The organism is Thiomicrospira sp. S5 (assembly GCF_003991075.1).
Taxonomy (GTDB): Bacteria; Pseudomonadota; Gammaproteobacteria; order Thiomicrospirales; family Thiomicrospiraceae; genus Hydrogenovibrio; species Hydrogenovibrio thermophilus.
On the sequence record NZ_CP014470.1, the window covers coordinates 2,123,189 to 2,353,874 of the forward strand.

The following is a 230,686-nucleotide window of genomic DNA, read 5'->3' on the forward strand; positions in this document are numbered from 1 at the left end:
GTCAATCAAATCCGGAAGCTTGTCTAACATGGCGCGCATAATACTCTTATTACATTCCAAAGTCAAAAATAAATGGCGATAAAATCCGCCATCCTATTTTAGCAAAATTTAAAAAAAACAAAGGCCTAGCATGACTTCGACGTCATCTCTCCCACAAATCGTTCTGGCATCCACTTCCCCTTTCCGAAAAATGCTCTTGGAAAAGCTTGGATTGCCGTTTGTAACCGCCAAACCCGAGGTGGACGAAACCCCAAACCCGAGCGAAACCGTGGCCGAGATGGTCAACCGCCTCTCGCTGGCGAAAGCCGAAGCCATCGCGCCACATCACCCGGACGCACTGATTATCGCGTCCGATCAGGGCGCCAGTTTCCAGGGCCGTCCCATCGGCAAACCGCACCATTACGAAAACGCCGTTGAACAGCTTCGACAATTCAGCGGTCAAACCGTTACCTTCCGGACAGGCCTGGTGGTTTTGGACACTCGCCACAACCTCAGACTGCAAACACTGGATGAAACGCATGTCACTTTTCGGAGCCTATCGGAAACCGACATTCACAACTACCTTATACTGGAAGAGCCTTATCAGTGCGCCGGCAGTTTCAAATCGGAAGGCTTGGGCATTACGTTATTTGAATCCATCGAAGGCAAAGACCCGAACGCTTTAATCGGCCTACCGCTGATTGACTTGACGCATTTTTTAAGACAGTGCGGCCTGCAACTGCCTTACCTGCCGGATTAAGATCGTTCGCGGCTTAAGCGTGTGGTAGCAATCGGTCTTTTAACCAGGCTTGCATCGACATTAAATCGTCGAAACTGGCCACCGGGTCAAAACCTTGCAAACGCTCCAGCTCATGCACACCATGACTGAGCGCAATCCGGTCCATATCGATGGTCTGCGCCATTTGCATGTCAAATTCGGTATCGCCGACCATCACAGCCTGCTCCGGCGCCAAATCGAATTCATCCAAAATCTGTTGCAACATCAACGGGCTCGGCTTGGATTCGGATTCCACCGGGGTACGGGTAAAATGGAAATACGGTTCAAACCCGACCTCATCCAACACCTGATCCAGCCCCTTCCGACTCTTGCCGGTGGCAATCGCGACTTTCACACCTTCACCGTGCAAAAATTGCAACAAAGCTTCCGCGCCCTCGAACGGCAACATCGGCACACAGGATTCATCCAAAAAACAATCCGTATAACCCTTGGCCATCGCCTCGATACCCGACTCATCGGCATCGGGGTACAGCGTTAAAATCGCTTTTTCCAAACTCAAGCCGATGATTTGCTTGGAAACATCGTACGGCAATACCGGAAAACCTACTCGCTCCGCCGCGGTTTGAATCGACGATACGATTCGCGCTTCGGAATTCATCAGCGTTCCGTCCCAGTCAAAAATCACACACTGGTATTGCCTTGTCATGCTTTCTCTCCCCGCAAATTCGTCAAGGTTAATTCAAAATCGTCATGCAACGGCGCTTCCACTTTTAGCCAGGCCTGGGTCACCGGGTGTTCGAATCCCAGATACTGCGCATGCAACGCCAAACGCTTCATCCCGAGTTTTTTATAAGCCTTATTCAGTGTCTTATCGCCGTACTTATCATCGCCCACCAACGGACAACCTTGCGACAAGGCATGCACCCGGATTTGATGCGTTCGACCGGTCTTGAGGCGTACAGCGGCCAACTCGCAATCGTCAAAACGTTCCAATATCCGAAAATAGCTGACTGACAGCTTGCCCTCTTTCGAGACTTTCACGACCCGCTCGCCTGACTGCAAAGTGTTTTTCAACAGCGGCAAATCGACTTTTTCCAAACCTTTCGGCCAATGACCGGTCAGCAATGCCAAATATTCCTTGGTCATCTTGTTTTCACGAATCTGTTCATGAAGCGCTTTCAGCACCGATGCTTTTTTCGCCAATAAAATACAGCCGGAGGTTTCACGATCCAAACGATGCACCAGTTCCAAACGCTTGGCCAGCGGGCGTAACGCACGAACAACTTCAATCAACCCCCACTGAATACCACTGCCGCCATGCACCGCCACACCGGAGGGTTTATTGATGACCATCAAATCCTTATCTTCGTAAAGAATACTGTCTTCAATGCGCTGTAACTGGCCGGCCGGCACGGTGGACTCGGTTTTTTCCGGCACCTTAATCGGCGGCACCCGCACCACATCCCCGTCGGCCAAACGAGTGTTTTGCTTGACGCGCCCTTTATTCACCCGCACTTCGCCTTTACGAATAATCCGGTAAATCAAGGTTTTGGGAACATTTCGATAATGGCGCATCAAAAAATTATCCACCCGCTGCCCCTCGTCCTCCGAGGTCACCTCAAGAAACTTTACACCCATATATATTCCATAAATCCGCCGACGCGACCACAACATACCTCGATGAAACGACCGGCATTTTAAAAACCGCCTATTTTACCTTATCCCGAGCGCTAAATCAGGCTTTGTCGATGTGATGTTGACACTTTCAATGCGCCCACCGAGACCCGGTGAAATATTTCAATTGCATGGTACGTCAAGGGATGGTATATTAAATGCGCAATAAAAGAACATGAGAGTGGCTGTTTCCCATTTAAATCAACAAGCTATTTAAGCTTTCGAAACAGCGGCTTAAAGAATTTTTTAACCTGAAGCGACCCTGTCAGCAGGCTAAGAAGCGAATAAAAAGTTAGCCGTCGCACCCGCAAGTAAACGCGACGTTCATAAGACGACGGCTCAACCACACGAGAGCAATTGCATTAAGAATTGAAACTGAGCGAATAACAAAATAAATTAGAACCGCAGCAAACTGCCCTTCTGATTGGCTAAGAGCTTTTACCATTTTTCAACAACCGATAAACAGCTCGACAAAAACGACAACCTCAAAAACGCAATCGAATGCCGGACGACCTAATCAAACGCCCGATCGTTGCAACAAGAATAAAACGGTTGATTCAAGACGCCTAATCGCACAGCCCCATTTCTCGTATTATCCCTTCCCCTGTTCGACATGCGAGCTTCCTTATAAATCAATAAAAAGAGAATCGCATGAAAAGAATGCTGATTAACGCTACGCAGTCTGAAGAGGTGCGTATTGCCTTAGTCGATGGTCAAAAACTATATGATCTAGATGTCGAGACCCCACACCACCAAAAGAAAAAAGCCAATATCTATAAAGGAACCGTCACTCGAATCGAACCGAGTCTGGAAGCGGCTTTTGTAGACTACGGCGCTGAACGCCACGGTTTTTTACCCTTTAAAGAGGTGGCCGAAGAATACTACCCTGACAATGCCAAAGGCGAACGCCTGTCCATTAAAGACATCCTGTCGGAAGGTCAAGAACTCATTGTTCAGGTTCAAAAAGAAGAACGTGGTAATAAAGGTGCGGCCTTAACCACGCAAATCACCTTGGCCGGCCCTTATGTGGTGATGATGCCGAACAACCCCAAAGCCGGTGGTATTTCCCGCCGCATTGAAGGCGATGACCGTTCCGAAACCCGCGACGCGCTGAAAGACCTGGACATGCCGGAAGGCATGGGGCTGATTATCCGCACCGCCGGTGTCGGCAAATCCACCGAAGAACTGCAATGGGGAGTAAACTATCTGGTGCAACTTTGGGAAGCCATTCAAAAGGCGTCCGCTGAAAAAAGTGCTCCTTTCCTGATTCACCAGGAATCCGACATCGTCATCTTGGCCATCCGGGACTACCTGCGCCAAGACATCGGTGAAATCATCATCGACGACATGGAAACCTTCCACAAGGCACGTGATTTTGTGCAGCACGTCATGCCACACCAAGTGTATAAGGTCAAACCGTATCAGGACACTATTCCATTATTCACTCGCTTCCAAGTCGAGTCGCAAATCGAAACAGCCTACACTCGTGAAGTGACCTTGCCGTCCGGTGGCGCCATCGTCATCGACATCACCGAAGCGCTGACATCTATCGACATCAACTCCAGTCGCTCCACCAAAGGTGGCGACATCGAAGAAACCGCCTACCACACCAACCTGGAAGCCGCCTGCGAAATCGCTCGCCAACTCCGCTTGCGTGACATTGGCGGCCTGGTCGTGATCGATTTCATCGACATGCACTCCAACCGTCATCAGCGTGACGTGGAAAACAAAATGCGTGAAGCGGTGAAGTCCGATCGCGCCCGTGTGCAAATCGGTAAGATTTCACGCTTCGGCCTGTTGGAAATGTCGCGTCAGCGCTTGCGCCCGTCCATCGAAGAATCCACCCAGATGATTTGCCCACGATGCAAAGGCACCGGTGTCATCCGTGGCGTCCAATCACTGGCTCTGTCGGTTCTCCGTTTGTTGGAAGAAGAAGCCATGAAGGAAAACACGCGCCGCGTCACCGTGCAATTGCCGGTGGAGGTCGCCACCTTCCTGCTGAACGAAAAACGTCACCAGATTACCGGCATTGAAGACCGCCACAATCTGCATATTCTCGTCATTCCGAACGAACATCTGGACACGCCGGATTACCGAATGGAAAGAACTCGCGTCGGTGACGACGTGCCGATTGATTCCAGCTACAAGATCAAGGAAGTGATCGCCAAGGACGAAGCGGAACAACAGGCCAAGCCGAATGTGGTTAAGGAAGAACCGGCCATCAAGAATATGCAACCGAGCACCCCGCCACCAGCGCCAAAAGAAGAAGCCAAACCGGGCTTGTTCACGCGTTTGTGGAAAGCCTTGTTCGAGCAAGAAGAAGCCGAAGAACCGAAAAAGGAAAACCGTTCCAGAAACAATGGACGGAACGGCAACCGCAACAACCGCAGCCGCAACAATAACCGCCGTCGCTCATCCGACAAGGAAGACTCTGACAAGAACGACAACCGCCGCGACAACAAGCGCAACGACCGTAATGGACCGAAAGCCGATGAACGCAAAACCGAAGGCAAGGAAAACCGCCGCCGTCGTTCCCGTTCACGCAACAACAATGCGGACAAAAACGAAACCGTAGCGGACAACAAGCCGGCAAACGACAACAAGTCGAATAAAGCGAAAGAAACCAAGGAAAGTAAAGCCGCCGGCAAAGCGGTGAAAAATGCCGAAACCGGTTCCGCTTCATCCGACAAAGACAACCAAGAGTCCTCCTCCGAGCGTCCAAGACGCCGTAGTCGCTACAACACCCGTAGCTACAACGGCCGCCGTCGTAAGCCGGAAGGTGCGGAAACCATGTCAATTCACAATTTGCCGGCACCGGAAGCGGACAAGGATGCGCCTAAAACACCAGGCGACACCCAGGCAAATGAAAAGCCGAATGCGAAAGCTCAAACTCAGGTGAAAACTGAGACCACGGAAGCTAAGCCTCAAGCCGATGCCAAACCGGCCAAAGCTCCGAAAACGGAACCAAAAGCCGAAACACCGGTCACGGAATCGAAAGCGGATTCAACGTCTGACAAGACCTCGGAAGACGCCTTGGAAACTACCAAATCGTAATCCGGTTTTCGAAGTACTCCTCCAAAAAGCATTCTCAGGATTGGCGTGTTGAATCACGCCAATCACTGGGTGGAGGCATCAAGATCAAAAACGACCAGGCCTGGTCGTTTTTGCTTTTCAGGACAGAGAAAACACAGGTAAACACCCTGTCAACTGACTACAGGTGGGAACGTTTGATTTCAGTCAACAAGCCTTGCGACGCTGCCGTCACCAAATCAAACACATGATCGAAGCCTTGAGGCCCGCCATAGTATGGGTCCGGCACCTCTCTTTCCTCGAATTCCGGGGCAAACTCCAAAAACATGCGAATTTTTTCCCGCTGTTCCGGCAAAGCCATCGCCATCAAATCCGCATAGTTGGCATCATCCATCGCCAACACATAATCAAACTCAATCAAATCCCCCATGTCTACCGGACGGGACCGCAAGTCATCCATTTGAATACCGCGCCCGTGCGCCACTTCAATCGACCGACTGTCGGCCGGCTTACCTTTATGCCATGATGCGGTGCCCGCAGAATCGATTCGAATCTGATCCTGTAAGTCTTCCGCCAACACCAAATCACGAAAAACCGCATGCGCCGTCGGTGAGCGGCAAATATTGCCTAAACAGACAAAAATCACTGAAACTTTATGACTCATCAAACCTTTTCTCTTTTACAATAAAGGCCATTATTTTAACGTATCCATTGGACAGTTTCCGCTTCCATTCACCTTCGTACTCACCAATACCATGACCACAGCCTATCGAACCGACATTCCCCATATTCCTTTCGACCCGGCTTGGGTGATTTACGAAGACGACGCCCTTCTGGTCGTCAACAAACCCTCCGGATTACTGTCGGTGCCGGGTCGTAACGTCCATCCCGACCATAACCTGCTGGCACAAGTACATACCCATTGCCCTTCGGCACTCATCGTCCATCGCCTGGACATGGATACCTCCGGTCTAATGGTTCTGGCTAAAAACAAAGCCGCACACCGCCACCTCAGCATTCAATTCCAGGATCGACTAACCGAAAAACGCTACCAAGCCATTTGTTACGGACACCCCAGTCAACCCGAAGGACGGATTCGGCTGCCCATGCGCTGCGACTGGGAAAAGCGACCTTTGCAAATGATCGATTTTCGGCAAGGCAAAGCGGCCACAACCCTTTGGCAAGCGGAACACCTAGGCAACGGCCTCTCGCTCATGCAACTCACCCCCATCACCGGTCGTTCCCATCAACTTCGCTTACACATGAAAATGCTCGGTCACCCGATTCTGGGCGATAATCTTTATGCCGATACGCACAGCTTAAAGATGGGTCAGCGTTTATTGTTGCATGCCTATTTCCTTTCCTTTACCCACCCGACCGGCGGTCAAAAACTAGCATTTGAACACCTGGAAGAACTCACATCCTTTATAACTGGCACATAACATGCTTTTCGTTACACAAAATATCCGCAATAAGCGTCCGGTATCCAAAACCGGCCTTGTTGCGCTAAGATAGCTGAACGCATTTAAAAGGTATTCAATCATGACCGCGGATATGGAAAAAGACGATTTAGCAACCCAGGAAATGCTGAAAATGATGGGCGAAGAATCCATTGCCGAAGCCGGCGATGCACCGGCGAGCGAATCGGATGCTGACGACTTGCTGGATGCTCTGGATCAACTGGCGGAAACCGACGTTGAACCGGAATTGTCGGAAGATACGCCGGAACCACCTCCAGAAACCCCAACCCCTGAAGCGGAAACCACGACAATGGCTACCGATATCGACTCGGGCGAAGACCTGCCGTTCACTGAAGACGAAGCCCAGACCGTGGACGAGCTATTGGCGGAAGTCGAAAACACTTCCGACACGCTAGAAGACGACGTTTCCGAAGCGCTGGAAACCCCACTGGAACCTTCAGATGAAATGATGGATGAAGTGGTGCACGACATGGACTCGGAAATGGAAACTCAGGACGAAGAGACGACCGCCTTTGAAACCGAAGCGTCCTCTGCAGAAGCGCCGGATAGCGACCTTCCGGAAACCGATGATGCGATAGACGACATTGACGCCATGGCGAATGAAATGGCTGAACTGGAAAATGACTTCCAAGACAAGGCCATCGAATCATTGGAGCTACCGGAAGAAAACGCTGAAACAGAAGGTGATACGGGTGACAATGAAATATTGGATGCCTTGGACACAGACGACAGTCTGCCAACCGATGACACCGCGACGGATGAAGCCCTACCAGAACTAACGGACGAACCGGAAGCCACTGTTGCCGAGGAAGCACTCGATGCAACCGACACACCAACCGAACCGGAGGAAACGGAGGCCGAACCGACATCTGAACTGGACAGCGAATTGCCGGATATCGAAGACACTGCGACGGAAGAGACCTCTCTTGAAGAGGATACCACGCCGGAAATGGAATCCCCTATGGAAATGGCAGGCGCAATCGAACCTTATATGGATGAAACCGATGCCATGAATGATGAGACCCCAGAACCTGAAGCCGTCTCGACAACCGGGTCGGCCGAAGCCTCTGACGACACTTCATTAATTGAGCAAGCCGCGGACAGCATCGATAGTATGGAAGAAGCCATCGCCATCGACGACGAAGTGAAACAAATCAGTTCGGAAGTCGCGGAAACCGCACATGAAGCCACCCGATTGGCGCTGGAAGTCTCTAAAAAAGCCCAGGCGTCGGCCGATAAAGCACAAAAAGCCATTGAAGCCACCTTCCAAGCGACGGAACGTGCCTTTGAAGCCGCGAAAAACGCCGGGTATGAAATCGAGCTGTCCGAACTGAGCGCACCGGTTTCAAATGATGAGCTACTGGCTCAACTGGCGGAAATTCGCAGCAAGAATACCGAATTAAGACAAACAAATGAGTCCCTGAAAAGTCGTATCGACGCACTGGGGAAAAAATAAAGGCAATCCACTATGAGTGATACGGACGATCTACTAGACGAATTGGAGCAATTGGAAAACGCTTCGGCCGAAATGCAGGAAGAAGTGGAAAAAGCCTCCGAAAAAAACAAGGCGCTGGAAGCCTCCGGTGAGGCCGACCATCTGGATGCCGCCGCATTGTCATTGGAAGCCGCCAAGACGGCTCAGTTGGCCGCCGAACAAAGCCAGTCCGCGGCCGAAGCCGCCATTAAAATTTCCCACGAACAAAAAGCGCAAATCATCGAACTATCGGATTCGAATGTCGCTTGGCGACAATCCCTGCGTGCAGCATCGAATGACCTGAAAACGGCAAAAAATGCCATTACCATCATGATGTCGGTGTCGATTGCCGTCAGCGTGATTTCCGTTGGTATTATGAGCTGGCTGTATTACAGCCTCAGCAAAAAACATGACGCTCTAAAAGGGGATGTACTTGACATCATCACCACGGAAAACACTCTGTTCAATAAGAACCTCAACCTGAAAGTGGACCAGTTATCCTCATTGATTGAAGCTTTGGCGGCAGACATTCAACGACTGAACATTCCGAGAACCGATGGCGCGAGCATTTCCGCTTCAAAACCGGCACCGGAAGCTCCGACCAACGCTGATATGAAGCCGGAAGCCGAAGCCACTCAAGAAAGTGTGACAAACGAAGTCAGCCAAGAAACCCAAACCGCCACGACGGAGCCAAAAGCTGTCAGCGAATCCGTCACACCAGCTTCCGGTGCAATGATCGAAGCGGTTCAAAAAGACCTGAAACACTATGCCGACGAACGTGCCCAACAATATGCGGGCATCCAAGCGTTGTTACAGAAGATTCAGGACGTGCAAGCCAAAATCGAGGCTTCGACTTTGCACAAAACCACACAATCCGCTGTGGCACCGGTCGAAGTGACGTCTATGGGCCTGACCGAATCGCAAGTGAAAAAGCTGAACGGCATTTCCTGGTCGGTCAGCGAACAGCGCAAACTGTTGAAAAAAATCCAAGCCACTCTGGACGCACAAATGAAAGTCTCCTCCTCCAAAACGAAAGGGACTTCAGACACAGGTGCGCTGAAAAACATCGACAGCAGTTTGAAACAACTCAGCAAACAGGTCACGGAACTGAAATCCCAGCAGGATCATATCCAGAAGAAAGTGCAGGATTTGGAAACCGTCACTCAAGAGTTGGCGTCTCGCCCCAATCCATACAGCTACCGGGCACCGGAGCTGAACATCAAAGAATAAAAAAGGGGCGATCAACCCCTTTTTTATTTTTCATCTAAGTACAATTTTTTTCTGAAATTATTCAGCTCTCTCAGCTTTTCACCAACATCTTAATCAGTTCATTGGCCGGTGCATAGCCCGGAATCATTTCGCCGGAATCAAACACAATGTTCGGCGTACCGCTGACACCGAAGGCCTCAGCTTCCATCATGTGCTTCTGAACCGGATTCTGGCACGTTTTGGGACTCACTTGACCATTCTCCATCGCCTGATCCATCGCTTGACGACTGTCATCACTGCACCATACGGACACCGCTTTCTGGTAAGCCGGCGAGCCGACTCCGGCACGCGGATAAGCCATGTAACGCACTTCGATGCCAGCCTCATTCAGTGCTGGAATCTCTTTGTGCAGCTTGCGGCAATATGGGCAATCGATGTCGGAAAATACCGTAATGGTCCGCTTGGTCGACCCTTTCGCCGGGTACACAATCATACTGTCGACCGAGAGCTTCTCCAATTCGGTTTTACGCGCTTGGTTCTTGGCGGTTTCAGTCAGATTTTCACGAGTATTCAAATCCACAATACTGCCGGAGACCAGGTAGTGTCCGTCGGCACTCATGTAAACGATTTTCGGCCCGATCGACACTTGATATAAACCGGGAATCTGGCTTTCCTGGATGTTCGCCGGCGGCGCACCCGGAATCAATTGCTGCAATTTTTTTTGAATGACGGCTTCATCGGCCAATGCCCAACTGGAACACGCCAACAACGCCATACCAATTGACCAGGGTTTGAATGTGGATAATCCCATTTTCATGTTTTGTCCTATCGTTTCATTTTCAATATGTTTAGCTTTACTGATCACAACACCACCGCCATCTCAATTAACCTCTAGGATGGTGTGTCTGATGAATCTTCTGCATACGAGCCTTCGCAACGTGCGTATAAATCTGAGTGGTCGACAAGTCGGAATGCCCCAACAGCAACTGAACCGTGCGCAAATCGGCGCCATGATTAATCAGATGGGTCGCAAAAGCATGTCGCAATCCATGTGGAGACAAATCCCCTTGAATACCGGCTTCGAACGCCAAATTCTTGATACGGTGCCACAAGGTTTGCCGCGTCATCGGTCGTCCGAGGCGTGACACAAACAGCGTCGGCACCCAGCGATTGTCTTTTAACAACGCAGGCCTGGCGGATTTTAAGTAATCCGCCACCGCTTCAATCGCTAACTGCCCAATCGGAACGATCCGCTCTTTTTTGCCTTTCCCGGTCACCTGCACCAGACCGGCCGACAGGTTGATTTGCTCATACGGTAAATTGACTACTTCCGACACCCGCAATCCCGACGCATACATCAACTCTAAAATTGCTCTATCCCGCTGCCCCAGCGGCGTGGTTTCGTCAGGTGCATTCAACAAGGCTTCCACTTGCTGTTCCGAAATGACCCGGGGAATTTTTTTCATCAACTTTGGCGCTTTCACGGCACCAGCCGGATCGGTCGCCATGCGCTGATTCGACACCATGAACTGATAAAAACGTTTCAAAGTCGACAAACATCGGGCGATACTCCGGGCACTGCCTTGATTTTCGTGCCATTGGTACAGAAAATCCTCAACCCGATCCCGTTCGATTTGCGTCAACGCAGTCGGTTCGACATAGGCCCAAAATTTCTTGAGATCCCGTTGATAAGCTTGTAGCGTATTATCGCTCAAACCCTCGTTTAAACGCAGAAATTGGATGAAGTTAGTAATATCGGTTGGCAGGTTCGATGACATGAAATAACGATAGCACAGTCATGCCGATGGAAATGTGAAAAAATACTGGAGCGGAAAACAAAAAAGCCCTCGCGAAGAGGGCTTTGAATCGAGAAATTACTTAACCTTCTCTTTGATACGTGCCGACTTACCGGAACGATCACGAAGATAGTACAATTTCGCACGTCTTACGTCACCACGACGCTTGACTTCAACCGAATCAACCAATGGGCTGTAAGTTTGGAACGTACGCTCAACACCCACACCGTGAGAAATCTTACGGACGATGAAAGAAGAGTTCAAACCACGGTTGCGCTTGGAAATCACAACCCCTTCATACGCCTGCAGACGCTCGTTATTCCCTTCTTTAACTTTTACTTGGACAATCACTGTGTCCCCCGGACCAAACTCAGGCAATTCCTTTGTCATTTGCTCCGCTTCAATACGCTTGATGATATCGCTCATCTTTAAGCACTCCAAATTAGCTCATCCCTTAGGATGAAATGTATTTTATCCAACATTCACAGACGAAGCTGCCAGAGGTTGAATCCGAATTGTCAAACACGGCTAGGATTCGGTCTTTTGCTGCCGAGCCAAATAAGCCGTGTATAGGTCAGGACGTTTTTGCTTGGTCCTGGCAAGCTTTTGTTCGTGACGCCAGGCGTCGATCTTCGCATGATGCCCTTCTTGCAGAACATCCGGAACGGCTAATCCATCTACTTCAACCGGGCGCGTATAATGCGGGCAATCCAATAAACCGTCCGAAAATGAATCCTGCTCGGCCGATTGCTCGTGCCCTAAAGCGCCCGGAATCAAACGAATCAAACCGTCCATCAACATCATGGCCGGCAATTCGCCGCCGCTGACGACGAAATCCCCAACGGAAATTTCCTCATCGACACAAGTCTCGATAAACCGTTCGTCAATGCCTTCGTATCGTCCGCAAACTAAGGTCAATGCCGGCTTTCGGCTTAGCGCCGCCAGCTTTTGCTGCGTCAGAGGCGCTCCCTGGGGGGACAAATACACCACATGCGGCTTTTCGTCATTGGCTTCAGCAATGGCATCGACCGTTTTTTTCAACGGCGGATACATCATCACCATGCCCGGCCCGCCACCATAAGGGCGATCATCGACCGTCTTGTGCTTATCCTGTGTATAGACTCGAGGGTTCCAAGTTTGAAACCCATACAGACCGTCTTGATAAGCCCGTCGAGAAACGCCGGATTCCAGCAACGCCGAAAACATTTCCGGAAACAAGGTGACGACGTCGAATCGCATCGTCACGTGTCGGAATCTTCATCGTCCGCTTGCCAGTCCACCTGAATCCGCTTGGTGTCGACATCGACCGCCAGGATAAAAGTGTCCATGACAAATGGAATCAACGTTGTCCGCGTCTCACCGCCCGGCAGAGTTTGCGTCACACGCAACACATCATGCGCGCCGGTTTCGACGATTTCCGAAACCTGCCCCAGCACCTCACCTTGCAGATTGCTGACTTCACAGCCAATCAGATGACGCCAATAATAGCCGTCATCGGTGTCCGGTAACTGATCCGGAGTAATGGCGATATCACAGCCCATGTATTCACGGGCCACATCACGATCATCGACACCGTCGAGTTTCGCGATAATGGATTTGCCACCGGCTTGCGAACGGCCGTCTTGCAACGACATGGTTCGCCATTCGCCCTTGACTCGCACCAGCCAGGGTGAGTAATTCAAAATATTCTCGCGGGGTTCGGTATGGGAAAAAATTTTGACCCATCCCTGAACACCGTAAATGCCATTAATCTGGCCGAGAATGATATGTTCGTCTTGCGAAGAAGACATTCGACACCTAATGTATCAACAAGGATTATTTAGCAGCGTCTTCAACCAAGCTCTTAACGCGAGGGCTCATTTGAGCACCTTGGTTCACCCAGTGTTCGATACGCGCCGAATCAAGACGAAGCTTTTCTTCTTGGCCACGAGCCGTTGGGTTATAGAAACCAACTTGTTCAATGAAACGCCCGGTAGTGGATTTACGTTGATCCGCAACCATCACACGGTAATAAGGGTTCTTTTTGGCGCCACCACGGGCTAAACGAATTACGACCATTTGATTACTCCTATCTTGATCGGCGATAACAGGAAATCCTGCTAACAAATTCTTCTACTAAAGCGCTTCCGCACTTTGTTTTTCTCATGCATTTTCCAGCCGAAAACTGGAAAAGCGGGATTATATACCAAAAACCGCAAAGTTTTCAATTTTTTCAGGCATTTATTGCCGACCAGGCCTCAAAATTAATTCCTTTATATTTCAAGGGGTTTGCTAGAATGGTGTGAAAAGGACTGCAACCGAGAAAAGCCATGGCGCATCTACTCGCTGTCGACGATGCCGATGTCATCCGAAACATGCTGAAAATCACCTTTAAAACGCAACCGGACTGGACCGTCGATTTGGCGAGTTCCATGTCGGAAGCATTGGAACACACACGTCGGACGCATTATGATTTATTCGTCATTGATTACTTGATGCCGGAGAACACCGGCCTGGAATTGGTCAGATATCTGCGCGAACAAGCGGAGTACGAGCATACACCGATATTGATGCTGACGGCCGAGACCGACCCCTGCATCAAGGAACAAGCCAAATCATTGCATGTCTCGGCCTGGGTCATCAAACCGTTTCAGCCATTGACCCTGATTGACGCTGTCAAGCGGTTACTGACACAGACAGTCGACAACAATTAAGACTTGTCGGTTTCTTCCGAAAGCAACGGCGCCCCCTCCGCTTCATCCAATAAATGCTGAGGAATTTCTTTTTTGGTTTTACCGGCCAACTCTTTCAACATTTCAGCCTGCCGCACTAAATTTCCGCTGCCGCTCATCATTTGCTTTCTGGCTTGGTCATAAGACCCTTGCACCGTCGTCAATTGTTTGCCGATTTTCTCGAAGGTATCGACGAAGCCGGCAAATTTATCATGCACGTCCGCCGCACGGCGAATCAGTTTCACGGTATGCTCCGATTGACGTTCATAACGCCACAACTGCTCAATGGTTTTCAAGGTCGTAAACAAAGTGGTGGGCGTGACCACCGCTACCCGCTTGTCGAAAGCGTTTTCAAAGATGGTCGGATTCTGTTCAATCGCCATCATGTAAGCGCCTTCAATCGGGATGAACATCAACACAAAATCCGGTGCGTTCAGTAACGACAAATGATCGTAGCGTTTTTCCGACAAGGCTTGGATGTGTTTGGTCAAGCTGGCCGAGTGAGCTTTGAGGTGTTTTTGTTTTTCAATCTCGTCGTCGGCGTTCAAAGCCGCCTCGTAGCTGAGCAACGAGACCTTGGAATCAATGATGACGTGCTTGTTATCCGGCAGATTGATTACCACATCGGGACGGAGCCGTTGACCGCTTTCCTCGGTAAAACTCTTTTCGGTTTCAAATTCGACCCCTTCCCGCAATCCGCTGGATTCCAACAGTTTTTTCAGTATGAATTCGCCCCAATTGCCCTGCATTTTTTGGTCGCCTTTTAGGGCTTTGGTAAGATTTTGCGCTTCCTGAGTCATCGACCGATTCAACTCCGATAAGTGTCGCAACTGCTCGGTTAAGGAAGCGCGTCCTTCCAAGTCTTCCTTGTGCACCGCTTCGATCCGTTGCTTGAATTCGTTCAAAGCGGTTTGTACCGGTTGAATCAAGCCGCCGATGGTCTCTTTGCTTTGCTGGCGCATTTGCTGTTGCTTTTGGTCGAGGATTTCATTCGACAACACCTTGAATTCCTGCATCAGCGTTTGCTTGGCGTTTTCCAATAACGCCAGCTTTTCGGCATGACTTTCCCGCTCCGCCTCCATACGGTTTTTGAGACCCGACAATTCCGACTGCGCATGCGCATAACGTTGCTGAAGCTGTTCATATTGCGCTTGTTGCACACCTAAATCCTGGCGTAATTGCGCCACCTGTTCGCGTTGCTGATTGGCTTCACCTTTCATCACCTGCAAATCCACCATTTCGGCCTGCAACCGCTGATTTTGGGCTTGAAGCGCATCGGCTTCTTCCTCCAATCTGGCCAGGCCTGGCAGTTTTTCCTGTGCCGCATCGCGTTGTCGTTTCAAACGAACAGTCATCACGGCCAGTCCGATCGATACGACCAGCAGCCCCCAAGCCCACGGGTTTGCCTGCAACACTTCCAAAAATTCACTCCACGCCATTTGATTTCGCCACTTTTCCTCGTGCGTCTAATTGTACTCGATTATCCGATAAAGATTGGTAACGTCCGTTCACACGCACTTGCCGCTGCCCGTCCGGCAAGACAATAATCGCCGACACTTTCGGTTTCCGTTGCGTCGGCGTCACCACATTTTGAACTGGCGACGGGCGTTGGGACGGCTTAACCTCCGGGTTCAAATACGCTTGACGCGCCTGTTCGATATGAGCCCGTTGATCGGGGGTATAAAACAATCTTTCTAACTTAGGCTCTACTGCCTGAACAGCCCCAGTCAAACATAGCCCTAATAATACCTTCCAACCGCTTAGCTGTCTCATAAGGCCTTCCCTTCAAACGCTCTCGGCTTGGCTTCAAAAAAAATCAGCGAACACGCCATACGGATACCGCCTTTATTCAAATTAAAAACCGGTGATTTCGTATTGGCATCTCGATCCAAATCACACCCTTCAATCAAGAAAAACGGCGTAATGTCGGTTGAAATACGTTGAAACAGCGTCAGGATATCACGGTCCGATTGCAAGCCCGCCGACAAGTTCAATCGGGTAAAGAAGAAAATCGGCTTTTCCAACGGAATGTATTTCAAGTCATTTTGGCGCAACACTTTTTCCGGCTCGAATTGAATTTTAAATGGTTTCAATGCCAACGACTTTTGAATGTTCAACAATGCATCGGTCCAAGCAACGCGCCCCTGCTGATCAACCAGGTCTTCGGGGTTGATTTGAGAGTAGGCTTCGCCGTAAGCATGAAACAATTGCGCTTGTTTTTTCAGAAATTCGACCTGCCGAACCAAACGATCCAAATGCGCGACCTGTTGCTGAACATGGGTTTGCAGTGCATGGGTTTGTTCCAAAAGAAACCAACGCCCCAATCCGATTAACAGCAGCGTCGCCACCAAAACGCCCAGCGGCCAAGCCAAATAACGGCGCAACCCGTTCGATTCGATGAATCTCATGGCGTTTCCTCCGCCGGGGCCGGTGTCAAAGGTTCGAAAACTTTCAAGCGATACGTCAGGCTAAACGGCAGTTCCTGAGTTTTACGCTCCAGACGACCTTCCACCGCAAGCGCCTGAGCTGCATTTCGATTCAAAGGTTCATTGACATATTTCAGTTGCTCCACGCGAGAATCCTCTCGAATGCCCGCCATAAATGCGTCCGCTTTTTGCAACAGCACCTCATAGCGCTGGTTGCCTTTCACATAACCGGATAACCACACTTGAACCCGCTCTTCATCCAAAATAGGGTGACGGTTCCAACGTATTTCCGTGAGTTCAATCGCCGGATGTCGGTTCACGACACGGCTCAAGGCAGCCAGTTCCCGGCCAACCGAACCGTGCTGTTTCACCCGCTTGAGTTGGTCGAAAAATTCGACCGTCGCTTTCATATCTTCGGCATCATACTGCAAATGAATCACGCTCTGCAGGCGTTGCTTATCCTGTTCAAACTGCTGCTGTTTCGCCATCACCTGCTCGGCCTTATCCGTCAACACGAAATAATCAATCGCCGTTTGCAATAAAGCATAACTTCCCAACAAAGCCACCAGTGCCCATGACAGCCATACCAGCCGGTTCCATTGCCATAAACGCCCAACCCGCTCTGTATAGGCATTGCGATAAAAAGAGGCTGGCGCAGCGGTTTTCAAAAACTGCACCAAACACATCAACGTCCTTTTTTCATCCGGCGCAGACGGCGCAAGTCCCAAGCCGCCGAGTGATTCGCCTTTGAGAATCAGTCGAGATCGGTCCCAATTAGTGGACACCAGGCTGGCGCGCAGCGCGCCCATTACCGGTGCCACCGCCTGACCGTAACCATCCAGATACACTTGCCCGACTTCATGATTGAAAGGCACCAGTTTTTGGTTGTAGAGGTAACGCAACGTGGCACGCGTTTCATCCGCCAGCGCACGGGAGCATTCCGCCTCATCCAAAACATCGTCCAGCTCAATGTTCCGGGTCATTCGTAACTGTGATTCGATCAACACGAACTGACGGAACCGTCGTTCGGTCTCTCGCACCGTTAGAATAAACGGTTGCTTAAGGCGTTTGCCTTTAAGACCGATGCGACGAGCCAAACGCTTCAAGAACCAGGTTTCCATTAAAAACGTGTAAGAATACACTTGCCGCAAGGCCAACCCAAACTCCTCGATTAACCCAAGCAACATATCGAGCTTGGGTGAATGGGAGGCATTCGCCAAAAGAATCAGTTGTTCTTCTCGACCTTCGGCATTTTTCTGAAATACCGGCAGCCAGTGAGCGTGTACGAAGGCACTTTTTTCAAACCGGCTTTTCAGACGCTTTTCCAAAGCCGGCCGTTCCCACGGAAACAGCTTGGGAACCCATTCATAATGCATAGACTCGTCGGAAAAATCCAACACCAGTGCCAAGCCATGCGACGGCTCAAACTCACCCAACAAGTCGCGAATGGCCTGCGGCTCCCACGTCAATGACGCTGTGGCCAGATGATCACGTTCTGTCGCCTCTAAGTCGACGACATCGAACCCTTCATCCCGCAGAAACAAGCTATATCGCATCATTGCACCTTTGAAATGGTTTCATAAACCGGACCAAGCACCGCCAGCATGACCCAACCGACCACCAAAGCCATCACCACCGTCAGCAAAGGTTCAATCGCCGGTTCAATCCGTTCGATGCTCTCTTTGGCTTCGGCATCGTAATAGTCACTGACATGACGCAGCGCTTCGTCCATACCGCCACTTTGTTCACCGACTTTGACCATTCGAATGGCCATGGACGGAAACGCCTCAGCCAGTGAAAAAGCCTGGTAAATCGTTTCTCCTTCTTCAATCAACAGCATGGCACGTTCGATGTTTCGTTCCAGATAAGCATTAGCCACCACGGAAGCCGACAACTTTAACGATTCACCGAAATGGATGCCTGCACTGTGCATCACCGCCAATGTGCTGGCAAAACGGGCAATTTTCAACTTATACAACACAGGGCCGATCACGGGAATTTTGAACAGCAACCGATCCATTTGGATTCGAAACGCCTGCGAACGATTTTTCCACCATTTCACCCCCAGCCAGACCACCATCGGCACCAGTACCAATTCCAGCAGATAATGTTGCATAAACCCCGATACCGCAATCAGGGATTCAGTTGCAAAACTTAATTCGCCACCCATTTCACGAATAAAGGACACCAGTTCCGGCACCACAAACAGCATCATCATCAAAATAACCGCCAGCACCACCAACCCCACAATCGACGGATAAATCATGACTTTTTTGGTTTTGGCCGCCAGGCTTTCTTCCCATTTCAGCATGGTTTCCAAACGACTCAACACCGTCGCCATCTGGCCAGTCTTTTCTCCTACCGCAACCAAAGCGATGTACACGGCCCCCAAACGGTTTTCATAGGGTTTCAACGCTTGCGAAAAGCTTTGCCCGCCTTCCATTGACTCATAGACGGCCGAAAGCATTTCCCGCGTCGCGTCACTGTCATCGGATTTGCGCAGGTCATCGATGATTTCCATCAAGGGCACACCGGCCTTGAGTAATTGTTTGAACTGCGTCGTCAGGGTAATGATGTCACGCCGAGTAATTTTATGGTGCCCGAAACCACTGAACAAACCGGGAGACTTGACACGAAAAGACAGCAAGTCGATTTGAGCGGAGCGCAAACGCTGTTCCAAATCCTGTTCATTCGAGGCTTGCACCTCGCCTCGCACCCGTTTTCCGAAACGGTTGACACCTGTATAGCGATAGACTTCCATCAAACTTCCTTCATGACACCAGTTCCGTCAAATCGACGATTCGACTGATTTCATCCAGAGTCGTTTCTCCGGCCCGAACCCGCTTCAAAGCATTTTGCAGCAAAGGGGAAAAACCGTTTTCCAAGGCCTTGTCGAGAATGGCATGCTGAGACTGACCGGCCATGATCATATCGTCCATTTCGTCGGTGACGCGTAAGGTCTCCAGAATCGCCAAACGCCCTTTATAACCGATACCATTGCAGGCCGAACAACCACAAGCCCGATACAAAACCAAGTCCGAGTCATGTTCCAAGCCGACCAAACATCGCTCAAAAGTATCCGGACGATAAGATTCCTTACAATGCTCACATAAACGGCGAGCCAAACGCTGAGCCAAGATACCGGTGATATTGCCCGATAAAATCGAACGGGAAATGCCAATATCAAGCAAGCGTGGAATCGCTCCAATAGCGGAATTAGTATGCAGCGTCGTCAACACTTGATGCCCCGTCATGGCGGCCCGGAAAGCCATTTCCGCCGTCTCGCTGTCACGAATCTCCCCCACCAGAATAATGTCCGGATCCTGACGCAAGATGGCGCGAATCCCGGTGGCGAACGTCATACCGATGTCCTCGTTGATTGAGGTTTGACGCACCATCCCCATCGGATATTCGACCGGATCTTCCAAGGTCATGATATTAACCCCTTCCCGGTTCATCTCATTCAACATCGAATAGAGTGTCGTGGTTTTACCGGAACCGGTCGGCCCGGTCACCAAAACGATGCCGTTTGGCCGCGACATCATCAACTCCAATTCGCGATGACTGTCGGCATCGAGCCCCAGCGTTTTCAATGGCACGATGCCTTTTTCCCGGTCCAGAATACGCAGCACAAAATTTTCGCCCTGACGGCCCGGCAATGTCGATACACGAAAATCGATTTGACGACCGTGCACGACCAGTTCCATCCGACCATCCTGCGGCATCCGCTGATCGGTCAAATCCAGACTGGCCATCACTTTCAAACGCACCACCAGACCCGACCAGAATGATTTGTGCAATAAGCGAATTTCCTGCAACACCCCGTCGATGCGATAGCGGATGCGAATGTAATATTCTTCCGGTTCAAAATGGATATCCGACGCGCCTTTTTTCACCGCATCGGTCAAGATATTATCCACTAGGCGTACCATGGGCTGGGAATACTCATCTTGTAACGAGCGGCTGTAACTTTCCGGCGCCCCGGTTTCCAACTCTTTCAAGATGCCGTCAATCGACAACTCATACCCGTAAAAATGGTCGATGGCATTTTGAATTTCGTTTTCAACCACCAAGATCGGTTCAATGCGAACCTCGCCTTGAATGTGACGTTTAAGGTGGTCCATCAACAAAATGTCATCCGGACTCGCCATCGCCACTTTCATTCGGTCGCCGTCCAGGCTGATCGGCATCACCAGATTGGTTCGTGCAAATTCTTCAGACACCAACTCCAAGGCTTTGGAATCGGGGACCACACCCTGCAACGACATGGAGGAATAGCCAACCACATCGCCCAATATCTGCCGCGCATCCTGTTCCGCAAGAAACCCCAGGGTAACCAGCACCTTACCGAGCTTCTTGCCGGTCACACTCTGTTCGGTCAGGGCAATACGCAACTGATCCGGCGTAATATAACCGGCTTCAACCAAACGATCGCCAAGGCGTGCCTTATCCATAAACCCCTCTCATGATGGTTTCGCTTCCCGGTTCAAAAACGTCTGTAACGCGCTGACACGCTGACGGACCTGCTCTTTTCGTTCCGCCGACAAACGGGCCGAAGAAGCCTGTAAAACCCGCTCATAATATTGTTTTGCCAAGTCATACTCGCCTAATTTGTCGAGGCTCACCGCCAGGTTCAAAGCATAATCCTCACGGTTGGGTGCCAATTGATAGGCTTTAAAATATTGTTTTTGAGCCGCCACCCAGTTGTTCTCTTTCGCCAGCTGATGCCCTAAGGCAGCCTGTAGTGCAGCGTTCTCGGGAAAATCACGCACGCGTTTCACCAGGTTTTCCGTCGAGGCTTCGCCTTGCACCTGACTGCTCAGCATTAATGCTGCATCCTGCGCTCGCAGGTTTTGAGGATCGATTTCGAGAATACGTTGGTAAAGACGAAGTGCATCCGATTTACGTCCCTGTTTGACTGACACCGCAGCCAAACCGAACAGAGCCGGAAGGTTTTGGACATCCTGCTGATAAGCCGATGTGTAGAATTGTCGCGCCTCATCCAATTTCCCGGCCTGATAGGCTTGGTAGCCCTTTTCTGCCTCCGTTGGTTCGGTCATCGCCACGATTTTCAAATGTTTGGTCGGCACAGACGCGACCGCCGGCGTCACCGATTTTCCTGCCACGGCCGGCGCGTTCACGCGTTCTGTTCGAGCGATGGGCATCGCTTTATTTGGTGGCTCGGAAAGACTCGCTTGGGTTTGCGGCTGAACCTTGTCTTCCTCTGACTCGACGGCATCCGATGACGAACTGACGGGGAGCACCGTCTCCTGGGGCACGGTTCGATACGCCGCCAGTTCATGATTGACCGCCTGAGTTTGCATTTGAAAATACGCCCAGCCGTAGTACCCCAAACCGGCCAGAACAAACACCGCCAAAGCACTGCCGCCCAACCAGCGCAGCGGATGACCACTTGGTTGGCGGGCTTGTTGCATGGCCTGCAAAACTCCCTGCGCTCGCTGCCGCTTTGCATTTTCCAAGGACGCTTCCGATTGATACCCCGGTATTTGCGACAGACTCCAATCCGGCGCCTTTGGCTCATTTGTCCCAGCCGGAGTTACTTGAAGACGCTTTTCCGGCATCGCCTCAGTCGGCATATCAGGTTGCTGCACTTTATCTTCAAACGAGGAAGACACCACATCCTGCCCGTCGACTAAACGCTCAGATGTGACCGTTTTCCGGTTTTGACCAGGCCTGGCCGTTTCTTCAAAAACGCTTCCCGCCGCCTGTTTTTCGGCGGCCGCTTTTCTCAAGGCATCCAGCAACACACTCATTTAGTTACTCGTCGTCTGTAACAGCGGTTTCATGGCTTTCAAGTCACCGTGCTCGATATCCGGGTTATTAATAATGATCGGACGGATAAAAATAATCAGCTCCGATTTTTGAACGGTGTCATCCCGATAAGAGAATAAGTCGCCCACCCAAGGAATGTCGATCAAACCCGGTACACCTTCACGCTGGTTACTGTGCGTATCTTGAATCAAACCACCGATAATCGCCGTCTGCTTGTCACGCAACCGTAATACCGAATCCATTTCGCGTTCTTGAATCACCGGCACCTTACTGACGATATTTTCTTTCGCCAACTCCGGGTTCGGGTCGTCCACATAACTGACGATGCGCGATAAGGTCGGACGGATATTCAGTGAAATCTCACCGTCGTCGGTAATGAACGGCGTCACATGCATCATGAACCCGACCGGCACCGAGTGCACCATGGTTTCATAGGTCGTAACCCCCGCACTCACCGACGTGGCGGATTCCCGGTTCACGTCGACGGTGAAATAGACTTCGTTTTTCACCACTTTCAATAACGCCGCCTGGTTGTTCATCGCCATGATTTTCGGGCTGGACAAGACTTTGGTGTCGCCAAATTTTTGCAACAATTTGATGCCCAGCGAGAAATCCCAAGTGCCCAACGACGTCAGGTTGATGGAAAAGTTCGGATCGTTGGATAAATTGCTGCCCAGCATACTTTGGGTAATGGCACTGGAACCGGACGAGCTCGAGGTCACCGCACTCCAATCCACACCGGCCTGATACTGGTCATTTAACTCGACTTCCACCACCGTCGCTTCAATCAGCACTTGTTTATTGGTACGGTGCAAAGTGTTTTCCAAATAAGCTTCGATTTCTTTATGTTGTCGACCGGTTGTGAACACGGTCAACAACCCGGCTTCTTTATTGACCACCACGTTTTGCACTTTCTCAGAGGTGGTGGACGTCACTGTCTCCATGGCCTGGCTACTGCTCCCCTCGGCATAGTTATCCCCCCAGTACTCTTGCCCCATGTTCTGTCGATCGGTTTGACGGTCACCATCATAGGTACGTCTATGGGAGACGGTTTTAATCGGCTTGACTTCCAGCATCGCCATGGCCGAGACGTTTTCTTCCAGTGTTTTCCAGAAATCGTTGACCGCTTTGGTATCCAGCTTGAACTGACTGTTCTGATTGCCGTTATTCAAGCTGACGCCTTGCGCCACATTGCCGACCGACATTTTCATGACCGTCGAATCGTTAATGTGTTTCGTCACATTGACGTAGTCGACTTCATAGCTTTTCCAAAACGGCTTGTCCGGCGTGATGACAATGGTGTCGCCTTGCAACTCGTACAACGCATCGATTTGCGCCGTCACGCGCTGTAAAATGCGTTCCAAAGGCTGGTTAATGGCATTGATGGTGACCCGCCCCTGCACCGCGGATGACAGATCCAGTTGCTTATCAGCGTTTTTCGCTAAATTGAACAACAAATCCGATACCGGCACGTTAATCGCGGACACACTATAACGCTTAATGTTTTTTTGCTCGCTCGGGTCGAGATTGATTGGTTCGTCGGTTACCAATTCGGGAATCGCCGCCGGCTTGGCCGTCGATTGCGCTATATCGTCTTCCGGCGTCAAATGCCCTTGCAGATTGAACTTATCCGATACCGGCGGCGCCAAAGGCTCACGCTTGACACTGTCCGAGGTACTGCACCCCGCCAGAATCCAAAGCAGGCCTGGGAGAATTAACGCTATTTTCTTCATGATGCTTTTTTCATTCCTTTTTACGCGCCCTAAGATCCGGCTGAAACGCCTCGCTCTTTGGGCGAGCGCGCAATCATTTCTGCCACACTGGAAACCGATACGATGCGGGATTCAGCGCCCGACAAGGTTTGTAAATCGATTTGTTTGTTTCGTAAGACTGACCCCGCTTCCGCTCTCGGGTCGTAAAGCAACCGAAACTGAATATCCGAAGGATCGCTTTGTGCATCGACGACTGCAAACAAATGCGCGCGATTGGCCACATCCAACCCGTTCAAAACGTTGGAGTACACATTATCAAAACGCCGCAACGGCATGGCACTGACAAGAATCAACGGTTTAGAAGCCGATTGAGTACGCAAAAAACGCCGCGTCTCACGATCCATATCCGTCAACTGCACCAAACGCTGAGAACTGACACCGAAATGCGCCGCCGTGTCCGCTAATTGTTGCGAAGCCTGCCACCAAGCCACCGGCTCGGCTGTATCGGTCGGAATGTCCGAATTCGCCTTATCCGCGAACCAAAGCACGGCCACGACGGCCACCACCATAAAGGACGCCACCAAGCCCAAGGCCAAGGCTAATCGAGACCGAATCTTGTTAGACTGGGGTACCAGTCCTTTGAAGTGCGAGGCTTTTAAACGCGCATCGCCTTTCGAAAAAGCCACCATCAATAACTTATCGGCCAAGAGATTAATCGAGCGTGGCAGACCGCCTGTGGCCTGCCGGATACGTTTGGCAATGCTCAGTGAAAATAAATCCGCCTGCATATACCCCGCCACCCGCATTCGGTAATTCAGATAATGCATCACTTCGTCATCGTCCAATGGCTGAATCGTGAAGTGGTTGGCCACCCGGTCTTTGAACGGGCGAACGCGCGAATCCTGCAAGGTCACGTCCAATTCCGGCTGACCGAACAACACCATTTGCAACAACTTATCTTCCTCGGTTTCCAGGTTTCCCAGCAACCGCAACTCTTCCAAGGCATCCAGCGTCATCGCCTGTGCCTCATCAATCAACATCACCACCCGCCGGTTTTGACGGTATTCGTCAATCAGAAAACGATTCAATCGTGTCATCAATTCCGGTTTGCCGTCCTCCGGATTCACCGGAATCGATAACTCAGTGCAAATAAACGTCAATAAGGCTTTGTCCGACAGGGTCGGTGATGAAATGTACACTTGAATATAATTGGCGGGCAACCGATCCGACAGCAGACGCAGCAAAGTGGTTTTGCCAACACCGACTTCACCGGTCACAGTAATGATGCCGTCCCCGCGCTGGATGGAAAACAGCAACGCCTGCGCAATTTCGTCTCGCGCGGCTTGTTTATAGAAGAACGTCAAATCCGGTGAAATTTTAAACGGGAGTTTCTTCAGACCAAAGAAAGAGCAATACATAGATGTTTGATAACCACACTTAACGGTTCGTTCAATTGTTTATTTTATCCTTGCCATACAACACGCATTCGGGCGAAGAACCGATATTTAAAGTTTGTATATATGATAACAACTTAACCGTCATTTCGTTGTTTTTATTCCGCAAAAACACGGAAACCAACTCGATTGATACCAAACTGCCCCGCCTAAAACACTGTCACATCTTACCCGGTATTTTAATCCGTAAAAATACGATTCACAAATGCTTGTTTTAGCCGAGGCCGCAAACCGAATCTTTGCCAGGCCTGGTCAATTTATCTGGCAGACATAAAAAAACCTGCCGGCGGCAGGTTTTTCAACAGTCGATTCAAAAAGGCCCTTTCGAGCCAGAACGAAACGATCTTAGTTCTTTTCTTGGTCAACGATTTTGTTGGCTGAAATCCAAGGCATCATCGCACGTAGCTTACGCCCGACGACTTCGATACCATGCTCTTCGTTCAAACGACGTTGCGCTGTCATCGACGGATAGTTCGATTGACCTTCCAAGATGAACTTCTTAGCGTACTCACCGGTTTGGATGTCTTTCAACGCTTGACGCATGGCTTCACGCGACTCGTCATTGATAACTCGAGGACCGGTCACATATTCACCGTACTCTGCATTGTTGGAGATGGAGTAGTTCATATTGGCGATCCCGCCTTCGAACATCAAGTCAACAATCAACTTCAACTCATGCAAACATTCGAAGTACGCCATTTCCGGCTCATAACCCGCTTCAACCAACGTATCGAAACCGGCTTTAACCAGCTCAACCGCACCACCGCAAAGAACCGCTTGCTCACCGAACAAATCGGTTTCACACTCGTCACGGAAAGTGGTTTCGATGATACCGGTACGACCGCCACCAATCGCTGACGCATAAGACAAAGCGATGTCTTTCGCTTTACCGGATGCATTTTGCTCAACAGCGATCAAATCCGGAATCCCGCCACCGCGGACGAATTCGGAACGAACCGTATGGCCCGGCGCTTTCGGCGCGATCATCACAACGTCCAAGTCCTTACGAGGTTCGATTTGGTTATAGATGATGGCGAAACCGTGGGCAAAGGCCAATACCGCACCTTGCTTGATGTTCGGCTCGATTTCTTCTTTATACAACACCGACTGGAACTCATCCGGCGTTAGAATCATCACCATATCGGCATTCGCGACAGCCGTTGCGACGTCTGCGGTTTTCAAACCATACCCTTCCGCTTTCTTGATGGAAGAGGAACCGGCACGCAAACCAACGGTTACGTCCACACCGGAATCCTGTAGGTTGGCCGCATGCGCATGGCCTTGAGAACCAAAACCGATAATCGCAACTTTCATGCCTTTGATGATAGAAAGGTCACAATCTTTATCGTAATAAACTTGCATTGTTTTTCCTTAAAAGTAAGTTAATCGTAATAATAAATCTTATTTTGTCCATTCGGATAATCGTTACAGGTGGAGCGATTTCTCACCACGCATCAGGCCGACCGCGCCGGAGCGCACAATTTCGACAATCAAGCCTTCGTCGATCGCATCGATGAAAGCGTCAAGCTTCTGTGTTTCGCCCACCAACTGAACGGTGTAGATATTGGAAGTCACGTCAACGATGGTGCCACGGAAAATATCGCACAAGCGCTTGATTTCCTCACGCATACCGCCGACGGCTTTCAACTTCACCAGCATTAGCTCTCGCTCAATGTGCTGCCCTTCTGTGATGTCCACCACCTTGATGACATCAATCAAACGATTCAAATGCTTGACGATCTGCTCGATTTGCTGATCATCACCGCTGGTGACCAACGTCAAACGCGACATCGTCTCGTCATCGGTCGGCGCCACTGTCAGAGCGTGAATATTGTAACCACGTGCCGAAAACAAGCCCGCCACACGGGAAAGCGCGCCAGACTCATTCTCAATCAACATTGAAATAATATGCTTCATTCGTCTCTCCCCCTTATACCAAAATCATCTCATCCAGACCGGCGCCAGCAGGAATCATCGGATAGACGTTCTCCTGCTGATCGGTCACGATGTCAATAAAGACGAAACGATCTTTGTATTTATCGGAAAAGACCTCTTCCAGCTCTTGTTTCATGGTTTTCGGATCTTCGATACGTACGCCGACATGCCCATAGGATTCGGCCAGCTTAACGAAGTCCGGCAAGGAATCCATATACGACATCGAATAACGACGATCGTAGAAGAACTCCTGCCACTGACGCACCATCCCAAGGAAGCCGTTGTTCAAACAGACCACCTTGATCGGCAAGCCGTATTGCAAGCAGGTCGACAATTCCTGAATGTTCATTTGAATCGATCCTTCACCCGTGACACAGATAACGGTCGATTCCGGAAAAGCCGCCTGTACGCCCATCGCCGCCGGCAAACCGAAGCCCATCGTGCCCAGACCGCCGGAGTTAATCCAGCGACGCGGCTTATTGAACTTATAGTACTGCGCGGCGAACATTTGATGCTGACCGACGTCCGACGTCACATAGGCATCGCCCTTAGTGACTTCCCAAACGGTTTCCATGGCCGCTTGCGGCTTGATTTTGTGTCCCACCTGATCATAACGCAAACAATCGGTGGCACGCCAAGCTTCAATTTGCTCCCACCAGCTGGCCAAGGCTTCCTTGTCCACGCTTTTCTTGGTTTTGCTCAACAGCGATAGCATTTCCAACAACACTTGTTTGACCGGCCCGACAATCGGAATGTCCACCGCCACGTTTTTGGAAATCGACGCTGGGTCGATATCGATATGAATGACGCGAGCATCCGGGCAGAACTTTTCCAAATTCCCGGTCACTCGGTCATCGAAGCGTGCACCAATGGCGATAATCACATCGGAGTTATGCATGGTTAAATTGGCTTCATAAGTGCCATGCATCCCGAGCATGCCGACAAATTGCTTGTCTTCCGCCGGATACGCACCCAACCCCATCAAGGTGTTGGTCACCGGAAAGCCCAAGGTACGCGCCAATTCCGTCAAGGCTTCCGACGCGCCGCCGAGCACCACACCACCACCGGTGTAAATGATCGGCTTTTTCGCTTTCATCATCATATCGATGGCTTTTTTGATTTGTCCGCTATGGCCTTTCGTTACAGGTACATAGGAGCGCAAACTGACTTCTTGTGGATATTCATAAGAGCTTTTGGCATTTTGGACATCTTTCGGGATGTCGACCACGACCGGACCGGGTCTACCGGTCGTTGCGATGTAAAACGCTTTTTTGAGCGTGATCGCGAGGTCTTTGACATCCTTGACCAAGAAGTTGTGTTTGACGATCGGTCTTGTAATCCCCACCGTATCGATTTCCTGGAAGGCATCCAGGCCAATCATATTGGTGGCGACCTGGCCGGTGATGACAACCATCGGAATCGAATCCATATAAGCTGTCGCAATACCGGTAACGGTATTGGTGGCACCCGGCCCTGATGTTACAAGAGCGACCCCTGGTAGACCTGTAGAGCGCGCGAACCCGTCCGCTGCGTGAACCGCAGCCTGTTCATGACGGACCAACACGTGTTTCATTTTACGTGCATCCGTATCCAGGGCATCATAGATAGGCAACGCCGCCCCTCCAGGATACCCCCAAATATGCTCTACGCCCTCATCTTCCAAATAATGAACAAGAATCTGGGCACCAGTTAATTCCACAACAACGGTCCTCCGTTTTGGCCGCAAAACCGCCGAACCCGAATCGTTTTATCGACTCGACAGCTTTTCGACTTTTAAAAAATAACTTTAAAAACAAAGCCCTGCAGTTTCGCAGGGTAAGCAGGCGATTATAACGAACTTAGGCGCTTTTATAAACCCATAAGTTGAAATTAATCGGTTTGAAAATCACCGGAATAGAAAGTGCCGAACGGCGTTTAACGAAACTCCGGTAAAAACAGATTTTGACGATAGTGTTTCAACTCCTCAATCGACTCGTAAATATCGTCCAGCGCTAGGTGCGCGCCTTTTTTCTTGTGGGAAGCATACACACTTGGCGCCCAGCGTCGGGCCAATTCCTTCAAACTGGACACGTCCAGGTTTCGGTAATGGAAAAACGCTTCCAATTCCGGCATCTGCTCAATCAGAAAACGGCGATCCTGACAAATGGTGTTGCCGCACATCGGCGATTTGCCTTTCGGCACAAAGTCTTTCAGAAACTCAAGCGTCTGCAATTCCGATTCGCGCATCGAAATATCGCTCTCCTGCACGCGCTTGGTCAAACCGGAGTTGCCGTGATGCGTGGTACACCATTCATCCATTCCGTCCAGGTAATGCTGTTCCGTCTGAATCGCAATCACCGGCCCTTCGCCCAGCACATTCAATTCGGCATCCGTTACCACCGTGGCGATTTCGATAATCTGATCGGTTTTATGGTCTAAACCGGTCATCTCCAGATCAATCCAAATCAAATTATTTTCAGACTTCATCACTACACTCATTGAACCTTTTAAACTAGAATAGGCGCTAGTTTAAACTTTATTCGAGCCAGCCTCAACGCGCACAACGCCGGAAATGTGGAATTCGCCGCTTCTTCGACGTTCAAAAAAACCGCGCGACTAACACAGGCACGCAAACAACAAGACAAGGCATCGTTCCATGAATTGGATTACCGTATTATTTGCAACCTCCCTGATTCTTAACCTGGTCATCGAGCTGTGGCTCAACATCAAAAACCAGTTTCACATCGGCACCCACCGCAACCAGGTGCCGGACGAATTTCAAGACGTGGTCACGACAGAAGCGCATCAAAAAGCCGCCGATTACAGCCGCGCCAAACTGCAACTCTCACGATTCGTCTTATTTTTCGACGCCGCCGTCTTATTGTTCATGACGCTCGGCGGCGGCTTTCAAGAAATTTACAATTACTGGCTGGCGACGGATCTATCACCCATCTGGCGTGATGTCGGTTTCTTGTTGTCTACCTTCTGGTTTTTGTCGCTACTGCACCTTCCGTTCGCCATCATTTCCACCTTTAAAATCGAAGAGGCTTTCGGCTTTAATAAAATGACCGTCGGCAAATTTATTTCCGACCTTGTCAAACAATGGTTGCTCGGCTTAATCATCGGCCTGCCATTGGCCTGGGCGGTGCTGTCGATTATGAATGCCTATTTCGACCAGGCCTGGTGGTTTTATACCTGGGTACTTTGGGTGGCGTTCAACCTGCTGTTACTTTGGGCTTACCCGAAATGGATCGCGCCCATTTTCAACAAGTTCACCCCGCTGGAAGACGGCGAAATGAAACAGCGCATTGAAGCCCTGCTGGAGCGTACCGGATTCGAGTCAAACGGCATTTTCGTCATGGACGGTTCCTCGCGTTCCGGTCACGGCAACGCTTATTTCACCGGCTTTGGCAAAAACAAACGCATTGTGTTTTTCGACACCCTACTGGAGTCCTTAACACCGGAAGAAGTCGAAGCGGTGCTGGCGCACGAACTGGGGCATTTCAAACACGGCCACATCAAAAAACGCATGATCGAATCCTTTGCTTTGAGCTTTGCCGGCTTGTTCGTTCTGGGCTGGCTGACGCAATTACCGGCGTTTTACCAAGGTCTGGGCATGACATCGGAAACGCCGGCCGCCGCGTTATTGCTGTTTATGACCGCCATCCCGGTGATGTTCTTTTTCTTCGGGCCGATTGCCGCTTTCAAAAGCCGCAAGCATGAATTCGAAGCCGATGCCTTCGCATCACAAACCACCGGTTCGGCCCCGTTAATTTCCGCGTTATTAAAAATGTATCGCGACAACGCCAGCAGCCTGACCCCGGATCCGACTTATTCAGCATATCACGACAGTCATCCGCCGGCTAAAATCCGCATTGACCACTTAAAGTCGCTTGAAAAATAAAGCGCTAGTCCCTATTGAAAGCGATCAAGCGCAACGTTATTAACGAGATCAAACACAGGAACCGTAATTTATGACACACGAATTGCCACTAAAAGACCAATCCTGCACCGACATCGAAAAAGGCAGCAAGCCATTGATTATCCCCACTATTGAGAGCTACCTCTCACAAATGCCGGGCTGGGATGTGCCGTTGGATTACCTGACGCTCACCAAGACCTTCTCCTTCAAAAACTACCACCAAACCGTGGCGTTTGTGAACGCCGTCACCTGGGTGGCGCACAAAGAAGATCATCATCCGGAAGTGTGCTTTGGGTATAATCAATGCAAAATCACTCTGACCACCCACAATATCAAAGGACTGAGTCAAAACGATTTTATTCTGGCCGCCAAAATCGACGCTTTGCTGGCTTAACCCCCCTTAACCAAAGAAACCTTCGTGGCGAAACGCAAACTCAACCAACAACAACAGCGCCGGGTGAAGCAAAAGCAACATCAGGAGCGCACCGCCACGGAAACGGTCGGCGATTCCCAACGGGGTGAAAAACGACCAGGCCTGGTCATTACCAACTTCGGCAAACGTCTGCTGGTGGAGTCCGAAGACGGCCAACTCCACAACTGCGCCGTACGCCAACACCTGGGCAAGCTGGTGGCCGGCGACACCGTCACCTGGCAGGCCGACATTGAACCCAACACCGGCGTGGTCGTCGCGGCCGACCCACGCCATCAGGAACTCAGTCGCCCCGGCTTTCGCGGTCAAAAGCGCATGGTGGCCGCCAATATCGACCTTTTAGGCATTGTCGCCCCCATCGAACCGGGCGTTCACCCGGACATGATCGACCGTTACCTGGTCACCGCCCATCAAATGCACCTGCCGGTGCTGATTCTGATTAATAAAATCGATCTGATGGCCTCCGACGAACACTGGGAAGCCATTGCCGAACTCCTACTTCCCTATGACGAATTGGGGCTGGATATTCTGCCGGTGTCGGCTGAAAGCGGGGATGGCATCGAGGCATTAAGAACCTTGCTAACCGGCAAAAACAGTGTCTTTGTCGGCCCGTCCGGTGCGGGAAAATCGTCACTCATTAAAGCCCTGATTCCCGACATCGACATCAAAACCAGCGCCCTGTCGGAATCCACCGGACTGGGCAAACACACCACCACCAACAGCATTTTGTACCACCTGCCAGAGGAAACCGACGTCAACCCGGGACACGCCGGAAACATCATCGACTCGCCCGGCGTGCGTCAATTCAGCCCGATGCCATGCGAATTACACGAGCTAGAAGCCGCTTACCCGGATTTCGCGCCCTTTCTAGGCCAGTGCAAATTCAATAATTGCACCCATACCACCGAACCCAACTGTGCGATTCGCCAAGCGGTTGAAGACGGCGAACTGCACTATTCCCGCTACCAAAGCTTCCAACGATTACGTGAAGAGTTCGCTAACGAACCCCACTGAACGACCGGATCAAACACACCCATTGATTTCATCCCAAAAGCACCTTATCCATCGTTAAAAGATTTTATTCTTTTTGATATTGAAAATTACTCTCATTTTCTTTAATATTGTTACCAATCTTAGTGACTAACGTATTAAGAATGGAATCGCAACATGGTCGAACTGGATAAAGTCTGCATTAATTTGGGTCAGCAAGCCTTGTTCAAGGAGTTCACCCTATCGTTTGCCGCCGGCGAAATCATCGGGCTATTGGGCCCGAGCGGTTGTGGCAAGACGACCCTATTGCGCTCTATTGCCGGTTTCACGCCAATCCAATCCGGCGTCATCACCGTCAACGACCGTTGTCTGGCGTGCGATGGCCAATCTTTGCCGCCGGAAAAGCGTAACATCAGCATGGTGTTCCAAGACCACGCCCTCTTTCCACACCTGACGGTTGCGGAAAACATCGCCTTTGGCCTGCGCGGCCAATCCAAAACCGAACAACGTCGTCGTGTCGACGAACTCTTGACGATGATTCACTTGAACGACTTGGCAAACCGTTACCCGCACGAAATCTCCGGCGGTCAACAACAGCGCGTGGCCTTGGCTCGCGCCTTGGCACCGAAGCCGGCTTTGGTATTATTGGACGAACCTTTCTCCAACCTGGATCCGGCCTTGCGCCACCGTTTGGCGGAAGAAACCCGCCAGTGGTTGAAGCAGGAAAACACTCCGGCATTATTGGTCACCCATGACGAGACCGATGCGCAAACTCTCTGCGACCACTACGGCACACTGACCGCATCCAAAATCCAATTCGCCAATCCCACGGCGGCCTAAGCGCCGCCGAAAAAACCGATACTTATACCAGGAGCGCCTTGTGAAAAAACGTTCATTGAAACACGCTTTCGCCACCACTTTATTCTCCATTGCCAGCCTGGCAATGCTCGGTACCTCTCAATTAGCCTATGCCGATGACGAACTGGTGGTGTATTCTTCTCGAAAAGAGCACTTGATCAAGCCACTGTTCGACCAGTTCACAAAGGAAACCGGCATTCCGGTGACCTTACAAACCGGTAAAGCCAACGCCTTGATTGAGCGCTTGAAAGCCGAAGGCGAGCGCACCCAAGCGGACATTTTCATGACCGTTGACGCCGGCAACCTGTGGTATGCCGCCCAACAAGGGTTATTCCAACCCATGAACGTCGATCGAATTCAAGCAAAAATCCCGGCTCACCTGAGAGACCCGGACAATCTATGGACCGGTCTATCGGTGCGCGCCAGAACCATCGTGTATCACTCCGAGCGCGTTCAGCCCTCCGAACTGTCAAGCTACGAAGCTCTGGCAAACAACGCCTGGCACGGAAAGCTGTGCCTTCGCACGTCGAAAAAGGTGTATAACAAATCGCTGGTAGCGGCGATGATCGACCACGACGGCGCGACCAAAACCGAACAAGTTCTTACCGGCTGGGTAAGCAACCTTGCCGCGAAGCCACAGGCTAAAGACTCGCAAGTATTGAAGGCCATTGAAGCCGGTCAATGCGATGTCGGCATCGTCAACACTTACTACTACGGCCGCATGCAAGACAAGAACCCGCAAACAAAAATCAAACTGTTCTGGGCAAACCAAAACAGTTACGGCACACACATCAACGTCTCCGGAGCCGGCATTCTAAAGCACGCCCAACACCGAGAAGCCGCTCAAAAACTGCTGAACTGGCTGGCCTCCGACACGGCGCAAAAACAATTCGGCGGTGCCAACAAAGAATACCCGGCTAACCCGAAAATCCCGCTGGATCCGCAAGTCGCCAGCTGGGGCAGCTTTAAAGCCGACGACCTCAACCTGGCGATTGTCGGCAAACGCCAGGCCGAAGCCGTCAAACTGATGCAGAAAGCCAATTATAAATAACCGGACAACCGTAACCGTTCTCCTAAGACATTCAGCCCTTTTTAAAAGGGCTTTTTTTTTGTAAAACGCCCAGGCCTGCTTTTGAAGATGCCATCACCACGGTGACCCGATTACCTGAAAATCATAGGATTCCAAGCCGGAACGGATTAAAATAACGACTTTCGGCACGGATGCCGGTAACCGGATGGCCTAACACTCCATGACAAACACCAGACAACGATGAAAAGGTCGGCTTTGAAACCCTTTACCCTGTTTTCCAAACTGGCACTCTGGGCGTTGATACTACTCATTTCCCTGCCCATACTGAGCCTGGGCTTTTCCTGGCACCGTATTGACAGCGAGCTCTGGCAACACCTGTCGGACAACCTGCTACTCGAGCTGCTTGGAAACACTTTCCAATTATTATTGGGCGTGGCCATCGGCACCGGCGTGCTTGGTATCAGTCTCGCCTGGCTGGTGACCCGGTGTGAATTTCCCGGGCGCCGCTGGTTTGAGTGGCTACTCTTCCTGCCGTTCGCCGTGCCCGCTTACGTGCTGGCGTTTGTGTTTTTAGGAGTGTTCGACTACGCCGGTCCGGTACAATCCTTTTTCCGTGACACGCTCGATATGCAAGGTGGTCTCGACATCCGCGAAGGCGTCTGGGGCGTGGCCTTCATCATGAGTTTGGTGTTCTATCCCTATGTCTATCTGTTGACCCGAAGCGCCTTTCTGGCCCAACCGCCCAACTACACCGAAGCGGCCCGCAGCCTCGGTGACACCCCGTTTCGCGCCTTTTGGCGTGTTTCACTGCCACTGGCACGCCCCGCCGTCATTGCCGGGTTGTCGCTCGCACTGATGGAAGTCCTAGCTGACTTTGGCACCGTCGCCATTTTCAACTACGACACCTTTACCACAGCGATCTACTCGAGCTGGGTGGATTATCGCTCATTGGAAACCGCCGCTCAGTTGTCAACGCTGCTCCTCATCATTGCCGCGACGCTGATTGCATTGGAACACTACCAACGCGGCAAACGTGCGTTTCACAGTGGTTTGCCAAGGCAGCAAACCCGCTACCGCCTGCACGGCGTCAAAGCCATTGCAACCTGGGGTTACCTGTCGGGCGTGCTGTTGCTCGCCTTCGGCTTACCGCTGATACAACTCTCGCTATGGACCTACCAATCCTTTAGCGGTTGGGACCCTCGCCTCAGCGAATGGATCGGAAACAGTTTAATCCTGGCGGTCTTCTCCGCGTTGCTGACAGTGTTGATTGCCTTGATTCTCAATGCCGTTATTCACAACCATCCGTTGAGCCGCCTGCAAACTTTCGGCATTCGCTTCACAACGTTAGGCTACGCTTTGCCCGGTTCGGTACTGGCCGTCGGTGTCATGTTGTTCCTGTTTGAAGTGGACGGCCTGCTCGATGGTGGTTTGTGGTTCAGTAGCGGCCTGTTTGCACTGGTCATCGCCTATATGGTGCGCTTTATGGCTGTGGCCTTCGGTCCGGTGGAAAGCAGTTTCAAAACCATCAAACCATCCATCAGCGAAGCGGCACGGAACCTGGGAGCTTCTCCGCTTGAATTGTTCAAACGTATCTACTGGCCTTTACTGACCCCAGGCCTATTAACGGCGTTGTTTTTGGTGACGCTGGACATTCTCAAAGAGTTACCGGCCACCTATCTATTGCGCCCGTTCGGATGGGACACTTTGGCGGTGCGGACCTTTGAACTCAGTACGGAAGGTTTATATGAAGCGGCCGCGTTACCGGCCTTGGTATTGATGGGCATCGGCCTGGCAGGCCTGGTCATTATTGAAGTCTTGCGAGCGCGGGCCGAAAAGCGCCGCCCCATATCACACTAAAGACAATTGACGTCACTGGTTGGACACAAACCACACGGAAATCATATAGAAAAATGCCGTGCCACCCAGAATCGTAACCACCCAGAACAGAAACACCCACCCAAGGTGAAACGGCTTACCGGCCAGCTTCAATAGGTACCAACTGGCAATCGTCAATACAATAATGAACAACCAGACTTTTATAATCATATCGGACGTCCCCGCTTTGCTTTCAATGGTATAAGGTTATACCATAATCGGAGCTTTAATCGTCCGTTTTCCACCGAATCAGCTGATGCTGAAGTTGAAAAAGTCGCCGTTCATAAAAGCTTAAACAAACCTTTATCCATACTTTCTCAACACTTGTCAAAAAAACGCCAACAAGGCTCCATACATTGGCGCTCTTTCAAGCTTCCTTCAGGTTTTAGGCTTGACTAATGTTATGAATTCGTTTGTAATTGCACCCAGGGTAAAACCCGACTTTTTTTATCGTGCTTAGGAGAGTACAAAAATGAAAAAATTACTACTTGCATTATCTGCAACTTCTTTGATTGCTTTCGGTTCTGCTGCCAACGCAGCAGGTGACGCTACAGCTGGTCAAGCCGCTTACTCTACTTGTGTAGGTTGTCACGGTGCAGCTGGTGAAGGTGGTGTTGGACCAAAACTAGCTGGCCAACCTGCCGCTGACATCGTTGCTAAACTACACAAATACAAAGCCGGTGAGCAAGTTGGTCCAATGACTTCCATGATGGCGCCAATGGCCGCAGGTCTTTCTGACGCTGACATTGAAAACATCGCGGCTTACGTCCAAACACTTTAATTAGCCTCGCTACTTAAAGTCGAAAAAGCCGCTTCCATGCGGCTTTTTTTGTTTGTGCATTTTGCACTACCGACCTGACCGGCATCCCGTCTTTCTTGACCTGACTGCCGGAATCGTTTTTAATAAGCGCATCCAAAAACAATCAAAGCGAGTTAAAGCTATGAAAAAACTATTTTTAATCGCCTTCTCCAGCGGCCTATTGTTCAGCCAAGCAGCGTTTGCCGCCGACATGCCGGCTAAAGCGAAAACCTGTGTCGGCTGTCACGGTGTCGATGGAAACAGCGTTGTCCCAAATTTTCCAAAATTGGCCGGACAACACGCCCAGTACCTTGAAAAGGCGCTGAAGGACTTTAGAGATGGTTTCCGCAAGGACGCGACCATGCAAGCTTTCGCGAAAAACCTGAGCGACAAGGAAATCAAAGAACTGGCGGACTACTACGCTTCTCAAAAAGCTAAGTAAGCCATTCTCGACGGTTTCCGCCTCCCGTTCTTCTCTCCTTATAACTCGGGCGGAAACCGGCAACACCGGTCGCTTGCAAAAAGCGACTGGACACAAAACGATAACACACTGAAATTGTTTGAGTTCTCTCTACAATTTAAACCAAATCTTTTATAATTTCTCTTTTGAATGTAAGGCTTTGAAAACCCGATGAGCAACAAATCCAAATCTCTTGCCAAAGATAAGATCAAAATCCTTCTACTGGAAGGCCCACACCAAACCGCCACTGACGTATTCAATGAAAACGGCTACTACAACATCGAATACCACAAGGGGTCTCTCTCCGGTGACGAATTGAAAGCCAAAATCGCCGACGTCCACTTCATCGGTATCCGCTCCCGCACCAACTTGACGGCCGATGTTCTGGACGCTGCCAAGAAACTGGTCGGCATCGGCTGCTTCTGCATCGGTACCAACCAGGTGGATTTGCGCGCCGCCATGATGAAAGGCATTCCGGTTTTCAATGCGCCTTTCTCCAATACCCGCTCGGTTGCCGAATTGGTATTGGGCGAACTTTTGTTGCTGTCACGAGACATTCCGGCGAAAAACGCCAAGGTTCACCGTGGTGAATGGGACAAATCCGCCGCCGGTTCGGTGGAAGTCCGTGGTAAAACCCTGGGCATCATCGGATACGGTCACATCGGTACGCAATTGAGCATCATGGCGGAAAGCATCGGGATGCGTGTCAACTTCTACGACATCGAAACCAAACTGCCTTTGAGCAATGCGCGCCAAGTGAAATCACTGGATGACCTGCTACAGATGTCGGACGTCATCTCACTGCACGTTCCGGAAACCGATGAAACCAAGAACATGATGGGCGAAGCCGAGTTTGCCAAAATGAAAAAAGGCGCGATTTTCATCAACGCGGCTCGCGGTACCGTTGTCGATATCGACGCTTTGGCCGACGCCATCAAATCCGGTCACCTGGCCGGTGCCGCCATTGACGTTTTCCCACAGGAACCGAAATCCAACAACGAAGAATTCGTCTCCCCTTTGCGAGGCCTCGACAATGTGATTCTAACGCCGCACATCGGCGGCAGCACGGAAGAAGCCCAGGAAAATATCGGCCAGGAAGTGGCCACCAAATTGGTTCGTTACTCCGACACCGGCACCACGTTATCGGCTAAGAACTTCCCGGAAGTCTCCTTGCCGGAACACAAAAACCGCAGCCGCTTGTTGCATATTCACCGTAACCAGCCGGGCATCATGACGCAAATCAACGAATCGTTCGGCCAGCACAACATCAACATCGCGGCGCAATACTTGCAGACCAATTCCGAAATTGGTTACGTGGTCATCGATTTGGATTCCAAAGACCGTGAAACCGGCCTGAAGGAACTGAAAGCCATTGATGGCACCATCCGTACCCGCGTGATCCACGGTTAAATGCCTTGCCTTTCCGGCTTTTCAAAGCGGGAAAGGCACTCCAACCTTCCGGGGTTCGCCCCACCTCTCAAACGCTAAAAATCCTGCAATATCAAACCGAATCCATTAAAATAACCGCCTCCTAACGATTCTTTTCCCGTTTTTTGCAAGGTTATTTCATGATTTCGACTGATGCTTCCGTTTTTGAAATTTTTCCCGAAGAGTTCATCTATCCAACGGATACCGATGCCCTTCGTCAACGCATCCAAACCGCCTTGCAAAAAAAGCAGTCCATCACCATGCGTGCCGGCGGAACGTCCTTGGGCGGCCAAGCCATCGGTTCCGGTTTATTGGTGGATATTTCCAAACACCTGACCCGCATTTTGGATTACCGCCCGGAGCTGAAAGAAGTCGACGTCGAACCCGGCGTCATTCAGGATGACCTGAACGCCTTCGTCAAGCAGGATAACCTGCGTTTTGCACCGGACACCTCCACCTCAAATCGCGCCATGATCGGCGGCATGATCGGCAACAACTCTTGCGGTTCCTATTCGGTGTATTACGGCACCACCCGCGATCACGTCAAAGCGGTGGAAATGATTCTCGCCGACGGATCACAGGTACGTTTCGACGATCTAAGTGCCGAACAACTGTACGACAAACTGAACCTGCAATCGCTGGAAGGCGAAATTTACCGCACGGTCATCGACCTGCTGGAAAAACATGGTCCGGAAATCGTTGAACACTTCCCCGACCCATCGATTGTGCGCCGCACCACTGGCTATGCCTTGGACGTGCTTTACACCGATTATCAGCCCTTCAATCCGGACGGCAAACCGTTCAACCTAACACCGTTGATTTGCGGCAGTGAAGGCACCTTAGGCGTGATCACTCAGGCCACCTTGAACCTGGTGGTTTTGCCGACGCACCGCCAACTGTTTTGCGCCCATTTCGATTCGGTGTCCACCGCCATGAAAGCCGTACCGGAATACCTGCAATACGACCCGGCCGCAATTGAAATCATCGACAAAGCCACCCTGGACGGCACCAAAAACAATGTCGAACAAACCCACAACCGCTTCTGGGTCAAAGAAGACCCCGAAGCGGTTCTGGTGGTGGAATTATTTGATGAAGACGCCGACCGTTTACAAGAACGCCTAAAAAGTGGCCAGGCCTGGATGCTGGCGCAAGGCGCCTATGCCTGCCCGATTATCGAACCGCAAGACAGCGGCAAAGTCTGGAACCTGCGCAAAGCCGGCCTAGGCCTTTTGATGGGAAAACCGACGCGACAGAAAGCCGTCGCGGTGATTGAAGATGCCGCCATCCCCGTCAAAGCCTTACCGGATTTTTATCAAGATACCCAACAGTTGATGAGCGAACTGGGCATCGGCTGCGTCTACTACGGTCACGCCTCGGTCGGCTTGATTCACGTCCGCCCGGAGATGGACCTGGCCACCGAAGAAGGTCGACGTACCTTCCAGACGGTTGCGGAACGCAGTTCACAACTGGTTAAAAAATACCGCGGTGCGATTTCCGGCGAACACGGCGACGGTCGTATTCGCGCGCCCTTCATCAAAGAACAGGTCGGCGAAGCGGTCTACAGCTATCTGGTGCAACTCAAGCGTGCATTTGATCCGGAAAACCTGTTCAATCCGGGCGTGATTATTGGCGATGCGCCGATTACCGCCAACTTGCGCGCCGACCGCCAACCCAAACAATTGCTCAACCCGGGTTACGATTGGTCGAAAGACCTGTCATTGATGGATGCCGTGGAAAAATGTAACGGAGCCGGCGCTTGCCGTAAATCCGCTGGCAGCGGCACCATGTGTCCGTCTTACCAGGCGACTCGTGAAGAAAATTATTCAACTCGCGGTCGCAGCAACTTATTGCGCCACGCCCTGACCGAGCCAAACCCGGTCAAAGCCTTGAACCAGGACGAGTTACAAGACGCCCTATCCTTGTGCCTGGGCTGTAAAGCCTGTAAAACCGAATGCCCGGCGAGTGTCGACATGGCGCGTTTGAAATCGGAAGTGCTGTATCAAATCAATCGCTTTTCCTTGAGCAAACTGTCGATTAAATTCTACGGTGAACTCATGCGTCTGGGCGCGATTTTCCCAGCCATCTACAATTGGACGCAAAACTTGTCCCTGGTGAAAAAAGTCATGGGTGTTGATGTACGCCGCACCCTGCCGAAGCTGGAAAAACAGTCATTGTCCGCTTGGTGGAAACAACACTCGAAAATGGCCCCTGAAGCGCCGCAAAACACCCATCATACCATTTGGGTATTGGCGGACCTATACATCCAGTACCAGGAACCCAAAATCGGCCAGTCCGCCATCCAAACGCTTCAAAAGCTGGGCTTTGATGTCAAACCGGTGTTTTTAAAATCATCGCCGCGTGCGTTGCTGAGCCAAGGCCTGCTCAAGGAAGCCAAACAGGCATTGACCGGCATCCAGCAACAATTAAAGGACGTGGCCGAATCCGATTACATTGTCGGCATCGAACCGTCGGACACCCTGGTCTGGCGCGACGAAGCCAAAGACTTGATTGCCCCAAACGACCAGGCCTGGGCGTTTTCGTCGGTGTTATTGTTTGAGGAATTGATGCTGAAACTCCACGCGCAAATGGACTTGAACCTCGGACCGGTCCCCCGCACCGCCTGGCTACACGTGCATTGCCATCAAAAATCCCTGGCACAAGCTCAGGAAGCCGTGAAAGCCTTGAATCTGATTCCGGAGCTACAGATTCAATACATCAACTCCGGTTGCTGCGGCATGTCTGGGGAATTCGGTTATAAGAATTACGACGTCTCGTTGAAAATCGCCAATCAAACGCTATTGCCGACCTTGGAAAAATCGAAAGACGACGATCTGGTAATTGCCACCGGTACCAGCTGCCGCCACCAGTTGGAAGACTTCGCCGACAAACACGCGTTGCACCCGGCGGAAATCTTCCATCAAGCGGTGTGCAACCGACCCTAAACGCAAAAACCCGCAAAGGCGGGTTTTTTATTCGACCATCTCAGCGAACAACTGAGCCGGTTTGACGTTCCATCCCCAGCTAATGGGTCCGGCGTTTCTGCTGTGGCTTTTTCTTCTTTTTACGTTTCAGGTAAGCATTCTCCGCCTGAGATTCCGACTTGCCGCGACGATGCGTGAAATTGGATTTACGATTTTCATAAGGATTCGCCGTCACTTTGTATTCAATCATAACCGGTGTGCCCACCCATTTAAACGCTTTACGGAACACGTTCATCAAATACTTGGTGTAGGCCTGAGGCAGCTTATCCACCTGCGTACCGTGGATAATGACACGAGGCGGATTCAGCCCGCCCAAATGCGCATAACGCAACTTCACGCGACGCCCACCAATCAATGGCGGCTGATGGTCTAACACCGCTTGCGTCAACACGCGGTTCAAGTCCGAAGTGGAGACCTGCTTCATGGCGGCTCGATAAACGGCGCCAATGGTTTTGAACAGGTCGCCGACACCCGTGCCATGTAACGCGGAAATCAAATGCTTTTTGGCATAGTCGACGAAATGCAGTTTGTATTCCAATTCATGCTTAATCTTATCGCGCTGTTCTTGCGACAGGTTATCCCATTTATTGATGGCGAGAATCAAACCGCGCCCCGACTCCAGAGCCAGCCCCAATAGCGTCAAGTCCTGGTCGGTAATACCTTCGGAACCGTCAATGACCAACACCACCACATTGGAAGACTCCATGGCTTCAATGGCTTTGACGATACTGAACTTTTCGATTTTTTCTTTGATGTTCTTACGGCGACGCACCCCGGCGGTGTCGATTAAGGTATAGAGCTGTCCGGCCCGTTCAAAGGGAACATAAATGCTGTCACGCGTGGTGCCCGGCATATCGAACGCCACTACACGCTCTTCGCCGATCATGCGATTGATGAGCGTGGACTTGCCCACATTCGGGCGTCCGATCACCGCGACACGAATGCCGGGATGTTTGTCCAAATCCAGCTCGTCTTCGTCTTCTTCATCACGACCGACTTCGGCCAAAACGGCTTCCATCACTTCATTCACGTTATCGCCATGCGCGGACGAAATCACAAAAGGGTCGCCCAAGCCCATCTGATAAAAGTCGCTGGCCATCATGGTTTTATCGTGGCCTTCGGCTTTGTTCACCAGCAGATAAACCGGCTTATCGAAATGGCGGATGTATCCGGCAATGGTTTCGTCGGCGGGAATAAGTCCCGAACGACCGTCCACCAGAAACAGAACCGCATCCGCCTCGGAAATCGCCGTCTGAACCTGACCGGCCATCAACGGATCGACGCCTTCTTGCTCGCCGCTCAGACCACCGGTGTCCACGACAATATAGGGCTTGCCGCCCACTCGACCTGTGCCGTATTGACGATCTCGAGTCAAGCCCGGATAATCGGCCACAATGGCATCACGCGATCGCGTCAAACGGTTGAATAGGGTCGATTTTCCGACATTCGGGCGCCCAACCAGCGCAATGACCGTTTTACTCACGGTGTATCCTTTTGTTCGATGATGCCCAGTGGGTCTTCCGGATGATTGAACTCATACCAGTCGGAAGGTTGAATGGTGTAGGCGGTATTGAAGCCGTCGTTATCCTGAACGTAAATCCGCTTTCCAGCCACGTTCACTCGGACAATACGATCACTGGTGCCGTATTCGCTGCCCACTTCGACACGCGCGACTGCCGTGCCATCGATTTTGTCAATCCAATGAATGTAACCGAGGTCGTCGGCCAATAAAATCTGGTTGGTGCCATAGAAAACCGGGTCGGCCAACTGACGATATTTAAAACGATCCTGCTTCCACAACTGCGTGCCGTTCACATAGTCAATCGCATAGACGATGTCGTCCTCATCCACAATGTAAAGCGCCTGTTGGTCAATCAAAAAATCACGGAAACCGGAAATGTCTTTGGCCCAATACAAATTGCCGTTTTCCGGATTCAACGCCACCAACTTGCCTTGATAGCCCAAAACGAACAGGCGACCGCCTTTCATAATCAAAGCCGCTTGAATGTCGACCATACGCTCCAAGTCGGTCCGGCCTTTCGGAATGATCACCTGCACCTGCCAGCGCCGCTCGCCGGTCGCCGCATCCAAAGCCTCGACTTTGCCGCTTTCCCATCCGACGTACAAAGTGCCCTCGTCGTAGGTAACGGGCGCGATGCCGCGCAGTGACAAGTTCGGTAATTGGTGTTCGACCACCCAGTTAATTTTGCCGGACGTGGCATTGACGGAATACAATTTCCCGTCCACCGTGCGGACATAGGCTTGCCCCTCCACAACGATGGCACGGCTCAAAACTTCGCTCGAAACCGGCGTTTGCCAAACGATGTGTCCGTCTTTCTGCGACAACGCCATCACATGCGCCTTGGAAGTGCCGATAATCAATAAATCGTCATAAAGCGTCGGCCCCGACACCACCGGTTCGTTCAGTTTCTTCTGCCAAACGACCTGATCGGTCCACCGCCCTTGCGGTTGAGTTAAAGCCTTGGTGATGTTTCCGGACGGCACACCGAAATAAATCGTGTCTTCCCCCTTGGCGAAATACAGACCTTCACTGTCGGAATATTTGAATCCGTCCACCTGAAGCTGCCAATCCTTATGCGCTTGATAAGGCGAAGACATTTCAATCAAAGGGGCCGGAACCCGGACCACCTTCGGTGAGGAGCATGCCACCAATTGGGTCGCCAGCACAGCGGCCACCCCCAGCTTTAACCAATCCATTCTCACGTAACTTCTCTAACCTCTCGTTAACCGGCCAAATCATCCAGTTTCAGTCTGGCCAGATTATGCAGCCCCTGTGGCGCGTCATTGTTGTCCAATACTTTCTGCAACGCGGTTTTGGCCTGCTCAATCTCGCCTTCCGCTAACGCCAATTCAGCCGCTTGGAAATCGTAGTTTCCTTTCTCAGCCGGGCTCAAAGAATCCGTCGCAACCGTGCTCAAGGTGGTTTGCGCCGCAGCAAATTCTTTTTTCTGAATGAACAATTCCACCAAACGCAATTGGGCAATGAATTGAATCGCTTGCCCCGGGGCGTTTTCAACCACCCAGTTATAGTTTTCAACCGCCTTGTCCATATTGCCTTCTTCGAAATAGTGTTTGGCAATCATTAAGGCCACACCCGAGGAGTAAGGACTGCCCGGCTGTTCTTCCATCAGTTTCAAACCATCACGTAACACATCCCCCAAAGCGCCTTGCTGCTGCTTGGATTGCATCACCTCAAAAACGGCCGATGCGTTCATGGATTCCGCTAATTTGGCATTGCTCCAATAAGTCCAGCCGGTCCAGGCCAGTACGATGACCAAAATACCGGACAACAACTGGGTACCATTCTGTTTCCACCAGCTTTTCAGTGCAGCGACTTGTTCTTCATCTGTTTCGTAACGACTCATAATTTCATCCTAATTGAGGCTAAACGGTGTTAATTGTAATCAATATTTCAATTCGATTTATTGAAAGACATCGGACAAATGGGTCAATAAGCCTGACCAATCCATCAACGCTTGCTCGCGATCTTCTCGCAAATATTTCACGGCGATTTTCTGCTGTTGCACTTCGTCTTCGCCCAACACCAGCGCCACGCGTGCGCCGGATTTATCGGCTTTCTTGAACTGACTCTTGAAGCTGCCGCCCCCGCAGTTCATCTGCACCGTCAATTCAGGCAGATAATCACGGATTTGTTCGGAAATCACCAGGCCTGGGCGTTTTGCCGCTTCACCGGCCAGCACCAGATAGACATCCGGTGCCGCATTGTGTTCGACCAAATCTTTATCGATCAGCAACGCCATCAGACGTTCGATGCCCATGGCAAAACCGACCGCCGGTGTCGGCTTACCGCCAATCTGCTCGACCAAACCGTCATAGCGCCCACCGGCACACACGGTGCCTTGAGCACCCAGTTCCGTCGTGACCCATTCGAATACGGTTCGGTTGTAGTAATCCAAGCCGCGCACCAGATTCGGGTTTTCCGTATACGGAATGCCCACATCATCCAGATAAACTTTCAGATCATCGTAATGCTGTTTCGATTCGGCATCCAAGTGATCGATTAATTTCGGCGCACCGTCAACCACGGCTTTCATATCCGGGTTTTTGGTATCCAGAATCCGCAACGGATTGCTTTCCAAACGACGCAGACTGTCTTCATCCAGTTCCGATTTATGCGCTTCCAAATACTCGACCAGTAAATCGCGGTAGGCCTGACGTGCTTCCTGACTTCCCAAGGAGTTGATTTGCAGCTCCAGATTTTCCAACCCCAAACGTTCCCAAAGACGAGCCGATAACACGATCAATTCGGCATCGATATCGACCGAATCCAGCCCGAAAACTTCCACTCCAAACTGGTGAAACTGACGATAACGGCCTTTCTGCGGGCGCTCGTAACGGAACATCGGCCCCGTGTAATACAGTTTTTGAATTTGGTTGTGCGCCAAGCCGTTTTGAATCACGGCGCGGACACAACCGGCTGTGCCTTCCGGACGCAAGGTCAGGCTATCGCCATTGCGGTCGTCGAAAGTATACATTTCTTTTTCGACAATATCGGTCACTTCCCCGATGGAGCGCGCGAATAATTCGGTCTTTTCCACCAACGGCAGTCGAATGGAAGCAAAACCGTATTGATTCAAAACCGATTGCGCTGTATTGACCAGGTAATCAAACGCTTCCGCCTGTTCGCCGTACAAGTCGTTCATGCCGCGAATAGCCGTAATTTGTTTTGACATAGCTGAATTCTTTCTCTTAATTTAGTGGGTAATCGAAACGTTAAACATTGAGGGTGATGAGCAGCGCAACAATTGCAATGATCAACAGCACGGTAATGATGCGCATGGCGGCGATGGACAGCAATGGCTTGGCCGTTTGCTCTTCCAAATCGACCGATTGCAGGCTGGAACCGATTTGAATGGCTTCCGGAAACAGATGTTCATACTCCACCAAATCCACGTTCATCAATTCGGCGTAATTACGAATATAACCGCGTTGAAACGGATCCAACGTCTGCAAATCGAACCCGTCGCTTTCGAAGTGTTCGATATGCTGTTTGGCGATTTTCAATTGTTCGGCCACATCACCGACCGACAAGGCTTTTTGTTCACGCGCCGCCAGCAGCTTTTGCCCAAGCTCGCGGGACAACAATCCGTCGTGTGCTACCTTTTCTTCTTCCATTTCCGGGCTAGCCATGTAATCTATCCAAGTTAACGGTTTGCAAAGTACGTTTGGTGCGGTCTTTCACCTTACCGGCCAATTGGCCGCAGGCCGCGTCGATGTCATCACCACGCGTCCGCCGCACCGTGCAATTGACGCCGGCTTTCATTAACGCATCCTGAAAGCGGTGCACCGCGTTGTTGGACGAGCGCTTGTAAGGTGCATTCGGAAAAGGGTTGAACGGAATCAGGTTCACTTTACACGGCAAATCGCCCAACAATTCAATCAACTGACGAGCATGTTCCAGACGATCATTCACCTGATCCAACATGACATACTCAACCGTCACGTGCTTTTTACTGTGACCGCCTTCCACGAAGCGGTGCAAGGCCGGCATCAACACTTCCAACGGATACTTTTGGTTAATCGGCACCAACTCGTCCCGCAACGCATTGTTCGGGGCGTGCAATGAAATGGCCAAGCTGACGTCAACGGAGGATTTAATTTTATCGATGGCCGGCACCACTCCGGCCGTACTGATGGTCACGCGGCGCTTCGACAAGCCATAGGCATTGTCGTCCATCAGAATGCGCGCCGCGGGGAAAGTGTGCGTTACATTTAATAACGGCTCCCCCATCCCCATAAACACCACATTGGAAATGACGCGTTCTTCTTTCGGCTTGCAGCCCAGTGCCTTGTTGGCGACCCACATTTGCGCGATGATTTCCCAGTTTTCCAAGTTACGGTTAAACCCTTGCTGACCGGTGGAACAAAAGCTGCATTCCAACGCACAGCCGACCTGAGATGAAATACACAAGGTACCGCGTGTTTTTTCCGGGATGAATACAGTTTCCACACTGTTGTGGTTGTCCACTTCAAGCAACCACTTGATTGTGCCGTCCTCCGAGCGTTGCTCGGAAACGATTTTCGGGGTACGGATCACGGCTTTTTGTTTCAGTTTTTCGCGCAAGGCTTTGCTGAGGTTGGTCATCTCATCGAAATCACTGACACCGAACTGATGAATCCATTTCATCACCTGCGCAGCACGAAACGGCTTCTCCCCAATCTGAGTGAAGAATTCCGCCAGGCCTGCCATATCCATGCCCAGCAAGTCGGTTTTATGATCGACCTGTTCCGTTGCTTGCAAATCCGTTTGAGTCATAATCGGCCTATCAATTGCCTGAAAAAATTTCAATTTCGCTGAAGAAGTAACTGATTTCACGCGCCGCACTTTCCGGCGAATCGGAACCGTGTACCGAGTTTTGCTGCATCGACACGGCAAAATCTTTACGGATGGTGCCGGCGTCCGCTTTCTCCGGATCCGTCGTCCCCATCACCTGGCGATTTTTCGCGATGGCGTCTTCGCCTTCCAGTACTTGCACAATAATCGGCCCGGCGGTCATATTGTTGACCAGCGTTTCGTAGAAAGGCTTGCCTTCATGCTCGGCGTAAAACCCTTCCGCTTCTCCGCGTGTCAGGAATACCATTTTCGACGCCACCACTTTCAAGCCATTTTGTTCCAAACGACTTAAAATTTCACCAATCAAATTACGCTTCACCGCATCCGGTTTAATAATCGAAAACGTCCTTTCCAGCATGTCACTCACTACCCAATATTTTAGAATTAGCTTATTTTAACAATCTCATAAAAACATTGCAGAAAAAAGGTTTTTAAAATCAGCGAAAAAGCCCTTTATCGAAAAAAAAAGCCCCGGGATTCCGAGGCCTTTTCTGATGTTGTCGAAAGACGTTATTTAAACGCTGAACGATTCTCCGCAACCGCAAGAATCTTTCACGTTCGGGTTATTAAATTCAAACCCTTCGTTCAGGAGACTTTCCTTGACGTAATCCAACTCCATTCCGTCAATTTGTTCCAAACTTTTTTTCGGCACCACAACTTGAACCCCAAAGCTTTCATAAACATTGTCGCCTTCGGTAATTTCGTCCGCATAATCCACCACATAAGCAAACCCGGTGCACCCGCTGACTTTGGTCGAAACCTTCAAGCCAATGCCGTGCCCGCGTTTATCCAACATGGTTTTAACGCGTTGTGCAGCCGCTTCTGTCAATGTCACTGCCATAATTACTCCATTTCCGCTTACGCTAATTGCACTTCTTTCGCGACGGAACGCCCGTCGATAATTTGCTGCAACGTCACGCCACTGAGGAAACCTTGAATCATATCACTTAAATCCGCCCAAAGCTCGTGCGACAAGCATTGCATGCCGTTCTGACAATTCGATTGCCCACGGCAGCGTCTCGGTTCCAAATCCTCATTCACAGCGGAAATCACCTGACTGACGGTGATTTCACCCGCATCACGACTCAAGCGGTAACCGCCGCCCGGCCCTCTGGCACTCAAAACCAAGTCCGCTTTTTTCAGTTTGGCGAAAATTTGCTCCAAATAGGAAAGCGAAATATCCTGTCGCTCGGAAATCATCGCCAAAGTAATTGGACCTTTGGACTGATTCAAGGCGATATCCAGCATGGCGGTTACTGCATATCGTCCTTTTGACGTGAGTTTCATAACTGTCAACCCTTCTGCAAATGCTTGGTGGCCAACCTTTCTTCGCTCAAATGCGAATGAAACCGCCACTCAATTGTTAATCAATTGTTAATCAATTGTAACATTTTACAATAACCTAGCGAACAACTCAAGAATTAGTCCAATTTCAAGCATTTATTCAAGGTTCTACTTGGGTGCTTCGCCCGCTTCATGCGGTTTTACATGCGCTCGCTGCTCCGGATCATCCGGTTCCAATACCGCATCATCCAGACTCGGCAAATCCACATGCGTGTCCGCCCCACCCAATTTTTGAACCTGTTCGTTCAAGCGCTCCAGTTGCTCGTCCTGACTTTGCACATGATCCAGCAAACTGTAAATGGCCTTCTCCACCGGATCTTCGACGTCCTGACCCACACCATAAGCATCGAACCCGATTTTCTGCGCCATTTTCTGGCGGCGTTTTTCCTTCGCGCTCAGATTGGTCTCCACCACACGCCCGGGAATCCCGACCACTGTCCGATTATTCGGCACGGATTTAATCACCACGGCATTGGAACCGATACGGGCATCGTCGCCAATTTCGATTGGCCCCAGCACTTTCGCACCGGCACCGACCACCACACGATTCCCCAACGTTGGATGACGCTTGCCTTCATTCCAGCTGGTGCCCCCCAGGGTCACACCATGATACAAAGTACAGTCATCCCCGATTTCAGCGGTTTCCCCGATGACCACTCCCATGCCGTGATCGATAAAGAAACGGTTGCCGATTTTCGCCGCCGGATGGATTTCAATGCCGGTAAACCAACGCGCCAAACCGGAGATGAAACGCGCCAGCCACTTCAAGCCCAAGCCCCACAACCAATGCGATAGTCGATACCACAGAACCGCATGCAGCCCCGGGTAGGTGGTTAGGACTTCAAAGCTGTTCCGTGCCGCCGGATCTCGGTCAAATACGGATTGAATGTCGTCTCTGATTCGTTTAAACATGCCGTTTCCTTAAATGGGTAAGCGTCAAAAAACGTAAAACTAATGAACGGTATTTTAATCCCGATCCTGAGTCAGGGTTTTTAATTGATTCGACTGGCGCTGCGCCGCGGTCAAGATGCCTCGTAAAATATCGATTTCCTTGACATCCAATTGACTGCGATTGAACAATCGACGCATACGACGCATAAAGCGAGCATTTTTGGACGGGTCCAAAAACGCGATGTCCTGCAACGCCTGATACAGATGATCGTAAAATCCTTCCAACTGTTCGGCACTCGCCAACTGGTGCCGATATCCTTCGGCCTGATGCACGCTCTTGATATCGGTCGCCATCAGAAACTCATAAACGAACACCTGCACCGCCGCCGCGATATTCAGCGAGCTGTACGTCGGATTGGTTGGAATGTGTGCCAAATAATGGCACTTATCCATCTCCGCATTGCTCAAGCCCGAATCTTCGCGGCCGAACAGAATCGCCACCTGCGCTTGCGCATCCGCCGAAACCGTTTCCATCGCCAATTGTGCCGTCTGACGTACGTCCAGTTGCGGCCAAGATACTTTGCGCATCCGCGCACTGGCACCGACCACCACCTGACAATCCGCAATGGCGTCATCCAAGTTCGCCACCACTTGCGCGTCATTCAACACATCGGCGGCGCCAGACGCCCGTACCGACGCTACTTGACTCGGGAATTCCTTAGGGTTCACCAGCACCAATTGGCTCAACCCCATATTCTTCATGGCACGCGCAACCGCCCCGATATTGCCCGGGTGTGACGTCTCCACCAGAACAATTTTAATCTTTGCCAAATTCGGGTGCGTTCTGTAATCTTCTACCATGCTTTTTCCGCTATAATGCGCCTATATTCGAATAACCGATTATTCTAACAACTGGAACTGAACTTATGCATCCTATTTTAAATATTGCCACCATTGCGGCGAAAGAAGCCGGTGAATTCATCGCCAACCAGCTGGAGCACATTGATCGGCTCGATATTGAAGAAAAAGGGCGCAACGACTATGTCAGCGAAGTCGATAAACATGCCGAACGCATCATCATCGACACCATTCGAAAATACCACCCGGATCACAGCATCAAAGCCGAAGAAAGCGGACACCACCAAACCGATTCGGATTTTGAATGGATCATCGACCCGCTGGACGGCACCACCAACTTTTTACACCAGTTTCCGCAATTCGCGGTGTCCATCGCAGTGACCGAAAAAGGCCGCCTGATGCACGGTGTGGTTTACGACCCATTGCGTGACGAACTCTTCTCCGCCAGTCGTGGTGCCGGTGCCCGCCTCAACAACTACCGCATCCGCGTCAGTGAACAGAAAACCCTGCAAAACGCCCTGATGGCGACCGGCATCCCATATTACGACTTTGAATACGTTGATGCCTACCTGGAAAGCTTGAAGCAATTCATGCTGACAACCGCCGGCATCCGACGTGCGGGGTCCGCGGCGCTGGACTTGGCATACGTCGCTTGCGGACGCGTGGACGGTTATTGGGAAATGCGTTTAAAACCTTGGGACATTGCCGCCGGTGCCTTGATTGTGACCGAAGCGGGCGGCATGGTCAGTGATTTCAAAGGCGGCGACAAATACCTGGAATCGGGCAACCTGATTGCTGCCAACGGCAAAATGCTGAAAGAAATGGCGAAAATCATCGGCAAAACCATTCCGGAAGAATTCCGAAACTAATCGGTTTAAAACACCGCCAAACCCAAAAACGGCCAGGCCTGGCCGTTTTTATCCATCTAAAATCAGTCCGGAATCAATTCAAACGACACGACATTAAAATCGCGTCTTCCCGTTCGGCGGCCCTCTCCCCATTTTCCAGGCTTTTCACTGGATAATAATTCGGACGCACACCGTCTTCGACAAACCCCAGCTTTTTATACAACCACACCGCCGGGTTGGACTCCCTAACTTCCAACAACATCACCTCAAACGCTGCAGAAGCAAAATGGTCGATCAACGCCTTCAGTCCCTCCGACGCGACCCCTTGACGATGATGGCCCGGGGCAATACACAGGTTCAATAAGTGCGCTTCGTCCAAAACCGATAAGAAACAGGCATAACCCAATGATTGCCGTGTCGCATCACAGAACACATAACTAAGGCCGTCATCCAAGGCTTTTTCAAACCCTTGACGAGACCAGGGAAAGTCGTAGGCGGCCGTCTCAACCGACATCACCCAATCCAAATCGGATTCGTCCATCGGGCGAAAATAACTGTAACGAGAAGACACGGGACGTTCCGTCAGGCAGATATTACATGAGACAGGATTTCAAAGGTTTCGCGCTTGGCTTGGCCACGTTGCATCATTTCATCCAACGATGGCAAAAACACCACTTGCAACCCTTCTTCAAGTTGCTCAATCAACGGCGAGCTTTCTTCAAATGCAAACACCGTTTCCACCCCCAGGTCAATGACCTCTTCAATGGAGGCAAACACCGCTTCATCCGTCACGGCATGCGCGGTATCGAAAAAACGTAATTGCTCTTCAGATAACCCAAAGGCTTTCAAGATATTCAACATCAAGGCCCATTGCACAGCAGATTCATTTTGCCAAATATCATCCAAACCGGCCCCCACCAAAACAAACGCCGCTTTCGGCGCTGGTGTTTCAACAGGGGCGGATGCCATCTCGGCTTCCGATACCGCTGAATTCACTTCCGGCTCGGTGCTTGGGGCCGCGGTCATAGCTTCCGCTTCCGTAACAATGGAATTCGCCGCCGACTCCGTTCGCGTAACCGACTTGGCAAAATACCCAGGCCTGGCTTGCCAAGTGGTGAGTCCTAGAGTATTTAAAAAATCCGCTTGCACATCCGCCCCTCTGGAAACTACACGTCCGCTTGAGGATGGGCTTTACTGGCAGCATCCTGCAATTTATTCAGCGCATTGATGTACGCTTTGGCCGAAGCCGTCACGATGTCGGTATCCGCCCCCTGGCCGTTGACAATGCGACCGGCCTTTTCCATACGCACCGTGGTTTCGCCCAGCGAGTCGGTACCGTTAGTGACATTGCTGACCGAATACAACTCCAGACTGGCACCAGAATTCACCAATTTTTCGATGGCTTTAAAGGTGGCATCCACCACCCCGCCGCCTTCGGAAAAGGCGGTTTTTTCCTCACCGTCAATCCACAACGTCACTTCCGCCGTCGGCGAATCGCCGGTTTGAGTGCCCACTTTCAAGGCCACCAGTCGGAAAACTTCGTTTTCCACCCGACGGGTATTGTTGTCGGTCACCAGCGCTTGCAAGTCTTCATCGTAGATTTCGTGCTTGCGATCCGCCAGGTCTTTGAAACTGATAAAGGCTTCGTTCAGCTCCTGTTCAGTTTCGAATTCGATACCCAATTCCTGCAAACGCGAGCGGAAAGCGCTGCGGCCGGAATGCTTGCCCAGCACCATCTTATTGGTGGTCCAGCCCACGTCTTCGGCCCGCATGATTTCATAGGTTTCACGGTGTTTGAGCACGCCATCCTGATGAATGCCGGATTCATGCGAAAAAGCATTGGCGCCGACAATCGCCTTATTCGGCTGCACGGCAAAGCCGGTAATACCCGCTACCAAACGTGACGCCGCCAAAATCTCAGTGGTCTCGATACGGGTATCCACGGCAAACATATCTTGACGAGTTCGTACGGCCATCACCACCTCTTCCAAAGCGGTGTTCCCGGCACGCTCACCCAAACCGTTGATGGTACACTCCACCTGACGGGCGCCGGCTTTCACCGCCGCCAAGGAATTCGCCACGGCCAAGCCCAAATCGTTATGACAATGTGCCGAGAAAATCGCTTTGTCGGCATTCGGAATGCGCGTCAGCAATTGATGGAACAGGTCACCGAACTGCTCGGGAATGTTATAACCGACCGTATCCGGAATATTAATGGTCGTCGCCCCGGCATTGATTACCGCTTCAATAACACGACACAAAAAATCGATGTCGGAACGCCCGGCGTCTTCCGGCGAAAACTCGACGTTATCGGTAAAATCCCGTGCTCGCTTTACCGCCCAGACGGCACGTTCAACCACCTCATCCGGCGCCATCTTCAATTTCTTTTCCATGTGAATCGGCGAGGTCGCGATAAAAGTGTGGATACGCCCGGAGTTGGCCGGTTGAATCGCTTCCCCGGCACGCACTATGTCGTTTTCAACCGCTCGCGCCAGACCACAGACCGTCGAATCCTTCACCGCCGTTGCCACGGCTTTAACCGATTCGAAATCGCCCACACTGGCGGCCGGAAAACCGGCTTCAATTACATTCACCCGCAATTTTTCCAATTGCTTGGCAATACGAATCTTTTCCTCTTTCGTCATGGACGCGCCCGGGCTTTGCTCCCCGTCGCGTAGCGTGGTATCAAAAATGACCAATTCTTCTTTCATCAATGGATTACTCTTTTGAAGTTTCTTCGGTAGGGGGTTCATTCTGCGGCTCGGTCGCAGGTGATTTTTCCGGTTTCGCCTGCGACTTGGCTTGGCGACGCAAGGCCCGTTTTTGCTGTAATTGCTTCAACGTCATAACCGGGCCGGATAAGGTGTAACCGAAAAACAGAATGAACAGAATCATGGCGGGCTTCAAGGTGATTACCACAAACACCAGCACCACCACCAGCAAGGTCACAAACGGTACCTTGTCTTTCAGGTTCAGTTCTTTAAAGGAACTGAAACGGATATTACTGACCATCATCAACCCGGCCACCAATGTCAACAGCAACACCGCCAAGGACTCCAACCCGGTCTCAATATGATTGGTTTCAATCATCCAAACAAAACCGGCCAGCAACGCCGCAGCGGCCGGGCTCGGCAAGCCTTGGAAATAACGTTTATCGGCAATCCCCACTTGGGTATTGAAACGAGCCAGACGCAATGCGGCTCCCACGGTAAAGATGAAGGCAATCAGCCAGCCCAGCTTACCGAAATCCTGCAACGCCCATTGATAGACCAATAACGCCGGGGCCAAACCGAATGACACCATATCGGCCAAACTGTCATATTCGGCACCGAAAGCACTGCAAGAGTTGGTCATGCGCGCCACACGCCCATCCAAGCCGTCAAAAATCATGGCGACGAAAATCGCGATGGCACCGAGTTCGAACTGACCGTTCATCCCGGCAATCACTGCATAGAATCCCGCGAACAGCGCCAGGGTCGTCATCAAATTCGGCAATAAATAAATGCCTTTTTCAAAAGGTTTCATAAAATCCTATTCATTAATTTGGAAGGAAAGATTTATTTTATAAACAATCCCTCGGCCAAACAACCGTTAAACGCTTTTCAAAAACAGAAAAGCCCCTTTCGGGGCTTTTTTAGGCCGTGTCACTAAATGACCTCACCACGGCCGACACCGAAGTGCCGGAACCCATGCTGTACCATCACATCATGCTCGTAAATATTCCGGCCATCAAAAATCACCGGTCGTTTCATCAAATCGAACATTCTCTGGTAATCCGGACTCCAGAAGCGTCGCCACTCGGTCAGGATCATCAAGGCATCCACTTGCTCCAAAGCTTCGTACATATCCTCAACCAGTGTGACACTGTTGCGCTCTCCCCAATAGGCCTTGAACGACGGATTGGCTTTCGGGTCATACGCCACCACTTCAGCCCCTTGAGCCACCAAAGCTTCGATGGTTTTCACGCTGGGTGCATTATCGACCGTCGCGGTATTCGGCTTAAAAGACAAGCCCCAGATACCGATTTTCAAACCGCGCAAATCGTTTTTGAAATAACGCCAGGCTTTGCGGAACAAAACCTCTTTCTGGACTTCATTGTTTTGCAGCACCGCTTTCAACAAGTCCGCATCATAGCCTTTCGATTGCAAAGTACCCACCAGGGCTTGCACGTCGGCCGCAAAATTCGGCCCGCCGAAACCGCACCCCGGAAACAGATAACTGAACCCGATGCGGGAATCGGACCCTAAACCTTGACGCACCTCTTCCATATCGATATTGAAGTGTTCGGCATTATTGGCCAGCTCGTTCACCAAACTGATCCGCGTGGCCAACAGAGCATTGACGGCGTATTTGGTGTATTCGGCAGCACGCGTCGACATCACCTTGACCTGATCGGTCACATGATTGAACGGGCGCATCAAATCCCGCATAATCGCAATCGCATCCTCATCCTGACTCCCCAGAATGACTCGCGACGGCTTGGAAAAATCATTGATGGCCGAGCCTTCACTGATGAATTCCGGCATTGACACCACGGACACTTTCGCCACCAGACCGCGCTGGGCAAACGCCAACTTAATCGAGGCTTCAAAGCGATCGGCAGTGCCGATTGGAAAGGTACTTTGATTGACCACCAATACATCGCCTTGCGCCTGCTTGCCGATTTCATCAATCACCAACTCAGCACGATCGGCACGCCAGGACGGCATGCTCAGCATATACACTTCACCGTGTTCGATGCCCGCTTTCCAATCATCGGAAAACGCCAAACGCCCTTCTTTTAACTGACTTAAAATCAGTTGATCCAACCCAGGTTCATCACGCGGCAAAATGCCCTGCCGTAAATCCTCGACCTTCAAGTTTCCGATTGGCAACGCCAGCACTTCATTACCGGTATGCGCCAAGGACCCTGCGGTTACCAAACCGCTCAACTCACATCCAAAAACGGTTACTCTCATTTTGCCACCCTATCAATTAACGCTTTCGTCGAGCTGTCAAAACGCTCGGCCAATGTTTTTTCTTTAATCGCACTGTAGGTTTCCTTGGCAATCAGTTTTCCGAGTTCAACCCCCCACTGGTCAAACGAATTAATCTCCCAAATCACGCCTTCGACATAGGTTTTATGTTCATACATCGCCACCAGCATCCCCAAAGTTTTCGCAGAAATGGTTTTCATTAAAATGGTGTTCGAGGGTTGGTTGCCAGGATAGTGTTTGAACGGTGAATCGAAACTGGATTTTAAATTATCCGGAATCGCACCATCCCCCAGCATCAATACCCGAGATTGAGCGAAACAGTTGGCTAAGGCCAACTCATGCTGATGGCGTAAGCTTTCATCCTTCTCGGCATGTGACGTGGCGTCAAAATCATCCCGTTCCACCGGCGCGATAAAATCGCACATCACGGCTTGTGTTCCCTGATGCAGTAACTGATAGAAAGCGTGCTGTGCGTTCGGTCCTACCTCACCCCACAAAACAGGACAGGTTTTATAAGCGACACTGTCACCGCTTTTCGCGACCGACTTACCGTTACTTTCCATCACCAGCTGTTCCAGATAAGAGGGCAAATATTTCAGGCGCGCGTCATACGGCAGAATCGCTTTATCATGAATATTTAGGAAATTGATGTTCCAAATATCAATCAGGCCCAAAACGACCGGAATATTTTCCGATAAAGGTGCCGTTGCAAAATGCTGATCCATCAAGTGCGCGCCTTGTAACAGTTCACGGAAGCCGGGCATGCCGATTTTCAACGCAATCGGGAAGCCGATGGCGGACCAAAGCGAATAACGTCCGCCGACCCAATCCCAAAACAGCAATTGGTTTTCCGGGGGAATGCCCCACTCCGTCATTTTGTCCGGTTTGGTCGACACCCCGATAAAGTGTTGAGCGTGGATGACATCGTCGCTTTTGATGCATTCACGCAACCAATCTTTAGCGGTTTCGGCATTCGACAGGGTATCGATTGTGGTAAACGACTTGGATGCCAGAATGAACAAGGTGGTTTCCTGGTTCAAACCGCGCAATAAATTAGAGGTTTGCGTTCCGTCAATCGACGAAATGAAATGCAAATTGACCGGCGAGTGCACCGTTTGCAAACTGTGGGTAATCATCAGCGGTCCCAGGTCGGACCCCCCCACACCAATATTCACGACATCCGTAATCGGCTTGCCACTATAGCCTCGCCAATGTCCGGCACGGATCTTGTCGACCATTTGCGTCATTTTCTGCAAAACGGCTTCCACGTCACCCTGCACCTGTTCCGCCACACCGGAAACATCCTGACCTTGGGCACGAAGGGCTGAATGAAGCGCGGGGCGTTCCTCGGTATCATTGACTTCTTCACCGACCAACAGACGCTCAATTTCGTGTTTAAGGCCTTGCTGTTCGGCCAGCGCTTGCAAAAGACTCAAAGTCTCTTCAGTGATACGGTTCTTGGAAAAATCGATGTAAAGCTCGTCGAGCTCCAACGAAAAGCGGTCTACCCGGTTTGCTTCGCAAAACAAACTGGACAAGTGCATCGCGCCCATACCGGAATCACAATGCAACTGCAATGCTTGCCATGCTGCTGATGTTTCAACGCCCATCCAATCCTCTCAATGCTTTATTGTTGTTTTCCTTCATCCACCACCTTTGTGGCTGGGTCTTATTTCAATTCGAGTGTTTTCAGGTATTTTTTGAAATCACCGCCCAGTTTTTTATCTCTCAAGGCATATTCGACGTTAGCCTGCAAATAACCGAGCTTATCGCCGCAGTCATACGTCTTACCGTTTTTGAATTCGAATCCGAACATCACCTCTTCACCCAACAATTCGTCCATGGCATCCGTCAACTGGATTTCACCACCGGCGCCAGGCTTGGTCGTTTTCAGGATTTCCATCACTCTCGGCGTGAAAATATAACGCCCCACGACGGACAAATTCGACGGCGCCTCAGCCGGCTTCGGCTTCTCGACCAATTCCACGATGCGTAAATCCGGCCCCTTCACCGCAGCGATACCGTACTTCTCCACTTGGTCGTCGGGTACCGCTTCCAGGGCCACAACACTGGTATGCATTTTTCGATACTGCTCAGCCATCTGGGCCAAACAACCTTTTTTCGGGTGATACATCAATACATCCGGCAACAACACTGCAAACGGCTCGTTATCGGCTATGATCGGCGAAGCGCATAAAATCGCATGTCCCAGCCCCAAGGCTTCCGGCTGGCGCACACTGACAATGCGCACGCCTTTTGGGGTAATTTCCTTGAGAGGAATCATTCGGTCCTCCTTGCCGCGCACTTCCAACTCGTTTTCCAATTCGTAATGTTTATCGAAATGGTTTTCGATGGCGCCTTTACTGGAATGGGTCACCAGAATGATATCGGTGATACCGGCTTCGGCCGCTTCGTGCACAATGTATTGAATCAGGGGTTTGTCGACAACCGTCAACATCTCTTTAGGAATGGCTTTGGTAGCAGGAAGGAAACGGGTGCCGAGACCGGCAACGGGAATGACAGCTTTGGTCAATTTCTTATAGGCCATATGAACTCTTCAACTCTTTTATTTTTCAAATCTCTCTATGACATTCTAATCGAAAATACGCAATACCTAAAATGAAAGTGGGAATTAGTTTTTCAATCCAATTAAAAAGGTAATTTTTTCCTCCGAGGAAACAAGTTCACAAGGCAAGCCATATACTTGACAAAAGGCCGGAATATCCTTCAAGGCGCCTTTATCGGTCGCAATCAAGGTCACGCGTTCCGAATTCGGATTTTGCGACAAATATTTCTTCAGCTTCACCAACGGCATCGGACAGGGTAATCCGGAAACATCCAGTACATCGGGTTCAGAATTCATTCATACTCCTTACAATGCAATCCTAATGGACTTATCTTACAATAGCATGACGTAATAACAATATATTCAAGTCAATTATGACCAAGCTTTTTAGGGCCGCATTCCTGCTACTGTTCGCCGTTTCCACCAGTTGGGCTTCCAATAACCTGCCCGACCTCGGCGCCCCTGACCTTAAAGACTACGATGCGCAAACCGAAACCCAACTCGGCCAAGCCTTTTCGACCGCACTGCACACCTACTACGACTTGGACTACGACCCGGAAACGTTGAGTTATATCCGCCGTATCGGTGAAAAAATCACCAGCCAAACCGGTAAAAGCCGCTATTTCAACTTTTTCGTCATCGACAACCCGGAAATCAACGCCTTCGCCGGGCCTAACGGCATCATCGGCATTCATACCGGCTTGATTGCCAGTGCGCGCTCGGAAGACGAATTGGCCTCGGTCATCGCCCACGAGGTCGCCCACGTCACCCAGCGCCATCTGTCACGCACCTATGAGTACCAAAGCGAAATCAACATGACCAGCATCGCCTCCTTGATTGCCGCGATTCTGATCGGAACCCAAGATCCCAGTGCCGGCATCGCCACCTATATGGGCGGCATGGGGCTAAGCATCCAACAACAACTCAAGAACTCCCGCATCCACGAAAACGAAGCGGACTACTTCGGCATCGAATACCTCAACGAAGCGGGTTACAACCCCTATGCCATGGGCGACTTCTTCGCTCGCCTGTCCAAAGAAGCCCAGATTTATGAGGGTTCGATGCCCGAGATCCTTTCCACCCACCCAGTCACCGCCAACCGTTTAGCCAAGGCCGACGATCGCGCCAGACAATTCAACGACGCCAGCCGAAAAGAAGAAAACGCAACCCTGGCGCTGATTCAATTACGCCTGAACTTCACCACGCGCACGACACTGGATGACTTTCAAATCAAAAACCTAACAAACGACCAGGCCTGCTATTTGAAAAACCTCAAAGCGCTTTATGCTTATCAAAACCAAACCGTGTCATTTGACCGGCCATGCTTGGATTCAGCCATAGAGTCACACCCACACGAACGTCTCTACCGCTTATTGAAAGCTCAGGTCAAGGTCGCCCAAAACGATGCCACCGCACTCAAAGACTACGACTACCTGGAAGCCATCTACCCGTCGGACTTCAGCATCGTTTACCTGCACGCCAAAGCCCTTTCGACGTTAGGGAAACGTGAACAAGCCATCAAATTACTGGAGACGCAAACACCGAGTTTCCATTACCAATACATGCTGTATTCGGAACTGGCCAAACTCTATGCGGAAAAACAAGACCGCGGACGCACTTACTATTACGACGCCCTTGCCAGCTACAATATCGGAAACACGGCCAAAACCATCTATTTGCTGAAACAGGCCAAACAATACTTAAGCGCCAAGGACGTTAAACTCAAAGAAAAGATCAAACGCCTGGAAACCGAACTAGGACCGATGGATAAAAAACGTCAGCCCTCTTAAGTGTCATAAAAAATAATTTAATCAGTATTAAATATTACTATAGAAGATACACCACAAAAAACTTGCGAAACTCGTTTATATGAGTAACCTATGCTTCTAAGAGCGGTAAGTGCTCAAAAATAACTACCCATAATAGGGAAGAATATATTAGAAAAGCGAGAGCTTTTTTTAGGAGGATAAGAATGTTGAAAACGAAAATGAAGCAATTGTTAACTGCTTTGACTATCTCGACAGCAATGGTCTCTGCACCTCTAGCGACTCAAGCCGCCGACAAAGGTGCGAGCAACGTTGAAGCAGGTAAAGAATTGGCTTTTAGTCGCTCGAAAGGAAACTGCTTAGCTTGCCACATGGTTCCAGGAGGGAATCTACCGGGTAATATCGGACCAGCGTTAATTGCTATGAAATTACGCTACCCTGATAAACAAAAGCTATACGATAAAATTTGGGGTAAACCTGAAACTCAGATTCCAGACAGCATGATGCCTCCGTTCGGACAAAACGGAATCTTGTCAGACGATGAAATCGCAAAAATTGTTGATTTCATGTACACACTATAATTTTTATTTTAAACCTTAACCGGGAGTTTTAAACCTTATGAAACGTAGATCTTTCCTTAAAGGTACCCTTGCAACTGGTGCAGCTGCTGTTGCAGTGAACGCTGGTCTTCTAACACCTTCAACTGTTTTGGCAGCATGGAATAAAAAAGCTTTCGAAGCAAAATCAACTGATGACGCTCTAAATGCAGTATATGGAAGTGCATCTGCAGCTAAATCTGGAGACATCGATCTAGGTGCGCCAGCGATCGCAGAAAACGGTGCGGTTACACCAATCAAAGTTGACGCAACTAAAATGTCTGGCGTTGAGTCTATCTCAATCCTAGCCGCTAAAAACCCTATGCCTTTGGTTTGCGAATACAGCTTCTCTGGTCCTGCTATGGGTTATGTTTCCACTCGTATCAAAATGGGTGAAACTCAAAACGTTATCGCTATCGTAAAAGCAGGCGGAAAACTATACAAAGCAGAACAAGAAGTTAAAGTAACAATCGGTGGTTGTGGCGGTTAATCCAACACAGTAACGAAGTTACTTAGAATTTTTTAAATACTGCAAACAAAATTTAAAGGAAATAACATGTCAATTAAAATCAGAATGCGTGGAAAGTCAAAAGGTGGCGTAGCTGAAGTTAAAGCTCTAATCAAGCACAAAATGGAATCCGGTGCTCGTATGAACAAAAAAACTGGCAAGCCATATCCAGCTGAGTTCATCAACAACGTTGAAGTTTTGGTAAACGGAACTAAAGCGATCGAATCTCAATGGTCTGGTGCGGTTTCCGCTAACCCTTACATGGGTGTTATGGTTAAAGCAAACAAAGGTGACGAAGTTACCCTTAACCTAACTGACAACACTGGCGCTAAAGGTACTGAAACAATCAAGCTAAAATAAGCAACTGATTGTCCCACACCCTCTTTCTCAGAAAGGGGGTGTTTAAAACCATATTACATATAATAATACTTTATAAATAAAGAGTTCTCGGACGGAGGAATGGGATGAAGAAAACATTGCTAGTCGCCTTAACATTAGGTGCAACAGCAACAGCTAACCTAGCTGTCGCAGGTAACGTGGATCCTGAGCAAAGTCACAAACAATTCGTTGACTATTTCAAAGCAAAGAATCCAAATATCGAATTCGAAAATTATAGACTCGGTGCCTATAATTACTCTGAAGACAAAATGTCGCAATGGGAATCAGTTGAAGAATTCCCTCCGTATCTAGACGCCGTCGATGCGGGTGAAGCGCTTTACAACAAAGACAAAGCCGTTTACGACAAGTGTTTCGGTTCGGACGTATCTAAAGTACGTGTGAAGTATCCACTTTTCAACGAAAAAACACAGCAAGTTGAAACATTGGAACAACAAATCAACAAATGTCGTACCGACGCTGGCCTGAAAGCCTTCAAGTGGAAAAAAGGCGATATCGCCAAACTATCCGCTTACTACGCTTACAACGCTCGTGGTCAAAAAATCGATGTTAAAATCGATTCTGAAGGCGCTCGTAAAGCCTTTGAAGCCGGCCAAGAGTTTTTCATCCAGCCACGCGGTCAGCTGAACTTGTCTTGTGCAAAATGTCACGTATATAACGCCGGTCGTAAAGCGCGTGCGAACATCCTTTCGCCAGCGTTGGGTCACACGACTCACTTCCCGGTTTTCCGTGCGAAATGGCAAGAATTGGGTACGCTACACCGACGTTACGGTGGTTGTAACAAAAACATGCGTGCTAAGCCATTCAAGGCACAGGGTGAAACCTACCGTAACCTAGAGTTCTTCCAAGCTTATATGTCAAACGGCCTGGAAATCGACGGACCTGGTTATCGCGAGTAAGCTTTTACCCGCTTTAATAAAAAACCCGCTACGGCGGGTTTTTTATTATCTGAAATTAATGCAGACACTCGTTGCTAGACATCAACCAATACTCTAAAACATAGCTGGGATGACATCACAAAAAAAGCCGCATTATGCGGCTTCTATTTACACTCTTCCGGAGATAAAAAACGCCCAGGCCTGGGCGTTTTAGATGATTCATAAAGACCTTCTGTCTCTATTCAAGCTTCCAGCATCTGCTCACCTTCATAGACCCAGTCAAAGCCCTGTCGAACCCATCGTTCGATTCGGATAATCAATTCAGGATCGTTGAGACCGACTTTCTGCGCAATCATAAACACATTCTCCTGCTCTTCTTCACCGAAGTGACCATCTTTATATGACAGCTTCACCAACTCTTGCAGCAAGATGATTTTGGATTGTTTATCATGGAATGCCGTTAACGTATCATCAATATTCAACAACGACTTATCCAGATCATACTCGATACCAAAAGCATCGCTGAAATTTTTCAAATACTGTTGCTCCTCTTCCGACACATCATGGTCGGCATGAGCAAGCAACACGGTCAAATCAAACACAGCTTGACGCTGTTCTGATGTCAATCGGTCTGCAAACATGGTCTTAATCCTTTAAATCAATGTAATTAATTAAATCTTTCAAACGCTCAGTGTTCAATCTGCTCGACATCTCGTACAGCGCCAAACGCCGCACTGGTTGTCATGGCGGCATAAGCCCTCAAAGCGGCACTGACTTTACGTTCCCTCGGCTTGGCTGGTTTCCAGGCCGCTTTACCTTTCGCCACCATCGCCTGACGTCTTTCGGCCAACTCTTCATCTGTTAGATTGACGTTGATCGTACGGTTTGGAATATCGATTTCGATGATATCACCGGCTTCAACCAAACCGATGTTGCCACCTTCCGCCGCTTCCGGTGAACAATGCCCGATCGACAAACCGGATGTCCCGCCGGAAAAACGCCCATCGGTCAACAGGGCACACTCTTTGCCCAGACCTTTCGACTTCAGATAACTGGTCGGATACAGCATTTCCTGCATACCAGGGCCGCCCTTCGGGCCTTCATAACGAATCAAGACCACTTCGCCCGACTTCACTTCGCCGTCCAAAATACCGCTGACGGCCGCATCCTGGCTTTCGTAAATACGAGCCGGCCCGGAAAATTTGAAAATTTCCTCATCCACACCGGCGGTTTTGACGATACAGCCATCCAGGGCGATATTACCGTACAACACGGCCAAACCGCCTTCTTTGGTGTACGCATGCTCCACGCTGCGGATACAACCGTTTTCATCGTCGTCATCCAGTTCTTTCCAACGTTTGTTCTGACTAAAGGCTTCTGTGGTACGCACATTTCCCGGCGCCGCTCTAAAGAAGGTGTGAACCGCTTCATCGTCGGTGCGGGTAATATCCCATAACTCCAATGCCGCGCCCATTGACGAAGCGTGAACCGTCGATACATCACGATTAATTAAACCGCCGCGGTCCAGTTCACCCAGAATCCGCATGATGCCACCGGCACGGTGAACGTCTTCCATATGGAAAACTTTCGAGTTCGGCGCCACTTTCGACAAACAAGGCACATTCCGTGAAATACGATCAATGTCGGCCATGCTGAAATTCACTTCCGCTTCACGCGCAATCGCCAACAAATGCAGGACCGTATTGGTGGAACCGCCCATGGCCACATCCAATGCCATGGCATTCTCAAACGCCTCCAAGGTCGCAATCGAGCGTGGCAAAACCGATGCATCATCCTTTTCGTAATACTGCTTGGCCAGCTCAACAATGCGTCGTCCGGCCTCTTCAAACAAATGTTTACGATCTGCATGCGTCGCCAGTGTCGTGCCGTTCCCCGGCAACGCAATCCCCAAAGCTTCCGCCAGACAGTTCATGGAGTTGGCGGTAAACATCCCGGAACAGGACCCACAGGTTGGGCAAGCGGAAATTTCCACATCGTCCACATCCGAATCGGAGCAATGTTCATCGGCGGCCATGACCATGGCATCCACCAAATCCAGTTTGATTTCGGTACCGCCCAAGACGGTTTTCCCAGATTCCATTGGCCCGCCGGTTACGAAAATAGTCGGAATGTTCAAACGCATCGCCGCCATCATCATCCCCGGAGTGATTTTGTCACAGTTGGAAATGCACACCAAGGCATCGGCACAGTGCGCATTGCACATGTACTCGACCGAATCGGCAATCAAATCACGCGACGGCAAGGAATACAACATACCATCATGCCCCATTGCAATGCCGTCATCGACCGCAATGGTATTGAATTCTTTGGCAATCCCGCCGGACTGCTCAATCACGCCAGCCACCAGCTGCCCCATGTCTTTCAGGTGAACGTGCCCCGGCACGAATTGGGTAAACGAATTCGCCACCGCGATAATCGGTTTTCCAAAATCTTCCGTTGTCATTCCGGTCGCACGCCACAAAGCGCGTGCGCCTGCCATGTTACGTCCATGGGTACTCGTTTTTGAGCGATATTCCGGCATTATTTTCTCCTTACTCCCACAGGCGCGCAGACTATGTCGTTTTTCGCGCGGGCCTGTTATACTTATATAATTATAATTTTTAACATTTTCTCATATCTATGCAGCAATCTGAATTAGATTTTACGAATAACTTGCGGCAAGCTTCGCCTTATATCGCCAAGCATCGCAATAAAACCATCGTGATCTACCTGCCGGGCGAACTCATTTCGCATTCGGCCGCCTTGCTGCAGCTGGCCAAGGATTGCGTGCTGCTCAACAATCTTGGTTTGAAAGTGGTCTTGACGCTGGGCGCCACGCACCAAATCGACCAGGCTTTCGAAGCCAAAGGGCTTCAGTGGGAAAGTCACCAAAACGTGCGCATCACGGCACGGGAACACCTTCAAACCTTCCAGGAAACCATCGGTTACGTTCGCTCCCAACTCGAAGCCGCTTTTAGCCAGGCCTGCGCCGAACACCATCTGCATTTACCGATAGTGTCCGGCAATTGGGTCATCGCCCAACCCAAAGGCGTGATTCAAGGCGTCGATTTCCAACACACCGGCATTCTGCGCAAAATCAACAATACCGCCGTGGAAAGTCTGCTGAACGCCGGGCAAATCCCGTTATTAACACCCTTGGCTTATTCCCTGACCGGCGAGGTGTTCAACCTCAACACTTTGGAACAGGCGTTTGCCATCGCCTCGGCTTTGCAAGCCGACAAACTGATGCTGTTCTCAGCCGATGAAACACTCGCTTCTTTACCGCAGGCCATGTCCTTGAAAGACATTTCCCATTATCTGGACGCGCAAGATACGGAAACACAGCGCATCCTGCAATTGGCGCAAAGCCAAGGGCAGCAAATCAAACGTATCCACCTTATGGCGGAAAGCAATCCGAACGCCCTGTTGCTGGAACTCTTCAGCCGCGACGGTTCCGGCACTTTGATTTACACCGACCGTTATCATCAGTTGCGCCCGGCGCAAATCGAAGACGTGGCCGGCATCCTCACGTTGATTGCGCCGCTGGAAGAACAAGGTATTCTCACCAAGCGATCGCGCGAAAATCTCGAGCTGGAAATCGACAACTTCATGGTCGTCGAAATCGACCAACAGATTATCGGTTGCGCCGCACTCTACCCGATTGACGAACACAATGGTGAGCTGGCTTGTTTGGCCGTTGACTCGGCTTATCAAAAAATGCTGCTGGGCCAGGAACTGCTGCAAGCCATCCAAACCAAGGCACTTCAATCTGGGCTGAATACACTTTTTTTGCTGACCACTCACACCCATCATTGGTTTATCGGCCATGGTTTCAACGAAACCTCACCGGACAGCCTGCCGGTCAATCGAAAATCCTTTTACAACCATCAAAGACAATCAAAGGTCTTACAAAAAACACTGCATGAATAACGTGATACACATCAAAGACCGTTTCCGTGGATTTCTACCGGTCGTCGTCGACGTCGAAACCGCCGGGTTCGATCCACAGGAAAACGCCCTCATCGAAATCGCCGTCGTCACCTTGAAAATGAATAGCGACGGTCACCTGGAACGCGACCAAACCGTCCAAGCCAATGTGCTACCGTTTAAAGGCTCCAAACTGGATCCCAGCGCATTAAAATTCATCGGTGTCGAAGACCCGACCCACCCATTTCGGATGGCCGTCTCCGAAAAAGAGGCGTTGGAAAAATGCTTCCAACCGATTCGCCAGCGTTTAAAGGAAACCGCTTGCAGCCGCGCCATTCTGGTCGGACACAATGCCTTTTTCGATTTAAGCTTTGTCAAAGCCGCGGCCGACCGCTGCAAAATCAAATCGCCGTTTCACGAATTCAGCACCTTCGATACCGTTTCACTGGCCGGCCTGGCCTATGGTCAGACCGTGCTGGCCAAAGCCGTCAAGATGGCGGAAATCGACTGGGACAACAGTAAAGCGCATTCAGCCGAATACGACACCATTAAGACCGCCGATTTGTTTTGCAAAATCGTCAATCAATGGCCGCTGAATTTGCCATCCGGCCTCTAAATAGCCAAAATTCCATCGACAAAAAAACCGCCAGGCCTGGCGGTTTTTTTAGTTCGGCAACCATGGTTACCGCTCAAAACACTTAAGCGTCTTGTGTTGCTTGCGCGTTAGCGTCGGCCATCATTTTCTTCAGCTCACCGGATTCGGCCAGCTCCAAAGTGATATCACAACCGCCTTGCAGTTCACCACCGATATACAGCTGTGGAAAGGTTGGCCAATCTTGATATTTCGGCAAGAACTCAAAAATCATCGGATCCGCCAGGACATTCACAAACGCAAATTTCTCACCGGTTTGCACCAGCGCTTCTGCTGTACGGCTTGAAAAGCCGCAAGACGGCATTTGCGGCGTACCTTTCATATACAGCACGACCGGGTTTTGAGTCACTTGTTCGTGAATTCTTGCAAGAGTTTCGGTTTCTTGATTTTCCATTCTTTTCTCCTAAAGTCAGGTTGGAAATTTCACCAATACCTGAGTTATTTGCTGGGTTATTATAACAAAGTCGGTTGAAAAATCGAGGACGGATTTATCCCCTTTCTATAGGTTCTCCCCGTCACCCCATCCCAAAACCCGACTGTCATCAATCCATCAATTATTAATATCGCGATACGGATCAACGTGTCGTTGCAACCACAGCTCCAATAACGCCGCATGCCACAACTTACTGCCTTTAATGGCAGTAAAGTTTTCTTCCGCTTCCGGCGCATCCAGCAAGCGTTGAATGTAATCCGGTTTAAAGATACCACGCGCCTGAGCTTCCGGGCTGGTCAACACGCGCTTCATCATGTTGTAAAACGGGCCACGCACATATTTCAGGGCCGGCATCGGAAAATAGCCTTTCGGGCGATCGATCACCGAATCCGGTACCAATCCACGGGCAATTTTTTTCAGCAGGTGCTTAAAGTCTTTCAACTTTAATTCCGCCGGCGCCGACATCGCCAATTCCACCAATTTATGGTCCAAAAACGGCACACGTGCTTCTAGGCCCCACGCCATGGTCATATTATCCACGCGCTTCACCGGATCGTCGACAATCAGCGTGGTAGTATCCAAACGCAAAACTTGATCCAAATACGTCTCCGCGCCTTCTTCAGATAAACGGTCGTTAATCAAGGCTCGGGTCACGTCCGTGACATGGTAATCGTCTTCAATCATTTCCAACCATTCTGCATGACTGCGATCAAAATAGAATGGTGCAAATGCGTCGACCGGGTCGGCGCCTTCCGGCAACTCCGCCGCGGCCTGCGCCATCAGCGGATACCAAAAATAGCCGCCAAACACTTCGTCCGCGCCTTGACCGGACATCACCACTTTCACGTCTTGCGAAACCTGTTCCGACAGCAGATAAAACGCCACCGCATCCTGGCCGAACATCGGCTCCGCCATCGCATCCACCGCTTCGGTCAATCTCGGCAACACCGTCTCATTCGGAATCAAGTATTTTTGATGCCGGGTCTGGTAACGTTCGACGACCTGATCGGAATATTCAAACTCGCTGCCCTTTTCTTCCGGCACATCTTCGAACCCGATGGAGAAAGTGCGGATATTTTCCACACCTGCTTCGGCCAACAAGGCGACAATCAAACTGGAATCCAACCCGCCGGACAACAACACGCCCACCGGCACGTCGGCCGCCGTCAAACGCTTGTGCACCGCCTGTTTGAGCGACTCGTGCACCGCATCTACCCATTCCTGCTCGGTTTGCGGCGCCTCCGGCGTTTGCGGTCGTTGTGCCGTTAAGTGCCAATACGCCTTTTTAAAGATTTGGCCGTCCGGGTTCACAATCATCCAATGGCCCGGTTCCAGCTTACGAATGCCTTTCAAAATGGTGTGCGGTGCGGGAATCACGGCATGCAGAGTGAATTGGTGATGCAACCCCACCGGGTCAATGTCGGTATCGATGCCGCCCGACGCCAACAACGCCTGGGTATTGGACGCGAACTTCACCCCGCCTTTGACCGGCGCATAATACAGCGGTTTGACGCCGAAGCGATCACGTGCCAACAATAACTGGTGCTGATGGTCGTCCCAAATCGCAAACGCAAACATGCCTTCAAAACGGGTGACGCAGTCCATGCCCCATTGGCGGTAGGCTTTCAAAATCACTTCGGTGTCGGAGTGCGACCGGAAATCATGGCCCAACTCGATCAGTTCCAAGCGCAACGCTTCGTAATTGTAAATGCAGCCATTGAACACCAGGGTCAATTCGTCGTCGACCATCGGTTGATGCCCGGCATCGGATAAATCGATAATCGACAAGCGGCGATGCCCCAAACCGACATGGTTTTGCACCCAAGTGCCGCCATCATCCGGACCACGACGTTCCATTTCGCACAACATCGGGCGCAATCCGGCTTCACTGGATAGTTGGCCGTCCCAATAGATTTCTCCGCAAATTCCGCACATAGAGTTTTTTACCTGCTGCTTACCTGTTTTTGCCTTTGTCTGAGTTTTCCGATTCGTCTTTGATGCTAGGGCGCCTCTATTGAAAAGACGGTCGAATCAAAGGGACTCTATTTTAACGAATCCCACCGCAAATTATTGACTCTTTCCGCCGGACACTTTAAAGTCGCTAAAAGCGATTTCGTTACGATTTTGCGATTCGTTCCCAACCCATATCGGTCAATTATGAAAGTATACGGACTCACCGGCGGCATCGGCAGTGGTAAAACCACCATCCGACAACTCATTGAATCACTCGGTATTCCGACCTTGGATGCCGATGCCATCGGGCGAGAGCTGGTGGCGCCCAACCAGCCAGGCCTGGTCAAAATCGTTCAAGCGTTCGGTTCCGATGTTTTGACGGAGCAGGGCGAACTCGATCGCGCCGCGTTACGGCAGCGCATACTCGAAAATCCAGACGCCAAGCACAAGCTGGAAGCCATTCTGCATCCAATGATTCGCGAACGCACTCAAGCAGCCATTGAACAGCTTCGTCGGCAAAATTCTCCGGCCATTGTAGTGGAAATCCCACTGCTGGCCGAAACCGGAAAACCTGATTACATTGACGAAACCATCGTACTGGATTTGCCGGAAGCCATGCAGTTGCAACGTGCATTACAACGCGACACCCTGCCCGAGGCGGACATTCGACGCCTGATGGAAAACCAGGCTTCACGAGAGGCGCGCTTAGCCATCGCCGACCATGTTATCCGCACTGACCAACCGCTTGAACGCATCAAGCAAGCCCTGCACACCCTACTCGAAGATCGCAATTAAACTTACTCTATTCAGAGTATTTCAAATCTGTTAAGCTGGTTTTCGAGTTAAGCTGTTCGAAGTAATGCGAACGAAACAGAGTCGATTCGAAACACATTTTCGAGCTTTAACCGAGCGATCCAATCCTCTTAACGCGGGTTTAAACGAGGCCTTTTATGCCTTACCAAGTCACATCCATTCGAGACAACTACCGCTACACCGCCATCGTTCCCAGACGCGAACTGGCCTACACCATCATCAAATTTCTGGCGGATCTGGGCCTGACCCTCAACGAATTCAAACAAGTGGTGCACGACAGCGAACTGAGCCCGGCACACATTCTGGACGAAGCCGCTTATCTGGAACTGGTGGAAATCCACCCGGAAATGGACTTGATTTACGAAAGCCTTTGTTTGAAAAACAACGAACGCATGTACTTTCACACCAACTGGACCGTCTCAAGCCTCAACTGGCAAAAAATGACTCTAGCGCTCGCCGCTTACCGCATTGAAGTCACCACCATCAAAAGCCGGGACATCAGCCCCAGCCTCAAGACCAAAACCCCGCTTTCCGATGCCGAACGGGCGCAACTGGACACTTAGATACATTAGAGAATTAAATCGGCTCCGGCCACAAACCGGAAATGGCGGCAATCCCTTGACCGCCATTCTGACGCGCTTTACCAACATCCGTTGGTTTCATGCCGCCCAACGCAAAAACCGGCACCGGCACATTGGCCACTTGCTCGGCAAATGTCGGCCAGCCCAACCCCTCAAGTTCCGGATGCGATTGGGTTTTTTTCACCGGTGACAGCAGAATAAAATCGGCGTTCAATTCCAACGCTTTCGCGATTTCAACATCGCTGTGAGTGGACACGCCCAACAATTTGTCATCCGGAATCGGTCGTTCCGTCAATCCCATAATCGCCGTTGAAGCCAATTGCAAGCCGTCCGCGTCCGGCACCGCCTGCAAATCCTCCGGTTTACCGTTCAACACAATCCGCGCGCCCGCATAACGATGCGTTAACGCCACGGCCTGTTTCGCCAGCGCCTGAAACGCCGATTCATCCAAGGTTTTGGCCCGCAATTGCACCAAACGAATGCCCTCGTCCAGCGCCGCTTCCAACCGACTGAGCGCATCCTCGGCATCGTGAAAACCACCGGAAATCATATAATGCTCGGGCAACTGCAAGGCTTGCACCAAACCTCGATTGGCGTCGGGGAATTCAAAATGGCTTAACTCCGAAATAGATGCCCATTGCACCGTTTGGCCTTCGGCACCATGCGGCTCACCATCAAACTGCTCGGTTTCATAGACATTCAACAACACCGAGACCTTTTCATAATCCCACGGAATTTGAATCAACGGTTGCCAATCTTTCGTCGTCACCCCGACCTCTTCCTCAAATTCGCGCGTTAACGCGGCTTCGGGCGTTTCGCCCGCTTCCAACTTTCCGCCCGGAAATTCCCAAAAACCGGCCAAATGCTGGTGAGATTGACGGCGCGCCAATAACACCTGTTTCCCCCGCCGTAAAACGCCGATGGCAATCTGAAGTCTTTCACTCATTCGTGTCTTTTCCTTTATGAAACCTTGGTTCGAATGCTTCTATTTTGGCAAAAAACGGCCAGGCCTGAAAGTATTCATTTTTCATGAAGCCATAATCGATAAACGTTAAAATAGCCAGCATTAATCTAATTCAAAGAAACGAAACGGAAAACACGCCATGAGTCGATTCTGGAGCCAACGCGTTCATCAACTGACCCCTTACGTTCCCGGTGAGCAACCGAAAGTGGACAATCTCATCAAGCTCAATACCAATGAGAGTCCCTATCCGCCGTCGCCGAAAGTATTGGAAGCCATTTCAGCACAGGTCAACGACAAACTCCGCCTGTACCCGGACCCGAATTCGGATGCGCTGAAACAGTCGCTGGCGCATTATTACCAGTTGGAAACCAATCAGGTTTTCGTCGGCAACGGCTCGGACGAAGTCCTGGCGCATATTTTCATGGGCTTGCTGAAACAGGATAAACCGATTCTGTTTCCCGACATCACCTACAGCTTTTACCCGGTCTATTGCGGACTGTATGATGTCGAGTACCAGACCGTACCGCTCAATGAAGAATTTGCCATTCAACCGGCCGACTATCAAACCGAAAACGGCGGCATTATTTTTCCAAACCCGAATGCACCGACCGGCCGACTCTTGCCATTGCAAGCCATTGAACAAATTTTGCAGGGCAACCCGAATTCCGTCGTGGTGGTGGATGAAGCTTACATCGATTTTGGAGGTGAATCCGCTGCACAATTGATTCATCGCTATCCAAACCTATTGGTGGTGCAAACCTTCTCAAAATCCCGCGCTTTGGCCGGGTTACGTGTGGGCTTCGCACTGGGGCATCCGGACTTAATCGAAGCGCTGGAACGCGTCAAAAACAGCTTCAATTCCTACCCGCTGGATCGGTTGGCAGTGGCCGGTGCCGTTGCCGCAATGGAAGACGAAAGCTACTTTGAAGCGAGTTGCGATAAAATCATCGCCACCCGAAATCGTCTGACCGAATTCCTGCAACAACAAGGCTTTCAGGTCATCCCCTCGGCCGCCAACTTCGTGTTTGCGTCGCATCCGGATAAGGCCGCGGCCGACATTGCCCAAGCCTTACGCGAGCGGGCCATTATCGTGCGTTATTTCAATAAACCGCGCATTGACGAATACCTGCGCATCACCATCGGCACCGATGCGGAAACCGATGCCTTATGCCAAGCCTTAACGGAAATTTTGGCCTAAAAACGTATCGACTTGTTCTCGTCGTATACCCCAAAACAAAAAAAACGCCGTGACCGGCGTTTTTTTATGCTTCGTTAGAACGGATTTCCACTCTAATTAAGTTGGGTTTAGATTCAATTTACATTCGATTACGTTCGATACTCTGCATTGATTTTCACATAGTCGTATGAAAAGTCAGTGGTCCAAACAATTTCCGAGGCCTCACCCCGGTTCAAGACAATGCGAATCAAGATATCGGTTTCATCCATCACCGCTTGACCGGCTTCTTCAGTGTAAGAATCAGCACGACCACCGTTTTCCACCAACAAAACCTCTCCCAGATAAATCTGCAAAGCGTCAATATCCAAATCGACCAGGCCTGCCCGACCGACCGCGGCGAGAATCCGCCCCCAGTTCGGGTCGGACGCGAACAACGCGGTCTTCACCAATGGCGATAAGGCCACGGCATGCGCCACCTTTAAACACTCGTCCGAGTTTTGGCCGCCTTCCACCTGCACTGTGACGAACTTGGTGGCGCCTTCGCCGTCACGGATAATCATTTGCGCCAATTCGGTCATGACCTCTTTGACCAGGCCTGCAAAGGCTTGATAGGCGGACGACTCGGTCTCGGTGATTTCCGGCATCGCCGCTTGCTGCGTCGCCGTCAACGTACAAGCATCATTGGTGGAGGTATCGCCATCCACCGTGATACGGTTAAAGGACACATTCACGGCGTCGCTGAGTGCTTGTTGCAGGCAGGCCTGGGAAATTTTGGCATCCGTCGCCGCAAACCCAAGCATGGTTGCCATGTTCGGGTGAATCATGCCGGACCCCTTGGAAATGCCGGTCACCGTCACCTGTACCCCATCGATGTCGATTTGACGACTGACGATTTTGTCGCAGGTATCGGTGGTCATAATGCCTTTCGCCGCCATTTCCCAACCATCAATCGATTGATTGGCAATCGCATCCGGAATGGCGGTTTCAATTTTATCCATCGGTAGGTTCTGGCCGATGACACCGGTGGAGAATGGCAGCACCGCTTCCGTTGGCAAACCTAACTCTCTGGCCACCCATTCGCAGGTTTGCGTGGCATCCTCCAGTCCTTGCTGACCGGTTCCGGCATTCGCGTTGCCGCTATTAATCACAAGGGCTTGGCAAGCAGTCGCCTGCAAATGCGCCTTAGCGACCGTCACCGGCGCGGCACAGAAGGCGTTTTGCGTAAAGGTCGCCGCCGTGCGGCTCCCTTCAACAAACGACACCACGACAAAATCGGTTTTGTCGGCTTTTTTAATTTTCGCTTGAGTGGCGCCCAAGTACACTCCCGCCACCGGATGAATCAAACGTTGTTGCGACATGTTTTCTTTCTCCAAACTAAAAAATCCACGTGAATGGAAATGTCCGATCGCTTCTCGACACTCCGCTCAACGTGGATTTTTTCAATCTCCGTTAGGGAACCTCTGATTGAATCGGTTTGAGCTTCTGCGGGACTTAAAGCCTACCTATTCTAGGCGTGGCTCGCCGACCTTAGTCATTCTAAGGTCAAGAGTCATAACAACGAAGAGGTGGGCTTTAAGCCCCGCCCGAAGGGGCTTAGCCAAAATTACCAGTTCTGCGTTGTGAAGTCTTGTAAGGTCTAGACATTACTTCAACTTCACGCCTAGATCTGGAAAGTTTGGCGTTGCCAGAAATCAAACCGATTCAATAAGAGGTTCCTTCGGTAAATATTAACTCAATTTACCGCAACATTGTTTATATTTCTTACCGGAACCACACGGACACGGATCGTTACGCCCCACTTTCGGCGCCTCACGTCGGTAAGTGCCTTCTTTTTCCGTTGGTTCCGCTTCAGCAGCCTCTCCCGACGGCATGCCCATCGCATCGGCAATGCCTTGCGCAGCCGGATGCGTGGCTTCCAACGCCTGCGGACGTTCGTCGATTTGCTGCTGTTCATAGGCATCGACATCGTCCACACCTTGAATCTGAACCATCGACAAGGTTTGCACTGTTTCAAACATCACTTCATCCAAGAAAGCCTCAAACATATCCGCCGCCGTAGAACGATATTCCTGGAACGGATCTTTCTGAGCAAAGCCTTTCAAGTGAATCCAGCGACGCAAATAATCCATTTCATTCAAATGTTCGCGCCACTGTTTGTCGATGGTACGCAGCAACACTTCTTTTTCGAAATGGTGGCGCGTTTTTTCGTCCACCACAGCCATTTTGGTCTGATAAAGGGCTTTGACTTCGTCCACCAGACGTTCGCGTAGTTTTTCTTCGAACAGCCCTTTGTCTTCGTCCAACCACTGTTGAATCGGTAACGTGTGGCCCAAGTCATCCTGCAACTGTTTTTCCAACCCGGCCACATCCCATTGTTCTTCGATGCTGCCCGGCGGAATGTAGTTCGCCATAATCGACTCAATCACATTGGCACGCAAGGAATCGACGATTTCGGAGACGTCTTCCTCTTCCATCAATTCATTGCGTTGTGAATACACCACCTTACGCTGTTCATTGGCGATGTTATCAAACTTCAACAGGTTAGCACGCTCGTCCTGATGCATGCGCTCGACTTGTTTCTGAGCACGCTCAATGGATTTGCTGACCATATTGTGTTCGATGGCTTCGTCCGATTTCATGCCCAGACGGCGCATCATGTTTTTGACTTTTTCCGACGCAAAACGACGCATCAAATCATCGTCCAACGATAGATAAAAACGCGTCACACCCGGGTCACCTTGACGGCCGGAACGTCCGCGTAGCTGATTATCGATACGACGCGATTCGTGTCGCTCGGATCCCAGCACCATCAAACCGCCTTTTTCCAAGACTTCATCATGACGCTTCTGCCAAGCCGCTTTGACTTCCGCAATTTGCTCATCGGTCGGGTTGTCCAAGGCTTCCAGCTCGGACTCCAGATTACCGCCCAACACAATATCCGTCCCGCGCCCCGCCATATTGGTGGCGATGGTGATAGCCCCCGGACGCCCGGCATCGGCAATGATATTGGCTTCGCGCTCATGCTGCTTGGCGTTCAAGACACTGTGTTTAATGCCTTCTTTTTCAAACAAAGAAGACAAGACTTCGGACATCTCGATGGAAGCCGTCCCGATCAGAATCGGTTGCCCGGATTCTTTCATGGCTTTGATGTCGCGCACGATGGCATTCAACTTGCCTTCAATATCCAAAAACACCAGGTCTGGTAAATCTTGACGTAACGGCGTTTTATTCGGCGGAATCACCACCACTTCCAACTGATAAGTGGACAGAAACTCACCGGCTTCGGTGTCGGCCGTCCCGGTCATGCCGGACAACTTATCGTACTGACGGAAATAGTTCTGGAAGGTGATGGAAGCATAAGTCTGGCTTTCCGCTTGAATCGCGACGCCTTCTTTCGCCTCCACCGCCTGATGCAGGCCGTCGCCCCAGCGACGCCCGGCCATTTTACGGCCAGTGAATTCATCGATAATCACGACTTCATTGTCTTGAACAATGTAATCGGTGTTTTTTTCAAACAACAAATGCGCCCGCAAAGACGCATTGACGTATTTCATCAAACTGATGTGCTCGGCGTCGTAAAGCGAATCGCCTTCATTCAGCAGGCCGATTTCCACCAGCATGGCTTCGACCTTCGAGTGACCTTCATCAGTCAAATGGATTTGTTTGGTCTTTTCGTCAATGGTGTAATCGCCGCTGGCGGTTTTGGTTTCCAGGTCTTCTTCACCACGCTCTAGGCCTTGTACCAGTGGATTCATTTTCTGATACAACTCAGATTTGTCTTCGGCCGGTCCGGAAATAATCAATGGAGTCCGGGCTTCGTCGATCAAAATGGAATCCACCTCATCGACAATCGCAAACGGCTGGCCGCGCATCACGCGCTCTTCCACGAAGATCGCCATGTTGTCGCGCAGGTAATCGAAACCGAATTCGTTATTGGTACCGTAAGTGATGTCGGCATTGTAAGCGGCTTGCTTTTCAGTGGCCGGCTGGCCGGAAAGAATTACCCCGGTCGTCAGACCAAGGAAACCATAAAGCTGGCTCATCCATTCCGCATCACGTGACGCCAGGTAATCATTAACGGTAATGACGTGTACGCCATTGCCGGCCAGGGCATTCAGATACGCCGGTAAGGTCGCGACCAGGGTTTTCCCTTCCCCTGTGCGCATTTCGGCAATCTTACCGTCATGCAGCGCCATCCCCCCAATCAACTGAACGTCGTAATGGCGCATGCCCATGACCCGCTTCCCAGCTTCACGCACTACGGCAAAGGCTTCCGGCAACAACTGATCCAACGACATCCCGTCGGCAATCTGCTGTTTGAACGCATCGGTTTTCGCTTTCAGGTCTTCGTCACTGAGCTGGGCAAAGGTGTCTTCGAGTGCGTTGATTTGCTGTACTTTTTTGCGATACTGCTTGAGAAGTCGTTCATTACGACTGCCGAAAAGTTTTTTGAAAATGTTAAGAGCCATTAGCGCTTGAATCCAGTAAAGAGTTTAAAAACCAGATCGGCGTCATTCGGCACGCCTCACCGGAGTGATGTCTAACGATTACAGTGTTGTCACAGTTTACGCCTTAAGACGGACTTGTAAAGCCTGACAAGCCACTTTTAAATGGGGACAATTCTAACACATTTCAAGGGCGGAAAAATGAAGGGAACTTTTACGTGTTTTTGACGCATTCCAAAGGGATGGAATGCGCTGTCATTTTTGAGAATTACAACAGGATTTTGCTACTGCCATATTGAACCGGCGGCTCTTCGTTTTCGAAGGTCACCACTTCATAAGCTTCCGGATCGGCAATCAACGCGCGCAACAATTGATTGTTTAACGCATGACCCGACTTATGCGCTGTGAACTCACCGATAATAGCGTGACCAGCCATAAACAAATCGCCGACGGCATCCAAAATTTTATGGCGGACGAATTCGTCCTTGTCCCGCAACCCTTCCCGGTTGACGACACCATTCTCATCCAGACCGATGGCGTTGTGCAACCCCGCACCCAGACCTAGGTTCTGTGCGCGCAGCTTTTCCATGTCTTTCATGAACCCAAAGGTACGGGCACGGCTGACTTCTTTGAAATAGGCGGTCGAGGAAAAACTCAAGGTCATTTTTTCCGCGGTCTGGTCAAACGCCGGATGGTCGAACTCAATCGAGAAGTTCAAGCGATAACCGTCATAAGGTTCAAATTGAGCGACGCCACCCTTGTCATTCGTAACCTTGACCGGCTTTTTGATACGAATGAACTTTTTCGACGCATCCTGTAGCTCAACGCCGGCCGACTGCAACAAGAAGATGAAATGCGACGCACTGCCATCCATAATCGGGACTTCATCGGCGGTAATGTCGATGTAGAGATTGTCGATACCGACACCGGCCAACGCCGACATCAAATGCTCAATTGTGGCGATTTTGATGCGCTTGTCTTGTTGTTCCTGAACGATGGTGGTGCACAAGGTGGTTTCTTTAACCAGTTCCGGCGAAACCGGAAACTCGACGATGGGATCCAAATCGACCCGACGGAAAACGATTCCGGTATTCACCGGCGCCGGACGAAGTGTCATCACCGACTTATGACCGGTGTGCAGCCCCACGCCTTTGGCTTTGATGGAATTGGCAAGCGTTCTTTGTTTCACGTGACTTTCTTCAATTTTGCTTAATCAAACGACAAGCGTGAAATTTTAACACAAATGTCACATTGCCCATTCTAAAAATTATTGCTGAACCAGTTTTTCATTCGGTTCAGAACCGACTCTCTGTCCGAGCTGGCTTTTTGCGGTTTTTCAGCGGAAACCGGTGTCGGTTGGTGTTCTTTCGCATACATCAACAAACCGACCGTAGTGGCGAAAGACGGACTGCGCACCTCTTCCTTCAAACCGGAAACTTCCAATGGCATGCCAAGACGAACCGGCATATGGAACACTTCCTCGGCCAACTCCACCGCGCCTTCTACCAGTGAACTGCCCCCGGTTAACACAATACCCGCGGCGATTTTATTTTCAAAATCAGTACGGCGTAGCTCGGCTTGAATCAACTGAAACAGTTCTTCATAACGCGGTTCGATTACTTCGACCAAGGTATGGCGGGACAAGCATCGAGCCGGACGATCGCCCACACTCGGGACTTCAATTTCTTCATCCTGCGAAATCAACTGTGGCAGTGCGCAAGCGTATTTCTTCTTGATGTCTTCCGCGGCTTGTTTCGGTGTGCGCAACGCCATGGCAATGTCATTGGTGACCTGGTCGCCCGCCACCGGAATCACGGCGGAATGGCGGATGGCGCCATTCTGGAAAATGGCGATATCGGTGGTGCCGCCACCGATATCAACCAGACATACGCCCAATTCTTTTTCATCTTCCGACAACACCGCTTCCGAAGACGCCAGTTGCTCCAGAATCAGGTTATCCACTTTCAAGGAACAGCGTTCAACGCACTTGGTAATGTTTTGGGCCGCGCTGACCGAACCGGTGACCATGTGCACTTTGGCTTCCAACCGCACACCGGACATCCCGATGGGTTCACGAATGCCGCCTTGGTTGTCGATCATGAATTCCTGCGGCAAAATGTGCAACACTTCCTGGTCACCGGGAATAGCAATGGTTTGCGCCGCATCAATCACGCGTTGGACGTCTTCTTCCTGAACTTCCTGATTGCTGATGGCGACCATCCCGTTGGAATTGAAGCTGCCGATATGACTGCCGGCAATGCCCACCGAAACCGATTCCGCTTTGATACCGGACATTCTTTCGGCTTCGTCAATGGCTCGCTGAATCGACTCGACCGTCGAATCAATGTTCACCACCACCCCTTTTTTCAAACCTTTTGAAGGGTGGGTGCCCATTCCAACGACTTCAATCCCACCATCCGGTTTCACTTTACCGATAATCGCGGCGATTTTCGACGTCCCGATATCAAGTCCGATCACAATATTGGAATGAGGAGTCTGCTGCTTTCTTGCCATTCGTTTTTTTCACCTTTCTATGCATAATGCCGAGACCGCATTTTTGCGAATTTTTCGTTATTCGGAGGCCGGGCGACTTTGCGGCGTTTTTTGCTTGATTACAAAGCCATTACTATAGCGTAAATCGAATACGTGTGCGAATTTTCTTAAGTCCGGATTGGTCTTCGGGTAGGCCCGGATAAAGCGGTCCAACTTGCCTTGCCAATCCTCATTATCCAACAACACTGTGGCGCCCGACAGAAAGTGAATTCGCCACACCCCGTCAGCCTGAGCCGTCATGGCATCAATCGTCCAACCCAGTGTTGAAAAAGCGTTCTGAAACGCCGTTAACTTTTGCAATAAAGCGCGAGATTGTATCGCCTCGCCATCCAGCACCACCATGCGTTGAAACGGTTCAATGTTATAAGGGTAAAAAATATCCCCTTCCTGATTCAATAAGCCATCATCACCCCAACGCACCACCGGTTTCTGTTCGGTGATTTCCAAAATCAGCTTATTCGGCCAACGACGTTTGACCTTAACTTTATACACCCAATCCAAGTGCAGAATATCGGCATGCAATCGTTCCAAGTCGATGCGCCAGAACGATTGCCCGACATACGGCGACACCATTTGTTCGATATCGGCCGGCTTCAAACGTTCCAAATCGCCGTTGAGCTGCACCTCGGTAATCACTCGTGCCGGTGAAAAAGCCACCCATACGGCAATTAAGGCCACTAAAACCAGGCCCAGCGCTAAGGATAATGTCTTTTTCACTTCAAACTCCGGCCCTATTTTGATGAGATTACGCCAAGGTCATCGACAGGATTCGACGCACCAGCTCCGGAAAATCGATGCCCGCCGCCTTTGCCGCCATCGGCACCAGACTGTGGTCCGTCATCCCCGGCACGCTGTTCAACTCAATCAACCAGGCCTGGTCGTTTTCGTCCAACATCAAGTCCACTCGCCCCCAATGACGTGCACCGACGGCATGAAACGCTTCCACCACCAAGGCTTGAATGCTGGCTTCCTGTTCCGGCGGCAACCCGCAGGGACAGATATACTGCGTGGTGCTGGATTGGTATTTGGCATCAAAATCGTAAAAATCGTGATCGGTTTTCAAATGAATCATCGGCAAGGCCGAATCGCCCAGCACCGCACAGGTATATTCCCGCCCGGTTACCCATTGCTCGATCAAAATTTCCGTATCGTAATCCTGCGCAAACGCAATGGCGTCTTCCAGAGAATCCAAATCATCGACTTTTCGCATGCCGATACTGGAACCTTCATGGCTCGGTTTCACAATGACCGGAAAGCGCAAATCGAACCCGCCTTTATCAAACGGCCGGGACGGCGATACCACCTGAAAACCGGGCGTCGGCAAGCCTACACCCTGCCACAACCATTTGGTGCGCAGCTTATCCATCGCCAAAGCTGACGCCGTCATTTGACTGCCGGTATACGGAAATTTCAACGCATCCAGCAGGGCTTGAACACCACCGTCCTCACCCCAACGACCGTGCAACGCGATAAAAGCCCGGTCATACTGCTCGGTGACCGCCAGCACGTCCTGAACACTTTTCACATCACACGCTGTCGCATTCACACCGGTTTGCTGCAAGGCTTTGGCAACTTCGGTCCCGCTCTTCAACGAAATGTCACGTTCAGCGGCGGTTCCGCCCATCAAGACCGCGACCCGCCCCAGCGCATCATTCAAATCGGTTCTGTTCCAAGGTTCTTGCATGCTTTCCATCTCTTCGTTCGCGCATTACGCGGATTGTTCTTTCCATTGACGCGCGACTTGGCCAATATCGCCCGCACCCATCACCAACACCACATCGTCGTCCAACAACACCGGCGTCATTAATTCATTGAGTTCCTCTAAGGATTCGACGTGCAGATTATCCTTATGCCCTCGCAACCGCATCGCCTGCAACAAGGCTTTGGAATCGAAGGCCGCCAAAGGCGCTTCCCCCGCGGCATAAACATCCGTCAACACCACTAAATCGGCCTCCACCAGGGCTTGGACAAAGTCATCGAACAAATCACGCGTACGACTGTAACGATGCGGCTGAAACACCAGCACCAAACGACGATTTGGAAACGCCTGACGCGCGGTAGATATGGTGGCCGACAATTCCGTCGGATGGTGACCGTAATCGTCCACCAACGTCACGTCTTTGCCGCCAATCCAGCGGTTCGGATAAACTTCAAAACGACGCCCCACGCCCCCGAATTCGCCCAACGCCTGTTGAATGGCCTCCACCGACACATCCAATTCCAAACCGACGGTAATGGCCGCGAGCGCATTCAGGACATTATGGCGCCCCGGCTGATTCAAACGGACTTCAAACACCGGTTTATTCTCGGCATGGACCTCAAACAACATCGCCAGCCCGTCGTGCCGAACATTGGACGCATACACATCCGCCTGATCCGAAAAACCATAAGTACGGGTTTTACGCGACAGCTTCGGCAACATATCGCGAATGTTCGAATCTTCATAGCACAGAATCGCCAAACCATAGAAGGGCAAGCGGTGGATAAATTCAACAAAAGTGTTTTCCAGGTTTTGATAATCTCCCTGGTACGTGTCCATATGGTCTTCGTCGATATTGGTGACCACCGACATCATCGGTGATAAATGCAAAAAAGAAGCGTCGGACTCATCCGCTTCGGCGACCAAATACTGACTTCCTCCCAAGCGGGCATTGGAATCGACTTGGTTTAGCTTGCCACCAATCACAAACGTCGGATCCAGACCGCCTTGAGTCAGAATAGCCGCCGCTAAAGAGGTGGTGGTGGTTTTGCCGTGGGTACCGGCAATGGCGATGCCGAACCGCATGCGCATCAACTCCGCCAACATGGCGGCTCTGGGAATGACCGGAATCCGGCTTTCCTTGGCGAAGCTGACTTCCGGATTATCTCTGGCGATGGCGGTGGAAACTACCACCACATCACTGTCCTGAACATGCTCGGCCGCATGACCGATTTGAATGAGGGCCCCGAGGGATTTCAGGCGATTCACCGTCGGATTTTCTTTCAAATCCGAACCGGAAACGGTGAACCCCAGGTTCAGACAGACTTCCGCGATACCGGCCATACCAACGCCGCCGATACCGACGAAATGAATTTGTTTGACTTGATCTTTCATTAAAAAAACAACCCTTCTGAATCTGGCATATCATACCGCCTTCCGGGGTGTTTTTTCACGAAATTCGGTAAAAAGTCGGTCGAAATCAACCTGCGTATTCCGTCCGACGTCAATGCAGTAATTCCGGTTCGATTTCGGCCAGGCCTGGTGATTTTACCGGTTCGGGCACCACCCAATAATGCTGGGTTAAAATCGCGGCAAGCTCGGAAGGTTTGCTGAGTGGCTGAGTAATTTCAAAGTGAGACAGGGTGGCGCCGTTCAGGTGTCCGGCTTGAAGGGCTTCATCGACCAAAGCAAGAATCTCTTCCGCCCCATCACCCAATAAGGCTTCGGTACTCGGGTTCCAAAACAAGGTTTTTTCACACCGATTGGAATCGGGCAATGGCACTAAATCCAGTCGAATCCAGTGAAAAGGCTCCGAGGATGTGTTCAACTCGTCTGACGGGCTCATAAAACGTCTCACTCAAGCCGTCGTACATGCGTTTGAGCGAAGCGTTCAAAATCGCTGGGCAAACGGGACGACTGTTCAATAATGAAGGTTCAAACCCTATACTAGCATAGTTCGTGCTTCTTCAACAGCCGCGACCAAACGGTCGATATCCTCATGAGTGTTGTAGACGCCGAAAGATGCTCGGAGCGTAGCCGGCACATCAAAATGCTGCATCACCGGCATGGCACAATGGTGGCTGGCCCGCAAAGCGATGCCATCCTGATCCATCAATGTTGCCATATCATGCGGGTGTGTTCCCTCGACAATAAAGGAAATGACACCGCCCTTATTCGGTGCCGTTCCGATGATGCGCAATCCATCAATGGTTTGCAACTGACGGGTGGCATAGGTCAGCAGATCGTGCTCATAGGCGGCAATCGTATCCAACCCGATGGATTCGACGAAATCAATGGCGGCCCCCAAACCGATGGCACCGGAAATGTTCGGCGTACCGGCTTCAAACTTGTACGGCAACACGTTGTATTCCGTCTTGTCAAAGGTCACGGAATAAATCATATCACCACCGGCTTGATACGGCGGCATGGCGCCCAGAAGCGCTTCTTTGCCATAGAGCACACCGATGCCGGTCGGACCATACAGCTTGTGACCGGAAAAAGCATAAAAATCGCAATCCAATGCTCGGACATCCACGCTCATATGCGGCACGGCCTGCGCGCCATCCAACAAGACCTTGGCCCCCACCTTTTTGGCGGCTTGCACCATGTCTGCCACCGGGTTAATCGTACCGAGCGCATTGGACATATGCACCACCGACACCAATTGAGTCTTTGACGTCAAACAGGCTTCGAAATCGGCCAGGCGGATTTCACCGTCATCCGTCATCGGCACCACCACCAATTTGATACCAAGCTCCTCACGCAGCAACTGCCAAGGCACGATATTGGAGTGATGCTCCATTTCGGTAATCACCACTTCGTCTCCGGCTTTCAGGTGACGGCGTCCCCAGGTTTGCGCGACCAGGTTAATCGCTTCGGTTGTCCCGCGTACAAAAATAATTTCCTTGTCCGACGCCGCATTCAAAAACCGTCGGACTTTGCTGCGAGCGCCTTCATAAGCGTCGGTCGCCCGTTCGCTCAAACCGTAAACGCCGCGATGCACATTGGCGTTTTCTTCACGGTAATAACGGGCAATGGTATCAATGACCGATACCGGTGTCTGCGCCGTGGCGCCACTGTCCAGATAGACCAGCGGCTGGCCGTTTTCGAGTTGTTTCAGGATGGGAAAGGCGTCTTTAACGTCCGAAAGGTTCATATTCTGTTCTTATTATCGTGGTTGTAAAAAGTCATCTATCTTACCAGAAACCATCAAGCCATAGCTTGGTCAAGCTTGCGCATAACCTGAGACGCCAGCCACTGATGTCGCGCCAAATTGGACACGCCTTCCAGCGGTTCCAACAAAAAGGCCTGAGTGATCAACCGCATCGCATCCGGTTTGCGAATGCCCCGCGCCTGCGCATAAAACAATTGGTTTTCGTCAATTTGACCGGAAGCACAACCATGCGAACATTTCACATCATCGGCGTAGATTTCCAATTGCGGCTTGGTGTCCATCTTGGCGTCATTGGACAACAACAGGTTTTTATTATCCATTTGGCCATCGGTTTTCTGAGCGTCTTTCGCCACGTAAATCATGCCGTTGAAAACGCCGCGGGCTTGACCGTCCAACACAAACTTGTGCAACTGACGGCTATTACAGTGCGCCACCTGATGCAAGGTTTCCGTGCGGGAATCCACCACTTGCTTATCAGCACCAAACCCGATAGAGTTCTGCTCACATTCGGCATAGGAGCCTGTCAAAGCCACTTGGTTCTGGTGACGCGAAATCTCCGCGCCCAAACCAAGATACACCGTCGACAAGTCCGACGCTTCTGCTTGACGGAAATACTGATGGTTAAAGTAAAAACTGTTTCGGCTTAAGTCTTGTAAGACGACCTGTTTCATACGGGCGTGCTTGGCCAAGTGCAGGTGCGCCAGCTCATTCACAAACACTGATTCAACGCCGTCCAAACAGACATACTGCTGGATCAATGCCATTTCGGCATTTTCACCCACTTCCACCTGCATGCGCAGATTGGTCAAACGTTCCGACTGAGTCTGTACTTGGACCACATACACCGGAACGTCCAAGGCCGCCTGATCTTCCAGTCGCAATGTCAGCCCCTGATCCAACACCAATTCATTCATCAGTTCAAAGGCATCCGCTTCCGCCATAGGCGCAATGGTTTGAATCGCATCGGCGTCGGCCATTTCAATCGACAAGGCATCGGGAATCAAATCGAAACCGGCGGACAGCGCTTCCGAAAAAGTCCCATCGACAAACACCAACCGAATCGCGTCTTCCGGCAGAAAATGGGCCTGCAAAGCTTCCAAACTCGGTTCCGCACCCGGCGCTTTGATTTCAAAATGGTGCTGCAACCACGGCAGTAAAGAGGTGTATTGCCAGTCTTCGTCCTTACGGGTCGGCAGACCTTTCGCCAACAGACGGCTTTCAGCCTCCAAGCGTTTTTGCACAAGCGCTTCGGCTTGAGTGTTATCGTTTAACTTACGGGCTTCGGCGACCAGATGATCAAGCATTTGGCGCGCCGCCGGACTCATTTTAGGGGTAACCGCTACAGTCATGAGACACCTTACTCCGAGCCGGATGCGTCGTGGGCTTGAATGATGTCGTCATAGCCCTTTTCTTCAAGTTCATGCACCAACTCGAAGCCTCCGGACTTGACAATTTTTCCGTCATACAACACATGGACATGATCGGGCTTGATGTAATCCAATAAACGCTGATAATGCGTCACGACGATAAAGCTACGCTCATCGTCGCGCAAGGAATTCACACCATTCGCCACCACTTTCATGGCATCGATATCCAGGCCGGAATCCGTTTCGTCGAGAATGCATAACTTCGGCTCCAACAGTGCCATCTGGAAAATATCGTTACGCTTCTTTTCACCACCGGAGAAGCCGACATTAACCGAACGTTCCAACAAATCTTTGCGCATATTCAACAAATCGATTTTCGCTTGGGCGTATTCGTCGAAGTCGAACATGTCCAACGCCGGCAAGCCTTTTTCTTCGCGAATGGCGTTCACGGCTGTCTGCATAAACAGTTTGTTACTGACACCCGGAATCTCCACCGGGTATTGAAACGCCAAAAACAAGCCTTTACGGGCACGTTCTTCCGGATCCATATCCAATAAATCTTCGCCGTCGAACTCAGCCGCCCCCTCGGTGACTTCATAATCCTCTCGTCCGGCCAACACACTGGACAAGGTACTTTTACCGGCCCCGTTTGGCCCCATAATGGCATGCACTTCACCCGGCTTCACTTCCAGGTTCAATCCTTTCAGAATTTGCTTGCCGCTGTCTTCAGCGACTTCCGCATGTAGGTTTTCAACTTTTAGTAACATCTAATCTCTCTCACTCGATGAAAGCACAACTTTCAAACGACTTAATTCAATCCATTACCGCTCAATGCATGGCAGTCTAAAATATTATCGTTATTCTTTTTATCCGACCGAGCCTTCCAGGCTGATGGCCAAGAGCTCTTCCGCTTCCTGCGCGAACTCCAGAGGTAACTCGCTGAACACTTCCTTACAGAAACCGTTCACAATCATGGAAATGGCGTCCTGCTCGCTGATACCGCGCTGCTGACAATAGAACAACTGATCTTCACCAATTCGGGACGTGGTGGCTTCGTGTTCCATCTTCGCGGTGGAGTTTTCCACTTCAATGTATGGAAAAGTATGCGCCCCGCATTGGTCACCGATCAGCATGGAATCACACTGGGTGAAGTTCCGGGCGTTCTCGGCCGTCGGTAGAATTTTCACCAAGCCACGATAGGTGTTGTCGGATTTTCCGGCCGACAACCCTTTGGAAATAATGGTGCTGCGGGTATTCTTACCGATGTGAATCATCTTGGTACCGGTATCGGCCTGTTGACGACGATTCGTCAAGGCCACCGAATAGAATTCACCGATGGAATTATCCCCTTTCAGAACACAGCTCGGATATTTCCAGGTAATCGCCGACCCGGTTTCCGCTTGTGTCCAGGACAACTTCGAGTTCTTGCCTTCACAGACGCCGCGTTTGGTCACGAAATTCAAAATCCCGCCTTCGCAGTCCTCGTCGCCCGGATACCAGTTCTGAACCGTGGAATATTTGACTTCGGCATTTTCATGCACAATGACTTCGACCACCGCCGCATGCAGCTGGTACGAATCGCGCACCGGTGCCGAACAGCCTTCCAGGTAGCTGACATAACTGTTCTTGTCCGCAATCAGGATGGTGCGCTCGAATTGTCCGGTTTTCGCTTCATTGATGCGGAAATAAGTCGACAATTCCATCGGCGCGCGAACACCTTCCGGTACATAGACAAACGTTCCGTCGGAAGCCACCGCAGAGTTCAAGGCTGCGAAATAGTTGTCGTGATACGGCACCACCGTGCCCAAATACTGTTGCACCAGTTCAGGATGATCCTGAACCGCTTCAGAGAAAGAACAGAAGATAATGCCAAGTTTGGACAACTCTTCACGTTTGGTGGTCGAGACCGACACCGAATCAAAAATTGCATCCACGGCGATATCGGTTTTATCCGCCGTTTCGTCACCGAACACCGGAACACCCAACGCCGCAAACGCCTTCGCCACTTCCGGGTCCATTTCCGGCTCGACGGGTTCGTCCGTCGCACACTGGTCACCGCAGGCCGAACATTCCGGCGCGGAATAATAACTGTAATCCTGATAATCCAACGGCTCGTATTCGGCCTTGGCCCAATGCGGCTCTTTCATGGTCTGCCAATGTGCAAACGCTTTCAAACGGAAATCCAACATCCATTCCGGCTCGTTCTTCTTCGCCGAAATCGCACGGATAACCGCTTCGTTCAAGCCCTTTTCAAAGGTTTCAACGGTCGTTTGCGTAAAAAAGCCTTCCTTGTAGCCTTTATTCTTGCTCAACAAGTCGTTGATTTCTTGGTATTGAGTCGCTTCTGACATGGTCTGTTATTCGTTTTCCAACTGAATCATTTAATTTCTGACCATTCTAGTCGGAAATTGCTTTTTTGTCCAGTGATTGTTTCGCTCTAAAATCGATGAAAAGCGCCGATTATAAAGCATCCATACGATTTTTTCCTTAATCGAATTCACCCCGATTCCGGCGTTTAGGACAAGCGACTGGCGTCGATAATTTCCTGCAACAAGGCCCGTTGCAGATTCTCCCCTTGCAGGCACAAATATCCTGACCCGTCCAGAACACCGGCATAGGTATCCCAACGATCGATTTGCCCCTCAATCGCAACCGGATTTTGGTATTCGGAGGTCATCACCACGCCCTGAACCCGCCAAAGCCGCGCACCGAGATTCTGCTTCATCGTATCCAGACCAAACAGCAAATGTTCCAAATGCAGGGAGCCAGAGTCAAAATCGAAACGGAAAGTATCCAGCGACGGCACCGCAAAATCGACCGAACAAACCTGGTCTGGCACATCAAATTGGCGCCAATTCCAATCGCCCAATGCCGCATGACTGAACCAGCGATAACGCGGTAACGCGTCCGGACAGGCCGATTTCAGCCAGGCCTGCCATTTCGCCTGCATTGTCATATCGGCGGTTTCCACAAAACTGAATACAATACCGGTAGCGGTTTGCAACATGGCTTTTAACCAGGCCTGAGCTTCTGCATCCTGCACCGGACTACGCACATCAATCACGCACCAGGTTCGTTGCGCCTGCGCACTCGAAGCCGCTTCCGCCGAAACCTCGTCCACAACAGCCTCCGGAAAAGCGGCGTGAAATGCATTTTTAAACCGGGTTTTGCCGCTGCCTGGCAAACCGATTAAACGAATCGCATCCGACACAGGCAATCATTCCAAACAGGCACGATATTGCATCGCCAAGCCTTGAATAAATTCGGGATAGGACTGATGCGATTGATTACGACCCAACGGGTCCAGCTCACCGATTTTCACATCAAGACCGCGGGTAATGTAACGCAACTGCTTGTCCGAAAACTGCGGTTCCTTGAACACACACTGAATACCGTCGCTTTGAATACGCTGACGCAGCGCCAACACACGTTTTACGCTCGGTTTCACTTCGGCAGACACCTGAATCGCACCCTGATTGTTCAGATGGTAACGTTTTTCAAAATACTGGAAGGCATCGTGTAACACCAGATAAGGCACTTTCTCTACCGATGCCAATTGCGTTTGAATAGCTTGATCGGCTTCCGCTAACGCCACCAGGTTGGTTTCTTGCTGAGCGCGTATCTGCTCGGCCTCCTGTGGTTTCAACGTGGCGATGGCTTCGCCAATGGCTTCAATCATCAAACCGGCATTGTGAACCGACAGCCAGGTGTGGCCATCCATTTTCAGTGGGGCCACCGTTTGCGCATCGCCATGGATTTGATTTTCTTGGGTTTCGGTTTCTTCATGCCCGTGAGAATCATGGGCATCATGGCCATCGTGGGCCTCATGACCATGTTGATGCGCATCCCCACCATCGGTCGCAGCCCGTTTCGGCAAAACGGCCAGGCCTGGTTGTTTTTGCATCACCACCCAGACAGGCGTAGGCGTTTTATCATCCGCAGACGCCGCTCGCTCCGCCATCATTTGCCGAATCGCCTTATCCGCCCAGCGATCAACCCCCGACCCGACGGTCAAAATCAAATCCGCTTCGTTCAAAGCGGTTAAATGCGACGGACGGAATTGAAAACCGTGCGGCGAAGCCCCCGGCGACAACAGCACCGTCAAGGTGTCGTCCGGTGTCAAATAAGGCTTCACCATGGCCGCCAAAGGCGGAATGGTGACCGTTACCTGGAGTGCGTGAGCTTGCCAACTCACCAACCCGGCCAAAATAAACATCAGTGTTTTCACTGAAACTCCTTATGTATTATCAATGACACTCGGCGCCCTTGCCGAATCGTTTAAAAAAGTCCGCCCTATTTTTCCTTTCATGAATTAGAATAAAGCATCATGAATAACGAACCGCTGATCACCGCCCGGCACATTTGCCACGCTTACGGCCCGAAAACCGTCCTGAACGATATTTCATTGGAATTACATGCCAATGAAATCATCACCTTAATCGGTCCAAACGGTGCGGGAAAATCCACGCTGCTCAAAATTCTGTTGAAACTGATTCATCCGACGTCCGGCACCGTGGAACGCAAAAAAGGACTGCGTGTGGGCTTCATGCCGCAAAAAATTCAATTGGACGCTTCCCTGCCCCTGACAGTACTGCGCTTTTTACAGCTGGGGCTTCCCAAAAAAGCGAATGATACCACAGAGCTTCACGAAATCATCAACGACTTGAAGTTGGACAACTTGTTGACGCAACCCATTCAACAAGTCTCCGGCGGGGAAATGCAACGGATTCTCCTGGCGCGCTCTTTACTGCGTTCGCCAGAACTGCTGGTACTGGACGAACCGGTACAAGGCGTGGATTTGCAAGGCCAGACCGAACTGTATCAGTACATCGAAGACATTCGCCAAAAATACGGTTGCGGCATCCTGATGGTCAGCCACGACTTACACATCGTGATGCGCAACACCAACCGGGTCATCTGCCTCAACCAACACGTTTGCTGTTCGGGGCACCCTCAGACCGTTTCGGAAAGCCCGGCTTTCCAAGCCCTGTTCGGTGACGGCTTTGAAGAAGTCGCCGTCTATGAACACCATCATGACTCGCACCTATGCCAGCACACGCATGGACACGCGCATACGCCAGATGAAAGGCCAGCCCAAACATGATCGACCTTCTGCTGAACCCTCCGCTCTTTTTGATTCTCGCCTTAGTCGGCGGCCTGCTGATCGCGCTGATTGCCGCACCACTGGGTGTCTTCATGGTCTGGCAAAAACAATCCTATTTCGGGGCGGCTTTGGCACACTCGGCGTTGCTCGGCGTCAGCTTCGGCCTGCTGTTGGAAATCAACCTGACCTTCGCCGTCATCCTCATTTCGTTGTTGGTGGCGATCAGCGTTCACCTCATCAAGGAGAAAACCAAGCTGTCATCCGACACCTTACTGGGCATCCTCGCGCACAGCTCTCTGGCCATCGGATTAATTCTATTGAGCTTTCAAACCGACATCCAGCTTGATATTCTGGCCTACCTGTTTGGTGACATTTTAAGTATCGAACGATTGGATGTGTTTTTCATCGTAATATTGGGTGGCTTGGTCGCACTGTTTTTCAAGCTGCACTGGCAGGATTTGCTGAACTTGACTTTAAACCCGGAATTGGCGCAAATTGAAGGCGTACCCACCCGAAAAGTACAATTGTATTACGTGTTGTTATTGGCGTTGATTATCGCGGTCGCGATGAAGATTGTCGGCGTGTTACTGATTACATCGTTATTGATTATTCCGGCCGCTGCCGCTCGAAAATACGCGCATTCTCCGGAACAAATGCTCGGCATCAGCATTTTGATTGGTTTCATGTCGGTTTTACTGGGGCTTCTGGCATCACTGCTGATTGACTTACCGACCGGCCCCAGCATCGTCGCCATTGCCACGATGATTTTCTTAATCAGCTTATTACGAAAAGAACCGGCCTAAGCCGGGTTCATCGTCGTTAGCCAATCCAGAATCAACCGACCTCATCCATCAACTGGTGGAGAATCGCCACCACTTTTTCGGATTTGTCGTCCACTTGAGCCAAGCCGGCTTCCACCATTTCGGTATCACCGATTTCCTTGGCATCCATGACTTTCTTGATGCCTTGGTGCATTTCCTCGTGCTCTTTGCCAAGCTCCTGCATCAGTGGCAATTGCGCATATGCCTGCCCTTCACCGTAATACCATTTTCCTAACACACAGGCGGTGTGGTCGGTGGCGGTTTCATAAGTCACGCCGATGTCCATGCCATCGACGAAACCACGAATTTTCGCTTTCCAGGCCAAGTGTGCCTGAACCATTTTATCGAATTCTTGCGCCGACGCAGATTGCTGTAACTTATGCACCCGTTCCAACACCGTATGATCGACCTTGAATTCACTCACCAAACCGAGCAGGTCGGAAGATTGTTGCAGCAAGTCCTGACTACCGGCGGCCGCTTCTTCAACCAGACCGGCATTCTGTTGAGTGGTCGTGTCCATTTCGCTAATCGCCTGACTGACATTATCAATGCCTTCGGCTTGTTCGTTACTCGCCTTGGCAATGGTCGAAATCATCGCGGAAATCTCACCCATCGAGGTATTGATGTGCGTCAAAGCATCACTGGTTTGGCGGACATAATCGCCGCTCTGCTCACTGATACTGACCGAGTTTTCAATCAATTTCTTGATTTCCGACGCCGCATCAGCCGATTTTCCAGCCAGGTTACGCACTTCACCGGCCACCACCGCAAAACCGCGGCCGTGCTCACCGGCTCGGGCCGCTTCCACCGCCGCATTCAAGGCCAATAAATTGGTTTGAAACGCAATACCGTCGATTAACGTAATGATGTCATTGATTTTCTGGCTGGCTTCGCTCATTTCGTCCATCGACTGCAGTGCTTTTTGCATAATGCCAACCCCATCCTCCAACTTCTGTTGGGCTTCCTGCGTCATTTGATTCGCATTATTAGCACTGTCGGCGTTATTTCGAACCGTATTGGTCATTTGCATCATTTGGGTTGAGGTCCGTTCCAACGACACCGTTTGCTGCTGAATGCGGTTGGAAATCGACTCGCTGCCATCGGCAATGCTACGGGATTCGTCCGCGACCAGCCGCGTCACTTCACCGACCTTACCGATCATTTCCGACATATTGCGCGTCGAACTGTTCAAACTGTCTTTCAAGACCGCCATCTTACCTTGGTAATGACCGGATACCAGCTCGGTCAAATCCCCTTCACTGATGCGAGTCTGAACCACGGCCACCTCTTCCACAAAGGCTTCCAATCCTTCGACGGTGGTATTGATGGCGTCTTTCAAAACGGTAAATTCACCACGCGCATCGGTTTCCACCCGTTTCGAGAAGTCCCCGTGTGACAAAGCGCCCAGCGTGGCGGAAATATCATTCACCGTTTTCGCCATTTGATTCATGGAAATTTCCAAGTCGCCCATGACACTGGCATAGTCCCCGCTAAGCTCGACATCACTCGCCTTCACCGACTTCAGCACACCGTTTCGCAAATTCGCAGCGGTATCACGCAGCATCTGCACCATATTATGAATCTGCACCACCGATTCATTCACACCTTGCTTCAAGGTCATGAAATCGCCCTGATATTCATGCTCGATTTTACGGTGGAAAGAACCGTTTGAAACCTCGTGCATCACACTGTTCACATCATCAATCGCATCGTGAATGGTTTTCAGGAGGTCGTTAATGGAGTGCGCCGTCTCCCCGAGTTCATCTTTGGAATAGACTTCAACACGATGATTCAACTCTCCGGTTTCGATAATCTTCGCCATGGTTTCCCGCATGGCGTTAATCGGATTCATAAAGCTGCGTGCGACAATCGTACCGGCTATCGAGAAGATCACCACACTGGCAATCAAGACCCCCCAAAGCAAAGAGGTTCCGAAGGATTCCTGCTCAGCCAAACCTTTGACGGACGCCTTGTTTTTGTTTTCTTCATAGACTTTGAACTCGGAAACGATGTCGGAAAAGGCTTGATACTTGGAACCGAACTCTCCGACCAAAATATCCACCGCATCCTCAATAAAGCCTTCATCCACCATCACCATAAAACTGCCGAACGCCGTATTCGCGGACACGACATTTTGACGGATGGCATCGAAATAGGCTTGCTCTTTCGGATCGAGATTGGCTTTTTCCAGAGCATCGAACACCTCGGCGATTTCATTGGCGGTTTCCGTCAAACGCGCTCGTGAGGTTTGAATCAATTCTTCGTTTTCCAATACCACCAAATCGCGTGACAAAATCGCCCGTTCGTCCGCCAAGTTTTTCAGGCGGTTCAACAACGCCACTTTCACTTCATTGACATTGACAATTTGATTGATGGTTTTGGATGTTTCCCCGAAGACATACTGCGCCACTAGGTTTGAGGCCAGCAGGAAAAGGACGGCACCGAAGATGCCAATGAACATTCTAGTTTTGATTCCCATTTCTTATTCGATCCACTCTGTAATATTCTCCCTGAAAACACGGCTGTTACAGGGAAGTAAAGGTTCTTTTTTAATGGGTCATTCTATAGAAAATAACCGTTTACAGGATTGATTTTCCTTATGGACGAGAGAGGGTCGACTTATAGAACCAATTCCTTATTTGGTCCGCTCCAGAATCACAAACTCAAAAGCAAAGGCATGACGCTCGTCCTGAGGATGCTTTTCCCGGCTGACTTCATCCCATTCCGACTCCGACCATTGTGGAAAATGGGTATCGCCCGCCACATCGGCATCCACCAAGGTGACATACAGTTTATTGGCATAAGGCAACATTTGCCGATACAGTTCCCCACCGCCCATAATGATGATTTCATCGGCATCCGAGCAACTGAGCACCGCGGTTTCCAACGAATCGAAAACCTCGGCACCCGACGCGGAAAAATCGTCCCGACGAGTCACCACCAGATTACGGCGTTTCGGCAGGGCTTTGGAGCCAATAGACTCGAAAGTCTTGCGTCCCATAATCACCGGTTTATCCAGCGTATTGGCCTTGAAGAACTTCAAATCATCCGGCAAATGCCATGGCATTTGATTATCAGCCCCGATGACCAAATTCCGATCCATCGCGGCAATCAAGGAAATATTCAATCCTTTCAATTCATTAGCAAGCTTCATACCGACACCTCGGCCTTGATGTGCGGATGCGACTCATAGCCCACCACTTCGAAGTCATCGAATTCGTAATCGAAAATCGATTCGGGGCGGCGTTTGATGACCAGTTTCGGCAGCGCATAAGGCGTACGAACCATTTGCAGCTCTGCTTGTTCCAAGGTGTTGTTATAAAGATGCACATCCCCGCCGGTCCAGACAAAATCGCCCACATCTAGATTCGCCTGCTGCGCAATCATGTGCGTCAACAAGGCATAACTGGCGATATTGAACGGCACGCCCAAAAAGGTGTCTGCACTGCGCTGATATAACTGGCAGGACAATTTGCCGTCCGCAACATAAAACTGAAAAAACGCATGACAGGTGGCCAAAGCCATTCGTCCTTGCTGAACGTTTTCTTGCGGACTCATGGATTCGTCCGGCAAATCCGCCGGGTTCCAGGCCGACACCAACATACGGCGACTGTTCGGATTGTTTTTCAACGTGTCAATGACTTCCGCAATCTGGTTGATGGTCTCGCCGTTGGGCTTTTCCCAAGCCACCCATTGTTTACCATAAATCGGCCCCAAGTCACCGTTTTCGGTCGCCCACTCGTCCCAAATTCGGACGCCGTGCTCTTTCAGATAAGTATTATTGGTGTCGCCTTTCAGAAACCACAGCAGTTCATAAATAATCGACTTCAAGTGTAGTTTCTTGGTGGTCACCATCGGAAAGCCGTCCTGCAGATTGAAACGCATCTGATAGCCGAACACCGAACGCGTTCCGGTGCCGGTCCGGTCGCCTTTCTGTACACCGTTTTCAGTGATGTGTTTCAACAATTCCAGATACTGTTTCATGCTTACCTCGTTTACTTAATTATATTCACGCCGTTCAAGGTCTGACGACCGGGCTGCGACGATAGGCCCAAACCGCCAAACCGAACCCGAACAGGATCATCGGCAGGGACAAAATCTGCCCCATCGTCACCCACCCCCACAGCAGGTATCCGAGCTGCGGGTCGGGCATTCTGAAGAATTCCACGTAAAAACGGAACAACCCGTAGAAACCGACAAACAAACCGGACACCGCGCCCAAAGGGCGTGGTTGACGGGTATAAGCCCATAAAATAATGAACAATACCAACCCTTCCAAAAGGGCTTCCAATAACTGCGTCGGATACTTGGCGACCACTTGTTGTACAGTCGGGTCATAGACTTTCATTCCCAGGCTGGAGTCGGTGGTACGCCCCCAGAGTTCGCCATTGATAAAGTTACCGATTCGCCCGAAAAACAGTCCGACCGGCACCATCGGCACCACAAAATCCGACACCACGAAAATCGATACTTTCATCTTATAGCGCGCGAACAGCCAGGATGCGAGAATTACCCCCAGCATACCGCCGTGGAACGACATGCCGCCTTTCCAAACTTGAAAAACGTCCAGCGGCTGTTGCAGATAGTGCGCCAAGTCATAAAACAGAATGTAACCGAGACGGCCGCCGAGAATCACCCCGAGGGCGCCGTAAAACAGGAAGTCACTCACCAGATCCTTGTTCCAGTTCGGCGAGGTACGGGCCTGCAGCGAGCCATAAATCCAAAAGAAAGCAAAGCCGAACAAGTACATCAATCCGTACCAGTGAATTTGCAAGGGCCCCAGGCTAAGGGCAACGGGATCGATTTCAGGATAAGTCCACATACGTTCTCTTGGAATCTCTTAGGAAAGGGAATTTAAAACGGACTTAATCATACCGTTATCAGACACAAAAAACTAGGATTTCGCGCCGGGAAACACAAAACAGACAAAACCGCCAGGCCTGGCGGTTTTCGATTTTGGGGCCTTGCAATACGCCCATAAAAAAAGCGGCCCAAAGACCGCTTTTTCAAAACCGTACAAGACTCGGAAATCAAATCTTGAACTGGTGGACCAGTTGATCCAACTTATCCGCCAACTGTTGCAGACGATTACTGGACGATTCAGTATTGACGGTACCTTCCACGGTCCGCTCGGTCACATTATGGATTTGATTAATGTGCTCGTTGACTTCTTTGGCCAAACCGGTCTGAGACTGGGCCGACGTCAGCATTTCCGAACTCATTTTGTTAATATCGTCCATCAAAATCACCACCGGACTCAACACGCGCTCGACCGTCATCACCGACTCGTAGCCCGACTGAGTGGTTTCGCGCCCCAGCTCGACCACTTTCACGGTCTCATGCGTGGCTTTACGAATCTTCTCGATCACACGTTCAATCTGAACCGTAGACTCCTGAGTTCGTTGCGCCAGACCGCGAACTTCGTCGGCCACCACGGCAAAGCCACGCCCGTGTTCACCAGCACGCGCCGCTTCAATCGCCGCGTTCAAGGCCAACAAGTTGGTCTGTTCGGCAATTTCGCGAATCACATTGATGACCGTGCTGATGGTCTGGCTGTCGTCGCTCAACTGCATGACGGCCTGGGTGATTTTTTCCATGCCTTCAGACACATTACGAATGTCTTCCGCGGCATCCTTAACCACCTGGCCACCTTCTTTGACTCTGGCCGCCGCCTGATCCGTGGCACGCGATGTATTGTGCGAATGGTCTTCCACACTCTTCGCTTTCTCGGACATGCTCACCATCGAATGCGTCAATTGATGCGACGCCGCCAACTGCTGTTCCGCGCCTTCTTTGGCTTCATGCGACACTTCCAACAGGCCGCGCGACGAAATTTCCAGTTCGCGAACCGTTTCCGTCACTTCACGCAATGTATCCTGAATACGACCAATGAACTCATTGAAGTAACGTGCCAAATCGGCCAGTTCATCTTTGCCGTCCACATGCAAACGACGAGTCAGATCGCCCTCGCCGTAAGCGATGTCTTTCATCGCATTGGCGGAACGAATCACCGGGCGCACCACGGAGTTGGTGACTTTACGCGAAATCAGCATGCCCACCAACTGGCCGATGACCGACAAGCTCAACAACAAGATGAGGTTGCGCAGAGTGCTGTCCAATACATCCTGACTGGTTTCTTGCATATGGCCGACGGAGCTGGTGGAAATGGTTTCCAAATCGTGTTCCAGCGCCAGGAAAACCGGCTGAATCTGGTTCTTCATCATCCAGGTGTCCATCCGCCACTTCGGTCCCTGATGAATCTGCTTCAAACGCATAAAGTTTTCACGGTAAGCTTCATAAGCGGTCTTGGCTTTTTCCACCCCGTCTTCTTCTTCCAACGTCAGTTCGTAGTCCTGTTGGGTCATCATGAACTCCAAGGCACGCTCGAACGAATTCAGATAATTTTCCGTATCCGCCGCCATGCCTTCGTTACGGAAAGCCACATAGCCGCGCAAACCGCTCAGCACGTTGAGCCAATCTTTCTGCATGCCCAACAAGGTATTGAGAATCGGCTGACGCTCGGCATTCAAATCCGCCAGTTCCGAGTTCAGCATTAAGTTGATTTGCTGCTGGATAATCACGGCATAAGGCATCATTTCGCGATTCACGAAATCGAAGGCCGGGAACTTTTTACTGCGATCGGCTTGGAACACCTGTACCTGCTCGATGAATTGCGGCAAGCGTTTCAGGTCTTCTGAAATACGTTTCAAAATCGCCATATCTTCGGCCGAGGTTTCACCACTCATCTTTTCGGTCAGTTGGACCAGCATGGCTTCGGATGCTTCGATGCCTTTCGCATAGGATTGGAGGTTTTCCGAATCGCCGGTCAGCATATACATGCTCAAGGCATTCATGCTTTTTTCCAGCACATTGGTCATGGCATTGGCTTGCAGCGCAATCGGCTGACGCACTTCCACCACTTCTTCCACATTCTGACGCACAATAAACAAATTCACCGCGGCCTGAATGGTGATAATGGCCAATACCGCCCAAATCACCCCGAAGCCGAAACGCATTTTTTGTTTAATGGTGAGTTTCTGTAAAAACTTTTCCATATCCATTCCACTTTGAAACCATTGATTCGATAGTGGCAACAAGCAAGGCCAGTGCCACTTTAAGAAACGTCTTTTCAGAGCCGATTCTTAAAAAACCAAAAAACCTTTAAAAACAATAGATTTAGCATCTAAAAATGAAAAAAGCCACATCAGTGGCTTTTATAAAAATACAGTTTTTTCCGTATGTTCGTCAAAATTTTGTCATGATTTTCTCTCGACCCGGTAAAAAATACCACATCGTTTCCAATGGCAAAATCACAAGCAACGTCATCTCTTTATCTCATTTCCGAGTTCTGCTCGATTTAATCGCGATACGGATAATGCCCTCGGGCAATCAAGCCGCCATCCAGCGTCAGAATCGAACCGGTCATCCATTCCGTGGCGTCGGACAATAAATAGGCCGTCGCCATCCCCATATCTTCGACCGTACCATAACGTCCGGCGGGCATGGCACCCACCCATTTACGTTCCATTTCCGGACGATACAACACATCAAACGTTCGTTCCACCGGCACCACACCGGGTGCCAGTACATTAACGCGCACCCCGAACTGCCCCCATTCCACAGCCTGAACTTTGGTCATGGCATCCATGCCCGCTTTGGAAGCGGCGTAAGCGGCAAACCACTCGCACGTCGCCTGGCCGTGAATGCTGCTGTTATTGACAATCGCACCTTTATGCCCGGCTTGCTTACAGGCATCGGCAAAGGCGGTACTCAACAAATACGGCGCCTGTAAATTCACCGCCAGGGTTCGATTAAACTGATCGCCCTGTTTGTCTTTCAAACTCAGGGATTTGGTCACCACTCCGGCATTATTCACCAACCCGTCCAACCCATCGAAAACCGACCAGGCCTGGTCAAAAAAGGGCTGAACCAATGACAGCTCCGCAAAATCGCACCGCAAGACGTCCGCTTCGGCCCCCATCGCCTGTACCGCTTCAAGCGTCTGTTCGATACCGGTCTCATTGCGGTTGTAGTGCAACACCAACCGGCATCCGGCTTGCGCCAAGACTTTCGCCATCCCGGCACCGATACCGCTCGATGCGCCGGTAACCAGAATGCGTTTATGCTTTAAATCTGGAAATTGTGGTGTCGATGTCACGCTATTCGTCATGCTTGCTCCTTTCAGTATTATCATGCCTCAAGACGTTTTCGCCACCTGTTCCAATTCCGCGACAATGCGTTCAGTGGCGGCTTTCGGCGCGCCGGCTCGAATCGATTCGGAAGCGTCGCGGCAGACGGTTTCATCCAACCAATGCTGTAATCCTTGAACCAATCGCTCCGGCGTCAATTCGGTTTGCTGAATCACTTCCCCACCTTTCAAATCCACCAATGCGCCAGCGTTCGCCGTCTGATGATCGTCCACCGCATGCGGATAGGGCACCATAATCGCTGGACGAGCCGCCGCCATCAGTTCCGAGACCGTCAGAGCACCAGAACGGCAAATCACCAAATCGGCTTCACGATACGCTTGAACCATATCGTCAATAAAAGGGACGACTTCCGCCTCGACACCTGCCTCAGCATACGCCTGTCGTGCGGCGCCCAACGTTTTTTCGCCCGTTTGATGGCGCACCCAAGGGCGCACGTCCGGCGGCAACAACGCCAGGGTTTTCGGAACCGTTTCATTCAAGGCCAAAGCCCCACGGCTACCACCCACCACCAACAGCTGACGCGGATGGTGCGGTGTCACCGTCGGCAAGGTTTCCAAACCTTCGCGAACCGGGTTGCCAAGCTGAACGACCTGACGGCCCTGAATTTTGTGTTGTGGAAAGGCGCAAATTACCCGTTTGGCAAACGGCGCCAATAGCTTATTGGTCAACCCGGGAATGGCATTCTGTTCGTGCAGCACCAGTTTTTTGCCTAGGGATAAGGCCGCCAAGCCGCCCGGGCCGCACACAAAACCGCCCATGCCAAGCACCAAATCCGGCTGCGTCCGCAAAATAATCTTTCGGGCCTGCCACCAGGCGCGTGCAATATTAAAAGGGGCTTTGAACCAACCGATCAGTCCATTGCCGCGCAACCCTTTAATGGAAATTTCATAAAACGGTAACTGTGCCTGTTCCACCCAGTTCTTCTCCATTCCACCAGCCGTACCCAGCCAAACCGTTTCCACGCCCTGCTTTGCCAAGGCCTGTGCCACGGCAATACCCGGAAACACATGCCCGCCGGTTCCGCCGGCCATAATCAACACCCGTTTCATCTCGTGGCCTCCCGCTCGTTTTCACGTGCCTCTTCCGGTTCCAGCGCCGACAAGGGTTTTTGTTTGGTTTCATAATCGACGCGCAGCACCAGCCCCAATGCCGCCATCAAAATCAACACACTGGAACCCCCATAACTCATCAAAGGCAAGGTCAGGCCTTTGGTGGGAAAAAGCCCCAGGTTCACGCCCATGTTAATCATCGCCTGCAACACCACCCAAATACCGACACCATAGGCAATCAAACCGCCGAAGTATTCCTGCTTCTCAAACGCCTTTCCACCGATGCGGAAACAACGGTGCAGAATAAACAAATACAGCAAAATCAGAAACGCCACACCCAGCAACCCGAACTCTTCGGCATAGATCGAGAACAGAAAGTCGGTATGCGCATCCGGCAGATACAACAGCTTTTGCACACTTTCACCGATACCGACCCCAAACCATTCACCACGACCGGATGCAATGAGCGCCTGCGTCAACTGATAACCGTGACCAAACGGATCGGACCAGGGGTCGAGGAAATTGGTCACCCGCGCCATACGATACGGCGAGGTAATGACCATCATCACCAGCAAGGTGCCGATTGGCAAAACGGTCATGGCAAAGAAACGCCAAGGCGCGCCGGCAATCAATAACATGCCTGTAATAATGACCGCGATCACGAAGGTACTGCCGAAATCCGGCTCCAATAAAAGCAAAATCGCCATCACCCCGAACGGCAACGCCAGGCGAATCACCGCTTCAAAACTTTCCCGCACCGCCGTGGCATGGCGATCCAGATAACCGGCCATAAACACCACCACAGCAATTTTCATAAACTCGGATACCTGAAAATTCATCACAATGAGCGGCAACCAACGTTTACTGCCGTTGATTTCCCGCCCGAAAATCAGCACTGCCACCAACAGAATCAACCCCAGAATAAACAATTGACCACGGTGTTTTCGCCAAAAAGACAGCGGCATCCGAAAAGCGATGTAGGCGGCCAAGGTACCCAATCCCATGGAAAACAACTGCCGCAGAAAATAATGCGTGTCGTCCCCGAAACGTTTTTCACTGATGGCAATCGAGCTTGACGCCACCATCGCCAGCCCCAGTGTCATCAGCACCGCAATCGCACCGATCAACCAGTAATCGGTCTGCCAACCGGCGCTGTGTTCACGCCAATCCCGAACGCTCATGGCGCCACCTTGGGCAAGCCGCCCACGGTTTCATGCACCCAATTTTCAAAGGCCAAGCCTCTTTCAACGTAATTTTTAAACTGGTCAAAACTGGCACACGCCGGTGAAAACAATACGATATCGCCTGCTTTCGCGACCGACTTTGCCAACTGAATGGCCTCTTCCAACGTTTCCACAAACACGGTTTTAGCCGGCGGCAAGCTCTGAGCAATCAATTGCCGATCCCGACCAAACAGGACCGCCTGACGGCAATACTGTTCCACCGCGTCGCCCAATTCGGAAAAGTCGGCGTCTTTACCGACACCACCGGCCAATAAAATCACTCGGCCTTTCGAGGCTTCCGCCGCGGACTCAATGGCCGTGACGGTAGCGCCGACATTGGTGCCTTTGGAATCGTTAATCCACTGAACCCCGTCCGCCTCCAATACCAATTGTGTACGATGCGGCAGACCTTGAAAATGGCTTAGGACCTTTTCAAACACCGCATCCGACACCTGAAACGGTCGACATAAGGCCATCATCGCCAAGGCATTCAATTGGTGATGCATCCCCTGTTGCGCCATCGCAGAAACCGGCACCGACGGATGATCCTCCCAACCCAGCCAGGCCTGGCCGTTTCGGGTAATCAGACCATAACGTTTTTCCGGCAGACGTTCGGCTTCCATCAGTCCGAAACGCACTTCTTCATCCGGCTTCGCCATGTGCAGAGTTTCAAATTCCAGCGGCAACACCGCCAGTTCGGTATCGTTGAGCACCGTCATTTTCGCTTGAATGTAATCTTCCAACCCGACATAGCGGTCCATATGATCTTCGGAAATGTTCAGCACCGTCGATGAAATGGTCTGCAAAGAGTAGGTGGTTTCCAGCTGGAAGCTCGACAGTTCGAGCACATAGACATTGAATTCGGTGTCGTCGGTCAACAAATCCAGCGCCGGACAACCAATATTGCCGCCCACACCGACTTGATAACCGGCTTCACTCAAGGCTTCCGCCACCAAGGTGGTGACCGTGCTTTTCCCATTGGAACCGGTAATTGCCACAATCGGTTGGCCGGCAGCACGCGCAAACAACTCGATGTCGCCAATGACTTCCTTTCCGGCTTGAATACAGGCTTTGACCCAGGGTTCGGACTTGGCAATGCCCGGACTCAATACGATGGTATCGATTTTATCGCACCAACTGGATGGAATCTGCCCGGTCTTGAACTGCACTTCAGGAAACTGGGCCTGAAGTTCACTCGTGTCAAGCTGCTCACGGGTGTCGAAAGCGTAACAGGCTTCGCCCTGACTGGTGAAATATTTCAGTACACTTTGGCCGGTCACTCCCAACCCTGCAACAAGATACATGGCAACCCTTTTTTGATTTACGTTCTGATTAACTTGCTGGTTAATTTCTTATAGGTGTTCAAACACACTTTTATTTTCGAATGCGATTCGTTAACGAATTTTCAAACTGGCCAGACCGATCAGCACCAAAATAATGGTGATAATCCAAAAACGCACAATGACCTGCGATTCGTGCCAGCCTTTTTGTTCAAAATGGTGATGCAACGGCGCCATCAAGAAAATGCGCTTGCCGTTTCGTAAACGGTAAGATCCCACCTGCAAGATTACCGACAGGGTTTCCACCACGAAAATACCGCCCATAATGAACAGCACCAATTCCTGGCGCACCGCGACCGCCACAACCCCTAAGGCCGCGCCGATTGCCAGAGAACCTACATCCCCCATAAACACCTGCGCCGGGTGCGCATTGAACCACAAAAAGCCTAGCCCGGCACCGGCCAGTGCGGCACAGAAAATCGCCAATTCACCGACGCCCGGAATATACGGAATCTGCAAATAGTCGGAAAAATACAAATGCCCGGACATATAAGCGAACACACCCAAAGCACTCGACACCATCACCGTCGGCATAATCGCCAAACCGTCTAGCCCGTCCGTCAGATTCACCGCATTCGAGGTGCCTACAATCACAAAGTACGCCAGCACCACGGTCCAGGCGCCCAGATAAATAAAGGTGTCTTTCATATATGGAATCAACAGCTGGGTTTCCGCCGGCACCTTCGCCAGAGCATAGAGACTGTAAGCGGCTACCAACCCAATCACCGATTGCCAAAAGAATTTGGTCCGCGAACGCATGCCGTTCGGGTCTTTGTACACCACTTTTTGATAGTCATCAATAAACCCGATAATGCCGAATCCCAACATGGTCAGGGTGGCAATCAACAAATAGTGATTGCTCAGATTGCCCCACAACAACACCGCAATGGATACCGAAAACAGAATCATCACCCCGCCCATGGTCGGGGTACCGCTTTTCACCAAATGACTTTCCGGCCCGTCCAGACGCACGCTTTGTCCGACCTTCAGGCGAATCAGCCAACGGATGACTCTCGGGCCGATGATGAAGGAAATGATCAAGGCGGTCAACACACTCATGATGGTGCGCATAGTAATGTAGTTAAACACCCCGAACCCGGAAATGAATTGTGCCAAGTAATCCGTCAAATAAATTAACATGCTGATTTCCTTAAATCTGCTTCAGGGGCCTTCACCCGTTATCATTCCGATCCGCCACCGTCGCCACTATGGCTTGGCTGACCTTTTCCATTTGTGTTGAACGCGAACCTTTCACCAAAACATTCTGAACCTGGTTTTGTTCGAGTAATTGAATCGCACGAGCGATTAAAGCGTCTTGCGTTTCAAAATACTCACCGCCTTCGCCAAACGCCTCCGGCATGGATTGCGCGGCCACCCCGAATACCAACAAAGACGCCACACCTTTTTCCTTGGCGTAACGGGCCACGTCCTCATGCAGACTTTGCGATTCGGCGCCCAATTCCGCCATGGCCCCCAAGCAAGCCACCGACTCACCCGGCAAGCCCGCCAAGGTTCGAATCGCCGCCTTGACCGACGCCGGATTGGCATTATACGTATCGTCGATTAAGACACCCTGCGGTAAGACTGACTTTTGCAAGCGTCCCGCCACACCATCAAAGTCTTCCAGGCCTGGCTGAATTTGTTCCCACGTTAACCCGACCGCCAAACACGCGGCCACAGCCGCCGCCGCATTCATGGCATTATGAAAACCGAGCATCGGCATGCTGGTCTGAACCGAACGCTCCGCCCCGTCCAGACAGGTCAACCGCAAGGTGAAATGGATGCGATCATGGTTTTGCTGAAACGCCGCCAAACGGACATTGGCCTGCTCGCTCTCTCCGAAACTGAACACCTTTAAATCCAGACGTTTGGCCTTGGCGCACCAAACCTCAAACCCCGGCGAATCCGTATTCAGCACGATGGTGCCGCCCGGTTTCAAACCGTCCATGATTTCACCCTTGGTTTCGATCACCCCATCCAGCGACCCGAAACCTTCCAAATGCGCGCCCGCCGCCAAGGTGATGACGGCAACGTCCGGGCGGGCGATCTTGGTCAAATAATGTATTTCCCGGTGATGATTCGCACCCATTTCAATCACCGCGTAATCGTCGGACGACGTCAATTCGAGCAAAGTGCGTGGCAAACCGTAATCGTTATTTAAATTACCCGCCGTCGCCAACACTTGCGCCTGCTTGGCGAGAATATTCGCCAGCAAGGCTTTGGTGGTGGTTTTACCATTGGAACCGGTCACGCCAATCAAGGCTTTCAATTGCATTTGCTGACGGTGCCAGGCGGCGAATTCCCCCAGCGCGATGCGAGTGTCTTCGACCAACACCGATGGAACAATCGTTTCCACCGGTTCGGAAATCAACACCGCTACCGCGCCCTGTTTGACCGCTTCGGCAATAAAGGCATGGCCGTCAAAATTGGCGCCTTTCAGGGCCACATACAAAGCCCCCGATTTCAACGTCCGCGTATCGGTACTGACCGAGTCGAACCGAATCGGGTCTTCCCCCAACAGCTCCCCCGTCAGGACACCGTTTGTCGCCTCCACCAATTGTGATAATGTCCAGGCCATTTGCCTATGCCTCCCCTTGTCTTGATAACGATTGGAACGCCTTTTCCACGGCGCCTTGATCGCTCATCGGCCATCGCTGACCATTGATTTCCTGATAATCTTCGTGCCCTTTCCCCGCCACAACGACCACCGCTTGCGGTCCGGCTTGTTGGATGGCGGTGGCTATCGCTTGCTCACGGTCATGAATCACGTCGGCCGGTTTATCGAAGCCGGCTTGAATATCCGCCACAATCGCTTCAGGCGATTCCGACCGCGGATTATCATCGGTCAAAATCACATGACCACTCAATTGAGCCGCCACTTGACCCATGAGCGGTCGTTTTCCCTTATCCCGATCCCCGCCGCAACCGAACACGACCCATAAGTCGTTTTCTCCAGTCGGTAAATGTTGCCCCACCGCCGCCAAAACAGCTTGTAAGGCATCCGGTGTATGAGCGTAATCAATCACCACCGTTGGTTGATTTGGGCGCGTCAACACTTCCATTCTGCCCGGCACGGCCCGTAAATGTGTGACGGCTTTTTGAATATCGCCGGAATCCAAGCCGCAGCACCAAACACAACTGACAGCGCATAATAGGTTTTCCACATTAAACCCACCCATCAGCGGCAAATCGAAATCGCACTCACCGACAGGCAATTGCAACCGGCCTTTCAAGCCCGTCGGTTGAAACGATACCGATTGTAAACGGACATCCGCATTCGGCGCCACTTGGGCGTAAGTCAAAATACTTTGATGGGCTTTTTCAGCCAAATCCGTACCGGTTTCATCCTCCAGATTCAACACCTGACAGCGGCTCGGATAGGCCTCGAACAATTGTTTTTTTGCGGCACGGTATCCGGCTTCGGAACCGTGAAAATCCAAATGATCCCGAGTCACCTGCGTCAAAGCCACCACATCAAATTGCAAACCGGCAATGCGGTTCAAACTGACGGCATGGGACGAGACTTCCATCACCACATAATCGACCTGCTGTTCCGCAAAACGTGCCAGCCACTCGTTCAACACCAGCACTTCCAAAGTCGTATTACGACTCGGCTGCAGATCACCAATCAAACCATTGCCCAGGGTGCCCATTAAAGCCACTTTGTAACCGGCTGACTGCAACAATTGGCCAATGTAATGACTGGTCGATGTCTTACCATTGGTGCCGGTAATGCCAATGATTTTCACCCGGCGACTCGGATCGTCGTAAAACCATTTCGCCAGGTCCGGTAAACGGTTTTGTAAATTCGGTACCGAATACACCGGGCACTTCAGCCCAGAAACATCAAAATCCGCCAGGCCTGCCTCATCGGTTAGGATGGCGCTGGCGCCCGCTTGTTCGGCTTGACCGGCAAACGTCATCCCGTGACAGGACACGCCCGGCAGCGCGATAAACACCGTTCCAGCGTTCACCCGCCGGGAGTCGATGGTCAAACGCGTGACTGAATGGCCTGCAACTCCGGAAACCTGCAGCCTCAGAAAGTCGAACAACGCGGACAAGGTTTTCACGGTGCTCCCTCCTCCAGAACTTCGTCCGGTGGAATGTTATTCAAGCGCAACGCTTCCTGCATCACTTCGTGAAAAACCGGCGCCGCCACTTTCCCACCATAATAAATGCCGCGACTGGGTTCGTTAATGGCGGTGACCATAATGTATTTTGGATTCGACACCGGCACAATGCCGGCAAATAACGAAATGTATTTATTCTGTTCGTAGCCACCGATTTTGGTCCGGTGCACCGTGCCGGTCTTACCGGCCACACGATAGCCTTCAATATTGGCTTCCGGTGCCGTGCCCTTGCGCGCCGCCACCTTTTCCATCATCGCCAGCACTGCTTCCGCCGATTCCTTGGACACCACTTGCGTACCTTCCGGCACCTTGTTCAACTTCAAAAGACTGACCGGTTTGATTTTGCCTTCATTGGCGAAAATCAAATAGGCCTGAGCCAATTGCATCAAATTGATATTAAAGCCATAGCCGAATGAGGCCGAGGCCTGGTCGATTTTCTGCCATTCCGTCGCCGGACGAATAAATCCGAGGGTTTCACCCGGCAGGAAAAGCCCCAAATCCTGGCCGAACCCGACGTCATGATACATCTGCCACTCTTGTTGCGGTGTCATCTTAAACGCGATTTTACTGGCCCCGACATTACTGGATAATTTGATCACTTCACCCGGGGTAATGACGCCGTGATTGCGGGTATCGGTAATGCGTTGTCCTTGAATGCGCAAGGAACCGGGACGGGTATCGATTTCATCATCCAAGTGAAGCACGCCCAAATCCAACGCTTTGGCGACAATAAACGGCTTGACAGTGGACCCCGGTTCAATGCGGTCCGCAATCACACGGTTTCGCAAGCGGTTGCCGGTCAATTGGCTGCGATCGTTCGGGTTAAAGCCCGGCAAGGACACCATCGCCAGCACTTCCCCGGTTTGGGCATCCAAAATCACCGACATAATGGACTGCGCCTGGTGACGAATAAACGCTTTTTTCAACGCATGATATAAAAAGAACTGCAGATCTTCATCAATACTCAGCACCAGAGGCTGGCCGGGTTCGGCGGGTTCAATGTCTTTTACGAACTCAATGACCCGCCCCGCACGGTCTTTAATGATCTGTTTTTTACCGGCATGACCGGACAGCCAGTCATCATAGGTTTTTTCAATGCCGGCGATGCCGGTATCATCGATATTGGTAAAACCAATCAGGTGCCCGACCACTTCACCGGCCGGATAATAACGCTTATATTGGTTTTGAACATACAACCCGGGTACATCCAAATCTTCAATCTGCGCGGACAGTTCCGGCAGGACCCCGCGCTCGACATACATAAAACGCCGATTTTTCTTTGCCAACACCTGACGGGTAAACGTTTCCTCCGAGACATTCAGCAGTTTCAACATCTGTTGATAGGCGTGGTACTTAGCGTCTATCAACGCTTTGCGCTTCGCCACCTGCTGAGTGGTGAGATTCTCCTTGAGCAATTGCGCCTGCTGCTGAGCCGGATCTAGATAAAAGGAGAGAATTTTCGGATCGACCCAAATCGAGTCAATCGGCGTGCTCAACGCCAACACCTTGCCGTTCCGATCGTAAATTTCACCGCGCGGTGCGGGAATTTCCAGACTGCGAATCTGACGTTTATTGCCTTCCGATTGTAAAAAGTCGGCTTCCAGAATCTGAACATGGAAGGCTTTTGCGAAAATGGCCGAAAACAATAAGACAATCAAGCCATAGATAATCCAATCCCGTCTAATTTTGGTGTTCGACTGCAGGTGCATCTTTCTTTTCCAAAATAATGGTTTGGGCGTTGTGATTTTCCGGCGTTTTATCCAAAGTCATTTTCAACTCGGTACGAGCAATGTGCTCGACACGGGCCAAAGCGGTCAAATGATGCTTTTCCAATGTCAGCTTGCCATGCTCTTCATGCAAAGCAACTTCTTGCTTCAAAGCACGTGCATACTGGGTTTCCAAGTGACGAACCTGATGTTGAACCAGAATAATGGCAATGAGGGAAATTAAAACGATGACAAGCAAAAGGAGCGCAAGAAGCCCACGCCAGTTCACAGAAGAAAACTGGCCCAGACTGGGGAGTTTTTGCGACACCATTTGCAAGTGTTTGGAGCGTGCTAAACGAGTTTAGCGACGCCGATTACGATTAATCGACTTGGCGACGCAAGAACGCCGGAATGTCCAAGTAGTTGGAACTGGAATCCACGCTGCCGGTGACACCCCCGTTCACAACCATTTTCGGACGAACCGTTTCCGGTGATTTGGACACCTCCGGTGCAGCCTCGGCTTTCGGCGCGGCATGGCGTTGCACTTCTTGTTTTTCTTCGGCTTTGCTGGCTTCAACCGCCTGCAAATTCGGCTTCACCACTTCCGGGCGTTTGGCTTCCGCCACTTCGCACAAACCGGTTGCCACGACAGTGACACGAATTTCATCATTCATGCTTTCGTCAATCGACGTCCCGATAATGACCTTGGCATCTTCCGACGCCACTTGATCAATCACGTCACCCACTTCGTTGAATTCACCCAGGGTGAAATCCAAGCCGGATGTAATATTGACCAACAGACCGCGCGCACCGGAAACCGAAATGTCTTCCAGCAACGGGTTGGCAATCGCTTTTTCCGCTGCTTTCACCGCACGGGCTTCACCAGTCGCATGTCCGACACCCATCATGGCGACACCACGTTCCGTCATTACGGTACGCAAATCCTCAAAGTCGACATTGATCATGCCCGGACGAGTGACCAATTCCGAGATCCCTTGCACGGCACCGTGCAATACTTCGTTGGCGTAATCAAACGCTTTCGCCAATACAAAATCTTTTCCAAGCACCTTAAGCAACTTGTCGTTCGGCACCGTAATCAAAGAATCGACATGTTCTGCCAACTGCTGAATACCGGCTTCCGCCACCTTGCCACGACGCTCGAAGCTGAACGGCTTACTGACAACACCGACGGTTAAGATACCCATTTCACGGGCGGCTTGTGCAACAACCGGAGCAGAACCGGTTCCAGTGCCACCGCCCATACCGGCAGTGATAAACACCATATCCGCGCCTTTCAGCGCTTCTTTCACCTGTTCGATATTTTCCTTGGCGGCTTCCATGCCCTTTTCAGGATTCGCACCCGCGCCCAAACCATTGGCACCCAACTGAATGCAGGTTTCGACATTGGCGTTTTTCAACGCCTGAACATCGGTATTAGCACAGATAAAATCGACGCCCTCGACTTCCGAGCGCACCATATAATCGACGGCATTACCGCCACCACCGCCTAGACCAACGACTTTGATCTTCGGCATGCCCGCATCTGCGGAAATGGTTTCTTGTAAATTAAACTTCATGTGATACTCCCCTTAATCAACACAATGTTGCCATGACTTATCGAACCGCCGGCGTCAGCGAATCAATAAATTCGGTTACGCGATGCTGTCATCGCATTAAATTCGTTCGGCAATCCGCAAGACCGCACTACGCGATCGCGGATTCTCCTGGCATTCTTCTTCGGTTGGGAAAACCGGCTTCCCGACTTTCCGCAACACCGGTTCAACCACTTCCAGCTGAACCGGCGAATCCGGAAACAAATCCCGAATACGAGATTGGTCCCGGATAAATTGTTTGACGATTCGGTCCTCCAGCGAATGAAAGCTGATAACCGATAAACGCCCTCCGGGTGCCAACACCTCGACAGACGCTTCCAATACCGTCTTCAATACATCCAGCTCGCGATTCACTGCAATGCGAATCGCTTGAAACGTGCGTGTCGCCGGATGTTTGTTTTTGTCCTTTTTCGGTGTCGCTTTCGACACCAGTTCCGCCAGTTCCTTTGTGGTGTGCAAGCCATCGGCCGCCACCGCTTCTTTTATTTGACGGGCAATGCGACCGGAAAACTTTTCTTCGCCGTATTGCCGTAACACTTGTGCCAGTGTTTTTTCATCAACCTGTTTAAGCCACTCGCGTGCACTTAAACCACTTTCCGGATTCATCCGCATGTCCAAAGGTCCGGAACGCATAAAACTGAATCCACGTTCAGCCTGATCCAGTTGCGGGGACGACACCCCTAAATCAATCAAGACGCCGTCCACTTTTTCCAGCCAGTCGCGTTGTTCGCAATACTGCGCCAAACGCTCGAAACTGCCTTGCTGAATCTGAAAACGGTCATCCTTGAAATATTGCTGTGCGTATTGCACCGCTTCCGGGTCCTGATCAATCGCCATCAAACGACCATCCGGCCCCAGCTGATTCAAAATCGTGCGACTGTGCCCACCGCGTCCAAAGGTACAGTCCACATAAATACCATCTTGACGAATCGCCAACCCGTCTACGGATTCCGCCAGCATCACAGAGTAATGGCCGGCGTTTGTTGTCGACTCCGTCATATTACAGACTCAAAGTTGCCAGCGACTCAGACACCTCGCCCACACCGGACGCCGTATCCAACATTTCCGGACGACTGGCTTCCCAAGCACTTTGCGACCAAAGTTCGAATTTATTTCCCTGACCCAGTAAAATCGCTTCTTTTTCCAACTTGGCGTGTTCGCGCAACAGGCTCGGCAGCAACACACGGCCCTGGCCGTCCATTTCCATTTCCGAAGCATGGCCCAGCAACAGTCGCTGTACCAAACGCGCTTGTGGATCCATATTCGGCAGTGACATCAATTTGCGCTCAATCACTTCCCATTCATCCATGGTGTAGATCAGCAGGCACGGGCTATGCAAGTCAATCGTAGCGACAAGCTGATTATCACTCGCTTCCTCAATCGACTCACGGTAACGTTTGGGTACAGCCAAACGCCCCTTTGCATCGATATTGATTGAATTGATACCCCGAAAGAACAACATTTATTCCCACTTTTCGCCACTTTCTTCCACTTGTCGCCACTATATTGAACTTTGCAACCACTGTCAAGCGCCCTCCAACAAAGATTTTTGAATTTCTGTTTACAGACCAACAACTTAGCGACGTTAACGAATAGCGAACCGCCTTAGCATTAAAAATTTTTTACTTTTAATTTTCAACAAGTTACAAAACAAAACAAATAATTAAAATTAAGTACAAAAACTAACGTTTTGAAAACTAAAAACAAAGAAAGACTTGTGAGCCCTTTTGAGACAAAGCACTATATATAGGGTTTTTTATTTTATAAAACACCACATATAGAGCCAAAAATCCTAAAGGGGAAAAAGTGGTAATTTTTTGCAGGCAACTGCGTCGAAAGTGGCAAAAAGTGGTGAAAATTTTCAATTCAGAAAAAATAACAATATAAAGCCTGGCGCGACGCCAAAAGAAAAGGCCAAAAAAGCCTGAACAAGTTTGAAGAAACAACTTGGGGGAAATATAAGAGGGTCTATAAGCCGGGTTCTGTACCATTGCTGGTGGCAATCATTCATCTAGGAAGCGCATCACTGCGCCCCTCAAGCAACCTACCCGAAAACCAAGTACGAGCCGCACCTTGCCCGGCGAACCGGGCGCGTTTTCCTATTTGGTCTTGCACTGAATGGGGTTTGCCGTGCCACAAACGGTTACCCGTTGCGCGGTGCGCTCTTACCGCACCCTTTCACCCTTACCAAGAAACTTGGCGGTCTACTCTCTGCTGCACTTTCCGTCGGCTCTCACCGCCCAGCCGTTAGCTGGCATTCCGCTCTGCAGTGCCCGGACTTTCCTCGAAGCGAAGCCTCGCGATTGCCCAACCCTCTTACAGGCGCAAACTCTACAGTAGACCGTTGTAAAAGTCCATCAAATACCGATATAAAAACCTCTGATTTCCTAAAACAAAATCGCATTGCTATGATTTTGTTCCGGAAACATAAGAGCGTATTAGTCCATGGAAGCGATTAATCATAATATGAACCACCAGGATGGGAAAAAACCAAGTATCAACATTTGCAAGCCGTCAGCTTTTTTATTCGCCTTAGTGCTGACGGTTATTTTTATCCTCTTCAACTACTATTGATACTGTCTGAATTCTCATAAGCAAAGACTGAAATTTCTTCAGAGTCCCGAACAAATAGGCTGTTAAAATAACGGTCATGATTCGATTTCTCAAACTGAAAGTCCACCAGATCGGCCGCAAAGTCAAAGCCTCGCCGTTCCTGAACAAGTATTTCCCTCGTTTTCGCGACCGCGTTTATTGGGCCGGCGACCGTTTATCTTTTGCACGCGCCGGTTTCATCGGCGCTTTTTGCATGATGTTGCCGGTTCCCTTTCAAATGTTGCTGGGATCGATTCTGGCTTATTACACCCGTGCCAACATCCCGTTAGCCACGGCTTTGGCTTGGATCACCAACCCTTTGACCATGGGCTTCATCTGGTACGGCGGCTATCGGTTCGGCACCTGGTTGTTGGACACCCCGCCGTTGAAAAACATCGACCCGAACATCGAAATCGCCTCACAGCAATGGTTCAGCGATATTTTTCCGCACATCTGGCAACCGTTCTTTCTCGGCAATATGGTCCTCGGTGTCATTATCGGTACCATCTTCTATCTGCTGATTGCCCATTTCCACGGCATCCAACTGCTGAAACAACTGTTCCATAAACCGGCTAAATCCGGCCAATAAACCACCCAGCAAAGCCACTATCAAAACCTGCCAGGTCTGGCGGTTTTAGCCAGACAACCCTCCATAGTTCCCTGAAAAAATAAAAACTTCCGATTCACGGATTAAAAAAATCATCCCTCTAAAACACATTTCCGTCTACTCGGGAGTAAATTTTTTGCTAAAGTATCCAAAATCAACTAAATATCAACTTGTTAAAACTCGAATTAGGTTCCAAACACTTGCAAACTCTCGATTCTGTCCCACCTGCCCCGGAAGCGCCTGAAACCCAAGAGGATAGACGCCAGCACCCGCGATACGAGCGCGACTTCACCGTCACCCTCAATAATTTTCAGCTGGACGGCTACGACATTTCGCAAGGCGGCATTTCCTTTGTCACCGACAGCAGTGTCAAGGAATTTCAAATCGGACGGCTTTTTTCGAACGTGCAAGTTTCTTCCCTGAAAACCGAACCCTATAAAATCGAAGCATTGGTCATCAGCTCCTATCGCAGACGCCACGACCGCCACTACTACGGGGCTCGCCTGGTCAACCTTTCCGAGCCGGCGCAAACCTTGCACGATGCCCTGATTCAGGGCGGGGCCGGCCTCAATGCATTACTGGAAGACACCTGCGGTGCCGAAAAGTCCGGCATTTCCCCACATCTGGAAAGCCGCCTGGTCACCGCACTGGAGTTACTGAAACGGGTGTATGTGTACCATTTGCCGCCGGAACTCTTGGCCGTCAAGGAAGAGCTGTATCGACCCAATCCGAACCTGTCGCAAATTGAATCCCTCATCCGAAAAAGCCCCGAAACATTGGCGGAATTCATTAAAATCGCCAAAGATGCTTATCCGAAAAAATCCATCGACCAATTGATGAAGGTCCGCACCATTCTCAACCTGATCGGACTGGACAATGTATTCGAACTGTTCTCCTCCGCGATTCTGGTGCGGCAACACAATAACAGTCCACTGGAAAACGCGATTATGAAGCACGGCATGAACGCCGGTTTGGCCGCAGCGGAACTGTCCGATAGCATTGACGGCATCAGTCGCTCCGAGGCTTATCTGGCAGGACTTCTACAAAACATCGGAGCCGTTTTCCTCTCGAAAATCGACCCCATCGCCTATAAGCCGATTTTCCTGAAATCCCTGTCCAAACCCTATACCGCACGGCAACAGGAATTGGACATGTTCGACACATCCCACAGTGAAGCCGGGGTCATCATTGCCAAGAACTGGGACATGATTCCCGAAATCTATAAAGGAATTTTGCTGCACCACTCCCGCCACATCACGCCACAGATTCGCCAAACACACAACAAAATCTGCAACATGGCACTGTTGATGATGCTCAGCGATTTTGTCGCCTGCTCCGCCATGGGGCAAAACTACGTCAGCGACGAGCTCAAACAATCCCGCGATTACGCTCTCAGTCATTTGGACATCAGTCAGGAACACGTTCGTGCGGCTTACACCATGGTCATCACCACCGGCTATAAAGTCACCGACATCGCCGGACTTTAATGCTGTTCAAATCAATTCCACGTCATCGGCAATAAACAACCGAGATGAAACATTTTTCAGGAAACGGACAGGCCTTTATACCCTTTAGAGCGAAGACGTTTTATCGTAAGCCCTGAAAGGCACATGCCTTACTTCTTGGTCAGTTCCGAGGGTTTATCCGTCGTGAAAAACGACATGTCTTTCGCGAGAATATCGGCTTGATAACGTAAACTTTCCGCCGCCGAGGTGGTTTCCTCGACCAAAGCGGCGTTTTGTTGGGTCACGTCATCCAACTGGGTCACGGTGTGGTGCACCTGCTCGATGCCGGTCATCTGCTCGGCGGTTGCCGAGGCGATTTGATTGACCATTTCCGTGACACTATCGATGGACTGGGCAATTTGCTCCAACACTTCCCCGGACTTAGACGCTTGCTCACTGCCCTGTTCAACCCGCTTCACGCTCTCATCAATCAGCTGACGGATTTCCTTGGCCGCGTCGGACGACTTCTGTGCCAAGGCCCGAACTTCTCCGGCCACCACCGCGAAACCACGGCCATGATCTCCGGCTCTGGCGGCTTCCACCGCGGCATTCAACGCCAGCAAGTTGGTCTGAAACGCAATGCTGTCAATCAAAGTAACGATGTCGGCAATCTTATGGCTGGACTCCTGAATTGCGCCCATGGCGTCAATGGTGGCGCGCATCACCTGCATGCCATCCGACGCCTTGCCTTGTACCTCGATGGAAACGTGTGACGCCTGCTGCGAATGCTGGGCATTGTTCTTAACCACCTGCGTCATGTTTTCCATGTTCTGTGCCGTCTCCTCCAACGCCGCCGCCTGCTCTTGCACCCGGTCGTTCAAATCGTGCGCCCCTTGCGAGACTTCATCGGAAGCCGACGCCACCACGCGAGTGGCCTCGGTGGCTTGCGCGATGACTTCCGTCAAACGGTCCGACATCTGACCGATGCCATCGTTGATGCGTTCGATTTCCGGCGAGAACATCGAACCGCGCCCTGACTGCAACGCTACAGGCATCCGGCGTGTTAAATCGCCGGCGGCAAACGCCTGCATCACTCGAGTCGCTTCGTCCACCACACTGCGCAGCAATTTCATATTGTCGTTCTGACCGACATCGGTGGCGTATTTCACCACCTTATATGGTTGACCTTCGGTATCCAAAATCGGGTTATAGCTGGCTTCCAACCAAACGTCTTCGCCATTTTTCTTCACACGCTTAAAGGTGCCGGACACAAACTTGCCGTGGTTCAACTCATCCCAAAAGGCCCGGTATTCGTCGGTGTCGGCAGCCCCCGGCTCGGCAAACATCGCATGCTTCTGCCCTTGGATTTCCGCCAACGAATAGCCCATGGTTTTGCAAAAATTTTCATTGGCGGTGCGGATGGTGCCATCGAGTTCAAACTCGATCACCGCCATCACTCGATTAATCGCATCCATTTGTGCTTTGAATTCCAGTTCGGCTTCCACCTGTTCGGTAATATCGGAAGCGAACTTCACCACTTTTTCCACCTGACCTTGCGCATTCACAATCGGGTTATAGCTGGCCTCCAGCCAAACGGTTTCACCTTGGTTATTGACGCGTTTAAAACGCCCGGAGACAAACTCGCCCTTGGCCAGTTTGGCCCAAAAAGCGGCGTAGTCCGACGCCTGTGCAATCGACGACGGTACAAAAACTCGATGGTGCCGGCCGGCAATGTCTTCTAGAGCGTAACCGACGGTTTTCAGAAAATTGTCATTCGCATGGAGTACCTTGCCTTCCAAATCGAACTCGATGACTGCCATGGAGCGGTTCAAGGCATCGAGCACACCTTGCGCCGAATCATAACGTTTTTGCAACTGAGCATAATCATGCTTTAACTGTGAATTGAACATAGTTGTCCTAGTCGTATTTATTTGTTTTTATGCCGGAAACCAAGCTGGCTTTCAGCTCAGTATACCGATTTTATTTTATGAGTACAATTTTTGTATAATACCTGTACAACAATATTATTTAATCGATTCATAGAGGGATTTGAATCAAGGCTTGGGCACCACGGAGCCCGACGCCAGCACCTTTAACATTACGTCATTTTGCCAAGCGAAATATGGATTAAATGTCAAACGTGCATGCGCTTTATTCTCCGTCTCATACCCCCAGGCGGAATACCACACCTCTTCGCCATTCTCACACTGCTGATAATGCGCATCGGACTGGCCGTTCCAGCACATGCGAAACTGGCCGTTGATGCCATAAAGCGGATTATCCGGTGAAAACACCATCCCCATGTGCGAGAAGTTGCTGATACGCCATTCCGGCAAGGAAGCACTGCGCACCAATACGCGAGCATCCTCCGTTTCCGGCGGCGCGCCATACCAAATCAACCGGCTGTTCGGATTCGTGAAACGGGTTGTAAACAATGCCAACACCCGCTGAACATCCACCACCGAATCGGCTTCACTGACCACCACCAGCGTCGGCTTATCGAACGCTTTTTCCGACAGGGCGTTCAATACCGATTCGCTCGAGTAATAGTATTGCGAAAACCCGTTGGTGGGCATATTGCCATAACGCACGTAAATATCGTGTCGATATTTCATATCGGTTCGCAACCACGGCATCATGCCCTGCACCCAAGGTGCCAACCAATCAATCGGCGCATTGGACTCAAACGCCGGTGAAAACAACACCAGCCCGGCAATGCGCTCATCCTGCAACGCCAACTCGGTCACCAAGTTCGCCCCGGTTGAAAAGCCGCCCAGATACACCTGATCCACTTCTTGCTCTAATATCTCGGTTTGCTTTTTCAACAGCGCGCGCCATTGGTCGATTTGAACATTCAACATATCGCCCGGCCGAGTGCCATGCCCCGGCAAAAGCAGCGTGCGCACCAAGAACCCGTTTTCCGCCAACACCGGACCGATATCGGTAAACGAGTACGGCGAGTCACCCAAACCATGCACCAGCAAAATCCCCTTTTGCGGTTTTGTCGCCGGTCGCCACTCCTGCGGACTATTGGCCTCCACTTCCGCTGCGGGATCGTCGCTCAAAAACAGCCGGTGCTCCGTCAACCACTGACGGGTTTGCAAACGGTAATCGTCAAACGTCACCTGAGTAATCACCGGAAACGTCTTGGCCGATTGCAGTTCCGGCTTATCCGCCACGGCGGTGCAACCCACGACCAAACCGATCCAAGCCAACAGCAGCCCATTAGCCAACCATTTTCGCCAGTCCGTCATTTCAATAACTCTCCTTTAGAGCGTAATAACGTTCATCAAAACAACCTGATATCACGCCGTTGCAAGCCAGGCCTGGACATTTTTAATCAATAAGTCGGTATAGTATTTTCGTAACAAAATTCAAAAAAACCGTCACTGGAAAGAAACCAAGGTTACTGAGCGGGTTTCGACTTCACCGAACGCCCCGGTTTTTCCTCTAACGGCTTGTCCGGCCAGCGGTGTTTCGGATAACGCCCTTTCATGTCTTTCGCCACCTCAAAGTAAGACGTCTGCCAAAAATTGGCCAAATCGCTGGTGACTTGGATCGGGCGTCGCGCCGGCGACAACAACTCGAACGTCAAAGGCACCTGCCCCCAGGCCAACCGCGGGCTGGTCAGTTCACCGAACATCTCCTGCAAAATCACCGACACTTTCGGCGAAGCACCGCTGTAATCAATCCGCACCCGGTGCCCGGACGGCGTCGTGTAATGAGTGGGCGCTTGCTGGGCCAACACCTGCTGTTGCTCATAAGTCAATTGACTCTGCAACAGCATCAACACATCCAGCGACTGCAAGCCTTTGATTGTTGTAACACCATTCAAATAGGGTGCCAGCCAATCGTCAAGGTGCGCTTTTAGCCAGGCCTGGTCGAAATTGGGAAAAGGCGTTTCGTGGCCCGAATCGAACCCGGCCAGCCAATTGACCCGTTTTAACCAGGCCTGGGTGTTTTCGCGCCACGGCAACAAGGATAAATCTTCCGCCAGCAATCCCAACAAGGCGGCTTGCAAGGTCGCCGTATCCGGATTGTTCAGCGGCTTCTCCGACAGCAACAGCTTTTGCAACCAACGTTGCTGCACCGCCGCCAACTCGCCTTTGCTTTTATTCAAGCCTAGATAAGGCCGCTCTTCAATTTGCTCGGCAAATAAGGTTTCGATGTCCGCCACGTCCAAAGGCGCGGCCAGATAAATCCGGCCATCCTGACGCTGGCCGTCGAGTTGCGCCACCGCTAGCCAATCCTGTTGAGCCAGCGGATCAAATTCCGGCAACACCGCGCCTTTACCGTTGCTTAACTGGAAACGCGCCCCTTGCGCGCCACGGCGTTTTGCCACCCGGTCCGGATAAGCCAGTGCCACCAGCTTACCGCATTCGGCTTGCAACGCCGCCAAACTCAACGGTTGGCAAGGTGACGATTCATTCAATTTTTTAAGCGCGGAACGCGCGTTTTTCAAGGCCTGTTCCATCGCCGAGCGATGCACCGGGTAGGCCTGACACGCCGAAGAACGGTTTTGGCGATACGCCTGCAACGCCAGCAGCCTTTGAATTAAATCGGCGTCATCGCGCGTTTGCAGAACATCCCGTTCCGATAAAATCGCCGCCAAGTCGGTCGCCAGCGTTTTGGCCTGATTCGGCGACAAATCACAAACCGACTCGGCTTTCAAACACATCACCGCCAAACGCGGTGACCAACCGAACTCGGCCGCTTTACGGCCCCAGTCGGTCGCCTGCCCCGTGTCGGTCAATAAATCCAAGGCCATCAAGAGTGCCTGTGCCGCATCAAAATGCGCTTTGGGCGGCGGTGTCATCCAATTCAAATCCGCCGGGTTATGAATGCCCCAAATCGCCAACTCCAAGCACACCGCGCTCAAATCGGCCTGCTCGATTTCCGGCGGATCGAAGTCCGCCAATTGCAGTTGCTGGCTTTCAGTCCAGAGACGATAAGCCCGCCCGGCCGCCAAACGCCCGGCGCGGCCTTTGCGCTGTTCGGCTGAGGCTTTGGAAACCCGCTGCGTCGTCAGAGCCGTCATGCCGCTGGATACATCGTACAAGGCTTTACGGCTCAAGCCGCTGTCCACCACAGCGCTAATACCGTCGATGGTCAAACTGGTTTCGGCGATATTGGTGGCCAGCACCACTTTGCGGCGACTCTGCGCGTCCGGCACCAGCGCCAATTCTTGCTCTTCCGGTTTCAAAGCGCCATACAACGGACGCATCACCGTGTTCGGCCAGGGCGTTCCTTCCAAACGTTCCTGTACGCGGCGAATCTCACCCTGCCCGGCCAGAAACACCAGAATATCCTTTTCGGTTTCTTGCCAGGCCTGGCGAATTTGCTGAATCAGCGCCGGTAATACATCGCGAAAGTGCGTGGACGCCAACGGCTTCGGCAAATAGTGCTCCGATACCGGATAAGTACGGCCCGGTGCCTGCGCTTGTGCCACCGATGCGCCATTGGCCGCCAACAGGCTTTGAACCGCATCCAAATCGATGGTGGCGGACATGACCAATAACTTCAAATCGTCCCGCAGTGCGGCCTGAACGTCCAAACACAAACTCAACGCCAAGTCGGCATGCAAAGAACGCTCATGGAATTCATCAAAAATCACCAAGGCCACATCCGATAACTCCGGGTCTTGTTGCAAGCGACGCGTCAAGATACCTTCGGTGACGATTTCCAATTGCGTTTCGCGGCTCACGCGGCGTTCGTTGCGAATTTGATAACCGATTCGCTGCCCGACCGTTTCACCCAGTTGTTCCGATAGATAATAGGCAATGGATTTCACCGCCAAGCGGCGAGGCTCCAATAGAAGCACCTTACGTCCGTTCAGCCAAGGCGATTTCAGTAACTCCAACGGCACAGCGGTCGATTTACCGGCGCCCGGTTCGGCCTGCAAAACCAGGTTATCGTGTTCTGCCAAACCCTGCCGAATCGCCGGTAGAATGGGGATTATCGGCAAATCAGCCATCACAATATTCCAAGGAATTGCCCGACTCGGTGCCGACTTCTTTATAAGCAAAAGAACTTACATTTAAACTCATTAAAAATTTCTTTTATTTCAACAACTTATATAGACATAAAAAAATTAAGCTTTTAGACATTCAAAATTTCAAACCCAATCAACTCTTTGAAAATAAACAGTAAATTTTATATACCCTTTTTAAAAAAAAAGGAAATATGCGTTTTTTTGATTATTGCCAAGCCTTGGGCTTTTGAGTCTACTAAGCGAAATTTAGTTGTACAAAAAAGGTCTTTGGAAAATGGACGTAAAAAGTCGCTCGGTTACCCAAAAAGAATATATGTTACCAGAGGGTCTCACTATTGTCTCTCGCACCGATTTACACGGGAACATCACCGAAGCCAACGAGGCATTTATCGAAGCCAGCGGTTACGACTGGTTGGAGCTGGTCGGCCAACCGCATAACATTCTTCGGCACCCCGATGTGCCTGCCGCCGTTTTCAAAGACTTCTGGGGCACCATCCAAGCCGGGCGGCCCTGGTCGCAAATCGTCAAGAACCGCCGTAAAAACGGCGATCATTATTGGGTCGTCGCCAATGCCACGCCCATGTTTGAAAACGACGAAATCGTCGGTTACATGTCGGTTCGAACGCCCGCATCCCGCGAACAAGTCGCCCAAACAGAGCAAGCCTATAAAGACATTGCCGCCGGCAAACTAAAGCTGTCCGGCGGCAGCCCAGTCACAGTGGTAACCCGGTTCAACCCCTTTAATCAGTTCGAAGCCAGCCGCTTGATTATGCTGTTCAGCATTCTGCTGTTCATCACCGCCAATATGCCGCTCTTGAACCTCGGCGTCCCGCCGCTGTTGTTTGAAGGCATCAGCGCACTGTTCATTGTGGCGATTTTCCTGATTGCCTGGGTCAACGAGCGCAAGTTCAAAGAAGTTCACCATTTGCTCACCGAAATTTCCGGCGGCCACTTCAATAACCCCATTCAGGCTTCGGGCCGTAACTTGGTTAACCAAGTGCTCGGACGGGTGAAGTCCATGCAGATTCGTCTCGGCGCCGATTTCGACGACGTCAACGCTTCGCTGAACAATGCCAAACGCATCGAAAGTGCGCTGAACGCAGCTTCATCCAATATCATGGTCGCCGACCGCTTTCGCAGCATCATTTTCATGAACGAATCGGTCAAACGCATGCTGAAACAAGCCGAACCGGAACTGCAAAAAGCCCTGCCGCATTTCGATGCCGACAATTTACTGCGACAGTCTATCGACATTTTCCACCAGAACCCAGCGCATCAAGCCAATTTACTCGACAATCTTACCGAAACCTACGAAGCCCGCATAAACGTTGGTGACGCCACCATTGACCTCGTCGTCGATCCGATTTTCAATGAAAAACACGAGCGCATCGGCACCGTCGCAGAATGGAAAAACATTACCGAGCAATTGGCGATTGAAGAAAACATCGAACACCTGGTGTCCAACGCCTCGCAGGGCATTCTCAAGGACCGCATCGACGCCTCCAAACTGGAAGGCTTCAACCACCAGTTGTCACTGTCCATCAACACCTTACTGGATTCCTTTTCCGCACTGGTGCAAGACCTCAGCCGCATCCTTTGCCTGATGAGCAACGGCGACTTGACCAGCCGGATGGAAGGCGAATACAAAGGCGAAGTACATGCCATGCAAGTGGCCATCAATAATGCGTTGACCAATATCGAAGCCACCTTCGGGCAAGTCAAAATCGGCTCCACCGAAATCGGTCAAATGTCCAACGAGGTCTCTCAAGCCAGTGAAGACCTGTCGGAACGCACCCAATCGCAAGCCGCATCACTGGAACAGACCGCCGCCTCCATGGAACAAATCACCAGCCGGGTTCAGCAATCCACCGACAACACCCACGAGGCGAACCGTTTGTCATCGGAAGCCGCCACGGAAGCGAAAAGCGGCATTCAAGTCATGGAACAAACCTCCAAAGCCATGCACGGCATCAGTGAACTAAGCAGTCAAATTGCCGACATCACCACCGTCATCGACGGCATCGCCTTCCAAACCAATCTCTTGGCGCTGAACGCCTCGGTGGAAGCCGCCCGTGCCGGAGAACACGGACGCGGCTTTGCCGTCGTCGCCAGCGAGGTGCGCAACCTGGCACAGAAATCCGCCGAATCCTCCAAAGAGATTTCCAACCTCATTGGCACCGCCACCGAACAAATCTCGCAAGGCACCTCGTTGGTGGAAGAGACCAACCGCATGTTTGAAGACATGGTCAATAAAATCGAACAGGTCAGCGGTTTGGTGGACTCGGTCTCCAAAGCCGCCACCGAGCAATCCAAAGGCCTGGGACAAATCAACATCGCCGTCAACTCACTGGATGAAATGACGCAGCAAAATGCCGCGCTGGTGGAAGAGCTGGCCGCCACGGCGGGGAATATGAGCGAACAAGCGGAAATGCAGGCCGAGTTCGTCGGTAAATTTAAAATCTCCGAGCGTTCCGCATCCGGTCAAGGCGGCCATAAGGCCACCTTTGAATTGGAAGACGCCAAAAACAAGCACCGCGCTTGGAATGTCCGCCTGGAACGTTTCCTCTTGGGTGAAAAAGTCGATTTCGATGAACACAGCGCGCGTCGTGACGATCTTTGCCCGTTGGGCCAATGGCTGAACACCGTCGGCCGACAATATCAGTCAGTGCCGGAAATGCAGCAACTGATTCGAACCCATACCGAAATGCACAGCATGGTCGGCAAGGTTATTGATGCGAAAAAACTCGGCGATGACGACACCATGCAACAATACCGGAAAACGGTGTCCGAATTGTCCGAACAATTGCTGGTGGAAATGGACGCCCTGTGCGAAGCGATTACCGGCGAACAAAACAACCCGGCGCTACCGAAACAATCACCGCAAACCATTTCCGCCAACCAACCAAAAGCAGAAGCGCCGTCACAGAGCGATGAATGGAATGATTTTTAAATCTCAATCACGCGGGGTTCAAAGGCATTGACGAACTGCCGCCCGCTCTGCTGTTGGTAACCCGCCGCTTCATGCACGTGACCGAACACATGGGCTTTCACCTGTGGCAGTTCGGCCAGGCGTTCCGTCAACAACTCACAGCCGACACCAAACCCGCCGTTGGTCTGATCCAAAATGCCGTAAGGCGGCGTGTGGGTCACCAGCACATCCGTCACGTCCGGAATATTTCGCCAGGCCTGGCGTAAAGCGTCGCCTTCTCGCGGCAGGTTAAACGCCATCGCCTGAAACTCCGGTTGCCACGGCGAGCCGTAAAACGTCACCCCATCGATTTCAACCGCGTCATCCATCAGATAATGGATGCCGGAAAAATCAAACGACTGGGGCGGCTTTCCAAGGTCGGCCTGGCGCTGTGTATCCAACAGAAAATCATGATTGCCGGCAATCAACACTTTATGCGGCATCGGCAAAGCGCGGAACCAATCCAAAAAGTCCTCGGTTTGCTTGGCACTGCCCAGATTGCAAATATCCCCCGCATGCACCACCACATCGGCCTCTGGAATTTCATGCATATGCCGGTGGTAACCGTGGGTGTCACTGATGCAAAAAATTTTCATGTCCGCTCCTAATTCTTTCCTAATCCTGCTACTAACCATTTTATTCAGCATAAACCGAAGTCGGCGCAAAATCCACCAGGCCTGGCCGCTTTGCATTAAAATAAAGAGATGAAACAAAGCACCCTCGATAAACTGCCGGACATCCTCCAAAAAGATTTGGACGAAAATCTCTGCGTCTGCAACGGCATTCTTAAACGCGACATCATCGATGCCATTGAAGCCGGCGCCGACACGCTGGACGCGGTGCGAAACCAAACCTACGCCACCGACGGCAACGGCTGTTGCAAACGTCAGGTGCAACGTCTGGTCGAATGCTTAACGTCGGAAAGCTGATTGGCGCGTCATCTCAGCCCTTTTATCTTACTTTTCATAAGGTTAAATTAAACCGGATTGTGTTTAAACCAGCCACCGACAAGAATAAATAAGTATAATCACGACTGATAAATATTTTTTGCTCAGCTTAGTCAGAATAAAAAGAATAAAAATACACAACAAACATGCAGCTTAACCGAATCGATTTACGACGCCTCATTCTCTCTCTGGCCACCGTCAGCGTCATTCTGACCCTAGTCAATGCGCTTTACGCCACTTACAAGGTGCAGAGAAACCTTCTCATTGACGGCACCTTACACGCCAATGAAGCCTACGCCGCCAAACTGGCGCGCAGCACCGCCATGCACCTCAATTTAGTCATAAGTGAATTGAAATGGAGCAGCCAAACCATTGCACAAGCCCCGCAGAATCCGTCGCTGTCGCAACTGGAAACCGAACGTCTATTGCGTCAATCAGACAGTTTCAATGCCGTGGTGCGCGTCAACGCAAAAGGCCAACTGCAAGCTCTGACTGCCCCCGACACTTTCAAAGCCGATGTCATCCTGAAAGACGCGCCGATTCAGGAAGCCTTAACACAGCAGAAAACCCGAATCAGCTCACCGTTTCGCTTAAACCAAGGTCAATATTTCATTCTGGTTTCCCAGCCGATTATCGATGAAACGGGCCATTATGACGGCTTTATCGGCGGGCTCATCAATTTACACGACCGCAGCATTCTGCACCGACTGCTGAGCGACCAAAGCTATCAGGACGAAACATACCTCTACGTTGTCGACGCGAAGCACCGCCTCATCGTCCACCCGGACAAAACGCGCATCGGCGAAAAGGTACTCGACAACCCGGCCATCGAAACGGTGCTGGATGGCCAAACCGGCCACCAAAAAATCATCAACAGCCAGGGCATCAACATGCTGGCCGGTTATTCGCCGGTCGGCATTTCCGGTTGGGGAGTTGTCTCGCAACGCCCATTGCATGCCACGCTCGCCACACTGGACAAGCAAATGCTCAGTGTCCTTTGGCACTCCCTTCCGATTCTTCTCGTTACCGGCCTGATTATCTGGCTGTTTGCCGGGCGCATCTCCAAACCGCTCTGGCACTTGGCGCAACAAGCCGAACATCCGGAAACCCCGGAAACCGAATCCGAGGTTAAACTGATTAAAACCTGGTATTACGAAGCCGACGAGCTGAAAACCGCCCTATTGAAAGGATTCGGCAGCGTCCACCAGCACATCCACGCTTTGAAAACCGAATCTCTGACCGACCCGCTCACCCGCATCCTGAATCGCCGCGGCTTGCAACAACAGCTTGAAACCTGGCAACTTGAAAACATTCCTTTTTCCGTCATCTCACTGGACATCGACCATTTCAAAGCGGTCAACGACGCTCACGGGCACGATGTCGGCGACCAGGTCATTCAAGCCGTCACCGAACAAATGCGGGAATGCTCCCGCAATCAAGACGTGTTAAGCCGCACCGGCGGCGAAGAATTTTTGATGCTCTTGCCTTACACACCACTGGAATACGCCGTGCAAGTGGCCGAACGATTACGGAAAACCATGTCGGATGCACCATTGAAAACCGTGGGTACCATTACCATTTCTCTGGGCGTCGCCCACTGGCCGGAAACCGCCGAGGATATGGAAAAGGTGTTAAAACAAGCCGATGTAGCGCTCTACCAAGCCAAACAAACCGGGCGCAATAAAGTCTGCGTCGCCACCGATTCTGCCTGCCAGGAAGCCATGCGGAAATGGGAAGACATTCTGAATTGAATACAACGAGTGATTGATACGCCGGACAGCGCGAAGAAAATTGGTCGGGACAGCAGGATTTGAACCTGCGACCCCCGCCACCCCATGACGGTGCTCTACCAGACTGAGCCATGCCCCGAGACCATTGAATCGCACATTATAAAGTGATTCGGATTTTAATCAAGCACCTTGTGCTCGCTTTCTGGCACCATTCGACGCGGGCTTACGCAGAAATCAATCCGACCACTTTTGGGCCATTCGGCGCGGCGATAAACGCAAATAACGTTTTTGCGTCAGCCAGCCAATCAGCCACAGAATCATCGCCCCGCTCACCACGCTGATCACCCACAATTCCGGGTTCCATTCCGGTGACACTTCCAGCACAAATTGATTGACCGCCAAACCGGCGAGTTGAGCGAAGGTGGCCGCCAGTAACCCGGCCAAGGCGCCGAGCAGAATGAACTCCATCAAACCGATTTTGGTGATGTCGCGCTGCGTTGCCCCCAGGGTGCGCAACAGCAACCAGCTTTGCACACGGGTTTGTTGGCTGGCCATGGTGGCGGTGAACAAGACAATCAAACTCGCCAGCAAGGTAAAGCCATACAGTCCGGACACCGCCCAACTGGCTTGCGACATAATGGTTTGCACCTGAGTCAGAATGCGCCGTGCATCAATCAGCAACACGCCCGGCGCTTGTTGTGCCAATTGCTGAGTCAGCGCATTGACGTCCACCGAACGGTCTGCCAGCGCAAAGTTACCGATATAGGAAATCGGCAGCAACCGATCGGCCTCCGGTTGCACAATGAAAAAGAAATTCAAACGGAAGCTTTGCCACTGCACCTTGCGAATCGAGGTCACTTCATAACGCCAATCCTGCCCGCTGAAACTGAAGGTCAGCACATCGTTCAACTGCAACCCGAACAATTCGGCCATGCCCTCTTCCAGCGATACCTGTGGCAAACCCTGCTCCGGTTCGCTTTCCGCCAGCATTTCGTTGTAAGCCGGCGGCGTTTCCAGCACGGCGATATTCGATTCCCGTTCCAATAGACGTCTCGCCCGATTGGATTCCTGTTCCTGGGCACGAATCGGTTCGTCGTTCACTGCGACCAAGCGCCCTCGCGCCATCGGCACCAAGTTGGTTTCAATACCATCCCCTTTCAACACGGTTTGCACCGTGTCTTTTTGATCCGGTTGCACGTTGACGATAAGGGTATCCGGCGTATTGGCCGGCAAAGACGCCTGCCAATTGGCCATCAAATCATGGCGCACAAACGTCATCAACATCAATACGAACAGGACCAGACCCATTGAGATTAACTGAATTTTCACCAGGCCTGGCTCACGCAATAAAGCCGCCAGCGACAGCTTAAGCCAGCCGCGGCTGCGGCGTTGCAACCAACCGACAAAGCGCAACAACCCCAAAGCGGCCAGATACAATACGACACCGGCTGCCACCAGCCCGACCAGCACCCACCAGACGTAGCCGGTCATCAACATCACCACCAGCAGAATCAACCCCAAGCTGACCAACCATTGGCGCATTTGCGGCTGACGCGATAAATTCTTCAACAACTGCATCGGCGAAGTGCTGACCGCATGGCGATAGGCCTGCCAGGCAAAACTCCACAACACCAAAAAGCCCATCAAAAAGCCGTGTACATAAATCGACGGTTGATACGCCGGCACCAGCGGATCGAAATAATCCCTTAGCAACGGCAAACTGGCTTGAAACAATCCGGCCCCCAGCACCACGCCGACACCGCTGGCAATAATCGCCAACCAGCTCAGCTGAAACGCGAACAAACGGGTCATCTGGGCGCGTTGCGCGCCGAAGGCCCGCATCAGGGCGATGGAATTCTGCCAACGCTGCAAATAAAAACGGCTGGCAATCAGAATCGACAAGCCCGCCACCAATACCGCAGATAAGGCCGACAATTCTAAAAACAACCAGGCGGTGTCCAGCGATTGTGCCAAATCCTGCGATGGTGCTTGGGCGGATAAACTTTGAAGGTGCGGATTTTGCTCCGCATCCACGGCGTCGGCAAAACGCTCAATGGCGTTCGGTGTTCCGATCAAGGCCAACTCGTATTCCACGCGACTGCCCGGCCCTTTCAATTCCGTGGCGGCCATATCCGCCAACGGAATCACCATTTGATGCGAAAAGGCGCCCATGCCTCCGGCCGCGCCCAGCGGCTGGAAAGTGCCACCCAAGGCAAATTCGGTTTTCCCCAGCGTAATAGTGCTGTCGTCTTGCAATTGCATTAACGGCATCAGCGCCGATTCCACCCAGACATTTGGCCGTTCAGACGTTTTGTCCGGCGGCGTTAACGTTGGGAAGCGGTTTTGATAATTGCGTAACGGATAATTCGGCGACACGCCTTTGAGGCGCACCAACTGGAAACGTTCGCCGCTCAACGCCATGGTCACCAGCGTTTCGGTTTGCGCGGTTTGCAAATCCAGTTCATCGGCCAGCGTTGTCCACCTGTCATCAATCGGCCGGGAACTGCGCAACACGTAATCCGCGCCCAAGTCATTCGCCGCTTGGCGCAACATGGAATCCTTAACGGTTTTACCGAGCTGCTCCACAAAGGTCACCGAGGCGCTGGCAATCACCACCGCCAACAACAGCCACACCCAATCGCCGCGTTTCAGTCCGCGCCAGAACCACAGCGAAGCGGTCCAGGCATCTTGCCAGTAACGTTTCATACCGCTTGCAACCGTCCGTTATGCAACGTCAGCGCCCGGTCGCACTGGCGGGCGAAATCCAAATCGTGCGTCACCAGCACCAGCGTGGTGTGTAGTTCGTCATTGAGTTGAAACAGCAAATCCTGAACTTGTTCTGCGGTGGTTTCGTCGAGATTGCCGGTGGGTTCGTCGGCAAACAGGATTTTCGGTTCGGTGACAAAAGCTCTTGCCAACGCCACACGCTGCTGCTCCCCGCCGGAAAGCTCCGACGGGCGATGCGACAAACGATGGCCCAACCCGACTTTATCCAGGGCCTGCAAGGCTTTGTCATCGGCGTCACTGACTTGAAACAACTCCAGCGGCATCAACACATTTTCCAGCGCGGTCATGCTCGGCATCAACTGAAAATTCTGAAAAACAAACCCCACCTGCAAGGCCCGCAACTGCGCGCGACGATCTTCGTCAAGATGATTCAGCGCCTGATCGAACAAACGCACTTCGCCGCCGGTTGGCAATTCCAACCCGGCCATCAACGACAATAAGGTGGATTTTCCCGAACCGGAGCGGCCGACAATCGACAGCTTCTCGCCCGGCTGGACAGACAAATCGCAGCCCTTTATGATAGACAATTCTTCATCATCAGACGAGACATGGTAATGCACGTCCTTCAAGCACAAAACGGCTTCTTCTTTCATCTTCGCTCTCTTTTGTTTCTGACGGTGACGCTGACCGTTCTGTTTGGTTACTCAAGTGTAACGCAAGCCGAGGTAAAACCCCAAGCAAAACCCGCCCCCAACGAACCCACACTTCTGGTCTTGGGCGACAGCTTGAGTGCCGCCTACGGCATGCCGGTGGAAAAAGGCTGGGTGGCGCTGCTAACACAGGATTTAAAACAACGGAACATTCAAGTGGTGAACGCCAGCATCAGCGGCGAGACCACCTCCGGCGGCAAAAGCCGCTTACCGGCTTTATTGAAACAGCATCAACCGGATTGGGTGATACTGGAACTCGGCGCTAATGACGCCTTGCGCGGCCAGGTGCTGCAAACCACCGAACGCAATCTGCAACAGATGGTGGACATGAGCCGCCAGGCCGGTGCCGAGGTGTTATTGCTCGGCATTCGCCTGCCCACCAATTACGGCCCGGCCTACGATGCGTTACTGCAAAAGACCTTTCAGCAGGTGGCCGAACGAAACCAACTGCTCTTTGACCCGTTTTTCCTGGAAACGGTGGTGATGGACCCGGATATGGCGCAAGATGACGGTTTACACCCCAATGCTCAAGCCCAGCCGGCCATACTCAAACGCGTGCAACCGCTGATTGAACAGCTCATTACCCAAAAACCGGCCAAAGCCGCCTAACGCGAAACCCTGAAAACGGCCAGGCCTGGCAATTTTTACGCTTTGCTGCCGCCTTTGCAAAGTGGCGAGTCTGCCACGTCCGGGCGGGCGTCCCATTCCGCCGGGCTGAAGGTATGCAAGGCCAGCGCATGAAATTGCGGCATTTCATCGCTCAGCGCTTTGTACACCGCCTGATGGCGTTTGACTTTCGACAAGCCGTCGAATTCCGACGCCACCAAGGTCAATTTGAAATGCGATTCGTCCGCCGGGCCGGAATGCATGTGGCTTTCATTTTCCAGTTGCATAAAGGTGACATCAAACGCGGCTTTCACTTTGTTTTCAATTTGTGTCTGTAAGCTCAACTTATAATCCTCTATAAAATATCTCTTTCAGATTGTCCGAATCATGAAGAGTATAATGGTTTTCGAATTGAATCAGGAGATCACTATGCGATTAAACACGCAACTCAACCGACTCATCCCTTTTGCCTTGCTGGTGTGCTTGGCGTTGGGCGCGCAGGCCTCCGCAGACGGTTCCGCCGGAAACGACGGCAAACTGAAACCGGTGCCGGAACTGCAAGACCCACCGTCTGACCGTTTTCCAGGCGACCCGGCCGAACACCATGCCGTTTATATGTGGAACAAAGCCGACCCGGCTTACCAACACAGCATTTTGAATTCCATCCAGGCGATGATTAAACGCTACGGCGATAATGTGGACATCGCCGTGGTCGCCATCGGCCCGGGGATTCATGTGTTGGCGAAAAAACCACAACGTGAAGTGGAACCACTGACGTATGAACGCGTCGCCAGTTTCGCCAAAGACTACAATGTGCGCTGGATTGCCTGCGGCAACACCATGAACACCCTGCATTGGACCGACAAGGACATGCGCCCGTTTGCGGAATACGCTGAAGTGGGAGCCGCGGCCTTGATGGAACTGCAGGAAGAAGGCTATAAACTGCTGGTCTGGTAAGCCATCACGGAACCGCTCAACCGATATCAAAAAGCACCTTTTCAGGTGCTTTTTTGCATTTTAAGTGTGCCCGGATTTAACAGATGCTTTCCCGCTGCTCAGCGCATCACCATAAAGCCGGAAGGCTTGGCGGTTGAGGCCTGTTCAAACTTGAGAAAGCGGTGCATCCGTAGCAAGCGCAACAGAAAATAAATGGTGGTTAACTGCACCAGAATCAACGGCACCCACAAGGCAAAATAACCGGAACTGCCGAATTCCACCAGGCCTGAGTACACCAAACCGATATTCAACCACAGCACCAATTGCACTTCAAAACCAAACCCCGGACACACCATGGCAAAGGATGACGCATCCGAACGATTTTCAGCCATCTGCTTGAAAAAGCCGCTGCGTTTCATCACCATCAGACCGAACAAACCGACCAACACCGAAATGCCCGCCCCGACCGTGAACACCAGCAAGTGGTAATTGACATTACGCTCCAACTGCAAGGCATGCATATTGGCAATGTCCGCACGGTATAAGCCCACCACGAACATGCCGATAATCACCACCGGCAGCAACAATGTCACTGAGGTTGCGGCCGAAATGCCTTGCTTGAACATGGATTTAAAGCCCAACACCAATTTGATACCGGCCAGAATCGCCGTCATCCCCAGCACAATGTACGACAAACTCATGCCGACCAAGGCAATCCACGGCACTTTGGAAAACCCTAAGGCGCCCAACCCCACCGCAATCATCGCAAACGAAAAAATGGCAATCAATTGCGACAGGTTGGCGTTTTCACTGAAATCCAAATTGCCATGCACCAAGCGCAACCAATACACCGAAAAGATTTTCAACGCCAAGACCAACATGGCAATGAAATACACCCCGGCACCAACAAACAAAAAATCAATCAGCTGTGCTTGCATACCCATCCAAGTCACGGGATCAAACAAGCCCGGAATAAACAAGGCACCGAGAATAAACAGCACATTCATGGTCATGGTAAGCGTCAAGGGAATCGCCATCAACTGCACTTCCTTATTGGACGCTTTTAGTGCGGTGTATTCGGCACTCTGTCGAAAACGGTTGAACCCCCTAAACCAACGGAACAGTAAAAAGAAATGCAAGGAAGCGGACAAAATAATGCCGCCGATGTAAGTTTGAATCAACAGATTCAACGGATCGGTTTTCCCGAAATGATGGGCGAGTAACGTATTGAAATCGATAAACGCATTGCCCGGATGGGCGGTCATGTAGTTGACGACAAAAAAGAACGAGGCGGTCATCCCGGCCGCACCCAGCGGCGCGAGAATGTGTAATATCTGGAACGGAAACGGTTTCATGGCTAACTCCTTATTGAGGTACTTTCCCAACCACTAACGACGATGGTCATTAATAATTAGGAAGCGCCCGCACCGTGTTCCTCGCCACACGGTTTGAGCGATAATAAGTTCTAGTTAGCGTTTTTATGTATATATAAGAAGTAGCTTATATACAAACTTGCCCTATATCAACTTTTATCTAATGATAGATTTATTTTATAATCAGTCATCGTTTGCTTTAAGAGCGAACCTCACTGCGCTCTGCCAGCAACCGATCCAATTTTTCGTGCAAGGCTGCGATTTCGCCTTCCAGCTTATCCTGATACGCCTGCTCTTTTTGATGCACGACCTCCTCTTCCTCGGCCAGCATTTTTTTATGCTCTTCGTCCAGTACTTCCACGACGATCCCGATCATCATGTTCAGGAAGACGAATGCCGAGAAGAAAATGAACGTCAGATAATAAATCCAACTTAAACTGTACACCGCCATGGTTTCGTACATCACATCCGTCCAGTCCTCAAAAGTGGCGACCCGGAACAGGGTTAACAGGGAAATCCCCAAGTCGCCCCACAGTTTCGGATTGATGTCGGCAAACATCAGATTACCGATAACGGCATACAAATAGAAAATAATGAACATCAACAGCGCCACGTAGCCCATGCGCGGCAAGGCGGTAATCAAAGCGCTGACCAGCACCCGCAGTTCCGGAATGAATGAAATCAAACGCATGACCCGGAACAAACGCAGCATCCGCGCAATCAAGGCATACTCGGAATCGTCCAATGGAATCAAACTCACCACCACAATGGTGAAATCAAAGATATTCCAGCCCTTCTTGAAGAAATCCTTCAAACGGTCTTCCGCCGCCATCCGGATCAGAATTTCGATCAAGAAAAATACCGTCACGCCATAATCCATGACCCACAGGAATGTGATCGCCGTCTCCGGCAGATTGTAAGTGCGCACGCCAATCAACAGCGACGAGAGGATAATCACGGAAATGACAAACAACTCGAACACTTTGTTGTCGCGAATGTGTTGAAATTTAGACTGAAACGCTGTCCACGTCATAATCACCCTTCCATTAAAATAAATGATTAACCGAATAAACCAAGTTTATAAATTGAGGCTATTTTACTGCAAAGGATGGGATTTGAATTGTTAAAATAAAACTTTTAACACGCTTAACAAAGGTCAAAACCATGCCGAAAATTAAAGTATCAGGACAAGGAGAATGTGAATTTGACGGCCAGTTTTCATTACTGGACGCATTGGACGAAGCCGGATTTGATATGCCCTACAGCTGTCGCGGCGGCAACTGCGGTGCCTGTGAGGTGCGCTTGGTTTCCGGTGATGTGGAAGAAATTCAGGATCCGGTCTATGAAACCGACAGCGGCTATATCTTGACGTGCAGCGTGATTCCCTTATCGGACATTGAAATCGAACTGGTTTAATGCGATTGGCTAAAGTCGACTAAACAAACATAAAAAACCACCGGTTAAGGTGGTTGGTTTCATCTCAAACGAAAAAAGCCCTCCGAAGAGGGCTTTTTGACAAGGATAACCAACAATTACTTGTTGATGATCGCGCGGTATTTCTCAACCATGTTCGCTGGTAGAGGAATGTAACCGTCTTTCACTACGTCTTGTTGACCTTTTTGAGAAAGAACCAAGTTCAAGAATTCTTTCACAACTGGCTCAAGCGGCTTGTTAGGCGCTTTGTTGACGTAAACGTAAAGCACACGCGCCAAAGGATAAGTGCCGTTCAAAGCATTCTCAGGGGTCGCCGCGACGAATTTACCGTCATCTTTCTTAGAAAGCGGAACCGCTTTAACACCGGCTGTTTTGTAACCGATACCGGAATAACCGATGCCGTTCAAAGAAGAAGTAACGGATTGAACAACGGACGCTGAACCTGGTTGCTCATTCACAGAAGACTTGTAGTCACCTTTACAAAGCGCTTTCTTCTTGAAGTAACCGTAAGTACCGGAAACAGAGTTACGTCCGTAAAGCTGGATAGACTTGTCTTTCCACTCACCTGTCAGACCAACACCACCCCAAGTTGTCACGTCGTTTTTCGCGCCACACTTACGAGTTGAAGAGAAGATGGCATCCACTTGAGGAATCGCCAAACCTTTGATTGGGTTGTCTTTGTTGACGTAAACCGCTAGCGCATCGATTGCAACACCGATTGCAGTAGGCTTATAACCGTGTTTCTTTTCGAACATGGCCGTTTCTTTAGACTTCATTTTACGGCTCATAGGACCGATGTTAGAAGTTGACTCAGTCAACGCTGGAGGAGCCGTTGAAGAACCGGCCGCTTGAATCTGAATGTTGACGTTAGGATAAGTACGCTTGAATTCTTCCGCCCAAAGCGTCATCAAGTTCGCCAAAGTATCGGAACCAACAGAAGAAAGGTTACCGGAAACACCGGAAACTTTTTTGTAGTCTGGAATAGCAGAATCCACACCAGCGGCATAAACAGAGTTAGAAACCACAGCGGTAGCAAGACCCATTGCAATTAGTAGATTGCGTTTCATTACTTCTTCTCCTAAAAAATAGAAAGTATTTATCTTTATAGACAGGAAGGATTATGACGGGCTGGCGTAACATCCAAATGAAACAAAAATGACAGTTATATGACACCGTCAATCGGGCCTTTCCAGCCCCGTAAACAAAACATACATCAAAAATATTGCAATATATTTGTCACATTATCCCAATCCTCACGTAATTTTTTATACAATTCCCGCTTGTCAGAATCGCTCAAAATCAAACAGTGAAACAGAGAGACATTCCATGGAATTTCGGGACATTAATGACATCGAAGACGCCACCAGCAAAAGTCGGAAGGAAATGTTCCGCTTCGGATCGGCCCTGCTCTTCATTATCCTCATCATGCTTTTCTCCGCCAATTTGCAACTGGGCACCGGAACGGTCAGTGTCGAATTGGTCATTGCCGCCATGATCGGCGGTTACATGGCGATGAACATCGGCGCCAATGACGTGGCCAACAACGTTGGCCCCGCCGTCGGCTCGAAAGCCTTAACCTTGACCGGCGCCATCATCATCGCCGCCGTCTTCGAATCCGCCGGGGCCTTGATTGCCGGTGGCGACGTCATCAGCACTATTAAAAAAGGCATTATCGACCCCGCTCTGATCGAGAACGGCGACACCTTTGTCTGGCTGATGATCGCCGCCCTCCTGTCCGGAGCGATTTGGCTGAACCTGGCCACGGCCATGGGTGCGCCGGTGTCCACCACCCACTCCATCGTGGGCGGCGTTCTCGGCGCCGGCATCGCCGCCACCGGTTGGGAAATCGCCAACTGGGACAAAATGGGCGCCATTGCCGCCAGCTGGATTATCTCCCCGGTCATCGGGGGATTGATCGCGGCCATGTTCCTTCTCTGGATCAAACGCAGCATCACCTATCAGGACGACATGCTCGCCGCGGCAAAAAGGACGGTACCGATTCTGATTTCCGTCATGGCCTGGGCTTTCTCGACCTATTTGATTCTGAAAGGCCTGAAAAAAATCTGGCACGCGGACTTTTTAACCGCGTCACTGGTCGGTCTCGCCATCGCCTTCATGGTGTACTTAAGCGTCCGCCCAATGATTGCCCGCCAAGCCAATGGCTTGAAAAGCAGCAAAGCCAGTGTCAACGCCCTTTTCACCATTCCGTTGATTTTCGCCGCCGCGCTATTGAGCTTCGCACACGGTGCCAATGACGTCGCCAACGCCGTCGGGCCTTTGGCTGCCATTAACGATGCGGTGCAGAGCCATCAGGTCTCCACCAAAGCTGAAATTCCATTGTGGGTCATGTTGATTGGTGCCATCGGCATCAGTTTAGGGCTACTGTTGTTCGGGCCGAAACTGATTAAAACCGTCGGTTCCGAAATCACCGAGCTGGATCAAATGCGCGCCTTCTCGATTGCGATGGCCGCGGCTATTACCGTCATCATCGCGTCTCAGCTGGGCTTGCCGGTCAGTTCCACTCACATTGCCGTGGGCGGGATTTTCGGTGTCGGCTTCCTGCGTGAATACCTGAAGCGCAACTACGCCAAAACCCTGCAGCAGATTCGTGACCACCACGAAGGCGCCAATCAGGCGGAAATCGAGCAATACATCGAGCGTTTCGGAAAAGCCAGCATTCAGGAGAAGAAAATCATGCTGGCGGAACTGAAGCAGCATAAAGCGGAAGTGGAATTGACCAAGAAAGAACGTAAATCCTTGAATAAGGTGTATCAGAAAGAGCTGGTCAAACGTTCGGCCTTCTTGAAAATCGTCGCCGCGTGGGTCATCACCGTCCCGGTTTCCGGCATTCTGGCGGCGATGATTTACTTCACGATCCGCGGTATGATGCTGCCATAACCCAATGGCTGTAATCGGTCTTCCGATTCGTCAAGACATCATTCATTTTAACCAGGCCTGGCTATTTTCATTTCCGCCAGGCCTGGTCATTCCCTACTATCCAGAGCCATCGCAACCCTGATGACATCCGTCGTTAATGCACGGACTTGCTGCGCGGAAAATCGCACCGGAAGCTTGACCCTTTACCCAACTGACTTTTAATCACCAACTTGGCATCATGACGTTCCAGGATGTGCTTGACGATGGCCAACCCCAAACCGGTGCCACCGGTGTCGCGTGAACGTGCCGTATCGACACGATAAAAACGTTCGGTCAGGCGACTGATGTGTTCCTGCGAAATCCCGATGCCGGTGTCGTCCACCTGAAAGTGCGGCCCTTTTGCGTCTTCGTACCAGCGCACGGTGATTTGCCCGCCTTCCGGCGTATAACGGATGGCGTTGGAAATCAGGTTCATCAACACACTCTTCAGCGGTTCTTCGTAACCTTTCAACGCCAGACTCTCGTCCAACTCAAACCTAAAACTGTGTTTTCCTTGGCTCATCTGAGTGGCGTCCTGTTCCATTTTTTTGAGGATGGGAGCAATCGGAACGGTTTTCTCCTTACCGACCAGCGTTTCCGATTCCATGGCCGAAAGCGTCAGCAAATCGTTGATGATGGACTGCATCCGTTCGGATTGGTTGTGCATCTGTTCCAACGGCTTCACCCACATGGAATCCGGTTCTTGGCCGTCCATCATCACTTCGATGTAACCGTTCAATACGGTCAGCGGCGTACGCAGTTCATGTGACGCATTGGCAATGAAATCACGGCGGATTTGCGCCAGATTGTAAAGCTCGTGAATGTCCTTGACGATCAGCAGCTTATGTTCCTGAAAATACGGGAATAATTTCAGATTGAACACCCGAGGAATCCCGTTGAGTGAAGATAAAATCACCGATTTTTCATAACGCCCCGACTTGAGGTACTGAATGAAATCCGGGTGCCGCAGCAGATTTTCGATTTTACGATGGGTATCACTGTGTTTCAGCTTGAACAGCTTTTTGGCGGAATTGTTAAACCATTCAATTTGATTGGATTCATTCAGCGAGATAATGGCGTCCGGAATCGTCATGGACGCGGCCAGGAATTGCTCGGATTTGTAAAACTGTAAGTCGGCGTGCTTTTCCAGCGAACGCTGTTTGCGTGAGACCAGATACCCTAACTCGCCCCACAGACCGGAGCCAGGTGGATAAGACACATTAGGCGTGCCCTTCATCCAAAGTTCGAAGCGATAGATACTGTACAATTGACGGGCGATATAGAACAGCAAATAACCGAAAAAGGTGGCCATCCACCAATCGGTCATCCATGCGATGAACAGGGCGAGCCACACACTGGTGATGACCCAGGTGAGTTCCCGCGTAATTCCTTTTGACACTGAATCGTTTTCCTCTTATTCAACAGAGAAACGATAGCCAGCACCTCTTACGGTTTGAATCGTATCGGCTGCCCCGACGGGCTCCAATAGTTTTCTGAGACGCCGAATGTGAACATCGACGGTTCTCTCTTCGACCACGACATTCTCCCCCCACACCTGGTCCAGCAACTGGACACGGGTATAAACACGGTTGGAATGCGTCATGAAGAAATGCATCAACTTGAACTCTGTTGGCCCAAGTTTAACTTCTTGGTCATTGACTGTAAAACGGTAACTGGATAAATCCAGCTTCAAATCGCCGGAACGCACCACGTCCAGCGCATTCTTTTCGGGGGATTGACGTCGCAGCAAGGCCTTGACCCGTGCCACCAAGGCTCGCGGCGAAAAGGGTTTGACGACGTAATCGTCGGCACCCGCATCAAAACCCTGCACCTGGTCGTTTTCCTCACCACGGGCCGTCAGCATGATAATCGGAATGCCGGCGGTCTGGTCGTTCTGACGAATACGCTGAGCCAGCGAAACACCCGACACGCCCGGCAACATCCAATCCAATAACACGCAGTCCGGCTGGTGTTCCAACAACAGTTTCCAGCCTTGCTCTGCATTCGGGGCTTCGATGACCTTATAATTCGCCGCTGTTAACGTGAAATTCAACATATCGCGAATGGCGGCTTCATCTTCGACCACTAAAATGCATTGCTCTGTCATAAATCTTTCCCGTTAAGATTCCAGCTCGCTCAAGAACTCGTTTAAGCGTTCGCTGTCTAGGTTACGCATATCCATCCCTTGAACCAGGTAGATGATGCTTTCCACAATGTTTCTGGCATGATCCGATACACGCTCGGAAGCGCGCAATGCGATGATCATTTCCATCAGACATTCTACTTGATCCGGCATCTCTTTCAGAGAGGTTTTCAAATCCGCCATGGCATCGGCGAAAATGTCGTCGATCAATTCTTCTTCCTGAATGATTTTACCAGCCCCTTCGGTGGAAACGCGAGCAAAAGAATCCAGCGCAGTTTTCAGCATGGCGTTGGAGCGCGTGGAAATGTCCATCAATTCAACGTAGCCCGGCAATTCAGCGCACTTCACTTGGTGCTCTTTTCCGAACACGATGACCATTTTCGCGATCTTGACGATTTCGTCGCCCATACGCTCCAGATCGATGGCGATGCGAATCGCGGCAATGATCAAACGCAAATCGGAAGCCGTCGGTTGTTGGCGCGCCAATACTTTCGCGCACAAACGGTCGATTTCCATTTCCGCTTTATTAATTGCTTTGTCGAAGGCGATGATTTCCACCGCTTTTTCGGTATCGCCACTGCCCAAAGCGACCAACGCCGTTTCAAACTGGCGCTCGACCATGCCGCCCATTTCCAGAATGTGGTTGAACAAATCTTCCAGATTACGGTTCAGCATTTCCGAAATGTGTGAGCTGAATTCTTGTTTTTCCATGTGATGACTCTCCTGACTGTTCTTATAACTATAACTCAATACTCAACATTGAGAGCTTTGCACGAGTGGGACGCGAGGAAAAAATGAGATAAAATTTTTCTGAATCAGGCGGAAAACGAAGTTAATAGCTAGCTATTAACGAGTTTTTCAACGACATTCAGGAAGATTTTAGCTATTTTTAGCCGTGTACCCATCTCGTGTAAAGCTCTCAACTTAACCGTAACGACCGGAAATGTAATCTTCGGTACGTTTGACTTGCGGATTCGTGAACAGAGAGTCGGTATCGGTGTATTCGATCAAGTCTCCCATGTACATGAATGCGGTGTAATCGGACACACGAGCTGCCTGCTGCATGTTGTGCGTGACGATCAAAATCGTGAAGTCCTTTTTCAGCTCGAAAATCAATTCTTCGATGGCCAAAGTGGAAATCGGATCCAGTGCCGATGTCGGTTCGTCCAACAACAAAACTTCCGGCTTGATGGCGATGGCACGCGCGATACACAAACGCTGTTGCTGACCACCCGACATGCCCAAAGCATTCTCGTCCAAACGGTCTTTGACTTCTTCCCAAAGTCCGGCGCCTTTCAAGGCCCATTCCACCGTTTCATCCAGCACGTTCTTATCGCTGATGCCTTGCAGACGCAAACCGTAACAGACGTTTTCATAAATCGATTTCGGGAAAGGGTTCGGCTTTTGGAACACCATGCCCACACGACGACGCAGCGCCGCCACATCCATGTGCTTACTGTACATGTCGTCCCCGTGCAAAAGCATCTCCCCTTCCACGCGCACGATGTCAATCAAATCGTTCATGCGGTTGAAGCAGCGCAACAAGGTGGACTTCCCGCAACCCGACGGCCCGATAAACGCCGTCACACGGTTTTGCGGCAGTTTCATATTGATGTTCTGCAAGGCTTGTTTGGAACCGTAAAACAGGTTCCAATCCTTGACCTCAATCGCCATTTTTTCGTTGTCCAAGTGCATACCACGATGATCACGATCAATCGAAATATTCATATTCTGTTCAGTCATAACAACATTCCTATTCTAAAATTCTATTGCAATAATCCACCAGGCCTGGTCATTAATTATCCAGAGCCTTGTACTTCTCTCTCAGCTTATTACGGATCGTGATCGCTCCGAGGTTCAAACCGATGATAATCAACACCAACAACAAAGAGGTGGCATAGACCAACGGCTGAGACGCTTCAACGTTCGGGCTTTGGAAACCGACGTCGTAGATATGGAAACCAAGGTGCATGAACTTACGGTCCAAGTGAATAAACGGTGCGTTCAAATCGATTGGCAGTTCCGGCGCCAATTTCACCACACCGACCAACATCAACGGCGCCACTTCCCCGGCGGCGCGCGCCACGGCCAGAATCAGACCGGTCATAATCGCCGGCATCGACATCGGCAGGACAATTTTCATAATGGTTTCGGACTTGGTCGCGCCCAGCGCCAGACCGCCCTCACGCAAGGCACGCGGAATACGGGACAAGCCTTCCTGAGTCGAAACGATCACCACCGGCAAGGTCAACAGGGCCATCGTCAAGGAAGCCCACAGCAACGCCGGCGTCCCGAAGGTCGGACTCGGCAAGGCGTAACTGTAGAAGAGTTCGTCGATACTGCCCCCGATGATGTAAACAAAGAACCCGAGACCGAAGATACCGAACACGATGGACGGCACCCCCGCCAGGTTGTTGATGGAAATTCGTACCGTCCGCAACAAAATGCCGTCTTTAGCGTATTCGCTCATATAGACGGCGGCAATCACCCCCATCGGCGTCACGAAAATCGCCATCAGGATCACCATCGTTACCGTCCCGACGATGGCTGGGAAAACCCCGCCTTCGGTGTTCGCTTCACGCGGATCGTCAATCAAGAAGTGTCCGATGGACGTGAAGAAGAAACCAACCTGCTCGCCAAACGTCATGTTGTTTGGCTGCCAGAAACGTACAATGGATTTCAACGGGACATGAATGAATTTATTTCCCGCAATTTGCAACGTGACTTCACCCAGATTATTGGACTGGCGATACAACACCTTCAACGTGTCTTGCTGATCGCTGAATTCTTGTTTCAGCGTGGTGCGCTCGGCCTCGAATTCGGCTTGTTTCTCGGCGGTGTATTCACCGTCGGTCTCAAGCCGCTTTTCATTCAAACGCAGTTGCTCTAATTTATAGTTAATACCACCGATAATGACTTTTTCGATGTATCGGATTTGGTTGTGTAGATCCAGACCACTGTCCACCAGCTGCTGCATCATCGGCAACACATTATCGCCACGTGCGACGATTTTGCCGTCCTGCTTAATGTACTCCAAATGGCCGTAGACATTCCCCCATTCGTAACGCTCCACCACCGTGACGCCGTCATCGAGAATGTCCTGGCGACCGATGATGTTCGCCGAATTAATCCAGCGGAAATCAATGCCGTAAACGTCACGGTTACCGACTTTCAATAGGTACTGCGGAATGCGGACAATGCCGTCTTCGGCTTTCGGGTCTTTGAATTCCTTGCTTTTGACTTCATGCAATTCACCGACCACTTGCTCCAGTTTGCCGTTATCGGTTTTCACTTCGTATTCATACACCGAATGCGGCCAGAAATGCACCAGGCCTCGGAACGAAATCATCAACAATAAGCCAACAACCAACACCACACTGATACTGACAGTCGACGCACTAAACCAAACCCAATGTTCGCCTTTTTTGAACCATTCTTTCATGTCAATATCCTTTATAGTGAGCCATACTTACGGCGCATGCGTTCGCGCACCACTTCCGCGAGCGTATTGAAAACAAACGTGAAGATAAACAGAATCAGACCGGACAGGAACAGCACTCGATAATGCGAACTGTACAGCTCCGCTTCCGGCATTTCCACCGCCAAGTTGGCCGACAGAGTACGCATCCCCTGGAAGATGTTCACATCCATCAGCGGCGTGTTACCGGAGGCCATCAATACGATCATCGTTTCCCCGATGCCGCGCCCGAAACCGAGCATGATGGCCGAAAAGATTCCCGGACTGGCCGTCGGCAAGACCACACCGACCAATGTCTGCCACCCGCTGGCGCCCAGCGCCAGAGAACCGTTCACCAAGTAACTCGGCACGTTGTAGATGGCGTCTTCCGCCACCGAGAAAATGGTTGGGATCAAAGCGAAGCCCATCGCAAACCCGATGACCAAGGCATTACGCTGGTCAAAATCGATGCCGGCGCTGGACGTCAACCAGTGACGCATATCACCGTGGAAGAACAGATTTTCGATTGGAGAGCTCAACGACAGGGCAAACCAACCGAGGAAAACCACCACCGGCAGCATCAACACAGCCCGTCTGCCGGTTGGAATCAACAAACGCACCGGCTCCGGCAGACGAGACCAGCCAAAACCGAATAAAAGGATGCCGATGGGCACCACCAGTAAGATGGCAAAGAAGCCGGCCAAATGGGCTTCCATATAAGGCGCCAGCCACAACCCGGCTAAGAAACCGAGAATAACCGTTGGCAGGGCTTCAATCAACTCAATGGTTGGCTTGATGTATTGGCGGGTTTTGTTGTCCATAAAGAAGGCGGTGTAAATCGCCGCCAAAACGGCAATCGGCACGGCAAACAACATGGAGTACAAAGCCGCTTTGATGGTACCGAACGTCAACGGCACCATGGAAAATTTCGGCTCGAAGTCGGCGCTGGCGGACGAAGACTGCCAGGTATAGCTTGGCTCTTCATAGCCCTCATACCAGACTTTCCCCCACAAACTGGAGAAAGAGACATCCGGGTGTTCGTTTTTAATGTCGTAATTGACCATCTGGCCGTCAGCGGTTTCCAGCAAAGCGCCGTTTCCGCGTTCCGCCATCAAAATGAAATTCAACCCGGTTTTCAAGTCCACCGAGGCCAAATGTCTTTCCGCCGTGGCGTTGTACAAATTGACTTCATCGGAACGGTCCAGCGTCACAAACCCTTTACGACTGTGTTCGATAGCGATGAAGTTCACAGGCTTCTTATCCACTTCAAACTCACGAATGAACTCCAACTGGAAGTTGTTGTTTTCGTCTCGTACCGGGAACCATTGCAACACACGCCCTTTCGACGTCCCGACCATCAAGGAATATTCACCTAACAAAAAACGTAATGACGAAATGTGCTCATCACCATTGACCATATTCACTTTTTGCAACAAAACCGGCTCACGAATATTCGACAAATCATAATACAAGGTCGAACCGTCTTCGGACACCAGGTATAAATTACGCATATTGCCGCCCATCATCAGCCAATCGACCGGCATATTGTTCGGCACTTCGCCTTCGGCGTATTCTTCAAGGGCCACGTCATCCGACAACATGGATTCGACTTTGTCGTATTGTTTGACGAACACATGCGACTGACCCGCTAATTGATAGGCCACCACCAACTGAGAATCGCTGCTACGCGCCGCGACTTTGGAAATGGGCTGATCGGCCACAACCAATGGCTCCTGCCCGAACGGGAAAGTCAAGGCCGGCGTGATTTTACGAACGTTATCCGGGTAGGTCACTTTATAACCGTATTTTGCGAGCAATACCCCTCCACCGGACAAACCGAACGCAATCAATTTATCGGATTCCTTCACCCGCGCAAAACTGGTAATCGACTCCCCATTCAACGGCAAGCTGGACTCGGTCAGCAGTTGTCCATTATTGGCATTGAAGCCGACCAATTTACCGGATTCGGTGATGCGCATCGCCGTTTCCTTATATTCATCCATGCCGTAAAAAAGCGTCTTCTCCTGACTGCCGCCCGGCAACGCATACGAAGCGTGCTCCTTGACACTGGCCGGCATAAACAAAGGCGCCACCACATAAACAAGGAAGAACATAATCAGCAGCACCGACAAAATAACCCCGACGCCACCGACTGAAATACTGGAAGCCCACCCCTTATCAACAAGGTTACGGCGTTTGATACGCTTTTCAAACTTAGGCCCTTTCAGAGCCTGTTCTAATGCTTTCTGCGCTGACTGATCCATCCAAAATTCCTAGGGAGTGATTTAAGATGTGTAGATAATAGCTTTTCAATATGACAGAAAGATTAAACTCCCAAAGAATTTGATCTGATAGCCGCTTAAACTCACGGCTTCCCATTTTCAGCCGCCTGGTTTAAAATGCACCAAAACAACCCAACTTGCACCAATAAAACATCCTTGTTACTGGCCTTTGAACAACAACAATACTTTTATTGAGAGTATTTTTTCTTGTCTATCAAGGACTTAAAAATCTTTAAAAAAATATTGGCATTCTGGCATGGTTCCAGCTATTATCAACAGGACAAAATTTTATGAAATCCGGCAGATTCCAGCGAATTTACCGGGCTTTAAACGGTTGCACCAAACACACATTCAAACTTATTTTTTTAAATTCAACGTGCGATTTTAGCGCATTCGAGAACAAGGACGGACCACTCAGCACTCGCTGAAAATCCTTGACTTGCTTCAAGAACCACTTCGCATTTTTCAACAATCTAAAAGGACACACTTATGTCGCAAGAAATTTTTGATTTAATCAAAGACAATGACGTTAAATGGGTAGATCTTCGCTTTACCGACACACATGGTAAAGAGCAACATGTCACCATCCCCGCCGATAGCGTGGATGAAGACTTTTTTGCGGACGGTGAAACTTTTGACGGTTCATCCATTCAAGGCTGGAAAGGTATCAACAACTCTGACATGATCTTGATGCCACAAACCGATGGTTTCTTCATGGACCCATTCACCAATGATCCAACTTTGATTATCCGTATGATGATTGTTGAGCCTTCCACGATGGAAGCTTATGAAAAAGATCCTCGCGGCATCGCGAAAAAAGCGGAATCATACCTGGCTTCTACCGGCATCGCCGACTCGGCTTTCTTCGGTCCAGAACCAGAATTCTTCATCTTTGACGACGTTCGTTGGGGCGCAGACATGTCCGGCTGCTTTGTTAAGATGCAATCCGGCGAATCCGCTTGGGACTCTGAAAAAGTTTATGAAGACGGTAACATCGGTCACCGTCCTAAGGTAAAAGGCGGTTACTTCCCAGTACCTCCGGTTGACCAATTGCACGAAGTGCGTGCAGACATCTGCGCCATGGCCGAAGCAATGGGCCTTAAACTGGAAGCACACCACCACGAAGTGGCTGCCGGCGGGCAATGTGAATTGGCAGTAGCCGGTAACACTTTGACTGCAAAAGCCGACGAAGTGCAAATTCTGAAATACGCAGTACACAACACCTGTAACGCTTTGGGTAAAACAGCGACTTTCATGCCTAAGCCAATCGTCGGTGACAACGGTTCCGGTATGCACATCAACATGTCTTTGTCGAAAGGCGGCAAAAACATTTTCGCAGGTGACGTTTATTCCGGTCTATCACAAGAAGCCATTTGGTACATCGGTGGTTTGATCAAGCATGCTCGTGCCTTGAACGCCTTCACTAACCCGGGCACCAACTCTTATAAGCGTTTGGTTCCAGGTTTCGAAGCGCCAATTCTATTGGCCTACTCCGGCTCTAACCGTTCTGCTTCTATCCGTATCCCATACGCGCCGTCTGAAAGATCACGTCGTGTTGAGCTACGTTTCCCGGATGCAACGGCTAACCCATACTTGGCGTTCTCTGCTTCCTTGATGGCCGGCCTTGACGGTATCATGAACCAGATCGATCCAGGTGAGCCTTCCGAGAAAGATCTATACGATTTGCCACCGGAAGAAGAAGCCACTTACACCACGGTTTGTGCGTCTTTGGAAGAAGCCTTGGCGGCGTTGGACGAAGACAGAGAGTTCTTGAAAGCCGGTGGCGTCTTCACAGACGAAGCCATCGACTCTTACATCGAACTGAAAATGGAAGAAGTGACACGCATGCGTGCAACCACTCACCCAATCGAGTTCGACATGTACTACTCTCGTTAATCGCAAGATTAACCGAAACCAAAAAAGCCCGCAAACGCGGGCTTTTTTTATGCCTGACAAAGAGATATACGTTAAACGCTATTACTCTGACGTTCGGACATAAAAAAACGACCAGGCCTGGTCGTTTTTCAAATAGGTCAAAAGCGATTCAATCAGTGGCTTTTGTGATTTGGATCCCAGTCTTTCAGAACATACTCGGTTCCACAGTAAGGACATTTCGATTTGCCGGTTTCTTCAATCGGCAACATGACCTTCGGGTGAGAGTTCCATTGCTCCTGACCACGCATCGGGCACGTCAGCGGCAAATCATCGTATGTGATTTCAATAACGGTTTGTTTACTCATAAATCTTCTCTTACGTTTCCAATTCCAATTTCATCAAGCGACCGGCGTCAACCAATCCAAATGCGCTTCGGACCGGCCGTGGACCACATCGAAATATTTGGTTTGCAGCATTTCGGTCACCGGCCCACGAGACCCTTGACCGATGGTTCGATTGTCCAACTCGCGAATCGGCGTGACTTCCGCCGCCGTTCCGGTAAAGAAAGCTTCATCGGCGATATAGACTTCATCACGCGTAATGCGTTTTTCACGCACTTCATACCCGGCATCTTTTGCCAACTGCATAATGGTTTTACGGGTAATCCCGTCCAATGCCGCGGTCAATTCCGGCGTGTAAATCACACCGTCGCGAACCATAAAGAAGTTCTCGCCGGACCCTTCGGAAACATACCCTTCCGTATCCAGCAACAACGCCTCGTCACAACCGTGACTGACCGCTTCCTGCAGGGCCAGCATCGAATTCATATACGAACCGTTGGACTTGGCCTTCGTCATGGTAACGTTAACATGATGACGCGTGAAAGAAGATGTGGCGATTTTAATGCCTTTTTTCAAGTTTTCTTCACCCATATAAGCGCCCCATTCCCAGGCCGCAACCACAACGTGCGCTTTCAGGTTATCGGCGCGCAACCCCATGCCTTCCGAACCATAAAACACCATCGGACGGATATAAGCGGATTTCAAATCGTTTTCACGCACCGCGGCACGCTGAGCCTCGTTCAATTCCTCTTTGGAAAACGGCATCGGCATGTTCATGATTTTGGCCGAATTAAATAAGCGATCGGTATGGGCTTCCAAGCGGAAAATGGCGGTACCCTGCTCGGCTTCATAGGCGCGCACCCCTTCAAACACCCCCATTCCATAATGTAAGGTATGGGTCAGGACATGGGTTTTCGCTTCCCGCCAATCAACCATTTCACCATCCAGCCAAATCAGGCCGTCACGATCACTCATTGTTTGCATTGCAAGATTTCCTTATATCTGTTTTTTGTTCTTCCATCTCGGCACCGACATGGATTTTATTCGGGACTAATTTGCATTATTTTATCCTAAATCGGATTTTTCAGCATCACGATTTATAGCTCTTTCATAGACTTGTGCCGTCCTTTCCGCGGAATTTCACCACAATTTTGCTTGAAATTACGGAGCATATGATTAAAATCATTCTTTTGAATTTATAAATAAAAACCCGATTCGATTCAAAAAAGCAATCCCAAGCTCGTCTTGCGATTGCTTTTTTGTTTTCAAAGACCCTTTTATTGAAAACGCTGGAAAAGAATAATAACGACAATGAAAACATCACCGCATTTAATGAACACCTATGCCAGACTGCCGGTTTGCTTTAAATCCGGTAAAGGCGCTTGGCTTTACGACGAAAACGGCCAAAACTATCTGGACGCCATCAGCGGCATCGCCGTGTGCAGCTTAGGGCACGCCCACCCGGAAATCACCGAAACGATTTGCGCCCAAAGCCGTGAATTGATTCACACCTCCAATCTATATTGCATTGAAAAGCAAGCGGCCTTGGCGGAAGAATTGATCGACATCTCCGGCATGGAAAAAGTGTTTTTCTGCAACTCCGGTGCCGAAGCGAATGAAACCGCCATTAAAATCGCGCGCAAATACGCCTACCAGCAACAAATTACTACGCCGAAAATCATCGTCATGGGAAACAGTTTCCACGGTCGAACACTGGCCACCTTGTCGGCCACCGGCAACAAAAAAGTTCAGGAAGGGTTCGCCCCTCTCGTGGAAGGTTTCGTCCGTGTGCCATTCGGCGATGCCGACGCCGTGGAAGCCCACAGTGGCGACCAGGACGTCGTCGCCGTTTTGGTGGAACCGATTCAAGGTGAAGGCGGGGTCAATATCCCGCCGAAAGGTTATTTAAAAGCCATACGCGCTATCTGCGACCGTAACGGCTGGCTGATGATGCTGGACGAAATTCAAACCGGTATCGGCCGTACCGGCAAATGGTTCGCCCACCAACACGAAGACATCCAACCGGACGTCATGTCTCTGGCCAAGGCGCTGGGGAACGGTTTGCCAATCGGTGCCTGCCTGGCCGGGCAAAAAGCCGCCAATATTCTGGAACCCGGCAATCACGGCACCACCTTCGGCGGCAACCCGTTAGCCTGCGCAGCAGGACTGGCCGTTTTAAAGGTCATGAGAACCCATAACTTCATCGAACATGTCGCCGATAAAGGCCAGGAAATCCTGACGCGTTTTCAATCCGCTCTGTCCGACAACCCGGCGGTTAAAGACGTTCGCGGCCTCGGTTACATGATCGGCATCGAGCTGGATCGGCCGTGCGCCGAACTGGTCGCCCAGGCGCTGGAAAAACGCGTTCTGATCAACGTCACGCAAGGCAACACCATCCGTTTGTTGCCGGCTTTCGTGATGTCCAACGACCAAACCGATCAATTGATCGAAACCGTCGTCGAACTCGTCAACCAATTCACCCAGCAAGGTTAATTCGCTTGCCAGAACTGAAAGAAGACAGCTTATGAGCATCAGACATTTTTTAACCTTAAACGACCTCTCTTCCGAGGAACTGAACCAACTGCTACTGCGCGCCGTTGAGTTGAAGAAAATGCAAAAGTCGGGCGAGATTTTCGAGCCGCTGAAAAACCAGACACTGGCGATGATTTTCGAAAAATCCTCGACCCGTACCCGCATCTCGTTTGAAATCGGCATGAGTCAACTGGGCGGCCATGCCCTGTTCCTTTCGCCCAAAGACACCCAACTGGGTCGCGGCGAGCCGATTGAAGACAGTGCACGCGTCATTTCCAGCATGGCCGACGGCATCATGATTCGCACCTTCGGGCACGACGTCGTGGAAAAAATGGCCGAGCATTCTCAAGTCCCGGTCATCAACGCCCTAACGGACGATTTCCACCCTTGCCAATTATTGGCGGACATGCAGACCTATTACGAGCACCGCGGCAGCATTGCCGGCAAAACCGTATTGTGGGTTGGCGACGGCAACAACATGTGCCACTCTTACATTAACGCCGCCAAACAATACGGCTTCAAACTGCGCATTTCCACCCCGGAAGACTACGAACCGAACGCCGATTTGGTCGCCGCCAATCAAGACCGAGTGGAATTGATTCGCAACCCGATGGACGCGGCCGAAAACGTGGATTTGGTGGTCACGGATGTCTGGGCCAGCATGGGCCAGGAAGAAGAACAGAAAAAGCGCGAGCGCGCCTTTAAGGATTACCAGGTCAACAGCGAATTGATGGCACAGGCCAATTCAGACGCCCTGTTCATGCATTGTTTGCCGGCCCACCGCGGCGAAGAGGTTTCAGCCGAGGTCATGGATGCCGAAGACAGCGTCGTCTGGGACGAAGCCGAAAACCGCTTACACGCTCAAAAAGCGCTACTGGAATTCCTCATGGCGTAACCACCATTCAAATCGTCCAAAAAAAGGGCCTGCATAGTTCACCTATGTCGGCCGTTTTTTCATTTAGATTCTGTGAAAGATAACTATCGCTTCATGTCACACTAAACCGCACTAAACCGCTTTTCGCCCGGCAAAGGCCTGACTGAGCGTTCCACTGTCGATATATTCCAACTCGCCGCCCAACGGAATACCCTGCGCCAAACGCGTGACCGGCACCTGCATCGAGGTTGCCATCTGATGGATATAATGTGCGGTCGCCTCGCCTTCCACGGTCGGATTAGTGGCCAGAATCAATTCCGAAACCTCGCCGCCCTTCAAGCGCTCTTCCAGCAGAGGCAACCCCAAGTCTTCCGGCCCAACGCCATCAATCGGCGACAAATGCCCCATCAAAACAAAATACAGTCCCTGGTAAATGCCGGACTGCTCAATCGCCACCACATCGGTCGGCGTTTCCACAATACAGAGTTGATCACGTTTACGCGCCGGCGACGCACAGATACGGCAGACGTCGGTTTCGGAAAAGTTGCGACACTGCTCACAATGCCCGACCTTATCGATGGCCTCGACAATCGCCTCCGCCAATCGCTTGCCGCCGTTCGGATTATTTTGCAACAGATAGTAAGCCATCCGCTGCGCCGACTTGGGGCCGATGGTCGGCAACAATTTGAAGGCTTCAATCAATTCGTTAATCAAAGGGCTTTGCATCTAGCGCTGTCCTATCCGTCAATAGCGTAAAAATAACCAGACCTGGTCAAAACGGCATTTTCATGCCCGGTGGCAAATCAATCCCACCGGTTAATCCCGACATGCGTTCCTGAGTTTCTTCCTCAACACGACGTGCCGCGCTGTTAACCGCCGCCGCAAACAAGTCTTCCAGCATTTCACGGTCATCCATCAAACTGTCGTCGATGTCCACCTTAACCAGTTCGTGCTTACCCGTCATGACCACTTTGACCATCCCGCCACCGGCTTCACCGGTAATTTCCATTTGCGCGATTTCTTCTTGCGCCGCTTGCATGTTCTTTTGCATTTCCTGGGCTTGCTTCATCAAGTTGCCCAAACCACCTTTTCCACCAAACATGGCTACTCCTTTCTAGTGTTTGACCGGTCGAATCGACGATTCGATGACCTTTAAATTTAATGTCTGAATCAGGCTTTGAACCTGAGGATCGGATTGAATACTGTTCACGGCATTCGCCTGCCGTTGAGCTTTCATTTCGGTTTCATAACGCGCCGGGGTCAAATGGGCTTGATCGGCCTGCACAAACACCAATCGACAACCCAACTGTGCCTTGATTTGCTCTTCCAACCGCTGTAAGGCCAGCTCGGTTTTCGCATGCATCTGTTGCGGATCCACACTCAACGTCAACGTCTGCGCATCCTGTGAGACCAGAATCGATTGCCGGGCCAACTCGGCGGCCATGCCATCCAACTGCAATTGCACGATCATCTGTAACCATTTATCGGCGTCACGCCATTCACCCGCATCCCCCGTGGAGACTGTTACCGTTGGTGAAGAAACGGCGTCATTCGGACGATATTCCGGTTCGGCGGTTGCCACTTCCGCCATCGGCGGTTGGCTTTCTGTCATTACGCGCTCCGGTTCGGAAGCCGCCGCCTCCCAAGCCGGTTCCTGTCGAATCGCCGTCTCCATGGAAACCGTTTGCGGAGCATCCTGAAACGTTGGCGGAATCGATTCTGTACCAAGCGCCTCTTCGACCGTCGATTTCGGCCAAGGCGATTCATCCTGTAATGCCGCATTTGTCGAATCCGTCGGCGCGGCGTTCAACGCGTCGCCGGACATTGAATTGTCTTCTTCCCAAGGCAAGGGAGCGGAAGGTGCGGAGACTTGCGCCACAGGCGCTTCGGACGGCGTTTCCATCGCCGGATTCAACGCGGTTTCAGCATCCGGATTGGCAACTGGAGACTGAATAGACGCCTCTTCAGGCGCAGCCGATTCGGCCGCTGAACGGATCGTTTCAGGCTTTCCCAGCGTGAGATCTAACCTCGCTTTTAAGTCCGCCAGATGATCGACCGGCGCATCAGGAACAGATTCAGAAACCGTTTGGTTGAGAGCGGGTGTTGCAATCGATTCAGGCGCCGGTTCAGCGGTTGCCATCGGCTCCGAGTGCATCACATCGTTCGCGGAGGATACCACAGACTGCGCTGGCTCCGCCGTTTGAGACGGTTCGGCTGGTTCGGGTTCCGCAACATCTTTCAACCCCTGTTGTTTCAAGACATCGCCAGGCCGGGTGATTTTTGCCATCACCGAGGCTTCTCCGGAATTAGTGTTGGCAGGTGCTTGGACCGTTTCGCCACCCGAACTTAGTCCGCCGGCGCCCGGCGCCATCGGCTGAAAAGCCAACATCCGCAACAAAGCCATTTCGAAACCGATGCGGATATCGGGCGCCATCGACATATCCTGCTTGGCCAATAAGGCGATTTGGTAGAGAACCTGTACCCGCTCCGGCGAAAGCGTTTCAGCCAACACCTGCATGGTTTCGTCGTCCAGAACACACCCATCGTCCAATGTTCCCAATACCTGCAACAGGGTAATTTGGTGCAGAACTTCAATCAGTTGCGCGTTCAGTGCGGTATAGTCCACCCCCATCGCGGCCAACTGTTGGATGACGTTTTTTAAGGCGTCGGCGGATTCGTCCGCCAGAGCCGCCAGAATCTGCCGGGTGAATTGCTGATCAACCAAGCCAAGCATCGCCTGAACGGCCGCCAACTGAACCTGACCACCTCCGTAAGCGATGGCTTGATCGAGTATGCTCAGGGAATCTCGCGCCGAACCGTCGGCGCTTTTGGCAATCATCGCCAAGGCCGCGTCCTCAAACGCAATACCTTCCTGCTGAAGAATATGCCCCAAATGGGTTTGAATCTGTGTTTGCGTCAAGCGCATCAAGTTGAACTGCAAGCAGCGCGATAAAACCGTCATAGGCAACTTGTGCGGATCGGTGGTGGCCAGCAGAAACTTCACATGTTCCGGCGGCTCTTCCAGAGTTTTCAACAGTGCATTGAAACTGCTTTTCGACAGCATGTGCACTTCGTCGATAAGATAGACTTTATAACGCCCTTGAACCGGTGCATATTGGACGTTTTCCAACAACTCGCGCGTGTCTTCCACCTTGGTCTTGGAGGCCGCATCCACTTCTATCAGGTCGACAAAACGTCCTTCATCAATTGAACGACAAGTCGAACAAACACCACAGGGCTTGGAGCTGATCCCTTGCTCACAATTCAGGGCCTTGGAAAAAATCCGTGCGATGGTGGTTTTGCCCACCCCTCGGGTGCCGGTAAACAGATAGGCATGATGTAGCCGTTGCTGATCCAGCGCATTGGCAAGCGCTTGCATGACATGCTCTTGACCGACCAGTTCGGAGAAGTTTTTCGGGCGCCATTTTCTGGCTAAAACGGTATCGCTCACAGGCTTCGATTCTTATGATTGAAATAAGGACTATTTTAACGTCTAAGCAGAGGAATGCGAGTTTAAATTGAGGAAAATGAAAAGGCTTGAGAAAATGGAGGCGACCCTGCCCGCCTGACCTCGGCGCACGAATCAGAAGGTACCGTTGCTTCCTTCCGGACCTGGCGGGGTTTCCAACCTATCGTCGCGAGGGGACGAACAGAGTCACCATAATGTGAAAGACCAAATTCTAACAAAAAACAATAAAAAAAGCCGCATAAAAGCGGCTTTTTCAAGAATTTGGCTCCCCAAGCTGGACTCGAACCAGCGACATACGGATTAACAGTCCGGTGTTCTACCAACTGAACTATTGGGGAATAGTCATTCAAACCTTGCGTTTGATGGATGTGTATTATAGAGATAATTTTGTCTCTGGCAAGCCCTATTTTGAAATTTTTGTGACTAATTGGGTAAAGTCTGAAAAAGCCCCTTTCAACCGGCTATTGAATACGTAAAATAACGCTATTACCTTTAACTTTTTACATCAATTCAGGTTGCACACGGTAGTTCGGCCTCTGTTGATTTGCCAACCCAATAGCAAAGAAGGACAGAATATGAAACAGATCGTGATTGTCGGCGGTGGTGCCGGCGGCTTGGAGCTGGCCACTCGCTTAGGTGACTCACTGGGCAGAAAACGATTGGCGGAAATTACCTTGATTGACGCCAATCGTACCCACCTGTGGAAACCCCTGTTGCATGAAGTGGCTTCGGGTTCACTCGACACCGGCCATGAAGCCCTGAGCTACCGAGCCCACTCATCCGAACACCATTACTATTTTCGCATGGGGCAGATGGTTGCTCTCGACAAAGCCAATCAAACCTTGACTCTGGCGCCGTTATTGGACCACCACGGCAAAGAGATTTTAGGCGAACGCCTCGTGCATTACGATTATCTGGTGATGGCCACCGGCGCCCGCAGCAACGACTTCGGGCTCAGCTCGGTGCGCGAGCATTGCCACACGTTGGATTCGGCCCAGGAAGCGGAGGATTTTCATCTCACCTTTCTGAATCGTTTCATGCAATTTTCGGAAGCCGCAAACCAGCATGCCTTGACCAATCATCATGACCAAACGCCGCCTGAGCCGGTTCGAGTGGCCATTGTCGGAGCCGGAGCCACTGGCGTTGAGTTGGCCGCGGAATTATGCAATGCCGTTGAACGACTGGAAAAGTTCGGCATCAAGGCTATTTACCCCAGCAGCCTACAGGTCACGCTCATTGAAGCCACCGATCGTATCTTGCCTGCCTTACCGGAATCTCTGGCCGACAAGGCCGAGCAGGTTTTGAAAGAACATGGCGTTGATATACGCACCCAAACCATGATCAAAGACGTTCAGGCCCAACAGTTGATCACCGCGGACCAAACCCTTCAAGCCGACCTCTTAGTATGGGCGGCGGGCGTTAAAGCGCCGAAGTTTCTTTCAGAGCTCGGCTTGCCCACCAACCGCATCCATCAAATCGAAATCGACGCCAACTTGCAGGTTAAAGGTGAATCGGCGATTTTCGCCATCGGAGATTGCGCCAGCTTGATACAAGGCGAAGGCGAACAGGCTCGCCCGGTTCCTTCCTTGGCCCAGGCGGCGCATCAAATGGCCGCTACTTGCGCAACCAACCTGCAGGCGCTCATGGACGGGCAACCGCTGACATCATTCCAGTACCATGATCACGGGTCACTTTTATCACTGAGTCGATTCCAAACATTTGGTAGCGTATTGGATGAACTGTTCAAAAAGAACTGGATGCTGGAAGGCAAAATCGCCCATTGGGCTTACGCCAGCCTGTATCGTCAACACCAAATGACACTGCACGGCTTCGGACGCATGGTGTGGATTCTGCTCGCCGCCTTCATCGAACGGCGAGTCAAACCCAAGCTGAAGCTGTACTGACATCCGTCAACACCCCGTTCCGGCAGCGCTCTCATCGTGCCTCATCATAGAATTCTATGATATTGAATCAAAAAAATTATATTGGAGAAAGCCCGGTTCATCGACAATAATGATTTTTGCTTAGCTCCACATTCTCACAATAACAATAATCAGGGAGGACACCATTTATGAGCGAACAAGCCTCGGAAGCAAGGCCGTCGATTGAAGAGATGACGCGCAGTAACAGCACCTACGCCAAGATTATCTACATTCTGTATCTGGTCGGATTAGTGATGGGGCTGACAGCCATTATCGGCGTGGTCATGGCCTATGTGAAACGCAGTGAACCGGAAATGCCGGTTTGGCTGAAAACCCACTTCGACTTCCAAATTCAAACCTTCTGGTATGGCGTGATTTATCTGCTGGTCGGTATCTTGTTGGCCACCGTCTTTATCGGCGCAGTAGTGCTGGTGTGGTGGATGATCTGGTTGATTATCCGTTCGGTGAAAGGCCTCAGCGCACTGGACAGACAAACGGCCATCGAAGGCACATTCTTTGGTTTCGGCCGAGACCTATAACCCCTTTAACGCTTTCCAGTAGCGTTTTTTCAGCACCCGGCACTTTGCCGGGCCGACTTGTCATCAATATTCAATCTGAATCAACGGCGTATTTTCCTTATACACCGTTGTGCCTTTCGGCGCATTGATTTTAGCGATTTTGCCGGAAACCGGTGCCTTGATAACAAAGTATTTCGACCAGGCCTGGTAAGATTCCAGATTGCCTTGTGCTTTTACCAATTGCTGTTTCACCACATCATACGCCAACTGAGCCGCATCCAATTCACGCTTAGCGGTGACGGTTCGATCAAATAAATCCAGCGCTTGATCCAATTCAATTTGGGCATCCGCCAGTTTCAATTCCCACAATTTGACCTCGGCCCGAGCGGTTTTCAATTTGGCCTGATAACGGTCGTCATCGATGGTCATCAATAATTGACCGGTCTTAACGTTTTGTCCAGGCATCACCATGACTTTTTCAACCTGCCCCGCCACCAAAGAACCGATTTGAACCGTTTCTGCCCAGGCCGTTGGCATCCCGGCCAAAAAAAGACTTCCGGACATCAGACATCCGATCGTGCATCGTTTCATCGTGTTTTTCATTTCGTTCATTGATACGTCTCCAATTGCACCGGCTTACCGATCAAATAATCCAACTGCGCCCAATGAAGCGTTTGCCGGAACTGCTGTGCGATAACCTGATAATTCGCTTCCGACAGGCGGACCATCGAATCCCCTAAGTCGGTCGTCGATTCGTTTTCATAAAGCGCGCGACTGTAATCCAAATAAATTTCGGAATACTCGCCGAACACCTTGTTCTGTTTCTTTTCGGCTTCCGCCATTTGCAGCTTGAAATACAAGTCCGCCACCTGATCACGCAAAGACTGCTGATACTGGTGAATTTCCGCTTGAATGGCCTGCACCTCGGCACGGGCTTCGCTTACCTTCGCCGAGCGCACACCGCCGTCGTACAGCGGATAATCCATCGTCAAATCAAAACGCCAGCGCCCTTCTCGGCCGTAAGCATAATTCGACGAATACCCTCCCAGCGCATCCACTCGAAACACCGGCATGTCTTCCAGCGACTCACCATTTAACCGCGATTCCGCGGCTTGCAGCGTCAGTTTCAAGTTTTTCAAATGCAAATTATTCGCCAAGGCTTGTTGCTGGTAAACGCTTAATTCTTCCAGCTCCCGACTGGTGACGGAATCCAACGACGGGAAGCGTAACTTATCCGGCAAGGCGTCCGGACGCCCAACCAAATTGGCCAGATTGGTTCGTGTCCGGCGCTGTTCGTAAGACGCACGTGTGCGTTTCACCAACAATTTTTCATAATCGGATTGCAGTTTGAGGTACTCAACGTCGGACAACTGTTTCAGTTCATGCCGATCCTCGGCTTTATCCATGGCAATGTAGGCCACTGCCATGGCTTCATTTTCAATGCGGTACTGAAAGTCGGCAAGAATGATGTTGAAGTAGGCTTGCATCAACCGAATCTGAAACTGAATTTTCTGGTCTTGGTAAAGTTCATTCTGCGCTGCCGTCAGGCGTTGTTCCGCTTCCAGCGCCGCGTCATTACGGCCGAAGTCATACAATTCTTTGCCTAAATGCAAACCGAATAAATGATTATCCTCGGTCTGAAAGTCATACTCACGCCAACCCAAGCGACCGATCAAATCCAGCTCGAAATTATCGTCGGTTTCTTGCAGGTTATAACGTGCTTGCGCTTGGGCATGCCGCGCTTTGGCCCGCATGACCTGCGGACTGATGTTTTCCGGCAACCCCATCACACTTTCCAAGGTCAAAGGCTCGGGTAACCCCTGGGCCGGATGTACCGATGCGGTCGCTTGTTCAGCCACAGGCCCGGTGGTTTGAGCGGCATTCACGGCAGCGTCATCGGCGGCCAAAACGGTATGTGGCAGCAACGCCGTCAGCACCAGCACACCGCGTATTGTAAAACGTAACGGATTCAATCTCATCGAAGTACCCGCTACTTATTCTGTCTTTTATAACGCGTAAACGACATGTCTTTATAAGCACCGTCCACGACATATTTGCCTAACAGCATAAATTCTTCTTTCGTACGGGTCGGCCCGGTGTAGCGCAGCACCGGCTTGCCTTCCAAGTTAAACACCATCATGACCGGTGTGGCGCGAACACGATAAACTTTTTCGGAGAGATATTGCGCGGTCCCTTCCGTTCCGTCGAAGTTAACCATTTCATTGGACCCTTCGATATCGACCTGGTAGGTTAGAAAATGTTGTTTGAAATATTGAATGACATCCGGCTTGTTGAGAATGGTGTTTTTCATGCGGTCGCAGAAGGGACACTCTTCCATGTGAAAGAAAATAAAAATGCCCTGTTTGCCGTCATCTTTCGCCACTTCCAACTCTTCCTGAAGGTTCCCGAAGGTTTCATCGAAAAAGTCGGCGGCCCAAACCTGAAAACTTGCCATCGTCAAGAATGCAATACCGACAGCTTGCCAAATCTTATTCATCTCATACCACCTTTTGTTATCTGCACGCCGTTAAAAACGTATCTTTTCTACGGCCGCACGCTCCGCTTTTGCGCGCATCATAGCACAGCCATTGAGCGTATCGCCAATAGTCCGTATTTATACATAAATACATGCAGATAATGTGGATAAAAAATGAAAGCAGAAAAAAGCGAGGCATGCAGAGGGCCTCGCTCAAAGAAAAGATAAATCAGGAAGAGGCCGGGGTTTCGTCTTCTTCCAACAGTTTTTGGAATTCCGGATTGTCCTGCAAGGACTTGAAGACCGGATCATTTTGGACTTGCTCTTTATACCCCTCTGAATTCTGCAAAGCCGTTTGCAAAAACTCGATGGCTTCCGAGGCTTTGTCCATCAGCGCATAAGCCCCCGCCAACTGGTAAAAGGCATGGGTATTCTCTGGATCAATTCGCAACGCCTGATTACACAGGTTCACGGCCCATTGCGGCTCTCCCATCTCCAGTGCGGCGTCGGCTTTATACGTCATCGCTTCCGTATTGCCGGGATCCAGTTCCAATATTTGATCGTAAATCGCCATACGGTTACTGAGAATCTGTTCTTGGCCGGCTTTCAACCACAAGCTGTGAATATCCTGATGTTGCGCCAATCGTTTCTGAGCATTGGAAATGCCTCGCGATTTTCGGTTCAACTCTTCTTCCAGCTTCGCCAAACGTGCTTCGTATTCCTCAATGACCTTATCCACTTTCGAGTCAGCCAGACTCAGCACCTTCTCTTTCACTTCTCGCATGGAGTTCCATCCCACCAACAGCAAGACGGAAGAAATTCCGGCAATCAGATAAAAGAAATAGGTAACGGTATCGGTCGCATAACCGACGGCGCGGGAAGTCGCGGACAATTCACGATTGGTGACCTCTTTGGTCAGCTCAACGTGCAGATCGTTCATATCGACGCGCAGCTGTTTCAATTCGTCCATGACATACCGTTCGACAAACGGGTTGTACATCGGCTCTTTCAGTTGCTCCACATCCTGTGTCTCCTTGGAGTGCCGTTGATCGGCCGCACCCGCCGTCGCTGATGCCAAAAACAGCGCCAGCCCCAACATGATCAATGTTCGCATATCGCCTTCCCATGGTTATGGACTTCAATCAATTTGGAATGCAAGGCTTTCACCGCTTTTTCGAAATCGGTTTCGTTCACGAAGAACTGCATCTCGACCTGACGGGTGTTTTGATGAATCGCTTCCACATTGATGCCCTCATCGAATAGTGTTTGTACCGCTTTCGCCAACAAACCTTTAATGCGCATGTCGCTGCCCATCGCCGACGCCAACGCCACCTTACTGGTGTTGATGGTCGCCGTCGGCAAAGCCTGCTGCAACTGTTCCGAAAGGCGTTTGACCTTCTTCAAGGACGCACTCAAATACAAGGTAATGGTATTGGCGTTGAAATCCTTGGTGATGACCTGGCATTTCAGGCGATTGCTGGTGTCGATCAGAATTTTTTCATAATGCCCTTGTTGGCCCATCATTTCCTGATCGAACACTTCCAAAGCAATTAAGTGTTGCATACCGGCAATGATTTCCACCTGAGGGAATTCACTGACATAATCTTCCGTGAAGATGGTGCCGTGGTGCCCCGGATCAAAGGTGTTTTTAATCCGCAACGGAATCTGCGCTTGACGCAAGCCCTGCGCGGCTTTCGGGTGCACGGCTTCCATCCCGAGATTGGCCAATTGGTCGGCGATGTCGTAATTGGTTTTACCGATTGGAACCACATTCTCTTCACCGACCAATTTCGGGTCGGCGCTGCTGAGGTGGTATTCCTTGTGAATCACCGCCTCGGTGGCTTCACACAAAACCGCGATTCGACTGAAGGTCATTTCACTGTAGCCGCGGTCGAAAGTATGCATCAGGTTTTCCTGACAATGCGCATAACCGGTGACAATCGGCAGAACGCGCGTGAAATCCACGTCACCCAAGTGCGCCTTGATCATCTCATCCAGCGGCAGGGTTTTATCCGCTTGCCAGCCGGTTAAATCCACAAAGCGGGCGTTGACGCCTTCTTGCTGAAGCAGGTGTGCCAGGTTCCAGGCACTGTGGGCTTCACCCAAACTGGCCAGCAATTCGCGCACCGTCAACAAATGGCTTTCCAGAGAAAAGTGTCCGTGGCGGCACAAGTCCTGCAGATGATTCAGCAACTGCTTGGTTTCCGCAAAGCGTTCGTCGATAAAGGCATTGGCTTTGGCACGCAATTCATCGTCATCGAACAAGTCGGCATTGATTTTATTCAGCTTCAGACTCAATTGATCCAAAGCAATGCGCCAATCGTCCTCGACATCATCATTGGCAAACAGGCCGTAAACGCCGGGTTGATCGGTCTTTTTATGTTCCAGCAAATCATTGGTAATGCCGCCATAGGCCGACACCACGAAAATGCGCTGGTAAGGGCTTTCCGGGTACAAAATGATATTGTCCCGAACCGCCGGGTAATCACTCATTGAGGTACCGCCGATTTTTTCGACGCTCAACTGATTTTTATGTGTGTTTGACATGGTAATTTTTTAGAAAAAAACTCCGTTATTGAAAGGGATAAAATGCCCAGGCCTGGGCATTTTCAAGATAGATAATACCGGGTGGATTAAGCATCCACCAAGACGTAGGAACCGTCTTCATCATGGGTTTCACGCCCGGTAACCGGCGGATTGAACACACACACCATACGCATCTGACTGCCTTTATTGGCTTTCAGAATGTGTTGATCGTGCTCGTTCAAAGCGTAAACGGTGCCTTCACGAATGGCGTGTACCTTACCGTTTTTCTTCTCTTCGATTTCGCCTTCGCCTTCAATGCAATACACCGCTTCCAAGTGGTTCTTGTACCACAGATGCAGTTCTTCACCTTCTTTAATCAAGGTGTCGTGCAACGAAAAGCCCATGCCGTCTTTCGCCAATAACAGGCGACGACTGGTCCACTGCTTATCATCTACATCGGCATCGGTTCCGATAATATCGTCATATAAGTTACGAACAATCATGTTTTCTCCTAATCGTTTTTGTTGCAAGGGTTGTCGTTTGCAGGCAAAAATTACTTGCCGACTTTCTCAACCGCGCCTTCCAAAATATCAAAGCCTTCGTTAATCAATTCTTCGGAAATCACCAATGGCCCCAAGAACTTGATGACTTCATCGCCGGCACCCGCCGTTTCAATGACCAAGCCATCTTCAAAGGCTTGTGCACAGACTTTAGACGTCATATCCGGATCTTTAAATTCAGCGCCCCAAATCATGCCATGCCCGCGAATTTCGCGCACATATTGCGGGAAACGCAGCGCCAATTTCTCCATACGCGCCTGAACCAAAGCGGCTTTCGCTTTCACTTCTTTTGAGAAGCTGTCATCCGACCAATATTTTTTCAAGGCCACACTGGAAGACACAAACGCCAAGTTATTCCCGCGGAAGGTTCCCGAGTGCTCGCCCGGACTCCACTGGTCCAGCTCAGGTTTCAACAGCACCAAGGCCATCGGCTGACCGGCACCAATCGATTTCGACAACGTAATGATGTCCGGCTGAATGCCCGCACGTTCGAAACTGAAGAAATCGCCGGAACGACCGTTACCGACCTGAATCTCATCCGCCACCATCAAGATGTCGAAATCGTCACAGATTTGACGTAAATCTCGTAGCCACTGTTCACCGGAAACGTTGATCCCGCCTTCCGCCTGGATGGTTTCCAACACGATGGCTGCCGGCAACTCGGTACCACTGGAAGTATCTTCCAGAATTTTACGCAGGTAAGCGATGGTATCGACCTTGTCGCCCAGATACTTATGGAACGGCACCTGAGTGGTGTAACCTGGTACACCGTAACTTTCGTCGTGGTAATAACTGTTACCGGTGATACTCAAGGAGCCCATCGACATACCGTGGAAGCCGTTGGTGAAGGACATGACCTGCTTACGGCCTTTGACCTTACGGGCAATTTTCAGCGCGGTTTCGATCGCGTTGGTCCCTGTCGGGCCGACAAACTGAAGCTTGTACTCCATATCGCGCGGTTCCAGCACGTTATGAACGAAGCTTTCAATGAAGTCTTTTTTCGCAACGGTCCCCATATCCAGAGCGTGTCCGATGCCGTCATGCTTCAGATAATCAATCAAAGCATCGTTGATGGCCGGGTTGTTGTGACCGTAGTTCAGCGCGCCTGCGCCGGCAAAAAAGTCGATGTAACGTTTACCGTCAACATCCCAAATTTCAGCCATTTTAGATTTATCGAAAATCGTTGGAAACGATCGAATGTAACCACGCACTTCCGATTCGTATTTATTAAACGTTTCTAATGCCATGTTTTAAGTTCCTTTGAAAATTTAAAGTGTAATCGTTGATTCGGTTTCCGACGTCAGGGAGTACAACTCTTCCGCTTCATGCCCTTCATCCCCGAAATGTGCCTCGGTGATAAACGGCGCGACCTGTAACGTTAAACCGTGCTGTCTGGCAAATGATTTAAACAGCCCTTGAGAGGCCTTGTTAGACGGGCTGATGGTACAACACAGTTCCGTCACGCTGTCTTTTGGCTGCTGCTTAAGCAAAGCCGTCAACAAACGTTTGGCCATGCCCTGGCCTCGCATCGTATCGGAGATGGCCACCTGCCAGACAAACAGGGCACCAGGCCGATCCGGTCGGTAATAAGCGGAAATAAAACCGACGATTTGACCGTCGACCTCCGCCACCGCACAAGTGTCGGCAAAATGCGACGCTTGCAGAAAATATAAATAGCTCGAATTCACATCCAACGGCGGTGACGCCTGGATTAAGTGATAAATAGCCAGTCCGTCTTCCAATTTAGGTTTTCTAAACTGAACGGAAACTTCAGATTTTTGGGTATCCATGATTATTTTGTAAGATTTGAAAGGTTAATAATTCAACCAATCGCAAAAAGACAGGTGCGACACTGAAACTTCCAGTGTGGGCGATCGTTTCGTTCATGGGTTTTGTCCCGTCAAGGGATAAAGCTCGCATTGGGGAAACGGTTACGATTGACTCCTCAGGACTGATCCTTTGGATTAGACTCGACCAGCATTGGTCTAAAAAAGAACGGCGCCTAAACGCAAATGACAGTGTATTAAATACAGCTGAAAAAAAGATGACTTAACCTATTTGGGTTATGAAATTGACGTTATTGTAACAAGTTTCAAACACACTTGCAACCAATTGCACCAATTTAGCCCCAAACAGGACTTATAACAGTATGATTTTAAAGAACTATTTAATAGACCTTTATAATTGCCCTGAATCGGACTTACGACGCTTATAGTAATAGCGTACCCGGTACGGGTCTCGAGCATCCTCGCTGCCCATCATGTCCGCCATGTCTTCGAACAACCCGGGGAACAGAATCTCATAGACCTGCTCGATTTTTTCCAAGTCGCTTTCATCCACCGGCACCTCAATGATCCGCAGCTTCGGGCAAGAAAAAGCCGTTATGTCCATGGCTTCCAGATTCATCCGATCGACTTCAAAGTCGTATTCATCTTCGTAATGATCTTTAATCACCCATCCCATCGTCACTTCCTCTTGTTTTAAAATTGCCGAACCCGTAGCAAATAGCCGACCAAACTCATCGTTTGGTCAGATAATCAAACCATTACTGAACCTGTTGATTCGCAATGTCTCGCGCCATTTCATCAAAACTCTGCTGAGCTTTGAACTGTTGCCACAGTGCCTGGTCGTTTTTCATCGACGTACGCACCGCGGTTTCGACGATTTTATCCTGGGTCGCTTTATCCATTCCAACCAGAGCATACAATTTGCCGTTTGGACCTGTTCGCGTTTTATAGACTTTGGAACCAACCAAACTTTGGTTGGTGATGGTTTTCAAGGTGGAGCTGGCCGCGGCATCCACGGTTTCGGTATCGGCCACACCAGTAGTACCCAGATACTGTTTGACCATCTTTTGCACCTGAACCTTGATTTGTTCGGCCAAACGACCACGACCATCGGCCGCCGCCATATCTTTCATAAAACTGATGCCCGCTTTGGACGGCTCGGCAATACCCACCGCGCTGATAGCCAGACTGTCCACCGGTTCATCACAAATCCAACCGGGCGCGGCGACATTGGTGTTCGGGAAAACGCAATCCGCCACGGCAAGCGGGTTTTGTTTTTCCGCCGATTCGTCTTTTTTCTCCTGCGTACTGCATCCCGACATGGCGCCGACCGCCACCAACAAACCCAGACAGAGTGTTTTTTTCATTTTATTTTTCCTTCTGTTATTCCACACGAAATTCGATTTTGAACTCAGCAACTGCACCCCAAGGCTCGCTCGGTGGTTTAATATACAATCTCAAGTAACGTATACGTCACTTTACGGCCATCCGGTAAAGACACCACCACATCGTCATCCAGCACTTTACCGAGCAATGCTTTCGCCATCGGAGAGGCCACTGAAATCTCATTTTCTTCCAAACGCACTTCCAAACCACCGACAATCCGGTAGCGCACCTGTTCGCCCATTTCATCTTCCAACAAGACGCTGGCGCCGAAAAACACCTTGTCCCGTTGACGGGGTTTATCGCGCACCACTTGAATGTCTTTCAGGTGACGCTCCAAATAGCGAATTTTCCGGTCGGTTTCCCGGAGCTCTTTTTTACGATAAATGTACTCCGCGTTTTCCGACCGGTCGCCTTCGGCGGCGGCCGTACTAATCGCCCGTACAATTTCCGGGCGCTTGACCTTCCAAAGATGACCCAATTCTTCCGACAGGCGATAAAACCCGTCCTGAGTAATGTAATTCAAACCTGACGACCTACAGCATGTGTTTTTTCTGGGCCAGCAGTCCAATACCGTAAAACAGCACGATTACCAACGGGGCCAGCCATAGATCCGGTGTTTTCGCCATAAAACCGACCAGCAACGGCGTCACAAATGAGGTTAGGAACGCGAAGCCAAAGGCACAAAACAACACAAATAGCGTCAGCTTCAATAAAAACTTCAAACTGCCAATCTGCTTTCGAATGAAGTCGGTGATGTCGTTCCCGAAAATCACCAGTAAGGTCGCCACCATCGACAGACCGATTTCCGATAAATAAGGTCGCATCCACCCGGAAACGGTGGACACGGCCTCAATGATATAATCCATACGTCAATCCATTATTTATTATTGTTTCTTCCACCCTCGAAAAAATGACGATAGTCTGAACGCCAAGCACTTTGCGTCAAACGGCAAGCCTTCCCCTCAAGCAGGCCTGGCCGATTTCGCAAGTTTGACCACCAACCGAGTCACGGCATTTTCACCGGTTTCAGCTTCCAGATATCGTCATTATATTCGCGCATGGTCCGGTCGGTCGAGAAGATTCCACTGCGCGCCGAATTGATGATGCTCATGGTATTCCAACGACTGTGGTTCTGGAAAGCCAAGGCCACTTCCTCCTGCGCTTCCACATAACTGCGGAAATCCGCCAACGTCATCCAAGGGTCGTTCGGGCTTTTAACCGATTGGATGATGTCGTCGAAAATGCCCGGTTCCAGCTGGTTGAAATGCCCCGCTTCCAGCAACCCGAACACCGCCTGCAAATCCGAATCGGTATCAATGTAGCCTTGTGGATAATAATGCTGGCGCAACTCAGCCACTTCCGGGGTTTTCAAACCGAACAGGAAGAAATTTTCCTGACCGACGGCATCGAGAATTTCAACATTGGCACCATCCAGGGTACCGATGGTCACGGCACCGTTCATCATGAATTTCATGTTCCCGGTTCCGGATGCCTCTTTACCCGCTGTGGAAATCTGTTCGGACAAGTCTGTACCCGGTGCAATGATTTCCATGGCCGATACCCGGTAGTTGGGAATAAAAGCCAACTTCAATTTATCACCGACATCCGGGTCGGAATTGACGATGTCCGCCACACTGTTGACCAATTTGATGATTTTCTTCGCCATCGCATAGCCCGGTGCCGCTTTACCGCCGATAATGACACAACGGTTCGTCCAATTATCGGTGTCACCGCGCTTGATGCGCGAATAAAGATGAATGACATGCAACACATTCAATAACTGGCGCTTGTATTCATGAATCCTTTTAACTTGCACATCAAACAAGGCGGTGACATCAAATTTCACACCGGTTTCTTTTTCCACTAGGTCGGCCAATCGCTGTTTGTTCTCGCGCTTCACAGCCATCCAGGCCTGGCGGAAAGGCTTATCGTTGACGAAGTCCTCGATTTTGCTCAATTGCGTCAACTCTGTCACCCATTTTTCACCGATTTTTTCGTCGAGCAGGGTTTTCAGCCCCGGATTACAGCTCGCCATCCAACGACGCTGGGTCACACCGTTGGTCTTGTTGTTAAAACGTTCCGGCCACAGTTGGTAGAAATCATTGAACAAGCCTTCTTTCAACAATTGCGAATGCAACGCCGCCACCCCATTAATGGAGAAACTGCCCACAATCGCCAAATACGCCATGCACACATGGTTGTGCTCGTCGATAATCGACATGCGTCTTTGCCGTGGTAAATCACCCGGCCATTTCATCGCCACTTGTTTCATGAAACGCGCATTGATTTCGTAGATGATTTCCAGCACGCGCGGCAAAAGTTTTTCGAACAGAGAAACCGACCAGCGTTCCAAGGCTTCCGGCAATAAGGTGTGGTTGGTGTAGGCCATGGAAGTGGACACGATCGCCCAAGCTTCATCCCAATGTAGTTTACGGTCGTCGATCAGAATACGCATCAATTCCGCGACCGCCAAACTTGGATGGGTATCGTTCAACTGAAACACATTGTATTCGGCGAAATCGGTGAAATCATCGCCGAATTTATCCACCCATTGACAAACCACATCTTGCAAAGAGGCGGACACCAAAAAGTATTGCTGACGCAAACGCAGTTCCTTACCGTTTTCACTGCTGTCGTTCGGGTAAAGCACCATGGTGATGTTTTCAGCATCGCTCTTATCCGCCACGGCTTCAAAATACGAGCCTTGGTTGAATTCGGACAGATTAAACCCTTCCGTCGCTTCCGCCGACCACAAACGCAAGGTATTGACCACACCATTTTTGTAACCGGGAATCGGCACATCGAACGGCACCGCAAACACCTCTTCGGCATCTTCCCAGTGAATGGTAAGCTCACCGGTATGCGGGTCGGTGAACTGGCGACTGTAGCCGCCGAACTTAATCACGCGCGTGTATTCGGAGCGCTGAATTTCCCACGGATAATAACCGAACCCCAGCCAGTGATCGGGTTCTTCCACTTGATACCCGTTTTTGATCAATTGCTTGAACATGCCATATTCGTAACGCAATCCATAACCCAGCACAGGCAAGCCCAACGTCGCGCAGGAATCCATAAAACACGCCGCCAAACGTCCCAAACCACCGTTGCCTAAGCCGGCGTCCTTTTCGGCCTCTTCAATCATTTCCAGCGAGCCGCCGAGTTGGTACATGGCTTTTTCGGCTTCGGTTTCAATGCCTAGGTTCAGCAGGTTATTGGACAAGGAACGCCCAATCAAAAACTCCATCGACAGATAATAGGCTTTTTTGTTTTTACCACCGTTATAGGCTTTCCAGGTGTCTTTCCAGCGCATCATCAACCGGTCACGTACCGTATAAGACATGGCTTTAAACTGATAATAAGCGTCCGATTCGATATCACGCCCCAGCATGTTGTACAGATAATGCACGAAGTCGGCTTCAATATCCTTCTCCGACATGCCCATTTGTTTGAGCAACTCGAAAATGTGTTTTTCGTGATCTGTTTCTGCTTCCGTCTGCTTTTTCTTTGCCATAACCACCACTCCAAAATTTGAAAATTTCAATCAGGCGACGCTGCCCCAAAACGGTTTATTTACGTTATCGAACGTTGATTCAAAATACACTTTCTACGCTTATTTAAACAGCGCCAAGTATTGTTTGGCACTGCGATCCCAGCTGAAATCCTTACGCATCCCGGTTTTTTGCAATTTTTGCCAGGTCCGTTTCTTTCCATACAGATACAAGGCATGCAAAATAGTCGATTTCAATGCATGGCGGCTCGGGTCGTAAAAGACGAAACCGGTCGCCGTGCCCGCGGCAATGTTTTCCTGGGTGGCATTCACCACCGTATCGGCCAACCCACCGGTGGAATGCACGATTGGCGGCGTACCATAAATCAAACTGTACATCTGGTTCAGGCCACAGGGTTCAAAACGCGACGGCATCAAAAACAGGTCAGCACCGGCCTCGACCTTGTGCGCCAAAGACTCCGAATACCCGATATACACCAGCACCCGTTCAGGATAACGATGCGCCATTTCATTCAACAGGTATTCGTAATGATTGTCTCCAGTGCCCACCAATACAAAACGCGCCGAGGTTTGTTCAATCAATTCCGGCAGGATTTCCAATACAATATCGATCCCTTTCTGCGGCACCAAACGCCCCACCAGACCGATGACCGGATCGCCCGACTCCAAGACACTTTCCGGCATATCCCAAAAATCCAGCATGGCTTTCTTGTTATGTTTTTTCGCCGACACCCGGCCTTTTTCCGACGAATAATGCTTGGCAATAAACGGGTCCGTCTGCGGATTCCAAACATCACCATCAATGCCGTTCAAAATACCGACCAAGCGGCCTTCCGCCTCACGTCGCATCAAAACACCTTCCAGACCGTAAGCATATTCCTGATACGTGATTTCCTTGGCATAGGACGGACTGACCGTCGTAACCCAATCCGCCATTTGAATGCCGGATTTCAACATCGACATATTGCCGTAAAATTCAATACCCTTATCCGCAGACCACCACTCCCACGGCAGCTTCAACCCTTCGAACAAACTCTTGGGAAACAGACCGGCATAAGCCATATTGTGGATGGTGAACAAGGTTTTCGGACGATCCGCCTCCTGCGTCAGCAACGCCGGTACCAAACCGGTTTGCCAATCGTTGGCTTGAACCATATCCGGCTTCCAGCCCAACCCGACCCGATTCATGGCGACTTCCACCACCGCTTTGGAAAACACGCCGAAACGTTCGCCGTTATCCCACCAATCCCGACCATCCAACGCCAGATATGGATTCCCCGGGCGATGGAACAATTCGGGAATATCCACCAACCAAATCGGGACGTCAATGCCTTCCGCTTTGGCCTTCAAGATACGCACATGCAATTCACGACCGCACGCCGGCACCATAAAATCGGCGATTTGCGAAATATGGGACACCTTTTCCCAGACATCGCCGTAAGCCGGCATAATCATTCGCACCTGCTGTTTCAGATGACGGTAAGCATCCGGCAAGCTACCGGACACATCCGCCAAGCCGCCGGTTTTAATCAGAGGATGCGCCTCGGAAGTCGCAAACAGAATTTTCATGGATGTCGTATCTCTCCAAACATTAGGATTGTCGTTTCAACACCACCGCCCCCAAAGGCGGCAACACCAAAGACGTCGAATAAGGCAAATTCATCCAGGCCTGGTCATCACTGTGCAACAGGCCCCCATTGCCGAGATTACTGCCACCGTACACCTCCGCATCGGTGTTGACGACTTCTTCATAAGCTCCGGCTTCCGGCAAGCCGATACGATAATCGTGTCTCGGCACCGGCGTGAAGTTGAACACACAGATCAATTTTTCCGTATCGGAAATTCGCATGAAACTCAGTACCGACTGTTCGTAATCATGGCAATCAATCCACTGAAACCCTTCGGACTCGAAATCCTGCGTATGCAAGGCCGACGACGCCCGATACAGATGGTTCAAATCCCGTACCAGCAGCTGTACGCCGCGGTTGGCACTCTGTTCACACAAATACCAGTCCAGCCCACGACTTTCGCTCCACTCCTGCCATTGCGCGAACTCCGACCCCATAAACAATAATTTCTTGCCGGGGTTCAAGGATTGATATGCCATCAGCAAACGCATATTGGCCATTTTCTGCCAATTGTCACCCGGCATTTTACTGACCAAGGCATGCTTCATATGCACCACTTCATCATGCGATAACGGCAGAATGAAGTTTTCCGAATAAGCGTACATTTGGCTGAACGTCAATTGATTATGGTGGTAAGGACGGTACACCGGGTCTTTCTCGAAAAAGTCCAAAGTGTCGTTCATCCAGCCCATGTTCCATTTCATGGAAAAGCCTAACCCGCCCATCCAGGTGGGGCGCGATACCATCGGCCAGGACGTTGATTCTTCCGCCATCATGACCGTGCCAGGGCATTGCGAATGCACTTCGGCATTCAGCGTTTTCAGAAACTCGATGGCTTCCAGGTTTTCTCGGCCGCCGTATTCATTCGCCACCCAATCCCCGGCTTCACGCGAATAGTCCAGATACAACATCGACGCCACCGCATCGACACGCAGCCCGTCGATGTGAAACTCCTTCAGCCAATATAAGGCATTCGCCAACAAAAAGTTTCGCACCTCGTTGCGACCGAAATTGAAAATATAAGTGCCCCAATCTCGGTGTTCGCCCTTTCTCGGGTCTTCGTGTTCGTATAGCGCGGTGCCGTCAAAACGCGCCAAGGCAAACTCGTCTTTCGGGAAATGCGCCGGCACCCAATCCAAAAACACACCAATACCGTTTTGATGGCAGTGATCGACGAAATAGCGGAAATCGTCCGGCGAGCCGAAACGGCTGGTCGGCGCATAATAACCGGACGTTTGATACCCCCAAGATTCATCCAACGGATGTTCCGAGACCGGCAAAAGTTCGATGTGGGTATACCCCATCCATTTCACGTATTCCACCAAACGGTGCGCCACCTCTCGGTAACTCAGGAAATGCCCGTCGTGGTCACGCTGCCAAGAACCCAAGTGAACCTCATAAATATTGACCGGCGCATGTTGCCAATCATAGGCTTCACGCTGTTGCATCCAACTTTGATCCTGCCACTCAAACGTCGTCTGACAGACCACCGATCCGGTTTTCGGGCGTAATTCCATTTGCTTGGCAAACGGATCGGTTTTCACCAGTGAGTGACCGGTTCGGTGGTTACGAATCTCAAATTTATAAATGTCCCCGGCTTGCAAACCGGGAATGAACAGCTCCCACACGCCGGAAGTGCCATTGGTGCGCATCGGGTGACGCAAACCGTTCCAACCGTTGAAGTCCCCAACCACCGACACCCGTTCGGCCGCCGGCGCCCACACCGAAAACTGCACCCCATCAATGCCGTCGATTTCTTTCACGTGCGCGCCCAACAAATCATAGAGCTGCCAATGACGCCCTTCGGCGTACAGGTGCAAATCCAATTCGCCCAGTTGCGGCCAAAAGGTATACGGCGATACCGCAGTATGCGTCGAACCGTCGGCTTCGTCCCAAGTCACGGTATAATGCGGCGGCAGTTTTTTCTTTTGTGCGGCCGTCAAACGCCCGACAAACAGGTCCGTGCCCTCAATGCGTGTCAGTTCGATATCGCCGTCAATTTTCGCACTTTCCGCCGTCGGCAACCATTCGCGAATTTCCCAGGCCTGGTCCGCCGGATGCACGCCCAAAACCTGGAAAGGGTCATGATGCGTTCCCTGGATTAAGCGTTGTAAATCAGTTTGTGATACGGTTTGCTGGGTCATAAATCATTCTTTCTCTTCTGAGCGTTCGGAACCATTACGTCGGCTGGCCTGTACCTGGGCGGCCACTTGTTGAGCCAAAGACTCGGTCAACTGGTCAGGCTTCAAACGCCATAACCAGTTCCCTTCAACCGTTCCCGGAGTGTTCATACGGTCGTCGTTATCCAGTTCCAGAAAGTCCTGCATCGGAATCATTGCCAGATAGGCCACCGATTCCATCGCGGCTTCAATCATCGGCCAGGGCATCGGCTGTTCGGAGTTCGGTAATTGCGACAGCACCCATTGTCGATACTCCTCACCTTCAAGAGATTCCCACCACCCTAAGGTGGTGTCGTTGTCATGCGTACCGGTATAGACCACGGAATTCTCGACCTGTTCGGACAGAGCATGGGGATTATCCGGCAGGCCGTTAAAGCCGAACTGTAAAACAGACATGCCCGGTAAATCGAACTTTTCTTTCAGCGCCACCACTTCCGGGGTAATAATGCCCAAATCTTCTGCCACCAGCGGCAACCGTGGAAACTCTTCCTGTAACGCCGTCAAAAATGCATCGCCCGGCACCTTCACCCAGCGACCGTTAATGGCGGTTTCTTCACTAGCATCGATTTCCCAACAGGCTTCCAAACCACGAAAATGGTCGATGCGAATCAAGTCGAACAATTCTAGCGCACCTTCCACCCGGCGAAGCCACCATTGAAAACCATCCTGTTGCATGGCCTGCCAATCGTAATGTGGATTTCCCCAGCGCTGTCCTGTTTCGGAAAAATAATCGGGCGGGACACCGGTGACCACCGTCGGTTGACCATCCGCATCCAACTTGAACAAATGGGGGTTGGCCCACACATCGGCACTGTCATAAGCCACAAAAATCGGCATATCCCCGAACAATTTGATGCCTTTGGCGTTGGCGGCCTGTTTCAGAGCATGCCAGTTTTTCAGTAGCACATACTGTTGTCGCTTCAACTCATCAATTTGCTCGGCGTGCGTCAAGGCAAAATCGATCAAAGCCTGCTTGCCGCGATTACGGTAAGCTGTCGGCCAATCCGCCCAAGAAGCCTGATTAAAATGCTTTCGCAATGCCATGAACAAGGCGTAATTTTCCAACCAATGCGGCGCATCCGATAAAAAGGCCAGGTAATCGGTCTCATTGACATGATCCTGCCAGTTCTCCGGCAGCAAGGCTGGATTCATGGCGAACGCCGAGACACTTTGATACGGAGACAACCCTTGCACCGGTTCGGTCAACGGCAACATCTGCCAAACCGTCAATCCGGCGGACGTCATCCAATCCAAAAACCGCCAGGCCTGCTCGTCGATTTTACCCGACGGCAAGGAGGTGGGATGCAACAATACGCCGGCTTGTCTTTGTCTCATAGGCCAGACCTCTTTCCAATCCCGTTTCGGGTTTAATTACGCCGCATGGTGCCGGCGTTTTCCATATCCCCACCGCCATAAGACAATGGAATGGAGAGTTGTTCAGGCGGTTTTTCACCCAACAGAATGAACAGCTTTTCCAAATGACGCCGGAACAACTGATCAAAATCTTTAACGCTACCGGACGGGTTATAATCGCCAAACCACCAGAACCAGTCCGAACCTTCACAGATCGCAAGCTGCTCGGTGGCCAGACGGATTTCGTCTTCCGACAGCTTGCCGGAGGCCATCACTTTATCAAACGTCAGTTTGGCATCCACCAGCAAATCCCAACCGGCGTTTTTATCCGGTTCGCCAATCCAGGTCGAAAAAGAACCATAGACCCAGCTGCCGGCTTTCAAGACCGGCAAGTGTCGAGGGCGCACCCCGCTTTCCAACGCCTCGGAGAAGGTCGTCATTTCCACCTGGGGATGCTCAACCAGAGTTTGGTACAAGGCCGACAGGAAATGGTAGGCGTTGTCCGGATAGTATTCCCAAGCGTTTTCTCCATCGAGAATGACCGAGACCACGTAATCTTCAACATCCTCACCCAAGGCATTGGCAATGTTGTGCAAGTTATGGGCAAAATTATTGGCGGCGTCCTGCGGGTTCCAATCCTTATATTGAAAACCAATCAAATCGGACAGGCCATCGTCGCGGAAAAACAAGGCGCAATTCTGGGTCGCATGCTGCAACGGCTGATACAAAGCCCGCTTCGACGCAATATCATGATGATCCAGGTGAGACGCTTCGCAAGAATGCCGCCAGACACCTTCGCCCGACGCGGTCCAATCGATTTCATAATAATCCAACAACCCGATGGCGGCGGCACTGACCGCCCCTTCCGACAGCCAAACGCCTTTCGGCTTCACGCCGAAATGTTCTTCAAACACTTTAAAACCATGCTCCATGTGCCATTTGGCCCGCTCGTAACCGTCCGGGTAACACTCAGATTCCGGCATCGGCGAATGCGGTTGCGCGTCTTTCATGCTGTCAAAATCAATCAACAACGGCACAATCGGGTGACCATAAGGTGTCATGGAAATTTCGATTTGTCCGGCTTCCATCAAGCGTCGATAACGCGGAATCACCCCCTCAATCGCATCGGCCATGATTTCGACCATCACACGCTGATCTTTCGGGGTGAAATGTACGCCGTTCTGTCCGGTTTCGATTAAGTTCTCGACCCGCTCATCGTCTTGGCGCAAGCTTTGCCCCATCCACGCCAGGTGATACCACATCAACAAATCGATGAAATACTGTTCGTTGAAATAGGATAAACAAATCGCATCTTCCAACGTCGTCGCTTCATCGCAATTGGACATATCCAACAAACGCCGAAACGCCGGGAAAGTATCGATCATGGTCGGCGCAAAGGCTTTCTGACAGGCCTGGACAATTTCAAAGCGCTGTTTCAAGTCCTGAGTCACTTTGGTTTCGCCCGAGACCCAGTTCAACAGTGCATCCTGAACATGGGTTCCGGAATGCAACCAACTCCGCATTTGCTTGGCGTAATCGTCAAGTTGCTCAAGCAGTACCGGCGCGAAGTTGACCACTACCTTGGCACCCGGCAATTTTTCAAGGTGCGCCACCATATCGGTGTAATCCTTAATGGCGTGCAGATACACCCACGGCAAACGATACTCGCCGTTCAACCCGTCTCGATAATGCGGTTGATGCATGTGCCAGCACAGCACCAGTTTGATTTTTTTCGGTTCCATAACTGAATTCTAATAGGCTGATTGAACGTTTTTAACGAGTGACATGCAGTTTTTGTCCAAGCATATCCGGTGTTACTAACACAATACCAGAAGATTCCTCAACATAAAAACGTCTTTTATCGTCTTCCAAGTTTTCACCAATAATGGTACCTTCCGGAATAATGCATCCTTTGTCGATGACGGCATTTTGGATACGGCAATTTCGCTGCACTTCGACGCGTGGCAATAAGACCGAGTCCTTAATCAAGGTGTAACTGTGAATACGCCCGCCACTGGAAATCACCGAACGTTTGATTCGCGCCCCCGACACAATGCAACCGCCAGCGGTCAAAGAGTCGATGGCCTCACCTCGACGCCCTTCATCATCAAAGATGAATTTGGCCGGTGGCATTTGGGCCTGATACGTCCAGATCGGCCAATCATCGTCGTATAAATTCAACTCGGGCGTCACCGAGCACAAATCCATACTCGCCTTCCAATAGGACTCGATGGTACCCACATCCCGCCAGTACACAGGACTGCCGTCATCATCTTGAAACGGAAAAGCACGCACATGCCAATCGGCAATTACCGACGGAATAATGTCTTTGCCGAAATCCCGCGATGAGGTCATGTTGTCGGCATCTTCAATCAGTTTTTCGAACAGGAATTCCGTGGAAAAGACATAAATCCCCATCGAAGCCAGCGCCTTATCCGGCTTACCGGGCATGGGTTCCGGGTCGGCCGGCTTTTCGGTAAATTTGGTGATTTCCAGATTTTCATTAACCGACATGACGCCGAAACCGGTCGCTTCCATTCTGGGCACCTCGATGCAACCGATGGTGACGTCCGCACCGGACTCGGCATGTTCATACAGCATCTTGCTGTAATCCATCGAATAAATATGGTCGCCCCCCAACACCAGCACATACTCCGGGGTATGGCGGCGCAAGATGTCCAAATTTTGATACAAGGCATCGGCTGTACCTTTATACCAACCTTTGTCCACCCGTTGCTGAGCCGGTAGCAACTCGACGAACTCCCCGACTTCGTATCGCATAAACGACCAGGCCCGTTGGATATGACGAATCAACGAGTGGGACTTGTATTGGGTCAAGACGCCGATTTTGCGAATCCCGGAATTCACGCAATTGGATAACACGAAATCGACAATGCGGTATTTGCCACCGAACGGAACCGCCGGCTTGGCTCGCCACTTCGTCAATTCCTTCAATCGGCTTCCTTCCCCGCCGGCCAATACCAGCGCCAATGTCTTACGGGTCAAGTCCGTTGCGGTTTTCGTTTCGCAATAGTACTTCATGCGGTCACCTCCTCTCGGTTCGTGCAACTGGAAATAATGATTGTGACGAGTTATTCCGGATGGTCGTTCAGCAAGCTTCGGGCATGCCGAATCGCACCCAACAATCCCACCGACTCATTTACCACTAAATAAATCGGAAAGGTTTCGACGATCTTTTTCATGCGCCCTTTGTTCAGAAACGCGTGGATAAAGCGAGGTTGCGTCATCCAATCCTGTATTTTAGGCGCAATGCCGCCCGCCACGAAAATACCGGCCTGCGGCTCCCAAATCAGTGCGGCATTACCAATGTAAGCGCCGTAAATTTCAACAAACGTATCCAACGTCTGTACCGCGATTTGCTCACCGTCCAACGCCGCTTGATGAATTTCGGCGGCATTGATGCCGCGCTTGCCATGGCCGTGAGCTTGGATGCTGTAAAAGAAATAAAGGGTTTCCAAGCCCTCGCCGGACAGTAAGCGCTCATAGGAAACATGCGGCCATTTCTTGCGTAACCAGGCCAGAATGTCATCTTGTTCATTATTGACGGGGGCGAAGTCGGCGTGACCGCCTTCGGAAGGTTGAGGGATAAAGGCGCCGTTGCAATTCTTGACCGGCGCCACACCCAAACCGGAACCGGCGCCGACCACCAGTCGATTACCGGTGATGTCGTATTGGCCTTCCTGCAAACATACCAAATCGCCTGGCTGCAAATCGTCCACACCGAGGGCTGCTGCATAAAAATCATTGATAATATCGACACGATCGATGCCACATAAGGTTTCCAGGGCATCCGCATCCACAGTCCAAGGTAAATTGGTCAACTCGGCGCGACGACTTTTGACGGGGCCGGGTAACCCCAGACAAGCAGCATCGATGGTCGGCAAATCGAATTCGGATTGAAAGGTTTCAATCAATGCCGTCAAGGAAGGAAAATCGGCACTGAGGTAGCGTTTCTCGGCCAACACGAGATTCTTGGTCGTATCCGATGCCTGCAACAACACTTTGGTCGCGCCGACATCGGCCGCTAGGATATAAGACATTGAGCACCCTCAAAACAGTCGTACGTACCGGAAGCTCAATGGAAAAGCTGAACCTCCTATCCAAACTCTTCATCCAGCCCTTCGCAGAGAAGATGGCTGATGAAGCTGTGTGCTTCCTGTATCCGAGCGGTCTCGTCCGAATCCACTTGAAAACAGAAATCTGAAATCTCGGCCAATACGCTCGGCTGGTTGCCGGTCATGGCCACGGTGACACACCCAAGGTCACGGGCTTTCTCAATCCCTTTTACGACGTTGGGGCTACGACCCGATGTCGACAAACCGATCACAATATCACCAGGCCTGGCCAAACCTTCGATTTGGCGGGAAAACAGGGTCTCGAATTCAAAGTCGTTGGTGTGCGCGGTTAAAATGGAACTGTCCGTCGTCAAAGCGATTGACGCCAGCGGTGCGCGGTTCTTCACGTAACGCACCATCAATTCCGCCGCCATGTGCTGAGCATCCGCCGCACTGCCGCCGTTCCCCATCCACAGAACCTTTCCACCCTCTTTGAGGGACCGAACCATTCTATCAACCAGTTCCGTAAGTATTTGTGACGATTCAGTTACAGATTGTATGGCTTTTTGATGCGCTTGCAAAGCATGTTCTAAGTTCATTACACGTTTTTTCCACTTTTCATTCTTGCGCTTGGATTTTGTCCACCATATTGGTGGTGGAATACCCGTCCCAAAACGAGAGAACGGCGACTTCGCCACCATTCTCCCACACACACTGTGCGCCGGCGATTTCGTCCGGCTTGTAATCGCCGCCTTTCACCAGCACATCCGGCTTCAATTTACAAATCAAACGCTCCGGTGTTTCCTCTCCGAAAGGCACCACCCAATCGACGCAACTCAAAGCCGACAACAATTCCATTCGCCCTTCCAACGGAACGATCGGGCGACTGTCGCCTTTCAACAGCTTCACCGATTCATCGGAGTTGACCGCCACCACCAGACGGTCGCCGGTTTTCGCCGCCTCGTTCAAATAACGCACGTGCCCACTGTGGAGCAAATCGAAACAGCCGTTGGTGAACACCACCTTCTCGCCTTTTTCCTGCGCCAAGCGAATCAAGGCTTCCACCTCGTCTTCCGACATCGACATATACGCCTGATGACGTTGCGAAGCATACACCTGCTCTTCCAGCTCGACCCGTGTCACCGTAGACGTGCCGACTTTACGCACCACAATACTGGCCGCCTCATTCGCCAACCGCACCGAATCCGGTAAGGACATGCCACTGCCGAACGCAGTGGCCAAGGTCGCAATCACCGTATCGCCGGCGCCGGTGACGTCAAACACTTCCTGCGCCTGCGATTTCAGCAAAGTCGGTTTCGCACCCTGTTCCACCAATGCCATGCCATGTTCACTGCGCGTCACCAACAAGGCATCGATATCAATGTCACGAATCAGTTTTTCGCCGCGTTCCACCACATCCTGCTCGGTCGGGCAGGCGCCGACAATCAATTCGAATTCGCCTTGATTCGGTTTTACCAGCGTCGCGCCACTGTAACGGGTGAAATCATCGCCTTTCGGGTCGATTAACACCGGTACGTCCTGCCGTTTGGCCGCCTCAATCATCTTCTCGACATACTGCAAGGCACCTTTGGCGTAATCGGAAATCACCACCACATCGAACGCCGCCACTTGAGAGGCCACCAAGTCAGCCAATGCCTGCGCATCTTTTTCCGGCACGGCGTTTTCGAAATCCATCCGAATCAATTGCTGATGATGGCTCAACACACGCAATTTACATATGGTGCCCGCTTCGGAATACACCCAATCGGAAACGACATCGGCGTCTTTCAACACTTGAGAAAGTTGCTCGCCAAAACTGTCGCGCCCGACAATTCCCATCAGTTGTACCTGAGCGCCCAAATCGGCAATATTCAATGCGACATTGGCCGCGCCGCCGGCCCGAACATCTTCGTCCGCGACTTTCACCACCGGCACCGGCGCTTCAGGGGAAATACGGCCTGCGCGACCGGACCAATACTGGTCCAACATGACATCACCGACGACTAAAATTTTGGTTTTGGAAAAATCGTGCATTTTCATGGATTGATTAGATTAAAATATCGAAAGTATTTATTATGATTTAAAACTCTGACATAAGTCTAACAGGATTCCATTTTAATGTTCGTTTTTAACCCGACTTTGCGGTCAATTTTCATCGCCTTCACGGTATTATTTTCCATCACAACCCCTAAAGCACACGCCGACAGCTCCAACGACTTATTAATGAACCTCACCATCATCGGAGCCATCGGTTCGTTCGGCTATGCCTGTTACGAAGGACAGGCCCCTTGTTCTTTTGATCCAAGTTTGAATACCGACAAATTATCACTGAGTGTCGATGTCGGTGCCGACAACACCATCCAAAACAATCGCTTCGCCTTCGGGGCCGACTGGCAAAAACCGTTATTCGAAAACGAGCATTTTCGGATCGGCGGACGCTGGGAAATCAATGCGAACTACTGGTACTCCACCGACAAGGACGCCGACAATAAAAGCGGTTATATTGTCGGCTTGACCCCGGTGTTTCATTACATTTGGAAAACCGGCCAGATCAAACCCTACTTGGAACTCGGCGGCGGCCCGCAATACCTGTCGGACGTCACCATCGAAAACGAATTCAAATCCACCCAATTCCAGTTCGGCAGCATTTTCGGCCTGGGGGTGCAAAGCGACCAGTTTGAAATCGGTTATCGCTATCTGCACATCTCCAACGCCAATATCGAAACACCGAACCCGGGCACGGATTTTCACAATTTACACATTGCCTATAAGTTTTAATCACGTTAAGCATTTGCTTTAATATGATTCTGGCTGAGCACCCTCAGCCCATCGAACACATCCGTAAGGGAAAGACATGAGCGCTATTGACATTGCAAAACGGGTTTTCGACATTGAAGCCGAAGCCATCACCCACTTGAAACAATTGCTGGACGACAACTTTGCCCAAAGCGTCGACGCCATTCTCAAAACACAGGGGCGTCTGGTGATTTGCGGCATGGGCAAATCCGGCCTCATCGGCAAAAAAATCATGGCCACCCTGGCCAGCACCGGCACCCCGTGTTTTTTCATGCACCCGGGCGAAGCCTTCCATGGCGATTTGGGCATGGTCTCACCGAAAGACGTTTTCCTGGCGATTTCCAACTCCGGCGAAACCGAAGAAGTCATCAAACTGATTCCGTTTCTGAAAGACAACGGTAACATCATCATCTCCATGACCGGACGCCCGGAATCGACCCTAGCGAAAAACTCCGAGTTCCATTTGAACATTGCAGTGCCGCAGGAAGCCTGTCCACACCAACTGGCGCCGACCTCGTCCACCACCGCCACGCTGGTGATGGGCGATGCGCTGGCCGTCGCCCTGATGGAAGCGCGCGACTTCCAACCGCAGGATTTTGCTCGCTTCCACCCAGGCGGCAGCCTGGGGCGCAAACTCTTGACCCGCGTCAAACATGAAATGAAATCGGAAAACCTGCCGTTCATCGGCGCGGAAGCGACCATGAAAGAAGTCATTCACACCATGACCGATGGTCGCCTCGGGCTGTGTATCGTCAACAATGGCGAAGGCATCATCACGGATGGCGATTTACGTCGTCAAATGGAAGAAAACACCGATACCTTCTTGCAGAAAACCGCGGGCGACATCATGAAACGCCAACCGAAAACCATCGATGCCGAAGCTCGCCTATCCGATGCCGAAGAGATGATGACCCAACAAAAAATCACCTCCTTGCTGGTCTCGGATCATGATCGCATCGTCGGCGTCATTCAAATTTACGACCTGAACCGATAACGGTTACAGACGATGGGACTTTGGCTCTACCGATTTTTGTTATTCCTGGCGTTTCCGCTGATCGCCTACTCCGGGTGGAAACGCTGCCGGAAAGCCGACAGGCAAGCTCGTCAGGAAAACGATTATGCGCCTATCCCACAATGCTTCCGTGCTCGATTCGGCTGGAACAATCAACCGTTCCAAAAAGGCGGTATCTGGATCCACGCCGTCTCCGTCGGCGAAACCCGCTCCATCTTTCCATTGCTCACCGAGCTGAAAGCCCAGTATCCGGACACGCCCATCACCTTGACCAGCGGTTCAACGCAAGGCGCACAACAAGCGCTTCGCTTCGCCCCGATACCGATTCAACATCAAATGATTCCCTACGACTACCCTGGCGCCGTACAGCGCTTCCTGGATAAAATCGCCCCCAAACTGGTGATTATGGTGGAAACCGAAATCTGGCCGAATTTATACCAGGCCTGCCATGACCACCAGATTCCGCTGATCCTGGCGAATGCGCGCATCAAGGAAAAATCCTTTCAAGCCTACCGCAAATGGGGCGCGCGCCTGATTGCCAACGCACTGAACCAAACACAATTGATTGCCAGCCAGTTCACTGCCGACACCGACCACTTAATCGCACTCGGTGTCCACCGGGATCGCATTCAACAACTCGGCAATCTGAAATCCGACATCCACATTCCGGCCGATTTAGCCGAAAATGCCCAGGCCTGGCGAAAAGACGCCCACTCCGACAAACGGTTCATTTGGGTCGCTGCCAGCACCCATGGTCCGGTGAAAGACAGTTCGACTTCCGAAGAAGCTCTCATGCTGAATGCCCACCGGGCTTTATTGAAATCCACGCCGGACGCGTTATTGATTTTGGTGCCGCGACACACCGACCGCTTTACCGAGGTCGCGAAGCTTCTCGAACAATCCGACCTCAAGGTTGCGGTGCGTTCCCGTGGCGAGACGGTCATCGCCGATACACAGGTTTATCTGGCCGACACCATCGGTGAATTGATGCTTTGGTTCCAAGTCGGCGACGTCGCCTTCATCGGCGGTAGCCTGGTGCCGTTCGGCGGCCATAACATTCTGGAACCGGCCGCGTTGGGCAAACCGGTTTTATCCGGCCAATACCACATGAATTTGCAAGCGCTTTACGATACCTTCAAGGACGACAATGCGGTCTCCATCGCCGACGACGACATTCAGCTCGGCGAACAACTGGTACTGTTTGCGCAAAACCCGGAACAGCGCCAGGCGTACGCGGAGCGCGCTTATAACTGCTTCAAAAAGCAATCCGGTGCCTTGCCACGTTTTATGGACGCCATCAAACCCTTTTTAGCGCCAAATCCATCCCAGACAACAACAGAAAAATAACGAATCAGGTTGCATATGTCATTGAAAGATCAGGTTGATGTTGCCCGCCAACTCCTCGCCAACTACCCGGTGGTGACCATCCCACGGGAAGTCATGGAATTGCGCAAACTACTCGATTTATACGAATTTCCCAACCCGTCGAAAATCAAGGAACTGGTTTCCACCAGCCCGACACTAGCAGGTGACTTGGTGGCGCTGGCCAACAAACTCAGCCAGAAGAAACCGCAACCGAAAAGCATCCAATCCATCGACGCCGCCATCGACTTTCTCGGCCTGAAAAACATCAAACACTATGTCTTCTGTGTGCAAATTCAGAAAATGCTCGACGCCAGCCCAGTGCAAGGCCTGTCCTATCACAGCATCGTCATTGCCGATATTCTGGTACAACTGACCAAAAAACTGAATTTGCTGAATACGGCCGAAGCTTATATGTTTGGATTGGTGCACGACATCGGCACTTTCCTATTCGCCGAGCTCGACAAACTGCACCCGGAAACCTTTGTGGCCAGTTTGATGAATCATTACCAAGTCCACCAGGACGAATACGCCCGTTTCGGCACCACGCACAGTGCAGTGGGCTATGTCATGACCAAAGATTGGGGCTTGAAAGATGAAGTCTGCAAAGCGATTTTGCTGCACCATGAAGACGACCTGAAGCGCATCAAGGATAAAGACATTCGCCAACTGACGGCCATGCTGGAATTGGCGCACGTCTTGGCGCTGGAAAACAAAAAGAATATTCTCGAAACCGAATTACCGGTTCTGTACGAAGACACTATTCAAGTATTGGGGCTGACTGAAGACGACGTCAACCAGATTCGCCGTCAGGTACACCCTTAACGTAATTCAAGTCGTTCCAAAAGAACTGGACGACTTAAATCAAAACTCAAATCACTTTGGAAAAGCGATTTTGGGTGCCCGGCTTCAAGTAAGCGTCAAACACCATACAGATATTGCGAATCAGCAAGCGTCCGGCGGCGGTGACGTATAAATCCGTTTCCGTCAACTCGATCAAACCATCTTCCACCATCGGTGCCAACCTCGGCAGCGCTTGTTCGAAATATTCGTTAAAGACAATGCCCCACTGCTGCTCGACCTTGGCAAAATTCAAATGGAAGTGGCTGATCAAACGGGTAATCACATCCCGTCTCAATTCATCGTCTTCGGTCAAAGTCACGCCACGGAACACCGCCAAGTGCCCCGCATCGATCGCCGCATAATAGTCGTTTAACGACTTGTAGTTCTGCGCATAGGTGTTATTAATCAACGAAATCGACGTCGCGCCCATGCCAACCAAATCGCATTCGGCATGCGTGGAATAGCCTTGGAAATTCCGGTATAGGGTTTCGTTCCGTTGCGCCACCGCCAACTCGTCGTCCGGCTTGGCGAAATGATCCATACCGATATAGACATAACCGGCCTCCAGCAGTCGATTTGTGGTGGCATGCAAAATCGCCAGTTTTTCATCCGGCGACGGCATATCGGCTTCGTTCATTTTTTTCTGAGTCGGGAACATGCTCGGCATATGGGCGTAATTGAAGACCGAGAAACGATCCGGCTCTACCGCCAAGACCTTGTCCAGAGTCGCCATAAACCCGGCTTCGGTCTGATGCGGCAAACCGTAAATCAAGTCCACGTTCACCGACATAAACCCGGCTTCCCGCGCACCTTCCAACACTTCAAAGGTTTGGGCTTCGGTCTGAATACGATTCACCGCCTTCTGCACTTTCGGGTCGAAATCCTGCACGCCAAGGCTCATACGGTTAAAGCCCAGGTCACGCAATAACTTGACGGATTCTTTATTCGCTTCACGCGGGTCGATTTCAATCGAATATTCGCCGGAATCGTCATCATGAAGATTAAAGTGCTGGCGCGTCACCGTCATCAGCTCGCGCATTTCATCCATATTGATGAAGGTCGGCGTACCGCCGCCCCAGTGCAGCTGGTCCACTTTACGGCTCGGGTCGAACAGCTTGGATTGCATTTCGATTTCACGATACAAGCGGTCTAGGTAAGGCGTGGTTTTGCTGCGGTCCCGCGTCCAAACCTTGTTGCAGGCACAGAAAAAACACACCGTATCGCAAAACGGAATATGAAAATACAACGATAAATTACGATCCGACGCATTACTGCGCTCGGCCGCGGCCTGATATTCGGGAATGCCGAACGATTCGTCAAACTGCACCGCCGTCGGATACGAGGTGTACCTCGGTCCGGACTGGTTATAACGCTTAATCAAATCTTCGTCGAATCGAATACTCTGTTCCATGCGGGGTTCCTATGGCATTATCGTTACGGGCGGCCGCCATCATCAAGGACGGTACCGCGGCATTCTAACAAAAAAAGGGTCGCGCGCCCGACGACGCTCACCAGACTTAATGTAAATCAAGCTTTTGTTCTAGAGAACCTTCATTTCGCCGAAAACACCCAGGCCTGGTGGATTTTTGGATTACGGGCAAAGTCTTTCGGCAAGGTACGCTGGGTGATGTTTTCAATGGCCCAATCGTCGGCAAACGCCGCTTGATCCAGTTTGAACTTACGCAGATTGTTCGAGAACACCAAATGCCCGCCCGGTGCCAACAGCGTCAAGGTTTTACGGATTAAATCCACATGATCACGCTGAATGTCCAAGGTGCCTTCCATGCGCTTGGAGGTCGAAAACGACGGCGGATCCAGGAAAATCACATCAAAGGTCTCGGACGGCGTTTTAGACGAACCATCGGTTTCCTTATCCAACCATTCCAATACGTTTTCCTGCTGCAAACGGTGCTGACGTTCATCGATATCGTTGCACATGAAATTGTGCTTGGCCCAATACAAATAGGTTTTCGACATATCCAAACTCAAACTGCTTTTACAACCGGCTTTGACGGCTTCCGCCGTGGCACTGGCAGTGTAACAGAACAAGTTCAACAGACGTTTGCCGCTGGCCAGCTTCGCCACTTCTCGGCGCACGTCCCGGTGGTCCAGAAACAAACCGGTGTCCAAATAATCGGTGAAGTTGACGCGGATTTTGGTTTGGTTTTCCAACACGGTGAAAAAGGCTTTTTGCTCGTCCATTTTTTCGTACTGATCCTGGCCTTTTTGCTGACTGCGCACTTTGAAAATAATGCGTTCCGCCGCCACATCGAACACCACCGGCAACACCGACAAGGCTTCATACAAGCGGCGCTTCGCCTTGGTCGGGTTAACGGTTTTCGGCGGCGCGTATTCAGCCACCACCACCCACAAACCGCTTTCCAGCGTATCGTACAAATCAATCGCCAGGGCGTATTCCGGGATGTCAGCATCGTAAACACGATAGGCTCGAATGTCCTGCTGCTTCACCCAGCTTTTCAGCCCTTTCATATTCTTGTGGATGCGATTGGCCACCATGCGTGCGTTATCGGACTCTGCCAATTCCGGTTGCAAGCGGCGGACTTGAGACACCAAATCCGACTTGACCTGCAAGGCCGGTTGGCGGAATAAGCTTTCATCCAAATCAAAACGGAACAAACGACACGCCATGGCACCGTTGTAAAAATCGTGCGAACGTTTTGCTTTAATGCCCAGATACATGCCCAACTCGGTATTACAGGTCAGCACCGCCGCTTTCCAATCTTTGAATTCCGATTTCAGATATTCGCCCAGTTGCATGTAAATCTGTTTGACCGATTCTTCATCGCTCAGGCGTTCCCCATACGGCGGATTGGTCACAATCAAGCCGGTCGGCCAATCGCCCCATTTTCGTCCTTGCTCAACGCTCATTTGCTTGATTTCAATCACGTCATCATAACCGGCCGCTTGAATCGCTTCGCGGGCAATGTCCAACGATTTATGCGAAATGTCGGAACCGTAAATCATCGGCAACTGACGCAAGCCTTCGGTTTCGCGTTGTTCAGCTTCCTCGAGCAAATTTTCCCACAGGACTTCGTCATGACCACGCCAATAGTTCAGCAACATTTCACCGGATTTAGCCAGGCCTGGCGCCGTATCAGAGGCCATCATCGCCGCTTCGATCAGAAAGGTACCGGAACCGCACATGGGGTCATACAGCGAACCACCGCGTTTGGCGATTTCCGGCCAATTCGCCCGCATCAAAATCGCCGCCGCGACATTTTCTTTCAAGGGTGCCGTCACCTGCGTGCCTTCGCGATAACCGCGTTGGTGCAAGCTGTAGCCGGTCAAATCCAGGCTCAGCGTCAAATGATTGCGATTGACGTGACCGTGTACGCGAATGTCCGGTGTGGTCGCATCCACCGACGGACGTGTTTGGTAGCGCTCACGGAAATAATCGACGATGCCGTCTTTGATTTTCAGCGCACCATAATGGCTGTGTTCGATGCCCAGCCCTTTCCCGGTGAAGGACACCGCAAAAGTCCCGTCCTGCGCCACATGCTGAATCCAGTCTATGGACGCTACCAGGCCGCTCAAGGCTTCCTGATTCGGCACCTCGGTTTCCAGCAACACATAATAGACCCGGTTCGCCAAACGTGACCAAAGGCAGGTTCGATACCCAACATCCAAAGGCCCTTCAAAGGTCGCGCCCGTTGGCTGGATTTTGATATTTTCCGCTCCGAAACCGGTCAACTCTTCACGAAGCAGTTCGTTCAAGCCCGGTGGAGACGTTGCAAAAAAACGACACATTGAAATTACCTATCGACAAAAACGTTATTTTACTGCATTACGACAAGCCACTTTAGTAAAATGGCCTCCCTGTGGCGACATTATTAGAACGCACTTATATACAAAAATGCACATTTGAACACCGGCTTATAATTTTTTATGACATTCATCACACGACTTTTTTTCACGGTTTTCGTATCCTTCCTGCTGGCACAATCGCCGGCCATGGCCTATGATCCTCCGCCACAATCCGAAGCCGATTTCCAGGCCTGGCTAAAAGGCTTCAAAAAACAGGCCCGTCAGGACGGCATTTCCCAGCAGACCCTGAACAAAGCGTTCAAAAATGTGCATTTGAATGAACGCGTCCTGGAATTGGATCGCCGTCAACCGGAATTCACCCGCACCTTCTGGCAATACTTCAACCGTGCCGTCACCGACTGGCGCATTGAAACCGGTCAAAAACTGTATGAGAAGTACAAACCCCAACTGCAGGAAGTCACGCGCGAATATGGTGTTCCAGGGCGTTTTCTAATTGCCTTCTGGGGCATGGAAACCAATTTCGGCGGTTACACCGGCAACACCCCGATTATCGAATCCCTCGCCACACTATCGTACGACCCACGTCGCTCCGAATTTTTTCAGAAAGAACTCATGGCCGCTTTACGCATTATCGACCAAGGTCATATTGACCCGGCCCAAATGAAAGGCTCTTGGGCCGGCGCCATGGGACAATGCCAATTCATGCCCAGCAACTATCTAAGATATGCAGTGGATGCCGACAACTCCGGCAAACGCGACCTTTGGAACAGCCTGCCGGACGTGTTCTTCTCAATGGGGAACTTCCTGAATGAATTGGGATGGCAACGTGAAGAAAACTGGGGACGGGAAGTGACACTTCCGGAAAACTTCGACCTGGCCTTAGCCGACGGGCGGACTAAACGCTCCCTGGATGACTGGCGCCAACTCGGTTTAAAACTGGCGGACGGTCGCCCGTTACCGGAGGCCGACATGAAAGCCGCCCTGCTCTTACCGTACGACTATCGCGGCCCGGCGTTTTTGGTCTTCGATAACTTCGACGTCATCAAGCGCTGGAACCGTTCCGACAGTTACGCCCTCGCCGTCGGTCATCTGGCGGATCGCATCGTCGGGCGCCCGCCATTGAGTAAAACCGCTCCGAAAGACGACAAATCGCTCACCCGCGACCAAATCAAAGAATTGCAAGAACGCCTGGCCCTGGCCGGTGAAGACATCGGTAAAATCGACGGCATCGCCGGCAGCAAAACCCGCAGCGCTCTGCGCGCTTTCCAACTGCAAAACGGTTTGCCGGCCGACGGCTACCCGTCCTATCGCATGCTGAAAATCTTACAGAAAACCGTTCGTTAGTCGATACAGTCATCAACACCTTTAACAGGCCGATTGTGATCATTCGCAATCGACTATAATGGTCTTTAAATGACATTTCAAACCGTTAGACAGGTCAGCGGACATGCTCAAAACACCCAAACCCGATGTGTGCGAACAACCGGCCTACTTATTCTGGAAGCTGCAAAGCCGCCTGACCAAATTCGCCAATCAATTGGAAAAATCCGAAAAAGCCAAGCAACAGGCGCAGCAAACCCAATCGTCACCGAAGACGTCAGACTGACATCACCAAAAGGCTTGGAAAAGAATTGAAAGAGGAAAGGCTTAAGATTCGTCGCGTTGCACGGCGCGCTTTTCACGTCTCGGCTTTAACCAAAATTCGGACAGAATCAATAATCCCGCCCCGATATTAATCGCCATATCGGCCACATTAAAAGTGGCGTAATGCCAGGAACCAATATAGAAGTCGACAAAGTCGGTCACCCGACCGAACAGAATCCGGTCAATGACGTTACCGATGGCACCGCTCAGAATCAGATTGATGCCAACGGTTTCCGTACTCCACACCTTCGGCAGCTTGGATAACCAGAAAAGCAGAGCGCCGCTGACCCCCAGCGCCAATCCAGTGAACAGCCAGCGTTGCCAGCCGCCCATATCCGCCAGAAAACTGAAGGCCGCGCCATAATTGTAGACCAGTGTAAAGTTCAAATGCGGCAAAATCGCCACCGGCTCGCCCAGTGTCAAACCGGTGTTGGCCCAGTATTTCGTCAACTGATCCAGCACCAGCAACAACGCGGCCAGCCACAGCGTTTTCAGCGCCGTTTGGGAAAGAGAAGTGAAATGTGTCATAACGATACGTCGAATGGTGAAACCGACCAGGCCTGGCCGATTTTAAGCAAACTGACGTTGCTCCCCTTCACCATAGACATTATCGATACAACGTTGACACAAATCCTCGTCTTCACTGTGCGACCCGACATCGTCACGATGATGCCAGCAGCGACCGCATTTCGGTTTATCCACCGCTCCGGCATCCACCCACAAACCATCCACATCGGTAGTGATCGCGGTATCGGTTTTTTCCGACGCCGGTTTCACAGTGGCGTAAGAGGTAATCAACACAAAACGCAACTCGTCCTGCAAGGCTTGAATCTGCTCGAACAGATCGCCGTCGGCATACAGCGTCACTTCGGCGGTCAAAGAGCCTTTCACCACACCGTCATTTCGCAACTGTTCCAATTGCTTGGCGACCGCCGAACGCACCTCCATCATCCGCGCCCAATAGGCTGAATTCATCGGCTGCGTTTCGTCCAATGCCGTCAAGCCGTTGTACCACTGTTCGGTAAAGATGGTGTCGGAACGGTCACCCGGTAACGACTGCCAAATTTCCTCGGCGGTGAAACTCAAAATCGGTGCAATCCAACGCGTCAAGGCTTCCACGATGTGATACAAGGCCGTTTGCGCGGAACGTCGCGGCAAACTCTCCGCCTTACAGGTGTACTGACGGTCTTTAATGACATCCAGATAAAACGCGCCCAGTTCGACCGAACAGAAGTGCGTCACCGCTTGATAAATGGTATGGAAATGATAGGACTCATAGGCCGCTTCCACTTCCTGTTGAATTTGTGCGGCCTGACCGACGGCCCACTGATCCAGCGGTAACATCTCGTCATACGTCACGGCATCGGTTTTCGGGTCGAAGCCGTTGATATTCGCTAGCAAGAAGCGCGAGGTATTGCGAATACGACGATAAGCATCTGCCGTACGCTGAATGATTTCGTCGGACACCGTCATTTCATAACGGTAATCGGCGGCTGCAATCCACAAACGCAAAATATCGGCCCCGAACTTATTGGCGATGTCCTGCGGCGCGACCACATTGCCTTTGGACTTCGACATTTTCTTGCCGTCTTTATCGACGGTAAAGCCGTGCGTCAGCACCTGCTTATACGGCGCTTCGCCGCGGATTGCCAAGGACGTCAACAATGAAGATTGGAACCAGCCACGATGTTGGTCGGACCCTTCCAGATACAAATCCGCCGGTGTCGTCAATTCATCACGCTGCTCCAGCACAGCGAAATGTGAAATCCCCGAATCGAACCAGACGTCCAGAATGTCGGTGACTTTTTCATAATCGTCCGCTTCCGCGCCCAGTAACTCTTCCGGTTCCAGGTCATACCAGGCATCGATGGATTTTTCTTCCACCATCTGCGCCACTTTTTCCATCATTTCGACAGTATTCGGATGCATGGTACCGGTGGCTTTATGAATGAAAATCGGAATCGGCACGCCCCAGAAACGCTGACGGGAAATACACCAGTCCGGACGGCCATCAACCATGCCTTCGATACGAGCTTTCCCCCAATCCGGCACCCATTCCACTTTCTGGATGGCGTCCATGGCTTGTTGGCGCAGATTGCCTTCCGTCATGCTGATGAACCATTGCGGGGTGGCACGGAAAATCAACGGCGTTTTGGTTCGCCAGCAGTGCGGATAACTGTGCACAATCGCTTCGTGATGGACCAAGGCCTGATGTTCTTGCAACACCTCGATCACATGGTCGTCGGCTTTGAGGACGTTCTCGCCTTCGAACAACGGCGTGCCCGCCACATAATTACCGCGACCGTCCACCGGACAATCCACTTCCAAATCGTATTTCAAACCGACCGCGTAGTCTTCCTGACCGTGACCCGGCGCCGTGTGAACACAGCCAGTCCCGGCATCGGTAGTGACATGATCGCCCAAAATCAGCGGGACAATGCGGTCGTAAAATGGATGTTGCAGACGAATCAATTCAAACTGATCGCCACGGCCATAAGCGATGACGCGATAGTTTTCGAAGCCCCATTTGTCCATGCTGTCTTTTAAAAGCGCCTCGGCCAGGAACAGACGCTCCGGCCCGTTCTCGCCGTCAACCTGCACCACGGCGTATTCCAACTCCGGGTTGATTGAAACCGCCTGGTTGGCCGGCAAGGTCCAAGGCGTCGTGGTCCAAATCACCACCGACAAAGGCCCTTCGCCTAACTGCGCTTCCACATGATGACAACGTTCGAAAAACGCGGCTTCATCCAAGACTTTGAAACGCACATCGATGGCATGAGAACGCTTGTCTTCATACTCCACCTCGGCTTCCGCCAAAGCGGAATGCCCGCCGACACTCCAGTAAACCGGCTTGGTGCCTTTTATCAAATGGCCGTTTTCGACGATTTTCGCCAGAGCGCGAATCTCATTGGCTTCAAAACGATAATCCTTGGTCAAATACGGGTGTTCCCAATCCGCCACGACTCCAAGACGTTTAAAGCCCTCCATTTGCGCATCCACTTGCTTTTGGGCGTAATCGCGGCAGGCCTGGCGGAATTCGGTGGCGCCGATTTTCTGGCCGACTTTGCCTTTTTTCTTCTCGACATTCAATTCAATCGGCAAACCGTGGCAATCCCAGCCCGGTACATAAGGCGCATCAAACCCACAGAACCCTTTGGATTTGACAATCATATCCTTCAGCACCTTATTGACCGTATGGCCAATGTGAATGTTACCGTTCGCATACGGAGGCCCGTCATGCAAAATAAACTTCGGACGCCCCGCCATGGCTTCACGCACTTTACGATACAGGTTCGCCTGCATCCAACGCTCGACCTGCTTCGGTTCCCGATTCGGCAAGTTGCCGCGCATCGGAAAGTCGGTTTCGGGTAAGTTTAATGTCGGTTTGTAATCTTTTGTCATGTCGATAACTTCAGTTTAGATTTTTAAAAATTCCATCACGGCGGCTGTGTCAATCCGCCGTGCCGTCTTCCAAGCCGTGCATTCGCCGCGCCACCTGCACATCCTGCCGAATCTGATCCGTCAGGGCTTCAAGCGAATCAAATTTCATTTCAGAACGAATGAAACGCTCTATTTTAACGCCGATGTGCGCGCCGTAAACGTCTTTCTGCCAATCGAACAAGTGCACTTCAATGGAAGGGCGTTGTCCGTTGACGGTGGGCCGGACACCGATATTCGCCACCCCCGGCCAATCCACTTCGTCCAAACCACTGACCTTGACCGCATAGACCCCTTCCAACGGCATCTGGATGCGTTTCGGGTTCAGGTTCAAGGTTCGAAATCCGATTTTACGGCCCAGCTTTTGACCATGAATCACCCGGCCCTGAAAGCGGAAATCGTCGCCCAACAGCCGCCCGGCCAACGGTAAATCATGATCTGCCAACGCCTGACGCACCCGGGTGCTGCTCACACGCTCTCCGTCCACTTCAAATGTCGCCACATCGGTAACGTCAAAGCCCAATTCCGCACCGCGCGCCATCAAAAATTCGAAATTGCCGCGGCGCTGACATCCAAAACGAAAATCGTCACCTATCACCAGATGGCGCACATTCAAGCGCTCTTTCAACAGGTTCTGAACAAAATCGTCGGCCGTCCAGTTGGCAAAGGCTTCATCAAAACGGCACACCAAAACATAATCCACCTCGGTGTCCTGAAACGCCGCCAGTTTTTCACGCAAATTCATCAAACGCACCGGCGCGGATTGCGGCGCAAAATATTCGATCGGTAACGGTTCGAACACCATCACCACCGACGGCAAACCATTGTCGGCCGCCAGGTCCTGAACCTGCTGCAAAATGGCTCGATGCCCGAGATGCACGCCGTCGAAATTGCCGATGGTCAACACACAGCCCTGACGGAACGCGTCTCGAACCGAATCCAAATTGTGTAAACCCCGTATCAAGTGCATCTGTTTGATTTCATTGCTTGAAATAAGCGATAGATTATAACGTATTCCGGGATTTGAGACCGCGCAAAATCGTTTGGCTTTTCGAAAAAATCATCGTTTAAAGTGCGTGTCATCGAAACCGCCAGGCCTGGGCGTTTTCAAGGTTTCGACTGCAACCAACCCGCCGGACGCACGCCAAGCAGCAACAGCGCCACACCGTACAAAGCGATGGCACCCAGCACCAAACCACTCAACCAGGCAAGACGGTGCCAGGCATCAAACGCCAACCACTCCGCCGGCGCGGGCGACATCCACAGTAAAAACGCCACCAGCACCACATTGCCCAGCAAGACCTGCATCCACAACTTACCCCAGTCGGATAACGGCGCGAACTTGTCCTGCTTACGCAGCAAAATGTACAGCAAACCGGCATTCACAAATGCCGAGGCACTGGTCGCCGCTGCCAAGCCCACATGCGCAAAAGGCCCGATCAATGCCAAATTCAAAACCACATTCGTCACCAGCGCCACCACGGCGACTTTGACCGGTGTTTTCATTTCCTTACGCGCATAAAACGCCGGTGCCAATATCTTCACCAAGATAAAGCCCAGCAGCCCGAAGGAATACGCCATCAGACTCAAGCCCGACATGGTGACATCCCGTTCAGTGAAGGCGCCATAGTGAAACAGGCTAATAATCAGCGGTTGCGCCAGCAGCAGCAAGCCCAATGTCGCCGGCAACCCGATGACCAACACCAAGCGCAACGCCGTATCGATGTCCTGACGGTAACCGTTCCAGTTTTCATTGGCGGCCTTTTTCGACAAGCCCGGCAATACGACCGTCGCCAAGGCGACACCGAAAACACCCAGCGGAAATTCCATCAAGCGATCCGAATAATACAACCAGGACACCGAGCCCGTCACCAAAAACGACGCCAAAACCGTATCCACCAGCAGATTGATTTGCGCGACCGACACCCCGAACAACGCCGGAATCATCAAGCGCTTGACCTCGCCGACGCCGTCATTTTTCTGCGCCGACGGCACCGGTAACAGCCCCAAACTCTTCAAAAAAGGGACATGAAACAGCAACTGCAATACGCCGGCGACCAAGACCCCCCAGGCCAACGCCATGACCGGCACTTCCAGCATCGGCGACACCCAAATGGCGAACGAAATCAGCGTCAGGTTCAGAAACACCGGCGTAAACGCCGGCACCGCGAACTGGTTATAGGTATTCATAATGGCGGATGAAAACGCCACCAGAGAAATCAGCAGCAGATACGGAAAGGTGATGGACAGCATGTCCGAGGCCAGTTGAAACTTGACCGGATCGTCGATAAAGCCCGGCGCGAAGACCATCATCCATAAGCCGGAACCAAACACACCGAACGCTGTCAGCAGCAGCAATATGCCGCCCAGCCGGAACAGAATCGCATCCACCAACGCTTTGACCGCCGCCTTTCCTTCCCGCTCCTTCACTCCGGCCAACACCGGCACAAATGCCTGTGAAAAGGCGCCTTCGGCAAACAGCCGTCGGAAAAAATTGGGGATTTTAAACGCGACGAAAAACGCATCCGCACCGGTGGACGCCCCGAAATAGCGTGCAATCACCATGTCTCGTACAAAACCGAGCACACGGGAAATCATGGTCATGCCACCGACAGTGGCCGTAGCTTTAATCAAACGCTTCAAGGCAAAATCTAGTCACTTAAGATTGAATGGAATTTTGGAAAAATCGATGAAATTCATTGTAACGGGGAACCCGTTTACACAGAAGTTTTTTTGTGGAATTTATCGAGAAAGCCAGCCTTTCGGTGAAAAACCAAATTGCAGACATAAAAAAACCGGGGATAACCCGGTTTTTTTCAACTTAACAGAATCGGTTTCGATTCGGTCAAATTACGCCATCGCTTTGATGCGAGCGTTCAAACGGCTTTTGTTACGGGCCGCTTTGTTTTTCTCGATGATGCCTTTACGCGCCATACCGTCCAAGCTGGACTGAGCGACACGGAAAGCTGCGTTCGCGGCTTCTTTATCACCCGCTTCAACCGCCGCCAAAACTTTTTTGACTTTGGTACGCATTTCAGAGCGCATGCTCGCGTTATGAATTCGATGCTTCTCGGCTTGGCGAGCGCGCTTAGTTGCTTGTGCTGAATTTGCCATTTATTTACTCCAAAAAATTTTGTATTTTCAATCGTTTACATCGATACGCATCGACCATCGACACTTTTCGGAAAGGGCTAAATCTTTCGTTAAGCATCTAAATGTTTGAAAGGATTGCGGAATTATCCATAAACTTTCCATTGATGTCAAATACTTATCGCATAATTTTTTAAGGTTTAAACCGCAGCAGGACAGCCGTTCCCACGACCATCAATCGCCCACTTTGCGGCCGTGCGCCCATCTGTACCACACCCAAAATTCGGGTTGAGAAAAACCGATGAATCTCTATACTGCTTTTAAAGCATGTCCGCCTTTTTAACAACCCCATGCCCGGAGAAACCGCATGACGACTCCAACGCGCTCATCCGTTCCATTCAACCGCCGCCTGTTCACGGCACTGCTCGTCGCCGGCTTATTGGCGCTTGCCTGGCTTGGCACCTTGGACCATTACACTTACGACTATCTAAAAGGCTCTCTGCTGAACGCTTTAGCGAGTTACGGAGTCAGCCGTTCGCTGAATGCGGTGATCTCCATGTTCTCGACTTCCACCATCAGCATTGGAGTGGCTTCGATTTCGGTGGGTGAACTACTGGACCCCTTGAACGATTTAATCGAACGCTTTTCGGAGTTACTGACCTTTGCCATCGGCTCCATCGCCATTCAAAAGATTCTGCTGACCATCGTTTCGTCCAATCTGTTCAATATCATTTTATCCGTATTCGGCATCGGCCTCATCATCGCTTTGTTTCGCCCAAACCGACCAGGCCTGGCCATTTTCAGCAAACTGTTTTTATTGGCGATTTTCCTCCGGCTGTGCTTATCCGTGATGTTGTTACTGAACCTGGCCGTCGACCACACTTTTATCGAACCGAATATCCAAGCCAATCAACAGAAAGTCGAGCACCTCGCCAGCGACCTGGACGAACTCAACCAGATGCCTCAAACCCCGCAAGCCATGCAACAGGCTTTGGCACAATTGCAACAAGAACGCCCTACACTGGTCGCTCGTATCCAGAGTCGGCAAAACCAATTAACGTCTCTGCAAACGCAGGTTTCAGAACAGGCGGAACGCGTTGAACACCTTCGACAACAACTTCCGCTTTGGGAGCGTTTCAATGTCTTTAAACAGGACAAAGCATTAAGTGAGGCGAAAGAGACCTTGCAAGCGTTAGAGGCGCAAATGTCCCAAGAAGAAAATGCGCTCACCGCCTTGCAAGAAAGCTTGATGACAATTGACGAGCGCATCGCGCGTTATGAACGTCGTTTGGTGGGCCAATCGGATTCGATGCTGGATTCCATCAATCGAGGTTTGTCGTCCTTCACCGCTTCCATCGGCGAGGTCGATATCTTCAAAATTCAAGCCCAGCTGGAAGCGTCGGTGGAAAACCTGCTCAACCTAATGATGTTGTATCTGCTGAAAACCCTGTTGTTGCCATTGCTGTTCATGTATCTGCTGATTAAAGGATTCCAACAAATCTGGCAAGTGAATGTTGCCGATTGGCTGAAACCATCTGCAACGCCAGAAACAAAAAAAGCGACCTGAGGCCGCTAATCTTAACCGAGATACGAATTCGGTTTTTCCACCCAGCACCCTGCTCAACAGGGTGCTTTAAATCGGTCTTAATGATGTCTTAATACGCCACACCGTAGGTCTTGAAGTAGACTTTATCCGGGTCGATCTTGTAGGTCCATTCCGCACCCGAGTTTTTCCAGCCGTTTTTCAAACGGAAGCCTTTCTTCTCACCGTCTTTCAGCTTACCGCCTTCAAAGCCGTCAGTCATAATGTAAACCTTTTCATAACCGTATTGATCCAGCATTTTGGCGACCGGTGCGGCACGCGTCGCCCCGGAACGGCACATAATGACGTACGTATTGTCTTCATCCGCGCCCAAATCGACGATTTTTTCTTCAAACTGTGAAATCCACTTGGAATTCGGTGCCGGCATATAACGCGGTTTGTTTTGCTTGGTATCCATTTTGGAATAATCGAACATCACCGCCGGCAACATAATTTGCGCCGCTTTGGTGTAACCGACAAACTGCCACTCTTCCGGGGTGCGGACATCGACCAGAATCACGTTCGAATCTTTTTTCATCATCTCCTGCGTTTCTTTCGCATCCACATACAAGCCTTGCGGCGTATGACGTTTCGGATCTTTCGGTTCCGGCGCCGTACTCGCCGTGGTGCCATACGCCATCATTACCGCCGAAGCCATCATCGATAAAGCAAACTGTTTCATATCGGGTTCCTTTTAAAAATGTTTCAATTCACCCGATGATTAAAGCATAAAAATAAGCATTTGCTTATATTTATTACTTTAAGAAAAACATAAATTATTTTTATAACAATAACCGCCAGGCCTGGCGGTTTTGACAATTAACGACTGGAGAGTTTTTGCAAGCGCCGAATCCATTGCCCCAAAGCGGGCGCTTGCGCATGGACAGACTGATAAACGTCGTCAAGGCTTCGCTCCGACATCCCCAGCGTTTGTTTCAGCAATTGCTGCAAATAATGCGCGCACTTCGGCGTCAACTGCGAGGAGAGCGTCAATTGGGTCAATTTGGTAACAATGACCGCATCACACACCTCTTGCCATTGCCCGTCACTTAAATCGAACCGCTCTGACAAATCATTTGGCCGCTTTCCGAGCCGGACTTCCATGACCGTTTTCAGCAAATGGTAGTTATAGAGTTCAATGGCCACCGGCCGCAGCGAAAACGGCAAGGCATTCATGTAACTGGGTTCGACTTCCTGACTTAAACTGGCCACCGATTGTGTCTCCTGGGTTAAAACGCCGCCACGGCCATACTGCTACGAATTTCATAACGCTCGATTTCAAACACCACCACTTTCTGACTGTGGCCGTCGGGAAAATTGAAATTAAACGCGTTGGTTTCTTTATGAGTATGCGATGCGGTGAAACTGCGCACAAAAGAAGCCTCGAAATCCAGTCGTTGGCCGGTGTCCGGAAAAAACAAATGGATAGCGCACCGACTGTTGGCCGGATAACGCTTATCCAACAACACTGACAAGCCACCGGCGCTGAGGTTGATTTCCTTTTGCCGCCAAGCTTTCGGGCTGGCCGGCGGAAAGAAATCGTTCAACATTTCATCGTAAGCCCGGAAATAATAAGAGGTGTATAAATACAGATAATACAGCGCTTGAACCAACGGTACTTTTTGATCGTGATTGACCGAAGCGGCAAAGTTTTTCGCCAGGCCGTCGATTTCAAAATAACTCTCCAGCGGTTCCGGCATCTGAAACTGGCTGGCATCGGACTTCTCAAGGCACGAGCTGAAGTGACGGTAGTAGGCTTGCATTTTTTGATTCAGCAAGTCGAAATATTGAAAGGTTTTGGGCGCATGGGCTTTCAGTTCTTCCAAGTCCTGAACCCCTTTCCCATAGGCGTGAAACTCCAGCCAACTCGCTACCTCGGTGCGCGGACTGCGCGCCTGCTGAGAAACCGATTCCACCCAGCCGCCGAAATAACGGCTGTAACGCTCAAACTCGGCAAACACCGGCGCCAGAATATCCTGCTGTTCCTGAATGTGGTTAATCCAGTAATGCATTTTGCTTTGAGCGTGTTGAAGACGCTTTTGCACCGACGGCGGGAAATAATCGATGCCGTAGGTAAAGATATCACCGGTTCGAGTCGGCCGACTGGGAACAATCAATAAACGCGCCGGAATATCCACACGGCGGAACCGCCGCATATCGTTTTTTTCAAACCAATAGGCCACACCCTACCCCTGAAAAATTGTTTTATAGTGTATTTTTAATCGGTTTTATACGCTAACGCAAGCCGATTTTTTCAACCGCCGACTAAGCCGATTTTATAGCCAACGCCCCAGTTGAAACCCGATGCTCAGTGTATTGTTCCGATAGTTGTAATCGATCAAGCTTTCGCCGTAACCGTAAAACCACTGCACATACAGGTTGAGGTTGCGATGAATCGGGTAACTGTAGCCCAGTTCGAACGCACCTTTATTATCCTGAAAATCAAAGTTGTCGCGTAGCATGAAACTGAACTGGCTTTGCCCGTATTGCGTCACCCCCATGAACTCGACATTGCCCATATAATGGGTGATATCAGGGTTATCATCCTCACCTCGGTTTTCCGGCAAGCGCACCCAAGGCTTGACGATAAACGCCGAGTTTTCCGTTTCAAAAATAAAGCGTAGATAAGCCCGATTCCAAGACCGTGACAACTGGCCGGACTGACCGTTCGACTGATGCGATAAACCGACATCGATCATTCGATTACGCACCCCGAACACATCCCAGTCCATATCAAAACTCATCCAGACTTCCGGTTCATGGTTGGTTTCTCGAAACGGCGCGGAAATATTATGAGTATAAGCTTGCCAGAAAGAGCGGTTGGTGTACCCCACAAACAAATGGTCGCCCAAGCCCAATAAATCATTGGCCAATGGCACTTTTAAACTGATTTGAAACTTCACCTCGTAAGGTTCGAAAGACTCACCGTCCAGAGAGCTGTCACCCTGATAGGGCTTTTCATTAATGCCGGCGAAGTCATAGGAACCGAACAAAATATAATTGGCGCGATACAACTGCAAGGTGAATTGGTTGTACTGATTGCGTTTTTCGGCTTCGACCCGTTGATCCAAAGCACTTTTCGAATCCAGACCGGACGACTTGCGACACTGATTACGAATATCTTCAATGGTCGTGTCCGGGGCTTGTTCTTCAATGGCGATTTGAATACAGGTGGCGTCGTATTCACCATCATCGGATTTTGACCAGGCCTGGCCAAAAACAGCAAAAGCGGCGACGGCTAAGAGCCAACGGACAAACCGCCTCGGCTGCGGTGTCATTTAAAGTGCTCCGGCATTTTTTCCGACGCAACGCGATAGCCCAAGTCAATCATCTCCCGCGCCCGGTCAAACTCCATGGAACCGCAAGCATCACTGGCCACCTCCAGAAGTAGATCCGGCGGATAAGCGGCCAATTTTTGGCGGGCAATGGAGTTTTGCATCGAGTCAAACGCCAAATCCGCCACTTCATACACGGTTAAGTTCGAGGCATTCTCTTCCGCTCCGCCGTTCAGAAACGGTTGCAACCATTCGCCGACCTTATCGTAAATGCTTTCATCGTCTTCTCTCTTCTCGGAAGCCGTTTTTTCGGCCTGCAGATCGTCCAGCGTTTCCACCTTATCGTGCCCTTGCGGTTCACCGCTCAAACTCACCGCGATAATCCGGTCGGAATGGTCACTGAACGCCGGAGCAATCGGCACCGGATTCAGAACGCCGCCGTCGATCAAGTCCACGCCGTTATAGCGAAACGGCGTGAAGAACATCGGCAACGAAATCGACGCGCGAATCGCATCGAACAAACGGCCGGATTGCAACCAAACCTCTTTTTGGCGAACAATGTCGGTCGCCACCGCAGTATAGGCAATCGGTAAATCTTCAATCATCTGGTCGCCGACCAGCTCAATCAAGGCGTTCATGATTTTATCGCCTTTGACCAAACCGCTTTTTTGCCAGGAAATATCCAACAGCCCGACAATATCGACCTTACGGATATTGCAGAACCACTCTTCCACTTCGTCCAGTTTTCCGGCGGCGTAAGCGCCGCCAACCAACGCCCCCATCGAACACCCGGAAACCGAACAAATGTCATAGCCCTGTTCTTCCAGCCAGCGGATAACGCCAATATGTGCTAGGCCCCTGGCTCCGCCACTGCCCAATACCAGTGAAATACGTTTTCCTTGCGTTGTTTTTAGCGGCCTCTTGGTCGGCATCGGTGGTTTTTCCTCAAGCGCTTGCAATTGTTCGGATTGACGTTGCCCCGAGTGCATTTAAAACTCGGCAAAACAACTTGCTTAACTCTACCCGATTCCCCTCTTTTTGAAAAGCCATTCATGCCCTTTTAGAACTGCATTCTTGCGCTCTATCAGCCAGAGGTGACAAAGAATTAATACACCGGTCAGGCCTGGGTATTTTTGGTCTTTCGGCCAAACCTTCGCCTATAAATAATTTTTACCCTTACTTACAAACAATTATTATTTATACTTATTAAAAACAATGTTAAATAAAAGGCCGCAACACGCTGTTCATACCCACCTGTCAAAAGGAACGTTATATGAAACAAACATTAATGAAAGTCGCTTTTGTAAGCTTGCTACTGAGTTCGTTTTCAGCCACCTATGCTTCACAAAAACTGACCGCCGAAGAAGCCAATGCCATCGCGATTGAAACTTATATCTACGGTTATCCGCTGGTTTTATCCGGCATCACTCAAGATATCGGTCAAAATGTCACCAAACCGACCGGGACCAGCGCACCGATCAACCAGTTCGGCCACATGAATGTTTTTCCGGATGCCAGCTGGACCATCGTGGTTCGTCCCAACGCCGACACCCTCTACACCACCATGGGATATGATGTCACTAAAGAGCCGATTGTGATCAGCATCCCCGCTTCCAACGGCCGTTACTATTTATTGCAATTTCTGGATATGTGGAGCGACGTCTTCACCGTGCCGGGAAGTCGTACGACAGGGGACGATGCACTGACCTTTGCCATTGTCGGCCCAAACTGGCAAGGACAGCTTCCCGAGGGTGTGCATGAATACCGCAGCCCAACCGGCAGAGGATTACTGATTGGACGCACGCAGACAAATGGTAAAGCCGACTACAAAGCCGTACGCGCCTTCCAAAACGGTATGAAAGCCGTTCCTCTGAGCGCCTATGGCAAGCCCTATACTCCGCCAAAAGGCCACGTCAATCCGAACCAGGATATGAGTGCGCCACCCGATCAACTGGATAAAATGGATGCAAAAACCTTTTTCACGCGTTTCGCGGAAATGATGAAAGCCAACCCGCCTCACGCCAACGACTACCCGATGATTGACCGCATGAAGCAAATCGGCATCGTGCCGGGTGAATCTTTCGCATTCGACCAGGCGCCGAAAATCGTACAACAAGCACTGAACGCCGCGCCTAAAACGGCTTTGAAACAAATCAAAGCCGCCTGGAAAAGCGCCGGCGACTACGCCAACGGCTGGCGCACCAACATGACGGCCATCGGAACTTACGGCACCGACTACCTACATCGTGCGGGCGTCGCTTATGGCGGCTATGGCGCCAACGTTCCACAGGACGCAATTTACCCGACCACTTACGTCGACCAAGACGGCAAACCGCTGGACAGTGCCAAGCGTTACATCTTGCATTTCGACAAAGACAGCATCCCGCCGGTCAATGCATTCTGGTCTTTGACCATGTATAACGAACGCCAACTGTTCGCCGCCAACCCAATCCACCGTTATGCCATCGGTGACCGGGACAAACTCAAATTCAACGCAGACGGATCACTTGACCTCTACATTCAGCGTACTTCGCCAGGCAAAGACAAAGAGTCCAACTGGTTACCGACGCCAGCCAAAGGGGCTTTCAGCTTAGGAATGCGTCTTTACTGGCCAAAAGCCAAAGCGTTAAACGGCGGCTGGACACCGCCCGGCGTCCAGCCGGTCCAATAATCGCTGAATTGACGATTCCATGCCAATGAAACACCTCTGCCTCTGCATGCCAGTCGTGTTTCATATCAAGTCAAAAACCGTGAGCTTTGCGCAGCCAATATGCCGCGCAATGCACACGATAAATGGAGTATTCAAAGAATGAAAATCCCTTTCAATTTCACGAGATTCAGCCAAATCGGTATGGGACTGTTACTGGTTATGGCCGTCAACTTACCATTAGCCGCCGCCGACAAACCGGCAAAAACCGTCCATTTAGATAATTACAATTTGGCGACCAGCGACCTGTATTTTGCTAAATACGTTAAACGAGGCGCACTGGGAAAATTCGTACACAATCGTGAACCGGCGCCCATTGACCATCAAAACGTCATTCGCATGAACCGTGACACTCTTTATTCATTTGCCATTGTCGACCTCGACGCCGGGCCGGCCACGGTTGTGATGCCGAATCCCGACGGGCGCTTCATGTCAATACAGGTCATTGACGAAGAGCAATACTCCCCCGAAGTCATTTACAAACCCGGTTCTTATACCTTTACCCGTCAGGATATTGGCACACGATATGTCCTGTTTATGGCTCGTACGTTCATGAACCCGAACAGCCAAGCCGACTTGAAAAAAGTGCACGCACTTCAAGACAAGTTGCAAATAAAGCAGGCGACAAAAGGGACTTTTGAAATCCCGAATTGGGACACGGCTTCTCAAAAACGGTTGACCGATGCGCTAAACGATCTTTCTTTGGCCAACGGCGGCGTGAATACCGCGAAAATGTTCGGGCCGAGAGGGCAAGTGGATGAATTGATGCACTTATTGGGCAGTGCCGGTGGCTGGGCCGGTAACCCGCGAAAAGACGCCATTTACCTGACCGTTGTGCCGGCAAAAAATGATGGTAAAACGCCTTATCGATTGGATGTCAAAGACGTCCCAGTTGACGGCTTCTGGTCCATCAGCCTGTACAACAAAGCAGGGTATTACCAAAAAAATCCGTATAACGCTTACTCACTGAACAACATCACGGCCACGCCAAATAAAGACGGTTCTTTCACCGTCTGGTTCGGGCAGTGCGACCAGCATCAAACCAATTGTTTACCGACGATGCCCGGGTGGAATCTGATCGTGCGACTTTATCGACCACACGAATCCATTCTGAACGGTTCTTGGACGTTCCCGAACCCGGTACCGGTTAAATAAAATCCTACATTCAAAAACATGAAAACCGCTGGCCAGGTTTCCCCGACCAGCGGTTTTTCGTTTTTAGGGTTGGCAATATGTGCCATCAAGACAAAGAAAAGCAAACGTAGAGAAACACTTCACTCTCGATGATAGGGATGGTTTTGCAGCACCGACCAGGCCCGATAAATTTGCTCCGCTACCAGCACGCGTACCAGGGGATGTGGCAACGTCAATTTCGACAAGCCCCACTTCCATTCGGCTTGCTGTATCAGCTCCGGGGCCAAGCCATCAGGACCGCCCACGACCAACGCCACGTCCTGGCCGGAAGCCAACCAATCGTCCAGTTTTTGTGAAAACTGCACCGTGGTCGTTTGCTGCCCATGTTCGTCCAACACCACCAATTGACACCCTTTGGGCAAGACCGCCAGAATCCGTTTGGCTTCTTCCGCCTTGTAGTGCGCCACCGACCCGCTTTTGCCGCGCGTTGCCATGGGCAATTCGACCAACTTCAACGAACAGGCTTTCGGCAAACGTTTGGCATATTCCGTATAGCCGTCCTGCACCCATCGCGGCATTTTCTGCCCGATGACAATAAAATGGATAATCACGACAGATTCAATTCAGCTCGCCAGCTCTAAGCATTGGCGGAACTTTTTTCCGAGGCTTCACCCGGCTTGATATTCCACAGTTTTTCCAACTGATAATGCGCCCGCGCCGATTCGGTCATGATGTGCACAACGGCACCGCCCAAATCCACCAAGACCCAATCCGGTTCCGGTCCGGCTTCAACACCAATCGGTGGTTCGCCGGCATCCTTGAAGGCTTGCGCCAAGGCATTACCGGTTGATTTCACATGCGTGGTCGAGGTCCCAGTCGCCACCACCATACGATCGGTGAACGAACACAACCCGGCGACATCCAACACTTGAATATCACGTGCTTTGCTGTCTTCCAGCGTACTGACGATTAAATCTTCCATTTGCTGCAAATCCATCATAAAGACTTCTGCCCTCTTATTGGTAAAGTTGATGTTGTCGAATATAGTCTGCCACACTTTGCGGCATCAAGTAGTCCACCGGCTCCCCTTTTTTCAAATAGTCCCGCAAGGCTGTGGCACTTAAATCCAGTTGCGTGATGGGTAAGTCGATAATCTGCCCGTGACCTTCGGTCAGACGTTCCACCCAATGGTTCTGTAAAATCGCTTCCACGCCACCGTCCGACGGCAAGGGTTCGCCGGGGCGATGCGTCACTACAATATTCGCCAAGGCCAAAATACCCTGCCAGTCATGCCAGGAATCAAACTTGGCGAAAGCATCGGTGCCCATCATCAACACCAATGTCGCACTCGGCATCTGCTGCTTTAAGGCACGCAAGGTATCCACCATATAAGACGGACCGCCGCGATCGATTTCAATGGTATCGAGCTGGAATTTGGGTTGGGATTGGATTGCCAGACGCACCATATCGCAACGTTGCTGAGCCGTCGCAGAAGGCGAATCTCGATGAACAGGCTGATAGGCCGGGATGAAACGCATTTCATCCAAATGCAATGCAGTTAGAACTTCGAGTGCCGGGCGCAGATGACCGAAATGAATCGGGTCAAAGGTGCCGCCATTGATGCCGATGAGTCGTTTGATGTGCAAAAAAGTGTCTCTTGAACGTTTTTTGGTATTATAGCAATTATGTCAAACAATCAAGTGACAATTCCCGAAATCCCAGCCGAGCTGGAAAGCACCCTATACCAACTGCTCTCCGAACGGAGCGGTATCAAGGAATACGACCTGATGAAAGCCCTGGTCGACGCCGGATTTTCCGAGTTCACGCCCGACCTCGACCCGCTGGCGATGTTCCAGTCGCATTTTCTGCTGTTTCACCTGCTGTATCGTTTGCAGGCCAAATGGCTTCGCAACGGCCAAGGGTCACTCAGCATTCATACCTTAGCGATTGAATTGACACCGGCGTCCGCCATTTCCGACCAGGCCTGGCAAAATGCACAACAAGCGTTAGCGGTTGAAGACGGCGTGCGGGATTATTATCTGGATTATGCCGAGTTTCTGAGCACGCAGGAAAGCGATGTGATTGAACTCATCGCCGGGTTCTGGCGAGATTTCGGGCAAGGTACGAATACGACCATGGCGGCCAGCGAAACCGACCTTGGGACGGCCAAGCGGCAACTGGACATTCAGGACACCACCGAGTCGCTGACAGTGACCTTAGTGAACCGCCAATATCGCAAACTCTCGCAGCGTCACCACCCGGATAAGGGAGGCGAAGCCGAACAGTTTCACGCCATCAGCGAAGCCCGCGAATGCCTGTTAGGTTATTTGGCTAGGCGGGCGAAATAAGACAGAAAACCGCTGAACGACGCCAGCGGAGTTTCGTGAATTATTCGCGAATCGTCCCGTCGCCCAAGACAATGTATTTCTGCGAGGTCAAGCCTTCCAGGCCCACCGGGCCACGGGCATGGAACTTATCGGTACTGATGCCGATTTCCGCCCCCAAACCGTATTCGAAGCCGTCGGCAAAACGGGTAGACGCATTCACCATCACCGAGCTGGAATCCACTTGCGCCAGGAAGCGGCGCGAGGTAGTCAGGTTTTCGGTAATGATGGATTCGGTATGCCCCGAGCTGTACTGGGCAATGTGATCCATCGCCTCTTCCACGTCCTGGACCACTCGAATCGATAAAATGGCGTCCAAATATTCCGTCGCCCAATCCGATTCGGTCGCCGGCGCCATGTCGACAAAGCCGCGTGTTTTTTCGCAACCGCGCAATTCCACGCCTTTCTCAACGAACATTTTCGCCAAGCCTGGCAGAATTTCCGCCGCACGCGATTCGGCCACCAACAGGGTTTCCATCGCATTGCACACCCCGTAACGATGCGTTTTGGCATTGAACGCCACTTTCACCGCTTTATCGGCATCGGCGTCGGTATCGATGTACACATGGCAAATACCGTCCAAGTGTTTGATGACCGGCACTTTCGCGCCCTGGCTGATGCGCTCGATCAAGCCTTTTCCGCCGCGCGGGATAATGACGTCGACAAATTCCGGCATGGCGATCATTTCACCCACCGCCGCACGATCGGTGGTTTCCACCACTTGCACCGACGCTTCCGGTAGCCCGGCGTCGCGCAACGCGCCCTGGATGCACTTGGCCAAAGCACGGTTGGAATACGCCGCTTCGGAACCGCCGCGCAACAAGGCCGCGTTACCGGATTTCAAGCACAAGGCCGCGGCGTCAATGGTGACGTTCGGACGGGATTCATAGATGATGCCCACCACACCCAACGGCACGCGCATTTTGCCGACCTGAATGCCGGACGGCAGATAATTCATATCGGAAATCTCACCGATGGGATCGTTCAACGCCGCAATTTGACGCAGGCCTTCCGCCATGCCGGCAATGACCTTATCGGTCAAGGCCAAACGGTCCAACATCGCTGACTCCAGTCCATTGGCTTTGCCTTGTTCCAAATCCTTGGCGTTTTCCGCTTTTAAGCTGTCGGCATTGGTTTCCAGCGCCGTGGCAATTTTCAACAACGCATCGTTTTTTTGCTTGGTCGGCGCCACGGTCAGCTGGCGCGAAGCGCCTCTGGCTTGCTGACCAAGTTGTTGCATATACTGTTTAATGTCCGATATTTGTTGCGTCATAATCCTTTCCAAGTGTCTTATTCAACTGATTCAATTATTTGATCGTGCGTTTGCGAATGTTCGGTTTCGTGCTTGCCTTGTGGAGCGGCTCATCGTGCAATTTGGCTGACCAACTCCGAAAGGCCCAGCCATTCATCGCCCGGTCGCACGCCTTTGATGGTCAAATCCACTTGCAAGGCCACATTCAACAGGCTTTGCCAATAGACCAGGTCATGCCGTTGCAAGGCCGCGCTGAACTCCCCCTGTTTCGACGACCAAATGCGGAGTTGCTTAAACGCCTGAGGCAAACTCATGGTTTGCTGCTTTTGGGCGATGTCGATTAACTGCCGCAAATCCTTAGCCAATAGCCACAGCACCACCGGGGCTTCCAGCCCTTCCTGTTGCAGGCGATGCAGGATTTGCAACGCATATTGGGTACGTCCGTACAGCATGGCGGTGCTTAACGAAAACAACTGATAATGCGCCTGATCGGCCACATTATCAATAATGTTCTGTGGCGTCAAGACGGTGTTCGGCGGGAAAAACAACGCCAGTTTTTCGATTTCCTGATCCGCCGCCAGCAGGTTGCCTTCCACCCGTTCCGCCAGCAAACCGGCCGCTTCGTCTTCCAATGCCAGCCCCGATTCCTGGGCGCGTTGTTGACACCATTTCACCAGGCCTGGCCCTTCGATGGGCTTGGACTGCACCACCCAGCCGTGGGCTTCAATGGCTTGCACCCATTTGGATTTCATCTGGCGACCGTCAAGCTTTTCGCACAACACCACCAGACAGATTTCCGGCGGCGTATCGTGCATGGCATTGGCCCATTCCTGGATAAAAGCCCCGCCATCTTTGCCCGGTGCGCCTTTCGGCATGTCCAACTCGATGATGCGACGCTCGGCAAACAGACTCCCGGCCTGGGTGTCCATTTTCAAATCGGCCCATTTGAAATTGGCGTCCACTTCATAACGGTCGCGCTGCCAATATTCCTGGCCCTTCAACACGTCGCGCAGCGCATCCAATGAACGGCGGATATACAACGGCTCTTCGCCGTAAATCAGCGTAATCGGCTTAATCTCGAAATTCGGGGTTTGCAGTTGCTTTAAAAACGCCGGCGCCATGATCATAGGCTGAATCCTTCTCCGTTAATCATTTCGCTGGCTCGGCCCGCGCTCGATTAATGCGGTCGATGATCTGCGATGCGATGTCCGCGGCCATTTGTTGCTGAATCGACATTAACTCACGATTCGATGCCAAGGCCGCCGAATTATCAATCCGTCGATCGCGGAAAGCCTGTACCGATGTATCCAGAATCTCTTTTTCCGTCGCGACTTCCTGCACGTGAATCGGCTGCGCCATTTTAATCAGTTCGGAAGCGGCATCCCCTTGGCCGCTGATACTGGTCCGCGAGGTAGTGTACTGGGTCGGCGAAAAGCGCAAAATCACTTCGGCTTGAGCCGCATTATCGACGACTTTCACGTCGGTCGACGTCAACTGCATTTTCAAAGCACGCAAAATATCCGGGCGCACACCGCCGGTGCTTTCGAACTTAATGGACTCGAACCCGGCCACCGCATTCGGCCCGGTGCCTTTCAAATGGAAACCGCAAGCCGTCAGACTCAACGCCAAACCGATGACGGCCAGCCAGTGCCAAAACGCCCAGGCCTGGCGATTTTTACCATACACACTTGCCATTTGACGGCTCCTCAATTTCCATTCCATCACTTTTTCGCTTCCATATTGTCTTCACCGACAATCGAAACAAAGCGAATCTTCAACCCTTTACCACCAGGTTCACCAAGCGCCCCGGCACTACGATTTCCTTAACGATTTCTTTGCCTTCGATGAACTTTTGCGCCTGCTCGTTGGCCTTGGCCGCGGCCAGGATGGTGCCCTTATCGGCATCCGCCGCCACTTCCACTTTACCGCGCAACTTACCGTTGACCTGAATCATCATTTCAATTTCGTCTTTCACCAACGCGGATTCATCCACTTTTGGCCAGGCCTGGGTCAATACCAGACCGTCATGTCCTAAGGCTTTCGTCAAGTCTTCCCACAAGGCTTGCGAAATATGCGGCGTCATCGGCGACAACATCAACACCAGGCTTTCCAGTGCCTCCTGCACCACCGCACGTCCGGCGTCGGATTCGTCCTTGAAACGGCTAATATCATTCACCAATTCCATCATCGCCGCAATGGCGGTATTGAAATGCATACGGCGCCCCATGTCGTCAGACACTTTCTGTAAGGTCGCATGCAGCTTCAAGCGCAAGGCTTTCTGTTCTTTATCCAATCCGTCATTATCCGTACTGGCGGTCACGGCGCCTTGCGCCACATGACCTTGCACCAAACGCCACACTCGATTCAAGAAGCGATGCGCGCCTTCCACGGCAGAATCGGACCATTCCAGGGTTTGCTCCGGCGGCGACGCGAACATAATGTAGAGTCGCAAGGTATCGGCCCCGTACTGGTCTATGAGCACCTGAGGGTCGATGCCGTTGTTTTTCGACTTGGACATTTTTATGACGCCGCCGTACTGTACTTCAGTACCGTCGCTCTTCAAGTGCCCTTTAATCACCGCACCTTTATCGTCCTTAACCGGCTCAACATCCAACGGCGAATACCAGGTTTGTTTGCCTTTTTCGTCTTGGCTGAACCAGCTTTCCGCCAGCACCATGCCTTGCGTCAACAGGTTTTTAAATGGTTCGTCGGACGACACCAACCCTTCGTCACGCATCAATTTATGGAAGAAGCGCGCGTAAAGCAGATGCAGAATCGCATGCTCGATGCCACCGATGTATTGATCCACCGGCAACCAATGATCGGCCGCTTCTTTATCCAACATCGCATCGTCGGTGTGGCGCGAGGTATAACGTGCGTGATACCAGGACGACTCGAAGAAGGTATCGAAGGTATCGGTTTCCCGTTTGGCCGGGCCGCCGCATTGTGGACAGTCGCAACGCTTAAAGCTGTCGAGCTTGGCCAATGGCGAACCGGAACCGTCCGGCACGATGTCTTCCGGCAAACGCACCGGCAGGTCTTTTTCCGGCACCGGCAAAGCACCGCAGGCCGGGCAATAAATCACCGGAATCGGGCAGCCCCAATAACGCTGACGGGAAATCCCCCAATCGCGCAAACGGAAATTGGTTTGTTTTTCACCCAAGCCCAATTCATTCAAAGCTTTCGCCATTTCATGCAAGGCTTGTTTGGATTTCAAACCGTCGAATTGACCGGAATTGATTAACACCCCTTTCTCGGTGTAAGCCGCTTCGGAGACATCCGGGACTTCGTCCGCTTTCGGTGCGATGACGGTTTTCATCGGCAAATCGTACGCTTTGGCGAATTCATAATCACGCTGATCGTGTGCCGGCACCGACATCACCGCGCCGGTTCCATACCCCATCAAGACAAAGTTCGCCGCCCAGACCGGCAGCTCTTCGCCGGTGATCGGGTGTTTGACGCGGATACCGGTATCGACGCCTTTTTTCTCCATGGTTTCCATGTCCGCTTCGGCGGTGGAAATATGCGAGCATTCTTCAATAAAGCGTTCCAGCGGTTCATTGTTCAACGAGGCTTTACGCGCCCACGGATGGTCGGCCGCGACCGCCACATAAGTGACCCCCATCAATGTATCCGGGCGGGTGGTATAGACTTTCAGATTGCCGTTGGACGCGTCCAAACCGGACGCAACCGGGAATTCGATTTCCAACCCGGTGGATTTACCGATCCAGTTCTTCTGCATGGTTTTGACCTGCTCCGGCCAACCGTCCAACTGATCCAAATCCTGCAACAATTCTTCGGCATAATCGGTGATGCGCAGGAACCATTGCGCGATTTCCTTACGCTCCACCGGCGCTCCCGAGCGCCAGCCTTTACCGTCGATGACCTGTTCGTTGGCCAACACCGTCTGATCGATCGGGTCCCAGTTCACCACCGACAGTTTTCGATACACCAACCCTTTTGACATCAAGCGAGTGAACAACCATTGTTCCCAGCGGTAATATTCAGGGTGACACGTCGCCACCTCACGGTCCCAGTCATAGCCCAGCCCCAGTGACTTCAACTGATTACGCATGTAATCGATGTTCTGATACGTCCATTTTGCCGGTGCCACCTTATGATCCATGGCGGCATTTTCCGCCGGCAAGCCGAACGCATCCCAGCCCATCGGCTGCAACACATTTTTGCCCTGCATACGCTGAAAGCGTGAAACCACATCACCGATGGTATAGTTACGGACATGCCCCATGTGCAACTTACCACTCGGGTAAGGAAACATGGAAAGACAGTAGAATTTTTCACGGCTATCGTCTTCGGTGGCGGTGAAAACACCCTCCTCTTCCCAGACCTTCTGAATGGCCGTTTCAAGTGTTTGAGGTTGGTAATCGTTTGTCGATTCAGGCATGGATTCTGTTGTCATGTCACGCGTTCTTTTTGGTATGATTGAAAGATAAAGGGGCGCCTCGATGACCCCTTGTGGATTCTGGCAACGCCAAGTTAGGCAGATCAAGGCGAGAAGCTGAAGAAATGTCTAGACCTTGCAAAGCTTCACAACGCAGAGCTGGCTAACTTGGCGTTGCCCCTTTGGGCGAGCCTGAAAGGCGACTTCTTCGTTGTTGTGAATCTTGACCTTAGCACACTAAGGCCTGCGATTCCCGCCTAGAATAAGTCGCCTTTCTGTCTCGCAGAATCTCACCAGGGGCTATTCGAGGCGCCCCAAATGCGGATAATTATAACAAATTAGAGGACCGATACATGAGCGAAAATAAAATGCTGGCCGCCTACCGCCACTTGTTGGAACAAGCCAAAGAATCGATGATTCGCGCCGACATGAAAAGCTGGGATTTGCTTGGCCAGGCGGTGGAAAAAGTCCAGCAGGAAGAAAGCGTTCTTGAACAGTTGACCGACAAACAACTGGAACAGGTTCAGGAAGACGTCAAAGCCGACATCCACAAAATCGCCGAGTATCTGAATGACTTTGATAAAGGTGTGGAAGAGTTCATCGACATGGATTTACCGGTCATTGAACAGTATTTGGAAGAAAAAGCCCTCAGCTTGGCCGACCCGACGGAACTGATGATTCTACGCTTACGCATCAACGCCGCCATGAGTGCCGAGTAAGCCCAAAACAACCAGGCCTGGTCAAAACCGAGCCAGACGCCAATCAGTCTTCAGCCGTCGTTTTTCTCGACGGGCGGGCTTGAAGCTTTAGGGCACCTCGATTAACCCCCAATAAATTCTGGCAACGCCAAGTTTGACAGATCAAGGCGTGAACGTGAAGGAATGTCTAGACCTTGCAAACGTTCACAACGCAGAGCTGGCGAACTTGGCTAAGCCCCTTCGGGCGGGGCTTAAAGGCCACTTCTTCGTTGTTGTGACTCTTGGCCATAGAATGACTAAGACCGGCGAGTCACGCCTAGAATAAGTAGCCTTTAAGTCCCGCAGAATTTTATTCGGGGTTAATCGAGGTGCCCTTTAACCACACCAACAGCCCCAACACACCGAACATCAAAATAAGAATCGGCCATTGGCGCCACTGCACAAACGGCGTTTCGCCTTCATAAGGCTGCACTTCGCCGCGAAGCACTCCGGTTTCATATGGTGGAATTTCCGCTTTCAACTGCCCGTTGGTCCCGACGATAATGGTGTAACCGGTATTGGTGCTGCGGGCGATTTCACGCCCCAGTTCCAAAGCGCGCATTTGCACGTCCTGAACCTGTTGCGCCGGTTCTAACGTGTGTGCAAACCAAGCGTCGTTACTGACGGTAATCAGGAAATCCGCTTGGCGCGCGGAATCAATCAATTCTTCACCAAACGCCATTTCATAACAGACCGATAACCCAACCGGATGTCCGCCCAACGTCATCGGGGCCTGATCGTCTGCGCCGGGCGTGAACTCGGAAAACGGAATATTAAACAGTTCGCTCAACGGCTGTAAAACACTGGAAAATGGGAAAAACTCGCTGAACGGCACCAAGTGCTTTTTCTGATATTGCTGCTCGGGATTATGTGCATTCACGATGGCGTTGTAATAATGACGGTGACTGTCATCACGCGTAATAACGCCGAGCAAAATATCGGTATTCAGCAATTGCGCATCTCGAATAAAGGACCGTAACGCACCGCGTTCCACCACATCATAATAAGCCGGCACCGCGGTTTCCGGCCAGACAACAATGTCCGCATCCAGGTTTTGTTTCGTCAAGCCGACATAGCGTTTCAGCGTGGGCAAGAATTCCTTCGACAGCCATTTATCGTCCTGCGGCACATTTCCTTGCAACAGCGCGACCTCAACCGGTTTCTCCTTAGGCGTGACCCATTCGACATTCTTTAAGCTGGCACCGGTCAACCACAGCACGGCCAACACCAAACTTGCACCCACCCAGGCACGCGACTGAACCAACCAAAGCAAAATGCCCGCTGTGATGGCCACTGCCCAACTGACGCCCAGCACACCAAACACCGGCGCATAGCCGTCCAGCCAAGTCATCAAATGCGTATTGCCGGTCATCAAAAACGGAAAACCGCCGAACAAGGTCGCTCTGACCCATTCCGCAAACACCCACACGGCCGGCATGACCACCACCCAGTTAAAGCCTTGACGCTGAGCCGTTTTCAAACGGGCCACCAACCAACCGGCTAAAATGAAATACAGGGTCAAGAACAATATGAAACACAGTACCGCCAACACCGACAGCACCAGATTCATTTCCGCATAAAGATAGATACTGGAAATCAGCCAACTGACGCCCGTTCCGAAATACCCCAACCCGAAGCCCAAACCAATTTGCATCGATTGAAACGGCGTTTCGGCTTTTTGCCACAGCCAGAACAAGCCGCCCAGTGAAATCAGGGCCAACGGGGCAATGGCGACCGGAGCATGGGCGAACACCATAACCGCACCAAGCAGAATCGCGCTGAGCATGGGCTTATTGGGTTTGAAAAAAGAAAAGAATCGCTTCATATCGGCAGACGAAAGGCGCTATGACTTCTCCTGAGATTCGACACTTTCAGGCGTTTCGGCTGATGGTTCAGCTTCGGCCGCGTCTTCTTCGACCTCATCAAACACCGAGCGTTCTTCAACCAAAAAGCTTTCCACGCGGCGCTCATCGGCCTTGAAGACGGTGAACTGAAGCCCTTCAATCTCAAACACTTCACCTTCTTCTGGAATTTTGCCAAGACGTTTGGAGACCATGCCGCCGATGGTTTCCAACAGTTCATCTTCAAAAACGGTATTGAAAAATTTATTGAATTCATCCAGTGAGGTGATGGCTTTAACGGAATAGGCACCGGACAAATGTTTTTGAATATTGTCGTCGTCTTCATCATGTTCGTCTTCAATATCACCGACGATTTGTTCCAGAACATCCTCAATGGTGACCAATCCGGCCACTTCACCGTATTCGTCCACCACCAAAGCCATGTGATTGCGACTGTTTTTGAATTCCCGCAGCAAGACGTTCAAACGCTTGCTTTCCGTCACCAAGGCCGGGGTACGATACAGTTCGACCAACTGGGATTTATCCGTCAATTCATGCTTAACCACGGCACGCAACACGTCCTTGGCCAGCAAAATCCCGATGACTTCGTCGGTTTCGGCGGAAATCACCGGATAACGCGAGTGAGCGGCATCCAACATTTTCTCCAGAATGACATCCAGTTCATCCGCTTCGTCCACACAAGACATTTGCACTTTCGGAATCATCACATCGCGCACGCGCGCTTCCGAAACGTTCAAAACCCCTTGAATCATTAAGAGCGCGTCTTTATCAATCAAGTCCTGCGCTTGTGCTTCCTGCAAAAATGAATCCAAATCTTCCCGACTCTCCGGCTCGTCTGAAAAAAGCTTCGATAGCTTTTCAAACCACGAAGAGCCGCTACTACTGTCACTCATGGGTTTTTCTCACTCCCGTTACATTACACAATTGGTTTTCAGCCAAGTTATTGGCCTCGCGTTTAACCCTAATCTTTTTCATAAGGGCCTTCAAATCCGAGGCCTCTAAGAATTTCCGTTTCCAGCGCTTCCATTTCATTAGCCTCATCGTCTTCCAGATGATCCATGCCTTGAAGGTGTAGGCAACCATGGACAATCATATGCGCCCAGTGGGCCATCATCGCTTTATTTTGCTCGGCCGCTTCCGCTTCGACCACCGCGGCGCTGATGACCAAATCCCCTAAATAAGGCAGCTCTTCGCCCAAATCCACCAGGCCTGGCGGATTTTCAAACGGGAAAGACAGCACATTGGTGGGCTTGTCTTTTCCCCGATAATCGCGATTAAGCTGTTGAATTTCTGCTCGATCCACCAAGCGAATCGTCAATTCGGTTTCGCCCATTCCCCAATCTTCCAGCAGGGCGGCATCCACCCACTCCAGACATTGCTCGAACGTTGGCAAATCGGCTTCGTCGACTTCGTCGGTCGCCACCTGAAAATCCAAATGTATCATTTTGCCGCACTCCTTCTGTCGAATTGATCATAAGCTTGAACAATTTTCTGAACCAGATTGTGTCGAACCACGTCCTTGGATTGATAGAAAGTGAAGCCGATTTCCGGCACACCTTCCAGCACTTCAATCACATGTCTGAGACCGGATTTTTGGTTTTTCGGTAAATCGCACTGCGTGATGTCGCCGGTAATCACCGCCTTGGAACCGAAACCGATACGGGTCAGGAACATTTTCATCTGTTCGGTGGTGGTGTTTTGGGCTTCATCCAAAATAATAAACGACTCGTTTAGAGTACGGCCGCGCATAAAGGCCAAAGGCGCGATTTCGATCACATGCTTTTCCATCAGGCGCTCGACGGTGTCGAAGCCCAACATTTCAAACAAGGCATCGAACAACGGGCGCAGATACGGATCCACCTTTTGATTCAAATCGCCCGGCAAGAACCCCAGCTTTTCACCGGCTTCCACTGCCGGGCGCGTGAGGACGATGCGGCGCACTTCTTCATTTTCCAGCGCTTCCACCGCAGTGGCAACCGCCAAATAGGTTTTACCGGTACCGGCCGGGCCAATGCCGAAACTGACGTCGTAATCCTTGACCGATTGAATGTAATTGGCTTGATTGGCATTACGCGTACGAATGACTTTCTTGCGAGTTTTAATCAATAACTGCTCGTCGCTCATGGTTTTGGCTTCATCGAACCCGAGCGATTGCAGCGCCAAGTGAATCCTCGAAGGGTCCAGCACCTCTTTTTGCGCCGTGTCATACAGGTCGCGCAAAAACTGTTCGGCTTTGACGATGCGATCGCCCAAACCGGTGACACTGAACTGAAATCCGAGATGGTTGATTTCCACCCCCAAACGCAACTCCAGCTGCGACAAATGCTCACTCTGCCAGCCACACAGGTTGACCAGAGCGTCGTTGTTTTCAGGCGATAGATAAAATTGTACGGTATGAAGCGTTGTCAACGGGCTTAACCACCAGCAAAACGAGCGTTACAAAAATTCATCATAATGAAAATGATAGTGAATTACAACGCATAAAATTGGCGCTGTTCAAACTTGTCCGCTTCGGGCGTCGCCACCAATTTTCCTTTCAAGGAATTGGTGTAGGCTTCTTCAATCAACACATCGACAAACTGCCCGATCAACTCCGGCGCTCCTTCAAAATTCACCACACGGTTGTTTTCGGTACGACCCGACACTTCACTGGCGGAGTTGCGCGATAAACGTTCCACCAAAACACGTTGTGTCGTGCCAACCATGGCTTCGCTGATGGCGGCCGTCTGCTCATTGAGTATGGTTTGCAGCGCGTGCAAGCGACGTTTTTTGGTATGCACTTCAACATCATCCGGCAAACTGGCCGCGGGTGTTCCTGGGCGGGGGCTATAAATAAAGCTAAAGGAGCGGTCATAGTTCATGTCCTGAACCAACGCCAAGGTTTCCTTGAAATCGTCACAGGTTTCGCCAGGGAAACCGACAATGAAGTCACCGGACAAGCTCAGGTCTGGTCGAATTTGGCGAATTTTACGGATGGTCGCCTTATATTCCAACGCCATGTGATTGCGTTTCATCATCGCCAACACACGATCCGATCCGGATTGGATCGGCAAATGCAAATGCGACACCAATTCCGGCACTTCCGCATAGCAGTCGATCAGGCTTTGGGTCATTTCATTCGGGTGAGAGGTGGTGTAACGAATACGGTCAATCCCCTCCACTTCGCGCACGGCATGAATCAAAACGGCCAAATCAGCCATATCGCCATCCGGCATCTCACCGCGGTAGGCGTTTACGTTCTGCCCCAGCAGGTTCACCTCACGCACACCCTGTTCCGCCAACGCCTCCACTTCGGCCATCACATCGGCGAACGGCCGACTGAATTCCTCCCCGCGCGTGTAAGGCACCACACAGAAAGTACAGTATTTGGAACAACCTTCCATCACCGAAACAAAGGCCGACACGCCATTCGATTCCGGAGCGGCCAAGTTATCAAATTTCTCGATTTCCGGAAACGAAATATCGATGACCGCGCGTTTTTTCAGCTTGCTGTTCTGCGCAGTTTCTTCCCGCAACGCCAAAGCTTCGTCAAGCATGGCCGGCAAACGGTGCAGTGTCTGAGGACCGAAGATTACGTCCACCAAAGGTGCGCGTTGGCGAATCACGTCTCCTTCCTGAGATGCAACGCACCCACCGACGGCAATGATTCGATTGGTTTTTTCCGCTTTCCACTTCTTCCAACGCCCCAGCTCATCAAACACTTTTTCCTGAGCTTTTTCGCGCACAGAGCAGGTGTTCAAAATCAGCATATCGGCTTCTTCCGGGGTTTCCACCAACGTCAGACCATAGGTTTTTTCCAAAAGTTTCGCCATCCGATCCGAATCGTATTCGTTCATCTGACACCCGTAGGTTTTAATGAACAACCCACCGGTAAACGGAGAGTCGTGAAGTTGTAATGCTGAGCTCGATGCTGACATAACGCGACCTTAAACCACCAATAACGTTTAGACTTTCGCCTTTTGCAGGCTATCTTATTGATTCTATATAATAAAATTTAAAAATAAGGGCGAGTATTCTACCACAGCAAACCCCAAGGTATCGAACTATTATATAAAGCGACTCTACCTTGCTCAAAAAGCAAAAAACCCGTCAAAGACGGGTTTTCAATATCAAGATAGCCGGAGCGAATTACAAACGGTAACACAAGTCGTAGTTCGTCGTACCGTCAATTACATACGTCGGGTCATCGCTACTTTGTATGGCTCCTTGGTTCGCGATACCATCGTCAAACTGACGATCGACAATATCCGCGACATCCCCCGGCATATCGGTAAAGCAGATAAAGTTGCCCTGAGCATTAGCATGCGGATTTTCGTCAACTTCAACCAACCCTCCAAAAGAATGGGACGGAGGCAAACTGCCGGTGCCTTTCATCAGGCCCGCTTGTCTTAAATGCGCCCAGAAAGCGCCATTTTCACCATCTTGAAGACGGCCATTGCCATTACCGGCCACACCGGCGGCTACGGCAATCGTGGAAATACTGTCATCACCCGGCATGGCACCATAACGGTCTTTGTAAGTCGTTACCGCTGAAATAATATTCTGGGCATCGTTATTTACATTTTTAACTTTGGCACCGCGAATCATCTCTTGCCCCTTAAGAACGCCTCCCAAGACCAAGCCGACAATCACCAGAACAATGGCAATTTCAACCAGCGTAAAACCGCGCTGTCTTGGATTATGATTTGTGTGCGCCATGCTTTTTCCCTCAGACATCAAAAATAAAAACCGCATAATTTTAGTTTAATTCCCAAAAACAATCAGTAAAAGAGTAAAAGTTTTTTAATCTTTTCACTCGCTTACCGCCTTTAAAACTGTACGACAAACCCGAAACGTTCATCAGAATAATCCAACTGAATCGAGCCGCCAATTGTGGACAGCAGTTCGCGAGCAATAAACAAGCCAAGCCCCATACCGCTATCGGATGTCGACCAAAACGGTTCGAACAATCGCTCCACCGGCACATTCAACTCAAACCCTTTTTCTTCAATGTAAAACCGCACTTCGCAGGACTCACTGATTTCAATATGGACCTGCTTTTCATAACAGCCATGGTCTTTGAAGTTTTCCAGCACGCTCTTCACCACTTGGTCAAACAAGGTTCTCGAGAGCTCGCAGCGTACATCGCCCTGTAGATGATAGTTTAACTCCAAACCGCTGGCCACCTTATGCACTTCTTCAGCGAAGGAAAAGGCCTCGATATCCTGCAACGGCTTATTGGGCTGAGTCATTTGCTTGATGGTTTTATCGGCGCGCTCGGTCACGGTCGGCATCATCGTTTGCAGGTGATCCACCAACGCGACTTTCTGTACGTCGGTTTTTGTCCCCTTCACCTGCTCGGACAAGAGCATAATAAACTGAGCGATGTTTTTAATGTCATGCTGTACAAACAACTGATATTTTTCCAAGCGCTTCTGAGACAACAAAAACTCCGACGTTTTACCGGAAACATCCAACTCCAACAAAACCTTGAAGTTTTGCAGCACCAGGTTCGCCAGTAACAGATTTTCCCCGCGAATACGTCCTGATGTCAGGTTCAAGCGAATACTGATTCCCCACTCGGCAATACTGATGGGGTAAGATTCCGTTCCGGACTCACCATGCTGAATGGCTTTCCGCTCGCCAAACCATTGAATCTCCCCCTGCAAGCTCTTGAAACCAGCCGCTTCCAAAATCGGCCAAGCCTGATCGACAAAATCCAGTACATCCTGGTTCACCTGACGATTGATCAAATACAGTTTCAGCAAATAGTCCCGTAGCCGATTACTTTGCAGTCGTAAATACAGAATCACCGCGAACAAGGTAATCCCGACCAGCAATAAACCGAGCGCCAGATCAATGCTGGGCTGAATCGGCATCAGTCGCGCTCCAGACCGTATTTATTAATCAAATAATAGACATTCTCACGTTTCAAACCCAAACGTCTTGCCACTTCATGGACATTGAAGTTCGTATCACTCAACACCTGCCGCAACAGCTTAAGCTCGGCCGCATTACGCGCCGATTTCACCCCAACACCCATTTCCAAATCCAGCTCAACCTTTTGAACACCTTCCTGCTCTTTGAGTTTTTGCGCTTGTGCCAAAAACAACATGGCTCGTTCGATGGCGTTTGACAATTGCTCATTCGACACCGGCTTGGACAAAAAATCAAAGGCGCCATGTTTAATCGCCAGATAAGAGGTGGCATCCGCATCCTGCCCCGTGAGCACGATCACCTTTATGCTTTTCGTGGACTCGGACACCCAGTTCAGCACTTTCAAACCTTCTTCAGCGGTGTGTTCATTAGGCGGCATCCCCATATCAAGCAACACCACATCCACAGATTGCGACCCTAAGATTTCAATCGCCTGCCGGCTGGAGGCCGCCTCATGCACTTCATACCCGAACCCTTTAACAGCCAACGCCAACATACCTCTCAGGGCCAAGTCATCATCCACAATTAAAACACTTTCCATGTCCACCTCTTTGTTTCACTTTTCCCCAGGCCTGTGCTAGAGCCCGCCGGGGTGATTTTTTAAATAATGTGATTTCGCTTCATACGCCGACACACCGACAATCTCGTCGTCAAACAAACCATCTCGATCCGTCAACGGCGCATAACCTCCCTGCCAGAAGAAGGCATCGCCATCGCAATTTTCTTGCTCTTGCACCGGTCGGTCTTGGCATCCCTCCTGACCTCGCTGGTTAAATGCCACCAGCACAGCCGGCATGCCGTCCATCTGTTTTTGAGAAGCGCCATTACAGGCTGGACCACCACTGGCACATACCGCATAATTTCCCGTGCCGCTATCAGACGCTGTTGGTGGTGTACTTAAGCCAAACACCGGCACACTTCCTCCGGCACAAGCTAGACTACAGAAAAAACTGGCCGAATGATCAACATCCTGCAATGCAGCCAACGACGCCGCGTCCGCATTGATTACGTAATGCAGTCGATTTCCGAAGCCGTCCCGCACATCCGCCAAACGTAAACCGATATCCCGATAAGGCACGTCACCCGCAACCGCATCGCAGGCTTGATTGCTTCGATTCTCAAGGCCGTCGCCTGTGCTGTCCGGACAAGGCAAAAAACCGTTCACCACCAGAAACGACAGCAGGGCTTGCTTGGTTTGCACCAATGCCTGCTCACTGTCCGCATACTTCACCTGCTCGCGCTGCGAACTTAAAGCCGACAAGGTACCGGCTGTCAACAACCCCACAATCATCAGGACCAACGCCAATTCCACCAGCGAGAACCCCGCTTGACGCTTCACACTAAGGCGTTTCAAAACCATTTACCTCAATCATCGCGCGTTTGACATCTAGCACATTCACCCAGCCTAAAAAATCATCTTGCGGGCTGTCCCGATCCAAACGAAAATCCGCATCGCCATCGCAATTCTCCAGTTCCATGGCATTCGTCATCGTTTGGTTATCGCAATTTGACCAGGCCTGCTCACCATTTCGTCCAAACGACACCACCATCGCCACTATGCCGTTATCCAGTTCCTCGCCCTGAGAATCCAGCACCACCATATTCTTTAGCCCGTCGGCATTATCCACGCCGACGGGCGGCGTATCCAGGCTAAAATACGGAGGCATATCCATCGTTCTCGGTTCATGGTCAAAATCACATGCACTTGGACAAACCCTCTTCCTCTCCCCATTCTTCTCATCCTTGCTAAGCCATGGCTCTTCGCAGTCACAATAAAACATTTTCGTTTCCGGGCAAAATCCCGACTCGGCCGGGCGCGAACGCGGCCCTTGCTGGCCAAACACACTGGCGGTTTCACACACATCATTAATATCGTCTTTATTTTCAGAACGCGCATTCACGCGATAATAAAACGGATTACCCCAAGCATCTTTCGTGGCCACACCCAACTGAACCGACGGCAAAAAACCGGATCTTTCTTTACAGTAAGTGATGCCGGCATCACGCGAAGTTGAACGGTCCTCTCGGCCATCACCATCGATATCCGGACAAGGTAAATAACGATTCACCTTTAAGAACGTCAACAAGCCATCTCGAATTTCTTGAAGCTGAAACCGAGTTTCCTTTGCTTGCTCGGCATAGCTGGTTACGCTGGTAAATTTCAAATAGCTACCCGCCAACAACCCAATCAACAACAACGCCAGCAGCAACTCTACCAGTGTAAAACCTGCCTCGGCAATTTTTGAATGCTTCTGCCCGAACAAAAACCGACTCACGGACAGTCTCCAAGCCAAGCACGCCAACCACTACCAGCTTGATTGTTGTCCGCATCATACTCATTTAACCAGTAAGCCGACTCTTCCGGCACAGAAGCTAATCGATCCCGCTGAGCACACAAACGCGCCATCATCGCCTCCTGCCATTCTTCCAGAGTAATGCCCACCACCAAATCATTCACGCCGATATTCTCACTGGATTCAGAGAAGAAAAAGCGATCACCATCGGCATTACCGTTCACGCGCACCCCATTGCCATCATAGCGTCGATCTAAATAATCTCCGATTCGAGCTTGAGCATCGCCCGCTTGGGTACGATCTTGCGCATAGCCATCCGGAAACACCTGAACGGCGTTCGGAAAAACAATCAAAGCGACGTAGCCTTCCCGGCCATTTAAATTAATCCAAGGCGGCGTTCCATCCGGAAGCGGAGTACCCGCATCCGGCGCTTGGGAAGGACTCAACACAGGGTTAAGAGGCGCATACCGTCCAGTCGAGCCGTTATTGTAAGCGTTATTCCCATTTACAAAACGCTCATCCACCACATAGAAAAACTGTTTGGGCTCCAGCCCTCCGAAAAAGATATTTCGCGTCGTAAAGCCAACGGGCAGAAAACCATACACAAAACCGGTCGTATCATCGGAAATATTGCGAGGATTACCACAAGAGGTTTCCGCCTCCAAGACAGAACCATCTCCATCCAGATCCGGACACGGCAAATACCCCAGGCCTGGTATTTTTTCAGATTCTTTATAGGTTCGTGTATTCGCTTTCAAATCGCTTAAATACAATTCAGGCTGAAGCTGGGCATACTTTAATAGCTGCTGCTTCACATCGTTCAATTGATGTAGAGCCGTCAATCGCGTTTGATCTTGGTTTTGAAACAGCCAGTTTTGTGCATAAAGCCCGAAAAACGCAGTCGCTCCGAGCACCATGACCACAATAATAACGCCTAAAACAAAACCGGATTGATTACGCTTCAAACAAGCCCCTCCCTATATCGGACTTAAAATACACAGAACACGCGAAGCTTGCAATGTAAAAGATTTTTACGCAGGAACGTTTTAAGACATGAAACCGATGTCCAGAAACAAAAAAAGCGGGCCTTGGCCCGCTTAAAACTAACTAACTATAAGGAGGAATAAATGATTATTTGATATCAAACGTTGTTGATACACCAAAGATGAAATAGTTTTGTACAACATAACCTTGCCCATCAGATACACCGTCTGCATCGTCATTGGCATAGCTTCCAGTGTATGTAATAGACCCGTCAATACCTTTAAACAATTCACGAGAATAAGAAACGTTTAAGTAGGTATTCTTCATACCATTGTTCCCTTTATCATAGGTAAGATCCCAGTCGTTATAACCTAGTTCAAGAGAGATAGGTCCAACATCACCGCTCACGTTAACATTGTAGTAATTGGTAGTCGAATCGCCGTCTGAGTTTTCAGCATCATAGATACCTGGATTGTATGCCAATGTGACACCACCAAAACCAACAGACAGGTTCAATTCGTTATACATATCGTCAAAAGCATTGGTATAGAAATAACCAGCATACCCGACACCCAAATCAACGCCACCGAAGCTTCCGCCCCATCCACCGTAGGCATCGATTTCCATACCATTTTGACCTTGGTCACCTTCGTCAACATTAGACGCCCAAGTACCAAGATAAAAACCTGAGTCAGATTCATAATCGATACCACCTTGAGCGGCCGCACCTGTTTGCTTAAGACCACGGAAAACATAAGTCGAAACCGCTCCCATATTAGCAGTCACACCCGCTTGAGTCGTAGCAGGGGCAACAGACAACGCCGCAGAAGAAGCGATGGCCATGGAAACTAAAAGTGACTTAACAGAAAAGGTTTTTTTCATTTTGATACTCCAAGTTTTACAGATAATGACTTAATAAAAATCAACCACTATATAGAAAGGAGCATACCAATAATTTAAAAATACTTACAAAACAATAACATAACAAAACCATATAAAAATACTTGAGGAATAATTAACAAAAACAACGTATTTCTGTAATATTTTGCACCATAATATTTTTTTTGCACCAAGTTACCACAACTTATAACCCTTGTTTTGTTGCTCCAAAACCCACTCCTGAAAGGCTGGCGGACCATAAGCCAAGGTCAGTGGATTTTTTTCCAAAACGGACACTTCCGGATCCTGCATTTGGTAAATCAACGGGCGCATTCTTTGCTCGGCATGCCGCATCAGCCACTGCAAAGTTTCAGGCGGAATTTCCCGCCCCACTGGAACAGCCAAATCGACATCAAAGCCTTGCCAAGACAGGACTGAATCCAAAACCAAAGCGCCGCATTCATCAGGCCGGAAATCATCCGGTAAAAAACTCCCGGACTTCACCCAGGCACATTCAAACTTCCGACATGGATCCTCTGGACGATTTTTATAATCATCACAACCCTTCCCTGTACTGTGGGGACATGGATGACCAGGATAGGCTTCACACCCTTTCACTGTTATTTGCACCCAACCATCACAACAGGCGGTACAAGGCTGACATTGACGCATAACACTCCTTGTTAACATTTGTCATTTTTTTTGTAATCTAATCGTCACATATCATAACACACCCCTTCCAACACAACCCACAGGCAAGAAACCCAAACTAAATTTCCTTTCCCACAAAAACAAAAAAGCCCCGCATAAGCGGGGCTTAGTTTTAACTTAACGGCTTGCATTGGCAAGCAATTAAATTAGAACTTGTGCAACATACCGATAGAGAAAGCGTTTGCTTCTTTCTTATCAGCATAGTCCAAGCTCACACCTTGGTGCTCAAGGTAAGCATACTCAGCATACACTTTTGTTTTCTTACCTAGAGAGTAATCTAGACCCAATGCATAGTTGGTAGAGTCTTTATACTTGTTACCAGCAGCATCTTTGTCACGGTCAACTTGAGACACTTTAACTTTAGGCATGAAGTCACCGATTTTATAACCGACGTTTGCCTGGATGTTTGTACCTTTCTCAGTGGTATTTTTAAGACCTTTACCAGAGAAATCTTGATACATTACGTTAGCAATCAATCCAGCAATAGTGTACTGAGCAGTGACACGCAACTCATCTACAGCACCAGAACCACCAGTGGTGTTTCCGTCCAAGTTATTACCCGCACCAAACGCTTTATCAAACGTGTTGTAAGCCGCTGCAAGGTACAAACCTTTTTTCTTAGAGCCATACATAGCTGCAACGGAAATAGCGTCAGTAAAGCTAGATTCTTTATCTGAGTCACCACCAGTTTCCTTAGGAATAACCGCACCAACCAATTTCACACCACCGAAAGATGGAGAAACATACGCCAATACGTTAGAAGCACGAACTTCACCACCGGCAGCGTTATAACCAAGACCACCAGCCATTGGCTTGTTATCAGACAATTTAGCATCGTTAAACATATCTTTTGGCTGAATCATTTTCAAAGGCGTATCGTGACGACCCATCAAGACCGTACCGAAACCACCGGCCAAACCAACATATTGGTTACGATTCTTAAGAGTGTCTTTACCATCGATTTGAACTTCGAACTCAACCTTATAGACTGCTTTCAAACCATTACCAAGGTCATTGGAACCTTTCACACCGATACGTGACGCACGAGAGTTAACTTGCGCACCGGATGCAGACTTGTTCTTATCGCCATTAACGTCTTTTACGTCATACTGTTCAGCAGCCATGTTGATTTGACCGTAAACGGTAGGAGCGTCAGCCATAGCGACAGGAGCGGCGATAGCAGAAGCAACTGCTAGAGCAACAATATTCTTTTTCATTGAATAGTTTCCTATATGTAGTTAGTTTTGAAGTTTGCCCACGTAACGTGAACTTGTTGGCAACTATATTGAGTTTCAAAGGGGCCTGCAACCTTTTTTCAAAAAAAAACAACAAAAATTGCATGTGTTGTTTTTTTACAACAATATTCGTGAGTTTACTTACCCCTCATTATCATCAAACCCTTTACTTGTAGGGTTGTGTTTATTTTTTATACGCTGACCTATTTATATCTCCATCGCTCCAAACCGATTTTCATACAAATGATCACGACAATTTTTGAATATCGATCCTCAATTTTTTATTTCAAAATACTTTCTTATGTCATAAAAACATCTCTAAAAAAACAGTCATACCTTGCCAACCCGCTCCCAGTCTTCGTTCGTAGTTTTTACCCCTAAC

Annotated in this window: 208 protein-coding genes, 2 tRNA genes and 2 other RNA genes (1 of these 212 only partly in view); 54 read left to right on the top strand and 158 right to left on the bottom strand. The window is 50.9% G+C overall.

Annotated elements, in window-relative coordinates; genetic code table 11:
- Window positions 1–39: the start of a YceD family protein gene (locus AYJ59_RS09850; RefSeq protein WP_029937534.1), read on the bottom strand. Its footprint begins 501 nt before the window's first position; 39 of the gene's 540 nt are visible here — the first part of the coding sequence; its start codon is at window positions 37–39; the stop codon falls past the left edge of the window.
- 91 nt (window positions 40–130) lie between these two features.
- Here AYJ59_RS09850 and AYJ59_RS09855 point away from each other — a divergent pair, with 91 nt between their 5' ends.
- Window positions 131–739 carry a Maf family protein gene (locus AYJ59_RS09855; RefSeq protein WP_029937533.1) on the top strand — a complete coding sequence of 203 codons (609 nt, stop codon included), beginning with the start codon at window positions 131–133 and terminating at the stop codon, window positions 737–739.
- 13 nt (window positions 740–752) lie between these two features.
- Here the strand turns inward: AYJ59_RS09855 and AYJ59_RS09860 are convergent, their stop codons facing one another.
- Both AYJ59_RS09860 and rluC read right to left on the bottom strand, forming a co-directional pair.
- Complete coding sequence (locus AYJ59_RS09860; protein ID WP_029937532.1) at window positions 753–1,424, bottom strand: HAD family hydrolase; 672 nt, start codon at window positions 1,422–1,424, stop codon at window positions 753–755.
- Entirely contained in the window at window positions 1,421–2,356 is a 936-nt protein-coding gene (gene rluC, locus AYJ59_RS09865) for a 23S rRNA pseudouridine(955/2504/2580) synthase RluC (RefSeq protein WP_127119997.1), read from the bottom strand. Before rluC ends, AYJ59_RS09860 begins: the two co-directional genes overlap by 4 nt.
- Before the next feature lie 687 nt (window positions 2,357–3,043).
- Between rluC and AYJ59_RS09870 the strand changes: the two genes are divergently transcribed.
- On the top strand, window positions 3,044–5,446 hold the full coding sequence (locus tag AYJ59_RS09870; RefSeq protein ID WP_029937530.1) for an Rne/Rng family ribonuclease: 2,403 nt from the start codon (window positions 3,044–3,046) through the stop codon (window positions 5,444–5,446).
- 157 nt (window positions 5,447–5,603) lie between these two features.
- Here AYJ59_RS09870 and AYJ59_RS09875 read toward each other — a convergent pair whose 3' ends face one another.
- Window positions 5,604–6,086, bottom strand: a complete 483-nt coding sequence (locus AYJ59_RS09875) for a low molecular weight protein-tyrosine-phosphatase (protein ID WP_029937529.1) — start codon at window positions 6,084–6,086, stop codon at window positions 5,604–5,606.
- A gap of 91 nt (window positions 6,087–6,177) precedes the next feature.
- On the opposite strand from AYJ59_RS09875, the gene AYJ59_RS09880 reads away from it, so the two are divergent.
- The 3 genes from AYJ59_RS09880 to AYJ59_RS09890 all read left to right on the top strand — a co-directional run bounded on the left by AYJ59_RS09880 (window position 6,178) and on the right by AYJ59_RS09890 (window position 9,607).
- The gene (locus tag AYJ59_RS09880; RefSeq protein WP_127119998.1) at window positions 6,178–6,864 is read left to right on the top strand and encodes an RluA family pseudouridine synthase; all 687 of its coding nucleotides are present in this window, start codon (window positions 6,178–6,180) and stop codon (window positions 6,862–6,864) included.
- A 100-nt stretch (window positions 6,865–6,964) separates the two neighbouring features.
- Window positions 6,965–8,359, top strand: coding sequence for a hypothetical protein (locus AYJ59_RS09885; RefSeq protein ID WP_127119999.1), 1,395 nt, complete (start codon window positions 6,965–6,967; stop codon window positions 8,357–8,359).
- Window positions 8,360–8,371: 12 nt separating this feature from the next.
- Complete coding sequence (locus AYJ59_RS09890) at window positions 8,372–9,607, top strand: hypothetical protein (protein WP_029937526.1); 1,236 nt, start codon at window positions 8,372–8,374, stop codon at window positions 9,605–9,607.
- A 70-nt stretch (window positions 9,608–9,677) separates the two neighbouring features.
- Here the strand turns inward: AYJ59_RS09890 and AYJ59_RS09895 are convergent, their stop codons facing one another.
- From AYJ59_RS09895 to rpsP, 6 genes are all read right to left on the bottom strand, one after another.
- Window positions 9,678–10,403 carry a DsbC family protein gene (locus AYJ59_RS09895; protein WP_029937525.1) on the bottom strand — a complete coding sequence of 242 codons (726 nt, stop codon included), beginning with the start codon at window positions 10,401–10,403 and terminating at the stop codon, window positions 9,678–9,680.
- A 67-nt stretch (window positions 10,404–10,470) separates the two neighbouring features.
- Window positions 10,471–11,364, bottom strand: a complete 894-nt coding sequence (gene xerD, locus AYJ59_RS09900) for a site-specific tyrosine recombinase XerD (RefSeq protein WP_029937524.1) — start codon at window positions 11,362–11,364, stop codon at window positions 10,471–10,473.
- A 96-nt stretch (window positions 11,365–11,460) separates the two neighbouring features.
- Complete coding sequence (rplS, locus tag AYJ59_RS09905) at window positions 11,461–11,808, bottom strand: 50S ribosomal protein L19 (protein ID WP_029937523.1); 348 nt, start codon at window positions 11,806–11,808, stop codon at window positions 11,461–11,463.
- Between the two features lie 102 nt (window positions 11,809–11,910).
- Window positions 11,911–12,621, bottom strand: a complete 711-nt coding sequence (gene trmD, locus AYJ59_RS09910) for a tRNA (guanosine(37)-N1)-methyltransferase TrmD (RefSeq protein WP_029937522.1) — start codon at window positions 12,619–12,621, stop codon at window positions 11,911–11,913.
- Window positions 12,622–12,623: 2 nt separating this feature from the next.
- Complete coding sequence (rimM, locus tag AYJ59_RS09915) at window positions 12,624–13,172, bottom strand: ribosome maturation factor RimM (RefSeq protein WP_029937521.1); 549 nt, start codon at window positions 13,170–13,172, stop codon at window positions 12,624–12,626.
- Between the two features lie 25 nt (window positions 13,173–13,197).
- A complete protein-coding gene (gene rpsP, locus AYJ59_RS09920; RefSeq protein WP_029937520.1) occupies window positions 13,198–13,440 on the bottom strand; it encodes a 30S ribosomal protein S16 in 243 nt (80 codons plus the stop codon).
- Between the two features lie 251 nt (window positions 13,441–13,691).
- Here rpsP and AYJ59_RS09925 point away from each other — a divergent pair, with 251 nt between their 5' ends.
- Window positions 13,692–14,075, top strand: a complete 384-nt coding sequence (locus AYJ59_RS09925; protein WP_029937519.1) for a response regulator — start codon at window positions 13,692–13,694, stop codon at window positions 14,073–14,075.
- On the opposite strand, the gene rmuC is transcribed toward AYJ59_RS09925, so the two are convergent.
- The 13 genes from rmuC to orn form a co-directional block, all read right to left on the bottom strand.
- A complete protein-coding gene (gene rmuC, locus AYJ59_RS09930; protein ID WP_029937518.1) occupies window positions 14,072–15,532 on the bottom strand; it encodes a DNA recombination protein RmuC in 1,461 nt (486 codons plus the stop codon). The genes AYJ59_RS09925 and rmuC overlap by 4 nt on opposite strands.
- Entirely contained in the window at window positions 15,519–15,782 is a 264-nt protein-coding gene (locus AYJ59_RS09935; protein WP_029937517.1) for a hypothetical protein, read from the bottom strand. The genes rmuC and AYJ59_RS09935 overlap by 14 nt, the downstream gene beginning before the upstream one ends.
- Before the next feature lie 80 nt (window positions 15,783–15,862).
- The gene (locus AYJ59_RS09940) at window positions 15,863–16,501 is read right to left on the bottom strand and encodes a hypothetical protein (RefSeq protein ID WP_029937516.1); all 639 of its coding nucleotides are present in this window, start codon (window positions 16,499–16,501) and stop codon (window positions 15,863–15,865) included.
- Window positions 16,498–18,078, bottom strand: coding sequence for a hypothetical protein (locus tag AYJ59_RS09945; protein WP_127120000.1), 1,581 nt, complete (start codon window positions 18,076–18,078; stop codon window positions 16,498–16,500). The genes AYJ59_RS09940 and AYJ59_RS09945 overlap by 4 nt, the downstream gene beginning before the upstream one ends.
- A complete protein-coding gene (locus AYJ59_RS09950; RefSeq protein ID WP_127120001.1) occupies window positions 18,075–19,280 on the bottom strand; it encodes a type II secretion system F family protein in 1,206 nt (401 codons plus the stop codon). The genes AYJ59_RS09945 and AYJ59_RS09950 overlap by 4 nt, the downstream gene beginning before the upstream one ends.
- 10 nt (window positions 19,281–19,290) lie before the next feature.
- Window positions 19,291–20,973: a GspE/PulE family protein gene (locus tag AYJ59_RS09955; protein WP_127120002.1), complete on the bottom strand. Its 1,683-nt coding sequence runs from the start codon at window positions 20,971–20,973 to the stop codon at window positions 19,291–19,293.
- Window positions 20,974–20,982: 9 nt separating this feature from the next.
- On the bottom strand, window positions 20,983–22,293 hold the full coding sequence (locus AYJ59_RS09960) for a tetratricopeptide repeat protein (protein ID WP_127120003.1): 1,311 nt from the start codon (window positions 22,291–22,293) through the stop codon (window positions 20,983–20,985).
- On the bottom strand, window positions 22,294–24,045 hold the full coding sequence (gene mshL, locus AYJ59_RS09965; protein ID WP_127120004.1) for a pilus (MSHA type) biogenesis protein MshL: 1,752 nt from the start codon (window positions 24,043–24,045) through the stop codon (window positions 22,294–22,296).
- A gap of 29 nt (window positions 24,046–24,074) precedes the next feature.
- Window positions 24,075–25,442: an ExeA family protein gene (locus AYJ59_RS09970; protein WP_127120005.1), complete on the bottom strand. Its 1,368-nt coding sequence runs from the start codon at window positions 25,440–25,442 to the stop codon at window positions 24,075–24,077.
- Between the two features lie 381 nt (window positions 25,443–25,823).
- Window positions 25,824–26,840 carry a ketol-acid reductoisomerase gene (gene ilvC, locus AYJ59_RS09975; protein WP_029939927.1) on the bottom strand — a complete coding sequence of 339 codons (1,017 nt, stop codon included), beginning with the start codon at window positions 26,838–26,840 and terminating at the stop codon, window positions 25,824–25,826.
- 63 nt (window positions 26,841–26,903) lie between these two features.
- Window positions 26,904–27,395, bottom strand: coding sequence for an acetolactate synthase small subunit (gene ilvN / locus AYJ59_RS09980; protein ID WP_029939926.1), 492 nt, complete (start codon window positions 27,393–27,395; stop codon window positions 26,904–26,906).
- Window positions 27,396–27,408: 13 nt separating this feature from the next.
- Window positions 27,409–29,112: an acetolactate synthase 3 large subunit gene (locus tag AYJ59_RS09985; protein WP_029939925.1), complete on the bottom strand. Its 1,704-nt coding sequence runs from the start codon at window positions 29,110–29,112 to the stop codon at window positions 27,409–27,411.
- Between the two features lie 215 nt (window positions 29,113–29,327).
- A complete protein-coding gene (gene orn, locus AYJ59_RS09990; RefSeq protein ID WP_029939924.1) occupies window positions 29,328–29,879 on the bottom strand; it encodes an oligoribonuclease in 552 nt (183 codons plus the stop codon).
- A 169-nt stretch (window positions 29,880–30,048) separates the two neighbouring features.
- On the opposite strand from orn, the gene AYJ59_RS09995 reads away from it, so the two are divergent.
- The 6 genes from AYJ59_RS09995 (at window position 30,049) to AYJ59_RS10020 (ending at window position 36,479) form a co-directional block, all read left to right on the top strand.
- On the top strand, window positions 30,049–31,296 hold the full coding sequence (locus AYJ59_RS09995) for a M48 family metallopeptidase (protein WP_029939923.1): 1,248 nt from the start codon (window positions 30,049–30,051) through the stop codon (window positions 31,294–31,296).
- A 70-nt stretch (window positions 31,297–31,366) separates the two neighbouring features.
- Window positions 31,367–31,708, top strand: a complete 342-nt coding sequence (locus tag AYJ59_RS10000; protein WP_029939922.1) for a 4a-hydroxytetrahydrobiopterin dehydratase — start codon at window positions 31,367–31,369, stop codon at window positions 31,706–31,708.
- A 24-nt stretch (window positions 31,709–31,732) separates the two neighbouring features.
- Window positions 31,733–32,758 (top strand): ribosome small subunit-dependent GTPase A, encoded by a 1,026-nt coding sequence (gene rsgA / locus AYJ59_RS10005; protein ID WP_127120006.1) that lies wholly within the window; start codon window positions 31,733–31,735, stop codon window positions 32,756–32,758.
- Window positions 32,759–32,911: 153 nt separating this feature from the next.
- On the top strand, window positions 32,912–33,574 hold the full coding sequence (locus tag AYJ59_RS10010) for an ABC transporter ATP-binding protein (protein WP_051673559.1): 663 nt from the start codon (window positions 32,912–32,914) through the stop codon (window positions 33,572–33,574).
- Window positions 33,575–33,614: 40 nt separating this feature from the next.
- Entirely contained in the window at window positions 33,615–34,643 is a 1,029-nt protein-coding gene (locus AYJ59_RS10015; protein ID WP_237260320.1) for an extracellular solute-binding protein, read from the top strand.
- Between the two features lie 219 nt (window positions 34,644–34,862).
- Window positions 34,863–36,479 (top strand): ABC transporter permease, encoded by a 1,617-nt coding sequence (locus AYJ59_RS10020; protein WP_127120007.1) that lies wholly within the window; start codon window positions 34,863–34,865, stop codon window positions 36,477–36,479.
- A 12-nt stretch (window positions 36,480–36,491) separates the two neighbouring features.
- On the opposite strand, the gene AYJ59_RS12985 is transcribed toward AYJ59_RS10020, so the two are convergent.
- Complete coding sequence (locus AYJ59_RS12985) at window positions 36,492–36,668, bottom strand: hypothetical protein (RefSeq protein ID WP_164730764.1); 177 nt, start codon at window positions 36,666–36,668, stop codon at window positions 36,492–36,494.
- Between the two features lie 301 nt (window positions 36,669–36,969).
- Between AYJ59_RS12985 and AYJ59_RS10025 the strand changes: the two genes are divergently transcribed.
- The 4 genes from AYJ59_RS10025 to AYJ59_RS10040 all read left to right on the top strand — a co-directional run bounded on the left by AYJ59_RS10025 (window position 36,970) and on the right by AYJ59_RS10040 (window position 42,126).
- The gene (locus AYJ59_RS10025) at window positions 36,970–37,278 is read left to right on the top strand and encodes a c-type cytochrome (protein ID WP_029939917.1); all 309 of its coding nucleotides are present in this window, start codon (window positions 36,970–36,972) and stop codon (window positions 37,276–37,278) included.
- Window positions 37,279–37,438: 160 nt separating this feature from the next.
- Entirely contained in the window at window positions 37,439–37,738 is a 300-nt protein-coding gene (locus AYJ59_RS10030; RefSeq protein WP_029939916.1) for a c-type cytochrome, read from the top strand.
- Between the two features lie 189 nt (window positions 37,739–37,927).
- Complete coding sequence (gene serA / locus AYJ59_RS10035; protein WP_029939915.1) at window positions 37,928–39,166, top strand: phosphoglycerate dehydrogenase; 1,239 nt, start codon at window positions 37,928–37,930, stop codon at window positions 39,164–39,166.
- Between the two features lie 158 nt (window positions 39,167–39,324).
- Window positions 39,325–42,126, top strand: coding sequence for an FAD-binding and (Fe-S)-binding domain-containing protein (locus AYJ59_RS10040; RefSeq protein WP_127120008.1), 2,802 nt, complete (start codon window positions 39,325–39,327; stop codon window positions 42,124–42,126).
- A gap of 79 nt (window positions 42,127–42,205) precedes the next feature.
- Here AYJ59_RS10040 and der read toward each other — a convergent pair whose 3' ends face one another.
- The 11 genes from der to AYJ59_RS10095 form a co-directional block, all read right to left on the bottom strand.
- Window positions 42,206–43,648, bottom strand: coding sequence for a ribosome biogenesis GTPase Der (gene der, locus AYJ59_RS10045; RefSeq protein WP_029939913.1), 1,443 nt, complete (start codon window positions 43,646–43,648; stop codon window positions 42,206–42,208).
- Window positions 43,645–44,883, bottom strand: coding sequence for an outer membrane protein assembly factor BamB (bamB, locus tag AYJ59_RS10050; RefSeq protein ID WP_029939912.1), 1,239 nt, complete (start codon window positions 44,881–44,883; stop codon window positions 43,645–43,647). The genes der and bamB overlap by 4 nt, the downstream gene beginning before the upstream one ends.
- Window positions 44,884–44,909: 26 nt before the next feature.
- Window positions 44,910–45,551, bottom strand: a complete 642-nt coding sequence (locus AYJ59_RS10055) for a YfgM family protein (RefSeq protein WP_127120009.1) — start codon at window positions 45,549–45,551, stop codon at window positions 44,910–44,912.
- A 57-nt stretch (window positions 45,552–45,608) separates the two neighbouring features.
- Window positions 45,609–46,880 (bottom strand): histidine--tRNA ligase, encoded by a 1,272-nt coding sequence (gene hisS, locus AYJ59_RS10060; protein ID WP_127120010.1) that lies wholly within the window; start codon window positions 46,878–46,880, stop codon window positions 45,609–45,611.
- Between the two features lie 40 nt (window positions 46,881–46,920).
- Window positions 46,921–47,337: a helix-turn-helix domain-containing protein gene (locus AYJ59_RS10065; RefSeq protein WP_127120011.1), complete on the bottom strand. Its 417-nt coding sequence runs from the start codon at window positions 47,335–47,337 to the stop codon at window positions 46,921–46,923.
- On the bottom strand, window positions 47,330–48,463 hold the full coding sequence (gene rlmN, locus AYJ59_RS10070) for a 23S rRNA (adenine(2503)-C(2))-methyltransferase RlmN (protein WP_127120012.1): 1,134 nt from the start codon (window positions 48,461–48,463) through the stop codon (window positions 47,330–47,332). Before rlmN ends, AYJ59_RS10065 begins: the two co-directional genes overlap by 8 nt.
- Window positions 48,464–48,473: 10 nt before the next feature.
- A complete protein-coding gene (gene ndk / locus AYJ59_RS10075; protein ID WP_127120013.1) occupies window positions 48,474–48,899 on the bottom strand; it encodes a nucleoside-diphosphate kinase in 426 nt (141 codons plus the stop codon).
- Between the two features lie 156 nt (window positions 48,900–49,055).
- Window positions 49,056–49,382 carry a HesB/IscA family protein gene (locus AYJ59_RS10080; protein WP_127120014.1) on the bottom strand — a complete coding sequence of 109 codons (327 nt, stop codon included), beginning with the start codon at window positions 49,380–49,382 and terminating at the stop codon, window positions 49,056–49,058.
- Window positions 49,383–49,399: 17 nt separating this feature from the next.
- On the bottom strand, window positions 49,400–49,828 hold the full coding sequence (locus tag AYJ59_RS10085; RefSeq protein WP_127120015.1) for an Rrf2 family transcriptional regulator: 429 nt from the start codon (window positions 49,826–49,828) through the stop codon (window positions 49,400–49,402).
- A gap of 165 nt (window positions 49,829–49,993) precedes the next feature.
- A complete protein-coding gene (gene cysE, locus AYJ59_RS10090; protein ID WP_127120016.1) occupies window positions 49,994–50,797 on the bottom strand; it encodes a serine O-acetyltransferase in 804 nt (267 codons plus the stop codon).
- Between the two features lie 54 nt (window positions 50,798–50,851).
- Window positions 50,852–51,637 (bottom strand): RNA methyltransferase, encoded by a 786-nt coding sequence (locus tag AYJ59_RS10095; RefSeq protein WP_127120017.1) that lies wholly within the window; start codon window positions 51,635–51,637, stop codon window positions 50,852–50,854.
- A gap of 65 nt (window positions 51,638–51,702) precedes the next feature.
- On the opposite strand from AYJ59_RS10095, the gene AYJ59_RS10100 reads away from it, so the two are divergent.
- Complete coding sequence (locus AYJ59_RS10100) at window positions 51,703–52,503, top strand: inositol monophosphatase family protein (RefSeq protein ID WP_127120018.1); 801 nt, start codon at window positions 51,703–51,705, stop codon at window positions 52,501–52,503.
- A 73-nt stretch (window positions 52,504–52,576) separates the two neighbouring features.
- On the opposite strand, the gene rimI is transcribed toward AYJ59_RS10100, so the two are convergent.
- From rimI to AYJ59_RS10140, 8 genes are all read right to left on the bottom strand, one after another.
- The gene (gene rimI / locus AYJ59_RS10105) at window positions 52,577–53,053 is read right to left on the bottom strand and encodes a ribosomal protein S18-alanine N-acetyltransferase (protein ID WP_127120019.1); all 477 of its coding nucleotides are present in this window, start codon (window positions 53,051–53,053) and stop codon (window positions 52,577–52,579) included.
- Between the two features lie 11 nt (window positions 53,054–53,064).
- Window positions 53,065–53,631, bottom strand: coding sequence for a hypothetical protein (locus tag AYJ59_RS10110; protein WP_127120020.1), 567 nt, complete (start codon window positions 53,629–53,631; stop codon window positions 53,065–53,067).
- A 17-nt stretch (window positions 53,632–53,648) separates the two neighbouring features.
- Window positions 53,649–55,193 (bottom strand): 2-isopropylmalate synthase, encoded by a 1,545-nt coding sequence (locus AYJ59_RS10115; RefSeq protein WP_127120021.1) that lies wholly within the window; start codon window positions 55,191–55,193, stop codon window positions 53,649–53,651.
- A gap of 7 nt (window positions 55,194–55,200) precedes the next feature.
- Window positions 55,201–56,007 carry a CDP-diacylglycerol--serine O-phosphatidyltransferase gene (pssA, locus tag AYJ59_RS10120; protein WP_127120022.1) on the bottom strand — a complete coding sequence of 269 codons (807 nt, stop codon included), beginning with the start codon at window positions 56,005–56,007 and terminating at the stop codon, window positions 55,201–55,203.
- Window positions 56,008–56,129: 122 nt separating this feature from the next.
- Complete coding sequence (locus AYJ59_RS10125) at window positions 56,130–57,440, bottom strand: UDP-glucose dehydrogenase family protein (protein WP_127120023.1); 1,311 nt, start codon at window positions 57,438–57,440, stop codon at window positions 56,130–56,132.
- Window positions 57,437–59,068, bottom strand: coding sequence for a glucose-6-phosphate isomerase (pgi, locus tag AYJ59_RS10130; RefSeq protein ID WP_029939896.1), 1,632 nt, complete (start codon window positions 59,066–59,068; stop codon window positions 57,437–57,439). The genes AYJ59_RS10125 and pgi overlap by 4 nt, the downstream gene beginning before the upstream one ends.
- 59 nt (window positions 59,069–59,127) lie before the next feature.
- Complete coding sequence (gene galU / locus AYJ59_RS10135; RefSeq protein WP_029939895.1) at window positions 59,128–60,006, bottom strand: UTP--glucose-1-phosphate uridylyltransferase GalU; 879 nt, start codon at window positions 60,004–60,006, stop codon at window positions 59,128–59,130.
- Between the two features lie 84 nt (window positions 60,007–60,090).
- On the bottom strand, window positions 60,091–60,321 hold the full coding sequence (locus AYJ59_RS10140) for a sulfurtransferase TusA family protein (RefSeq protein ID WP_029939894.1): 231 nt from the start codon (window positions 60,319–60,321) through the stop codon (window positions 60,091–60,093).
- A gap of 77 nt (window positions 60,322–60,398) precedes the next feature.
- Here AYJ59_RS10140 and AYJ59_RS10145 point away from each other — a divergent pair, with 77 nt between their 5' ends.
- From AYJ59_RS10145 to soxA, 5 genes are all read left to right on the top strand, one after another.
- Entirely contained in the window at window positions 60,399–61,814 is a 1,416-nt protein-coding gene (locus AYJ59_RS10145; RefSeq protein WP_029939893.1) for a M48 family metalloprotease, read from the top strand.
- Window positions 61,815–61,996: 182 nt separating this feature from the next.
- Complete coding sequence (soxX, locus tag AYJ59_RS10150; RefSeq protein WP_029939892.1) at window positions 61,997–62,371, top strand: sulfur oxidation c-type cytochrome SoxX; 375 nt, start codon at window positions 61,997–61,999, stop codon at window positions 62,369–62,371.
- Between the two features lie 37 nt (window positions 62,372–62,408).
- Window positions 62,409–62,876, top strand: coding sequence for a thiosulfate oxidation carrier protein SoxY (soxY, locus tag AYJ59_RS10155; RefSeq protein ID WP_029939891.1), 468 nt, complete (start codon window positions 62,409–62,411; stop codon window positions 62,874–62,876).
- Window positions 62,877–62,942: 66 nt separating this feature from the next.
- Window positions 62,943–63,254 carry a thiosulfate oxidation carrier complex protein SoxZ gene (gene soxZ, locus AYJ59_RS10160; RefSeq protein ID WP_029939890.1) on the top strand — a complete coding sequence of 104 codons (312 nt, stop codon included), beginning with the start codon at window positions 62,943–62,945 and terminating at the stop codon, window positions 63,252–63,254.
- A gap of 104 nt (window positions 63,255–63,358) precedes the next feature.
- On the top strand, window positions 63,359–64,189 hold the full coding sequence (gene soxA / locus AYJ59_RS10165) for a sulfur oxidation c-type cytochrome SoxA (RefSeq protein ID WP_127120024.1): 831 nt from the start codon (window positions 63,359–63,361) through the stop codon (window positions 64,187–64,189).
- A gap of 221 nt (window positions 64,190–64,410) precedes the next feature.
- Here soxA and AYJ59_RS10170 read toward each other — a convergent pair whose 3' ends face one another.
- Both AYJ59_RS10170 and ilvD read right to left on the bottom strand, forming a co-directional pair.
- On the bottom strand, window positions 64,411–64,809 hold the full coding sequence (locus tag AYJ59_RS10170; protein ID WP_127120025.1) for a TerB family tellurite resistance protein: 399 nt from the start codon (window positions 64,807–64,809) through the stop codon (window positions 64,411–64,413).
- Window positions 64,810–64,856: 47 nt separating this feature from the next.
- On the bottom strand, window positions 64,857–66,710 hold the full coding sequence (ilvD, locus tag AYJ59_RS10175; protein WP_029939887.1) for a dihydroxy-acid dehydratase: 1,854 nt from the start codon (window positions 66,708–66,710) through the stop codon (window positions 64,857–64,859).
- 98 nt (window positions 66,711–66,808) lie between these two features.
- On the opposite strand from ilvD, the gene argA reads away from it, so the two are divergent.
- Both argA and rnt read left to right on the top strand, forming a co-directional pair.
- Window positions 66,809–68,098, top strand: coding sequence for an amino-acid N-acetyltransferase (gene argA, locus AYJ59_RS10180; protein WP_127120026.1), 1,290 nt, complete (start codon window positions 66,809–66,811; stop codon window positions 68,096–68,098).
- Window positions 68,091–68,711 (top strand): ribonuclease T, encoded by a 621-nt coding sequence (rnt, locus tag AYJ59_RS10185; protein ID WP_029939885.1) that lies wholly within the window; start codon window positions 68,091–68,093, stop codon window positions 68,709–68,711. The genes argA and rnt overlap by 8 nt, the downstream gene beginning before the upstream one ends.
- Before the next feature lie 82 nt (window positions 68,712–68,793).
- Here the strand turns inward: rnt and grxD are convergent, their stop codons facing one another.
- Both grxD and AYJ59_RS10195 read right to left on the bottom strand, forming a co-directional pair.
- The gene (grxD, locus tag AYJ59_RS10190; RefSeq protein ID WP_029939884.1) at window positions 68,794–69,141 is read right to left on the bottom strand and encodes a Grx4 family monothiol glutaredoxin; all 348 of its coding nucleotides are present in this window, start codon (window positions 69,139–69,141) and stop codon (window positions 68,794–68,796) included.
- A 156-nt stretch (window positions 69,142–69,297) separates the two neighbouring features.
- Window positions 69,298–71,115, bottom strand: coding sequence for an N-acetylglutaminylglutamine amidotransferase (locus AYJ59_RS10195; RefSeq protein ID WP_029939883.1), 1,818 nt, complete (start codon window positions 71,113–71,115; stop codon window positions 69,298–69,300).
- A gap of 222 nt (window positions 71,116–71,337) precedes the next feature.
- Here AYJ59_RS10195 and coaE point away from each other — a divergent pair, with 222 nt between their 5' ends.
- Complete coding sequence (coaE, locus tag AYJ59_RS10200; protein ID WP_029939882.1) at window positions 71,338–71,928, top strand: dephospho-CoA kinase; 591 nt, start codon at window positions 71,338–71,340, stop codon at window positions 71,926–71,928.
- Between the two features lie 155 nt (window positions 71,929–72,083).
- Window positions 72,084–72,509, top strand: a complete 426-nt coding sequence (locus AYJ59_RS10205) for a hypothetical protein (RefSeq protein WP_029939881.1) — start codon at window positions 72,084–72,086, stop codon at window positions 72,507–72,509.
- A gap of 13 nt (window positions 72,510–72,522) precedes the next feature.
- On the opposite strand, the gene AYJ59_RS10210 is transcribed toward AYJ59_RS10205, so the two are convergent.
- Window positions 72,523–73,473 carry a Nudix family hydrolase gene (locus AYJ59_RS10210; protein WP_029939880.1) on the bottom strand — a complete coding sequence of 317 codons (951 nt, stop codon included), beginning with the start codon at window positions 73,471–73,473 and terminating at the stop codon, window positions 72,523–72,525.
- A 157-nt stretch (window positions 73,474–73,630) separates the two neighbouring features.
- Here AYJ59_RS10210 and hisC point away from each other — a divergent pair, with 157 nt between their 5' ends.
- Complete coding sequence (gene hisC / locus AYJ59_RS10215; RefSeq protein ID WP_029939879.1) at window positions 73,631–74,689, top strand: histidinol-phosphate transaminase; 1,059 nt, start codon at window positions 73,631–73,633, stop codon at window positions 74,687–74,689.
- 128 nt (window positions 74,690–74,817) lie between these two features.
- On the opposite strand, the gene argJ is transcribed toward hisC, so the two are convergent.
- The 14 genes from argJ to AYJ59_RS10285 form a co-directional block, all read right to left on the bottom strand.
- A complete protein-coding gene (gene argJ, locus AYJ59_RS10220; RefSeq protein ID WP_127120027.1) occupies window positions 74,818–76,026 on the bottom strand; it encodes a bifunctional glutamate N-acetyltransferase/amino-acid acetyltransferase ArgJ in 1,209 nt (402 codons plus the stop codon).
- A 369-nt stretch (window positions 76,027–76,395) separates the two neighbouring features.
- Entirely contained in the window at window positions 76,396–79,137 is a 2,742-nt protein-coding gene (gene secA / locus AYJ59_RS10225; protein WP_029939877.1) for a preprotein translocase subunit SecA, read from the bottom strand.
- 244 nt (window positions 79,138–79,381) lie between these two features.
- Window positions 79,382–80,302, bottom strand: a complete 921-nt coding sequence (gene lpxC, locus AYJ59_RS10230) for a UDP-3-O-acyl-N-acetylglucosamine deacetylase (protein ID WP_029939876.1) — start codon at window positions 80,300–80,302, stop codon at window positions 79,382–79,384.
- Between the two features lie 71 nt (window positions 80,303–80,373).
- Window positions 80,374–81,627, bottom strand: coding sequence for a cell division protein FtsA (gene ftsA / locus AYJ59_RS10235; protein WP_029939875.1), 1,254 nt, complete (start codon window positions 81,625–81,627; stop codon window positions 80,374–80,376).
- A gap of 57 nt (window positions 81,628–81,684) precedes the next feature.
- Complete coding sequence (locus AYJ59_RS10240; RefSeq protein ID WP_029939874.1) at window positions 81,685–82,383, bottom strand: cell division protein FtsQ/DivIB; 699 nt, start codon at window positions 82,381–82,383, stop codon at window positions 81,685–81,687.
- Window positions 82,384–82,411: 28 nt separating this feature from the next.
- Entirely contained in the window at window positions 82,412–83,350 is a 939-nt protein-coding gene (locus AYJ59_RS10245) for a D-alanine--D-alanine ligase (RefSeq protein WP_127120028.1), read from the bottom strand.
- Between the two features lie 24 nt (window positions 83,351–83,374).
- Window positions 83,375–84,760, bottom strand: a complete 1,386-nt coding sequence (gene murC / locus AYJ59_RS10250) for a UDP-N-acetylmuramate--L-alanine ligase (protein WP_127120029.1) — start codon at window positions 84,758–84,760, stop codon at window positions 83,375–83,377.
- A gap of 109 nt (window positions 84,761–84,869) precedes the next feature.
- A complete protein-coding gene (locus AYJ59_RS10255; protein ID WP_127120030.1) occupies window positions 84,870–85,211 on the bottom strand; it encodes a hypothetical protein in 342 nt (113 codons plus the stop codon).
- 96 nt (window positions 85,212–85,307) lie between these two features.
- A complete protein-coding gene (locus AYJ59_RS10260) occupies window positions 85,308–86,522 on the bottom strand; it encodes a cysteine desulfurase (RefSeq protein ID WP_127120031.1) in 1,215 nt (404 codons plus the stop codon).
- Window positions 86,523–86,575: 53 nt separating this feature from the next.
- On the bottom strand, window positions 86,576–87,889 hold the full coding sequence (sufD, locus tag AYJ59_RS10265) for a Fe-S cluster assembly protein SufD (RefSeq protein WP_127120032.1): 1,314 nt from the start codon (window positions 87,887–87,889) through the stop codon (window positions 86,576–86,578).
- Between the two features lie 8 nt (window positions 87,890–87,897).
- Entirely contained in the window at window positions 87,898–88,674 is a 777-nt protein-coding gene (gene sufC, locus AYJ59_RS10270) for a Fe-S cluster assembly ATPase SufC (RefSeq protein WP_127120033.1), read from the bottom strand.
- Window positions 88,675–88,773: 99 nt separating this feature from the next.
- Window positions 88,774–90,258 (bottom strand): Fe-S cluster assembly protein SufB, encoded by a 1,485-nt coding sequence (gene sufB, locus AYJ59_RS10275; RefSeq protein ID WP_127120034.1) that lies wholly within the window; start codon window positions 90,256–90,258, stop codon window positions 88,774–88,776.
- A 164-nt stretch (window positions 90,259–90,422) separates the two neighbouring features.
- Window positions 90,423–91,118, bottom strand: coding sequence for a hypothetical protein (locus tag AYJ59_RS10280; protein WP_127120035.1), 696 nt, complete (start codon window positions 91,116–91,118; stop codon window positions 90,423–90,425).
- A gap of 6 nt (window positions 91,119–91,124) precedes the next feature.
- Window positions 91,125–92,135 carry a zinc ABC transporter substrate-binding protein gene (locus AYJ59_RS10285; protein ID WP_127120036.1) on the bottom strand — a complete coding sequence of 337 codons (1,011 nt, stop codon included), beginning with the start codon at window positions 92,133–92,135 and terminating at the stop codon, window positions 91,125–91,127.
- Between the two features lie 99 nt (window positions 92,136–92,234).
- Here AYJ59_RS10285 and AYJ59_RS10290 point away from each other — a divergent pair, with 99 nt between their 5' ends.
- Window positions 92,235–93,011: an ATP-binding cassette domain-containing protein gene (locus AYJ59_RS10290; protein ID WP_127120037.1), complete on the top strand. Its 777-nt coding sequence runs from the start codon at window positions 92,235–92,237 to the stop codon at window positions 93,009–93,011.
- Complete coding sequence (locus tag AYJ59_RS10295) at window positions 93,008–93,814, top strand: iron chelate uptake ABC transporter family permease subunit (protein WP_127120038.1); 807 nt, start codon at window positions 93,008–93,010, stop codon at window positions 93,812–93,814. The genes AYJ59_RS10290 and AYJ59_RS10295 overlap by 4 nt, the downstream gene beginning before the upstream one ends.
- 31 nt (window positions 93,815–93,845) lie before the next feature.
- Here the strand turns inward: AYJ59_RS10295 and AYJ59_RS10300 are convergent, their stop codons facing one another.
- The 18 genes from AYJ59_RS10300 to rnpB form a co-directional block, all read right to left on the bottom strand.
- Entirely contained in the window at window positions 93,846–96,311 is a 2,466-nt protein-coding gene (locus tag AYJ59_RS10300) for a methyl-accepting chemotaxis protein (protein ID WP_127120039.1), read from the bottom strand.
- 156 nt (window positions 96,312–96,467) lie between these two features.
- A complete protein-coding gene (folA, locus tag AYJ59_RS10305) occupies window positions 96,468–96,986 on the bottom strand; it encodes a type 3 dihydrofolate reductase (RefSeq protein WP_206197876.1) in 519 nt (172 codons plus the stop codon).
- Window positions 96,983–97,816, bottom strand: coding sequence for a thymidylate synthase (locus AYJ59_RS10310; protein WP_127120040.1), 834 nt, complete (start codon window positions 97,814–97,816; stop codon window positions 96,983–96,985). Before AYJ59_RS10310 ends, folA begins: the two co-directional genes overlap by 4 nt.
- A gap of 34 nt (window positions 97,817–97,850) precedes the next feature.
- Window positions 97,851–98,654 carry a prolipoprotein diacylglyceryl transferase gene (gene lgt, locus AYJ59_RS10315; RefSeq protein WP_127120041.1) on the bottom strand — a complete coding sequence of 268 codons (804 nt, stop codon included), beginning with the start codon at window positions 98,652–98,654 and terminating at the stop codon, window positions 97,851–97,853.
- Window positions 98,655–98,862: 208 nt separating this feature from the next.
- Window positions 98,863–100,887, bottom strand: a complete 2,025-nt coding sequence (locus AYJ59_RS10320; RefSeq protein WP_127120042.1) for a HAMP domain-containing methyl-accepting chemotaxis protein — start codon at window positions 100,885–100,887, stop codon at window positions 98,863–98,865.
- A 302-nt stretch (window positions 100,888–101,189) separates the two neighbouring features.
- Window positions 101,190–102,002 (bottom strand): SDR family NAD(P)-dependent oxidoreductase, encoded by an 813-nt coding sequence (locus tag AYJ59_RS10325; protein WP_127120043.1) that lies wholly within the window; start codon window positions 102,000–102,002, stop codon window positions 101,190–101,192.
- 27 nt (window positions 102,003–102,029) lie between these two features.
- Window positions 102,030–103,091 (bottom strand): undecaprenyldiphospho-muramoylpentapeptide beta-N-acetylglucosaminyltransferase, encoded by a 1,062-nt coding sequence (gene murG, locus AYJ59_RS10330; RefSeq protein ID WP_127120044.1) that lies wholly within the window; start codon window positions 103,089–103,091, stop codon window positions 102,030–102,032.
- Window positions 103,088–104,272, bottom strand: coding sequence for a putative lipid II flippase FtsW (ftsW, locus tag AYJ59_RS10335; protein WP_127120045.1), 1,185 nt, complete (start codon window positions 104,270–104,272; stop codon window positions 103,088–103,090). Before ftsW ends, murG begins: the two co-directional genes overlap by 4 nt.
- Window positions 104,269–105,618 carry a UDP-N-acetylmuramoyl-L-alanine--D-glutamate ligase gene (gene murD, locus AYJ59_RS10340; RefSeq protein ID WP_127120046.1) on the bottom strand — a complete coding sequence of 450 codons (1,350 nt, stop codon included), beginning with the start codon at window positions 105,616–105,618 and terminating at the stop codon, window positions 104,269–104,271. Before murD ends, ftsW begins: the two co-directional genes overlap by 4 nt.
- A 90-nt stretch (window positions 105,619–105,708) precedes the next feature.
- Window positions 105,709–106,794, bottom strand: a complete 1,086-nt coding sequence (gene mraY, locus AYJ59_RS10345; protein WP_127120047.1) for a phospho-N-acetylmuramoyl-pentapeptide-transferase — start codon at window positions 106,792–106,794, stop codon at window positions 105,709–105,711.
- Window positions 106,795–106,825: 31 nt separating this feature from the next.
- Window positions 106,826–108,232 (bottom strand): UDP-N-acetylmuramoyl-tripeptide--D-alanyl-D-alanine ligase, encoded by a 1,407-nt coding sequence (locus AYJ59_RS10350; protein ID WP_127120048.1) that lies wholly within the window; start codon window positions 108,230–108,232, stop codon window positions 106,826–106,828.
- 4 nt (window positions 108,233–108,236) lie between these two features.
- Window positions 108,237–109,724, bottom strand: coding sequence for a UDP-N-acetylmuramoyl-L-alanyl-D-glutamate--2,6-diaminopimelate ligase (locus AYJ59_RS10355; RefSeq protein ID WP_127120049.1), 1,488 nt, complete (start codon window positions 109,722–109,724; stop codon window positions 108,237–108,239).
- Window positions 109,721–111,493, bottom strand: coding sequence for a peptidoglycan D,D-transpeptidase FtsI family protein (locus AYJ59_RS10360; protein WP_237260323.1), 1,773 nt, complete (start codon window positions 111,491–111,493; stop codon window positions 109,721–109,723). The genes AYJ59_RS10355 and AYJ59_RS10360 overlap by 4 nt, the downstream gene beginning before the upstream one ends.
- Window positions 111,465–111,821 (bottom strand): cell division protein FtsL, encoded by a 357-nt coding sequence (gene ftsL / locus AYJ59_RS10365; RefSeq protein WP_127120050.1) that lies wholly within the window; start codon window positions 111,819–111,821, stop codon window positions 111,465–111,467. The genes AYJ59_RS10360 and ftsL overlap by 29 nt, the downstream gene beginning before the upstream one ends.
- A 49-nt stretch (window positions 111,822–111,870) precedes the next feature.
- Window positions 111,871–113,067 carry a cell division protein FtsZ gene (ftsZ, locus tag AYJ59_RS10370; RefSeq protein ID WP_127120051.1) on the bottom strand — a complete coding sequence of 399 codons (1,197 nt, stop codon included), beginning with the start codon at window positions 113,065–113,067 and terminating at the stop codon, window positions 111,871–111,873.
- A 96-nt stretch (window positions 113,068–113,163) separates the two neighbouring features.
- Window positions 113,164–114,102, bottom strand: a complete 939-nt coding sequence (gene rsmH / locus AYJ59_RS10375) for a 16S rRNA (cytosine(1402)-N(4))-methyltransferase RsmH (protein WP_127120052.1) — start codon at window positions 114,100–114,102, stop codon at window positions 113,164–113,166.
- Window position 114,103: 1 nt separating this feature from the next.
- Window positions 114,104–114,565: a division/cell wall cluster transcriptional repressor MraZ gene (mraZ, locus tag AYJ59_RS10380; protein ID WP_127120053.1), complete on the bottom strand. Its 462-nt coding sequence runs from the start codon at window positions 114,563–114,565 to the stop codon at window positions 114,104–114,106.
- 493 nt (window positions 114,566–115,058) lie between these two features.
- An RNA gene (gene rnpB, locus AYJ59_RS10385) (RNase P RNA component class A) lies at window positions 115,059–115,422 on the bottom strand.
- 331 nt (window positions 115,423–115,753) lie between these two features.
- Between rnpB and AYJ59_RS10390 the strand changes: the two genes are divergently transcribed.
- Both AYJ59_RS10390 and AYJ59_RS10395 read left to right on the top strand, forming a co-directional pair.
- Complete coding sequence (locus AYJ59_RS10390) at window positions 115,754–116,284, top strand: DUF2062 domain-containing protein (RefSeq protein WP_038151899.1); 531 nt, start codon at window positions 115,754–115,756, stop codon at window positions 116,282–116,284.
- Between the two features lie 218 nt (window positions 116,285–116,502).
- Entirely contained in the window at window positions 116,503–117,789 is a 1,287-nt protein-coding gene (locus AYJ59_RS10395) for an HDOD domain-containing protein (RefSeq protein WP_127120054.1), read from the top strand.
- A 128-nt stretch (window positions 117,790–117,917) separates the two neighbouring features.
- Here the strand turns inward: AYJ59_RS10395 and AYJ59_RS10400 are convergent, their stop codons facing one another.
- From AYJ59_RS10400 to hrpB, 3 genes are all read right to left on the bottom strand, one after another.
- Window positions 117,918–119,657 carry a methyl-accepting chemotaxis protein gene (locus tag AYJ59_RS10400; protein ID WP_127120055.1) on the bottom strand — a complete coding sequence of 580 codons (1,740 nt, stop codon included), beginning with the start codon at window positions 119,655–119,657 and terminating at the stop codon, window positions 117,918–117,920.
- A gap of 144 nt (window positions 119,658–119,801) precedes the next feature.
- On the bottom strand, window positions 119,802–121,001 hold the full coding sequence (locus tag AYJ59_RS10405; protein ID WP_127120056.1) for an alpha/beta hydrolase: 1,200 nt from the start codon (window positions 120,999–121,001) through the stop codon (window positions 119,802–119,804).
- Between the two features lie 152 nt (window positions 121,002–121,153).
- Complete coding sequence (hrpB, locus tag AYJ59_RS10410) at window positions 121,154–123,721, bottom strand: ATP-dependent helicase HrpB (RefSeq protein WP_127120057.1); 2,568 nt, start codon at window positions 123,719–123,721, stop codon at window positions 121,154–121,156.
- 292 nt (window positions 123,722–124,013) lie between these two features.
- Here hrpB and AYJ59_RS10415 point away from each other — a divergent pair, with 292 nt between their 5' ends.
- Entirely contained in the window at window positions 124,014–126,689 is a 2,676-nt protein-coding gene (locus tag AYJ59_RS10415; protein WP_127120058.1) for a methyl-accepting chemotaxis protein, read from the top strand.
- On the opposite strand, the gene AYJ59_RS10420 is transcribed toward AYJ59_RS10415, so the two are convergent.
- A complete protein-coding gene (locus AYJ59_RS10420; RefSeq protein ID WP_164730765.1) occupies window positions 126,686–127,303 on the bottom strand; it encodes a metallophosphoesterase family protein in 618 nt (205 codons plus the stop codon). The two genes, AYJ59_RS10415 and AYJ59_RS10420, sit on opposite strands and share 4 nt — an antisense overlap.
- A gap of 108 nt (window positions 127,304–127,411) precedes the next feature.
- On the opposite strand from AYJ59_RS10420, the gene AYJ59_RS10425 reads away from it, so the two are divergent.
- Window positions 127,412–127,636, top strand: coding sequence for a (2Fe-2S)-binding protein (locus AYJ59_RS10425; RefSeq protein ID WP_029939838.1), 225 nt, complete (start codon window positions 127,412–127,414; stop codon window positions 127,634–127,636).
- 164 nt (window positions 127,637–127,800) lie between these two features.
- Entirely contained in the window at window positions 127,801–129,405 is a 1,605-nt protein-coding gene (locus tag AYJ59_RS10430) for a sensor domain-containing diguanylate cyclase (RefSeq protein ID WP_127120060.1), read from the top strand.
- A gap of 41 nt (window positions 129,406–129,446) precedes the next feature.
- Here the strand turns inward: AYJ59_RS10430 and AYJ59_RS10435 are convergent.
- From AYJ59_RS10435 to AYJ59_RS10445, 3 genes are all read right to left on the bottom strand, one after another.
- Window positions 129,447–129,523, bottom strand: a tRNA-Pro gene (locus AYJ59_RS10435).
- Between the two features lie 95 nt (window positions 129,524–129,618).
- The gene (locus AYJ59_RS10440) at window positions 129,619–132,090 is read right to left on the bottom strand and encodes an ABC transporter permease (protein WP_127120061.1); all 2,472 of its coding nucleotides are present in this window, start codon (window positions 132,088–132,090) and stop codon (window positions 129,619–129,621) included.
- Window positions 132,087–132,764, bottom strand: a complete 678-nt coding sequence (locus tag AYJ59_RS10445; protein WP_127120062.1) for an ABC transporter ATP-binding protein — start codon at window positions 132,762–132,764, stop codon at window positions 132,087–132,089. Before AYJ59_RS10445 ends, AYJ59_RS10440 begins: the two co-directional genes overlap by 4 nt.
- On the opposite strand from AYJ59_RS10445, the gene AYJ59_RS10450 reads away from it, so the two are divergent.
- Complete coding sequence (locus AYJ59_RS10450) at window positions 132,726–133,430, top strand: arylesterase (protein WP_127120063.1); 705 nt, start codon at window positions 132,726–132,728, stop codon at window positions 133,428–133,430. The genes AYJ59_RS10445 and AYJ59_RS10450 overlap by 39 nt on opposite strands.
- Window positions 133,431–133,465: 35 nt before the next feature.
- Here AYJ59_RS10450 and AYJ59_RS10455 read toward each other — a convergent pair whose 3' ends face one another.
- Entirely contained in the window at window positions 133,466–133,771 is a 306-nt protein-coding gene (locus AYJ59_RS10455) for a BolA family protein (protein ID WP_127120064.1), read from the bottom strand.
- A gap of 85 nt (window positions 133,772–133,856) precedes the next feature.
- On the opposite strand from AYJ59_RS10455, the gene AYJ59_RS10460 reads away from it, so the two are divergent.
- Window positions 133,857–134,384 carry a DsrE family protein gene (locus AYJ59_RS10460; RefSeq protein ID WP_127120065.1) on the top strand — a complete coding sequence of 176 codons (528 nt, stop codon included), beginning with the start codon at window positions 133,857–133,859 and terminating at the stop codon, window positions 134,382–134,384.
- Between the two features lie 98 nt (window positions 134,385–134,482).
- Here the strand turns inward: AYJ59_RS10460 and AYJ59_RS10465 are convergent, their stop codons facing one another.
- Both AYJ59_RS10465 and AYJ59_RS10470 read right to left on the bottom strand, forming a co-directional pair.
- Window positions 134,483–135,718 carry a TsoY family (seleno)protein gene (locus AYJ59_RS10465; protein ID WP_127120066.1) on the bottom strand — a complete coding sequence of 412 codons (1,236 nt, stop codon included), beginning with the start codon at window positions 135,716–135,718 and terminating at the stop codon, window positions 134,483–134,485.
- Between the two features lie 217 nt (window positions 135,719–135,935).
- Window positions 135,936–136,769: an ion transporter gene (locus tag AYJ59_RS10470; RefSeq protein WP_127120067.1), complete on the bottom strand. Its 834-nt coding sequence runs from the start codon at window positions 136,767–136,769 to the stop codon at window positions 135,936–135,938.
- A gap of 131 nt (window positions 136,770–136,900) precedes the next feature.
- Here AYJ59_RS10470 and AYJ59_RS10475 point away from each other — a divergent pair, with 131 nt between their 5' ends.
- A complete protein-coding gene (locus AYJ59_RS10475; RefSeq protein WP_029939829.1) occupies window positions 136,901–137,152 on the top strand; it encodes a 2Fe-2S iron-sulfur cluster-binding protein in 252 nt (83 codons plus the stop codon).
- 116 nt (window positions 137,153–137,268) lie between these two features.
- Here AYJ59_RS10475 and AYJ59_RS10480 read toward each other — a convergent pair whose 3' ends face one another.
- Window positions 137,269–138,237 carry a PstS family phosphate ABC transporter substrate-binding protein gene (locus AYJ59_RS10480; protein ID WP_127120068.1) on the bottom strand — a complete coding sequence of 323 codons (969 nt, stop codon included), beginning with the start codon at window positions 138,235–138,237 and terminating at the stop codon, window positions 137,269–137,271.
- A gap of 259 nt (window positions 138,238–138,496) precedes the next feature.
- On the opposite strand from AYJ59_RS10480, the gene AYJ59_RS10485 reads away from it, so the two are divergent.
- The gene (locus AYJ59_RS10485; protein WP_029939827.1) at window positions 138,497–140,068 is read left to right on the top strand and encodes an inorganic phosphate transporter; all 1,572 of its coding nucleotides are present in this window, start codon (window positions 138,497–138,499) and stop codon (window positions 140,066–140,068) included.
- Between the two features lie 133 nt (window positions 140,069–140,201).
- Here AYJ59_RS10485 and phoR read toward each other — a convergent pair whose 3' ends face one another.
- The 6 genes from phoR to AYJ59_RS10515 all read right to left on the bottom strand — a co-directional run bounded on the left by phoR (window position 140,202) and on the right by AYJ59_RS10515 (window position 147,950).
- On the bottom strand, window positions 140,202–141,485 hold the full coding sequence (gene phoR, locus AYJ59_RS10490) for a phosphate regulon sensor histidine kinase PhoR (protein WP_127120069.1): 1,284 nt from the start codon (window positions 141,483–141,485) through the stop codon (window positions 140,202–140,204).
- 15 nt (window positions 141,486–141,500) lie between these two features.
- Complete coding sequence (gene phoB, locus AYJ59_RS10495; RefSeq protein ID WP_029939825.1) at window positions 141,501–142,193, bottom strand: phosphate regulon transcriptional regulator PhoB; 693 nt, start codon at window positions 142,191–142,193, stop codon at window positions 141,501–141,503.
- A 12-nt stretch (window positions 142,194–142,205) separates the two neighbouring features.
- A complete protein-coding gene (gene phoU, locus AYJ59_RS10500) occupies window positions 142,206–142,940 on the bottom strand; it encodes a phosphate signaling complex protein PhoU (protein ID WP_029939824.1) in 735 nt (244 codons plus the stop codon).
- 213 nt (window positions 142,941–143,153) lie between these two features.
- A complete protein-coding gene (gene pstB / locus AYJ59_RS10505) occupies window positions 143,154–143,972 on the bottom strand; it encodes a phosphate ABC transporter ATP-binding protein PstB (RefSeq protein ID WP_029939823.1) in 819 nt (272 codons plus the stop codon).
- A 52-nt stretch (window positions 143,973–144,024) separates the two neighbouring features.
- Window positions 144,025–145,671: a phosphate ABC transporter permease PstA gene (gene pstA / locus AYJ59_RS10510; protein ID WP_029939822.1), complete on the bottom strand. Its 1,647-nt coding sequence runs from the start codon at window positions 145,669–145,671 to the stop codon at window positions 144,025–144,027.
- 11 nt (window positions 145,672–145,682) lie between these two features.
- Window positions 145,683–147,950, bottom strand: coding sequence for an ABC transporter permease subunit (locus AYJ59_RS10515; RefSeq protein ID WP_127120070.1), 2,268 nt, complete (start codon window positions 147,948–147,950; stop codon window positions 145,683–145,685).
- A 507-nt stretch (window positions 147,951–148,457) separates the two neighbouring features.
- Between AYJ59_RS10515 and glnA the strand changes: the two genes are divergently transcribed.
- Entirely contained in the window at window positions 148,458–149,864 is a 1,407-nt protein-coding gene (gene glnA / locus AYJ59_RS10520) for a type I glutamate--ammonia ligase (protein ID WP_127120071.1), read from the top strand.
- 152 nt (window positions 149,865–150,016) lie between these two features.
- Here the strand turns inward: glnA and AYJ59_RS10525 are convergent, their stop codons facing one another.
- A complete protein-coding gene (locus tag AYJ59_RS10525) occupies window positions 150,017–150,208 on the bottom strand; it encodes a zinc-finger domain-containing protein (RefSeq protein WP_029939819.1) in 192 nt (63 codons plus the stop codon).
- A 33-nt stretch (window positions 150,209–150,241) separates the two neighbouring features.
- Window positions 150,242–151,168 carry a branched-chain amino acid transaminase gene (locus AYJ59_RS10530; protein WP_127120072.1) on the bottom strand — a complete coding sequence of 309 codons (927 nt, stop codon included), beginning with the start codon at window positions 151,166–151,168 and terminating at the stop codon, window positions 150,242–150,244.
- Window positions 151,169–151,495: 327 nt separating this feature from the next.
- Here AYJ59_RS10530 and AYJ59_RS10535 point away from each other — a divergent pair, with 327 nt between their 5' ends.
- Together AYJ59_RS10535 and argF are read left to right on the top strand one after the other, a co-directional pair.
- Window positions 151,496–152,677: an acetylornithine transaminase gene (locus tag AYJ59_RS10535; RefSeq protein ID WP_127120073.1), complete on the top strand. Its 1,182-nt coding sequence runs from the start codon at window positions 151,496–151,498 to the stop codon at window positions 152,675–152,677.
- Between the two features lie 31 nt (window positions 152,678–152,708).
- On the top strand, window positions 152,709–153,611 hold the full coding sequence (gene argF / locus AYJ59_RS10540; protein ID WP_192894027.1) for an ornithine carbamoyltransferase: 903 nt from the start codon (window positions 152,709–152,711) through the stop codon (window positions 153,609–153,611).
- A 111-nt stretch (window positions 153,612–153,722) separates the two neighbouring features.
- On the opposite strand, the gene recR is transcribed toward argF, so the two are convergent.
- The 5 genes from recR to AYJ59_RS10565 all read right to left on the bottom strand — a co-directional run bounded on the left by recR (window position 153,723) and on the right by AYJ59_RS10565 (window position 157,397).
- Window positions 153,723–154,316, bottom strand: coding sequence for a recombination mediator RecR (recR, locus tag AYJ59_RS10545; RefSeq protein ID WP_029939815.1), 594 nt, complete (start codon window positions 154,314–154,316; stop codon window positions 153,723–153,725).
- Between the two features lie 46 nt (window positions 154,317–154,362).
- A complete protein-coding gene (locus AYJ59_RS10550; RefSeq protein WP_029939814.1) occupies window positions 154,363–154,692 on the bottom strand; it encodes a YbaB/EbfC family nucleoid-associated protein in 330 nt (109 codons plus the stop codon).
- A gap of 12 nt (window positions 154,693–154,704) precedes the next feature.
- A complete protein-coding gene (dnaX, locus tag AYJ59_RS10555; protein ID WP_127120074.1) occupies window positions 154,705–157,041 on the bottom strand; it encodes a DNA polymerase III subunit gamma/tau in 2,337 nt (778 codons plus the stop codon).
- Window positions 157,042–157,145: 104 nt separating this feature from the next.
- An RNA gene (gene ffs, locus AYJ59_RS10560) (signal recognition particle sRNA small type) lies at window positions 157,146–157,242 on the bottom strand.
- 79 nt (window positions 157,243–157,321) lie between these two features.
- Window positions 157,322–157,397: transfer RNA gene (locus AYJ59_RS10565), tRNA-Asn, on the bottom strand.
- Window positions 157,398–157,634: 237 nt separating this feature from the next.
- On the opposite strand from AYJ59_RS10565, the gene AYJ59_RS10570 reads away from it, so the two are divergent.
- Both AYJ59_RS10570 and AYJ59_RS10575 read left to right on the top strand, forming a co-directional pair.
- A complete protein-coding gene (locus tag AYJ59_RS10570; protein WP_127120075.1) occupies window positions 157,635–158,963 on the top strand; it encodes an NAD(P)/FAD-dependent oxidoreductase in 1,329 nt (442 codons plus the stop codon).
- Window positions 158,964–159,130: 167 nt separating this feature from the next.
- Entirely contained in the window at window positions 159,131–159,520 is a 390-nt protein-coding gene (locus tag AYJ59_RS10575; RefSeq protein WP_237260325.1) for a DUF4870 family protein, read from the top strand.
- A gap of 63 nt (window positions 159,521–159,583) precedes the next feature.
- Here AYJ59_RS10575 and AYJ59_RS10580 read toward each other — a convergent pair whose 3' ends face one another.
- The 21 genes from AYJ59_RS10580 to hldE all read right to left on the bottom strand — a co-directional run bounded on the left by AYJ59_RS10580 (window position 159,584) and on the right by hldE (window position 183,019).
- Complete coding sequence (locus AYJ59_RS10580) at window positions 159,584–160,063, bottom strand: efflux RND transporter periplasmic adaptor subunit (protein WP_127120076.1); 480 nt, start codon at window positions 160,061–160,063, stop codon at window positions 159,584–159,586.
- Between the two features lie 44 nt (window positions 160,064–160,107).
- Window positions 160,108–161,478, bottom strand: coding sequence for a TolC family protein (locus AYJ59_RS10585; protein ID WP_029939809.1), 1,371 nt, complete (start codon window positions 161,476–161,478; stop codon window positions 160,108–160,110).
- Window positions 161,479–161,489: 11 nt separating this feature from the next.
- Window positions 161,490–161,996 (bottom strand): thioredoxin family protein, encoded by a 507-nt coding sequence (locus AYJ59_RS10590; protein WP_029939808.1) that lies wholly within the window; start codon window positions 161,994–161,996, stop codon window positions 161,490–161,492.
- Between the two features lie 208 nt (window positions 161,997–162,204).
- Window positions 162,205–163,089: a tetratricopeptide repeat protein gene (locus AYJ59_RS10595; RefSeq protein ID WP_029939807.1), complete on the bottom strand. Its 885-nt coding sequence runs from the start codon at window positions 163,087–163,089 to the stop codon at window positions 162,205–162,207.
- The gene (locus tag AYJ59_RS10600; RefSeq protein WP_029939806.1) at window positions 163,077–164,522 is read right to left on the bottom strand and encodes an aspartate kinase; all 1,446 of its coding nucleotides are present in this window, start codon (window positions 164,520–164,522) and stop codon (window positions 163,077–163,079) included. The genes AYJ59_RS10595 and AYJ59_RS10600 overlap by 13 nt, the downstream gene beginning before the upstream one ends.
- An 86-nt stretch (window positions 164,523–164,608) precedes the next feature.
- Window positions 164,609–165,004, bottom strand: coding sequence for an ectoine synthase (locus tag AYJ59_RS10605; RefSeq protein ID WP_029939805.1), 396 nt, complete (start codon window positions 165,002–165,004; stop codon window positions 164,609–164,611).
- Window positions 165,005–165,054: 50 nt separating this feature from the next.
- Window positions 165,055–166,308, bottom strand: a complete 1,254-nt coding sequence (ectB, locus tag AYJ59_RS10610; RefSeq protein WP_029939804.1) for a diaminobutyrate--2-oxoglutarate transaminase — start codon at window positions 166,306–166,308, stop codon at window positions 165,055–165,057.
- A gap of 21 nt (window positions 166,309–166,329) precedes the next feature.
- Window positions 166,330–166,851 carry a diaminobutyrate acetyltransferase gene (gene ectA, locus AYJ59_RS10615; protein WP_029939803.1) on the bottom strand — a complete coding sequence of 174 codons (522 nt, stop codon included), beginning with the start codon at window positions 166,849–166,851 and terminating at the stop codon, window positions 166,330–166,332.
- Window positions 166,852–167,239: 388 nt separating this feature from the next.
- Complete coding sequence (locus AYJ59_RS10620) at window positions 167,240–167,524, bottom strand: hypothetical protein (RefSeq protein ID WP_029939802.1); 285 nt, start codon at window positions 167,522–167,524, stop codon at window positions 167,240–167,242.
- Window positions 167,525–167,606: 82 nt separating this feature from the next.
- Window positions 167,607–168,215, bottom strand: coding sequence for an LPP20 family lipoprotein (locus AYJ59_RS10625; protein WP_029939801.1), 609 nt, complete (start codon window positions 168,213–168,215; stop codon window positions 167,607–167,609).
- Between the two features lie 77 nt (window positions 168,216–168,292).
- Window positions 168,293–168,757: a transcription elongation factor GreB gene (gene greB / locus AYJ59_RS10630; protein ID WP_029939800.1), complete on the bottom strand. Its 465-nt coding sequence runs from the start codon at window positions 168,755–168,757 to the stop codon at window positions 168,293–168,295.
- Window positions 168,758–168,767: 10 nt separating this feature from the next.
- The gene (locus AYJ59_RS10635) at window positions 168,768–169,100 is read right to left on the bottom strand and encodes a DUF3392 domain-containing protein (protein ID WP_029939799.1); all 333 of its coding nucleotides are present in this window, start codon (window positions 169,098–169,100) and stop codon (window positions 168,768–168,770) included.
- Between the two features lie 140 nt (window positions 169,101–169,240).
- Window positions 169,241–171,676, bottom strand: coding sequence for a glycogen/starch/alpha-glucan phosphorylase (locus AYJ59_RS10640; protein ID WP_443080233.1), 2,436 nt, complete (start codon window positions 171,674–171,676; stop codon window positions 169,241–169,243).
- Window positions 171,677–171,844: 168 nt separating this feature from the next.
- Window positions 171,845–173,311 (bottom strand): glycogen synthase GlgA, encoded by a 1,467-nt coding sequence (gene glgA / locus AYJ59_RS10645; protein ID WP_029939797.1) that lies wholly within the window; start codon window positions 173,309–173,311, stop codon window positions 171,845–171,847.
- Between the two features lie 22 nt (window positions 173,312–173,333).
- The gene (gene glgB / locus AYJ59_RS10650; protein ID WP_029939796.1) at window positions 173,334–175,514 is read right to left on the bottom strand and encodes a 1,4-alpha-glucan branching protein GlgB; all 2,181 of its coding nucleotides are present in this window, start codon (window positions 175,512–175,514) and stop codon (window positions 173,334–173,336) included.
- Window positions 175,515–175,517: 3 nt separating this feature from the next.
- Window positions 175,518–176,885, bottom strand: coding sequence for a 4-alpha-glucanotransferase (gene malQ, locus AYJ59_RS10655; protein WP_038151885.1), 1,368 nt, complete (start codon window positions 176,883–176,885; stop codon window positions 175,518–175,520).
- A gap of 32 nt (window positions 176,886–176,917) precedes the next feature.
- The gene (locus AYJ59_RS10660; protein WP_029939794.1) at window positions 176,918–178,645 is read right to left on the bottom strand and encodes a glycoside hydrolase family 57 protein; all 1,728 of its coding nucleotides are present in this window, start codon (window positions 178,643–178,645) and stop codon (window positions 176,918–176,920) included.
- A gap of 31 nt (window positions 178,646–178,676) precedes the next feature.
- Window positions 178,677–179,945, bottom strand: coding sequence for a glucose-1-phosphate adenylyltransferase (gene glgC, locus AYJ59_RS10665; RefSeq protein ID WP_029939793.1), 1,269 nt, complete (start codon window positions 179,943–179,945; stop codon window positions 178,677–178,679).
- A 50-nt stretch (window positions 179,946–179,995) separates the two neighbouring features.
- On the bottom strand, window positions 179,996–180,964 hold the full coding sequence (glk, locus tag AYJ59_RS10670) for a glucokinase (RefSeq protein ID WP_029939792.1): 969 nt from the start codon (window positions 180,962–180,964) through the stop codon (window positions 179,996–179,998).
- 56 nt (window positions 180,965–181,020) lie between these two features.
- Window positions 181,021–181,578 carry a D-sedoheptulose-7-phosphate isomerase gene (locus tag AYJ59_RS10675; RefSeq protein ID WP_029939791.1) on the bottom strand — a complete coding sequence of 186 codons (558 nt, stop codon included), beginning with the start codon at window positions 181,576–181,578 and terminating at the stop codon, window positions 181,021–181,023.
- A gap of 19 nt (window positions 181,579–181,597) precedes the next feature.
- Window positions 181,598–183,019 (bottom strand): bifunctional D-glycero-beta-D-manno-heptose-7-phosphate kinase/D-glycero-beta-D-manno-heptose 1-phosphate adenylyltransferase HldE, encoded by a 1,422-nt coding sequence (hldE, locus tag AYJ59_RS10680; protein WP_029939790.1) that lies wholly within the window; start codon window positions 183,017–183,019, stop codon window positions 181,598–181,600.
- A 78-nt stretch (window positions 183,020–183,097) separates the two neighbouring features.
- Between hldE and AYJ59_RS10685 the strand changes: the two genes are divergently transcribed.
- The 4 genes from AYJ59_RS10685 to AYJ59_RS10700 all read left to right on the top strand — a co-directional run bounded on the left by AYJ59_RS10685 (window position 183,098) and on the right by AYJ59_RS10700 (window position 186,974).
- A complete protein-coding gene (locus AYJ59_RS10685; RefSeq protein WP_029939789.1) occupies window positions 183,098–183,757 on the top strand; it encodes an acyloxyacyl hydrolase in 660 nt (219 codons plus the stop codon).
- A 76-nt stretch (window positions 183,758–183,833) separates the two neighbouring features.
- Window positions 183,834–184,769 carry a KpsF/GutQ family sugar-phosphate isomerase gene (locus tag AYJ59_RS10690; RefSeq protein ID WP_029939788.1) on the top strand — a complete coding sequence of 312 codons (936 nt, stop codon included), beginning with the start codon at window positions 183,834–183,836 and terminating at the stop codon, window positions 184,767–184,769.
- Between the two features lie 12 nt (window positions 184,770–184,781).
- Window positions 184,782–186,134, top strand: coding sequence for a 3-deoxy-D-manno-octulosonic acid transferase (locus AYJ59_RS10695; RefSeq protein WP_029939787.1), 1,353 nt, complete (start codon window positions 184,782–184,784; stop codon window positions 186,132–186,134).
- A gap of 15 nt (window positions 186,135–186,149) precedes the next feature.
- Window positions 186,150–186,974: an HDOD domain-containing protein gene (locus tag AYJ59_RS10700; RefSeq protein WP_029939786.1), complete on the top strand. Its 825-nt coding sequence runs from the start codon at window positions 186,150–186,152 to the stop codon at window positions 186,972–186,974.
- A 46-nt stretch (window positions 186,975–187,020) separates the two neighbouring features.
- On the opposite strand, the gene hemN is transcribed toward AYJ59_RS10700, so the two are convergent.
- Window positions 187,021–188,403: an oxygen-independent coproporphyrinogen III oxidase gene (hemN, locus tag AYJ59_RS10705; protein WP_029939785.1), complete on the bottom strand. Its 1,383-nt coding sequence runs from the start codon at window positions 188,401–188,403 to the stop codon at window positions 187,021–187,023.
- Between the two features lie 140 nt (window positions 188,404–188,543).
- Window positions 188,544–190,760, bottom strand: coding sequence for a bifunctional 23S rRNA (guanine(2069)-N(7))-methyltransferase RlmK/23S rRNA (guanine(2445)-N(2))-methyltransferase RlmL (gene rlmKL, locus AYJ59_RS10710; RefSeq protein ID WP_029939784.1), 2,217 nt, complete (start codon window positions 190,758–190,760; stop codon window positions 188,544–188,546).
- 138 nt (window positions 190,761–190,898) lie between these two features.
- On the opposite strand from rlmKL, the gene AYJ59_RS10715 reads away from it, so the two are divergent.
- Together AYJ59_RS10715 and AYJ59_RS13165 are read left to right on the top strand one after the other, a co-directional pair.
- Window positions 190,899–192,122, top strand: coding sequence for a lytic murein transglycosylase (locus AYJ59_RS10715; RefSeq protein ID WP_029939783.1), 1,224 nt, complete (start codon window positions 190,899–190,901; stop codon window positions 192,120–192,122).
- Between the two features lie 125 nt (window positions 192,123–192,247).
- A complete protein-coding gene (locus AYJ59_RS13165; protein ID WP_443080234.1) occupies window positions 192,248–192,298 on the top strand; it encodes a hypothetical protein in 51 nt (16 codons plus the stop codon).
- A gap of 127 nt (window positions 192,299–192,425) precedes the next feature.
- Here the strand turns inward: AYJ59_RS13165 and lspA are convergent, their stop codons facing one another.
- From lspA to rpsT, 5 genes are all read right to left on the bottom strand, one after another.
- Window positions 192,426–192,950: a signal peptidase II gene (lspA, locus tag AYJ59_RS10725; RefSeq protein WP_127120077.1), complete on the bottom strand. Its 525-nt coding sequence runs from the start codon at window positions 192,948–192,950 to the stop codon at window positions 192,426–192,428.
- A gap of 42 nt (window positions 192,951–192,992) precedes the next feature.
- Window positions 192,993–195,824 (bottom strand): isoleucine--tRNA ligase, encoded by a 2,832-nt coding sequence (ileS, locus tag AYJ59_RS10730; protein ID WP_127120078.1) that lies wholly within the window; start codon window positions 195,822–195,824, stop codon window positions 192,993–192,995.
- 49 nt (window positions 195,825–195,873) lie between these two features.
- Complete coding sequence (gene ribF / locus AYJ59_RS10735; protein WP_127120079.1) at window positions 195,874–196,830, bottom strand: bifunctional riboflavin kinase/FAD synthetase; 957 nt, start codon at window positions 196,828–196,830, stop codon at window positions 195,874–195,876.
- 137 nt (window positions 196,831–196,967) lie between these two features.
- Window positions 196,968–198,503: a murein biosynthesis integral membrane protein MurJ gene (murJ, locus tag AYJ59_RS10740; RefSeq protein ID WP_127120080.1), complete on the bottom strand. Its 1,536-nt coding sequence runs from the start codon at window positions 198,501–198,503 to the stop codon at window positions 196,968–196,970.
- 207 nt (window positions 198,504–198,710) lie between these two features.
- The gene (rpsT, locus tag AYJ59_RS10745) at window positions 198,711–198,974 is read right to left on the bottom strand and encodes a 30S ribosomal protein S20 (protein WP_029939778.1); all 264 of its coding nucleotides are present in this window, start codon (window positions 198,972–198,974) and stop codon (window positions 198,711–198,713) included.
- Window positions 198,975–199,317: 343 nt separating this feature from the next.
- Between rpsT and AYJ59_RS10750 the strand changes: the two genes are divergently transcribed.
- Window positions 199,318–200,517 (top strand): hypothetical protein, encoded by a 1,200-nt coding sequence (locus AYJ59_RS10750; protein WP_127120081.1) that lies wholly within the window; start codon window positions 199,318–199,320, stop codon window positions 200,515–200,517.
- Between the two features lie 88 nt (window positions 200,518–200,605).
- Here the strand turns inward: AYJ59_RS10750 and AYJ59_RS10755 are convergent, their stop codons facing one another.
- From AYJ59_RS10755 to AYJ59_RS10775, 5 genes are all read right to left on the bottom strand, one after another.
- On the bottom strand, window positions 200,606–201,214 hold the full coding sequence (locus AYJ59_RS10755; protein ID WP_127120082.1) for a rhodanese-like domain-containing protein: 609 nt from the start codon (window positions 201,212–201,214) through the stop codon (window positions 200,606–200,608).
- 137 nt (window positions 201,215–201,351) lie between these two features.
- Window positions 201,352–201,744, bottom strand: a complete 393-nt coding sequence (locus AYJ59_RS10760; RefSeq protein ID WP_127120083.1) for a hypothetical protein — start codon at window positions 201,742–201,744, stop codon at window positions 201,352–201,354.
- Window positions 201,745–201,761: 17 nt separating this feature from the next.
- Window positions 201,762–202,688, bottom strand: a complete 927-nt coding sequence (locus tag AYJ59_RS10765; protein WP_127120084.1) for a hypothetical protein — start codon at window positions 202,686–202,688, stop codon at window positions 201,762–201,764.
- Between the two features lie 120 nt (window positions 202,689–202,808).
- Window positions 202,809–203,810, bottom strand: coding sequence for a phospholipase A (locus AYJ59_RS10770; RefSeq protein ID WP_127120085.1), 1,002 nt, complete (start codon window positions 203,808–203,810; stop codon window positions 202,809–202,811).
- Window positions 203,807–204,796 carry a patatin-like phospholipase family protein gene (locus tag AYJ59_RS10775; protein ID WP_237260327.1) on the bottom strand — a complete coding sequence of 330 codons (990 nt, stop codon included), beginning with the start codon at window positions 204,794–204,796 and terminating at the stop codon, window positions 203,807–203,809. Before AYJ59_RS10775 ends, AYJ59_RS10770 begins: the two co-directional genes overlap by 4 nt.
- A 284-nt stretch (window positions 204,797–205,080) precedes the next feature.
- On the opposite strand from AYJ59_RS10775, the gene AYJ59_RS10780 reads away from it, so the two are divergent.
- Together AYJ59_RS10780 and AYJ59_RS10785 are read left to right on the top strand one after the other, a co-directional pair.
- On the top strand, window positions 205,081–206,478 hold the full coding sequence (locus AYJ59_RS10780; protein ID WP_127120086.1) for a DUF1254 domain-containing protein: 1,398 nt from the start codon (window positions 205,081–205,083) through the stop codon (window positions 206,476–206,478).
- Between the two features lie 138 nt (window positions 206,479–206,616).
- A complete protein-coding gene (locus tag AYJ59_RS10785) occupies window positions 206,617–207,669 on the top strand; it encodes a DUF1214 domain-containing protein (protein WP_206197877.1) in 1,053 nt (350 codons plus the stop codon).
- A 119-nt stretch (window positions 207,670–207,788) separates the two neighbouring features.
- On the opposite strand, the gene rlmH is transcribed toward AYJ59_RS10785, so the two are convergent.
- From rlmH to nadD, 3 genes are read right to left on the bottom strand one after another with little or no spacing between them, the layout of a single operon-like run.
- Complete coding sequence (gene rlmH / locus AYJ59_RS10790) at window positions 207,789–208,259, bottom strand: 23S rRNA (pseudouridine(1915)-N(3))-methyltransferase RlmH (protein WP_029939769.1); 471 nt, start codon at window positions 208,257–208,259, stop codon at window positions 207,789–207,791.
- A gap of 26 nt (window positions 208,260–208,285) precedes the next feature.
- A complete protein-coding gene (gene rsfS / locus AYJ59_RS10795) occupies window positions 208,286–208,648 on the bottom strand; it encodes a ribosome silencing factor (protein ID WP_029939768.1) in 363 nt (120 codons plus the stop codon).
- Between the two features lie 16 nt (window positions 208,649–208,664).
- Complete coding sequence (gene nadD, locus AYJ59_RS10800) at window positions 208,665–209,294, bottom strand: nicotinate-nucleotide adenylyltransferase (RefSeq protein ID WP_127120087.1); 630 nt, start codon at window positions 209,292–209,294, stop codon at window positions 208,665–208,667.
- Window positions 209,295–209,333: 39 nt separating this feature from the next.
- Here nadD and AYJ59_RS10805 point away from each other — a divergent pair, with 39 nt between their 5' ends.
- Window positions 209,334–209,996, top strand: coding sequence for a DNA-J related domain-containing protein (locus tag AYJ59_RS10805; protein ID WP_029939766.1), 663 nt, complete (start codon window positions 209,334–209,336; stop codon window positions 209,994–209,996).
- A 40-nt stretch (window positions 209,997–210,036) separates the two neighbouring features.
- On the opposite strand, the gene AYJ59_RS10810 is transcribed toward AYJ59_RS10805, so the two are convergent.
- The 4 genes from AYJ59_RS10810 to leuS all read right to left on the bottom strand — a co-directional run bounded on the left by AYJ59_RS10810 (window position 210,037) and on the right by leuS (window position 215,704).
- The gene (locus tag AYJ59_RS10810) at window positions 210,037–211,305 is read right to left on the bottom strand and encodes a glutamate-5-semialdehyde dehydrogenase (RefSeq protein ID WP_127120088.1); all 1,269 of its coding nucleotides are present in this window, start codon (window positions 211,303–211,305) and stop codon (window positions 210,037–210,039) included.
- An 89-nt stretch (window positions 211,306–211,394) separates the two neighbouring features.
- On the bottom strand, window positions 211,395–212,411 hold the full coding sequence (gene holA / locus AYJ59_RS10815) for a DNA polymerase III subunit delta (protein WP_127120089.1): 1,017 nt from the start codon (window positions 212,409–212,411) through the stop codon (window positions 211,395–211,397).
- A gap of 22 nt (window positions 212,412–212,433) precedes the next feature.
- Complete coding sequence (locus tag AYJ59_RS10820) at window positions 212,434–212,979, bottom strand: LPS-assembly lipoprotein LptE (protein ID WP_164730766.1); 546 nt, start codon at window positions 212,977–212,979, stop codon at window positions 212,434–212,436.
- A gap of 79 nt (window positions 212,980–213,058) precedes the next feature.
- Entirely contained in the window at window positions 213,059–215,704 is a 2,646-nt protein-coding gene (gene leuS, locus AYJ59_RS10825; RefSeq protein ID WP_127120091.1) for a leucine--tRNA ligase, read from the bottom strand.
- 335 nt (window positions 215,705–216,039) lie between these two features.
- Here leuS and AYJ59_RS10830 point away from each other — a divergent pair, with 335 nt between their 5' ends.
- The gene (locus AYJ59_RS10830) at window positions 216,040–216,405 is read left to right on the top strand and encodes a zinc ribbon-containing protein (protein ID WP_029939761.1); all 366 of its coding nucleotides are present in this window, start codon (window positions 216,040–216,042) and stop codon (window positions 216,403–216,405) included.
- Window positions 216,406–216,733: 328 nt separating this feature from the next.
- On the opposite strand, the gene lnt is transcribed toward AYJ59_RS10830, so the two are convergent.
- The 14 genes from lnt to AYJ59_RS10900 all read right to left on the bottom strand — a co-directional run bounded on the left by lnt (window position 216,734) and on the right by AYJ59_RS10900 (window position 230,286).
- Window positions 216,734–218,248: an apolipoprotein N-acyltransferase gene (gene lnt, locus AYJ59_RS10835; RefSeq protein ID WP_237260328.1), complete on the bottom strand. Its 1,515-nt coding sequence runs from the start codon at window positions 218,246–218,248 to the stop codon at window positions 216,734–216,736.
- Window positions 218,249–218,266: 18 nt separating this feature from the next.
- Entirely contained in the window at window positions 218,267–219,178 is a 912-nt protein-coding gene (locus AYJ59_RS10840) for an HlyC/CorC family transporter (RefSeq protein ID WP_127120092.1), read from the bottom strand.
- A gap of 68 nt (window positions 219,179–219,246) precedes the next feature.
- Complete coding sequence (gene ybeY, locus AYJ59_RS10845; protein WP_127120093.1) at window positions 219,247–219,729, bottom strand: rRNA maturation RNase YbeY; 483 nt, start codon at window positions 219,727–219,729, stop codon at window positions 219,247–219,249.
- Complete coding sequence (locus AYJ59_RS10850) at window positions 219,726–220,694, bottom strand: PhoH family protein (RefSeq protein ID WP_127120094.1); 969 nt, start codon at window positions 220,692–220,694, stop codon at window positions 219,726–219,728. The genes ybeY and AYJ59_RS10850 overlap by 4 nt, the downstream gene beginning before the upstream one ends.
- Window positions 220,695–220,756: 62 nt before the next feature.
- Entirely contained in the window at window positions 220,757–222,202 is a 1,446-nt protein-coding gene (gene miaB, locus AYJ59_RS10855; RefSeq protein WP_127120095.1) for a tRNA (N6-isopentenyl adenosine(37)-C2)-methylthiotransferase MiaB, read from the bottom strand.
- 211 nt (window positions 222,203–222,413) lie between these two features.
- Entirely contained in the window at window positions 222,414–222,983 is a 570-nt protein-coding gene (locus AYJ59_RS10860) for a type II secretion system protein (RefSeq protein WP_164730767.1), read from the bottom strand.
- Between the two features lie 110 nt (window positions 222,984–223,093).
- Window positions 223,094–224,143 (bottom strand): ATP-binding protein, encoded by a 1,050-nt coding sequence (locus AYJ59_RS10865; RefSeq protein WP_127120097.1) that lies wholly within the window; start codon window positions 224,141–224,143, stop codon window positions 223,094–223,096.
- A complete protein-coding gene (locus AYJ59_RS10870) occupies window positions 224,143–224,742 on the bottom strand; it encodes a response regulator (protein WP_127120098.1) in 600 nt (199 codons plus the stop codon). Before AYJ59_RS10870 ends, AYJ59_RS10865 begins: the two co-directional genes overlap by 1 nt.
- A gap of 36 nt (window positions 224,743–224,778) precedes the next feature.
- The gene (locus tag AYJ59_RS10875) at window positions 224,779–225,555 is read right to left on the bottom strand and encodes a type II secretion system protein (protein ID WP_164730768.1); all 777 of its coding nucleotides are present in this window, start codon (window positions 225,553–225,555) and stop codon (window positions 224,779–224,781) included.
- The gene (locus AYJ59_RS10880) at window positions 225,542–226,477 is read right to left on the bottom strand and encodes a prepilin-type N-terminal cleavage/methylation domain-containing protein (protein ID WP_164730769.1); all 936 of its coding nucleotides are present in this window, start codon (window positions 226,475–226,477) and stop codon (window positions 225,542–225,544) included. Before AYJ59_RS10880 ends, AYJ59_RS10875 begins: the two co-directional genes overlap by 14 nt.
- Window positions 226,474–227,460: a hypothetical protein gene (locus tag AYJ59_RS10885; protein ID WP_127120101.1), complete on the bottom strand. Its 987-nt coding sequence runs from the start codon at window positions 227,458–227,460 to the stop codon at window positions 226,474–226,476. Before AYJ59_RS10885 ends, AYJ59_RS10880 begins: the two co-directional genes overlap by 4 nt.
- A 166-nt stretch (window positions 227,461–227,626) precedes the next feature.
- Complete coding sequence (locus AYJ59_RS10890) at window positions 227,627–228,361, bottom strand: TorF family putative porin (RefSeq protein ID WP_127120102.1); 735 nt, start codon at window positions 228,359–228,361, stop codon at window positions 227,627–227,629.
- 192 nt (window positions 228,362–228,553) lie between these two features.
- A complete protein-coding gene (locus tag AYJ59_RS10895; protein ID WP_237260329.1) occupies window positions 228,554–229,030 on the bottom strand; it encodes a hypothetical protein in 477 nt (158 codons plus the stop codon).
- A 185-nt stretch (window positions 229,031–229,215) separates the two neighbouring features.
- Entirely contained in the window at window positions 229,216–230,286 is a 1,071-nt protein-coding gene (locus AYJ59_RS10900) for a porin (RefSeq protein ID WP_127120104.1), read from the bottom strand.
- Window positions 230,287–230,686 lie beyond the last annotated feature (400 nt).

Excerpts from the sequence above, each read along its gene's own strand:
- AYJ59_RS09855 (WP_029937533.1), top strand. The coding sequence starts at position 131 with ATGACTTCGACGTCATCTCTCCCACAAATCGTTCTGGCATCCACTTCC.
- AYJ59_RS09860 (WP_029937532.1), bottom strand. The coding sequence starts at position 1,424 with ATGACAAGGCAATACCAGTGTGTGATTTTTGACTGGGACGGAACGCTG.
- rluC (WP_127119997.1), bottom strand. The coding sequence starts at position 2,356 with ATGGGTGTAAAGTTTCTTGAGGTGACCTCGGAGGACGAGGGGCAGCGG.
- AYJ59_RS09870 (WP_029937530.1), top strand. The coding sequence starts at position 3,044 with ATGAAAAGAATGCTGATTAACGCTACGCAGTCTGAAGAGGTGCGTATT.
- AYJ59_RS09875 (WP_029937529.1), bottom strand. The coding sequence starts at position 6,086 with ATGAGTCATAAAGTTTCAGTGATTTTTGTCTGTTTAGGCAATATTTGC.
- AYJ59_RS09880 (WP_127119998.1), top strand. The coding sequence starts at position 6,178 with ATGACCACAGCCTATCGAACCGACATTCCCCATATTCCTTTCGACCCG.
- AYJ59_RS09885 (WP_127119999.1), top strand. The coding sequence starts at position 6,965 with ATGACCGCGGATATGGAAAAAGACGATTTAGCAACCCAGGAAATGCTG.
- AYJ59_RS09890 (WP_029937526.1), top strand. The coding sequence starts at position 8,372 with ATGAGTGATACGGACGATCTACTAGACGAATTGGAGCAATTGGAAAAC.
- AYJ59_RS09895 (WP_029937525.1), bottom strand. The coding sequence starts at position 10,403 with ATGAAAATGGGATTATCCACATTCAAACCCTGGTCAATTGGTATGGCG.
- xerD (WP_029937524.1), bottom strand. The coding sequence starts at position 11,364 with ATGTCATCGAACCTGCCAACCGATATTACTAACTTCATCCAATTTCTG.
- rplS (WP_029937523.1), bottom strand. The coding sequence starts at position 11,808 with ATGAGCGATATCATCAAGCGTATTGAAGCGGAGCAAATGACAAAGGAA.
- trmD (WP_029937522.1), bottom strand. The coding sequence starts at position 12,621 with ATGCGATTCGACGTCGTCACCTTGTTTCCGGAAATGTTTTCGGCGTTG.
- rimM (WP_029937521.1), bottom strand. The coding sequence starts at position 13,172 with ATGTCTTCTTCGCAAGACGAACATATCATTCTCGGCCAGATTAATGGC.
- rpsP (WP_029937520.1), bottom strand. The coding sequence starts at position 13,440 with ATGGTCGTAATTCGTTTAGCCCGTGGTGGCGCCAAAAAGAACCCTTAT.
- AYJ59_RS09925 (WP_029937519.1), top strand. The coding sequence starts at position 13,692 with ATGGCGCATCTACTCGCTGTCGACGATGCCGATGTCATCCGAAACATG.
- rmuC (WP_029937518.1), bottom strand. The coding sequence starts at position 15,532 with ATGGCGTGGAGTGAATTTTTGGAAGTGTTGCAGGCAAACCCGTGGGCT.
- AYJ59_RS09940 (WP_029937516.1), bottom strand. The coding sequence starts at position 16,501 with ATGAGATTCATCGAATCGAACGGGTTGCGCCGTTATTTGGCTTGGCCG.
- AYJ59_RS09945 (WP_127120000.1), bottom strand. The coding sequence starts at position 18,078 with ATGATGCGATATAGCTTGTTTCTGCGGGATGAAGGGTTCGATGTCGTC.
- AYJ59_RS09950 (WP_127120001.1), bottom strand. The coding sequence starts at position 19,280 with ATGGAAGTCTATCGCTATACAGGTGTCAACCGTTTCGGAAAACGGGTG.
- AYJ59_RS09955 (WP_127120002.1), bottom strand. The coding sequence starts at position 20,973 with ATGGATAAGGCACGCCTTGGCGATCGTTTGGTTGAAGCCGGTTATATT.
- AYJ59_RS09960 (WP_127120003.1), bottom strand. The coding sequence starts at position 22,293 with ATGAGTGTGTTGCTGGATGCCTTGAGAAAAGCGGCCGCCGAAAAACAG.
- mshL (WP_127120004.1), bottom strand. The coding sequence starts at position 24,045 with ATGAAGAAAATAGCGTTAATTCTCCCAGGCCTGCTTTGGATTCTGGCG.
- AYJ59_RS09970 (WP_127120005.1), bottom strand. The coding sequence starts at position 25,442 with ATGTATTGCTCTTTCTTTGGTCTGAAGAAACTCCCGTTTAAAATTTCA.
- ilvC (WP_029939927.1), bottom strand. The coding sequence starts at position 26,840 with ATGCAAGTTTATTACGATAAAGATTGTGACCTTTCTATCATCAAAGGC.
- ilvN (WP_029939926.1), bottom strand. The coding sequence starts at position 27,395 with ATGAAGCATATTATTTCAATGTTGATTGAGAATGAGTCTGGCGCGCTT.
- orn (WP_029939924.1), bottom strand. The coding sequence starts at position 29,879 with ATGAAGTCTGAAAATAATTTGATTTGGATTGATCTGGAGATGACCGGT.
- AYJ59_RS09995 (WP_029939923.1), top strand. The coding sequence starts at position 30,049 with ATGAATTGGATTACCGTATTATTTGCAACCTCCCTGATTCTTAACCTG.
- AYJ59_RS10000 (WP_029939922.1), top strand. The coding sequence starts at position 31,367 with ATGACACACGAATTGCCACTAAAAGACCAATCCTGCACCGACATCGAA.
- AYJ59_RS10010 (WP_051673559.1), top strand. The coding sequence starts at position 32,912 with ATGGTCGAACTGGATAAAGTCTGCATTAATTTGGGTCAGCAAGCCTTG.
- AYJ59_RS10020 (WP_127120007.1), top strand. The coding sequence starts at position 34,863 with ATGAAAAGGTCGGCTTTGAAACCCTTTACCCTGTTTTCCAAACTGGCA.
- AYJ59_RS12985 (WP_164730764.1), bottom strand. The coding sequence starts at position 36,668 with ATGATTATAAAAGTCTGGTTGTTCATTATTGTATTGACGATTGCCAGT.
- AYJ59_RS10025 (WP_029939917.1), top strand. The coding sequence starts at position 36,970 with ATGAAAAAATTACTACTTGCATTATCTGCAACTTCTTTGATTGCTTTC.
- AYJ59_RS10030 (WP_029939916.1), top strand. The coding sequence starts at position 37,439 with ATGAAAAAACTATTTTTAATCGCCTTCTCCAGCGGCCTATTGTTCAGC.
- serA (WP_029939915.1), top strand. The coding sequence starts at position 37,928 with ATGAGCAACAAATCCAAATCTCTTGCCAAAGATAAGATCAAAATCCTT.
- AYJ59_RS10040 (WP_127120008.1), top strand. The coding sequence starts at position 39,325 with ATGATTTCGACTGATGCTTCCGTTTTTGAAATTTTTCCCGAAGAGTTC.
- bamB (WP_029939912.1), bottom strand. The coding sequence starts at position 44,883 with ATGGATTGGTTAAAGCTGGGGGTGGCCGCTGTGCTGGCGACCCAATTG.
- AYJ59_RS10055 (WP_127120009.1), bottom strand. The coding sequence starts at position 45,551 with ATGAGTCGTTACGAAACAGATGAAGAACAAGTCGCTGCACTGAAAAGC.
- hisS (WP_127120010.1), bottom strand. The coding sequence starts at position 46,880 with ATGTCAAAACAAATTACGGCTATTCGCGGCATGAACGACTTGTACGGC.
- AYJ59_RS10065 (WP_127120011.1), bottom strand. The coding sequence starts at position 47,337 with ATGGCTAGCCCGGAAATGGAAGAAGAAAAGGTAGCACACGACGGATTG.
- rlmN (WP_127120012.1), bottom strand. The coding sequence starts at position 48,463 with ATGACTCAAACGGATTTGCAAGCAACGGAACAGGTCGATCATAAAACC.
- ndk (WP_127120013.1), bottom strand. The coding sequence starts at position 48,899 with ATGCTGGAAAGGACGTTTTCGATTATTAAACCGGATGCGGTGAAGCGT.
- AYJ59_RS10080 (WP_127120014.1), bottom strand. The coding sequence starts at position 49,382 with ATGGCAGTGACATTGACAGAAGCGGCTGCACAACGCGTTAAAACCATG.
- AYJ59_RS10085 (WP_127120015.1), bottom strand. The coding sequence starts at position 49,828 with ATGAAACTCACGTCAAAAGGACGATATGCAGTAACCGCCATGCTGGAT.
- cysE (WP_127120016.1), bottom strand. The coding sequence starts at position 50,797 with ATGTTTAAACGAATCAGAGACGACATTCAATCCGTATTTGACCGAGAT.
- AYJ59_RS10095 (WP_127120017.1), bottom strand. The coding sequence starts at position 51,637 with ATGGTAGAAGATTACAGAACGCACCCGAATTTGGCAAAGATTAAAATT.
- AYJ59_RS10100 (WP_127120018.1), top strand. The coding sequence starts at position 51,703 with ATGCATCCTATTTTAAATATTGCCACCATTGCGGCGAAAGAAGCCGGT.
- AYJ59_RS10115 (WP_127120021.1), bottom strand. The coding sequence starts at position 55,193 with ATGAAAGAAGAATTGGTCATTTTTGATACCACGCTACGCGACGGGGAG.
- pssA (WP_127120022.1), bottom strand. The coding sequence starts at position 56,007 with ATGAAACCTTTTGAAAAAGGCATTTATTTATTGCCGAATTTGATGACG.
- AYJ59_RS10125 (WP_127120023.1), bottom strand. The coding sequence starts at position 57,440 with ATGAGAGTAACCGTTTTTGGATGTGAGTTGAGCGGTTTGGTAACCGCA.
- pgi (WP_029939896.1), bottom strand. The coding sequence starts at position 59,068 with ATGGGCGTTGAAACATCAGCAGCATGGCAAGCATTGCAGTTGCATTGT.
- galU (WP_029939895.1), bottom strand. The coding sequence starts at position 60,006 with ATGGCCTATAAGAAATTGACCAAAGCTGTCATTCCCGTTGCCGGTCTC.
- AYJ59_RS10140 (WP_029939894.1), bottom strand. The coding sequence starts at position 60,321 with ATGAATTCTGAACCCGATGTACTGGATGTTTCCGGATTACCCTGTCCG.
- AYJ59_RS10145 (WP_029939893.1), top strand. The coding sequence starts at position 60,399 with ATGACCAAGCTTTTTAGGGCCGCATTCCTGCTACTGTTCGCCGTTTCC.
- soxX (WP_029939892.1), top strand. The coding sequence starts at position 61,997 with ATGTTGAAAACGAAAATGAAGCAATTGTTAACTGCTTTGACTATCTCG.
- soxY (WP_029939891.1), top strand. The coding sequence starts at position 62,409 with ATGAAACGTAGATCTTTCCTTAAAGGTACCCTTGCAACTGGTGCAGCT.
- soxZ (WP_029939890.1), top strand. The coding sequence starts at position 62,943 with ATGTCAATTAAAATCAGAATGCGTGGAAAGTCAAAAGGTGGCGTAGCT.
- soxA (WP_127120024.1), top strand. The coding sequence starts at position 63,359 with ATGAAGAAAACATTGCTAGTCGCCTTAACATTAGGTGCAACAGCAACA.
- AYJ59_RS10170 (WP_127120025.1), bottom strand. The coding sequence starts at position 64,809 with ATGTTTGCAGACCGATTGACATCAGAACAGCGTCAAGCTGTGTTTGAT.
- ilvD (WP_029939887.1), bottom strand. The coding sequence starts at position 66,710 with ATGCCGGAATATCGCTCAAAAACGAGTACCCATGGACGTAACATGGCA.
- argA (WP_127120026.1), top strand. The coding sequence starts at position 66,809 with ATGCAGCAATCTGAATTAGATTTTACGAATAACTTGCGGCAAGCTTCG.
- rnt (WP_029939885.1), top strand. The coding sequence starts at position 68,091 with ATGAATAACGTGATACACATCAAAGACCGTTTCCGTGGATTTCTACCG.
- grxD (WP_029939884.1), bottom strand. The coding sequence starts at position 69,141 with ATGGAAAATCAAGAAACCGAAACTCTTGCAAGAATTCACGAACAAGTG.
- AYJ59_RS10195 (WP_029939883.1), bottom strand. The coding sequence starts at position 71,115 with ATGTGCGGAATTTGCGGAGAAATCTATTGGGACGGCCAACTATCCAGT.
- coaE (WP_029939882.1), top strand. The coding sequence starts at position 71,338 with ATGAAAGTATACGGACTCACCGGCGGCATCGGCAGTGGTAAAACCACC.
- AYJ59_RS10205 (WP_029939881.1), top strand. The coding sequence starts at position 72,084 with ATGCCTTACCAAGTCACATCCATTCGAGACAACTACCGCTACACCGCC.
- AYJ59_RS10210 (WP_029939880.1), bottom strand. The coding sequence starts at position 73,473 with ATGAGTGAAAGACTTCAGATTGCCATCGGCGTTTTACGGCGGGGGAAA.
- hisC (WP_029939879.1), top strand. The coding sequence starts at position 73,631 with ATGAGTCGATTCTGGAGCCAACGCGTTCATCAACTGACCCCTTACGTT.
- argJ (WP_127120027.1), bottom strand. The coding sequence starts at position 76,026 with ATGTCGCAACAACGTTTGATTCATCCGGTGGCGGGAGTGTACTTGGGC.
- secA (WP_029939877.1), bottom strand. The coding sequence starts at position 79,137 with ATGGCTCTTAACATTTTCAAAAAACTTTTCGGCAGTCGTAATGAACGA.
- ftsA (WP_029939875.1), bottom strand. The coding sequence starts at position 81,627 with ATGGCAAGAAAGCAGCAGACTCCTCATTCCAATATTGTGATCGGACTT.
- AYJ59_RS10245 (WP_127120028.1), bottom strand. The coding sequence starts at position 83,350 with ATGCAAGAACCTTGGAACAGAACCGATTTGAATGATGCGCTGGGGCGG.
- murC (WP_127120029.1), bottom strand. The coding sequence starts at position 84,760 with ATGAAAGATCAAGTCAAACAAATTCATTTCGTCGGTATCGGCGGCGTT.
- AYJ59_RS10255 (WP_127120030.1), bottom strand. The coding sequence starts at position 85,211 with ATGAGCCCGTCAGACGAGTTGAACACATCCTCGGAGCCTTTTCACTGG.
- AYJ59_RS10260 (WP_127120031.1), bottom strand. The coding sequence starts at position 86,522 with ATGAACCTTTCGGACGTTAAAGACGCCTTTCCCATCCTGAAACAACTC.
- sufD (WP_127120032.1), bottom strand. The coding sequence starts at position 87,889 with ATGACTGTAGCGGTTACCCCTAAAATGAGTCCGGCGGCGCGCCAAATG.
- sufC (WP_127120033.1), bottom strand. The coding sequence starts at position 88,674 with ATGTTACTAAAAGTTGAAAACCTACATGCGGAAGTCGCTGAAGACAGC.
- sufB (WP_127120034.1), bottom strand. The coding sequence starts at position 90,258 with ATGTCAGAAGCGACTCAATACCAAGAAATCAACGACTTGTTGAGCAAG.
- AYJ59_RS10290 (WP_127120037.1), top strand. The coding sequence starts at position 92,235 with ATGAATAACGAACCGCTGATCACCGCCCGGCACATTTGCCACGCTTAC.
- AYJ59_RS10295 (WP_127120038.1), top strand. The coding sequence starts at position 93,008 with ATGATCGACCTTCTGCTGAACCCTCCGCTCTTTTTGATTCTCGCCTTA.
- AYJ59_RS10300 (WP_127120039.1), bottom strand. The coding sequence starts at position 96,311 with ATGGGAATCAAAACTAGAATGTTCATTGGCATCTTCGGTGCCGTCCTT.
- folA (WP_206197876.1), bottom strand. The coding sequence starts at position 96,986 with ATGAAGCTTGCTAATGAATTGAAAGGATTGAATATTTCCTTGATTGCC.
- AYJ59_RS10310 (WP_127120040.1), bottom strand. The coding sequence starts at position 97,816 with ATGAAACAGTATCTGGAATTGTTGAAACACATCACTGAAAACGGTGTA.
- lgt (WP_127120041.1), bottom strand. The coding sequence starts at position 98,654 with ATGTGGACTTATCCTGAAATCGATCCCGTTGCCCTTAGCCTGGGGCCC.
- AYJ59_RS10320 (WP_127120042.1), bottom strand. The coding sequence starts at position 100,887 with ATGGAAAAGTTTTTACAGAAACTCACCATTAAACAAAAAATGCGTTTC.
- AYJ59_RS10325 (WP_127120043.1), bottom strand. The coding sequence starts at position 102,002 with ATGACGAATAGCGTGACATCGACACCACAATTTCCAGATTTAAAGCAT.
- murG (WP_127120044.1), bottom strand. The coding sequence starts at position 103,091 with ATGAAACGGGTGTTGATTATGGCCGGCGGAACCGGCGGGCATGTGTTT.
- ftsW (WP_127120045.1), bottom strand. The coding sequence starts at position 104,272 with ATGAGCGTTCGGGATTGGCGTGAACACAGCGCCGGTTGGCAGACCGAT.
- murD (WP_127120046.1), bottom strand. The coding sequence starts at position 105,618 with ATGTATCTTGTTGCAGGGTTGGGAGTGACCGGCCAAAGTGTACTGAAA.
- mraY (WP_127120047.1), bottom strand. The coding sequence starts at position 106,794 with ATGTTAATTTATTTGACGGATTACTTGGCACAATTCATTTCCGGGTTC.
- AYJ59_RS10350 (WP_127120048.1), bottom strand. The coding sequence starts at position 108,232 with ATGGCCTGGACATTATCACAATTGGTGGAGGCGACAAACGGTGTCCTG.
- AYJ59_RS10360 (WP_237260323.1), bottom strand. The coding sequence starts at position 111,493 with ATGCACCTGCAGTCGAACACCAAAATTAGACGGGATTGGATTATCTAT.
- ftsL (WP_127120050.1), bottom strand. The coding sequence starts at position 111,821 with ATGGTGTCGCAAAAACTCCCCAGTCTGGGCCAGTTTTCTTCTGTGAAC.
- ftsZ (WP_127120051.1), bottom strand. The coding sequence starts at position 113,067 with ATGAAGTTTAATTTACAAGAAACCATTTCCGCAGATGCGGGCATGCCG.
- rsmH (WP_127120052.1), bottom strand. The coding sequence starts at position 114,102 with ATGACGGAGTCGACAACAAACGCCGGCCATTACTCTGTGATGCTGGCG.
- mraZ (WP_127120053.1), bottom strand. The coding sequence starts at position 114,565 with ATGTTGTTCTTTCGGGGTATCAATTCAATCAATATCGATGCAAAGGGG.
- AYJ59_RS10390 (WP_038151899.1), top strand. The coding sequence starts at position 115,754 with ATGATTCGATTTCTCAAACTGAAAGTCCACCAGATCGGCCGCAAAGTC.
- AYJ59_RS10400 (WP_127120055.1), bottom strand. The coding sequence starts at position 119,657 with ATGTTCAATTCACAGTTAAAGCATGATTATGCTCAGTTGCAAAAACGT.
- AYJ59_RS10405 (WP_127120056.1), bottom strand. The coding sequence starts at position 121,001 with ATGACGGACTGGCGAAAATGGTTGGCTAATGGGCTGCTGTTGGCTTGG.
- hrpB (WP_127120057.1), bottom strand. The coding sequence starts at position 123,721 with ATGGCTGATTTGCCGATAATCCCCATTCTACCGGCGATTCGGCAGGGT.
- AYJ59_RS10415 (WP_127120058.1), top strand. The coding sequence starts at position 124,014 with ATGGACGTAAAAAGTCGCTCGGTTACCCAAAAAGAATATATGTTACCA.
- AYJ59_RS10420 (WP_164730765.1), bottom strand. The coding sequence starts at position 127,303 with ATGAAAATTTTTTGCATCAGTGACACCCACGGTTACCACCGGCATATG.
- AYJ59_RS10425 (WP_029939838.1), top strand. The coding sequence starts at position 127,412 with ATGAAACAAAGCACCCTCGATAAACTGCCGGACATCCTCCAAAAAGAT.
- AYJ59_RS10430 (WP_127120060.1), top strand. The coding sequence starts at position 127,801 with ATGCAGCTTAACCGAATCGATTTACGACGCCTCATTCTCTCTCTGGCC.
- AYJ59_RS10440 (WP_127120061.1), bottom strand. The coding sequence starts at position 132,090 with ATGAAACGTTACTGGCAAGATGCCTGGACCGCTTCGCTGTGGTTCTGG.
- AYJ59_RS10450 (WP_127120063.1), top strand. The coding sequence starts at position 132,726 with ATGCACGTCCTTCAAGCACAAAACGGCTTCTTCTTTCATCTTCGCTCT.
- AYJ59_RS10445 (WP_127120062.1), bottom strand. The coding sequence starts at position 132,764 with ATGAAAGAAGAAGCCGTTTTGTGCTTGAAGGACGTGCATTACCATGTC.
- AYJ59_RS10460 (WP_127120065.1), top strand. The coding sequence starts at position 133,857 with ATGCGATTAAACACGCAACTCAACCGACTCATCCCTTTTGCCTTGCTG.
- AYJ59_RS10465 (WP_127120066.1), bottom strand. The coding sequence starts at position 135,718 with ATGAAACCGTTTCCGTTCCAGATATTACACATTCTCGCGCCGCTGGGT.
- AYJ59_RS10470 (WP_127120067.1), bottom strand. The coding sequence starts at position 136,769 with ATGACGTGGACAGCGTTTCAGTCTAAATTTCAACACATTCGCGACAAC.
- AYJ59_RS10475 (WP_029939829.1), top strand. The coding sequence starts at position 136,901 with ATGCCGAAAATTAAAGTATCAGGACAAGGAGAATGTGAATTTGACGGC.
- AYJ59_RS10480 (WP_127120068.1), bottom strand. The coding sequence starts at position 138,237 with ATGAAACGCAATCTACTAATTGCAATGGGTCTTGCTACCGCTGTGGTT.
- AYJ59_RS10485 (WP_029939827.1), top strand. The coding sequence starts at position 138,497 with ATGGAATTTCGGGACATTAATGACATCGAAGACGCCACCAGCAAAAGT.
- phoB (WP_029939825.1), bottom strand. The coding sequence starts at position 142,193 with ATGACAGAGCAATGCATTTTAGTGGTCGAAGATGAAGCCGCCATTCGC.
- phoU (WP_029939824.1), bottom strand. The coding sequence starts at position 142,940 with ATGGAAAAACAAGAATTCAGCTCACACATTTCGGAAATGCTGAACCGT.
- pstB (WP_029939823.1), bottom strand. The coding sequence starts at position 143,972 with ATGACTGAACAGAATATGAATATTTCGATTGATCGTGATCATCGTGGT.
- pstA (WP_029939822.1), bottom strand. The coding sequence starts at position 145,671 with ATGAAAGAATGGTTCAAAAAAGGCGAACATTGGGTTTGGTTTAGTGCG.
- AYJ59_RS10515 (WP_127120070.1), bottom strand. The coding sequence starts at position 147,950 with ATGGATCAGTCAGCGCAGAAAGCATTAGAACAGGCTCTGAAAGGGCCT.
- glnA (WP_127120071.1), top strand. The coding sequence starts at position 148,458 with ATGTCGCAAGAAATTTTTGATTTAATCAAAGACAATGACGTTAAATGG.
- AYJ59_RS10525 (WP_029939819.1), bottom strand. The coding sequence starts at position 150,208 with ATGAGTAAACAAACCGTTATTGAAATCACATACGATGATTTGCCGCTG.
- AYJ59_RS10530 (WP_127120072.1), bottom strand. The coding sequence starts at position 151,168 with ATGCAAACAATGAGTGATCGTGACGGCCTGATTTGGCTGGATGGTGAA.
- AYJ59_RS10535 (WP_127120073.1), top strand. The coding sequence starts at position 151,496 with ATGAAAACATCACCGCATTTAATGAACACCTATGCCAGACTGCCGGTT.
- argF (WP_192894027.1), top strand. The coding sequence starts at position 152,709 with ATGAGCATCAGACATTTTTTAACCTTAAACGACCTCTCTTCCGAGGAA.
- recR (WP_029939815.1), bottom strand. The coding sequence starts at position 154,316 with ATGCAAAGCCCTTTGATTAACGAATTGATTGAAGCCTTCAAATTGTTG.
- AYJ59_RS10550 (WP_029939814.1), bottom strand. The coding sequence starts at position 154,692 with ATGTTTGGTGGAAAAGGTGGTTTGGGCAACTTGATGAAGCAAGCCCAG.
- AYJ59_RS10570 (WP_127120075.1), top strand. The coding sequence starts at position 157,635 with ATGAAACAGATCGTGATTGTCGGCGGTGGTGCCGGCGGCTTGGAGCTG.
- AYJ59_RS10575 (WP_237260325.1), top strand. The coding sequence starts at position 159,131 with ATGAGCGAACAAGCCTCGGAAGCAAGGCCGTCGATTGAAGAGATGACG.
- AYJ59_RS10580 (WP_127120076.1), bottom strand. The coding sequence starts at position 160,063 with ATGTCCGGAAGTCTTTTTTTGGCCGGGATGCCAACGGCCTGGGCAGAA.
- AYJ59_RS10585 (WP_029939809.1), bottom strand. The coding sequence starts at position 161,478 with ATGAGATTGAATCCGTTACGTTTTACAATACGCGGTGTGCTGGTGCTG.
- AYJ59_RS10590 (WP_029939808.1), bottom strand. The coding sequence starts at position 161,996 with ATGAATAAGATTTGGCAAGCTGTCGGTATTGCATTCTTGACGATGGCA.
- AYJ59_RS10595 (WP_029939807.1), bottom strand. The coding sequence starts at position 163,089 with ATGCGAACATTGATCATGTTGGGGCTGGCGCTGTTTTTGGCATCAGCG.
- AYJ59_RS10600 (WP_029939806.1), bottom strand. The coding sequence starts at position 164,522 with ATGTCAAACACACATAAAAATCAGTTGAGCGTCGAAAAAATCGGCGGT.
- AYJ59_RS10605 (WP_029939805.1), bottom strand. The coding sequence starts at position 165,004 with ATGATTGTTCGTAACTTATATGACGATATTATCGGAACCGATGCCGAT.
- ectB (WP_029939804.1), bottom strand. The coding sequence starts at position 166,308 with ATGGCATTAGAAACGTTTAATAAATACGAATCGGAAGTGCGTGGTTAC.
- ectA (WP_029939803.1), bottom strand. The coding sequence starts at position 166,851 with ATGGATACCCAAAAATCTGAAGTTTCCGTTCAGTTTAGAAAACCTAAA.
- AYJ59_RS10620 (WP_029939802.1), bottom strand. The coding sequence starts at position 167,524 with ATGGGATGGGTGATTAAAGATCATTACGAAGATGAATACGACTTTGAA.
- AYJ59_RS10625 (WP_029939801.1), bottom strand. The coding sequence starts at position 168,215 with ATGAAAAAAACACTCTGTCTGGGTTTGTTGGTGGCGGTCGGCGCCATG.
- AYJ59_RS10635 (WP_029939799.1), bottom strand. The coding sequence starts at position 169,100 with ATGGATTATATCATTGAGGCCGTGTCCACCGTTTCCGGGTGGATGCGA.
- AYJ59_RS10640 (WP_443080233.1), bottom strand. The coding sequence starts at position 171,676 with ATGGGCATGTCGGAGAAGGATATTGAAGCCGACTTCGTGCATTATCTG.
- glgA (WP_029939797.1), bottom strand. The coding sequence starts at position 173,311 with ATGAAAATTCTGTTTGCGACTTCCGAGGCGCATCCTCTGATTAAAACC.
- glgB (WP_029939796.1), bottom strand. The coding sequence starts at position 175,514 with ATGACCCAGCAAACCGTATCACAAACTGATTTACAACGCTTAATCCAG.
- malQ (WP_038151885.1), bottom strand. The coding sequence starts at position 176,885 with ATGAGACAAAGACAAGCCGGCGTATTGTTGCATCCCACCTCCTTGCCG.
- AYJ59_RS10660 (WP_029939794.1), bottom strand. The coding sequence starts at position 178,645 with ATGGAACCGAAAAAAATCAAACTGGTGCTGTGCTGGCACATGCATCAA.
- glgC (WP_029939793.1), bottom strand. The coding sequence starts at position 179,945 with ATGAAGTACTATTGCGAAACGAAAACCGCAACGGACTTGACCCGTAAG.
- glk (WP_029939792.1), bottom strand. The coding sequence starts at position 180,964 with ATGTCTTATATCCTAGCGGCCGATGTCGGCGCGACCAAAGTGTTGTTG.
- AYJ59_RS10675 (WP_029939791.1), bottom strand. The coding sequence starts at position 181,578 with ATGAACTTAGAACATGCTTTGCAAGCGCATCAAAAAGCCATACAATCT.
- hldE (WP_029939790.1), bottom strand. The coding sequence starts at position 183,019 with ATGAAAATGCACGATTTTTCCAAAACCAAAATTTTAGTCGTCGGTGAT.
- AYJ59_RS10685 (WP_029939789.1), top strand. The coding sequence starts at position 183,098 with ATGTTCGTTTTTAACCCGACTTTGCGGTCAATTTTCATCGCCTTCACG.
- AYJ59_RS10690 (WP_029939788.1), top strand. The coding sequence starts at position 183,834 with ATGAGCGCTATTGACATTGCAAAACGGGTTTTCGACATTGAAGCCGAA.
- AYJ59_RS10695 (WP_029939787.1), top strand. The coding sequence starts at position 184,782 with ATGGGACTTTGGCTCTACCGATTTTTGTTATTCCTGGCGTTTCCGCTG.
- AYJ59_RS10700 (WP_029939786.1), top strand. The coding sequence starts at position 186,150 with ATGTCATTGAAAGATCAGGTTGATGTTGCCCGCCAACTCCTCGCCAAC.
- hemN (WP_029939785.1), bottom strand. The coding sequence starts at position 188,403 with ATGGAACAGAGTATTCGATTCGACGAAGATTTGATTAAGCGTTATAAC.
- rlmKL (WP_029939784.1), bottom strand. The coding sequence starts at position 190,760 with ATGTGTCGTTTTTTTGCAACGTCTCCACCGGGCTTGAACGAACTGCTT.
- AYJ59_RS10715 (WP_029939783.1), top strand. The coding sequence starts at position 190,899 with ATGACATTCATCACACGACTTTTTTTCACGGTTTTCGTATCCTTCCTG.
- lspA (WP_127120077.1), bottom strand. The coding sequence starts at position 192,950 with ATGACACATTTCACTTCTCTTTCCCAAACGGCGCTGAAAACGCTGTGG.
- ileS (WP_127120078.1), bottom strand. The coding sequence starts at position 195,824 with ATGACAAAAGATTACAAACCGACATTAAACTTACCCGAAACCGACTTT.
- ribF (WP_127120079.1), bottom strand. The coding sequence starts at position 196,830 with ATGCACTTGATACGGGGTTTACACAATTTGGATTCGGTTCGAGACGCG.
- rpsT (WP_029939778.1), bottom strand. The coding sequence starts at position 198,974 with ATGGCAAATTCAGCACAAGCAACTAAGCGCGCTCGCCAAGCCGAGAAG.
- AYJ59_RS10750 (WP_127120081.1), top strand. The coding sequence starts at position 199,318 with ATGACGACTCCAACGCGCTCATCCGTTCCATTCAACCGCCGCCTGTTC.
- AYJ59_RS10755 (WP_127120082.1), bottom strand. The coding sequence starts at position 201,214 with ATGAAACAGTTTGCTTTATCGATGATGGCTTCGGCGGTAATGATGGCG.
- AYJ59_RS10765 (WP_127120084.1), bottom strand. The coding sequence starts at position 202,688 with ATGCGGCGGTTCCGCCGTGTGGATATTCCGGCGCGTTTATTGATTGTT.
- AYJ59_RS10770 (WP_127120085.1), bottom strand. The coding sequence starts at position 203,810 with ATGACACCGCAGCCGAGGCGGTTTGTCCGTTGGCTCTTAGCCGTCGCC.
- AYJ59_RS10775 (WP_237260327.1), bottom strand. The coding sequence starts at position 204,796 with ATGCACTCGGGGCAACGTCAATCCGAACAATTGCAAGCGCTTGAGGAA.
- AYJ59_RS10780 (WP_127120086.1), top strand. The coding sequence starts at position 205,081 with ATGAAACAAACATTAATGAAAGTCGCTTTTGTAAGCTTGCTACTGAGT.
- AYJ59_RS10785 (WP_206197877.1), top strand. The coding sequence starts at position 206,617 with ATGAAAATCCCTTTCAATTTCACGAGATTCAGCCAAATCGGTATGGGA.
- rsfS (WP_029939768.1), bottom strand. The coding sequence starts at position 208,648 with ATGATGGATTTGCAGCAAATGGAAGATTTAATCGTCAGTACGCTGGAA.
- AYJ59_RS10805 (WP_029939766.1), top strand. The coding sequence starts at position 209,334 with ATGTCAAACAATCAAGTGACAATTCCCGAAATCCCAGCCGAGCTGGAA.
- AYJ59_RS10810 (WP_127120088.1), bottom strand. The coding sequence starts at position 211,305 with ATGACGCAACAAATATCGGACATTAAACAGTATATGCAACAACTTGGT.
- holA (WP_127120089.1), bottom strand. The coding sequence starts at position 212,411 with ATGATCATGGCGCCGGCGTTTTTAAAGCAACTGCAAACCCCGAATTTC.
- AYJ59_RS10820 (WP_164730766.1), bottom strand. The coding sequence starts at position 212,979 with ATGGCAAGTGTGTATGGTAAAAATCGCCAGGCCTGGGCGTTTTGGCAC.
- leuS (WP_127120091.1), bottom strand. The coding sequence starts at position 215,704 with ATGACAACAGAATCCATGCCTGAATCGACAAACGATTACCAACCTCAA.
- AYJ59_RS10830 (WP_029939761.1), top strand. The coding sequence starts at position 216,040 with ATGAGCGAAAATAAAATGCTGGCCGCCTACCGCCACTTGTTGGAACAA.
- lnt (WP_237260328.1), bottom strand. The coding sequence starts at position 218,248 with ATGAAGCGATTCTTTTCTTTTTTCAAACCCAATAAGCCCATGCTCAGC.
- AYJ59_RS10840 (WP_127120092.1), bottom strand. The coding sequence starts at position 219,178 with ATGAGTGACAGTAGTAGCGGCTCTTCGTGGTTTGAAAAGCTATCGAAG.
- ybeY (WP_127120093.1), bottom strand. The coding sequence starts at position 219,729 with ATGATACATTTGGATTTTCAGGTGGCGACCGACGAAGTCGACGAAGCC.
- miaB (WP_127120095.1), bottom strand. The coding sequence starts at position 222,202 with ATGTCAGCATCGAGCTCAGCATTACAACTTCACGACTCTCCGTTTACC.
- AYJ59_RS10860 (WP_164730767.1), bottom strand. The coding sequence starts at position 222,983 with ATGGCGCACACAAATCATAATCCAAGACAGCGCGGTTTTACGCTGGTT.
- AYJ59_RS10865 (WP_127120097.1), bottom strand. The coding sequence starts at position 224,143 with ATGCCGATTCAGCCCAGCATTGATCTGGCGCTCGGTTTATTGCTGGTC.
- AYJ59_RS10870 (WP_127120098.1), bottom strand. The coding sequence starts at position 224,742 with ATGGAAAGTGTTTTAATTGTGGATGATGACTTGGCCCTGAGAGGTATG.
- AYJ59_RS10890 (WP_127120102.1), bottom strand. The coding sequence starts at position 228,361 with ATGAAAAAAACCTTTTCTGTTAAGTCACTTTTAGTTTCCATGGCCATC.
- AYJ59_RS10895 (WP_237260329.1), bottom strand. The coding sequence starts at position 229,030 with ATGCGTCAATGTCAGCCTTGTACCGCCTGTTGTGATGGTTGGGTGCAA.
- AYJ59_RS10900 (WP_127120104.1), bottom strand. The coding sequence starts at position 230,286 with ATGAAAAAGAATATTGTTGCTCTAGCAGTTGCTTCTGCTATCGCCGCT.